At 46.3% G+C, this 163946-nt stretch carries 151 protein-coding genes, 9 tRNA genes and 2 pseudogenes; 121 read left to right on the top strand and 41 right to left on the bottom strand.

The annotated features are described in order from the left end of the window. Positions 1-50: 50 nt before the first annotated feature. From ACHWTJ_RS13065 to ACHWTJ_RS13005, 13 genes are all read left to right on the top strand, one after another. Positions 51-126 (top strand) — tRNA-Phe (locus tag ACHWTJ_RS13065). A gap of 31 nt (positions 127-157) precedes the next feature. After that, a tRNA-Tyr gene (locus ACHWTJ_RS13060) sits at positions 158-241 on the top strand. 4 nt (positions 242-245) lie between these two features. Continuing rightward, positions 246-316, top strand: a tRNA-Trp gene (locus ACHWTJ_RS13055). 9 nt (positions 317-325) lie between these two features. Further along, positions 326-398 (top strand) — tRNA-His (locus tag ACHWTJ_RS13050). Between the two features lie 10 nt (positions 399-408). Further along, a tRNA-Gln gene (locus tag ACHWTJ_RS13045) sits at positions 409-480 on the top strand. A gap of 8 nt (positions 481-488) precedes the next feature. After that, positions 489-563: transfer RNA gene (locus tag ACHWTJ_RS13040), tRNA-Gly, on the top strand. 6 nt (positions 564-569) lie between these two features. Beyond that, positions 570-643: transfer RNA gene (locus tag ACHWTJ_RS13035), tRNA-Cys, on the top strand. 36 nt (positions 644-679) lie between these two features. Beyond that, positions 680-760 (top strand) — tRNA-Leu (locus ACHWTJ_RS13030). 4 nt (positions 761-764) lie between these two features. Then, positions 765-835 (top strand) — tRNA-Gly (locus tag ACHWTJ_RS13025). Between the two features lie 89 nt (positions 836-924). Continuing rightward, the gene (gene queG / locus ACHWTJ_RS13020; protein ID WP_294751783.1) at positions 925-2085 is read left to right on the top strand and encodes a tRNA epoxyqueuosine(34) reductase QueG; all 1161 of its coding nucleotides are present in this window, start codon (positions 925-927) and stop codon (positions 2083-2085) included. Further along, positions 2060-2539: a methylated-DNA--[protein]-cysteine S-methyltransferase gene (locus tag ACHWTJ_RS13015; RefSeq protein WP_394679821.1), complete on the top strand. Its 480-nt coding sequence runs from the start codon at positions 2060-2062 to the stop codon at positions 2537-2539. Before queG ends, ACHWTJ_RS13015 begins: the two co-directional genes overlap by 26 nt. Before the next feature lie 3 nt (positions 2540-2542). Next, positions 2543-3016: a tRNA (uridine(34)/cytosine(34)/5-carboxymethylaminomethyluridine(34)-2'-O)-methyltransferase TrmL gene (trmL, locus tag ACHWTJ_RS13010; protein WP_023467320.1), complete on the top strand. Its 474-nt coding sequence runs from the start codon at positions 2543-2545 to the stop codon at positions 3014-3016. 246 nt (positions 3017-3262) lie between these two features. Further along, positions 3263-3829, top strand: a complete 567-nt coding sequence (locus ACHWTJ_RS13005; RefSeq protein WP_294743301.1) for a DUF5366 family protein — start codon at positions 3263-3265, stop codon at positions 3827-3829. A 1-nt stretch (position 3830) separates the two neighbouring features. Here ACHWTJ_RS13005 and ACHWTJ_RS13000 read toward each other — a convergent pair whose 3' ends face one another. Beyond that, positions 3831-5606 (bottom strand): transglycosylase domain-containing protein, encoded by a 1776-nt coding sequence (locus ACHWTJ_RS13000; RefSeq protein ID WP_394679820.1) that lies wholly within the window; start codon positions 5604-5606, stop codon positions 3831-3833. 206 nt (positions 5607-5812) lie between these two features. Here ACHWTJ_RS13000 and ACHWTJ_RS12995 point away from each other — a divergent pair, with 206 nt between their 5' ends. The 4 genes from ACHWTJ_RS12995 to ACHWTJ_RS12980 are packed head-to-tail and all read left to right on the top strand — an operon-like array spanning position 5813 to position 12005. Beyond that, positions 5813-6973 carry a glucose-1-phosphate adenylyltransferase gene (locus ACHWTJ_RS12995; RefSeq protein WP_294743298.1) on the top strand — a complete coding sequence of 387 codons (1161 nt, stop codon included), beginning with the start codon at positions 5813-5815 and terminating at the stop codon, positions 6971-6973. Positions 6974-6986: 13 nt separating this feature from the next. After that, positions 6987-8087 carry a glucose-1-phosphate adenylyltransferase subunit GlgD gene (gene glgD, locus ACHWTJ_RS12990; protein WP_035409446.1) on the top strand — a complete coding sequence of 367 codons (1101 nt, stop codon included), beginning with the start codon at positions 6987-6989 and terminating at the stop codon, positions 8085-8087. A 14-nt stretch (positions 8088-8101) separates the two neighbouring features. Continuing rightward, complete coding sequence (glgA, locus tag ACHWTJ_RS12985) at positions 8102-9553, top strand: glycogen synthase GlgA (RefSeq protein WP_394679819.1); 1452 nt, start codon at positions 8102-8104, stop codon at positions 9551-9553. Positions 9554-9581: 28 nt separating this feature from the next. After that, positions 9582-12005, top strand: a complete 2424-nt coding sequence (locus ACHWTJ_RS12980; RefSeq protein WP_394679818.1) for a glycogen/starch/alpha-glucan phosphorylase — start codon at positions 9582-9584, stop codon at positions 12003-12005. Between the two features lie 41 nt (positions 12006-12046). Here the strand turns inward: ACHWTJ_RS12980 and ACHWTJ_RS12975 are convergent, their stop codons facing one another. Then, a complete protein-coding gene (locus ACHWTJ_RS12975) occupies positions 12047-12865 on the bottom strand; it encodes a sulfurtransferase (protein WP_394679817.1) in 819 nt (272 codons plus the stop codon). A gap of 92 nt (positions 12866-12957) precedes the next feature. On the opposite strand from ACHWTJ_RS12975, the gene ACHWTJ_RS12970 reads away from it, so the two are divergent. Further along, entirely contained in the window at positions 12958-14694 is a 1737-nt protein-coding gene (locus ACHWTJ_RS12970) for a phospho-sugar mutase (protein ID WP_058265033.1), read from the top strand. Between the two features lie 138 nt (positions 14695-14832). Beyond that, on the top strand, positions 14833-15729 hold the full coding sequence (locus ACHWTJ_RS12965; RefSeq protein WP_394679816.1) for an aldo/keto reductase family oxidoreductase: 897 nt from the start codon (positions 14833-14835) through the stop codon (positions 15727-15729). A gap of 177 nt (positions 15730-15906) precedes the next feature. On the opposite strand, the gene ACHWTJ_RS12960 is transcribed toward ACHWTJ_RS12965, so the two are convergent. The 5 genes from ACHWTJ_RS12960 to ACHWTJ_RS12940 all read right to left on the bottom strand — a co-directional run bounded on the left by ACHWTJ_RS12960 (position 15907) and on the right by ACHWTJ_RS12940 (position 19873). After that, a complete protein-coding gene (locus tag ACHWTJ_RS12960) occupies positions 15907-16095 on the bottom strand; it encodes a hypothetical protein (protein ID WP_023467331.1) in 189 nt (62 codons plus the stop codon). A gap of 141 nt (positions 16096-16236) precedes the next feature. Beyond that, positions 16237-16887, bottom strand: a complete 651-nt coding sequence (locus ACHWTJ_RS12955) for an amino acid ABC transporter permease (protein WP_294743285.1) — start codon at positions 16885-16887, stop codon at positions 16237-16239. Beyond that, a complete protein-coding gene (locus ACHWTJ_RS12950) occupies positions 16884-17651 on the bottom strand; it encodes a transporter substrate-binding domain-containing protein (RefSeq protein WP_214856772.1) in 768 nt (255 codons plus the stop codon). The genes ACHWTJ_RS12955 and ACHWTJ_RS12950 overlap by 4 nt, the downstream gene beginning before the upstream one ends. A gap of 163 nt (positions 17652-17814) precedes the next feature. Beyond that, positions 17815-18921, bottom strand: a complete 1107-nt coding sequence (locus ACHWTJ_RS12945) for an ABC transporter ATP-binding protein (protein ID WP_035409428.1) — start codon at positions 18919-18921, stop codon at positions 17815-17817. Between the two features lie 118 nt (positions 18922-19039). After that, positions 19040-19873: a PucR family transcriptional regulator gene (locus ACHWTJ_RS12940; RefSeq protein ID WP_394679815.1), complete on the bottom strand. Its 834-nt coding sequence runs from the start codon at positions 19871-19873 to the stop codon at positions 19040-19042. A gap of 74 nt (positions 19874-19947) precedes the next feature. Here ACHWTJ_RS12940 and ACHWTJ_RS12935 point away from each other — a divergent pair, with 74 nt between their 5' ends. Both ACHWTJ_RS12935 and ACHWTJ_RS12930 read left to right on the top strand, forming a co-directional pair. Beyond that, positions 19948-21084, top strand: a complete 1137-nt coding sequence (locus ACHWTJ_RS12935) for a DUF445 domain-containing protein (protein WP_394679814.1) — start codon at positions 19948-19950, stop codon at positions 21082-21084. A gap of 20 nt (positions 21085-21104) precedes the next feature. Further along, positions 21105-21479 carry a YlbF family regulator gene (locus ACHWTJ_RS12930; RefSeq protein WP_023467337.1) on the top strand — a complete coding sequence of 125 codons (375 nt, stop codon included), beginning with the start codon at positions 21105-21107 and terminating at the stop codon, positions 21477-21479. Positions 21480-21534: 55 nt separating this feature from the next. Here ACHWTJ_RS12930 and ACHWTJ_RS12925 read toward each other — a convergent pair whose 3' ends face one another. The 3 genes from ACHWTJ_RS12925 to ACHWTJ_RS12915 form a co-directional block, all read right to left on the bottom strand. Beyond that, positions 21535-21747, bottom strand: a complete 213-nt coding sequence (locus ACHWTJ_RS12925) for a YhzD family protein (RefSeq protein WP_394679813.1) — start codon at positions 21745-21747, stop codon at positions 21535-21537. Between the two features lie 58 nt (positions 21748-21805). Then, on the bottom strand, positions 21806-22885 hold the full coding sequence (dinB, locus tag ACHWTJ_RS12920; protein ID WP_394679812.1) for a DNA polymerase IV: 1080 nt from the start codon (positions 22883-22885) through the stop codon (positions 21806-21808). 63 nt (positions 22886-22948) lie between these two features. Next, positions 22949-23854 carry a magnesium transporter CorA family protein gene (locus ACHWTJ_RS12915; protein ID WP_294744513.1) on the bottom strand — a complete coding sequence of 302 codons (906 nt, stop codon included), beginning with the start codon at positions 23852-23854 and terminating at the stop codon, positions 22949-22951. A 104-nt stretch (positions 23855-23958) separates the two neighbouring features. Here ACHWTJ_RS12915 and ACHWTJ_RS12910 point away from each other — a divergent pair, with 104 nt between their 5' ends. Further along, a complete protein-coding gene (locus ACHWTJ_RS12910; RefSeq protein WP_029340932.1) occupies positions 23959-24879 on the top strand; it encodes an HD domain-containing protein in 921 nt (306 codons plus the stop codon). A 13-nt stretch (positions 24880-24892) separates the two neighbouring features. Beyond that, on the top strand, positions 24893-25924 hold the full coding sequence (gene namA, locus ACHWTJ_RS12905) for an NADPH dehydrogenase NamA (protein WP_394679811.1): 1032 nt from the start codon (positions 24893-24895) through the stop codon (positions 25922-25924). Between the two features lie 57 nt (positions 25925-25981). Here the strand turns inward: namA and ACHWTJ_RS12900 are convergent, their stop codons facing one another. The 4 genes and pseudogenes from ACHWTJ_RS12900 to ACHWTJ_RS12885 all read right to left on the bottom strand — a co-directional run. Then, a complete protein-coding gene (locus tag ACHWTJ_RS12900; RefSeq protein WP_294743268.1) occupies positions 25982-26896 on the bottom strand; it encodes a peptidylprolyl isomerase in 915 nt (304 codons plus the stop codon). Between the two features lie 258 nt (positions 26897-27154). Further along, entirely contained in the window at positions 27155-27724 is a 570-nt protein-coding gene (locus tag ACHWTJ_RS12895; protein WP_035409411.1) for an HTH-type transcriptional regulator Hpr, read from the bottom strand. 83 nt (positions 27725-27807) lie between these two features. Then, positions 27808-28149, bottom strand: coding sequence for a hypothetical protein (locus ACHWTJ_RS12890; protein ID WP_023467345.1), 342 nt, complete (start codon positions 28147-28149; stop codon positions 27808-27810). Positions 28150-28263: 114 nt separating this feature from the next. Then, positions 28264-28692: pseudogene (locus ACHWTJ_RS12885) on the bottom strand (HIT family protein); the annotation flags it as partial. 126 nt (positions 28693-28818) lie between these two features. On the opposite strand from ACHWTJ_RS12885, the gene ACHWTJ_RS12880 reads away from it, so the two are divergent. Continuing rightward, positions 28819-29871, top strand: a complete 1053-nt coding sequence (locus ACHWTJ_RS12880; protein WP_394679810.1) for a TcaA second domain-containing protein — start codon at positions 28819-28821, stop codon at positions 29869-29871. Positions 29872-29914: 43 nt separating this feature from the next. Here the strand turns inward: ACHWTJ_RS12880 and ACHWTJ_RS12875 are convergent, their stop codons facing one another. Next, the gene (locus ACHWTJ_RS12875; protein WP_087679752.1) at positions 29915-30166 is read right to left on the bottom strand and encodes a GlsB/YeaQ/YmgE family stress response membrane protein; all 252 of its coding nucleotides are present in this window, start codon (positions 30164-30166) and stop codon (positions 29915-29917) included. 33 nt (positions 30167-30199) lie between these two features. Further along, complete coding sequence (locus ACHWTJ_RS12870) at positions 30200-30448, bottom strand: GlsB/YeaQ/YmgE family stress response membrane protein (protein ID WP_035409405.1); 249 nt, start codon at positions 30446-30448, stop codon at positions 30200-30202. A gap of 316 nt (positions 30449-30764) precedes the next feature. On the opposite strand from ACHWTJ_RS12870, the gene ACHWTJ_RS12865 reads away from it, so the two are divergent. Together ACHWTJ_RS12865 and ACHWTJ_RS12860 are read left to right on the top strand one after the other, a co-directional pair. Next, entirely contained in the window at positions 30765-31499 is a 735-nt protein-coding gene (locus tag ACHWTJ_RS12865) for an ABC transporter ATP-binding protein (RefSeq protein WP_294743263.1), read from the top strand. Then, entirely contained in the window at positions 31496-32632 is a 1137-nt protein-coding gene (locus ACHWTJ_RS12860) for an ABC transporter permease (protein WP_394679809.1), read from the top strand. Before ACHWTJ_RS12865 ends, ACHWTJ_RS12860 begins: the two co-directional genes overlap by 4 nt. A gap of 62 nt (positions 32633-32694) precedes the next feature. On the opposite strand, the gene ACHWTJ_RS12855 is transcribed toward ACHWTJ_RS12860, so the two are convergent. Then, the gene (locus ACHWTJ_RS12855) at positions 32695-33993 is read right to left on the bottom strand and encodes an ammonium transporter (protein ID WP_294743259.1); all 1299 of its coding nucleotides are present in this window, start codon (positions 33991-33993) and stop codon (positions 32695-32697) included. 117 nt (positions 33994-34110) lie between these two features. Between ACHWTJ_RS12855 and ACHWTJ_RS12850 the strand changes: the two genes are divergently transcribed. The 7 genes from ACHWTJ_RS12850 (at position 34111) to mscL (ending at position 40881) form a co-directional block, all read left to right on the top strand. Then, positions 34111-34413 (top strand): MerR family transcriptional regulator, encoded by a 303-nt coding sequence (locus tag ACHWTJ_RS12850; RefSeq protein ID WP_023467353.1) that lies wholly within the window; start codon positions 34111-34113, stop codon positions 34411-34413. 143 nt (positions 34414-34556) lie between these two features. Continuing rightward, complete coding sequence (hemE, locus tag ACHWTJ_RS12845; protein WP_294743258.1) at positions 34557-35603, top strand: uroporphyrinogen decarboxylase; 1047 nt, start codon at positions 34557-34559, stop codon at positions 35601-35603. Beyond that, positions 35600-36532 (top strand): ferrochelatase, encoded by a 933-nt coding sequence (gene hemH / locus ACHWTJ_RS12840; RefSeq protein ID WP_394679808.1) that lies wholly within the window; start codon positions 35600-35602, stop codon positions 36530-36532. The genes hemE and hemH overlap by 4 nt, the downstream gene beginning before the upstream one ends. Continuing rightward, positions 36522-37931: a protoporphyrinogen oxidase gene (gene hemG, locus ACHWTJ_RS12835; protein WP_394679807.1), complete on the top strand. Its 1410-nt coding sequence runs from the start codon at positions 36522-36524 to the stop codon at positions 37929-37931. The genes hemH and hemG overlap by 11 nt, the downstream gene beginning before the upstream one ends. A 136-nt stretch (positions 37932-38067) precedes the next feature. After that, positions 38068-39519, top strand: a complete 1452-nt coding sequence (gene cls, locus ACHWTJ_RS12830; RefSeq protein ID WP_394679806.1) for a cardiolipin synthase — start codon at positions 38068-38070, stop codon at positions 39517-39519. Between the two features lie 75 nt (positions 39520-39594). After that, complete coding sequence (locus ACHWTJ_RS12825; protein ID WP_087679759.1) at positions 39595-40476, top strand: Cof-type HAD-IIB family hydrolase; 882 nt, start codon at positions 39595-39597, stop codon at positions 40474-40476. 12 nt (positions 40477-40488) lie between these two features. After that, positions 40489-40881 (top strand): large conductance mechanosensitive channel protein MscL, encoded by a 393-nt coding sequence (mscL, locus tag ACHWTJ_RS12820; protein ID WP_394679805.1) that lies wholly within the window; start codon positions 40489-40491, stop codon positions 40879-40881. A 204-nt stretch (positions 40882-41085) separates the two neighbouring features. On the opposite strand, the gene ACHWTJ_RS12815 is transcribed toward mscL, so the two are convergent. Next, complete coding sequence (locus tag ACHWTJ_RS12815; RefSeq protein WP_294747810.1) at positions 41086-43248, bottom strand: ATP-dependent helicase; 2163 nt, start codon at positions 43246-43248, stop codon at positions 41086-41088. A 247-nt stretch (positions 43249-43495) separates the two neighbouring features. Here ACHWTJ_RS12815 and ACHWTJ_RS12810 point away from each other — a divergent pair, with 247 nt between their 5' ends. Next, positions 43496-43993, top strand: coding sequence for a GNAT family N-acetyltransferase (locus ACHWTJ_RS12810; RefSeq protein WP_294747807.1), 498 nt, complete (start codon positions 43496-43498; stop codon positions 43991-43993). Between the two features lie 50 nt (positions 43994-44043). Here ACHWTJ_RS12810 and ACHWTJ_RS12805 read toward each other — a convergent pair whose 3' ends face one another. The 3 genes from ACHWTJ_RS12805 to ACHWTJ_RS12795 form a co-directional block, all read right to left on the bottom strand. After that, positions 44044-45510, bottom strand: a complete 1467-nt coding sequence (locus ACHWTJ_RS12805) for a glycoside hydrolase family 32 protein (protein ID WP_394679804.1) — start codon at positions 45508-45510, stop codon at positions 44044-44046. 86 nt (positions 45511-45596) lie between these two features. Next, positions 45597-47180 carry a diguanylate cyclase domain-containing protein gene (locus ACHWTJ_RS12800; RefSeq protein ID WP_394679803.1) on the bottom strand — a complete coding sequence of 528 codons (1584 nt, stop codon included), beginning with the start codon at positions 47178-47180 and terminating at the stop codon, positions 45597-45599. Positions 47181-47205: 25 nt separating this feature from the next. Then, positions 47206-47676 carry a GNAT family N-acetyltransferase gene (locus ACHWTJ_RS12795; RefSeq protein WP_294743233.1) on the bottom strand — a complete coding sequence of 157 codons (471 nt, stop codon included), beginning with the start codon at positions 47674-47676 and terminating at the stop codon, positions 47206-47208. Positions 47677-47832: 156 nt separating this feature from the next. On the opposite strand from ACHWTJ_RS12795, the gene ACHWTJ_RS12790 reads away from it, so the two are divergent. Both ACHWTJ_RS12790 and ACHWTJ_RS12785 read left to right on the top strand, forming a co-directional pair. After that, entirely contained in the window at positions 47833-48750 is a 918-nt protein-coding gene (locus tag ACHWTJ_RS12790; RefSeq protein WP_294743230.1) for an ABC transporter ATP-binding protein, read from the top strand. After that, entirely contained in the window at positions 48728-49471 is a 744-nt protein-coding gene (locus tag ACHWTJ_RS12785) for an ABC transporter permease (protein ID WP_294751806.1), read from the top strand. The genes ACHWTJ_RS12790 and ACHWTJ_RS12785 overlap by 23 nt, the downstream gene beginning before the upstream one ends. A 59-nt stretch (positions 49472-49530) precedes the next feature. Here the strand turns inward: ACHWTJ_RS12785 and ACHWTJ_RS12780 are convergent, their stop codons facing one another. After that, positions 49531-50103 carry a YitT family protein gene (locus ACHWTJ_RS12780; protein ID WP_394679802.1) on the bottom strand — a complete coding sequence of 191 codons (573 nt, stop codon included), beginning with the start codon at positions 50101-50103 and terminating at the stop codon, positions 49531-49533. 239 nt (positions 50104-50342) lie between these two features. On the opposite strand from ACHWTJ_RS12780, the gene ACHWTJ_RS12775 reads away from it, so the two are divergent. The 14 genes from ACHWTJ_RS12775 to ACHWTJ_RS12710 all read left to right on the top strand — a co-directional run bounded on the left by ACHWTJ_RS12775 (position 50343) and on the right by ACHWTJ_RS12710 (position 63733). Then, positions 50343-50906, top strand: a complete 564-nt coding sequence (locus ACHWTJ_RS12775; RefSeq protein ID WP_087679765.1) for a glycerol-3-phosphate responsive antiterminator — start codon at positions 50343-50345, stop codon at positions 50904-50906. Between the two features lie 196 nt (positions 50907-51102). Then, positions 51103-51927, top strand: a complete 825-nt coding sequence (locus ACHWTJ_RS12770) for an MIP/aquaporin family protein (RefSeq protein ID WP_087679766.1) — start codon at positions 51103-51105, stop codon at positions 51925-51927. Positions 51928-51957: 30 nt separating this feature from the next. Continuing rightward, positions 51958-53448, top strand: a complete 1491-nt coding sequence (gene glpK, locus ACHWTJ_RS12765; RefSeq protein ID WP_394679801.1) for a glycerol kinase GlpK — start codon at positions 51958-51960, stop codon at positions 53446-53448. Between the two features lie 134 nt (positions 53449-53582). Then, positions 53583-55238 (top strand): glycerol-3-phosphate dehydrogenase/oxidase, encoded by a 1656-nt coding sequence (locus ACHWTJ_RS12760; RefSeq protein WP_294743215.1) that lies wholly within the window; start codon positions 53583-53585, stop codon positions 55236-55238. 146 nt (positions 55239-55384) lie between these two features. After that, entirely contained in the window at positions 55385-56065 is a 681-nt protein-coding gene (locus tag ACHWTJ_RS12755; protein ID WP_294743212.1) for a DsbA family oxidoreductase, read from the top strand. A gap of 38 nt (positions 56066-56103) precedes the next feature. Continuing rightward, positions 56104-57093, top strand: coding sequence for a lipoate--protein ligase (locus ACHWTJ_RS12750; protein ID WP_050677162.1), 990 nt, complete (start codon positions 56104-56106; stop codon positions 57091-57093). 50 nt (positions 57094-57143) lie between these two features. Further along, the gene (locus ACHWTJ_RS12745) at positions 57144-58031 is read left to right on the top strand and encodes an SDR family oxidoreductase (RefSeq protein WP_294743207.1); all 888 of its coding nucleotides are present in this window, start codon (positions 57144-57146) and stop codon (positions 58029-58031) included. 122 nt (positions 58032-58153) lie between these two features. After that, positions 58154-59701, top strand: a complete 1548-nt coding sequence (locus ACHWTJ_RS12740) for a fatty acid--CoA ligase family protein (protein ID WP_294743203.1) — start codon at positions 58154-58156, stop codon at positions 59699-59701. Between the two features lie 66 nt (positions 59702-59767). Then, the gene (gene mgsA / locus ACHWTJ_RS12735) at positions 59768-60202 is read left to right on the top strand and encodes a methylglyoxal synthase (RefSeq protein WP_023467379.1); all 435 of its coding nucleotides are present in this window, start codon (positions 59768-59770) and stop codon (positions 60200-60202) included. A 96-nt stretch (positions 60203-60298) separates the two neighbouring features. Beyond that, a complete protein-coding gene (locus tag ACHWTJ_RS12730; RefSeq protein WP_294743198.1) occupies positions 60299-60454 on the top strand; it encodes a hypothetical protein in 156 nt (51 codons plus the stop codon). 134 nt (positions 60455-60588) lie between these two features. Then, on the top strand, positions 60589-61251 hold the full coding sequence (locus ACHWTJ_RS12725) for a response regulator transcription factor (RefSeq protein WP_294743196.1): 663 nt from the start codon (positions 60589-60591) through the stop codon (positions 61249-61251). Further along, positions 61248-62642: a HAMP domain-containing sensor histidine kinase gene (locus ACHWTJ_RS12720; protein WP_294743192.1), complete on the top strand. Its 1395-nt coding sequence runs from the start codon at positions 61248-61250 to the stop codon at positions 62640-62642. Before ACHWTJ_RS12725 ends, ACHWTJ_RS12720 begins: the two co-directional genes overlap by 4 nt. A 110-nt stretch (positions 62643-62752) precedes the next feature. Continuing rightward, the gene (locus tag ACHWTJ_RS12715; RefSeq protein WP_294747774.1) at positions 62753-63226 is read left to right on the top strand and encodes a competence protein ComK; all 474 of its coding nucleotides are present in this window, start codon (positions 62753-62755) and stop codon (positions 63224-63226) included. Between the two features lie 99 nt (positions 63227-63325). Further along, positions 63326-63733: a hypothetical protein gene (locus ACHWTJ_RS12710; protein WP_294743186.1), complete on the top strand. Its 408-nt coding sequence runs from the start codon at positions 63326-63328 to the stop codon at positions 63731-63733. 42 nt (positions 63734-63775) lie between these two features. Here ACHWTJ_RS12710 and ACHWTJ_RS12705 read toward each other — a convergent pair whose 3' ends face one another. Together ACHWTJ_RS12705 and ACHWTJ_RS12700 are read right to left on the bottom strand one after the other, a co-directional pair. Further along, positions 63776-64117: a hypothetical protein gene (locus tag ACHWTJ_RS12705; protein WP_294743183.1), complete on the bottom strand. Its 342-nt coding sequence runs from the start codon at positions 64115-64117 to the stop codon at positions 63776-63778. A gap of 60 nt (positions 64118-64177) precedes the next feature. Next, positions 64178-64555 carry a truncated hemoglobin gene (locus ACHWTJ_RS12700; RefSeq protein ID WP_394679800.1) on the bottom strand — a complete coding sequence of 126 codons (378 nt, stop codon included), beginning with the start codon at positions 64553-64555 and terminating at the stop codon, positions 64178-64180. Between the two features lie 138 nt (positions 64556-64693). Between ACHWTJ_RS12700 and addB the strand changes: the two genes are divergently transcribed. The 9 genes from addB (at position 64694) to ACHWTJ_RS12655 (ending at position 80252) form a co-directional block, all read left to right on the top strand. Continuing rightward, positions 64694-68125, top strand: coding sequence for a helicase-exonuclease AddAB subunit AddB (gene addB / locus ACHWTJ_RS12695; protein WP_394679799.1), 3432 nt, complete (start codon positions 64694-64696; stop codon positions 68123-68125). After that, a complete protein-coding gene (gene addA / locus ACHWTJ_RS12690) occupies positions 68122-71673 on the top strand; it encodes a helicase-exonuclease AddAB subunit AddA (RefSeq protein WP_394679798.1) in 3552 nt (1183 codons plus the stop codon). The genes addB and addA overlap by 4 nt, the downstream gene beginning before the upstream one ends. A gap of 206 nt (positions 71674-71879) precedes the next feature. Further along, the gene (locus tag ACHWTJ_RS12685; protein WP_294743170.1) at positions 71880-72257 is read left to right on the top strand and encodes a response regulator; all 378 of its coding nucleotides are present in this window, start codon (positions 71880-71882) and stop codon (positions 72255-72257) included. After that, positions 72238-74781: an ATP-binding protein gene (locus tag ACHWTJ_RS12680; protein WP_394679797.1), complete on the top strand. Its 2544-nt coding sequence runs from the start codon at positions 72238-72240 to the stop codon at positions 74779-74781. Before ACHWTJ_RS12685 ends, ACHWTJ_RS12680 begins: the two co-directional genes overlap by 20 nt. 84 nt (positions 74782-74865) lie before the next feature. After that, the gene (locus tag ACHWTJ_RS12675; RefSeq protein WP_035409357.1) at positions 74866-75246 is read left to right on the top strand and encodes a DUF1516 family protein; all 381 of its coding nucleotides are present in this window, start codon (positions 74866-74868) and stop codon (positions 75244-75246) included. A gap of 139 nt (positions 75247-75385) precedes the next feature. After that, complete coding sequence (locus tag ACHWTJ_RS12670; protein WP_294743164.1) at positions 75386-76384, top strand: trans-aconitate 2-methyltransferase; 999 nt, start codon at positions 75386-75388, stop codon at positions 76382-76384. A 106-nt stretch (positions 76385-76490) separates the two neighbouring features. Beyond that, positions 76491-77981: an NAD(P)/FAD-dependent oxidoreductase gene (locus tag ACHWTJ_RS12665; RefSeq protein WP_294743162.1), complete on the top strand. Its 1491-nt coding sequence runs from the start codon at positions 76491-76493 to the stop codon at positions 77979-77981. After that, entirely contained in the window at positions 77978-79459 is a 1482-nt protein-coding gene (locus ACHWTJ_RS12660; RefSeq protein ID WP_294743160.1) for an NAD(P)/FAD-dependent oxidoreductase, read from the top strand. Before ACHWTJ_RS12665 ends, ACHWTJ_RS12660 begins: the two co-directional genes overlap by 4 nt. Continuing rightward, the gene (locus ACHWTJ_RS12655; protein WP_294743157.1) at positions 79419-80252 is read left to right on the top strand and encodes a phytoene/squalene synthase family protein; all 834 of its coding nucleotides are present in this window, start codon (positions 79419-79421) and stop codon (positions 80250-80252) included. The genes ACHWTJ_RS12660 and ACHWTJ_RS12655 overlap by 41 nt, the downstream gene beginning before the upstream one ends. A 421-nt stretch (positions 80253-80673) precedes the next feature. On the opposite strand, the gene ACHWTJ_RS12650 is transcribed toward ACHWTJ_RS12655, so the two are convergent. The 7 genes from ACHWTJ_RS12650 to ACHWTJ_RS12620 form a co-directional block, all read right to left on the bottom strand. Continuing rightward, on the bottom strand, positions 80674-82146 hold the full coding sequence (locus ACHWTJ_RS12650) for an NAD(P)/FAD-dependent oxidoreductase (protein ID WP_058265051.1): 1473 nt from the start codon (positions 82144-82146) through the stop codon (positions 80674-80676). A gap of 15 nt (positions 82147-82161) precedes the next feature. Then, a complete protein-coding gene (locus ACHWTJ_RS12645; protein ID WP_294749616.1) occupies positions 82162-83238 on the bottom strand; it encodes a glycosyltransferase family 2 protein in 1077 nt (358 codons plus the stop codon). Continuing rightward, positions 83235-83936 carry a lysophospholipid acyltransferase family protein gene (locus tag ACHWTJ_RS12640; protein WP_394679796.1) on the bottom strand — a complete coding sequence of 234 codons (702 nt, stop codon included), beginning with the start codon at positions 83934-83936 and terminating at the stop codon, positions 83235-83237. Before ACHWTJ_RS12640 ends, ACHWTJ_RS12645 begins: the two co-directional genes overlap by 4 nt. After that, on the bottom strand, positions 83905-84660 hold the full coding sequence (locus ACHWTJ_RS12635) for a carotenoid biosynthesis protein (protein WP_294743148.1): 756 nt from the start codon (positions 84658-84660) through the stop codon (positions 83905-83907). Before ACHWTJ_RS12635 ends, ACHWTJ_RS12640 begins: the two co-directional genes overlap by 32 nt. A gap of 134 nt (positions 84661-84794) precedes the next feature. Continuing rightward, the gene (gene pssA, locus ACHWTJ_RS12630; protein ID WP_174316042.1) at positions 84795-85541 is read right to left on the bottom strand and encodes a CDP-diacylglycerol--serine O-phosphatidyltransferase; all 747 of its coding nucleotides are present in this window, start codon (positions 85539-85541) and stop codon (positions 84795-84797) included. Between the two features lie 21 nt (positions 85542-85562). Continuing rightward, a complete protein-coding gene (locus ACHWTJ_RS12625) occupies positions 85563-86030 on the bottom strand; it encodes an aminoacyl-tRNA deacylase (protein WP_294743144.1) in 468 nt (155 codons plus the stop codon). Further along, entirely contained in the window at positions 85990-87372 is a 1383-nt protein-coding gene (locus ACHWTJ_RS12620; protein WP_394679795.1) for an MATE family efflux transporter, read from the bottom strand. Before ACHWTJ_RS12620 ends, ACHWTJ_RS12625 begins: the two co-directional genes overlap by 41 nt. Positions 87373-87565: 193 nt before the next feature. Here ACHWTJ_RS12620 and ACHWTJ_RS12615 point away from each other — a divergent pair, with 193 nt between their 5' ends. Then, the gene (locus ACHWTJ_RS12615; RefSeq protein ID WP_087679789.1) at positions 87566-88339 is read left to right on the top strand and encodes an enoyl-CoA hydratase/isomerase family protein; all 774 of its coding nucleotides are present in this window, start codon (positions 87566-87568) and stop codon (positions 88337-88339) included. Between the two features lie 68 nt (positions 88340-88407). Here the strand turns inward: ACHWTJ_RS12615 and ACHWTJ_RS12610 are convergent, their stop codons facing one another. Together ACHWTJ_RS12610 and ACHWTJ_RS12605 are read right to left on the bottom strand one after the other, a co-directional pair. Next, positions 88408-89559, bottom strand: coding sequence for a cation:proton antiporter (locus tag ACHWTJ_RS12610; RefSeq protein WP_294747739.1), 1152 nt, complete (start codon positions 89557-89559; stop codon positions 88408-88410). 141 nt (positions 89560-89700) lie between these two features. Further along, a complete protein-coding gene (locus ACHWTJ_RS12605) occupies positions 89701-91488 on the bottom strand; it encodes a glycoside hydrolase family 13 protein (protein ID WP_294743134.1) in 1788 nt (595 codons plus the stop codon). Positions 91489-91943: 455 nt separating this feature from the next. Between ACHWTJ_RS12605 and ACHWTJ_RS12600 the strand changes: the two genes are divergently transcribed. From ACHWTJ_RS12600 to ACHWTJ_RS12570, 7 genes are all read left to right on the top strand, one after another. After that, positions 91944-93200, top strand: a complete 1257-nt coding sequence (locus ACHWTJ_RS12600; RefSeq protein ID WP_294743132.1) for an extracellular solute-binding protein — start codon at positions 91944-91946, stop codon at positions 93198-93200. Between the two features lie 126 nt (positions 93201-93326). Then, the gene (locus ACHWTJ_RS12595) at positions 93327-94682 is read left to right on the top strand and encodes a carbohydrate ABC transporter permease (protein WP_294743130.1); all 1356 of its coding nucleotides are present in this window, start codon (positions 93327-93329) and stop codon (positions 94680-94682) included. 1 nt (position 94683) lies between these two features. Next, positions 94684-95517 carry a sugar ABC transporter permease gene (locus ACHWTJ_RS12590; RefSeq protein ID WP_294747733.1) on the top strand — a complete coding sequence of 278 codons (834 nt, stop codon included), beginning with the start codon at positions 94684-94686 and terminating at the stop codon, positions 95515-95517. A gap of 22 nt (positions 95518-95539) precedes the next feature. Further along, positions 95540-97063, top strand: a complete 1524-nt coding sequence (locus ACHWTJ_RS12585; RefSeq protein ID WP_294750275.1) for an alpha-amylase family glycosyl hydrolase — start codon at positions 95540-95542, stop codon at positions 97061-97063. A gap of 34 nt (positions 97064-97097) precedes the next feature. Then, entirely contained in the window at positions 97098-98129 is a 1032-nt protein-coding gene (locus ACHWTJ_RS12580; RefSeq protein WP_294743120.1) for a LacI family DNA-binding transcriptional regulator, read from the top strand. A gap of 224 nt (positions 98130-98353) precedes the next feature. Then, positions 98354-100654 carry a glycoside hydrolase family 65 protein gene (locus ACHWTJ_RS12575; protein ID WP_294750273.1) on the top strand — a complete coding sequence of 767 codons (2301 nt, stop codon included), beginning with the start codon at positions 98354-98356 and terminating at the stop codon, positions 100652-100654. 188 nt (positions 100655-100842) lie between these two features. Then, complete coding sequence (locus tag ACHWTJ_RS12570; RefSeq protein ID WP_294747725.1) at positions 100843-101694, top strand: YitT family protein; 852 nt, start codon at positions 100843-100845, stop codon at positions 101692-101694. Positions 101695-101743: 49 nt separating this feature from the next. Here the strand turns inward: ACHWTJ_RS12570 and ACHWTJ_RS12565 are convergent, their stop codons facing one another. Further along, positions 101744-102553: a Cof-type HAD-IIB family hydrolase gene (locus ACHWTJ_RS12565; protein WP_294743110.1), complete on the bottom strand. Its 810-nt coding sequence runs from the start codon at positions 102551-102553 to the stop codon at positions 101744-101746. Between the two features lie 198 nt (positions 102554-102751). Here ACHWTJ_RS12565 and ACHWTJ_RS12560 point away from each other — a divergent pair, with 198 nt between their 5' ends. The 15 genes from ACHWTJ_RS12560 to ACHWTJ_RS12490 all read left to right on the top strand — a co-directional run bounded on the left by ACHWTJ_RS12560 (position 102752) and on the right by ACHWTJ_RS12490 (position 115077). Next, positions 102752-102946 carry a YjzD family protein gene (locus tag ACHWTJ_RS12560; RefSeq protein ID WP_023467415.1) on the top strand — a complete coding sequence of 65 codons (195 nt, stop codon included), beginning with the start codon at positions 102752-102754 and terminating at the stop codon, positions 102944-102946. A 63-nt stretch (positions 102947-103009) separates the two neighbouring features. After that, positions 103010-104143, top strand: coding sequence for a beta-aspartyl-peptidase (gene iadA, locus ACHWTJ_RS12555; RefSeq protein WP_394679794.1), 1134 nt, complete (start codon positions 103010-103012; stop codon positions 104141-104143). 13 nt (positions 104144-104156) lie between these two features. After that, on the top strand, positions 104157-104645 hold the full coding sequence (locus tag ACHWTJ_RS12550) for a thioredoxin family protein (protein WP_023467417.1): 489 nt from the start codon (positions 104157-104159) through the stop codon (positions 104643-104645). Further along, a complete protein-coding gene (locus ACHWTJ_RS12545) occupies positions 104638-105417 on the top strand; it encodes a phosphatidylserine decarboxylase (protein ID WP_294743107.1) in 780 nt (259 codons plus the stop codon). Before ACHWTJ_RS12550 ends, ACHWTJ_RS12545 begins: the two co-directional genes overlap by 8 nt. Positions 105418-105467: 50 nt before the next feature. After that, positions 105468-106817, top strand: a complete 1350-nt coding sequence (locus ACHWTJ_RS12540; RefSeq protein ID WP_294747721.1) for an ArsB/NhaD family transporter — start codon at positions 105468-105470, stop codon at positions 106815-106817. A 136-nt stretch (positions 106818-106953) separates the two neighbouring features. Next, positions 106954-107538, top strand: a complete 585-nt coding sequence (locus ACHWTJ_RS12535; protein ID WP_023467420.1) for a YqeG family HAD IIIA-type phosphatase — start codon at positions 106954-106956, stop codon at positions 107536-107538. Positions 107539-107681: 143 nt separating this feature from the next. Next, positions 107682-108791 (top strand): ribosome biogenesis GTPase YqeH, encoded by a 1110-nt coding sequence (gene yqeH / locus ACHWTJ_RS12530; RefSeq protein WP_023467421.1) that lies wholly within the window; start codon positions 107682-107684, stop codon positions 108789-108791. Further along, positions 108791-109579 carry a shikimate dehydrogenase gene (gene aroE, locus ACHWTJ_RS12525; RefSeq protein WP_294743102.1) on the top strand — a complete coding sequence of 263 codons (789 nt, stop codon included), beginning with the start codon at positions 108791-108793 and terminating at the stop codon, positions 109577-109579. Before yqeH ends, aroE begins: the two co-directional genes overlap by 1 nt. A 2-nt stretch (positions 109580-109581) precedes the next feature. Further along, positions 109582-109875, top strand: coding sequence for a ribosome assembly RNA-binding protein YhbY (yhbY, locus tag ACHWTJ_RS12520; RefSeq protein WP_023467424.1), 294 nt, complete (start codon positions 109582-109584; stop codon positions 109873-109875). After that, entirely contained in the window at positions 109872-110441 is a 570-nt protein-coding gene (nadD, locus tag ACHWTJ_RS12515; protein WP_394679793.1) for a nicotinate-nucleotide adenylyltransferase, read from the top strand. Before yhbY ends, nadD begins: the two co-directional genes overlap by 4 nt. After that, on the top strand, positions 110431-111006 hold the full coding sequence (yqeK, locus tag ACHWTJ_RS12510) for a bis(5'-nucleosyl)-tetraphosphatase (symmetrical) YqeK (protein WP_294743095.1): 576 nt from the start codon (positions 110431-110433) through the stop codon (positions 111004-111006). The genes nadD and yqeK overlap by 11 nt, the downstream gene beginning before the upstream one ends. Further along, complete coding sequence (gene rsfS, locus ACHWTJ_RS12505; RefSeq protein WP_023467427.1) at positions 111003-111350, top strand: ribosome silencing factor; 348 nt, start codon at positions 111003-111005, stop codon at positions 111348-111350. Before yqeK ends, rsfS begins: the two co-directional genes overlap by 4 nt. Further along, positions 111350-112078: a class I SAM-dependent methyltransferase gene (locus ACHWTJ_RS12500; protein WP_294743091.1), complete on the top strand. Its 729-nt coding sequence runs from the start codon at positions 111350-111352 to the stop codon at positions 112076-112078. Before rsfS ends, ACHWTJ_RS12500 begins: the two co-directional genes overlap by 1 nt. Positions 112079-112306: 228 nt before the next feature. Then, the gene (locus tag ACHWTJ_RS12495; RefSeq protein WP_294743087.1) at positions 112307-112915 is read left to right on the top strand and encodes a helix-hairpin-helix domain-containing protein; all 609 of its coding nucleotides are present in this window, start codon (positions 112307-112309) and stop codon (positions 112913-112915) included. Further along, complete coding sequence (locus ACHWTJ_RS12490; protein WP_394679792.1) at positions 112915-115077, top strand: DNA internalization-related competence protein ComEC/Rec2; 2163 nt, start codon at positions 112915-112917, stop codon at positions 115075-115077. The genes ACHWTJ_RS12495 and ACHWTJ_RS12490 overlap by 1 nt, the downstream gene beginning before the upstream one ends. 36 nt (positions 115078-115113) lie before the next feature. On the opposite strand, the gene ACHWTJ_RS12485 is transcribed toward ACHWTJ_RS12490, so the two are convergent. Beyond that, positions 115114-115275 (bottom strand): YqzM family protein, encoded by a 162-nt coding sequence (locus ACHWTJ_RS12485; protein WP_023467431.1) that lies wholly within the window; start codon positions 115273-115275, stop codon positions 115114-115116. A gap of 100 nt (positions 115276-115375) precedes the next feature. On the opposite strand from ACHWTJ_RS12485, the gene holA reads away from it, so the two are divergent. Both holA and ACHWTJ_RS12475 read left to right on the top strand, forming a co-directional pair. Next, complete coding sequence (holA, locus tag ACHWTJ_RS12480; protein ID WP_023467432.1) at positions 115376-116377, top strand: DNA polymerase III subunit delta; 1002 nt, start codon at positions 115376-115378, stop codon at positions 116375-116377. Positions 116378-116390: 13 nt separating this feature from the next. Beyond that, positions 116391-116834, top strand: a complete 444-nt coding sequence (locus ACHWTJ_RS12475; RefSeq protein WP_262415792.1) for a GNAT family N-acetyltransferase — start codon at positions 116391-116393, stop codon at positions 116832-116834. Between the two features lie 126 nt (positions 116835-116960). Here ACHWTJ_RS12475 and rpsT read toward each other — a convergent pair whose 3' ends face one another. Beyond that, positions 116961-117221 (bottom strand): 30S ribosomal protein S20, encoded by a 261-nt coding sequence (rpsT, locus tag ACHWTJ_RS12470; protein ID WP_023467434.1) that lies wholly within the window; start codon positions 117219-117221, stop codon positions 116961-116963. Between the two features lie 232 nt (positions 117222-117453). Between rpsT and lepA the strand changes: the two genes are divergently transcribed. From lepA to ACHWTJ_RS12395, 15 genes are all read left to right on the top strand, one after another. Further along, the gene (lepA, locus tag ACHWTJ_RS12465) at positions 117454-119277 is read left to right on the top strand and encodes a translation elongation factor 4 (protein ID WP_056060060.1); all 1824 of its coding nucleotides are present in this window, start codon (positions 117454-117456) and stop codon (positions 119275-119277) included. 58 nt (positions 119278-119335) lie between these two features. After that, entirely contained in the window at positions 119336-120481 is a 1146-nt protein-coding gene (hemW, locus tag ACHWTJ_RS12460; protein WP_294743070.1) for a radical SAM family heme chaperone HemW, read from the top strand. Positions 120482-120797: 316 nt separating this feature from the next. Then, on the top strand, positions 120798-121832 hold the full coding sequence (gene hrcA / locus ACHWTJ_RS12455; protein ID WP_023467439.1) for a heat-inducible transcriptional repressor HrcA: 1035 nt from the start codon (positions 120798-120800) through the stop codon (positions 121830-121832). 24 nt (positions 121833-121856) lie between these two features. Continuing rightward, complete coding sequence (grpE, locus tag ACHWTJ_RS12450) at positions 121857-122414, top strand: nucleotide exchange factor GrpE (protein WP_023467440.1); 558 nt, start codon at positions 121857-121859, stop codon at positions 122412-122414. 48 nt (positions 122415-122462) lie between these two features. Next, positions 122463-124289 carry a molecular chaperone DnaK gene (dnaK, locus tag ACHWTJ_RS12445; RefSeq protein ID WP_035398411.1) on the top strand — a complete coding sequence of 609 codons (1827 nt, stop codon included), beginning with the start codon at positions 122463-122465 and terminating at the stop codon, positions 124287-124289. Between the two features lie 132 nt (positions 124290-124421). Further along, positions 124422-125528: a molecular chaperone DnaJ gene (gene dnaJ / locus ACHWTJ_RS12440; protein WP_023467442.1), complete on the top strand. Its 1107-nt coding sequence runs from the start codon at positions 124422-124424 to the stop codon at positions 125526-125528. 25 nt (positions 125529-125553) lie between these two features. Further along, complete coding sequence (gene prmA, locus ACHWTJ_RS12435) at positions 125554-126501, top strand: 50S ribosomal protein L11 methyltransferase (protein ID WP_029341002.1); 948 nt, start codon at positions 125554-125556, stop codon at positions 126499-126501. A 4-nt stretch (positions 126502-126505) separates the two neighbouring features. Then, positions 126506-127252 (top strand): 16S rRNA (uracil(1498)-N(3))-methyltransferase, encoded by a 747-nt coding sequence (locus ACHWTJ_RS12430; protein WP_394679791.1) that lies wholly within the window; start codon positions 126506-126508, stop codon positions 127250-127252. Between the two features lie 5 nt (positions 127253-127257). Then, on the top strand, positions 127258-128592 hold the full coding sequence (mtaB, locus tag ACHWTJ_RS12425) for a tRNA (N(6)-L-threonylcarbamoyladenosine(37)-C(2))-methylthiotransferase MtaB (protein ID WP_023467445.1): 1335 nt from the start codon (positions 127258-127260) through the stop codon (positions 128590-128592). Between the two features lie 107 nt (positions 128593-128699). Beyond that, a complete protein-coding gene (gene rluF / locus ACHWTJ_RS12420; RefSeq protein WP_294743055.1) occupies positions 128700-129395 on the top strand; it encodes a 23S rRNA pseudouridine(2604) synthase RluF in 696 nt (231 codons plus the stop codon). A 53-nt stretch (positions 129396-129448) separates the two neighbouring features. Further along, positions 129449-130324, top strand: a complete 876-nt coding sequence (gene rarD, locus ACHWTJ_RS12415) for an EamA family transporter RarD (protein WP_294743051.1) — start codon at positions 129449-129451, stop codon at positions 130322-130324. A 16-nt stretch (positions 130325-130340) separates the two neighbouring features. Further along, a complete protein-coding gene (gene rarD, locus ACHWTJ_RS12410) occupies positions 130341-131225 on the top strand; it encodes an EamA family transporter RarD (protein ID WP_290777459.1) in 885 nt (294 codons plus the stop codon). 76 nt (positions 131226-131301) lie between these two features. Continuing rightward, positions 131302-131967 carry a deoxyribose-phosphate aldolase gene (deoC, locus tag ACHWTJ_RS12405; RefSeq protein ID WP_023467449.1) on the top strand — a complete coding sequence of 222 codons (666 nt, stop codon included), beginning with the start codon at positions 131302-131304 and terminating at the stop codon, positions 131965-131967. Positions 131968-132103: 136 nt separating this feature from the next. Continuing rightward, complete coding sequence (locus ACHWTJ_RS12400; protein WP_294743046.1) at positions 132104-133078, top strand: BMP family protein; 975 nt, start codon at positions 132104-132106, stop codon at positions 133076-133078. Further along, positions 133075-134724, top strand: a complete 1650-nt coding sequence (locus ACHWTJ_RS12395; protein WP_294743043.1) for a methyl-accepting chemotaxis protein — start codon at positions 133075-133077, stop codon at positions 134722-134724. The genes ACHWTJ_RS12400 and ACHWTJ_RS12395 overlap by 4 nt, the downstream gene beginning before the upstream one ends. Positions 134725-134785: 61 nt before the next feature. Here the strand turns inward: ACHWTJ_RS12395 and ACHWTJ_RS12390 are convergent, their stop codons facing one another. Together ACHWTJ_RS12390 and ACHWTJ_RS12385 are read right to left on the bottom strand one after the other, a co-directional pair. Further along, positions 134786-136030 (bottom strand): murein hydrolase activator EnvC, encoded by a 1245-nt coding sequence (locus ACHWTJ_RS12390; protein WP_294743040.1) that lies wholly within the window; start codon positions 136028-136030, stop codon positions 134786-134788. Between the two features lie 334 nt (positions 136031-136364). Next, positions 136365-137114 carry an SDR family NAD(P)-dependent oxidoreductase gene (locus tag ACHWTJ_RS12385; RefSeq protein WP_294743038.1) on the bottom strand — a complete coding sequence of 250 codons (750 nt, stop codon included), beginning with the start codon at positions 137112-137114 and terminating at the stop codon, positions 136365-136367. A 136-nt stretch (positions 137115-137250) separates the two neighbouring features. On the opposite strand from ACHWTJ_RS12385, the gene ACHWTJ_RS12380 reads away from it, so the two are divergent. From ACHWTJ_RS12380 to ACHWTJ_RS12370, 3 genes are all read left to right on the top strand, one after another. Then, the gene (locus ACHWTJ_RS12380) at positions 137251-137685 is read left to right on the top strand and encodes a YkvA family protein (protein ID WP_294743034.1); all 435 of its coding nucleotides are present in this window, start codon (positions 137251-137253) and stop codon (positions 137683-137685) included. Between the two features lie 131 nt (positions 137686-137816). Beyond that, a complete protein-coding gene (locus ACHWTJ_RS12375; RefSeq protein WP_035398399.1) occupies positions 137817-138380 on the top strand; it encodes a DedA family protein in 564 nt (187 codons plus the stop codon). A 13-nt stretch (positions 138381-138393) separates the two neighbouring features. Continuing rightward, positions 138394-139023, top strand: coding sequence for an HAD family hydrolase (locus ACHWTJ_RS12370; RefSeq protein ID WP_294743029.1), 630 nt, complete (start codon positions 138394-138396; stop codon positions 139021-139023). Between the two features lie 84 nt (positions 139024-139107). Here ACHWTJ_RS12370 and ACHWTJ_RS12365 read toward each other — a convergent pair whose 3' ends face one another. Next, positions 139108-140166, bottom strand: a complete 1059-nt coding sequence (locus ACHWTJ_RS12365) for a PTS transporter subunit IIC (RefSeq protein WP_294743023.1) — start codon at positions 140164-140166, stop codon at positions 139108-139110. Positions 140167-140354: 188 nt separating this feature from the next. Here ACHWTJ_RS12365 and ACHWTJ_RS12360 point away from each other — a divergent pair, with 188 nt between their 5' ends. Next, on the top strand, positions 140355-141350 hold the full coding sequence (locus tag ACHWTJ_RS12360; RefSeq protein WP_394679790.1) for an NADP-dependent oxidoreductase: 996 nt from the start codon (positions 140355-140357) through the stop codon (positions 141348-141350). A 58-nt stretch (positions 141351-141408) separates the two neighbouring features. Here ACHWTJ_RS12360 and ACHWTJ_RS12355 read toward each other — a convergent pair whose 3' ends face one another. After that, positions 141409-141573, bottom strand: coding sequence for a hypothetical protein (locus ACHWTJ_RS12355; RefSeq protein ID WP_023467459.1), 165 nt, complete (start codon positions 141571-141573; stop codon positions 141409-141411). A 287-nt stretch (positions 141574-141860) separates the two neighbouring features. On the opposite strand from ACHWTJ_RS12355, the gene ACHWTJ_RS12350 reads away from it, so the two are divergent. From ACHWTJ_RS12350 to pulA, 13 genes and pseudogenes are all read left to right on the top strand, one after another. Next, positions 141861-144485, top strand: a complete 2625-nt coding sequence (locus ACHWTJ_RS12350) for a glycosyltransferase (protein WP_294747682.1) — start codon at positions 141861-141863, stop codon at positions 144483-144485. After that, positions 144482-145486 carry a bifunctional 2-polyprenyl-6-hydroxyphenol methylase/3-demethylubiquinol 3-O-methyltransferase UbiG gene (locus ACHWTJ_RS12345; protein ID WP_294743013.1) on the top strand — a complete coding sequence of 335 codons (1005 nt, stop codon included), beginning with the start codon at positions 144482-144484 and terminating at the stop codon, positions 145484-145486. Before ACHWTJ_RS12350 ends, ACHWTJ_RS12345 begins: the two co-directional genes overlap by 4 nt. Further along, complete coding sequence (locus ACHWTJ_RS12340; protein ID WP_294743012.1) at positions 145381-146697, top strand: glycosyltransferase family 4 protein; 1317 nt, start codon at positions 145381-145383, stop codon at positions 146695-146697. The genes ACHWTJ_RS12345 and ACHWTJ_RS12340 overlap by 106 nt, the downstream gene beginning before the upstream one ends. Next, entirely contained in the window at positions 146694-147947 is a 1254-nt protein-coding gene (locus ACHWTJ_RS12335) for a glycosyltransferase (protein ID WP_294743009.1), read from the top strand. The genes ACHWTJ_RS12340 and ACHWTJ_RS12335 overlap by 4 nt, the downstream gene beginning before the upstream one ends. 278 nt (positions 147948-148225) lie before the next feature. Beyond that, positions 148226-149518 (top strand): nucleotide sugar dehydrogenase, encoded by a 1293-nt coding sequence (locus ACHWTJ_RS12330; protein ID WP_294743005.1) that lies wholly within the window; start codon positions 148226-148228, stop codon positions 149516-149518. Continuing rightward, entirely contained in the window at positions 149515-150315 is an 801-nt protein-coding gene (locus ACHWTJ_RS12325; protein WP_294743003.1) for an ABC transporter permease, read from the top strand. The genes ACHWTJ_RS12330 and ACHWTJ_RS12325 overlap by 4 nt, the downstream gene beginning before the upstream one ends. 17 nt (positions 150316-150332) lie before the next feature. Next, a pseudogene (tagH, locus tag ACHWTJ_RS12320) lies at positions 150333-151073 on the top strand (teichoic acids export ABC transporter ATP-binding subunit TagH); the annotation flags it as partial. Positions 151074-151185: 112 nt separating this feature from the next. Then, a complete protein-coding gene (gene wecB, locus ACHWTJ_RS12315) occupies positions 151186-152286 on the top strand; it encodes a non-hydrolyzing UDP-N-acetylglucosamine 2-epimerase (protein WP_294749685.1) in 1101 nt (366 codons plus the stop codon). After that, on the top strand, positions 152283-152768 hold the full coding sequence (locus tag ACHWTJ_RS12310) for a hypothetical protein (protein WP_294742997.1): 486 nt from the start codon (positions 152283-152285) through the stop codon (positions 152766-152768). Before wecB ends, ACHWTJ_RS12310 begins: the two co-directional genes overlap by 4 nt. Beyond that, complete coding sequence (locus ACHWTJ_RS12305) at positions 152758-154146, top strand: MBOAT family protein (protein WP_294749683.1); 1389 nt, start codon at positions 152758-152760, stop codon at positions 154144-154146. Before ACHWTJ_RS12310 ends, ACHWTJ_RS12305 begins: the two co-directional genes overlap by 11 nt. A gap of 15 nt (positions 154147-154161) precedes the next feature. After that, positions 154162-155334 (top strand): DHHW family protein, encoded by a 1173-nt coding sequence (locus tag ACHWTJ_RS12300; RefSeq protein ID WP_394679789.1) that lies wholly within the window; start codon positions 154162-154164, stop codon positions 155332-155334. A gap of 13 nt (positions 155335-155347) precedes the next feature. Next, positions 155348-156274: an LCP family protein gene (locus tag ACHWTJ_RS12295; RefSeq protein WP_294749681.1), complete on the top strand. Its 927-nt coding sequence runs from the start codon at positions 155348-155350 to the stop codon at positions 156272-156274. A 177-nt stretch (positions 156275-156451) separates the two neighbouring features. Then, positions 156452-159364 (top strand): type I pullulanase, encoded by a 2913-nt coding sequence (pulA, locus tag ACHWTJ_RS12290; protein WP_394679788.1) that lies wholly within the window; start codon positions 156452-156454, stop codon positions 159362-159364. A gap of 66 nt (positions 159365-159430) precedes the next feature. On the opposite strand, the gene ACHWTJ_RS12285 is transcribed toward pulA, so the two are convergent. After that, the gene (locus ACHWTJ_RS12285; RefSeq protein ID WP_294742985.1) at positions 159431-160684 is read right to left on the bottom strand and encodes a dicarboxylate/amino acid:cation symporter; all 1254 of its coding nucleotides are present in this window, start codon (positions 160682-160684) and stop codon (positions 159431-159433) included. A 313-nt stretch (positions 160685-160997) separates the two neighbouring features. Here ACHWTJ_RS12285 and rpsU point away from each other — a divergent pair, with 313 nt between their 5' ends. The 5 genes from rpsU to ACHWTJ_RS12260 all read left to right on the top strand — a co-directional run bounded on the left by rpsU (position 160998) and on the right by ACHWTJ_RS12260 (position 163794). Continuing rightward, positions 160998-161171 (top strand): 30S ribosomal protein S21, encoded by a 174-nt coding sequence (gene rpsU / locus ACHWTJ_RS12280; protein ID WP_012369719.1) that lies wholly within the window; start codon positions 160998-161000, stop codon positions 161169-161171. A gap of 21 nt (positions 161172-161192) precedes the next feature. Then, complete coding sequence (locus ACHWTJ_RS12275) at positions 161193-161639, top strand: GatB/YqeY domain-containing protein (RefSeq protein WP_035409225.1); 447 nt, start codon at positions 161193-161195, stop codon at positions 161637-161639. A gap of 181 nt (positions 161640-161820) precedes the next feature. Next, positions 161821-162330: an NfeD family protein gene (locus tag ACHWTJ_RS12270; RefSeq protein WP_394679787.1), complete on the top strand. Its 510-nt coding sequence runs from the start codon at positions 161821-161823 to the stop codon at positions 162328-162330. Further along, complete coding sequence (floA, locus tag ACHWTJ_RS12265) at positions 162327-163310, top strand: flotillin-like protein FloA (RefSeq protein ID WP_294742975.1); 984 nt, start codon at positions 162327-162329, stop codon at positions 163308-163310. Before ACHWTJ_RS12270 ends, floA begins: the two co-directional genes overlap by 4 nt. A gap of 13 nt (positions 163311-163323) precedes the next feature. Continuing rightward, the gene (locus tag ACHWTJ_RS12260) at positions 163324-163794 is read left to right on the top strand and encodes a hypothetical protein (protein ID WP_294742972.1); all 471 of its coding nucleotides are present in this window, start codon (positions 163324-163326) and stop codon (positions 163792-163794) included. The last annotated feature ends 152 nt before the right edge of the window (positions 163795-163946 follow it).

The raw sequence follows: 163946 nt of genomic DNA, 5'->3' as shown, positions 1-163946 counted from the left end.
ACGCAGGAGATCGCGGGTTCGAATCCCGTCAGGACCGCCATTTTAATATCGGCTTTGTAGCTCAGTTGGTAGAGCAAAGGACTGAAAATCCTTGTGTCGGCGGTTCGATTCCGTCCAAAGCCACCATCTTTATTAACGACACGATTTTCCCATTTGTGGGGGGGTAGCGAAGTGGCTAAACGCGGCGGACTGTAAATCCGCTCCCTCGGGTTCGGCGGTTCGAATCCGCCCCCCCCCACCACCATAGGGGCATAGTTTAGCGGTAGAACTACGGTCTCCAAAACCGTCAGCGCGGGTTCGATTCCTGCTGCCCCTGTTTACCATGGCGATTGTGGCGAAGTGGTTAACGCACCGGATTGTGATTCCGGCATTCGTGGGTTCAATTCCCATCAGTCGCCCTCTTATTATTGGGCTGTAGCCAAGTGGTAAGGCACTGGATTTTGATTCCAGCACGCGAAGGTTCGATCCCTTCCAGCCCAGCTTTTCAAGCGGAAGTAGTTCAGTGGTAGAATACGACCTTGCCAAGGTCGGGGTCGCGGGTTCGAATCCCGTCTTCCGCTCCAATGAGTGGCGCCATAGCCAAGTGGTAAGGCAGAGGACTGCAACTCCTTTATCGTCAGTTCGATTCTGACTGGCGCCTCCAACTATTTCTCAATTAAATAGTTTTGCAAGAGATTGTGCCGGTGTGGCGGAACTGGTAGACGCGCACGACTCAAAATCGTGTTCCTTTGGAGTGTCGGTTCGATTCCGACCACCGGTATCTTGCGGGTGTAGTTTAATGGTAAAACCTCAGCCTTCCAAGCTGATGACGAGGGTTCGATTCCCTTCACCCGCTTACCAAAAAAGAGCAATGTGTCGTTTTCGCTGACACCTTGCTCTTTTTGTTTAGGAATAGGATTTTAACGAGGAAAGGAGTAGATCGTGATGGTTGGTGTACAATTGAAATTGGCTTTACAGGAGTACGCAGCAGAGATTGGGATCGATGAATTGAAGGTGACGACGGCTGATCCATTTCTTGTCTTAAAACGTCGCTTGCAAGCGCAACAAGAAAAAGGATTCGCTTCTGGTTTTGAAGAGCCCGATCTCGATCTTCGAACGACACCGTCTCTACTCGTTGAAGATGCCGCTTCGATCATTGCCATTGCGGTCGCGTATCCAAGTACTCTCAAAAATGCACCTCGTGGCAAGGAAGGGGAGCGACGGGGAATCTTTTGTCGATCGTCCTGGGGACTGGATTATCATCAGGCGTTGCGCCAACGCTTGAAGTTACTTGAAGAAAAAATTCAAGAATTGAGTCCAGGTGCAAGGACGCGCTCGATGGTCGATACAGGAGAACTCGTCGATCGTGCAGTAGCAGAACGAGCAGGTATCGGATTCAGTGGGAAAAACTGCTCGATCATCAGTGAGGAGCACGGATCCTATCTCTATCTTGGTGAACTGATTACAGATATCGTCCTACCTCCGGATCAGCCAGTCGAAGAATTGTGTGGGACATGCAATAAATGTATCGATGCTTGTCCGACGGATGCGCTTGTTGAACCTGGCGTCATCGACGCTAAGCGGTGTATCTCGTTTTTGACACAGACGAAAACGTTACTTCCAGAACCGTTTCGGATGGCGCTTGGTAACCGTCTGTATGGTTGTGATACTTGTCAGCAAGTATGCCCATATAACCGGAAAAAGAACGCGACACATCACGTTGAATTACAACCGGATCCAGAACAAGTCAAACCGCTCTTAGTTCCACTCTTATCCATGAGTAACCGTGAGTTCAAGAGCCGCTTCGGGACATTGTCTGGTGCGTGGCGTGGAAAGAAGCCGATTCAACGTAATGCGATTTGTGCGCTTGTTCATTATCGGGATAAGAGTGCCATCGACGCGCTTCGATCGATGGCGGAAACGGATGCCCGCGAAGACATGCGGGCGCTTGCACTCTGGGCAGTTGGTCGGATCGGCGGAATTGATGAGAAATCGTACATCGAATCACGTCTTTTAGCCGATACTGCAGTGGATGTGCAGACGGAAGGACAACGGTTACTTGAGGAGTGGGGGGAAGCAGATGCCATTTCAACAGCTCACTTATGAGTTCGGTACGTTGCTCGTCGCATGGGAAAAAGAGCACATCGTATATCTCGACTTTGGATTGAATGAAGAGCGTGCTCGGACCTATTTAGCAGAAGAGACAGAAGAAGGTACATTACCGAAATCTTGGCGCATGGCGTTCGATCATTACGCACAAGGAGATGTACGAGCGCTTGATGTGCTTCCATGTCAATTGCGTGTCACACCATTTGCAGAGCAAGTGCTACAAGCTTTACGAACTGTTCCGTTCGGTCAGACAATCAGTTACGGTGAACTGGCTCGAATGATTGGAAAACCAAAGGCAGCACGAGCTGTTGGTGGTGCGTTGAATCGGAACCCGATCGCATTAATTTATCCGTGTCACCGTGTCATCGGAGCGACTGGTAAATTGACGGGTTTCGCAAGTGGGATTGCCCATAAAGAAGCGCTTTTAGCGCATGAGACAGGAGAGAATTAAACCATGGCTATTCATGTTGTTATGTATCAACCGGAAATTCCACAAAACACGGGAAATATTTCACGCACATGTGCAGCGACGCATTCCGTCCTTCACTTGATCCGACCGCTCGGCTTCTCGACGGACGATAAGCAGCTTAAACGTGCAGGTCTTGATTACTGGGAATTCGTCGATGTCCGTTACCATGATTCGTTAGAAGAACTGTGGGAGAAGCATCCGGAAGGTATTTTCTACTATATTACGAAATATGGAGAACAGTACCCGAGCCAAATTGACTTATCGGATGTTGAACAGGATTATTTCTTCGTCTTTGGTCGGGAAACAAAAGGATTACCGCTTGAAGTCATCGATGCGAACGCAGAGCGTTGTATCCGTCTACCCCAATCAAACCTCGTTCGTTCACTGAACGTCTCGAACACGGCAGCGATCATCGTCTATGAAGCATTGCGTCAGCAAGGCTATGCAGGACTATTGTAAGAAAGATAAGCAAAAGCTCCATCCTGAAGTAGGATGGAGCTTTTATGAATTATTCGTTACCTTCAGGTTTTTTGTTGTAGCCTGCAGTGAAGATTGCTGTCAAAAACGCAAGACTTACGCCGACCATTAAGATAAATGCCATTTTTGTTTCCCCCTTCAGTCTCTTGAACCGATATAATCTATTATAGTATACCTGTAAGTGAAATTGTGTGCTACATATGAATTTTCTATGAATGGAGACTCCACATGCGTACGAACGTTTACCTATTAAGTTATGCTCCGCTGATCAGCATCTTGTTATTTAGTACGTCCCTTGCCATCGCTACAACAGAACTTGCCTTGCATTGGCTCGATCAAGTCGGTGTGTATGATGAATTGTTGCAACTCTTGACGGCACGCGATACGAAGCTTGTCGTTTGGCTCGGCTTCCTAATCGTTTATTTCATGATTTTTAGTTCGCTTAAACTATTATCGGACACGATCAATCAGCTCGGTTTCGCCTTTTTCATCAAGGAACAAGAAGGAACGACACTCGGTATGCTACGTCCGGGAAGTATTCTCCTACTTATCGGAGGGTGTGTCAGCTTCGCTTTCATGACGTCTTTCTTGCATGTCGGAATCGTGTTGCTTGCATCCTTCTTCATCTATTTTATCTTTTACACGGTACAGATTAGTAAGATGACGAGTGCAGCAGGAGCCGTCGGTTTGATCATCTTTTCTTTCTTAGCATGGGGTGTGTTGCTTGCTGGTCTATCGTGGGTTGGGTTAACTTTATTTAATTCCTTCGGGGAAGCAATTTTATTTCCGAGTTGACTCAAGGGCGTAAAATCGTTGCCCACGTCTTGACCTGTAACGTTGCATTTGCTTCGATAGGGAACGGACGCGGGCGATCAGCCCCTAGCCAAATTCCTCCGATGTGCTGATTTTTGATACCAACGAACCACATATCCTTATTGTCGTTCGTTGTTCCTGTTTTTCCTCCGATATAGCGAGCAGATGAGTCATATCCTTTGCGTCCCGTTCCGTAGGTCATGACATTTTTTAAACCAATACGTAGTTCTTGGTTCGTCTGACTGGACCAAATCCGTTGTTCCTTTTCTTGTGGTCGTTCGACCGTTCCATTTCGAAACGTAATACTTTTAATCATCGATGCCGGTCGATAGAGACCATCATTAACAAATACGGTATAGGCATTTGTCAGTTCATATGGACTGATGCCGTACTGCAAACCGCCTAGAGCACTCGTAAACGCATCATCTTCACGTGTCCATTGACTGAAATGAAACGGACGGATGGACTTTAATCCTTCCCGGAATGAGACGGCGAATGCGCGAATTGCGGGTGTGTTATAGGAATAAGCAATCGCATCGGCAATCGTCACTCGTCCAAGTATTCGATTCCCACTATTTGAAGGGCAGTATCCACCGATACAGATCGGACTACCGTCTATCGTACTGGACAATCGGGCTTTCGTCTTCTCGAGGTAAGGTCCATAAACAAGCAACGGTTTGATGGCTGAACCAGGTTGTCGGTAGGATTGTACAGCTCGGTTGAACTGACCCGTCAAATCAGATTTATAGCCGACAAGAGCCGTGACTCCGTGTGTCTGTCCATCGATGCCAACATAGGCTCCTTCAATCGGGTCTGGTAGACGACGAAGGGCTTCTTTAGCTCGTCGTTGCTCTGCTGAGTCGAGATATGTCGAGATGACTGCTCCCTGTTGATGCAGATATTCTGCAGCTCGCTTCTCACTCCAACCGTGTTTTTGAGCTGTCATCCGAACGGCAGCTTGAACGGTCGCATCGATATAATCTGGATAAGGGACACGCGGTTTATAGGATCGGGGCGACACATTAGAAACAGTAAAATCCTTAGTCAGTACACGATCGCGTACTAATGCTTGAGCGATTCGTTGCTGACGTTTTTTTGTGTTTTCGGGAAAACGAAGCGGGTCGTAGAGTGATGGATTATTCGGAATCGCTGTCAGAAAACTGACTTCTGACCAATTCAACTCTCGTGCCGACTTATTGAAATAGGATTTTGCGGCAAGTTCGATTCCATAAATATTATTCGCGAAATAGGCTTGATTGACATACGCTGTCATCAGTTCTTTTTTTGAGTATTTCTGTTCTAAAGAGATTGCAATTAGCAATTCTTTTATTTTTCTGGTATATGTTTTTTCGTTCGATAGATAGGTCATTCTTGCTAGTTGCTGTGTGATCGTACTCCCACCTTGCGACTTGGAATCGGACTGGTTTTTTGTGAAGGCACGTAAGATTCCTGTGATGTCATATCCGTCATGTTGATAAAATCGTTGATCTTCGATTGCTACAAACGCTTGTTCTATTTTTTTCGGTAATGTTTGAGGCGTCAAGTCATCTCGTCGCAATCCGTCATAGAGCTCGACGCGTTTATTTTCATACGTGACAGTAATCGGTTGGTAGGAGGTCAATGGATGTCGTGTTGTCTGTTCATCGGCCCAGAAAAAAAGAGTACGTGCGGACTTCAACTCATCCTTAATGGAGAATAAGGAAAATAAAAGCATCGCCGCTAGACCAATGAGTACGAGATATCCGGTTGTGATTCGCATGAGAACTCCTTTCAAAAAGCCATTTCATTCCTATTATCGGTCTTTTATGGAGAAATCAGTAGATTTTTTTTCGATTTTTGTATTTTAATAAACCTATTTGCAGGAATGTTATATTAAAAAGAGAAAAGATTGGGTATATAGAAGTATCTGTGGATTTTTTGAAAGTGGTTAGATCTGAAAAAAAGAGCATAAATGGAGGGGACGAAATGGCTAAAAAGAATGTCGTTGCGATGTTACTTGCAGGCGGAGAAGGGAAACGTCTGGGAGCTTTGACGAAACATACTGCAAAACCAGCTGTCGCATTTGGAGGAAAATATCGGATCATTGATTTCCCATTATCGAACTGTACGAACTCAGGAATCGATACAGTCGGTGTATTGACGCAATATGAACCACTTGAATTAAATCGCTATCTCGGCATCGGGAGTGCGTGGGATTTAGATCGACGTAATGGTGGTTTAACGATCCTACCTCCTTATCAAGCACAGAACGGAAAGAACTGGTATGAAGGAACGGCGAATGCCATTTATCGCAACATGAGTTATATCAACCAATTCGACCCTGACTATGTACTCGTCCTATCAGGCGACCATATCTATAAAATGGATTATGAACAAATGATTGAAGAACATCGTCTTGCTGGAGCGGATGTGACGATCTCCGTTCGTGAAGTGCCGTGGGAAGAAGCACCGCGATTCGGAATTCTCAATACCGATGATGATCTCCGAATCAACGAATTCGAAGAAAAGCCTGAGAATCCTAAATCCAATCTCGCATCGATGGGAATATACGTCTTTAACTGGGATGTGTTGAAGCGTCATTTGATTCAAGATGCAGGGGATGCGGAATCAAGTTTCGACTTTGGTAAGAACATCATTCCGAACATGCTCTTTGAAAATCTGAACATTCGTGCGTATAAATTCAAAGGATACTGGAAAGACGTCGGAACGATTCAATCGCTTTGGGAAGCAAACATGGATTTATTGACGGCAGAACCAGAATTCGATTTATACGATCCATCTTGGAAAGTCTATTCAGTCAACCCGAATCAACAACCTCAATACATTGGAAACGCTGCAACGGTCGAGTCATCCATCATCAATGAAGGATGCCATATCGAAGGTGAAATCAATCATTCGGTCCTCTTCCATGGCGTAGAAGTAGCAGAAGGATCACTCGTCAAAGACTCGGTCATCTTCCCGAACGTTAAAATCGGACGAGATGTCACGATTCACCGGGCGATTCTAGCAGATGGTGTCATCGTTGAAGATGGTGCGACGATTGGTTCTCCGGACGGAGAAGTCTTCGTCATTGAAGCAGATAGTATCGTCAAAAAGAACGAAGTCATCAAAGAAGCGATTCAATAAGGGGGATATTCGAATGAAGGTCGATTTATTAGGTGTCATCAATCTAAGTGGTGAAGAAGGATTTTTCAAGGAATTGACGGAGCATCGTAACTTAGCGGCTGTGCCATTTGCGGGCCGTTATCGATTGATTGATTTCACATTAACGAATATGGTACAAAATGATATTGCAAACATCGGGATTTTTACGCTTGAGAAATACCGTGGGATGATGGATCACCTCGGCTCAGGCAAAGAGTGGGATCTTGACCGTTCAAATGGTGGACTCTATATCTTCCCACCTGCATTGTCACAAGATGCGAACGAGTTCCGGGGAGATCTCTCGAACTTCCATCTCCACCGTGATTTCTTCCTTCGTAGTAAAGAAAACTATGTCGTCGTCTCGGGTTCAAACATCTTATCAGCGGTAGATTATCGTGACGTTCTACGTGAACATAAAGAATCGAATGCGGATATCACGGTCGTGTATACGAAGCGTGAACTACCATGTAAATACTGCCGTCCAATCCGTTTTGGCGAACAAAATCGCGTAACTGCGATCGGATCACGAGGGTTCCAACCAACAGATGAGACGTTCTACATGGAGACGGTCGTCCTATCGAAGAATCTCTTCGTTCGCCTAATCGATGAAGCAATCGCACGTGGTGAGTACGATTTACTTCAAAGTATCATTCGTTCGCAACTTAATCGCTTGCACGTGCACGGATATGAGTACCGTGGAACATCACAAGTCATTCACTCGCTTCGTTCGTACTACCGTGAGAGCATGCTGTTACTTGAACAGTGGGGAGCAATCAACGACTTCCAACACGTTTATACGAAAATCAAGCATGAACCGCCGACGCGTTACTTACCGGGTTCTGCCATCAAGAACTCACTCGTTGCAAACGGTTGTAAGTTAGAAGGCACGACGACGGATAGTATCTTGTTCCGTGGTGTCAAAGTCGGAAAACATGCGCGTGTCAAAAATTCGATCATCATGCAAAAATCAGTCATTGAAGAGGGCGCGGTCGTCGAATACGCGATTCTCGATAAAGAAGTTACTGTCAAACGCGGTCAAGTCATCCGCGGAACGGCAGAAGAACCAATCGTCATCAAAAAACAAACAATCGTTTAAAGGAGATGTCATTCATGAAGGTATGGTTTGCTGCCACGGAAGCGACACCCTTCATCAAGACAGGGGGGCTAGCTGACGTCGTCGGCTCGCTCCCTTTAGCGCTTGCTGAGGAAGGGGCGGACGTTTCGGTCGTCTTACCCAATTACGGTCAAATCAAAGAGCAATATAAATCCGAGATGGAGTTCTTGTTCGACTTCATCGTGCCAGTCGGCTGGCGCCAGCAATTTGGTGCTGTCCTTCGATTGAAACAAGACGATGTGACGTTCTATTTCATCGATAATGAGTACTACTTTAAACGCGACGGCGTCATTTATGGACATTACGATGATGCGGAACGATTTGCCTATTTCTCACGTGCCGTCCTTGAGATGATTCAACATCTGGATCGAAAGGAAGTACCGGACGTCATCCATTGTCACGATTGGCAAACAGGTGTGATTCCAGCGTTCTTACGCATCCATTACCAACATCTTGAGCGTTATCAAGACATTAAAACGGTCTTTACGATTCACAATCTACAATATCAAGGTGTCTTCCCGGAAGAAGTGCTCGGTGACTTACTTGGTTTGAGTCATGAACATTTCACAGCCGATGGGATCGCTCACAACGGTCTCGTCAATTATATGAAGGCAGGACTTGTCCACTCCAACCAAATTACGACAGTCAGTCCATCGTACCGTGATGAAATCATGGATCCGTATTACGGTGAGACACTGGAACCAGTCTTGCAACATCGCGCCGTCGACGTGCGCGGAATCTTGAACGGGATCGACTATCGTCAATTTGATCCTGCGCATGATACGCATCTCGTTGAGACGTATTCCGTTGATACCGTCACGGAAGGAAAAGCAAAAAACAAGGCTGCTTTACAAGAAGAATTAGGCCTCCCGGTCAATCCGGACATACCACTGTTCGGATTCGTTTCTCGTCTTGTCGACCAAAAGGGAATCGACTTACTCGCGCATATTTTACCGGAATTATTTGAACTCGATGCGCAGTTCATCATTCTCGGATCGGGCGAAGCGGAATATGAAGGGCTGTTCCATCATGCGACATCGATTCGTCCAGACAAAATCGCTTCTTATATCGGATTTGACGCTGGTCTTGCACAACGGATTTACGCAGGTAGCGACGCCTTCTTGATGCCGTCGCGTTTTGAACCGTGTGGTCTCAGTCAGTTGATTTCGATGAAATACGGCTGTTTACCGGTCGTCAGGGAAACAGGTGGGCTCCGTGATACGGTCAAACCGTTCAATCAGTTCACGTTAGAAGGAAATGGATTCTCGTTCGCGAATTATAATGCACACGAGTTTTTAGAAGCGATTAAACGTACGATTGAGGTCTACCATGATCGACCAGTCTTTGAGCATTTGATTGAGACAGCGATGAATGAGGACTTTAGCTGGTTGCGTTCAGCCGACGAATACTTGGCGTTATATCGTTTGATTGCACCGTCCGCCACTTGATCGTATCACTGGGAAAAGGGGTTACGTCATGTTCAAAGATAAAGAGAAATTCAAGGAGAGGTTTACGGAACGATTCGTTTCGATGCATGGTAAAGCCATAACGGAAGCAACAGAAAATGATATCTATCAAACGCTCGCCTATCTGGTACGCGAGACGGTCACGACCGATTGGTTACGGACGAAGGAAACATATATCCATAAAAAAAGTAAGCAAGTCTATTACTTTTCACTCGAGTTTTTGCTCGGACGTTTCTTGCATAATAACCTATTGAGTCTTGATGTCTTAAAGGATGTAGAACGTGGACTGGAAGAACTCGGATATCAGCTCAGTGATTTGACAGAAGAAGAGCCCGAGCCAGGTCTCGGAAATGGGGGACTCGGTCGTCTTGCGGCGTGTTTCCTCGATTCACTAGCTGCGCTCGGTCTTCCGGGACACGGGAATGGAATCCGGTATCAATATGGTCTCTTCAAGCAAAAAATCATTGATGGCTATCAAGTTGAGTTACCGGATAACTGGCTGAAAAACGGGAACATGTGGGAAATCAGACGTTCTGATAAAGCGGTCGATGTTCCATTCGGTGGACACGTTTGGCTCGAAGAGGTCGGCGATGGATATCGTGTCCATCATGAACCGGCTGAAATCGTCCGTGCCGTTCCGTACGATATGCCGATTGTCGGTTATCAAAACAAGGTCGTTAATAACCTGCGACTCTGGAGTGCTGAGTCTCCACTTGATGATGATGAATTACTTAGCCAATACCGTGGGAACTATAAAGATTTACTGGCACATAAACAGTCGATTCAGACGATTTCAGAGTTTCTGTATCCGGATGATACGACGTATGAAGGAAAAGAGTTGCGTCTGAAGCAACAATACTTCTTCGTCTCTGCCGGATTACGGAGTATCTTGACGTCCTTTAAAAAGCGAAATCATTCATTGAAGCAACTCGGCAACCATATCGCCATCCATATCAATGATACACATCCGGTCGTCGCGATTCCGGAATTGATGCGGATTCTTGTTGATGAAGAAGGATTTGGCTGGGAAGAAGCATGGCGGATCACAAAGAGCGTCATGTCGTTTACGAATCACACGTTACTGTCAGAAGCGCTTGAGCGCTGGCCGATTGATTTGTTCCGTCGCTTGTTACCGCGTATCTATCTCATCATCGAGGAAATCAACCGACGCTTCTGTAAGGATGTGCTTGCGAACTATCCACACATGGAAGCGCATATGCGAGATATCGCTATCATCGCGGATGACCGGATCAACATGGCGAATCTGGCTGTTGTCGGCACGCATTCGACGAATGGTGTCGCGCAGATTCATACGGAGATTCTGAAGCAGCGCGAGATGCGCTTATTTTATGAGATGTTTCCGCTTCGCTTTAATAATAAGACAAACGGGATTACACATCGTCGCTGGTTCCTTTCATCAAATCCAGCACTAGCAAATCGTGTGACAGAGGCAATCGGGGATAGTTGGATTCAGCATCCGTCCGATTTGCAAAAGTTGACGAAATGGGCTGAGGATGCAGCATTACAGAAGGACATCGCCGAGATTAAACTTCAGCGTAAAGAAGAATTAGCGTTGCTCATTGAAAAAGAAACCGGGATCGTCGTGGACCCGACCTCGATTTTTGACGTTCAAGTCAAGCGATTGCATGCGTACAAACGCCAACTCTTAAATGCGTTACACATTCATTCGCTCTACTATCGTCTGAAAGAAGACCGTTCCTTTACGATGACACCGCGGACGTTCATCTTTGGTGCAAAGGCTGCGCCAGGCTATCATTATGCAAAAGAAGTCATTCGTTATATCAATGCGTTAGCTCGCTTGATCAATCAGGATCCAGACGTCAGTCCATACTTGAAAGTCGTCTTCCTAGAAAACTATCGTGTATCGCTTGCTGAGAAAATCTTCCCGGCAAGTGATGTCAGTGAACAGATTTCGACCGCAAGTTATGAAGCCTCTGGAACCGGCAACATGAAGTTCATGATGAATGGTGCCTTGACGATCGGAACGCTCGACGGAGCGAACATCGAAATTCGAGACGAAGTCGGGGATGCGAACATTTTCATTTTCGGCTTAACACCACAGGAAGTCATGAATTACAAGCAGTACGGTGGTTACAGTGCATACGATCAATACACTGCCCAACCCGAGCTACGACGGATCATCGATAGTCTCGTCGATGGAACATTATTTGCTCCAGGTGAATTCCAAGCGATTTACGATTCATTATTGACGTATAATGATGAATATTTAATTTTAAAAGATTTCTTATCCTATCAACAAGCGCAGGAACGAATCGATCGGATGTATCAGCAACCAGAAGAATGGTATAAACGCGTTATTCTGAATATTGCACGGTCAGGTGTGTTCTCAAGTGACCGCACGATTAAAGAGTATGCGAATGCGATTTGGAACATCAAACCGATTCAACTCTAACCAAAAAGACACTGACAGATGTTTCTGTCAGTGTCTGATGCTTACGAACGGGAGACATCTTCACCACGGCTGACCCAATCACTATAAGAGCCGGCGTAAAGCCGGACGTCGGTTTTCCCGAGTGAATGGAGAGCAATGACATTGACACACGCTGTCACACCACTTCCACAATAGAGGATAGGGGCTGTGACCGGTAGGATGTCGGCGTACAGTTCTTTCAAATCTTCCGCGTCCCGTAAGCGACCATCTGGTGAGAGTGCGTTTTCAAAGAAACAATTCACGGCACCTGGAATGTGACCGGCGACGTGATCGAGTGGTTCGATTTCTCCACGGTATCGATCGGGTGCACGGGAATCGATGATCATCGTTTCTGTCAGCTGATGCTTTAGCTCTTCGAACGAGACGAGCATCTCATCTTGAAAACGAGGCGCGTACTGAGACGGTTCATAAGTAGGAACGTCGTCCGTGACCGGAAGATCGAATGCTAGGTAAGAGGAGAATCCACCCTCAAGGACGACGACACGTTCATGCCCAATCCATTTAAATAACCACCAGGCACGAGCGGCATACGGAAAACCATCGTCATACAAGACGACGAAGTCTTCCGGTGTCACACCATGCTGTTCCAGTGTGTGTTGCCACGCTTCTTTTGAAGGAAGCGGATGCCGACCACCGACCTCATCGATGGGACCGGAAAGGTCAGTCGTTAAATCCAGGTGCTGTGCACCTTCGACGTGTTGTTCCAAGAAAGCATTTCGTCCATATTCAGGTTGTTGCAAGTCATATCGGCAGTCAAACCAGCGAATCTGATCCGTTCGGACGAGCTGTTGAAGATCTGCCATTTGAATCGTAGGAAACATGCCTCATCACCTTACCCTTTCTAGTGTTAATCATATGAAAGGTATCGCTTCATCGCAAGTCTTACCCTCATTCAAAAAGGAGTCGATTTACCATGTCATGGAAAGAAACCTATCAAAAATGGAATCAGTTCGCTGATTTAGACAGTACATTAAAAGAAGAGTTAGTCACGTTAGCAACGGATGAAAAAGCAGCCGAAGAAGCATTCTATAAAGAACTCGAATTCGGAACAGGTGGTATGCGCGGGGAAATCGGTGTCGGAACGAACCGGATGAACGTATATACGGTCCGAAAAGCATCACAAGGGTTCGCGGCATTCATTAAGGCATCGGGGGAAGAAGCGGCAGCAAAAGGAATCGTCATCGCACACGATTCACGCCATTTCTCACCAGAATTTGCACTTGAAGCAGCACGGACGCTCGCAAGTAACGGCATCAAAGCGTATCTGTTCGACGGTCTACGTCCGACACCGGAACTTTCGTTTGCGGTTCGCTCTTTACAAGCGGCGGGCGGGATCGTCATCACGGCGAGTCACAACCCACCAGAGTACAATGGCTACAAAGTATATGGGGATGACGGTGGACAACTTCCACCAAAAGAAGCAGATGAACTCGTTTCGTACGTCAGTCAAATCGAAGATGAGCTATCGATTGAACTGGAGCAAGAAGAAGTCCTTCGTGCAAATGGATTGATCGTCCGTGTCGGAGAAGAGCTCGACGAAGCGTATCAAGAAAAATTACAAACGATTCGTGTCTTACCTTCGATTCAATCGGAATTAGCGGATCCACTTAAAATCGTCTTCACACCACTTCACGGAACAGGTCTTGTGCCGGTAACAGAAGGCTTGAAGCGTTACGGTTTCGAACACGTGACAGTCGTCAAGGAGCAAGCGGAGCCAGACGGCGCATTCCCGACCGTGACGTCGCCGAACCCGGAAGAACATGCTGCCTTTAAACTGGCGATCGAATATGGTGACCGGACAGATGCCGACATCTTGATTGCAACGGATCCCGATGCTGACCGTGTCGGAGTCGCAACACGTGATGCAGACGGAGAATGGACAGTCCTGACAGGGAATCAGACGGGAGCGTTATTGCTCGACTACATCCTTTCACAAAAAGCAGCGCAAGGAACACTGCCAGCGAACGGATTCGTCGCGAAGACGATCGTTACGTCAGAACTAGGTGCATTGATTGCGCGTCACTATGATCTCCATGTCGAGAACACATTGACAGGCTTTAAGTTCATCGGGGAAAAAATCAAACAATACAACGCATCGGGTCAATATGAGTATCTCTTCGGATATGAGGAGAGCTATGGTTACCTCATCGGTGACTTCTGCCGAGACAAGGATGCCGTCCAAGCGTGCTTGTTAGCTGCTGAGATGGCTGCGTACCATAAGAAAGAAGGACGGACGCTCTATGAGGCATTACAGGCGATTTACGAGCAGTTCGGGTACTTCGAAGAGTCACTCCGCTCTCTAACGCTCAAAGGGAAGGATGGCGTGGCACAGATCGGTCGTATCATGGATACGTTCCGTGAGAATCCGCCAAAACAAGTGGCGGGAGAACAGGTCGTCTTATTCGAGGACTATGATGCGAGCATCGCCCACGATTTGAAGACACATCAACCTTCACCGATCAATCTGCCAAAATCCAACGTACTGAAGTTTACGCTCAGCGATGGATCATGGTTCTGCCTTCGTCCATCGGGCACGGAACCAAAAATCAAATTCTACTTCAGCGTCACGTCACCAGATGCTGCTGAGACGACACGGAAACGTCAGCAGATCGAAGACGAAGTCATGCAAGAAGTCGAACAAATACAATAAGTTCCATACAGGATCACGTCATCGACGGGGTCCTGTTTTTTGTCTCGGAGCATTAAAAAGTGAAATCCGTGCAACCGGTACCATATTGAGGTACAGTAAACGAGATAGAGTTTATACGATAGAGGAGTTGGAAGACAGATGGAACGGATTCAACTAACAGAAGATTTATCATTCTCACGCATTATTCATGGCTTATGGCGATTGAATGAATGGGAGATGACGAAAGAAGAGCGACTTGAATTGATCGAAGCGTGTCTTGCTTTAGGAATTACAACATTTGATCACGCAGATATCTATGGCGACTACACGAATGAACGTTTATTCGGAGAAGCGCTTGCTTTAAAACCGGAATTACGTGACCGGATGGAGATTGTCACGAAGACGGGTATCAAGATGAAAGGGAATCATTTCTCGGATCAGTCGTTGTCATTCTACGATACGACGAAAGAGCATATCATCAAACAAGTGAACCGTTCTCTTCAAGAACTCGGTGTCGAGTACGTGGATACGCTGTTGATTCACCGTCCAGATCCGTTGATGGACCCGAACGAGATTGCTGAAGCGTTCGTAGAGTTGAAGGACGCAGGAAAGGTACGGACATTCGGTCTCTCGAACCATACACCTGCGCAACAAAGTCTCATTCAGTCGCGCTTACCATTCATGCTCGTGACGAACCAACTCGAGTTGTCGGTTTCGGAACTGAAACATTTCGAGGATGGATCCGTTGATCTCTGTCATGAAAATGAGATGCCGTTGATGGCATGGAGTCCACTTGCGGGCGGTCGCCTCTTCAAGGATGAGCAATACGCACCGTTACGCGAAAAATTAGCGGAGATCGCAGAGACGATCGGAACTGAAGAAATCGACGAAGTCGCATATGCATGGTTGCTCAAACATCCAGCACGTATCATGCCAATCGTTGGTTCGGGTAAGATTGAACGCATCGAATCTGCTGTTCGTTCGACGAAATTGTCGTTGACACGCGAGCAATGGTTTGAGATTTTGAAGGCATCACGTGGTCGTGACGTCGATTAATTGATTTTGAGATAGAAACGAATAGATCTGTACGTGTGCCATTCATATAATAAAGTGTGAGGGTCGTTTCCGATATATCATCTGGAGGCGATCCTCTCTTTCATTTACGAATAAAAATAAACAATAAACGAAAAAAGCCCCATCTCAAGGGGGAGGAGAGATGGGGGATCTATGAGGTTAAGCTTCTAAGCGAAGCATCTCCTGACGGTATTTATCTAAACGATCTTTGCTTGCTGACATGGCAGCTTGGTCATTGGCTTGAATCGCATCGAAGAGCGTACTGAGCTCATAATCGATTTCGAGACGTAGCACTGGAATTCGCTGCTCTGCATCTTGTCTACGGAAAGCTTCAATTACTTGTTTCATCTCGGCCACGCTCCTTTATAAGTTGTCAGATAATTCTGATTTTTATTAGTATACTTGATTATTCCCGGATTGCCTAGTGCTAAACCTAAAAAAATCTAAAAAAACACACTTGAAATCCTGACGGTTCCAAGTGTGGAAAATTCATTCTGGAATGCTGAAACGTGCTTCTAAACGATGTTGTAGGCTTTGAATGAGTGTTGACATGATCCAGTAAATTGCAGCTGAGAATAGTAACAACGGCATGACGAGATACGTCGTCGCTGAAATCTGGTCAGAGACATATGTCAATTCCTCAACAGCAACGATCGTACCGAGCGATGTCGACTTGATGATATCAATGACAGAGTTTGAAAGTGGTGGAATCGCTCGTGATAATGCTTGCGGCAGGATGACGTCCTTGAATGTCTTGCGACGTGGAATGCCGAGCGAGTCAGCCGCTTCCCATTGTCCACGATCGACAGAGGAAATGGCAGCGCGGAACGATTCCGAGATATATGCGGAAAAGTGAAGCGACAAACCAAAGGCAAGGGCTTGAAATCCAGTCAATTGAAGCGTGACGAGACCATTATAAAGAATCAAGATCTGCAACAAGAGTGGCGTTCCGCGGAAGAACGAGACGTATAAACGTGCAAAACCGCTAAAGACGGCAACGCGGCTATCACGCATGACGGCAAGAATCAATCCAAGAATAAGCGCAAAGACGATGGCGAGACCACTTGCTAGAAGGGTCGTGCCAATCGCCTTTGCGTAGACGTCCGAGTTATCCCGGACGATCGTCAGTAATTCACTCACTTACTGATATCCTCGTTGAAGTACTTCTTACCGATTTTTGCAAGAGTGCCGTCTTCTTGCATCTCAGCGAGTGCTTTATTGAAGTCTTTTGTATACTTGCTGTTTTTCGCCATCATGAAACCAGATTCGTTCTTGTCGAACGTCTCACCGACCGCTTTGACTTTATAGCCAGCTTTTTTCAACTCCGTCAAAACGAAGAGACGATCGTTCATGGCTGCATCAACACGACCTGCTTCAAGATCTTTCAAGACTTGGTTCGCACCTTTGTAGTATTTTACTTTAGCGCCAGCTTCTTCAGCCGTTTTCGCATAAAGTGAACCTTGTGTCGAACCAACTGTTTTTCCTTTTAAGTCGTCGAGTGTTTTGATGTCGTTCGTTTTATTGTTGACGATGATCGTTGAACCAGAGACCGTATAGGCATCAGAGAAAGCGTACTTTTCTTGACGCTCAGGCGTGATTCCCATTTGGTTCGCGATGACATCGATTCGTTTTGAATCGAGTGCTGGGATGAGTCCTTTGAAGTCCATCGCTTTATAATCGACTTTATAGCCGGCACGTTTTGCGACTTCGTTCATGACGTCTACGTCATATCCCATCAATTTTCCTTTTTCTTTATACGTGAAAGGTGGGTACGTTGCTTCTGTACCGACTGTAATGACTTTTGACTCTTTACCAGAACCTGCGTTGTCGTTCGAAGCGCCGCATGCTGCAAGCACCCCCGCTGTCGATAATGCTGCTACAGCTAATTTCAAACCGTGTTTCATAGCGCTCTCTCCTTTATAAATGAATGATTTCAATTCCTAGTTTTCGAATAGGATTAATTTTAAGCTACAAGCAGTATCATACAAAGTTACAGGAACGTCTGTCAATAAAAAAGACTGCCCTTAAATGGACAGTCTGAAACATCATTACTGATCGATGATGTGATTAACGAATAGTTGCTTCGGTGGAAGCATCGAAGAAGTGTGCTTTTGTCATATCGAAGAAGAGATCGAGCTGTGATCCCATCTCGACGTGTGAACGTGAATCGACACGTGCCGTGAATGCTTGTTGTCCGACTTTTGAGTACAGGTAAGACTCTGCACCCATCAATTCGGATACTTCGATATGCGCTGGGAAACGGTGCGCTGTTTTAGTGTCTTGGTAGATCAATTCCGCATGAATGTCTTCTGGGCGAATTCCGAGGACGAGATCTTTATTCGTGTAACCGCGGTCGCGGAGAACTTTCATTTTTCCTTCTGGTACTTCGAACTTCTCTTCTGTTCCTGAAACATGGAAGAGACCGTCTTCTGCCAGTTTACCTGTCAAGAAGTTCATCGATGGTGAACCGATGAATCCAGCGACGAACATGTTATCCGGGTGATCATAGACTTCCTTCGGCGTACCGACTTGTTGAATGATTCCGGCTTTCATGATGACAATCCGTGTCGCAAGCGTCATCGCTTCCGTCTGATCGTGCGTGACGTAAATCGTTGTCGTCTCAAGACGTTTGTGTAACTGAATGATTTCCTTACGCATTTGTACACGTAATTTAGCATCCAAGTTCGAGAGCGGCTCATCCATCAAGAAGACTTTAGCATCACGAACGATGGCGCGACCAATCGCTACCCGTTGGCGCTGACCACCAGAGAGTGCTTTTGGTTTCCGCTCGAGATACTCTTCAAGACCGAGGATGCGAGCTGCATTATCAACGCGTTGCTTGATTTCATCTTTCGGGAACTTCCGAAGCTTTAATCCGAACGCCATGTTATCGAAGACGTTCATGTGTGGATATAACGCGTAGTTTTGGAAGACCATCGCGATGTCGCGATCTTTTGGCGCTACATCGTTCATGCGTTTACCGTCGATGATGAAATCACCGCCTGAGATTTCTTCGAGTCCAGCGATCATCCGTAGTGTCGTTGATTTCCCGCAACCAGATGGTCCGACGAAGACGATGAATTCTTTATCTTTAATGTGAAGGTTGAAGTCATCAACCGCTTTTGCATCACCTGAGTAGATTTTATCGATATGTTCAAGACGAATTTCAGCCATGTGTAGTTCCCCCTAATGTAAATGATGAAATAATAACGCTTACAAGAAATAGTATAAAAGAAGTCAGGTAGTCTGCCTATGGACAACCTGACTAAATGCAAACGTTTTCAATTAGGCATCATGCTACAAGCAGCAAGGTATAAAGGAAAGTAGCCCCTTCAAATGACCGGACATCGATTTCCGTCTGTTCCGTCAACCGGTCGAGTCGATACTGGAGACTATTCCGATGTAAGAATAGATGTTTTGCTGTTAGAGAGACATTTAAGTTAGCTCGGCAAAAAGCGAGGATCGTCTCACGAGACTCTGGCTCGAGGGAACGAATGAACTGATCAACAAGTGTTGCACGATATCGGTCATCTAGACTTGCAAGACGGATCATGGCAGGCAAGAAACGTTCGATGTGCATCGAAGGAACAAAAGCAAGCGCTGCCTGTTCGAGTTGGAACTGAATGGCAATGTCACCGGTAGCACGCTGTTGACCAAGCAATACCTTACCGTCGAGTACAAAATCAGATTGTAATGCTAAAAATAAATCGGATAGTTCGGACTCGATGACAAACTCTTCGCGTTCAACGACCGTGAAGCGGTGTGTGCTAAAAGGAATAAGGATGCTCGTCTGCGAAAAGAAAGAGGAGAGCAATTGTTGAATTTCTTCACTTGTCCGTTCATCGGTTGGATTGAACAAAAAATGGACAAGTCGGAACGACTGATCTTCCAGGGCATGAGCGGATTGGAGACGCTCTCGCCATAGATCGATATCAGACCGCGACGTCGTGATGATACGTTCAGCGAATACATCGAGCAGTTGTTGTTCGCGGTCAGAGATGGCAGTCGCCTTGATTCCAAAACAGAGTCCATCTTCAAGGCGATATACGCTATACTGTTCCTGGCAATAAACATTCGGATCGGTCGTAAGCTGGTCATTGAATACAGTCATCAGTTGTCGTAACACACGGCATCACTCCTAAATCGTACATAACTATCTCGACTTTACCATAAGTCGAAAATCGGAAGGAATGATAACTTATGTCAGATACGTTTTTACTCGTATTGAAACTTGTCGGAATCATCGTCATTGGGGCCCTGATTGGCGCAGTCACGAATCATCTAGCGATTCGGATGTTATTTCGACCACTTGAACCGAAATACATCGGAAAATTTCGTGTACCCTTTACGCCGGGTCTGATTCCTAAACGGCGAGATGAACTAGCAGCGAATCTCGGGCGGACGGTCGTCAAGCATCTTTTGACGCCAGAAGGGATCGGGAAACGTCTCGCATCACCAGCTGTTCGTGGAGCCGTCACGCGACTCGTCGAACAAGAAGTCATGAAATGGACACGCTCGGAAGAGACGACGGAAGCGTGGATTAGTCGCTTCATCGACGAACCAAAACAACGGATCCAAGGAAAAATCAGTTATCACTTGGAGCAGGAATTTTCGCTCCTCATGGGTAAATGGCGTGAGCAGTCCGTGCGCGAATTGATCGGGGAAGCCGGAGAACAAAAAATCGAAGAGGTCATGCCAAGACTCGTCACATCTGTATTGCACCAAGCAGAGGAATATTTTGATGGACCAGAAGGACGTCTACAACTCGAGGAGACTGTTGCTCGCTTCATCCAGCAGCGTCTCGGAGGCGGTATGTTCGGGATGTTGCTCGCGAACGTCAACGTTGTTGATATGATTCAGCCGGAGCTGAAACGGGTACTTCAATCAGAGTCGACGTCTCAGTTCATCCTTGCCTTATTACGTCAGGAATGGCAAAAGGGGCTGGATCGTCCACTGTCGTCTTATATGACGGAAGAGACGGAGTCACGGATTCGACAGACTGTTAAAGAACAGATCATGGCACGTTTACCGATTGAATCGATGCTTGCTACACCATTACGCGTCTGGTTGAATCCCCTCGAGTCACAATTACTCGAGCAACATGTCCCTGTCGTCATCGATCATCTATTCGAACGGACGACGAATCAAATCGGACAGATTCTTCAGACGCTCGATCTCGAAACGATCGTTCGAGAAGAGGTTGATTTGCTGGACACTGCGTATCTCGAGGAAATCGTCTTATCGATTTCCAAGCGGGAATTCCGGGCTATCACTTGGCTTGGAGGGTTGTTAGGTGGTTTAATTGGATTGATACAGGCGGGGCTTTATCTCGTCTAAACAAATTGGAGGTTTTACTCATGGCAGAAACAAACTTATACGATCACGCGTACACACTGGAGCGCGCATTGCGCGAAACTTCGGAGTACACGACATTAAAAGATTTGTATACGCAAGTTAACGCAGATCCGGAATCAAACGAATTGTTCGCATCGTTCCGTAACATCCAACTCGAATTACAACAAAAACAGATGCAGGGTGAAGAAATCACACCAGACGATATGGCATCTGCCCAAACAAAGATGCTTGAAGTCCAAAACAACCCATTGATCAGTCAGCTGATGCAAGAAGAGCAACGGATGCACACGATGTTGACGGAAGTCACACAAATCATCATGAAGCCGTTAGAAGAGCTCTATGCGCCAATGATGGAGCAACAAGACGACGTCCAATAAGTCATCAAAAAAGGAAGACGTGCCAGCTGGCGCGTCTTCCTTTTTCATGTTTCGCTCAAGATGAAGCAGGGACGATCCGTGGCAAGTAGGCGCGCTCGAAATGAATCAAACGGCCTGAACGTGTGACGCGAGCTGCTTGATGGGCATAACCACTCTCATTGAGGCGTCGAATCCCTTCTTCTCGTGCCTGTCCATCCGACTCTGCTTCGAAGACGTCATCGAGTAACGTTTCACCACGATCTGAAAAGACTGTAATCGTATACTGCATACTTGTTCCTCCCTTGTCTGATCGGTCTTGTATTTAGTATAGTGAATAACCATTCATTTTACAAGCGCAAGTCTAAGTCTTGCCATGTCAGCTGTCGCGCAGCGGGAGGAGTAGTCAGGTGACTGACCGTCATACCAATCAAGCGGATCGGTCCGTCGAAGGTGATGCCATTGAACAGTTTCGTTGTTTCCTCAAGTAATCGTTCTTCGTCCGCCGTCTCTTCTGAAAATGTATGCCGTTTCGAACGTGACTGGAATGTATCGGTCTTCCACTTGATCGTGATCGTTCGGCAGACGAGTTCTTTTTTTTGAAGACTCGCAATGACGGATTTTGATTCTCGAATCAACGTCTCGAATATCGTATCGATATCCTCCGTATCTTCTTCGAAGGTCGTCTCAGAACCGATCGATTTTCGCTCGCGTTCCGGGCGAACGGGACGTTCATCGATGCCATGCGCCATTGCATGCAGTTCCGTTCCTCGATCGCGTCCGAGTAATGCTCGTAATTGTTCGACAGGCATTGCTTGGACATCTGCGACGGTTTCAATTCCTTGTTTTCGTAACGCTTGTTCCGTGACTTTTCCTACGCCGTGTAAGTCTCCAATTTTTAATGGAGATAAGAAACTGAGGACGTCTTCTGGTGGGACGACCGTCATTCCGTTCGGCTTCTCATATCCGGAAGCGACCTTCGCGACGAGCTTAGAGTTTGAAACACCGGCAGAGGCTGTCAGACCTGTCCGTTCTCTAATTTGCTGTAGGATATATTGCGCGATATAGGTTGCACTTTTTTGATCGAAATAATTTTCCGTGACGTCAAGATATGCCTCATCCAGTGAGAGAGGCTCGACGAGCGGTGTCACTTCTCGAAAAAGTTCCATGATTTGTGCACTGACAGCCCGGTAGACGTCAAAGCGGGGACGAATGAAGACGGCACGAGGGCAAAGCTGGAAGGCGCGTCGTGACGGCATCGCGCTATGAATGCCGTATTTCCGTGCTTCATAGGAACAGGTCGCTACGACACCGCGTGCATGAGGCGGTCCACCGACGACGACAGGAACACCTTTTAATCGAGGACGATCGCGTTGCTCGACGGAAGCGTAAAAGGCGTCCATATCAATATGAATGATTTTACGTTCCATCGGACAAGCGTCTCCTTTCAGTAGATATGATATAATTAGTATAACGAACTTATGTTCTGATATCTATTTTTTTGGTCGACTATTCTTTGGCATCCGAACAAGAGCGCCTAACCATCCACGCCAGCGCATCCAGTAGAAGATGCCACCGGTTGAGAGAAAGATTAGACCAAGGGATAGGGCGTAACCGTATTTCCACTCTAACTCCGGCATGATTTTAAAGTTCATCCCCCAAATTGCACCGAGAGCCATCGTCGGTGTCGCGACGGCAGTAAAGATCGTTAATGCCTTCATGATCTCGTTTCCACGGAAGTTCGAGACGGTCGTTGATAAGTCGAGCAGGACCTCAATGTCTTTTTGATAATGTTCAATGAGCATCAACAGACGGCGGACACGTTTTGTAGCTAGTTTTAATGAGAGATCCTCGAGGTACGCGTCCTCGTCGAGAAATGACTCTTCACCAGCCATGACGAGCTCTTGAAATGGAACGATTAAATCGGACCAGTTCTCGATCGTATCGCGCAACGCAAAGATGCTATCGAGCGAATCTTCATTGATGCTGCCACGTAGTTCATCTTGTCTCGAAAACAGTTCCGTCTCAAACTGATCGATACCAGCGAAATACGTGTTCAGCTGTAAAGCAAGAATCGTATAAAAGGTCGCGAATGGATACGCGGGAGAATAGGGAGAGACCAAGGACACGATTGAATCGGACAATCCAATCGTGATCAGTTTTTCTTTCGTTACGTAAAAGCAAATCGAGCGACGATCACTTTTATCGACAGGATTTTGCCAGGTGACGACAGCACCATAGAGAACCCCTTTTTCCGAGCGGGTGAAGTTCATGTCTTTCGATCGCAGCTGTGTGACCCAGTCCATTTCGGATTGGTCGACGGCAGCCGTCGGAAAGGTTTGTTCATAGTCAGCTAAATCGAGATAGCGGGACCAATTAAATTGAGGTTCCAGTTCCATGTTCATGACTCCCATATAGTAGAATGAAATAGTATATGCCTTAAGTGTAGTCAATGGAATATAAAAAAGACACCTATTTTACAGATAAAGGACGTGTTTCAAGTATGAAAGGAATCGGTAAATTAGCAGTTGGAGAAACGCTCGATCAACGAGCGATGATCAAACAAGCGGTCAAAGGAATTGCAGCAAATGGGAAACCATACTTGACGCTCATCTTGACGGATAAGACAGGCGAAATCGAGACGAAGATGTGGGATACGAGTGATCTTGAAAAATATGCGCCGAAGTCAATCGTTCATGCTGCCGGAGAAGTCATGGACTATCGAGGGCGGACACAACTAAAACTCAAACAAATCACGGTCCTAGAGGAGACGAATGTCGAGGACTATGTCCAATCCGCACCGATTCCGCGAGAACAGATCGAGACGGAAGTACTCGCGTTCGTAGAATCGATTCAGAACAGTGATATGAAAAAGCTTGTTAAACATTTGATTACTTCACGATTTGACGCCTACTTCACGCATCCAGCAGCGGTCAAAAATCACCATGCTTTTTACTCGGGGCTGTCGTACCACGTCCTTTCGATGTTGCGTCTAGCGGATCAAATCGCTCAACTCTATCCGACCTTAAATCGCGACGTGCTAATCAGTGGCATCATTCTACACGATTATGCGAAAATCAAGGAGTTATCCGATCCGGTTGCACCGGAATATACGTTGCCTGGTAAACTCGTCGGTCATATTACGATGATGGTAGCGGAACTCGAAAAAGTCGGAGCAGAATTACAAATTGACGCAGAAGTACTGACTGTCTTGCAACATCTCGTCTTAAGTCATCACGGACGACCGGAATGGGGATCTGCCGTTGCACCACAGATGCGTGAAGCGGAAGTCTTGTTCTTGATCGATAACCTTGATGCACGGATGACGATGATGGATCGTCTCCTTGAATATGTCGAGCCAGGACAGTTCTCGGAACGATCATTTGCACTAGATAATCGTGCTTTTTACCGTCCGAAGCTATAAGGGGGAAAAAAAGATGAAGACGAAGTTGTTTGATACGGTTCAACTCGGAACGTTGACATTCCGCAATCGGGTCATCATGGCGCCGATGTGTATGTACAGTGCAAACGAAGATGGACTCGTTACGGATTGGCATGTCACGCACTATGCAACCCGTGCAATGGGTGGTGTCGGTGGTGTCATCTTAGAAGCGAGTGCCGTCACGCCAGACGGTCGCATTTCAGCAGGTGACCTTGGAATCTGGTCAGATGCACACATCGAAGGACTACAACGGATCGCAGAGCAAGTCAAAGCAGCGGGTGCAAAAGCAGGCATTCAACTGGCCCATGCTGGGCGCAAAAGCACGACAGCAGAACCACCCGTCGCACCGAGCGCTTTACCTTTTGATGATACGTATACGCATCCACGTGCATTGACACTTGAGGAAATCGCGACAATCAAACAACAGTTCATAGATGCAGCATTACGAGCGGAACGAGCAGGGTATGACTTCATTGAAATCCATGGCGCACATGGTTATTTATTGAATACGTTCCTCTCTCCGTTATCCAATATTCGAGAAGACCAGTACGGCGGATCGACGGAAAATCGGATGCGCTTTTTGCTAGAGATCATTGATGGGATTCAGGAAGTCTCGAAGCTGTCGATTTGGGTCCGGATTTCAGCAGCGGATCACGCAACAGGTGGAATGACGGCAACGGATTATATTCCGCTCGCGAAAGAACTAGCTGCACGTAACATCGATTTACTCGACTGTAGTTCAGGTGCTGTCGTCGCTAATGCCGTACCGGAAGTGTATCCGGGCTATCAAGTGAGCTATGCGGAAGAGTTGAAACGAGAGACAGGTATTGCCACGGGAGCGGTAGGATTGATCACGACAGCTGCCCATGCAGAAGAAATCGTCCGTAACGGTCGAGCAGATATCGTCCTGCTCGCACGTGAACTACTTCGCCAACCGTACTGGGTCTATCATGCGGCAGCCGAACTTGGAGATACGGTCGCCTTACCGAAACAATATGAACGAGCGCCGATCCGGACGATTCGCTAACCTTTTGCTTTACGAAAAACGACACAAAAAAGGAAGCCGCGAAGGCTTCCTTTTTGATTACTGCTGTTGTTGCATCATTTGTTGTTGCATTTGTTGTTGTTCTTGTTTGTCTAGATCGAAAGCATCTTTGAAGTCTTTGTTTTCGATTTTGACATCGTATTCTTTCATGAGTGAACGGTAAATATCGTTCGGGTTGACTTGTGCTGCTTTTTCTTCAGCAAGTGCTTTTTTAATGCGTGCTTTTTCTTTATCGAGCGTGAAGTTTTTCTTCTCTTTACGATCGACTACTTTAATAATGTGGTAGCCGAACTGTGTTTTGATTGGATCGGAGATTTTACCTTCAACGCCATCCTTGAACGCGTAATCTTCGAATTCCTTAACCATCTTACCTTTTGTGAAGTAACCGAGGTCTCCACCTTTTGCACCGCTGCCTGTATCAGTAGATTTTGATTTAGCGAGTTTCGCGAAGTCCGCGCCTTCATCCAATTGCTTTTTGATGTCTTTTGCTTCTGACTCTTTCGCAACGAGGATATGGCTTGCTTTGACTTCGACTTTCTCTTGATCAAAGCGCTCTTGAATCTCTTTATCGGTTACTTTAGATTTCGCAGATTTTGCTTCTGTTAAGAGCATTTGTGTGCGAAGTACTTTTTCGAATTCTTTTTCATTCTTGATTCCAGCAGATTTCAGAGTTGTACTGAACTGCTCTTTATCCGGGAACTGATCTTTTGTTTTCTTGACTTCTGCCTCGACTTCTTTGTCCGTGACTTCCTTGCCGTATTTCTTTTCAAGCAATTTGTTCATCGTTTGCTGGAAGGCGATTTGAGCACCTGCTTTTTCATAGGCTTCTTCTTGAACATCAGCCTTGTTCACTTCGCCACCTTTGTAATTGATGACGGCTTCGTCATTTGACCCACATGCTGCTAATGTAAATACACTTGCGACTGCTGCTGCACCTAACAATTTCTTTTTCATACATACACCCCTAATTTACCATTTATTTCAACCGTTTTATCATATCATATTCTCGTCTAGTTGACAGCTGTATCTTGTCATGACAAGAGATACTTGCTCTTTTCCATGCTATCACATCCAAGTAGCCGGTTGAGGATAATTTTTATGGGAAATTGTGAGGGAAATAACGCTCTTGAGACATAGTAGTAATGTCCCTGTCATGAGGAGATAAGACCTAAAAAAGCATTCTAGCTGGAGGCTAAAACGCTTTTGATAAGATTATGCTTTTTTGATTGAGTCCATGACTGGATCTTGTGGACGGCGATCTGCTTCTTCGGTGATCATCTTCGAAGTCTCGGCAAAGATATCCATGAAGCTGTCCCCGTACAAACGACGTACGATCGCAGAAATATCGGTCAATTCCGGAAACTTCCCGTACAGTTCTTGAAGAGGAAGTGATGCACGGAAGACGCCGTTTTCTTCGGGACGGAATGCTTGGATCGTCTCGAGTAGAAGCGATTCGCCTGCCGGTGTCAACTGGACGTAGGTATTTCGTTTATCGGTTTCCTTTTTCGAGAACGTCAACAGTCCACGGTCTTCTAGCTTCTTCGAGAAGTTGAATGCCGTTGAGACGTGCATGACACCATACTTTGCGATTTCAGAAATCGAGGCACCACCTAGCGCGTGTGAAATCCACAAGATATGATGTTCATTGATGTTCAGATCAAAAGGCTTGATCCAATTTTGCCAATCTTTTTCTACCGTTTTCCATAGTGCTTTGCTTAACTGGACAATCTTGTGGCTATACAACAAAGCCTCTTGTCCAGGATATAACTTTTCGTGTTCCATATCTGACTCATCCTTTCGAAAGGTGACAATGGCTCAAACGCGCAAAATGCAAACTATACAAAAACAAATCGAAGCAACGGATCTTACTTTTGTGGAGAAAGCTGGTCTGCTTCCTGTTTCGCTTCATCAGCGAGAGACTGGATCTTCGTGAGCGATGCTTGGACTTCCGTTTGGTATTCCGAGACGCTCTGCATGACTTCTTCCTTGAAGTGCATACCAGACGCTTTTGCTGTCTCTACTAAGTTCTTGCCCTCCTGGGTCAAATCCTGCACATTCGTTACGATTGTAGAATAAGAATTTCGACGTTGATGACCGTTCGAAGAGTCGCTTTTCGTACCTTGGCGAAGCGCCTTCAGACCGTAAAAAGTCACAAGTGTTAGCGTAGCACCAAAAGCGACCCAGTTACGGGCGGGACGCTTCGACATAATGAACCTCCTTCTTAATATTAAAATATTTGTTTCATATTATTTTACCGAAAATTGAGTGAAAGAAACCTATTTCGGCAATATTTTTCTAAGAATAGAAGAAAAAGAGCGGACTTAGATATGCGAAGCGATTGAATTTGCGAGTTCAGCCAATTCTTCTGCCGTGTAGTCGTCGTTATGGACTTCCCACTTCGCGCCGAATCCGTCTTGTTTATCGTGACGAGGAATGAGATGTAAATGGAAGTGCGAGACTGATTGACCCGCTACTTTTCCAGTGTTTGATAAGAGGTTCATACCGGCTGCACCTGTCTCTTGTTGAAGCGCACGACTGATTTGCGGAATCGTCGCAAACACGTTCTGTGCCTGTTCAGGAGAGAGATCATACATGTTATCGGCATGCTGTTTTGGAATGACGAGCGTATGTCCTTTCGTCACTTGTGACAAGTCGAGAAAGGCAAGAACGTTTTCATTCTCGAATACGATATGACCAGGGACTTCTTTGCGAGCAATTTTACAGAAGATACATGACTCTTTTTGCATGGAACGTTCACTCCTTTGGGTAAGATAACATTAGTATACGGAAAGTTTCCGACTTCCGCACGATTGACAGTCAAATTGAACCCGATACACTTAGAAACATACAGCTACTGAAGGGAAGGAGCGAACTGCATGGCATCACGAGTAGCCTTGACGGCACAAAAAAAACGAAAACGGCGTCTGCTCGTCGGTAGCGTTATCGTCGTCGGTCTTTTCTTATTCGTTGCCTTTTGGTTTGGGCGTAACCTGCAAGAAGCGGCGAAAATGGAGAAAACAGACGAGCGTCTTGCTACCTTGTTAAAGGAAAAGGATCAGCGTGGATTTCAACAACTCGTCACGATGAACGATAAGCCACTACCGATGAGTGAGGCGACAAGACTCATTACTTGGTTGACGGCTGAGTCAGAACGAACGGACCGGGTCATCGCACAAGTTAAACAGGATCAAGACTCTGGTAAACAAGTAAAGACGCATCTGTTTACGTTACGAAAAGAGGATGGATGGCTTTGGTATGACCGGTACTCTCTTGATGTGAATCCACAACGATTGATCGTTTCAAGTGATGTACCCAAAACAGAAGTATCATTAGATGGAGAAGTCATTGGAACGGTGGACGGAACATCACTAGAAATCAAGCGTTCTCCAGGAGAATATGATGTTCAGGTGAGCGCCGATCAATCAGGACAGACCGTTCGGGACTCAAAAACAGTACAGCTTGGTGATGAACCAAACATAACAGTTGATTTTAAAATAGCCGATCAGTTCAATACGACCGTATCGAACGAATATGCAGTCGATATTAAAACATTGCTTGAAACGGAAGTGAAAGCCCGGACTGGAAAAAGTATCGATACGATGACTGGTTATCTCGGGAAATCGCGTGATGCATTCGAGAATACGTTCGGAACCCCTGATTCGACAGTTGCGAACCGAGCGCGGTATGACGGGTATGAAGTGACCTATAGATCGAATCAAGTTGATGAATTATTAATCCGGTTGAATAAGACACCGGATGAACTCGAAGCTATCGCTGGAAAACCAGAACGAAAGAAGCGCGAGCAAGTTGGTACGGTTTGGGAGTATCCGTCTAGTTTTCTCGAAGGTGTGTTCGAATGGTTGAATTTACGGACGGAAAAGCGGGTCGTCGAGCGAGAGGATGGCATGTGGTTACAATTAAAAGACTAACGCATACAAAAATCCTCGGACAGAAACGTCCGAGGATTTTTGGTTATCGTTTATTCACCGCACGGAGAATGAACGATACGATAAGGATAAGAATGATAGCTCCGAGTAAAGCAGGTACGATTGCGAATCCGGCAACCATTGGACCCCAATCTCCAAATAATGCTTGACCGATGATTGCACCGACGAAACCAGCGATGATGTTACCGATGATACCGCCTGGAACATCTTTACCTAAAATCAAGCTTGCTAACCAACCAATAATACCACCAACGATTAATGCCCATAAGAATCCCATTTCAAAACACTCCTTTTCGATTAGAATATATGATTACTTGCGTACTGCCCGGAGAATAAGTGAGACGATGAAGATCAAGATGACTGCTCCGAGAATAGCCGGAATGACTGCAAATCCACCAATTTCTGGTCCCATTGAACCAAAGATAGCTTGACCGATCATCGAACCGATGAAACCAGCGATGATGTTACCGATGATGCCACCCGGTACATCCTTCCCAATGATTAAACTTGCGATCCAACCGATGAGACCACCAACAATTAATGCCCATAAGAATCCCATTTTTAAACAACTCCTCTACATATTAGTTTTACCTGTTTTCAGGCAGTTATAAACACGTGCGAAAATGAAAAAATCTGAAATCGTTCATTCTTTAAATGACTAGAAGATTAGACCACTTGATAGAGAATGAATGGACGACTCATTGATTTCACCTTCAATTTACATGTAAATCGTTTTCATATATTGATGTAACGATTACACTTAGAGTAATTGCCGAAAAAACAAGTATTAAAACATTATATTTTAAAAAATGAAGCACGAAGCTAGAAAGTCTAAGAAGATCTACCTTACGATGTGCTTAAAGGGAGTGGCGAATATGTTATTAGAGATCAAGGGCTTATCAGGAGGATACGGATCTAAAACTGTCCTTCATGATATCAATATTGAAGTGGATCAAGGGGAACTTGTGGGTTTAATCGGATTAAATGGTGCGGGGAAATCAACGACGATTAAACATATCCTCGGTCTATTACCGGTCAAGACGGGATCGGTACGAATCAACGGATTAGATTTAGCGACGAACGAAACCGAGTATCGTCGCCAAGTCGCGTATATTCCGGAACAGCCGATGTTATATGAACAACTAACGTTACGGGAGCACCTTCGTCTGATGGCGCAAGGATATGATGTCGAAGAAGTAGTAGCGATAGAGCGAGCAAATCACTATGCTGAACGCCTTCGAATGACGAAACAACTCGAGTGGTTTCCAAGTGTTTTCTCAAAAGGGATGAAACAAAAAGCGATGATTTTATGTGCACTCGTCACAGGGAGTGAGCTGTTAATCGTTGATGAACCGTTCGTTGGACTTGATCCACTGGCAATCCGAGAGTTGCTTCAGATTTTCAGTGAACTCAAGCAGGAAGGTAAGGGGATTTTAATGTCGACGCATATTCTCGAGACAGCAGAGCGTCACTGTAATCGATTCGTTCTTTTACATGAAGGGCATATTGCGGCAGAAGGGACGACAGCTGCTTTGCGAGCTCGCTATGGACTACAAGATGGAACGCTCGATGATCTGTACGTTGCCGCGATCGAGGAGGCGGAACGATGAACAGCCAGTCCTTATGGAAGGAACGGTACCAAGCAGCGATGACGGAAACGGTGAAATATACACGATATATGGCGAATGGTGGACTGTTATTTACCGTCTACTTTGTCATTTTATACGCATTAGTCGTCTACGGCCGTTTCCTCGACCAACTCGACCCATCGTTTCCAGGTCGATTCGTCATGGCAGCCCTATTTTTGATTTTGCCGCTCTACCGGACAAGCCGAACGTTTCTTGTCGAGGCAGATCAAGTATTTCTATTACCCGTATTAGCGAAGTTATCAAGTTTCATGCAACAGGTGCGAGCGTATAATGCGATTTTTGGCATCATTCGTGCTGTGATTCCGTTTCTAGCAGTCGTTGTCCTCTATGTTCGGACGGAACAGACGACGCCGTTTGAACTTGTCTTAATGGGCGTAGCTCTTGCCCTATTCGGAGCGGCAGCGAATTTGTCGAAGCTTGAAGGTATCGCGCATCGGACGGTGTTATTGTATGCGTTTGGAGCAGCACTACTCGTTATCATCGATATGGCGTGGATAACGATCGTCGTTGCCTTACTGTTAATGGTCGTCCTTCATCTGAAGCGTCAGGAGCATCTCCCGTTACGCGAATGGATTGCGCTCGAACAGGAATCACGTGATCGTTTTTATCGACTGGCCAACTGGTTCGTCGATGTGCCGCATCTATCGGCAACGTATAAACGCCGTCGTCTCTTAAGTAAGATGGTCGAACAAATTCCACATCGCGCTCAAACGACATTCGATTATTTATATGTCAAACAGTTCCTCCGGAGTGGGGACGGCATCGGATTGATTGTGCGTCTCACGCTGATCGGGGCTGTGTTCATGTGGTTAGCGAGTGGTAACGAGTTGTTCGTTGCGCTTGCAATTCCTGCGTTTGCAGGATTGACAAGCTTTCAACTAGCACCGTTTACGAAGGCAGTAGACCAACATCTGTTGACTCGTCTACTACCGTTTGGAAATGCTGTACAGGCGAAACGGAAAATCATCCGCTTCGCAGCAATCAGTCAATGCATTGTCTTGACGCTACTTGGATTCTTTTTAAGCGGATCCATCTATGTCGTGGGTGGCGCAGCCTTGGCACTTGTGATCGGTGAGTATTATGCACGAAAATGATAGACAATTAGAAAGAGCCTACGCAACGAATCCATTGCGTAGGCTCTTTCTATTATCAATCATTAGTTAACACGTTCGTTTGAGAGGTCTTCTTCTTCGACCATACGTAATTCTTTGCTGACAGGCGCAGGGAGATCGTAAGAAGATTGACCATGTTCCGCAACGTCCAGTCCGCGGAGTTCATCTTCGCGTGTGATCCGAAGACCAATCGTAAGGTCGAGAACTTTTAAGAATGCGTAACTCAAGACGCTGACGATGACGATAGCAAAGACGACACCAAGGGCTTGAACACCGAGTTGCGTAAAGCCACCTCCATAGAAGAGACCAGCTTGTCCGATCCCTGTGATTTCAACGAGTCGTGGTGAAGCGAAGAATCCAGTTGCGAGTGTACCCCAGATACCAGCGACGCCATGAACGGAGAAGGCACATAATGGATCGTCGACGCGACTTGCGAGAAGAATGCTCGTCCCATATGTGATGACACCAGCGAGGAAGCCGATGACGACGGCTGCCCACGGTTCGACGAAGGCACAGGCTGCTGTGATGGCAACGAGTGCAGCTAACACACCGTTGATGATCGAAGGGATATCTGCGACACGACGGTGCCAGAACGAGATGGCAAGAGCTCCGAGGGCACCTGCTGCAGTCGCAAGTAACGTCGTCAAGGCAACGTAGCTAAAGAACCCGTCTGCGATCGTTAATGTCGAACCGGCGTTGAAGCCGAACCAACATAACCAGAGGATGAAGGCACCAACGACAGAATAGATGACGTTATGTCCGAGTAACGGTGTTTTTTCAGCACCGATTCGTTTCTTAAGCAGTAAAGCTGCAACCAGGGCAGCAATCCCACCTTGTAAGTGGACGACCGTTGATCCGGCGAAGTCTTGCATCCCGAGCGAACCAAGGAATCCACCTGCCCAAACGGAACGTGCGATGATCGGATAGATGATGGCAACGAAAAACGTTCCGAACAACAGGTAGACGGATAATTTAGCGCGTTCTGCGAATCCGCCCCAAGCGATCGCGAGGGAGACAGCAACAAACGAGAGTTGGAAGAGGAACTTCACATCAATCGTGATATTCGACCAATCCAGGCTGCTAAATCCTCCATGTAAGAAGAATCCTTCCGTTCCGATAATGGAATTACCATCACCGAACGTTAATCCGAATCCGATGGCCCAAAAGGCGAGAGCGGCAACCGAGAAGCTGATGATTTGTTTGACGGCGACGTGCCCCGCGTTCTTCGCCCGTAACATCCCTGTTTCCAGAAGTAAGAATCCGATTTGCATCGTAAAGACGAGTAGTGCTGCGAATAAGACATAAAACGTGTCGACTGAGATAGCGAGTTGTTCCAGTTTCATTGTCGTTCCTCCTTTATCCATTTAAAGTATGTGTTTACTTTAGACGGAAACACTTTCGAAGAAACGTGTTGTGTCAGAAAATCTGACATGGTATTTTTGTGGAAAGGAGTGACGAAGATGAACTACCGCGAAAAAAAGGTGATGTCGATCGGGATCGTCTGTGAATTAACCGGATTATCAGAACGTCAGATTCGTTACTATGAGGAACGGAAGTTGATCTTTCCAGAACGGACGAATGGAAAGACACGAAAATATTCGTTTACGGATGTCGAGCGACTCGTTGAAGTCGCAGAAAAAATCGAGGATGGTTGGCGCACGCACGAAATTCGAGAAAAAGAACGCAAGGTAACGGAACAGCAACGTTCGGACTTGATTCGTGGTCAGTTAAACGCTGCATTCGGTCTTTACAAGAAACAGTGAACATTTCATGAACTGGTAACAGAACTGTCATTTTGTAAACGATTTATTGGCACAGACTTCTTAATTTCAGATATAATGTTTCTGTGTTCACAAACTTATCGTACGTTTTTTTGGGGCGTTAGAACGAGTATAAAGGGGTAGTTATGATGAAGAAATTCAATGATACGTTTTTGCGGGCGATCCGTGGCGAGCAGATTGATCACGTTCCCGTCTGGTACATGCGACAAGCAGGTCGTTATCAAGCGGAATATCGTGAAATCAAGAAGACACGGACGCTTTTCGAGATCACACATGACTCGGAGCTAGGCGCATATGTGACAGAACTACCTGTAAAACAATTAGGAGTCGATGCAGCGATTCTGTACAAAGACATCATGACACCACTTCCATCGATGGGCGTTGACGTCGAAATCAAGAGTGGTATCGGTCCAGTCATCGCGAACCCGATTCGCACGATGGCAGATGTTGAAGCACTGCAACCTTTCAACCGTGAAGATATTCCATATATCTATGAAACGATTCGTTTGTTACGGGAACGACTCGAAGTACCGTTGATTGGTTTTTCCGGGGCACCATTCACGCTTGCGAGCTATATGATTGAAGGTGGACCTTCAAAGGGATACCATAAAACGAAAGCATTGATGTATGGACAACCTGAGGTATGGCATGCCTTAATGGAGAAACTAGGTGACATGGTCATCGATTACATCAAATCACAAGTAGATGCAGGGATCCAAGCGTTCCAAATCTTTGATTCATGGGTCGGAACGACAAGCCGGAAAGATTATGTGCGTTACATCAAGCCGACGATGGAACGCATTTTCACGGAATTAAAAGATACAGGCGTGCCGATGATCATGTTCGGTGTAGGTGCGAGTCATTTGGCAGAGGAATGGCACAGCTTACCGCTAGACGTCGTTGGACTCGATTGGCGTTTGTCGATTGATGAAGCACGCGAGCGTGGACTGACGAAACCCGTTCAAGGAAACCTCGACCCGTCTTATCTGTTAGCACCATGGGATATCCTCGAAGCGAAAGCGAAGGAAATTCTCGACATGGGAATGAAACAACCAGGGTTCATCTTTAACCTCGGTCACGGGATCTTCCCGGAAGTTGATCCAGAAGTATTGAAGCGTTTGACTGCATTTATCCATGATTATTCGAAAGAAAAAATGGAGGTAGGAAAATGAAGACGTTAGGATTACTTGTCATGGCGTATGGTACGCCGTATAAACCAGAAGATATCGAGCGTTATTATACGCACATCCGCCGCGGACGCAAACCGTCTCCAGAAGCATTGGCAGAGTTGACGGAACGTTACGAAGCGATTGGTGGTGTCTCACCACTCGCACAAGTCACGATTGACCAGGCAGAAGAGCTACATCGTCAATTGTCTGAGAAATATGCTGGTGAAATCGAGTTCAAACTCTATCTTGGTCTGAAACACATCGAGCCATTCGTTGAGGATGCTGTCGAGCAAATGGCAAAAGACGGCATTACGGAAGCGGTCACAGTCGTTTTAGCACCACACTATTCGACGTTCAGTATTCGTTCATACAACGGTCGTGCGAAGGAAGTCGCGGATCAACATGGTATTCGTCTCGCATCTGTCGAATCGTGGTACAAAGAAGAAGCATTCCTCGATTGGTGGGGAAAAGAAATCCGCAAGACATTCGACGCTTTACCAGTACCTGAAGAAAAAGCCGTTCTCGTCGTTTCAGCGCACAGTCTGCCTGAGAAAATCATTGCAAACGGCGATCCGTACCCTGAACAACTGAAGGAAACTGCTGAGTTGATCGCGCAACGTGCTGGTGTACCGCATATGATCACAGGCTGGCAATCGGCTGGACAAACGCCAGAACCATGGCTTGGACCAGATGTTCAGGACTTGACGCGGGATGTCTACAAAGAAAAAGGATATGAAGCGTTCGTTTACGTACCAGTTGGTTTCGTAGCGGATCACCTAGAAGTACTGTTCGATAATGACTATGAGTGTAAAGTCGTCTGTGACGAACTTGGAATCCATTATGCGCGACCTGTCATGCCAAACGCGGATCCAGCTTTCATGAAAGCTGTCACGGAAGCCGTCGCGAAACAGGTGGGTAGTTATGTCAAGTAAACGTCTCGTCATCGTGGGCGGTGGTATATCAGGGCTTGCAGCCGCCTATTATGCAGAGAAACAGTTTCCGGAGATGAACATCACGTTACTCGAGGCAGAAGGTCGTCTCGGTGGCAAGGTGGCAACATATCGGGACGAAGGATTGACGATCGAGCGTGGACCAGATTCATATGTCGCACGAAAACACGTACTAACGGATCTCATCGAAGAGATCGGATTAGGGGAGCAACTCGTTCGCAATAACACGTCGCAAGCGTATATCTTGGATGCGCGCGGACTCCACCCGATTCCAAAAGGTGCCGTCATGGGCATCCCGACGGATCTAGAGTTATTCGCAGAGACGTCTCTGTTGACGGAAGAAGAAAAAGCAGAGGTGACAGACCGCTTGCTTCACCCCGCTCCTGATTTGACGATTCCGGAAACAGACATTCCATTAGGGGAATACCTGCGTCCGCGTCTTGGAGATGCGCTCGTCGAGAAGTTGATCGAACCGCTTCTTTCAGGTATCTATGCGGGTGATATCGACCGGATGAGTACGTTCGCGACCTATCCGCAATTTGTAGCGAATGAGCAAAAGGCAGGAAGTTTGTTCGAAGGAATGCGTCTCATGCGTCCGCTTGATCAACAACAAGGTCCGACGCTCAAAGCGACAGGTCAATTCCTATCACTTGCTACCGGACTCGAATCCCTCGTCGAACGGCTAGAAGAGGTGCTTGAACGGACGGAGATTCGTCTTGAGACACCACTTCGCTCGATTGAACGAGAAGAAGACGGACGGTATCGTCTCGAAACGGATCATGGTCCAGAGTATGCCGATGATATTTTGTTAACGATTCCGCATCGCCAAGTCGTCTCCTTGTTACCAGAAGTGACGCTTCCAGGGCTTGCGAACCTATCGACACACTCGACAGCGACAGTCACGTTGATTTTTGATAAGGAAACGGCGTTACCGATCGATGGAACAGGATTCATCGTCAATCGTCGGGCGCCATATTCAATCACAGCGTGCACGGCGATTGATCAAAAGTGGAATCATGCAGCACCGAATCATACTGTACTCCGAGCCTTCATCGGTCGCCCCGGAAAAGATGCGCTTGTCCGTGAATCAGACGAAATGATTGAACGCGTCGTCTTAGAGGATCTTGAAACCATCTGTGGTCGTTCGTTGCAACCGGAACGTGTCGTCATCAGTCGTTTATTAGACGGCTTACCGGCCTACACGGTAGGACATGCACAGCGGATTCAAGAAGTGCGAGAAATCGTCGCTTCTCACTATCCACACATTCATTTAGCCGGACTTGCTTATGATGGTGTTGGATTGCCAGACTGTGTGGCAGGCGTCAAAGCGACACTTGAACACATGGCTTTACAACAACCGGAACCATGTAAAGAATCATGACACACCTAAACCTTTTTGAAGCTAGCAGTGCTTCAAAAAGGTTTTTTTGTCTTCAGAAGAATGACACGGAAGGAAACGGGAATAAGAGACAAAGGAATCAAAATCGAACGATATCGTTGAAACGGGAGGGAATCGTATGGTGGAAGTATGGAGTACGTTCACGATCATCATCGTCTACGGATTGCTCATCATGAATATTTTGGCGGTCCTGACGGTTATTTTTCTCGAACGGCGCGATATTGGAGCGACGTGGGCATGGGTATTCATCTTGTATTTTATTCCACTCGTTGGATTTCTCGTCTATCTATTTTTCGGAAGACTGTTGAAAAAAACAAATTTTTATCGTATCACGGATGAAGAACAACTGGAGCAAGATAGACGGATTACCTTACAGAAGAAGGAACTAGCGACGATGGGGCGACACCCGATGATTCAAAAGCACCGAGATATGATTCGGATGAACCTGGTGTCGAACGGTTCCCTGCTCAGTCTCTCGAATCAACTCCAGATTCTTTCGGATGGCGAGCAAAAGTTCAATCGGATGATTCAAGATATCCGTCAGGCCGAGCATGAAGTGAACATCCAATACTACATTATTCAAAAAGATCGTCTCGGATTAGCATTGATTGATACATTGACCGATTGTGCCAGTCGGGGGATCAAAGTCCGTCTCTTGTATGATGCTGTCGGATCACGAAGTCTCAAACGGACGGATTTTAAGGATTTACTCGCACACGGAGGAGAAGTGTTTGCCTTTTTCCCGTCGACGATTGGATTCGTTAATTTTCGATTGAACAATCGGAATCACCGTAAATCCTGTATCATCGACGGTCGAATCGGCTACATTGGTGGGTTTAACGTTGGTACGGAATATCTCGGGATCGATGAAAAGTTCGGCTACTGGCGGGACACACATTTTCGCTTGGAAGGTGACGTCGTTCATGATCAACTCGACCGCTTTATTCTCGACTGGAACCAAGCAAGTGACGTTTACACGGAAAAATCTTTGTTTTACTATGGAACGCATAAAATTCAGGATATATTACCGATGCAAATCGTCACATCGGGTCCTGATTCTCGTTCAGAGTATTTGAAGCTTGCCTTGATCAAGATGATCAACGAAGCAAAGCGGACGATTTACATCCAATCGCCTTATTTCATTCCAGACACGAGTTATTTAGATGCATGTAAGGCAGCCCTTCTGTCCGGAGTGGAAGTCCGCATCATGATTCCGAACAAACCGGACCATCCATTTGTTTACTGGGCAACGACTGCTGCTGTAGGGGAGTTGTTATCGTACGGAGCTAAAGTCTACACGTATGAACCTGGATTTTTACACGCGAAGACGATCGTCGTTGATGGCGAGATTGCTTCAGTCGGGACGACGAATATCGATGCGCGAAGTTTTCGGCTGAACTTCGAAATGAATACGATCGTCTATGACCAGGCAGTAGCGATTGAACTAGAACGTCTCTTCCTCGCTGATTGTGAGGTATCAAAGCTCATGACGATCGAGTCGTATACCGCGCGTTCAAGAACGATCAAATTCAAGGAAAGTATTTCGCGTTTGTTATCACCGATTTTGTAAACCGCGTTTACGACCAGTCAAAATGTGAAAAATGGTATAGTGGTATGGAAATAGAAAAAGAGGAGAGTGAAGACGATGGCAAATCCAATCAAACTACTCGTATCAGACATGGACGGAACCGTTCTTTCGGGCAAGCAACGAATTGAACCGGAGACGATTCAGGCAATTGAAGCAGCACGCGAACAAGGTGTCGAGTTTGCAATCGCAACAGGACGTAACTACTTAAATGCTAAAGAACTGACGGACGCAGCAGGAATCCACTGTCCGATTATTGCTTCGAACGGAGCACGTGTGATGACCGTTGATGGAGAAGAGTTGAGTGCGACGACGTTGACAACGGAACAAGCACAGCAAATTTACGGCATCATTAGCCAATACGAAGTTTTCTTTGAGATGTTCTGTGATCAAGGACTCGTGACAGCACAAGGAGCGACGATCGACGCAGCCTATGATTCGCTGAAAGAGTTAAGTGAAGAAAGTGATCGGGCGAAACAAGTGCTTGATTTCTTCCACGATCGTTATTATGTCCACGAAGACGTCAAGATGATTGATGGATTCCGGTCGTACATCCGTAACCAAGCGGGAAAAGTATTTAAATTCATCTCATTTTCGTTTGATCAAGAATTAATGAAAAAAATCTGGCAGGAAATCGAGCAGAAGGTCGACGGTGTCTATGTCACGTCGTCAGGACACGATAACATTGAAGTCATGGCAGTTGGTGCCGATAAAGGAACGGCGGTTAAAATCCTCGCAGACCATCTCGGTGTGCCAATCGAACAGGTTGCTGTCATCGGTGATAATCTGAACGATCTTCCAATGTTCAAAGTTGCCGGTAAGGCGATTGCAATGGGAAATGGTCATGATGAGGCAAAAGCGATTGCCCATCACGTGACGAAATCAAATGATGAGCACGGCGTCGGATATGCGATTCAGCAGTTGGCGTCCCGCGCTTGGTAAGGGGGACGTTTCATGTTTAAGGCATTCAAGGAATTCGCATTTCGAGGAAATGTGATCGACTTAGCGGTCGGAGTTATTCTTGGTGCTGCGTTTAGTGGAATCATCAAGTCGCTTGTCGACAGCGTCTTTATGCCACTGATCGGTATCATCATCGGGGGCATTAATGTCAAAGGATTGTCGGTCATGGTTGGAAATGCAGAGTTGCAGTACGGTCAATTTCTTCAAGCGAGCATCGAGTTCTTGTTGATTGCCTTTGCGCTGTTTATCTTTGTCAAAGGAATCACTTCATTCCGGAAGAAGGAAGAAGTCATCGAAGAAGAAGCGGTACCAACGACAGAAGAAAAATTATTGACAGAAATCAGAGATGCCTTGATTCATCAAAATAAATCATCGACGAAAAATTAACGGATACACCAAAGGCTGACTCAAAAGTCGACCTTTATCTCGTAACAAAAAGAATGACGCGTCACACGTCACTCCTACAGGAAAAAGCGCATTATGTGCTGTCAGAGATAAACAAGCCAGTTTTCCTGCTTGAATGAAGCAGAAAAACTGGCTTGTGTCTCGCCTGAGGAAAGGGCGTGAAAAGACGCGTCATTCTTTTTTAAATCATAAAATTTCGAGTAATGCATTTTCAGAGCAGACTTGTAACGAAAGCTGTTTTTTCATTCCTTGATCAAATGAGATTTCTAGCACGTCGTCAACCAGGTGCAAGACGGTTCCGGCACCAAATGCTGTATGCGAGACACGCATGTTCTCAGTGATCGGTAGAGGAGGAACGCTAGCTCGCGCTGTAACAGCAGTTCGCTTGCGCTCTACTTTTCGTTTTGAAGCATCGGGCGTGACGAGGCGATGAACGTCTTCGACGAATGGCGAAACATCAAATGATTTCGATTTAAAACGGTAGGACAGGAGATGTAGTTCGTACCGCGCTCGTGTCATCCCAACGTAAAACAAACGTGCAGCTTCCTCCATATCATCGAGTTGTCCATTCTTGTACGCCTTGATCGTATCAGCCGATGGAAGAATACCTGCAACGAGATCAATCATGAAGACGCGATCGAATTCAAGTCCCTTCGCACTGTGAAAGGTCGAAAGGGTGACCGCGTTTTGATTTTTATTTTGTTTCGCATCACGCATCAACTGTTCGAGATGCGCGATCCGCTCACGAAAGGCGAGTAACGTCGGTACATCACTTGCGATGTTATCGATCGTATTTAATGTCTCAAGCAGGTGATCGAGACTAAAACCGAGACTCTCACTCATTTTTCGTAAATTCTTTTCGTAGCCCAATTCATGACGAATCAGAGAAAGGGCAGCAGATGGTCGAACGGTCTGAATGGAAGCGAACGTACGCTTCATTTGTTGAAGTTGTTTCTTTTGATAAAACTTCATCTCAATTTTGTTTATGAGTAAATCAAATACAGATTCACCTGTACCGAACTGTTGCAATTGAGCCAGTTGCGCTTTTGAGATATATCCGGCAAATTTCGTATGGATAGTTGCTAACACATCGATATCTGTCGGATCTTGTGCGAATGTCATGAAATTTAAAATATCCTTCAAAATCCAATGACTGAAGAATTTATGATCAACATCCTTAATGTAGAAAGGAATGTTTGCTTGATCTAACGCATTCATGACGTTAATCGAAGAAGCATTGTTGCGATATAAAATGGCCACCTCGCGGTAATTCGTTTCCATTCGTAACTGATTCAATAAATAACGAGTCTGATCTTCATAGGTCGGTAACGTCTCTAAGATGATCGGACGAACAGCAGCGTTCTGTGTGAACATCTGTTTCGGATAGCGTGCTTTATTGCGCTGAATGAATTGATTCGCAACGGATACGATATCTTGAGACGAACGATAGTTTTGTTCCATGTAGAGGACTGTCGCGTTTGGATACGTGTCCTTAAAGTGCAAAATTTTAGAAGCGTCCGCGCCACGCCAGCTGTATAGCGTCTGATCATCATCTGCAACGACACAAAGACGGTTATGCGGTAAGGCTAACTTTTCGACCAATTGATGTTGGACGAGCGATGTGTCTTGACTCTCATCCGTTAGGATATAGTCGAAGCGTCGCTGATAATGTTGCAACAGACGACGGTCTTGCTCCAAAATCGTATTCGCATACGTCAACATATCATCAAAGTCGAGTAACGGATGCAGAGGATCACGCGACTTGAATTGTTCATATGCTACATAGATATCAGGGAAATGTTTGATCGTCGTCGGTACTGCCTTGATTTCCTTTAAAGAAAGGAGACGGTTCTTGACAAAGGAAATCATCCGTAACAACTCATCCATCTGATCATCGGTAATGACACTCCGATTAATTTCCTGAAAAATACGTCGCAGTAACATCCGTTTATGTGGTGCATTCGGATGTTGTTGATCCATTGGTCCCTCGATGATCGTGTAGGAGAGACGTTGCTGGGAAGTATGATCCCGGACGACTTGAAAAGCAAAGCTATGAATCGTCGAGAATGCCGCTGTCGTTCCAATTAATTCGTGAAATAGATGATAAAAACGATCCGCCATCTCGCGAGCTGCTGCTTTACTGAAGGTCAGTCCAAGAATACGATGCGGTTCAATTTTTTTTTGTAAAATCAAATAGGCAATCTTAAAATTAAGGGTCGTTGTTTTTCCAGAGCCGGGTGAGGCGAGTAACAGCAACGGACCATGATCATGTTCGATTGCCTGTTGTTGGACAGGATTCAGTTGAATGCCAGTCAATCGCTCCATCTGTTCGAAAAAATCTTCATGCATGATACAGTTCACCTCGAGCGTTTAATTTCGTGTCCATTAATTCGAACTCTCCCTAGTGTAGCATTTTTAATGATCGGATTGGATTACCGAGAGACGAACCGTGGAATAAAGAGACATAAGACTACTGGATGTTATGTAAGAGGAGTATCTCTAAAAGACTAGGCAAATGGTCACAAAAACATTAAAATGGGAATAGATGTAAGAGAGTACTCTCTTGTCCTGTACAAAGAGGGAAGGCGGAATGAGAATGTCTGTAGTGAAATTACACATGTATACAAATGAACATTATGAACAATGTGAGGCGTTCATTCTTCCGGAGGAACAAGTTCAGTTTACTTCTTTTCCAACGGATGTCGTCACGGATGCGGTTGCGCATCCCGATAAGTTCCCAGTCGTCATCAAAAAAGACGAGCTCGTCGTTGGATTTTTTATTCTCCATCTCAATCCCCCTAAAACACATCGAACGGATGAACAAAGTGTCCTTTTACGTGCCTTTTCGATTGATGAACGGCATCAACACCAAGGGTATGCTAAAGAGGCGATGATGCAGTTACCGGAGTTCGTCCACCATCACTTCCCAGAAGTCACAGCAATTACACTTGCGGTTAATAAAAAGAATATCGCTGCAAAATCATTGTATTTCAAGACGGGATATGTCGATACATTACAATCTGTTATGGGTCCAATCGGAGAGCAGCATATCCTCGCCTTCGATTTAGAAAAGGAATCACGATTGAAACAGTGAAGCAAAAAAGCATTTTCCTGATTCTATTCAGGAAAATGCTTTTTTGTTATTTAAGATAAATCAAAAATGGAAAGGTGAGCAGTGGCCTCACCGGAGAAAGCGATCTCACGACTGGATGCTTTCGGGAAGATGCGCCCGGTTGCGACGGCTTCCCCATCATTGAGGAAAAGTTCAAACGAAGAACGATCCACGAACAAACGTAATGTATGCAGGTCTTTCGTAAGGACATTTGACCGCGATGTACCGAATGTTTCGGCAGGGACTTCCGCACCTGAACGGCTTCGGTCGATCGTAAATTGACGTGATACAGCATTGTAGTGGAATACCGTCTCTTCTGTAGCGTCTTGACGAATCGAGAAGCGGAACGAGTCCGACGTTAGCTTCAAGTCGTTCATCATGAGTTCGAAAATCTCGGCTTCCGCAATCGTCACATCTTTCTCGAAAAGAATCGTTTCGTCAAACAGCGTCTCTTTTCGTAGCTGTGTCAGTTCACGGACAGGTCGTTGACGAAGTTGTCCATGTTCCATCGATAATTCACGCGGTAAGGTCAGCGCATGTGCCCAGTTGTAGATATCAGAAGGATAACTGATATCCGGTAATCCCATCCAGCCGACGAGAATCCGTCGACCATCTGCCGCTTTTGTTGTTTGCGGCGCATAGAAATCGAATCCAAAGTCGAGTTCTTGGAAAGATTCATGTGTGAAGTCTAAGTTTGGTAAAGCTAACGGTTCACCTATGAAGTAACCGGACTGGAAAATATTTTGATAGTTCGTACCATCCGGCTCAATCCCTTGAGGACTAAAGAGGAGAACACCTTTTCCATCAAGTTCGAAATAATCCGGGCATTCCCACATGTAACCGAAAGTTGAATTATTCGTCTGTAACTCACCGAGGAATGTCCAATGTTCGGCATCCTGAGATTGATAGAAGACCGTACATCCCGTCAAGTCAGTGCGCTGGGCACCGATGATGCAGTACCAGATGCCAGATGCATCTTGGAAGACTTTCGGGTCACGAAAATGTTCCGTATATCCTTCAGGAACGCTTGTAATAGCAGGTGGTAAATGTTTTTCGATTCGTCCGTCGGAGCGGAGATGGCCGACGATTTGGCTCGTATGACGATTCCAATCCGCATCCCGTTTATTACCAGTGTACATGATGTGTACTTGATCATCTTTAATGAAACCACTACCGGAATAAGCACCGTGCGAATCAGGGTCGTCATTTGGAATCAAGGCGGCTCCTTCATCGAACCAATGTACGAGGTCTTTTGATGTCATGTGATACCAATACTTTAGACCATGGACAGGTCCGAGTGGGAACCATTGATAAAATAAATGATAGAGACCATTGTGGTAGACGAAGCCGTTCGGATCATTCAAAAGCCCAGTTGGAGGTTGGATATGGTAAGAAAATCGCCAAGGAGATGTTCTTACTTCTTCCTTCATCGCTTGGTATACGGTCGGATCGACATCCGAGAGGGGACGATATCGTGCTTCACGTGTCCATTGATTCATGCTGACAGCTCCTTGTTGAAAATTTATACGCTTCTCGTTCACCTTACGGAGGAGAGCTGCGCTTGTCAATCCTCCGTCCCAAAAGGTCAATGAACAGACATACAACCTTTACCATCTTGCTTCGAACGGTAGAGTGCTAAATCCGCACGGTGCATGACTTGCTCGAGCGATTCACCTGCTACCTGTTCGGCGAGCCCGATGCTCATTCCGATATGGACAGTCTGTTCTTCTAAATGATATGGCATCGAGACATGTGCTATCCATTGTTCACCTAAATATTGTGCTTCTATTAAGGATTGGGTCGTCAAGACGATGATGAACTCATCGCCGCCCAAACGAGCCACGAACCCACCAGGCGGAAGCAATTGTTCGAGACGTTGACCGACCTCGATCAGGAGGAGATCACCAAGGGCGTGACCATATGTGTCGTTGACTGCTTTAAAACCATCTAAATCCAGACAGAGGTAGATGGAATGCGTTCCTATAGGCAATTGTTCGATGTATTGAGCAAGACCGTTGCGGTTCGCGAGACCCGTTAAACTGTCGCGTTGCGATAATCGTTCAAATGTCAGTTTTTCTTTTTCGGTATGTAGTAATCGACGAATCAATTGCTGTAAGGCATTCGTCAGTGTCTCGATTTCTCGGATTCCGCGATGGTTCGGAAGTGATTTTGAAGGATCATCTTTCATCTGTTGTGCGGCATGCGTGATTTTCAAGAGTGGTCGAGTCAGCAGTTTCGCTAACATCCACCCGAGTATGGCTGTAATGAGAGAAGCAATCAATCCAGCGATGAAAATCGTTTGGCGTAAAGCTTCAGCATCAGCGAAGGCGATCGATGTTGGTTGACGCACGAGAACCGTCCAACCCAGTCCATCATAGTCTTTGTAGCCACGACTCGTACTTTGACCGGAGACGAATTCTTTTCCTTTCCAAGAAGCGATCGCAGAAGCACTCGAAGTGAGCGTTACACGATCAGGTAATGCCTTACCACTCCATCCGTTTGGTCCAAGCAAAATCGTCTTTCGATCTTGACTAACGATGAAGACATCGACTTGTTGGAGAGAAGAGGTAGCGCTCTGAAAACTTTGTTCAATCGCTTTAGCCCATTCGAAACTGAGATGTGTCGCGAGGACACCGGAAAATCGTCCTTTATCATATAAAGGTGTACTGATATCGACGAATTGGAGCGGCTCGCCGCTTGGATTCGGTAATAATTTTGCGAGTAGGACAGCCTCATGGACATCCCCGATGAATGGTTGCGATAAGGCTTTTTGAAAAACAGGTCGTTCTTTAATCGATGTTCCTTCAAGAATCTGATTCGTTGACGCAATGACTTTACCGTTCGTATCTAAACGACCAATCCAAGAAAAATCAGGAATCTGTCGTTGTAACTCATCTAGTGTCTGACGTGTTTCAATTTTTTGATCTGTTTGTTGAATCGTCGATAAAGAACCGAGTAACTTCACTTCTGCATAACGTGACCACATGTAATGATCAAGCTTGTCGGATAGTTGGTGAGCGGTCGTTGACAGATTCATTCCGACTTCCGATTGGAGTCGGCTTGTCGCGTGTTGACTGATGAAGAAGGTCAACAACAGCGTCATGCTGAAAAATAATAGGGAAATCAATCCCGCTAACAGGATGTCAAAGCGAAGTGAGGGTCTGGACATTGTGCGATACTCCATTCATGCGTTTTCATTTGTTTTTACTTACATCATACACGTAGACGTCTACGTGTTGTTCGCGATTCGAGATACTCGTTCGCGCGTATCGAAATTCGTGTTTTTCCCAAAAACGACGGGCTCTTAAATTGTCGGGTAAGATCGCGAGATGAATATGAGGTTCCTGACTTAGGAACTGATCACAAAAAGCGGATAGTAACCGACTGCTAGTTCCCGTACCGTGTTGAGAAGAATCCAGTAAGAATAGACCGATCCAAGGTGTACCGTCTTTTGGATGCTTCGGTAGATAGTCAATCAGTAAGACGGGTTCTCCGTCTATATAACCAATCAGCGATACGGTATCAGGATTTAAAAACTCTTCTTGTAAGGTCGAATCTGAGAGCGGGAGCATTCGTTCTTCTAAGCGCGCATATTCTGGAACACTCGCGTACAACGATTGGATGATCGGAAAGTGTTTGCGTGTCACTTCTTCAAAAAAAATCATCTGATAAAGACTCCATTCTTTATTTTTAGTATAAAATTTCTACTGTTGCGCCTTTTTAATTGGAATCGGATTACATATTTGTAAGAAATGAAACTTATCCTTTAAAATCACGTACACTAATAGCATAGACAAAATATGAATGAGGAGGAAGAGTAGATGTTAAAAATTGAAAATATCTCAAAGCGTCTCGGAAAAGAGCAAATTTTAAAAGACGTCAGTTTTGAGGTATCCCCAGGTGAAGTGTTCGGCTTCCTCGGACCAAACGGAGCAGGGAAGACGACGACAATTCGTATCATCACAGGACTGCTTGAGCAAGATGCTGGTCGAGTCACGGTTAATGGATTCGATGTCGTAGAAGAGCGATCAAAAGCGTTGACGCAAATCGGGGCAATCGTTGAGAATCCGGCCTTTTATCCTTATCTGACAGGAAAGCAAAACTTGATTCATGCGAAAAATCTCATTCCAGGACTCGGTCAAGTGGATTATGACGCATTAGCCCGTCTTGTTGGTCTCGAAGGAAAACTATCTAAAAAAGTCGGTGAGTATTCGCTAGGGATGAAGCAACGACTCGGTATTGCTCGTGCTTTGCTACATAATCCGCGCGTCTTGATTTTAGATGAACCAACGAACGGTCTTGATCCATCAGGGATTGCAGAGCTTCGTGAATATTTGCGAGAAATGGCGCGTGAGCAAGATATTGCGATTTTAGTTTCGAGTCATATGTTAAGTGAGATGGAACAAATCAGTGATCGCTACGCAATCATCGATCAAGGCATCATCAAGTCGGTCGAGTCCGTTCGTAATGAAACCGGAGCGAAAATCGCTCTTCGTGTCAACAAGGAAGCGATGACAGATGTACTTGAAGCGCTTCGCGTCGCAAACTATCCGTCAGAAGTACTCGAGAATAAAATCATTATCACCGCACCGGAAAGTGAATGTCCAGCTATCGCTCGACTCGTCGTGCCGATTGCCGATTTACATGAACTGACCGTTAAACGTTTGACGCTTGAGGAACAATTCCTGCAAGTAACGAAAAAAGAGGGGGATTCACATGCTTTCGCTCATACAAAATGAATGGATGAAATGGTGGACGACTAAAAAAGCGAAGATTGTCTTAGCACTATATGTCGTTATTGCAGTTGGTATTATCATCGTTGCAAAGACGAATGATTTTGAGTTCACACGTTATGATTATTATTCATCAACGTTCCTTTTACTGACATCTCTATTAGGGATCATCACGATTGTCTTCACGGCAGAAGCCATCGGGAATGAAGTACGTTATGACACGATGAAACACTTATTAATGAGTCCGTATTCACGAATGACGATTTATTTCTCGAAACTTATCTTTTCGATCTTGATCATGTTGTTCCAATTCGTGTTCATCGCTGCGATCGTCTACGCAGGCTCATTTGCCTTTTCAGAGGCAGGAGATCCAATTCTGTTCCGCGATACGATCGTCCAAGTTGTCAGTCCGATTTTTACAATATTCATGACGTTATTCTTCTCGTTGTTGTTCCGTTCTGTTGGAATGATTATCGGCTTCACCGTACTAGCACAGTTCTTTACAAGCATTGCGGGTAACTTACTGGTTGGTTTCAAACCAGCAATCGCTAAGTGGATCGTATTCATGCATTTAGACTGGTCAATGTATTTCAAGGATTCTATGACCTATGGTACGAGTGAAGCGATGGGAACAACTTTGACGTTCTCCGCCTTGTTCGTATTGGCTCATATCATCGTCTTGTTAGGTGCATCGATTCTTGTCTTCCAAAGAAAATCATATACGTAAATGAAAGAGCTGCTATTGATAGATGAATTTGTCTGTCAATAGCAGCTCTTTTACAGTATTCAAGAACTTGTCCGTTTAGGTGGACGTGCCGTAATCGGGAACAATCGCTGAAACCATTCGATCAGTGGACCGTTCAATAAGAGGAAAATAAAAGTTCCGACTCCGATGCCGATCAGTTCGCGTTCGATCAGTGAAAAGAGGCAAGCAATCAAAAAAGGAATGCCGAGGCTGATCGTTGCTCCGAGCGATGTACTTTTGAAGCGGCTGATCAGTGACTTCATCAAGTAATCCGGAGGCATCAATACGAATCCGATTTGGAGATAGAGGGCGAGTCCAAGTGAAATCAATGGCATGCCGATCAACATGTACACGGCACGCATCCAAAGTTCCTGTGGTGTATAAATCAATTGATGGATGGATAAGAAGAAATCAATCGCAGCGCCGAACAGGACGACGAGTGCGAAACTGAGGACGATTGTCCACCAACTAAATCGACTCCCAAGAGAAAGTGCTGCTATTAAAGCGAGCACATGTAAGACGATGATCGCTAGTCCGACAGTTAAAGGAGAGATCGCCGCGACGGCTTCACTCGCTGATGTCCAAGGTGCACTGCCGATCGAGGCGGTCACCATGAAGCTGTTTCCTAAAGCGTTAATTAAAATAGAGAATAAATAGATGACAATCCGTTTTTGCTGACTCATTGACGTGCACAGACGGTAGGACTGCGCGTTCACCTCCTGAAAAGAAATCGTTTCGTTAAGCTATACCCTAATCGTAGCGCTCTTTTCACTTATTTTCATGAAAAGAGCATTGCCTATTCCTTATGTTTCACGACATACTTAGGACACATTACGAATCAGGGGGAGAACATATGACATATTTTGGACAGAAGATCCTGCCTTCCGTTAGAAAATTAGAAGACTTTGAAAAGATGCTGAAGAGTCCATATGAGTATGGGGTCTTACTCGAAATGCACGTCTCGCGTTTAAAAGCAGTCTATGAGATGGCACATCGATACGACAAAAAAATGTTTTTGCATATGGATCTTGTTCAAGGGTTAAAAAATGATGAATATGCCACAGAATACGTCTGCCAAGAATTGAAGCCGTATGGTGTCATTTCGACGAAAGCGAGCGTCATCTTGAAAGCACGTCAAAAAAAGGTCAAGACGATGCAACGCATGTTCTTACTCGATTCCAGTTCACTCGAAAAAAGTTATCAACTCATGGAACGGACGCAACCTGATTACATCGAAGTGTTACCAGGGTTAATGCCAAAGTACATTCAAGAAGTGAAAGAAAAGACAGGGCGTCTCGTATTCGCCGGTGGACTCATCGATACGGTCGAGGAAGTTGAACAAGCGATTGAAGCAGGTGCCTCTAGTATCACGACATCGAATAAGGACTTGTGGCGTCATTTTGAACCACGCCCTTAACTGGATTGTGAGGAAAATCATTCGGATTATTTGACAGCGTTTTCACTGATTGTTATAGTGATATCAAGTTGATACAAAGTGACGGAGAAAAGGGAGATTCACGTGTGAGTCCTGCTTGAAGAAATTTCAAGCATGAACTGACGTGGATCTCCTTTTTTATGTTGCTTTTTTCACATAATAAAAAGGAGGAACACATATGTCACCCTTATTAGCGGAATTTTTAGGTACAGCCTTGCTTGTCGCGCTTGGGAATGGTGTTGGTGCAGGCGTTAGTCTGACGAAATCGTTTGCGAAGGACGCAGGCTGGATCGTCATCACGTTTGCGTGGGGTTTTGCCGTGGCGATCGCAGCGTATGCCGTCGGTCAATTCAGTGGCGCACACCTTAACCCAGCAGTAACGCTTGGTTTAGCCTTTGACGGTTCATTTGCATGGGCGGACGTACCAGGCTATATCGTTGCTCAAATTGCCGGCGGGATACTTGGTGCGAGTCTTGTCTTCGTCCATTACTTACCACATTGGGCGGAGACGAAAGATCCAGCAACGAAACTCGGTGTCTTCGCGACGTCTCCAGCGATTCCACACACCTTTGCCAATCTAATGAGTGAAATGATTGCGACGTTCTTACTCGTCATCGGGTTGTTGTCGATCGGGGCGAATAAGTTCTCAGACGGCCTAAATCCATTGATCGTCGGTTTCTTGATCGTCAGTCTCGGTATGTCATTCGGAGGTACGACAGGATATGCGATGAACCCGGCGCGGGACCTTGGTCCACGTATCGCTCACTTCATCTTACCGATTCATGGAAAAGGATCTTCGAACTGGGGATACTCATGGATTCCGGTTCTCGGACCAGTTCTCGGTGGAAGTCTTGGCGGATTGTTTTATCGTTCGGTCTTCACAGGAAAAGATACACCGGCTTTTTGGATTGTAGGACTTGTGACAATCGTCATATTAGGCTTATGCTATAGATTCGGTGTTCGTCCGAACAAAACAACGTCAGTGGAGTCAAAGTCAGCTTAACTTATTTAGATACAAAAGGATGGGGAAGAGATGGAGAACTACATTTTGTCATTGGATCAGGGAACGACGAGTACACGTGCGATCCTGTTTAATCGTGCCGGCGAGATCGTCCATTCAGCACAACAGGAATTTACGCAGTATTTTCCGAAGCCAGGTTGGGTCGAACACAACGCAAACGAGATTTGGGGAAGTGTCCTTGCGGTCGTGGCGACTTGTCTGACGGAGGCGAACGTAAAGCCATCGCAGATTGCTGGTATTGGGATCACGAACCAACGTGAAACAGCTGTCGTCTGGGAAAAAGAAACAGGGAAACCGATTCACAATGCAGTCGTGTGGCAATCGAGACAAACGGCTGAAATCTGTGAAGCGCTTCGAGCAGCCGGTCATGCTGAGCTCTTCCGTGAGAAGACAGGTCTATTGATTGACGCTTATTTCTCTGGTACGAAAGTCAAATGGATTTTAGATCATGTCGAAGGAGCACGGGAACGTGCTGAACGTGGTGAACTATTGTTCGGTACGATCGATACGTGGCTCATCTGGAAATTATCCGGCGGAAAAGCACATGTGACCGACTATTCGAATGCAAGTCGTACGTTGATGTATAACATTCATGAATTAAAATGGGATGACGAGTTACTCGATATCTTAGATGTACCAAAAGCGATGCTTCCGGAAGTACGACCATCTTCTGAAGTGTATGCAGAGACAGCAGGGTATCACTTCTTCGGAGAAGCGGTTCCGATTGCTGGAGCAGCGGGCGATCAGCAAGCCGCATTGTTTGGTCAAGCGTGTTTTGATACTGGAATGGCGAAGAACACATACGGTACAGGCTGCTTCATGTTGATGAACACAGGGGAAGAGGCTGTTAAATCTGATCACGGATTGCTGACGACGATCGCGTGGGGCGTCGATGGAAAAGTAGAATATGCTTTAGAAGGAAGTATCTTCGTCGCAGGTTCTGCGATTCAGTGGCTACGTGACGGGTTACGTCTCATTGATGATGCCAAAGAATCAGAAGGCTACGCAACACGCGTCACGTCTTCAGACGGTGTCTACGTCGTACCGGCATTCGTTGGTCTCGGTACACCTTACTGGGATTCAGACGTTCGTGGCGCAGTTTTCGGTTTGACACGTGGTACGGAAAAAGAACACTTCATCCGCGCGACACTTGAATCACTCGCTTATCAGACACGCGATGTTTTATCGGCGATGGAGCAAGATTCAGGCATCGAGATGAAGACGCTTCGTGTCGATGGTGGAGCGGTTAAAAACGACTTCTTGATGCAGTTCCAAGGTGACATCATCCAAGCGCCAGTTGAGCGTCCGGAAATCAATGAAACGACTGCGTTAGGTGCAGCTTACCTCGCAGGTCTCGCTGTCGGATTCTTTGAGAACCGTGAACAGATCGCGACGCAATGGAAAAAAGAACGCCGTTTTGAGCCAAGTATGGCGAAAGAAGAAACGGACGCACTCTACGATGGATGGAAAAAAGCTGTTCAAGCTACGATGTTGTTCAAATGATGTGATGTATGTTATAGTAAGGTCAAGTTAATAAATCGGTCGGAGAATATGGAGAGACCACAGCAGCAGTTGACATAGTCAGCGTGTTTGTTGTGGTCTCTTTTTTTTCGAACCTAAAACAGGAGGAACTATTCATGGCTAACCAACCATTCTCAAGTAAAAACCGTGCAGATGTCTACAATCGATTGACACGTGAAGAACTCGATCTACTCGTCGTAGGTGGCGGAATCACAGGTGCGGGGATCGCCCTCGATGCAGCGTCACGCGGTATGAAGATTGGCCTCGTCGAAATGCAGGATTTCGCGTCCGGTACGTCTAGTCGTTCAACGAAATTAGTCCATGGTGGTCTACGTTATTTAAAACAATTCGAAGTTCAGATGGTCGCGGAAGTCGGTAAAGAACGTGCGATCGTTTACGAAAACGGACCACACGTCACGACACCAGAGTGGATGTTGCTTCCAATGCATAAAGGCGGTACGTTCGGACCGTTCAGTACGTCAATCGGTCTTCGTGTTTATGACTTCTTAGCAGGTGTTAAACGTTCGGAATGGCGCACGATGTTATCTGCGAAAGAAACATTAGCAAAAGAACCACTCGTCAAACAACAAGGTCTCAAAGGTGGCGGTTACTACGTTGAGTACCGTACAGATGACGCCCGTCTAACAATCGAAGTAATGAAAGAAGCGGTTGAACACGGTGCACGCGTCGTCAACTATACAAAAGCGGAAGAAATCATCTACGATGCTGGAAAAGTCGTCGGCATGCGTGTGACGGACCTTTTGACAGGTGACGTACATGAAATCCGTGCGAAAAAAGTCGTCAACGCGACAGGTCCATGGGTTGATGAATTACGTGAAAAAGATGGCTCTAAAGTCGGGAAACAACTTCGTTTGACAAAAGGGGTCCATGTCGTCATCGATCAATCGAAATTCCCACTTAAACAAGCGGTCTACTTCGATACACCAGACGGTCGGATGATCTTCGCGATTCCACGTGATGGAAAAGCATACGTTGGTACGACAGATACGTTCTTCGATAAAGATACTGCACATCCGAAGTTCACAGTCGAAGACCAAGACTATGTCTTAGACGCGATTCACTATATGTTCCCGGATGTTAAAGTGACAGCGGAAGACGTGGAATCAAGCTGGGCTGGTGTACGTCCATTGATTTATGAAGAAGGAAAAGATCCTTCTGAAATTTCTCGTAAAGATGAAGTATGGCAGTCTGAGTCAGGTCTCATCACGATTGCGGGTGGGAAATTGACTGGATACCGCAAAATGGGCGAGCACGTCGTTGATCTTGTCGCAAAACTCTTGAAAAAAGAAGAAAACGTCGCGTATGCACGTTGCTCGACGAAAAATATGCCAATGTCTGGTGGACACGTCGGCGGAGCAAAAGGATTTGCTGAATTCCTAAAAGCTCAAACAGCAACGAACGGTCTAACGACAGAAGAAGTTCAATTCCTAGCAAAACGTTACGGTTCGAACTTACCGAAAGTACTGGAATATGCAGCAGCATATGATGCAGCAACGACAGCTCTTCCACGTTCTGTCTATGCACAACTCCACTACAGCATCGAACATGAAATGGTCGCTCGTCCGATCGACTTCTTCATCCGTCGTACAGGCGCTGTCTTCTTCGACATCGCTTGGGCTCGTGCTCATAAAGATGCCGTCATTGAAGAGATGAAATCTGTCTTGAACTGGACAGCAGAACAAACAGTTGCTTACACGAAAGAACTCGATATCGAAATCGAAGATGCAGCACATGCAATCGTGACAGAATAAGCTCTCTAACTCATCAAGGAATCAAGATCAATCTGATCTTGATTCCTTTTTTTACATATTCGTATTGGCGCGGGCGGAAAGATTGCAACTCTGTCTAGAGGCGACTATGCTTAATGTATGAAATTGCACAAAAGGAGAGAACACAGATGAAAGTAGAAGTATGGTCGGATTATGCATGTCCGTTTTGTTATATTGGGAAGCGTCGCTTAGAACAAGCGATTGCGAACGAAAAGTTAGATGTCGAGGTCGAATTCAAGAGCTTTGAACTCGATCCAGATGCACCAGCAGTACCGACACAAGGATTATACGAAATTCTCGCGTCAAAATATGGAACGACTCTCGAGCAGGCACGGAATATGTCGCAAGGTGTCGTTGAGACGGCACGTCAGGAAGGCTTGCACTACGAGATGGATCGTGTCATCCCAGCCAATACATTCGAGGCTCATCGCCTGACTCAATTTGCTAAAAAACATGGTAAGATGAATGCAGTATCAGAAGCCTTGTTCACAGCGTATTTCATGAATGGAGAAGATCTGAATGACCCAGCCATTCTGACACGGATCGCAGTAGATGCTGGACTTGCTGAAGCAGACGTCACAGCGTTTCTTGCGTCAGAAGAACTGGCGACAGATGTTCGGGAAGAAGAAGCGATGGCACAACAACTCGGTGTTCGTGGTGTACCGTTCTTCGTCTTCGACCGGAAATATGCGATTTCAGGCGCACAACCAGTAGAAGCATTCGAACAAGTCTTTGCGAAGATTCGCCAAGAACAAACACTTGAAGTCATCGCTGAAGGTGACGCGTGTGGTGTTGACGGCTGTAACTGATCAATTATGATTCCATCACAAAGGAGCACGAAACCCTTATGAAATTCATCTTCCATCCTGAGATTCGCGATGCGCGAATCAATCTCGCTGTCGAAGAATTCATCTTGAACAACCTGAACGTCAATGAAGAAGACTATTTCTTGTTTTATATCAACGGTCCGTCGATTATCGTCGGAAAAAACCAGAACACGAATGAAGAAGTCAATTTGAAGTATGTCGAGGAAAACGGGATCCACGTCGTTCGTCGTCTTTCAGGTGGTGGTGCTGTGTATCATGACGAAGGAAACTTGAACTTCAGTTTCCTGACAAAAGATGACGGTGATTCGTTCAACAACTATAAAAAGTTCACGGAGCCGGTCGTACAAGCACTGCATAAACTTGGTGTCGAAGCAGAGTTATCTGGACGAAACGATATTCATGTCGGAAGCCGGAAAATTAGTGGGAATGCCCAGTTCACGACAAAAGGCCGGATGTTCAGTCATGGTACGTTGATGCTCGATTCGAACATCGAAGAAGTTGTCAATGCGCTTGTCGTCAGTGAAGAGAAGATGCGCTCTAAAGGCATTAAATCAGTCCGGAGTCGTGTTGCGAACATCTCAGAATTCTTGACAGAACCGTTGACGATGGAACAATTCGTTGATCATTTGCTTGCTTCGATCTATGAAGGGAAAGAGATTGAACGGTATATCTTAACCGAGGAAGACTGGGATAAAGTACGTGCCATCTCGGCAGAACGTTATGGCAACTGGGAGTGGAATTTTGGAAAATCGCCGAAATTTGACGTCATCCATAAAAAACGTTTTCCAATCGGTACGATTGATTTCCGATTGAACGTCAAAAAAGGCATTATCGAAGAAGCGAAGATTTACGGTGACTTCTTTGGCGTCGAGGACGCGGAAGAAATCGCACGGGCGCTCGAAGGTTCGCGCTATGATCGCGCGTCACTTCGCGAAGTGCTCGGTCGTTACGAATTGAAAAAATATTTCGGCGCCGTCGAACTTGACGAGGTGCTGGACGTTTTAGCGTAAGTTTTTATGGGAAAACTCCTTCTATCAACTGCATAGGGGGAGTTTTTTTCATGGGCTATAATAAAGATAACTTTTTAGAAGGTTCGTTGACGGACTTTATAGATTTTGAACGGATTTCAGAACAGTTACCTAAGACAGAGGACGAACAACCGCTACCTTATTATGAGCGTGATGATTATAAGGCAGCAGGTAAGCTTGAAGGAAAGGTTGCGATCGTCACAGGCGGCAACTCCGGCATCGGGCGTGCTGTCTCAATTGCTTATGTCCGAGAAGGAGCGAAAGTCGTCATCGCCTTCTACGGTGATCAAGAAGGAGCGGACGAAACGAAGGCACGTCTTGAGGAACTAGGTGGCGAAGTCCTACTTTCTAAAGGGGATATCGGAGATGCAGATTACTGTGAAGCACTCGTCCAAAAAACGATCGATCGTTTCGGTCGTTTAGATATCATCGTCAATAATGCGAGCATGCAAAAACCAGAAGATAGTCTGAAGGACATCACAGATGAATCGATGGAAAAGACATTTAAGACGAATATTTTTGGGATGATGCGTCTTGCGCGTGCCGCGCTGCCGCACCTTTCACTCGGTTCTGCCATCATCAATACGACATCGTCGACAGCATACGAAGGAAATGCGTTATTGATTGATTATTCTGCGACGAAGGGCGCAATCGTCAGCTTCACACGGAGTCTTTCGATGAACTTAGCGAAAGAAGGAATTCGTGTCAATGCTGTCGCGCCAGGTCCGATTTGGACGCCGCTGATCACGGAAACGTTCCCGCATGAATCAGTCAAGACATTCGGGAAGAATACACCGATGGATCGTCCGGGACAGCCGGCTGAGATGGCATCAGCATATGTTTTCCTCGCGTGTAACGATTCAAGTTATATGACAGGACAAGTTCTTCACTTAAACGGTGGCGTCATCGTCAACGGTTAAAATAAACTCGGTGAAAACGTTTCCAAAAAGTGTTACACTATCCATACGGTCGCTTTTGACTACGTATGGATTTTTTTACGTAAAAAATGAATAGTCATTCATTCGAAAGGGGAATTTTGCTCATGCTTGGATTGATTCAATCCGTCGAAGAAACTGCTCAAACACATCCGGATTCAACGGCGTATGTGTTTGAGGACACGCAAGTCAGCTATCGTGAGTTTGTCGAGAAGTTTCACCGGGCAGCCGGTGCGCTTGAAGCGAACGGGATCCGAAAAGGCGATCATGTCGCGCTAATTTTAGGGAATAGCCCAGCGTTCCTAGTGGCATATTACGCCATCATGAAACAAGGGGCAATCGCGATTCCAATCAACCCTACATATACACCGGACGAAATCGGGTATATCCTGATGAACGGTGATGTGAAGGGGATTTTAGGAATTGCACCACTCGTTGAAGCTGCAAAAGATCGTCTCGTGCATTTACCGAACCTCAAAATCGTCGTCTCTGTTCCCTACGCGGATCAGGAAGGACTAAATGAAACACATCAACAAGTGACGTTCATCACGCTCGATCGCTGGCTTGAAATCGAACATCCATTGACAGAAGTGACGAATGAACTGGACGACATCGCTGTCATTCTCTATACGAGTGGAACGACAGGAAAACCAAAAGGTGCGATGTTGTCTCATCGTAATCTGACATCAAATGCACGCTCGATCGGCGATTATCTACATGTATCCAGTAAAGACCGGACACTTGCCGTATTACCAATGTTCCATGTCTTTTGTTTGACGGTCGTCGTCAATGCTTCACTCGCACATGGAGCGTCGATCATCATCGCTTCTCGTTTTTCACCTCAAGAGACATTTGAGCTAGCCAAAAAAGAACAGGTGACGATCTTCGCAGGAGTGCCGACGATGTATAATTTCTTACTCCAAACCGTAAAGGCACATCCGGAATATGCGACTCACTTTGAGTCGACGCGTCTGTTCGTCTCGGGAGGCGCGAGTCTTCCGGTACCACTCCTTGAAGCGTTTGACCGGACATTCCAATGTCATATCCTTGAAGGATACGGTCTGTCAGAGGCTTCACCCGTCACTTGTTTCAATCCGGTCAATGGTGTCCAAAAACCAGGCTCGATCGGTACATCGATCGTCGATGTCGAAAACAAAGTCGTCGATGAACTCGGACAGGAATTACCAGATGGTCAAGTCGGAGAATTGATCGTTCGAGGACCAAACGTCATGACGGGATATTATAAGATGCCGGAAGAGTCGCAAGCGACGTTACGCGATGGCTGGTTATATACAGGTGATTTAGCTCGTCGAGATGAGGATGGCTATTTCTATATCGTCGATCGTAAAAAAGATATGATCATCGTCGGTGGTTATAATGTCTACCCCCGAGAAGTCGAAGAAGTCCTCTACCAACATCCGAACGTCATCGAAGCGGCCGTCATCGGCATACCGGACGAGGAGATGGGTGAAGCCGTCAAAGCATTCGTCGTTGCCCGTGAGACGATGACGGAAGAGGAAGCACGGACATTCTGTGCCACGTCACTCGCGAAATATAAATGTCCGACACAGATTGAATTCATCGATCAATTACCTCGTAATACGACCGGAAAGATTTTACGGACCGTGTTGAAGAAACAGCCGACGAATTCATGACTGTCTCAAGAACTTCAGGTTTCTGAAGTTCTTTTTCTGTGCATAGACAAGAAGGAGGGGATACGAATGAATATCGCATTGATTGCACATGATGAGAAAAAGGATGAGATGATGGGCTTTACACGGGCTTACGCCGCATTCTTTAAGAAAAATACATTATACGCGACAGGAACGACCGGACAACGGATCATGGAAGCAACCGATCTGCACGTCCATCGCTGTAAGTCAGGTCCACTCGGTGGGGATCAGGAAATCGGAGCGCTCGTGGCGCAAGGGAAAATCGATATCGTGATTTTTTTACGGGATCCACTGACGGCGCAACCGCATGAACCGGACGTCTCGGCACTCATTCGATTATGCGACGTATACGATTTGCCACTCGCGACGAACGTCGGAACTGCTGAAATTTTAATCAATGGACTGGAACAGGGACAATTCGATTGGAAGGAAATCATTCGAAAACGCCATGAACTGGAACAACAAAAGTTTTTAGACGATTAATTTCATGAGAACGCTTCTCATTTTCGATTGAGCATGCTATAGTCAGTTTGAGGATGATACTGATTATCAATTGCGATGGAAAAGGTGGCGAAAAAAATGGAGATTCTATTAATGACGGGTGTAACGGTATTACTAGGAGGCGGCGTTGGATTTTTGACGCACGTCGTAAAAATGGAACGGCGTCAACAGGTGGCACCTGCGACTTCAAAGAGCGAGCAAGTAGCGTATCCAGCGCTCCGTCTCGTCAAATAATAGAAAATTTATGACTTCGCCTTTCTTTTCTTTTGAAAAGAAAGGTTTTTTTGAATTATTATCCACTCTCCCATAATTTTGCGGAATTCCTTTGATACACTGAAACAAAGCACATTAGTCGAGGAGTGAGAGCCATGCATACAATCTATTTAGTTGATGATGAAGTGAACTTAAATCGTGTACTCGTGAAATATTTGGAGCAAGAAGGGTGGCAGGTCAAATCGTTTACGTCCGGTGAGGCGGCAGCCTCTGCCATCGTAGAAAAGCCGGATCTATGGATATTAGACATCATGTTGCCGGATATGGATGGTTTTCAATTGATTAAGCGGATCAAGGCACATGATGAGACGACACCTGTCATCTTCATCTCGGCGCGTGATGAGGACATCGATAAGATCATCGGTCTCGAGATGGGATCAGATGATTATATCGCGAAGCCGTTTCTTCCACGAGAACTCGTCATCCGCGTAAAAAAAATATTGGCACGAACGTATGCGACGCCGAAGAGCGGTGTCATCCAGTACGGGGATTATATGATTTATCCAGAGAAACGAATCATCGAGGAGAATGGTAAAGAAATCGATTTGACGTCGAAAGAATATGATTTGTTGATTTTATTCGCAACACAAATAGGGACGCCAATGTCACGCGAGCAGATTCTCGTCAGCGTCTGGGGCGACGATTATTTTGGTTCGGACCGGGTCGTCGATGATCTTGTTCGGCGTGTCCGTAAGAAATTATCAAAACTGGAACTCGAAACGATTTATGGCATCGGCTATCGTCTGGTGTCTGCATGAAAAACCGCAGTCTCGGATTTCAGATTTGGGCGATGTTTCTGCTCGTCATCGTCACACTTTCTGCAGTCATTCTCCTTGTCATCCGTTCATCAATCGGAAATTTCATTGATGAACAGGTCTATTCGACACTTGAAAATAGTGAAGTCTTCTTCTCGAAAGATGCTTCTGTCATTGAGATGTTACAAGATAATCCGATTGAATTCGATCGTCGGAAGCAGGAGTCCCGTTCCGTCAATATTCTGCTCCTCTCAAAAAACGGAAAACTCTACTACGGTGGTGCCCCGCAGCAGTTGATCAATCAGATGTATCGTGATGCGATTGATCAAAAGACCGTTACAGCCAAGTATACGACGCGTCTTGATAAAGAAGACGTCTATTATAGTATTCGTAAAATTGAGGTTAGCGGCGAAACGTACTATCGTGTCTCTTACGTGTGGGATGCTTATCGGCAAGAACTAATTACACAGCTGTTCTCGAAAATTGGATTTGTCGTCATCATCGGTAGTATCTTCACGTTATTCATTGCCTTTTGGTTGGCGCGCCGTCTGACACATCCACTCGTTGAGATCGAGAGAGCGGTCGGGAAAATAGCGGCTCAAAAATGGGATACACCACTTCCGCTCGATCGTGGGGATGAAATCGGACGACTGGCACGATCCGTCGATGCGATGCGAATGGATCTTGAAAAGCAGGATAAGGCACAGAAATCATTGCTTCAAAATATCTCACATGATTTGAAGACGCCGATCATGGTCATTCGAAGTTATGCCCAGTCCATTTCGGATGGCATCTATCCAGATGGTGATTTAACCGGATCCGTATCGGTCATTGATGAGGAAGCGGAGCGATTGGAGAAAAAAGTCGCAGCCCTACTTTACGTCACGAAGCTCGACTATTTCGAGCTCGATCGTTCAACGTGGGATAATGTCGATATTGACCGGATGGTACATCTCCTGAAAAATCGTTTTTCCGGAACGAAGTCACTCGAATGGCATGTTAGTGGAGAAGCGGGAATCGTCCTTGGTGAGGGGGAACAATTACGAGTTGCACTTGAGAATGTCATGGATAATGCGATTCGTTATGCTGAAACACGAATTGACATCCGATTGTCTGGGACGGCGGATCAGGTTCATATCGAAATCGAAAATGATGGACCGCCGCTTGATGACTCTTCGCCGCTGTTTCATCAATTCTCACGCGGTAAGGAAGGAAAGTTTGGGCTTGGTCTCTACATCGTCAAACGGATCGTTGAGCGTCACGATGGTACGGTAGCGATCGAGAATCGTACTGGGGGAAATGGTGAAGGAAAAGTTTGTGTGATTTTTAATTTTCCAAGGCACTTCATCGAACAAATTGAGAATCAAAATGAAAGTAAGACGGAGAAATATTAAAAACGGGATCTTTGGATCTCGTTTTTTTCATTAGGAAATAACCGGATGGGCTAAACAAAGTAACTGATTATTTGATATAACCAATGTAGTCCAGGAAGGGAGCGAAGAATATGTCATACCCAGTTACGGAAGAAACGTTAGCCTTGATCCCGCAATATGGTCAGTACGGAGAACCTCAGACACTCGTCATCAAGGAACATTCTGAAAGTATTTTAGATGGTCATCCGATTAAATTGATTGAAGAATCCTGTTTGTATTTTGGTTCGTCCATGCGTGGAAGGATTGAAGCGGCACGACATATTCTTGGTCCTAATCGAAAGACACCTGTTTTAGTGGATTGGCAGGCACAGACGATTTTCTTTCCGACGACGGCTAAAGAAAAAGCGGAATGCATCTGGATCAACTTCAAGCAGATGAAGACCGTTCAGAAAAAGTCTGGTAAAGTACAGGTGGAATTTCAGACGGGTCAATGCATTGATACGGATGCCTCTGCGTACAGCATTGAGAGACAACGTATCAAAACGTTGGAACTGGCATATGAGATGCAACGCCGTTTCCAGATGCCTGAGTTTAAGAATCGATGAAAAGTGGAAACAGATAACAGGAATCTTACTTATGTAAGGAGAAAGAAATGAGAGAGAGAAATTATAGGGAGGTGAAGCGGTAATGTTTACCGCGACACGATGAATGAATCATATGAATGGTTGAATCGACGAAAATTACAGCCTGGATTTGGTGCGACAGGTGGCAGACGTTTTATCAGTTCCCGTATCGTACGTCCGGAAAATACACCGGGTAAACGAATCAAAGGAATTAAACGCGCACGACAATTAGTCGTCGATGATGCCGGAAATCGCCGTTGGGTCACGAAACGAATCGTCGTGACGGATGCAGCGAAGCATGTCACGATGAACCGACGGACATCTATCGCCTTGAAGGAGACGAATGAGTCGCGCCTTGAGCAAGTTAAACAAAAACTATCATCTAACAAAAAAGTCTTATTACCAATTTTGGCAGCAACAGGAATCGCTGTCGCAGGTGGTGTTCTTGCTTACGTTCTTCGTCGGAAGAAAAAACAATCTGAACAATAAAAAAGAAGCCGTCTCCAGTTGGAGTACGGCTTCTTTTACGCCTTAAAGGAATCGTTTCCGTAAAGAAGTCGAGAGTGCTTTGTCTGCAATTTCTTCTAGCTCCGAAAGATTCGTTGGATCAAAGCTATCGTTGTAGAAACGACCTACGAAGTCGACACGGTCGTAATCGAGTTCCTTGAAAATCAAGTGTTTATGGTCGTCATAAAAAACGACACGATAGTAGTCGGAACCACGTTCAAGTGTGACGAGCCCTTTAATGTGGTCTAACTTTTTTTGTTCTTCGGTTTGCTCTTCCTCGAGCGTGTCATCCTCGTTCGTCGATGCTTCTGCTTGCTCAATCGCATTTTTCACGAGTTCCGGTCGTTGTTCTTGTTCTTCCGTCATGTTTTATCGCCTCCGCTTATTATTTTACATGGAAATGGACAGATGAGAAAGAAAAATCCCTCAGTCCATCTGGTGTGCTTCGCAAACACGCAAGACATTCATTGCGCCAATCCGCAACCGTTCGAGGAGTTGGAGTCGTGCGTCTTCATTCGTGATCGTCTCAAGAGAAGCCACTTCCATCAATTCTAACCAGCGAATCGCATGCTCTTTTTGAATCGGTAACAGCCGATGAATCATCGCTAAACTCGTTGGCGGTTGATCCGGGTCGCGTGGTCCTCCCGTCAATTGAGTCAAGAAGACGAGTTGTGCCTGTTCGACGCGGTGTCGATCATCAGGGAATAACAGACGCAATAAGGAATCATGATAGACTTGATGATAGAACGAGCGAATCAAAGAGGTGAGTGCTTGCTCTCCTCCAAGCATTTCATAAAGCGACAAGGATCATCACCTGCCTTACATTAGGATGTGTTCTGATTATAGCAAATCCACATCGAAAAGACACGCGTTGAAAACAGTACATTTGTTCTTATTTGTGCGATAATAATGATAGTTAAAAACGTAGAGGAGGTTTTCTAGATGAACCATATGCATATTGGTCGTGCCGGTAGTGGAAAAACGACACGATTGATCGAGCGCGTCGTACAAGAACTCGAGCAACGACCACTAGGCGAGAAGATGTATTTCATCGTGCCAGATCAGATGTCATTTGAAATGGAGCGTCGGATTGCGACAGATGAACGGCTTGCGGGACTAGTGCGTCTCGAAGTCATGAGTTTAAAGCGCTTTGCGTTTCATATTTTACGAGATTATGGAAATCAAGCGATTCCATTTCTCGATGAGACAGGAACGCAGTTGTTACTCAGACAAGTCGTTGAAGAATCAGAAGACGAGTTAAAGATTTTTAAGCGTACGAAAAACATGCCAGGATTTTTCCAAGGACTTGATGAACTCATCGCGTCGTTTAAACGCTCGTTGATTGAGCCAGATATGTTGCGTCAAGTGAGTGATCGTTCTCTCGAACGATCACCGAAATTGAACGATCTTGCGTTGATTTATGAGCGCTTTACGGAACGAATCGTCGATAAGGCACTTCATGCAGATGATTATTATACGACGTTACTTGAATTGCTTCCGAAAGCGCGACTGGATCAAGCGACGATCATCGTCGACGGATTTTATGAGTTTTCGCTTCAGGAACAACAAGTACTGCTTGCTTTGATGCAGCGAGTAAATGAGATGCATATCAGTTTTACGATGGATGCAAAGGATCCTTACGCCAAACAAACGTCTTTTGGTGTGTCTCAGCGGTGCTACATGCAGTTGATCGGACAAATGCAAGAGCTTTCGATTCCATACGAAGAAATCTTATACGATCAACCAATCAAGTTTCAATCAGAAGGATTACGACATTTGGAGCAGGCCTTGTTGAAACCAGGATATCCTCCTGTCGATCATGACGTTGACGGCTTTCAGATGACAGCTGCAGTTAACCGTCAAGTTGAAGCAGAATCAGCTGTGCGAAAAGCGATTCAACTCGTTCGACAAAAAGGGTATCGGTTTCATGAGATGGCATTCGTCGTGCGACATCTTGAGCCGTATGCGGATCACTTGGAACGAGCCTTCCACATGTATGATGTTCCATATTTCTTGGATCAACGTGAGTCGATGGTTCATCATCCGCTCGTTGACTTGATTCAATCTGCTTTAGACATCGTAACGTCGGGTTATCGGGAAGAAACTGTCTTTCGTTTACTGAAGACGGAGCTCTTGCCGATTCCGGCAGAAGATGCGCGTCTAGCGCTCGATCGTTTCGAGACGTTCGTGCTCGAACGCGGCATCAAAGGATCGATGTGGCAACAACCATGGCAATTAAAGCGACGCCTAGCAGAGGAAGTTCGTTTAACAGAAGAGGAGCTTGCGCAAGAAGAAGAACTGAACCATTTACGAACATTCGTCGTCGACTTGATTGAACCGTTGCACCGTCGGCTGAAGCAGGCGAAGAGCATGAGCGCGTATACGAAAGGTCTTTATCAATTCCTTGAAGAACAAAAAATTGCAGAACGTTTAATGGAATGGCGTAAGCAGGCACTAGAGCAGGATCAATTACTTGTTGCGCGCGAGCATGATCAAGTGTACGAAGCGATACTTCATCTGTTCGAACAGCTAGAAGCTGCTGCGCCTGACCATACCTTATCAACGGACTTGTTCGTCCAGATGGTCGAGACAGGACTTGAGAGCCTTCGTTTTGCACTTGTTCCGCCATCGCTCGATCAAGTCATCGCGACGGATTATGTCCGTGGACGATTACAACGAGTAAAAGTCGTCTTTTTACTGGGGGCGAATGATGGTCTGATTCCGTTCGTTCAAGATCAATCAAAGTTACTGTCCGAAAATGATCATGACTTTTTACATGAACACGGTATTCCGGTTGGAAAAGCATCTCTTGATGTGTTTGATGATGAGCTGTTTTACCTGTATCAAGGGATGATGGCTCCAAGTGAAGCCTTGTATGTTAGTTACGCACTTGTCGATGAAGAAGGAAAGGCGCTTCAGCCGGCAGCGATCACAAAACAATTAAAACGACAACTGTTGCTCGATCGTCCGATCAAAACACACTTTGCGGAAGCAGGGGAACACGCACCGCAAGAACAACTGGATTTCGTGACGAGTCCAGAGCGTGCGGCAGCAGCGACAGCGATTGAACTCCGGCGTCTTCAACGACGTTATCCGATTCAGCCGATTTGGTTCGAGGTGTACAATACGCTTCTCGAAAACGGACAGGGACGTGAACGGATGGGGTTATTCTCGAGTGCCTTGTTCTATCAAAATCAAGCGGAAGCGTTGCCGGAAGGGTTGGCGCATCGTCTATATGGTGATTCACTGCAAGCGAGCGTTTCGCGTTTTGAGACCTATAACGCCTGCTCGTATAAGCATTTTGCACGGTATGGTCTTCGTTTACGCGAGCGAAAACTGTATAAATTTGAAGCACCGGATATCGGAAATCTGTTCCACGGTGCATTAAATGATCTATCGCTTAGTATTAAAGCTTCTGGACGACACTGGCGCGAGATCGATGGCGAGACGTGCGGCACACTTGCGAAGGAAGCTGTCGAAAAGGTGACACCAGAAATTCAGAATGCAATCTTGATGAGTTCGAGTCGGTTCGGATATATCAAGAAAAAATTGACTGATGTCGTGGAGCAAACAGCTAAAATGCTTGTTGAACAAGCAAAACGAACAGATTTTGAACCCGACTTATTTGAAATCAGTTTTGGAAACGCTACGTTTCCGCCATTACGCTTTACGTTACCAGATGGAACAGAAATTGAATTCACGGGTCGCATCGATCGGATTGATCAGGCGACGATCGGTGATCAGCTATACGTTCGAATCATTGATTACAAATCAAGTGCCCGAGGACTAGATTTTGCGGAAATCTATTATGGGCTTGCGATTCAGATGTTGCTTTATTTGAAGACGGTCGTAGAACAGTCGGAGTTATTGTATCAACAGCAGGCGAAACCAGCTGGTGCGTTGTATTTCCACGTCAAAAATCCGATGTTACGGGGCGATTTATCGGCTGATGAAGAAGAGCGTAATCGACTATTACTCGAGTCTTATCAGATGCAAGGCATCATTCTCGAGAATGATGAGGTACTACGGGCGATGGATCATATTGCGTACGATGAACGAAAAAAATCACCACTCGTCAAAGTGACATTCACGAAAAACGGATTGCATAAGACGCAGACGAAAGGTGTCGTACAGGAGGAAGATTTATCAGCGCTGATGGATCATGCGTGGGAGGCATTAAAAGACAGCAGTCAAGACATCTATGATGGGGATATCGCCATCAATCCATTTGATTATCAGGAACGGACGCCGTGTAGTTTTTGCGAGTATCGCTCAGTCTGTCAATTTGATGAATCGCTTGGGAATCAGTATCGTCCATTAAAACCGATGTCTGAAAAAGAGGTACTGGAACGGTTGAAGGAGGAAGAAGAATGAGCGTGCGTTGGACGGAAGAACAACAACAAGCCATTTCAGCTAGAGGTGGACATATCCTAGTCTCAGCTGCAGCGGGATCAGGGAAGACAGCGGTCCTCGTTGAACGGCTGACGCAACGATTGATTGATCCCGAAGATGAGTTGTCGGCGGATCGGATTCTCGTTGCTACCTTTACAAATGCGGCAGCACGTGAGATGAAGACGCGGGTCATCGAGGTCATGGACCAGCGCATCAAAGAAGCACCGGACGATTTGTATTTGAAAAAACAGCGTCAATTGATGAACCGGGCACAAATTACGACGATTCATTCGTTCTGTTTGTCGATTCTCCGCGAGAATTATTACCGGATTGGTCTGGATCCTGCGTTTCGGATTGCCGATGAATCTGAATTACTGTTATTACAAGACGATGTCTTAGAAGCGGTCTTTGAGTCGTTCTATGCTTCTGAGGATCCGGGATTCTATGATTTGATTGATAGTTATACGTCAGACAGGGACGATCAAGCGATGCTTTCGCTGATTTCGAACCTCTACCGTTTCTCTCGATCCTTACCGGATCCGGAAGCCTTTTATGCACATTTAATCAGTCAGTACGATCAGCCGATTGACCCGGATGATTCTCCGCTCATGCAACGATTGGTCGAACTGGAATGGGAGACGTTATCGAATCTATTGGGACGTTATCGAGAACTTGCTTTTGAATTAGAGCAGTCCGGATACACGGAAATGGGACAGATGATGCGGCAGGATATTACTCCTTTTACCTCACTTGAAACGTCAGGACGCCACTGGTCGATGGTTGCGCTTGCGTTTCAAGCAGTAGAATTTGGTCGCTGGAAGAGTCCACGCGGGGATGAAGGAATTAAACCGTTTCAAGTAGAGCGGACGCGACTCGTAGCGGAGTTCAAGAAAATGAAAGAGCTGTTCGTCCAAAAGACTGGTGTCGATTACTTGGAGGACTTGCGGTCGCAGCTGCGACACGTGGAGACGATCGTGACACTTGTACGTCAATTTGCAAGCGATTATCTTGAAGCGAAACAACAACGTGGTATCGTCGATTTTTCGGACCTTGAACATTTTGCATTAGAAATTTTGACGGACGAAGGACAACCGTCAGACGTGGCAAAACTTCTGAAGGAACGTTTCGTCGAAGTACTCGTCGACGAATATCAAGATACGAACGAGGTTCAGGAACGCATCATTCAATTAGTCTCGAAGACGGATGAGGCGACAGGAAATCTATTCATGGTTGGTGACGTCAAACAATCCATCTATAAATTTCGTCATGCAGAGCCAGGACTGTTCCTTGAGAAATTCAAACGATTCCAACAGACCGATGTCGGTACCCGGATCGATTTAACAAAAAACTTCCGAAGTCGTCTTGAAGTGCTGGATGGAACGAATCAAATCTTCCGCCAAGTGATGGACGAGACGGTCGGGGAGATTGATTACGATGAAGCCGCACACCTTCGACTAGGGAATCTGAGTTATCTCGAATCGGAGCAAGTGGCACCTGAATTACTTTTGATTGATCCGCTAGATAGTGAAAAGGAAGAGGTTGAAGCACGAGCGATTGCAACGCGAATTTTAGAACTCGTCGATTCGAAGCATCCACATTTGATTTACGATGCGAAAGCGAACCGATTCCGAACGTGTGAATACCGCGATATCGTTGTCTTAGCACGGTCGCGTGGTAAGCGTGTCCAAGCGCTTGTCGAAGTGCTCGAACAGTATGAGATTCCGGTCTATGCGGATACGACGGGCGGGTACTTCCAAGCGACGGAAATTCAAATCATGATGGCATTGCTCAAGACGATCGATAATCCACTTCAAGACATTCCATTCGCGAGTTTGTTACGATCGCCGATTTTTGGGGTGGCGGATCGAGATTTAGGACGGATTCGAGCAAAACAAAAAGAAGGAAGCTTTTATGAGGCAGCGCTCGCGATGGCGGCAGAGGAATCAGCACTCGGAATTCGAATGGATGAAATCATCCGTCAGATTCAAGCGTGGCGAACTGAAGCGCGTGGGAGTGCCCTACCAGCCTTCATTCGATCGCTCTTTGATCAGACCGGCTATTTTGAGTACGTCGGCTGTCTCGCCGGAGGAAGAAGTCGTCAAGCCAACTTGAACGCCTTATATGAGCGAGCGAAGCAATATGAGACGTCCGGTTATCGTGGACTATATCGTTTCCTTCGTCTAATCAATCGATTAATTGAACGAGGAGAAGACTTCGCGGAAGCCCGTTCGCTTGGAGAAGACGAGGACGTCGTTCGCATCATGACGATCCACCAATCAAAAGGACTCGAGTTCCCCGTTACGATCGTCAGTCAATTGACGAAGCAATTCAACAAGCAGGATCAAATGCAGGCGATTCAGTTGCATAAGACGTATGGCATTGCCCTAGATGCGATTGATCCGATTCGTCGTTTACGATCTGGGACACTCTTGAAAGAAGTCATTCGCCGGGAAATGGATCGAGAAATGAAAGCAGAAGAGATGCGCGTCTTGTATGTTGCGATGACTCGAGCGAAGGAAAAGCTGATTCTCGTCGGGACAGTCAAGGATTTAGAAGATCAAATGGCGACCTGGCAGATGACGCCACCAGATGAAGTCTTACTACCTGAAAATGATCGACGCCAAGCGAAGAGTTATGCGGAATGGGTCGTTCCGGCAGTCTTACGTAGTAGTTTACTGCGTCCGGATGAGACGGAGTGGTCAATCCGTGTGATGTCATTAGAGGAATTAGCGCCGTATCAAGAAATCTCAACACTCGTGGAGCAACTTGAGCACGTCCAGAAGCTTGAAAAAATCGATGTACCCATTAATTCATCAGTCAAAGAAATTGTCGAAGCGGCATTTTCGTATCAGTATCCGCATCTGCTCGCGACAGAGACAGCAGCAAAACAGACCGTCACGGAACTGAAGCGCGCGGAACAGCTGGAACGTGCAGCATTCGAAACGACATATCGCCAGACGACGTATTACCGAACGCCACAATTCCTCGGACCTGTTTTAAGTGGGGCGGAACGAGGAACGGTCTTACACTTAGCGATGCAATTGTATGAACCGGACGAATTGATGTCGCAACAAATTGATCAGTGGGAAACAACGGAACGCATTACGCCGATTGAAGCGACGACGATGCGGGAAGCAACAGCACAGTTACAAGGATTCCTCGACTCTGAAATTGGACAATTGTTCAGCGAACGATTACGGACGAACCACGTCTATCGGGAGTTGCCGTTCACTTATAAGATCGGGGCATCGCGTTTCCGGAAAGACTGGACGGGCCCAGTGGATGACGCAGTCATGCAAGGAATCGTCGACTGTTTGATTCAGGATGGGGAGTCCTATATCTTGCTCGATTATAAATCGGATCAAATCGTCACGACGGAAGTCGGACAGACACCTGCTGATGTGTTACGAGATCGGTACGCAACTCAGTTGAATCTGTATCAAGAAGCGTTAGAAGCGATTCTTCATATTCAAATTTCACGCAAGGTCATCTATGCGTTTGCTTTAGAAGAAACGATTGATTTAGTTTAATCGGTTCATCTTGCGATTGAGACCTCCCTTGTCCTCCTACTTCTGGTGGAGACAAGGGAGGTTTTAGTATAGGTCGAAAGAGGGATGAGGAATAAAGGGATAAAATCAGCGTATGAAGTGATTTCCGTTTCTTATTGTGAAGGAACTGTGTAAAATAAAGAAGATATGTCACTTTAATGATGGATAATTTTGGGAGGTTTTAATAGATGGCACGTATTTTATTAGCAGAAGACGAAGATGTCTTACGCATGTTGGTACTTGATACACTGGAAGATGAAGGGTATACGATCGATGAAGCGACGGACGGGGACGAAGCGTATCAAAAAATCATGAACGCTGAATACGATCTTGTTCTACTCGATTACATGATGCCTGGAATGACAGGAATCGAAGTCATCGAAAAAGTCAGACAACATCCGGATAAGCAACACTTAAAAATCATGATGTTGACGGCTAAAAGTCAACAATCCGACCGGGAACGCGCGGAAGAAATCGGTGCGAACTATTTCTTCTCAAAACCTTTTAGTCCTCTAGAGTTGATTGATGTAGTAGGAGGAATACTGAGTGATCACAAAGTGGATTAATCGAAAAATCGGACGCCAACTCATGGCTTCCTTTTATGTCGTATTAGCTACATTGATGATTTCATCATTGATCGTCTACAACTACACCGACACGAAACTGCAGGCGACCCGGGCGAAGTTAGAAGACATCCGTGATCGAAGTGCACGGGCAGGTGCCTTATGGGAAGAGTGGCAAGATGTCCAGTTCAACATGCGCGGATATGCCTTGATGGGAAATGCGGATTTATATAATCAGGTCATGGCCCAACAAGATAAGATTGATCAGCAGACAGAATGGTTCGAAAAAAATGCGATCTACGATCAAGGAAAGGCATTCGCCAAGTCCTCGAGAGAATTATATGGTTATTATTTCGATGCCATCTTGCCGCTTGTTCAATCCTATGTCAAAGCGAAAGAATCAGGAGATGTCACGGAGTCTTTCTTAAAAGGAACGACGCTTGCTGAACTACCACTCGGTCAAAAGTTGTTAGCTGAAGGTCAAATCCAGTTAGATAGTCAAGGAAACATCGATGTATTATCAGAGATTAATAAAAGTGAATTAGCACTCGGTGGCTATCGTGAATTTTTGGAAGATTGGGCACAACGGACAAGTGATCAATTAGAACGGGAAATCCGAACGACACAACTGATTTGGTTAGCGAATATCGTCGTCTTGATTGCCGTCTTGATCTTCTTCATCTACCCCTTCATCCGCCGGATCACGATAGAATTATTGTCTCTCGTCAAAAACAGTCAACGGCTTGCGAATGGTGAGGATGTCTCGAGCGTCAAAGTACCAAATCGTAAAGATGAAATTGGTATTCTGGCGTTATCATTCAACCAGATGGCGAGTTCGATTTCTGAAAACAAACAGCACCTATTAGCAAAAAATGAAGAGTTGCAGGCGCAGCAGGAAGAACTGCAAGCTCAGCAAGAAGAATTGCAAGCACAACAGCAAGAGCTTGAAGAAGCATTAGAGCTGACGATGCGAAATGAACAGCATCTCCAGTACCGGAATGATTTAACCGAGACACTTGCGGCACGTGAGTCATTGACCGCTTATCCCGAAATCATCGAGAAGCTCGTCACGATCACGGATTCGGAGATCGGTGCATTGGTGTTCGTGGATGAGGAAGATAGTTATTCTGTCGTCACTTACGGGATGACGGATGAACTGGCAGAACAGTTGCTTCAAAATGATGCGTCACTGTTGAAACGAGCAGAATCGCTGAAGACCCCAGTTCATTCTTCTAAACAAGTCGCGAGCAATCATCCATTACCGTATCCGTACTATATGTATGAAACGGCTGTGCCGATTCTCGATCCAACGGCAGATGATATCATCGCGTATATTTACCTTGTCCGTTACCGTGATCAGTTCACGAATGAACAGATGCGAGACGTCATGTCCTTCTCTCGTCAACTGTCACTATCGCTCTTGCGAATGCGTCTATTTGACGAGATGACGAAAGAAAAAGCGAAGACGGAGCGAATTCTCGATTCGATTCGAGAGGCTGTCATCTATCTTGAGCCAGGGAAAGAAGAGGTCTTCGTCAATCGACCGCTATACGATCTATTCCCAGAATTGCAATATGGTGTCCAGGCAGAACAAGAAACACTTCAAACATGTTTAGAAGTCATTCAATCCGTAGTCGATGAACCGGAAACCTTCAGTCGATATGTTGATTCAGTTCTTCGTGGAGAATTACCGACGGATAGTCTACAGTTCTCGATTCGAAACGAAACAGTATTCATTCAATTTTACGTCGAGGTGATTCAGATCCATCAGGTGCATAAAGGAACGATGCTCGTCATGCGAGATGTGACGAAAGAAACCGAGATGGATCGTTTGAAATCAGAACTCGTTTCGACTGTATCTCATGAACTTCGAACACCACTCTCTTCGATTTATGGTTTTACAGAGCTCATGCTCAACCGAGATATTGAAGAATCACGCCAAGATCGATATTTACGGACAATTCATTCCGAAACGGAACGTCTTGCGAATCTCGTTAACGACTTTTTAGACGTCCAGCGCATGGAGTCAGGTACACAATCGTACAAAAAGACATCCGTGAACATTCATGTGATTGCTGAAGAAACGACACAATTTTATGCGGCTTCGACACAAGCTCATCGGATTACGTTCCGTCACGAGGGAAATCAGTTGCCTGTCATTGAAGCAGATGAAGAAAAAATCAGACAATTGCTCAATAATTTATTGAATAATGCGGTGAAATACTCGCCATCTGGTGGTGCGATTGATGTCGTACTTACGACATCACTTGATCAAGTCATTCTTCAAGTTCGGGATGAGGGGATTGGGATTCCAGAACAATCGCTTAGTCGCCTGTTCGAAAAGTTCTACCGAGTCGACAACTCGGATAGTCGAAAAATTGGTGGTACGGGTCTAGGTCTAGCCATTTGTAAGGAAATCGTCACCGGTCATGGGGGAGAAATTCATGTCGAGTCAGTCGTACGGGAAGGGAGTCTTTTCACTGTCAAATTCCCACTCGTTCAGTCTACACATGTGACAATCTCCTGAAAAAACCATATAGCAACAAAATAACACTAGGTGTTCTTACGGAAATCAGATACGATGAAATAGGAAAAGAAAGGAGGAAATGAAATGCCAATCACAGCATTCGTTCACACACACGTCTTACTTTGGGTACTTTTATTGGTTACGTTCTTCGTTGCGTTTTCGATGTACAAGAACAATAAGAAAGCCGCAAAAGGCATTCATATGGCGTTCCGTCTTCTGCTTTTATTGACGTTCGCGACAGGTCTTTACCTGTACATTAAAATCATGGGGATGTCTGAAAATCCAGACCCACTCTATCATGCGAAGATCACAGCAGGTCTTTTGACGCTCATCTTTGGAGAATTGACACTCGTTCGTGTCAAAAAAGGAAAAGCCTATTCCGGTTTCGTCATCGGGTTCATCGTGCTTGTCCTTGTGACAGTATTCCTTGGTTATTCGCTTCCATACGGTATGAAGTTCTTCTAAGTTCATACGAAATCAAAGAGTCCTTTTCGACCTTACAGGTTGAAAGGACTCTTTTTGTCGTGTCCACTAGTAATTTTTGTTTACAAGTGGTTGTTATTTGGGAAAAGGGATGTATTACACAGTAGAGAGGGGAACGCTTGTGGCACAGTTGAAGGAATGGACGAAGGTCTTCCGGGCACGGAAATGGATGAAACGCGCAGAACCGGTGTTACCACTCTGGCATGGATACATCGGTTATAAATATGGTTTATTCGATGCTCTTCAATCGGGAGCGACTCAGGCGGAAGCGCAACTACGGATGCAACGTCCGCTGACACAGGAAGCGTTATCCCGCTGGTTCGAAGTCGGCGTCGCTGTTGGTCATTTAAAGAAAAAAGATTTACGTTATACGGCGACACGCCATGTATTGCCGGAACTTTCTCAATCAGACGATCGCAGTATCGGTTTCATGTTGTCTGAGATGATGGAGTTACATTTACCTGCCTTGTTCTCTTATCCACAATTTTTGGAAGAGGGACAACAGAAAGTCTTTAACGGGGAAGAACATGGCGACATCGTTGCTGAAACGTCAGCGCTTGTCGAAACCGTCGCATTTCCAGCCGTACGTCATATCATTCGGAGTCGTAATCTGACCTCACTACTTGATATTGGTTGTGCTTATGGTGGATATCTCCGTAAAATTCACGAGGCATTGCCAGACTTACGACTCGCCGGAATTGATATTGAAGAATCTGTCATTGCAGAAGCAAAACGACGGGATACAAGCGGTGAGATTGACTTCGTCGTCGGAGATATTAAGACTTTCGACGTTAAAGAGACCTACGATGGTGTCATGATGAATAATATTTTGTATTACTTCCCACAACCGGAACGTCTTGCTCTTCTCGAGGGAGTCCGTCGTTTCGTTAAAGATGATGGGACAGTCATTCTCGTCACACCATTACGTGATAGTTCACATGGTGCGCCGTTCTCAGCAGCATTCAATGCCTTCATGACGTTGCATGAGAATCTGTATCCATTGCCAAGCAAGGAAGAATTAAAAGAGGATCTATCAAAAGCTGGGTTTGGAAATATTTCGATCGCACCATTCTTAAAAGAAGGTGCCTGGTATATCGTCACTGCAAACGCCACTTCCTAAGCGAAGTCTGGCGTTTTTACAGTTGGAAGACAGTTCAAATTTGTCGCATTTACTATGTGCTTAGTATAATAGTTGAAACGATGAGAGATAAAAAGGAGAGATTTGGGTGAAGCGACGCGTAGCCGTGATAGGAGCAGGACCTGGGGGACTTGCATGTGCCTTGTTATTAGCAGGAAAAGGAGTAGACGTCACCGTTTACGAAAAACAAACGCAAGTCGGTGGACGAACTTCTGCCGTCAAGCTAGGTGACTATACGTTCGATCGAGGACCAACATTCCTTAATATGCCGCATATTTTAGAAAACGTTTTTCAAGAAGCCGGTTTACGATTAGAAGATTATTTAGATTTAAAGGCACTTGATCCGATGTATACGCTCTACTTTAAAGGCGGAACAGAACAGTTTACGATGACGACGGATCGGGACCGGATGAAAGAGGCAATCGAGCGACAATTTCCTGGAAACGGAGAAGGGTATGATCGATTCATGGCAGAGCAAGCACTTAAGCTTGGAAAACTCATGCCAATCTTACAGACGCGTCACGATCGGCTGACGGATTACTTATCACCGCGTGTCTTAACAGCACTTCCACGCCTATCGCTCGGACGATCGCTTTATGATGTCTTATCCGATTACTTCACGAGCGAAGAATTGAAGTATTCTTTTACATTCCAAGCGAAATACTTAGGCATGTCAGCTTGGGAATGTCCGGGTGGTTTTTCGATCTTGTCTTACATGGAACATGCTTACGGTGTCCACCATCCGATTGGCGGGATGCATCAAATACCGCTTGCAATGCAACGTGCGATCGAGGAGCTAGGCGGAACCGTACAGTTAGGTGTGGGCGTCAAACAATTGATTTTAAACGGAAAAGCTGTAGAAGGAGTCATCCTCGAGTCAGGTCAACATGAGTTATTCGATGAAGTCATCATCGGTGCCGATTTCGCACATGCGATGAATCATCTGGTGCCGGAAGGGGTTTTGAAAAAATGGTCCCGACCAAAAATTGACCGTAAAAAATTCTCGTGTTCGACGTTCATGTTATACCTTGGTGTCAATCGGACGTTCGATGCACCACACCATACGATCTACTTCGCAGAGGACTATGAGAAAAATGTTCGCGAGATGACGCAGACTTTAGAATTATCGGATGACTTTTCATTCTATGTCCAAAATCCATCTGTCCTTGATCCGACACTAGCACCTGAAGGCAAGTCTGCTATGTATGTCCTAGTGCCAGTGCCGAACAATTACTCGGAACTGGATTGGTCGATCGAAGGACCGAAACTACGTCGTCGTGTTCTGGACGCTCTTGAAACGCGTTCACCGTATCAAGGGATTGAAGCGGCAATCGAAGTCGAAGAGATGTTCACGCCAGACGACTGGGAAGCGATGGGGATTCATCAAGGCGCGACGTTCAATCTTGGTCATCAGTTGACACAGATGATGTATTTCCGACCGCATAATCAATTTGAAGAGCTTGATCACCTGTATCTCGTCGGAGGTGGCACACATCCGGGTAGCGGATTACCAACGATTTTCGAATCCGCGCGTATCACGGCAGAACTCGTGCTCAAAAAAGAAGGGGTGCGGACATGAAGATAGGATTCGTAGGAGCCGGTGTCGGTACACTGCATGCAGCGCTTTTGCTGACAGCAAGACATCCCGGAGTCGAGATTACGATTTTTGAAAAAGAAGCGCATGTTGGAGGTCGATTACGATCCGTCGATTTTGAATCGGGTGGCCGCATCGATGAAGGTCCGACGATTGTCTTGATGCCAGGCAAGTTAAAAGAGCAGTTGGCAGAAGCCAGAGTGACGGGAGTAGAACTTGAACGTGTCGATCCATTGTATGACCTTCACTTCGACGATGGTACGGTCGTCACGAAAGTAGCAGATGTCGTGGATCAAGCGATTGCGATCGAACGTCAATTCGGTGAAGGTCGTGGATTTTATGAATTCATGCATCAAAAAGAAAAGGATTATGAGACGAGTGTATCGAAATTTTTAGAACGTGGTTATCGTCGGAAGACGGAGTTGTTGCACCCAGACATGATGCGTCCATTATTACAGATGCACGCTCTAGAGACTGCACACGACCATTTGAAAAGATACTTCAAGAGTAAATATTTGCGCATGGCGTACAGTTTCCCAACATTTTATATCGGCGGAAACCCTTATACGACACCATCGATTTACGGTTTGATTCCATACCGGGAACAAGCAGAAGGTGTCTGGTATGTAAAAGGTGGCTATTTCTCGCTTGCTGAACGCATGTACGACACATTAGTCGAACGTGGTGTCCGATTCGTCTTCGAGGCACCCGTTGAACGAATCATCATCGACCAAGGACAGGCGAAGGAAATCGTCTTACAAGATGGCACACAGGAAGCATTCGATCAAATCGTACTAAATGGAGAGTTTCCATTGATGGAACGTCTTGTAGAAGGTAAACGACCTAAGACCTATACGCCTTCAGGCGGTACGCTATTGCTGTATTTCAAGATGAAAGGGAAAGTCGATTTACCGGTGCATCGTTTTTTGATGCCAAATGACTTGGAACCGCTCATGACGAATATCTTTAAAAAAGGACGATTACCCGAACATCCGGCAGTCTATCTGTTCCATCCAAGTCGTATTGATCGTAGTTTGACAGGAACAGATGATAGTGTCGTCTACTCATTGATTCCTTCTCCGCGTGGTTATGGTGTAGAAGATTATGAAGATGTAGACTTCATTGAGACTGTACTTGAAAAAATCGAGCATCATCATCCGGGATTCCGGGAAAAGATACAAGAAATGAAGATTCGTACACCGAATGATGCACAGGCATTTGGATTGTATCAGGGAGGTAGTTTTGGGATCGCGCCGACGATTCGCCAATCGGCTGCCTTAAAGACACAGGCAAAACCGTATCCGGATATTGATCGATTATATGCCGTCGGTGCATCGGTGCATCCGTGTGGAGGAGTACCAGTCGTCATGATGGGCGCAACGATACTCGTAAACCGAATGGAACAAGAGATGGGGTGGAAACATGAATTCAGTGACGATCCAGAACGCGTATATCAAATGTGAGGAAGTCATTCAGTCCGGATCTAAGACGTTCTATAAAGCCTTTTCACTCTTACCAAAAGAAGATCGACAAGCTGTTTATGCCATCTATACATTTTGCCGATTCCTCGACGATACCGTCGATGAGTCGGATACACCAAAAGAGAGCTTACTGGCTTTCTTAAGTGAATTCAAACGATTCCGCAATGGCGAAGTACTAGATAAACCTTTATGGATTGCGTTGGCAGACGTATTTGAACGTTACGAAATGGATGAGACACCATTTCTTGAACTCGCGGAAGGGATGCGTTGGGATATCGAGAAAAATCGTTATCAGACGCTTGAGGAGACGGAGCAGTACAGCTATTACGTAGCAAGTACGGTTGGTTTGATGCTGTTGCCCATCCTTGCCCCGCAACAACCAGATCTCCGTAAGTCCGCTATCGATCTTGGAATTGCGATGCAGCTGACGAACATTTTACGCGATGTTGGTGAAGACGCAAAACGTGGTCGCATCTACTTGCCCCATTCATGGATGGAGACATACGGTGTCACACCGGAATCGTTACTCGCTGGTCATCCTTCAGGAGATTTCATCGGTCTCTGGGAAGAAGTAGCACTTCGAGCAGAGCATCTGTATGACGCGGCGATTCCATCGTTTGAACGGTATCCACGAGAGAGTCGGCGTGCTCTGAAGGCTGCTGCTTTCCTATACCGCGGTATTCTTGATGCAGCGCGGGATAATCACTATGACGTCTTTACCAAACGGGCGTATGTCAGCCGTTGGCAAAAAATGAAGTTACTTGCAACGATTTAATACATGACCATAGAAAAAAGACCTTGGCGGGGACCAAGGTCTTTTTTCTATGGTCTGAGACCGGGGAGTCTCAGATTACTTCTACACCAGAGCGAACATCTGGACTACGAGATAGGTCTGTTTCGACCACGGGGATGGTCTTTTCTTTATCGAGCTACCTGTGGACCAAACGGATGAGACGATCTAAGGGGGAACGTCGTAAGTCATGCGAATGGACACACAATGAGTCACGTGATGAAATGGGTGGGTCCCATTTGATTTCGCTGGTTAGAAAAAGTAAGTTCTTCAACGCTCTTGACTCGGGGAAGTCACCTTGCGCTTGATTGAGGATGTGGGGTCAATCACTACCTCTTGAACTCGAAGTAATCGTATCAAATCTTAGTTGTCCGTACAAGTGATTGATATGCAATTCACATAACGTTCACAGGGTAGCGGCGACAGCGGAGACAATTCGTTCACTTGCTAGTTTTCCTGAAAGCGTCACCATTGGACTACCACCACCAGGATGCGTTGATCCACCGGCAAAAAACAAATTGTGAACATTCTTTGAACGGTTGCTCGGACGGAGGAAAGACGACCGGATGCCATTGGATGACAAGCCATATAATGAGCCGTGATAAGCAAAGAAGGTTTGTTCGATATCCTGTGGTGTGACTCGTTGTTCGAAGACGACATCAGATGAAATATCAATTCCAAAAGACTGCAATCGCTGATTGATCAGTTGATCATACGTATCAAAATCAATCGCATGTCCAGTATCCGTTGCAGGTGCATTGACGAGCACGAATAAGTTGTCACCCGCTTGTCCCATTTCTGGTGCTGTGACGGAAGAATTCGAGATATAGATCGTCGGCTCCTCAGCGTAACGTTTTTCATCAAAGAGTGCCTTGAACTCAGCTTCATAATCCGAAGAGAAGAAGACGTTATGATGAGCCAGCCCTTCGATCCGACGTGAGAGACCGATGCATCGGACGTAGGCAGAAATCGATGGTTCGACCTGAGCAGGTGTTGGGTTTTTAAAATCAGGTCGTGCCGTTTCTGAGATCAGGCGTGGATATTGTGTCAACAAATCACCGTTCATGACGACGAAGTCAACCGGTAGATATTCCAAGTGATTCAATTCAATTTCCGTTGCTTGTCCATCGACGACTTCGATCTGTGTCACTTCATCGCCAAGACGGAAGACGACACCGAGTTCTTTTGCACGTCGGGCGAATCCTTCTGCGATCGCTGTATTGCCGCCATTTGTGAAGTAGACACCGTCATTTAGTTCTAAATGAGCGATTAGACTAAAGGTGGCGGGGGTTTGATACGGACTACTTCCGATATACGTCGCATAACGATCGAGCGCCTGAATCAACCCTTTATCCTTAAAGTAGTGCTTATGCAACCCATGAAGATTTTGAAAGGGATGCACTTTCAACATGTCTCGCCAGAGGGAGGGGCGGATGAAGGAATCAATGTTCGTAAAGAATTGTTGTTTTGCGATCGTATGCAACTTTGCCACTTCTTCTTGGTAACCTGTAATATCATTCTTCGCCAACTGACCGTTCGTGAAACGATCTACTTCTGTCCGCATCGCTTCACGTCCAGACGAAAATGTTAATGTTCTTCCGTCGGAAAAATGATTGACCGTATGACGCTCAAGTTTCGTGAATGTAAAGTACTCATCGGGATCCGCACCGGATTCAAGAATGACAGACTGAAAAACTTCCGGCATAGTGATCGTGTTCGGACCAAAATCGAAGCGATGTCCTTCTGTGACGATCGGCATCATTTTACCACCGATATGTGTATTGCGCTCGATGACCGTGACACGAAATCCTTTTGCTGCTAATGAGATAGCAGCACTTAGTCCACCAAGACCGGCTCCGATGACAGCTATATGTTTCATGATACTGATTCCTCCTTATGAATAGGTCCTACCCTTCCATGTGATTTCCCGTTTCCTAAAGCTTCGAATCATTGCACTTGCTAGCAGGATGACATAAAGGAATACCGCCAGTGGATGGAGCCACCAAACATGTCGGATTCGTGCCGCACGATCGATCCGGAATCGTGCTAAATAAAGAAGAATCAGTGCGCCACCCATCTGCCAGGATGGGTGAAGAATGAGATAAGGTAGGACACTTGCTTGAACCAAGTAAAAGAGTAGAAAGTATGATCCGACGACATAAGAATCGTTCATCCCGCGAAAGACATTCTTTAGAAAACCTTGCCAGACTTCTTCGTTCGTCGCGTACATATCACAAGAGACTGCTGGAGCTACTTCGACAAGCGTCGTCGTCAACCCGTTTCGTTTAAATGTACGACAAAGTTCTAAGTCGTCAACGAGAGCCGATTGAATACTTTCATGTCCACCGACTTGATCATACGCGTGTCGTTCGACGAGGACGACCATGCCGTTGGCAGCAGCAAACGCTGGATGTTTCACTTTGCGAAACGGAATCGGAAGATGCTGTGCGATAAGAACATGTTGCATCGGAATCAAACACTTCCCGAGAAACGTCGGTACAGGAAAGGACGGGAAACCGGAAAGGAAAACGGCTTGTTCTGTTCGTATCGTTCCGTATAAGCGACAAATCGCATCCGATGTCAGTGTCACATCAGCATCGAGAAATAACAGATAGTCCTCTGTCGTTCGTTTCGCGAGCTGATGACACGCATGAACCTTTCCTGCCCAGCCTGCTGGTAAGGGAAGACCATCAATCACTGTAAAACGGTCATCTTGACCGATCCGATCGAGCAATAACTCGCGCGTCCGATCGGTCGAGCGGTCTTCATATAAGTAAACGTGCATCCCAGGTGTCAGAGCGGGTTCTAATGCGTCTAATAATTTTCGGACATTGCGCTCCTCATTCCGTAAGGGGATGCAGATTGCTAGACTATCTGGTTGAACAGGATCCGTTAATCGTGGTAAGAAAGCTAAATTAATCCAAGTATAGAGACAGACAGCTAGAGCGAAGAAGAGAAAGAACCAACTCATGAGCGGAGTGCCCGTAACCAGCGCTCCGTTCGTGCAGGAAGTGGTTCCCTTCGTGTAGAGATACAGCGATACAAATCAACACGTTCCGCAATTGCATCTGCTCGAATGTCGTCGTATAAAGCAGTTAGTTCTGTTGTCAGTCGCTTTGCCTGAGCACTTGACCGTTCGTTAGGTGATGGATGAAAGCGACGCGTCCGGATATAGACGTCCGGTTGCTGTTCATGGCCATATGAATAATAAAAGGCGACGAGAGACACGTGATCCGTATGACGCGTCAAATGTGTGGCACCACTTGCTAAGCGGAGCGGACGGTCCTCTTGATGACGTTCTTCGCCTTGAGGAAACAACCAGACGCTGCTCCCATTTTGAAGTCGTTCTTTTGCATAATGAAGGCTTGTCTTGATATCAGCGAATGATGTCCGGTCAACAGAGAAAGCTCCGAGACGGGAGAAGAACGGAAAACGAGCAAGCCCTGCTTGATCAATCATGACGTAGGGATCGTGATGGAGACAGGTCTGATCTAAATGAAAAAGAATCATACCATCCCACCAAGAACTGTGCGTAGCAAGCATGAGACCAGGGACAGGTAGATCGTCTGCTCGATATAAGACACGGTGGAAATGACGTCGGATCAAAGCATGATCGACATACGTATGAAATACGGATTCAGCTAATTTGCTTTTGTTTGCTTCTTTCAACGATAACCCCTCGCTTCACAATGAAATAGGCGATGAATGCACTTAAGCTGACCAAAGTGACGCCATAGAGACCAGCAACTCCTGCTGTAACACCGAATAAAGTATGCAACATCAAAAAGAGATACTGATTGTTTTGTTCGAGTGCGGCATCCGTCGCCTTGACTTGATAGCGATTGATGAAAAAGGAAAAGACGAGCGCCGTTCCATACCACCCGAAGAAATTTTGTGTCGGAATATCGTAATACCAACCACCGTCTTGCCAAAGCCAATACGATTTCACGTTAGCAGCAACAGGATCGATCGCTAAATCGAGCCAGACGGCAAACAACGGAACGAGAATCAATGTACTATAGCGAAACGAAAATAAACGGGAGAAAGCGAGACTCGCCCCCATAACCGACAGCCATGCAGCTCCGATCGTAATCGGCACACCTAATAATTGGACACCGAAATCCGACTCGTAACGATATGTTCCAAACGGCCAACCGGTATGGACCCCAATCGATTCAATGATGATCGAACCAAAGAAGATGAAGGGGATGACAAGACGTCCCTTCGGTAAGACATGCCAAAAATAGAGCGCTGCGTATAAGCCGGAAGCGAATAAAAAGACGGCGTTGGCCCACTCGAGCCAAGGGGGAAGTAACGAAAAACCAACTAAGATCAAGCCGATGGTGAACCAAATCGAAAAGAAAATCCAAAGACGTTTATGAAACTGCTCCATGCGTGACATTCCTCCGTTTCCAAAAATAGCTTCTGTCATAAGTATACCCATATATCTTGAAAACGAGCGAGGGAGAAGCGGTCTTATAAAAAAAGTGGTCCGGCTTCTCGCAAGAGAAACCGAACCACTTTCTATCATCCGTTTGAATGTTGTTTTTGCTTCTTCTTTTTGATGAACGAAAAAAGGAGAAACGCGATATACAACGGAACAGCAACGAACCAAAACGTAGACCACTCATTGCTACGCGCAATCATGACATACGTCACGTATAGCAACGTAAAGGTGATGACGAACGTATGGCGCGGAACGGGAATGTCTTTAAAACTTGGAATCTTGACACGACTGACCATCAAGAAGGCAAGACCTGTAAAAACGAGTGGGACCATCAAGTCGTTCATTCGTCCGCTAAACAACGTGACGACGGCCAAAATACCACCTGCCGCTGTAATCGGTACACCTGAAAAATAAGCAGATGCCACATTCGTTGCCGATAAATTAAAACGAGCAAGACGAAATGCGCCAAACAACGGGAACAGAGCAGAGATTAGTAAACCAACTTCTCCGAATTCATAGAAATACGTATAGTAGGCCATCATTGCAGGTGCGACACCGAATGTCACGATATCTGCTAATGAGTCCAGTTCTTTTCCGAAGTCGCCTGCTACACCAAGCATCCGAGCAAGACGTCCGTCTAGACTATCAAGCATCATCGCGATGACGATTAGTAAGGTGGCATTTTGAAAATCACCTTTTGCTGCCATGACGATGGCTAAAAAACCACAATACAGATTTCCGAACGTAAATAGGTTGGGTATTGAATTACGAACACGATCTTTCCACAAAATGATTCCTCCTGCCACTTCATCGATACTACTCATCATACCATAATTAGGAGATGGAATTCAGCCGTTCATAAAGAGAATCCCCTGAGTGAAAGATAAAAAATCATGAGGATTCAATCGAACTTGATGTCCACGTTTTCCAGCGGATATGATGATGAATGGTTCATGGATAGCACGATCCGATAAAAGAACCGGAAAATTCTTCTTAGCACCGATGGCAGAGACACCACCTCGAATATAGCCAGTCAGGAATTCTAACTCCTTCATCGGAACAAGCGCGACTTTTTTCGAATGCAATGCTTTAGCCGCTGCCTTTAGAGAGAGTTCTTCTTCCCCCGAAATGACGACGAAGACATATTTATTTTCGACCATTTTCAAAACAAGGGTTTTAAAAATGGTCGAAAGGGGGTAATTAATCTTTCTAGCGACGGCTTCAGCAGATAAATCATCAAGATCAACAGGATAAGTGAGGGATTCAAAGTCAATCTTAGACTGCTTCAGAAGCCTCTCGACGTTCGTTTTGCTCATGTGTTTCTCCTTTGACGAGTGAGTATTGGATCCATTTCCGTCCGTGCCAACGTTTCATGGCGAAAATGCCACGGAACCATTCGTCAGCAGAGAAGGCAATCCAGATTCCAATTAAACCGAGACCGAAACCAAGACCAAGTGTATAACTGAGGACGACCGCGATTCCCCACATCGATAGAATACCGATGGCGACAGGGAAACGAACATCTCCTGCCGATTTAAGAGTTCCCATCAGTACAATGTTCATTGCGCGACCTGGTTCAAGAATGACACTTGCCCAAAGTAGTGGGATACCGATTGCAATGATTTCAGGACTCGATGTGAACGCTGATAGAATCGATGAACCGAATGAAGCAAGTGCAACAGCTGAGATGAAGCTTGCGAAAACAGCAATCTTTAATGTTTTCACAGCCCGTCCATATGCTTGTTCAAATTGTTGAGCACCAACTTGGCGTGCGACGAGTAATTGCGTTCCTTGCGCGATCGCAAGTGTGAATAAGAAACAAAGCATTGTGATATTCGACACATAGACGCGAGCAGACAACGCTGCTTCACCAATTGTTGCGATGAATCCTGTGATGATGAGTTGTGAGAATTGATACGAGATCCCTTCACCAGCAGATGGGATTCCGATGTTCATGATCCGTTTCACATCTTCACGGTTGAAATGAATCAAGTCTTTAATTGTAAAGCGTAATGAAAGTTTCCGGTAGACGACGAAGAACAAGACAAGGACAGCGATTGTCCGAGCGATGACGATCGACCAAGCGACACCAGCAACACCGAGAACGGGAATGCCGAAGAGTCCAAGAACAGCGATGACGTTACCAAAAGCACTAACGAAATTCATCAGTAGCGTGACGTACATAGCATTTTTAGTGAATCCATGACTCCGGAGAATCGCACCCAGTGTCAATGAGATGGCTTCTAAGAAAAGGAATAGACCAACGATCTTAATGAACGTTTCGCCATAGACGAGTGTCTCTCCTTCTAACGAGAAAAATCCAAGGAGTTGTCTTCCGAACAACACGACGGTCAGAGAAACGATTAGACCGGTATACAAGTTAATCGCAAAAGCAGAACGAGCCGTTTGACGAGCGTTTTGCGTCTTTCTTGCACCTAGGTACTGACCAATGATGATCGTTGCACCGACCGAGGTGATGTTAAAGAGAATAATGAAGATATTCAAAATTTGATTGGATACACCGACTGCCGCAGCAGCGCTATCCGAGTAATAACTTAAAATCAACGTTGCAATGATCCCGAGGCTCATATGCAATGCGATCTCGATGAATAATGGCCACGTAATGTGGAATAAGCTTGGTTGCTTGACTGTTTTCATAAATAAATCCCCTTTGTTTCATAAAACGAATAGTGTTTCTTTATCTTTTTGAAACTATACGCCTTCGATTTTCATAATGAAAGAGGGTTTTTTGTCTTTCATCGAAAAAAAAGAGATTTAAAAGGATTTTCATAAAATATCACGAATACATCATAATGAACAATCATTCATTTTTAAAAGGTAGGGGAATCCGATGAAACGAGAAATGCATTATGTCGTCAAGGATCAAATCGCAACGCTAACGCTGGCTCGACCCAAACAACTGAATGCATTAACGTCGAATTTATTAGAAGAGTTGGCAGATGCTCTAGAAGAAGCGAATCAGGATGAGGAAGTACGTGTCATCGTCTTGACGGGTGAAGGACGTGGTTTTTGTGCAGGACAAGATTTGAAAACCGTCTCGCCTGAGCTCGATCATGGTGAATATCTACAACAGTATTATCATCCTGTCGTTCGGGCACTCGCTAAATCGAAAAAACCGACGATTGCTGCCATCAATGGTGTAGCGGCAGGTGCCGGTTTATCATTGACGCTTGCCTGCGATTTCCGGCTCGTCCACGCTGAAGCGAAATTGTCGCTTGGATTCATCAATATCGGTCTTGTCCCGGATGCAGGAGCTCCGTATTTCTTACCTCGGCTAATCGGTGCAGCAAAAGCAACAGAGCTTGCGTTACTCGGTGATACGATATCAGCAGACGAAGCCGTTTCGCTCAATCTTGCGACACGAAGTATCGAATCAGAGAATTATGTAGAAGAGGTCACAGCGTTTGCTCGTCAGCTGGCAGATCGTCCGACAAAAGTGATCGGGTACATCAAACAGCTGCAAGCAGCGAGTTATGAAAATAACTTGGAGGAAATGCTTGCTCAAGAAATCATCTATCAGTCACGTGCTGGAAAAACGGAAGACCATCGTCATGCTGTTGAATCCTTCATCGAAAAAAAACGTCCCGTTTTTGTCGGACGATGAATCGAAGAACATATGAAGAACATATATAGAAGAAAGACGTCGGAAACGCACGATGCACCGACGTCTTTTTAATTCAATTTCTTTTTGATTTTTCGTGCGGTCGCATGTGTGCGATTCGTCAATCCTGTAGAGATACGGAATAGTAAAATTCCAAGAAAAGCAGAAACAAAAATGTATATCCCGGTCAACGTTACGAATGCGCCACTAGCGAGCGTGATGAAGAGAATCGAAAATTCACCACGTGGACCAAGACAGAATCCTGATTCGATCGCATGATAATTTGATAGACCGAACGATTTTCCGCCGAGGTAACCGACTAAGAATTTCGAGACGACCCCCCAAATAACAAGCGCAACAAAAAATAGATCTATTGGTAATCCGTCAGTCAACTCGAATGACATTCCGAACGTAATAAAGAACAGGGGTAACAATAAGTCTTGAAACGGCGTGACTAGTCGTCTAAGATAACGCGTCTCATCCAGTTCGGTTAACAGAATACCGATGATAAAGGCGCCAAGTACTTCTGACAATCCGAATAAAATACCGATACCGGAAAATAACAAGATTAACCCGATGATTCCGATGCCGGCATCAGGATGACGGTAGAGTGAATCGACGAGACGTTTCCGTCTTCGGATGAATAACGTCATGATGATTAAAGCAATGAAGAAGAAGGCGAACCCTAAAAAGATGATGCTGATTTTGGCAACCGAGAACGTCTCAGTCCCTAAAACGAACGGGGCCGTCGTCAGTAGGATTGGTGCCATCAAATCTTCGAAGACGAGTAAGGACAGCACGAAGCGATTTACATCCTGATGTTTATCCGGTTCCCGATCGAGCAGTCGAGCTGAAATCGAAGAACTCGTCGCATACAAGACACAGCCGATCAAAAACGATTCTGCGACTGAAAAGCCAAACGATAGAGTCAACAGGATTGTTCCACCAAACGAAAGTAGAATATCGATGACTCCTGCTTTCCAAATGGAACGGAGCTGAATCAGCAAGTCCGCCACTGAAAATTTTAGACCGAGTAAAAAGAACAGGACGATGATGCCCGCTTCTCCTCCGAGTTTCAGTTCTTCGGGAGGATCGTAATAAAATCCAAGGACGATTCCAATCAAGATGAAGGCCAGAATACTCGGGACGTGGAATCGTTCACTCAAGTAACTGATCGTAAACAAGCCGATGAGGATGAGACCGGCGTAAAAGAAAATTTCCATGGAGGATGTCCTCCTTTCTGTACCCTATACCCTAATTCGATGGTATTCATTAACTTGTTGTTATCTTGGAGAACGGATACAGAAAAAAGCCTGTACACAAAACTTCTTTTTTAGAAGGTGAGTGTACAGGCTTTTAGGTGGTTATAAGACTTGAACGATCGTTCCAGAATACGCGGGGAGAGAAACATCAAGTGTCTGCTGGTGCGTGTTCGTCAATAAATCAAGCCCTCGACCAGCTTGTGGAGCGGTCAACGAAACAGGAACATCTGAATTGTTGAAGTAGATATAATACAATCCTTCCGGGCTCATGCGACGCATGATGATCGTATTCGTCTCATCATTCGCATGAACGAAAGAAATGTGACCTTGGTTCGCAAGCGTCTTATGCTGCTTTCGAAGCTGTAACAAGTGTCGCGTATAGGCGAATAACTCCTGATCCTGCTCCTCTGGATCCCATGGCATGCATTTCCGACAGCCTGGATCTTGATCGCCATCGAGACCGATTTCGTCACCATAATAGATGACGGGACTACCCGAGAACGTCAACATCGATAACAAGAGAAGACGAAGCTTTTGTTTGTTATTGCCAGCACGCGTCAACGCACGTGGTGTATCGTGTGAACCGATTAAATTAAAGGTCACTTCATTGACATTCATCGTGTTTGAGAACAATACATGCGACATATCGTTCGCATACGAAGTTGCTTTAGTCTTATCTAAAGCAAAGAAATTCAAAGCAGCATTCGTAAATGGATAGTTCATGACGGCGTCAAACTGGTCACCGAGCAACCATTCCTGTGAGTCATGCCAAATTTCACCAAGGATATACGTGTCAGGGTTGACTTCCTTGACGACTTGACGGAAATCACGCCAAAATGCGTGATCGACCTCGTTGGCGACGTCGAGTCGCCAGCCATCGATTCCGAATTCCTCGACCCAATAGCGGGCGACATGGAGTAAGTATGACTTTACTTCATCGTTCTCGGTATTGAATTTTGGCATCTCAGGTACGAAAGCAAATGTATCGTAGTTCGGTAGCGGTTCGGTAACGAGTGGGAAATCGCGCAAGTGGAACCATTCCTTATATGTCGAATGACTACCATGTTCACGGATATCAGCAAAGGCTTTATGGTGGAAGCCAGCGTGATTAAAGACGGCATCTAGCATGATACGAATACCATGTGCATGTAACAAATCAACCATTTCCTTGAATTTTTCTTTCGTGCCGAACTGTGGATCAATTTCTAAGTAATCAATCGTATCGTATTTATGATTCGATTTCGCCAAGAAGATCGGACAGAAGTAAATGCCGGTAATACCGAGCTCAACAAGGTAGTCGATATGATCGATGACACCCTGGAAATCTCCACCGAAGAGATTCGTCGTCGTTGGTGCCGTGCTGTTCCATGGAAGTGTACCAGCCGGATCGTTCGTCGTATCGCCATTTGCGAAGCGGTCTGGGAAGATTTGATACCAAACCGTATCCTGGACCCAATCCGGAGCCGAGAATACATCGACTGCATTGAGGAACGGCACACAGAAATAGTAGCCGGTATCATCAAGTGGTTTTTCATCGAACCATCCACGTTCTGTAAAGACTTGACTTGTCGCACCGTCATGGAGACGGAAACCATATCGTAGACGACGGAAGGGTGGAACGACATCAATGAACCAATAATCATATAGTTCATCAGAGCCACTACGCTTCATCGGCGTTTCGAATGTATTCCAGTAGTTCGATTTCGAGGGATCAAAGTTCCAGTCGGCAGCATCTGGGTTTTCAGTATGCCAATCATACGGATCGCCCCAAATCAAATCGACGCGATCAACGTCATTTTTTTTTGTTTGTAAACGGATGTGGATCGTTCGCTCGTCATACTTATAGACGAAGGGAGACATCGCACGGTGAAACACAGCTTCTTTGAACATGGCAGTCACTCCTTAACGCAATCGCTTGCATCGTATTGATTATGTCTTCGACCTAAGAATAGTAAAGCGCTTTCTTAAAGTCAATTGCAATCCCATGAAATCAAGGATTCCTGATAAAAGTCGAGAGTATGATGCAATCGTTTGCATCATGTTGTGCAAACAATAAAAATGAAAACGTTTTCTTTTTGTTTGCTTATCCAATCCAGCATTTGATTCAAATAATGAAATCAGAATTAAAAAGTTTTTGAAATGTAAGAAAATAATTGATTAAAAGGTCTTGTCAAAAGGATTTTAGATTGTATAATAAAAATGTAAAGGTGATGCAAACGTTTTCATAAAACGCTTACAACCACTCGGTTGTTATCATGAGAAAATGGTTGTGCCTTTATGCAAACGTTGTGCATTAAAACTTATCATTCATAAGTTAACTTGGGGAGGAAATTTCAATCATGGAAATGAAAAAATTCGTAGCAGGTCTTTCTGTATCTGTCATGGCAATGGGTGCACTTGCAGCATGTGGCGGTGGATCAGACTCTGATTCTTCATCTTCAGAATCAGGTAGCAAAAAACCATCTAAAATCGTCGTTTGGGAAGATACTGACAAAGCTGAAACGACAAAAGCGGCAGCTAAAGCGTTTGAGAAAAAAGAAGGCGTGAAAGTTGAAGTCAAAGAAGTCAAAATGACGGATCAGCAAAAGAAAGTAGCACTTGACGGACCAGCAGGTAAAGGACCAGATATCATGCTTCTTCCTCACGACCAGATCGGTACAGTCGTTGACCAAGGGTTGATCGCTGAACTCAAAGATGGAGAAAAAGCACTTGAGCCGTTCATCGATACAGCAAAATCAGCAGTAACGTTTGACGGTAAAGTCTACGGATATCCGAAAGCCATTGAAACACCAATCCTCCTTTTCAATAAAGATGAATTAAAAGAAGCGCCAGCTTCAATGGATGACTTATACAAACTATCTACTGAAAAGAAAAAAGACGGGAAGTACGGCTTCCTCGCTTTATGGGATAACTTCTACTTCGCACATGGTCCAATCGGTGGATACGGCGGTTATGTCTTCAAAGACAATGGCGGCAAATTGGATCCAGCGGATATCGGCTTGAACAATAAAGGTGCAGTCGAAGGAATGGATTACATCGGTAAATGGTATAAAGAAGGTCTCTTCCCGAAAGGTCTCATCGGTGGTGGCGGTGGTCAAGCTATGGACCAACTCTTTGGTGATAAAAAGGCTGCAGCTGTCATGAACGGACCATGGGCTGTCGCTGGTTATAAAGATAAAGGCATCAACCTTGGAGCTTCTGAGCTTCCAAAACTTCCAAACGGTGAGCCGATCAAAACATTCGTTGGTGTAAAAACATATGCGATTTCAGCATACTCGGAAAATGCAGAGTGGGCTGAGAAGTTCTTGGCTTCTCTCACTGGTAAAGACAACGCAAAAGCGATGTTCGAGAAATACAATGAGATCCCACCAGTCACTGAACTTCAAGAAGATGCAGCAATCAAGGATAACGAAGTTGCGGCGGCAGTCTTCGCACAAGCGAAAAACGGTGTACCAATGCCGAACATCGCTGAGATGGGTCAAGTTTGGGAGCCAATGGCAGCAGCACTTCAACTTGTTGCAACGAACAAACAAGACGCACAAAAATCAGCTGATGACGCTGTTAAACAAATCAAGCAACAAATCGAAGCAAACAATCAATAAGCGTAAGTGGAACGCATGAATCCATGACAAAGAGATAAAGAGAGGGGGATCTTGGATTCCCCCTCATCTTTATGGTTGGAAGAGAAGCCTGAGGTCAGACATGACCTTTGGAAAGGAGAACGGACGATGGCTGCGATTGCAACACCACACCCGACGAATCCAACGCCTGAAAAAAAGACGAACCACCGCACGATTGCGGCGCTGATGTCGATCATTCCAGGAGTAGGACAACTATACAATAAACAATTCCTTAAAGGCGCGACGTTTTTTGTCGTCGTACTTTCATATTTCCTCGTTAACTTTGAACTGTTCTTCAAAGGAGCCGGAAATGGTCCTGGCGATCGCGGAGCGATCTGGGGCTTGATTACACTCGGTGAGGTACCAGGCGTAAGGGGGGATCACTCGATCTTTCTAATGGTCGAGGGCATCATTGCCTTGATTTTACTTGTCTTTGGTATCGCCATTTACGTCTGGAACTTTATCGATGCGTATCGAATCGGTAAGTTGCGCGACATGAACCTTGAAGTACCTTCTTTGAAAATGCAACTACGGAATTTCCGTGATAATGGATTCCCGTATGCGATGTTGATTCCTTCGTTAGTGCTTTTAGTGTTCACAGTCGTCTTACCGTTGATCTTTACATTTTTAATTGCGTTTACGAACTATAAATTCAACAACTCTCCACCCGCGAAGTTGGTCGACTGGATCGGGATTCAAAACTTCTTGAATATCTTCACGGTTGATATTTTCCGCGATACGTTCGTCAGCGTTCTTGGTTGGACGCTTGTCTGGACCGTCGCTTCGACGACAGGTGTCATCGCGATCGGTATCGGACTGGCAGTTTTGCTGAACCAAAAAGGACTCAAAGGAAAACGGTTCTTCCGTTCCATTTTGATTCTTTCATGGGCAGTACCAGCGTTTATCACGATCTTGATCTTCCGTTCGATGTTCAATGAAACTTTCGGTGTCTTCAATACGACATTGTTACCAGCAATCGGTCTTGAAAATGGTCTCGATTGGATGACGGATCCGACGTATACGAAGCTTGCCTTGATCGGGATCCAGTGGTGGTTAGGCTTCCCGTACATCATGACGCTAACGACGGGAATCTTGCAGTCGATTCCTGAAGATCTTTATGAAGCGGCGACAATTGACGGGGCAACTTCGGGCGAAAAGTTCCGCCTGATCACGTTACCGATGATTCTGTTCGCAACGGCTCCAATCTTGATCACGCAGTATACGTTCAACTTCAATAACTTCAATATCATTTATCTCTTCAACAACGGTGGACCGGCAGTACCGGGACAATCGGCAGGTGGAACGGATATCTTGATTTCATGGATTTACAAATTGTCACTCGGCTCAAACCCACAGTATGGATTCGCAGCAGCCATCACGCTTGTGTTGTCGTTCTTCATCATGACGATTGCCGTCATTCAGTTCAAGCGTTCAAAATCATTTAAAGATGAGGATATGATCTAATATGAGAAAACAAAACCGAATCAACATGGCGTTGTCATATCTCATTTTGACGATCGCCTCTATCATTATCGTCTATCCACTTCTCTGGGTCGTTGGTACTTCACTCAACCCAGGGAAAAGTATCACATCGGATATCTTCCCGAGCAATCCGACATTAATGCATTACTTTGATTTATTTGATCCCGCAAAGACAGATTACGGCATGTGGTACTTGAATACGATTAAAATCGCCGTCATTACGATGGTCGTCTCTGTCGCTTTGATCACATTGACAGGATACATTTTTTCACGTTACCGTTTCATCGGTCGGAAAAATTCACTCATTCTGTTCCTTGTGTTGCAAATGGTACCGCAATTCGTTGCGATCATTGCGATTTATGTCCTGCTTAATATGTTAGAATTATTTAATACGCATCTGGCGCTTATCCTACTGTATTCGGGTGGCGCGATTCCAATGAATACGTATCTTGCAAAAGGGTATTTTGATACGATTCCAAAAGAACTTGATGAGGCGGCACGGATGGATGGTGCCGGTCACTTACGAATCTTCTGGCAAATCATCTTACCGCTCGCAAAACCGATGGTCGCCGTCATCGCGTTGTTTAACTTCATGGCTCCATTTAACGACTTCATCTTAGCATCGCTTGTTCTGCGTTCTCCTGAGAAACAGACGCTTGCGGTCGGGTTATATAACATGGTGTCGGAGCAGTTCGACAATAACTTTACGTTATTCGCGGCAGGTGCCGTATTATCAGCAGTTCCAATCGTTCTTCTCTTCTTCGCATTCCAGCGTTTCTTCGTGTCTGGTTTGACAGCTGGTGGAACGAAAGGATAATCATAAGGGGGAAATCAGCGGCATGAGACGAGGCATAATGCTTCTCCTCTTGCCGCTTCTCTTGTCTATCGGACTTCAACCGATGACCGGAGAAGCAGCAAGTTGGGAAAAAGAACGGATGTATTTCATCATGGTCGATCGGTTCGAGAATGGGGATCCGAGTAATGATCAAGAAGCGGATCCTGAAAATCCAAAAGCCTTTCAAGGCGGAGATTTAGCAGGGGTGACGAAACGTCTTGATTACATCAAGGAAAAAGGCTTCACATCGATTTGGTTAACCCCAATCTTTAAGAACCGTCCAAATGGTTATCATGGATACTGGACGGACGATTATTACGAGATTGATCCGCACTTCGGAACAAAGGAAGAGTTTAAACGTCTCGTCAAAGAGGCGCATGACCGGGATATTAAAGTCGTCCTTGATCTTGTCGTCAATCACCTGGGACCGAATCATCCGATGGTGAAAGAAAAACCGGATTGGTTCCATAAAAACCAACCGATCATGAACTGGAATAACCCATCGGAAGTCGAAAATAACTGGCTGTTCGATTTACCAGACTTCAACACGGAAAATCCTGAAGTCGTGGATTACTTAATTGATGTTGCGAACTACTGGGTCGATGAAACGGGTATAGACGGGTATCGACTGGACACGGTTCGCCATGTGCCGGCAACATTTTGGAAAACGTTCATTCCAGCAGTAAAGAAAAATCATCCAGATTTATTCTTACTGGCTGAAGTGTTTGACGGAGATCCGCGTAAAATCGCGTCCTATTCGAAATTAGGTTTTGATTCCGTCACGAACTTCCCATTTTATTATGGAGTCAAGGATCAGTTTGCCCGTAAAAATGGTTCAGCGGAAGAACTCGATTCAGTTTATAATCGAGATACTACGTTTAATCCGAATGCTAAAGGGCTTGCAACCTTCATTGATAATCATGATGTTAAACGCTTCATCACGGAAGCGAAGATTGGTGGAGCAGAAGAAGAAGAGCGTCAGCTTCGATTAGCGCTATTCGCACTCTACGCTGCGCCGGGGATGCCAGTCGTCTACCAGGGAACAGAGGTAGCGATGCCAGGCGGTGAGGATCCCGGAAATCGGATGATGATGACATTTGATCAAAACAAGAAGATGCAACAGTACGTAAAGACGTTGAATGAGATGCGTCAGGACTACCCAGCGTTTGCAACAGGGAAGCAACGCTTGATCGCTAAAACCGATCATATGGCAGTCTACTCACGGGAGACGAAACAACAACAAGTCGTTTACGCGATCAATCTTGGGGAGAAAAAAACGAGCTTACGCGTATCTGCGAAAGAAATTGGTGATGATCAGCGTTTGAGAGGACTTTTATTCTCAGACTTGGTACGTCAAGACGGTGATGCCTATGAAATCACGCTCGATGCAAGTAGCGCAAATAGCTATGTCATTGAAAAGTCACAAGTCAATTGGTGGTCGATCGTCGCAATCGGTGCAATCGCCCCAATTTTAGCGCTCATACTTCTTATCGTTCACCGTAAACGCATGCAACGTCAAACGAAATAAAATACTCAAGTAGGGGAAATGTGAGGTGAAGGGGATGCAGGTAACAATCAAGGATGTAGCACGGGAAGCAAATGTCGCACCCTCGACAGTGTCACGCGTCATCGCGAACAGTTCGCGCATCAGTCAAAAGACGAAAGAACGGGTACGACAGGCGATGGATGAACTCGGATACTATCCGAACGTTCATGCACGTAGCCTAGCAAATCGGACGACACAAGCGATTGGTCTCGTCATGCCGAGTGCCGCTACAAAAACGCTTCAAAATCCATTTTTTTCGGAAGTCATTCGAGGCATTAGTACAAAAGCGCATCAAAATGGTTACTCGCTCTATATGACGACAGGTGTCTCGGAAGAAGAAGTGTACGAAGGTGTCGTTTCGATGGTTCAAGGTCGCCGCGTTGATGGTGTCGTTGTTCTTTATTCCCGAACGGATGACAAAGTCGTTCAATTTTTGCAAGACTCGAAGTTTCCGTTCGTCGTGGTCGGAAAACCATTCAGTGATTCATCGCACGTCACATATGTCGATACGGATAATTATCTAGCAGGTCGCGAAGTAACGAAGTATTTGCATCAACTCGGACACGAGTGCATCGCATTCGTCGGAGGCGCACAGGACTTAGCCGTAACGCAAGAGCGTGTTGGTGGATACAAGACAGCTCTCATGGAAGAGGGGATTCCAATTCAAGAATCATACATCGTCAGTGCACCATTCATGACGACAGGAGGCGCAGAGGCAGTCAAACGACTGTTATCGCTTGAACATCCGCCAACTGCCGTCGTTGTCAGCGATGATATGATGGCGCTTGGCGTCATGAGTACGCTTAATGAGATGGGCATTAGTGTACCGGATCAAATGGCCGTCGTCAGTTTCAATAACTTGTTCATCGCAGAATTCTCGAGTCCACCGTTGACTTCTGTCGAAATCAATATCTTTGGACTTGGCTTTGAAGCAACGAATTGTCTGATCGAACAAATCAATGAAGATGCGACGCCTTATGGCAAACGTGTCATCGTTCCACACTATCTCGTCGTCCGTCAGTCTTGTGGTGGAAAATCAGAAGCATGAAACGAAAGTCTATTTTTAAGCCAGTCGGCTTAAAAATAGACTTTTTTAATTCCAGAGACGTTTATTTCTAGTAAAAGGAAGCGGTTGCAGAAAAAGAAATTTATTTTCGTGCAAACGATTGCATTGGTTCTTTTTATGTGTACAATAAAGATTGTATAGTATAGATGAAACGCTTACATGATCAGGGTGACTGACATGCGTAGCATAAAAGGAGCGACTTGACGATGAAACGACTTTTTGAGGTCAGTGAGTGGAAAATTACAGAGCTTGGTTTTCATCCAGAAGATAATCGATTAGCGGAATCGATGACATCGATCGGAAACGGTCATATGGGTATGCGCGGTACATTTGAAGAAGAGTACACAGGGGACACACATCAAGGCATGTATGTCGCAGGTGTCTACTATCCGGATAAGACACGCGTCGGTTGGTGGAAAAACGGTTACCCGGAGTATTTCGCAAAAGTACTCAACGCTGTCAACATCATGGGCTTGAAAGTATCTGTCAATGGTAAAGCTGTTGATTTGAATACGTGGGAAGTCGTCGACTTCAAACGGGAACTTGACATGCAACACGGTGTGTTGACGCGGACGATGTTATTGAAGAACGGTGTCGAAGAAACAAAAATTGAATCCAAGCGTTTCTTCTCAATCGTCGACAAAGAAATCGCGGCCTTGCAATATACAGTGACGCCTGTCAACTTCGAAGCGGAGATCGTCATTGAGTCGTATCTTGATGCGGATGTTGAGAACGAAGATTCAAACTATGACGAAAAGTTCTGGCTTCCCGTTGAACATGGGATTGAAGAGCGTTTCGGTTACGTCACGTCGAAGACGAAAAAGCTCGATTGGCATGTAACGGCAGCAATGATCACGGACGTCGAAGGGGCACAGTGTGAAGTCGTCGATGGCAATACGCAGTACGTCGCGAATCGTTTCACGAAACAAGCGGCAGTTGGGGAAGGTGTCACAGTCGAAAAATTCGTCGCGCTCGTAACGAATCGTGACCATGACATCGAAGAGTTACTGGAACAAGCGATGAAACGGGTTCACGTCGCTTTCGAATCTGGATTTGACACATTACTCGCGACACATGAAGCGGCTTGGTTGCATCACTGGGAAGAAGCGGATGTGAAGATTGAAGGCGATGTCGAAGCACAACAAGGGATTCGTTTTAATATCTTCCATATGTTCCAGACTTACACGGGCGAAGATTCGCGTCTGAACATCGGACCAAAAGGATTCACGGGCGAGAAGTATGGTGGTGCGACGTATTGGGATACAGAAGCGTACTGTTTGAACTTCTATCTCGCAACATCAAAACCGGAAGTGGCTTGGAATTTACTCAAGTATCGCCACAATCAATTACCGCAAGCAAAAGAAAATGCGGATAAAAATGTCGGGATGAAGGGTGCCCTTTATCCGATGGTGACGATGAACGGAGAAGAGTGCCACAATGAGTGGGAAATCACGCATGAAGAAATTCACCGGAACGGTGCAATCGCACATGCGATTTATAATTACACGAACTACACGGGAGACACTTCGTACCTCGGACAATACGGATTCGAAGTGTTAGTTGAGATCTCTCGTTACTGGGCAAGTCGTGTCAATTACGTGCCGCATAAGGATGTCTACATGATTCTTGGTGTGACGGGACCGAACGAATATGAGAATAACGTCAACAACAACTGGTATACGAATTTGATTGCGGCATGGTGTCTCGAATATACACAGACCGTTCATCGTCATTTAGCACAAGAAGAACCAGAACGCTTGCAAGAACTCATGCATCAATTAGCATTAACGGATGAGGAGTTAGCGAAGTGGGCGGATATCGATGCGAAGATGTATTATCCAAAAGATGAGGCAGCTCCAGGTATCTTCATGCAACAAGATGGTTTCATGGATAAGGAACAAATCTTGGTTGCTGACCTCGATCCGAAACATCTCCCGCTGAACCAGAATTGGTCATGGGACCGGATCCTTCGCTCTGTTTTCATTAAACAGGCAGATGTCTTGCAAGGTCTTTACTTCTTGACGGATCGCTTCAGTCTAGAAGAGAAAAAAGCAAACTTTGATTTTTATGAACCACGTACGGTTCATGAATCATCATTATCACCATGTATCTATTCGATCATTGCGGCAGAAGTGGGCTATGAGGAAAAAGCGGTTGAATTGTATCAACGTTCGGCGCGACTTGATCTTGACAACTACAACAACGACACGGAAGACGGGTTGCATATCACGTCGATGGTTGGATCGTGGATGTCGATCGTTCATGGATTCGCCGGGTTACGGGTGGCGAACGATACGTTATCCCTTAAGCCGATGTTGCCAAAAGGCTGGACGAGTTATACGTTCCGGATGCAGTGGCGCGGTCATCATATCCATGTTCATGTTCAGCCGAATGCCGTCGAAATCACTCAGACGGAAGGCGAGACATTTAGCCTGAACGTTCATGGAACAACTGTAGAAGTTCCAGCAGGGGGGCAGATTACAGTTCCTGCTTCGATGACAGTATAAAAACGATGAAAAAGAACCGATTTTTTAGTCGGTTCTTTTTTATGTGTAACAAGAATCAGGACACCTTTGTCACAAATGAAAACGCCATCATGAAAAAGAACATCAATCTTTGGAAATCTTGACTATCCGGCGACATTTGAATGTGCTAAAGTGTTTCAAGATAGTTATGAATGAGAGGAGAACGGCGTGTGACAGCAGTAGTAAAGGAAAGTATGTTAAAAGTGATCGTGGCTACGATTGGAGGATTCATAATTGCCGTTGCCATGAACTGGTTTTTGATTCCAAGTGGTGTCTATTCGACTGGATTTACAGGGCTTGCCCAAATCTTGACGCAAGTCCTTCAAAATACAGCTTTCGCGTTTGGTGAAAACGTCTGGTTCTTAGCATTGAACATCCCTTTGATCGTGCTCGCATGGATCATGTTAGGTCGGAGTTTTACAATTGTCACGTTGATTTCAGTCTTGGCAACGACGATTTTCATTGGTCTTATTCCTCAATATGCTGTCATACCAGGTGATCAGACACTGAATGCAGTGTTTGGAGGAGTCTTGCTTGCGATTGGTACCGGTATCACGATTAAGTTCGGTGCTTCGACGGGTGGGTTTGATATCGTCGCCCTCATCTTTGCCCGTTTCTCCGATCGTAGTGTCGGATTGTATCTATTCGTCTTGAACTTCTTGATCGCATTATTGGCAGGTGCGTTGTTCGGTTGGTCGACTGCTTTGTACACGATCGTCTTCATCTATGTGACGTCTAAGGTCGTCGATGAGATTCATACGAGCAATCAGCGCCTGACGATTTTCATCGTCACGAATCATGCGGATGATATCACGACAGCTCTGCATCAGCATATTATTCGTGGTATCACACAGATTCCTTCAATCGGTACGTATTCGCGAGCTGAAAAAGCGACGTTGATGATGGTCATCGAGCGTCACGAATTACGGGATATCGAACGGATTTGCCGGGAAGCGGACGAGACGGTCTTCATCAACGTCGTCGCGACGGACTCGGTCGTCGGATACTTCCGAAAAGGATGATGAAAAGGCACTTGCTCTGCGATCTGCAGCAAGTGCCTTTTATCTGTTATCATGCGAGTCCAAGAACGTGTCTTAAGTAATAGGCGACCCCATCATCCTCGTTTCGCTTCGTCGTGCCATTTGCGAGATGTTTTAAAGCGGGAATGGCATTTCCCATCGCGACACCATGTCCAGCGTACTCGATCATCTCTAAATCATTTTCCTCATCACCAAACGCAACGATTTGTTTAGAGTCAATACCAAGGTGGTGTGCGATATGGGCAAGGCCGACTGCTTTGCTTGTACCTTTTCGCATCACTTCGACCATGAATTCCGGTTTTACCCATTGGCGATTAAGTACCGTTTCGGCATGGACACCAGATAGTTCGGAACGGATCTCGTCGACGTGCTCTCCTTTTGCGTGAATTAAAAGAGACGTTGGTTCATGCATAAGCACCTTTCGTAAATCTCCCGTTGTGACTGACAAGGCGTGATCGGTATAAAATTCATAGATACCGACAGGATCATATTGAAAATAGACATGATCCGTGACTTCACAAACAATGTTTTGTGTTTTCGTCTCAGCGACAGAATCCAAAATATGTTGAACAGTTTTTAATGGAATCGGATGGTGCTGAACTTCAAAATGAACATCCTGCGGGTGATGAACGAGACCACCGTTAAAATTAACGATCGGTGTCGTTAAACCGAGCTGTTCATAATATTTCCTGGCGTGACGAAATGGTCGTCCGGTTGCGATGACGACTTCGTGACCGTTCGCACGCGCGCGTTGCAGTGCAGCGATGTTCGCCGCACTGATTGTCTTATCATCTTTTAAAAGGGTGCCGTCGAGATCGACAGCGATTAAGTGACGGGTCATGATGGAATCCTCCGCTTTCTTTTCGTTAATTCTACTGTAGCATACGAAGTGACGGTCGCCTGTATGAATTGATGAAGTTTTTCAAGGAAAAGAAAGCGTTTGAAAAAAACGGAGAAAGGCTGTTGCTTGGATTAAAAAATGGTATACTACAAATCGTAGGACAACACTATAGTACGTTATGGAAACGGAGGGGAAATCATGCGTTTTCTCGTGACATTCTTTTGGTCATTCTTACTCGTGAACACGGCTGTGTTCATCGTATCGGCAGTTGATGCAGTAACGTATAGCTTCGGATTCGCGACAGCTATGTCTGTCGTCACTTCACTTGTCGTCTTCGCACTCGATGCCGTCAATGAAGATTTAGGTCTTGGTCAAGGGACTAAGGCAGAATAAGGAAAAGCGAGATGTCGTCACATGGGCGATAGGCTCGCTTTTTGTCTTAAGGAGGAATGATCGATGATCGTCATCGAACAGGTTTTGTGGCAACAGATGCCGCAAAATGTCTACATCGCAGGAAATCAGATCATTGGGATCGGTTCCTACACCATAGATGAAGCACTCATTACAGATCGGATCGATGGTCGCGGCAAACAGCTAGTCCCCGGATTCATCGACGGACACTTACATCCGATTGGTGGAGGAGGAGAAGGCGGATTTGCCACGCGAACGGCTCCGTTGACTGTTCGTGACATATTCGAAGGCGGTGTCACGACGGTCGTTGGGTTACTCGGAACGGATGGTTGGACACGAACCGGAATTGACCTACTAGCACACATACGGGGATATGCTGCATCTGGTATCCGTCCCTTTCTATTAAGCGGAAGTTATATGGTTCCGCCGGTCTTCCTGACGCAATCGACAGGACATGATATCGTCCTTATCAATGAAGTGATCGGTATCGGAGAGATTGCTATCAACGATCACCGATCGACACAACCGACGGCTCATGAACTCGCACGATTAGCGTCAGAAGCCCGAATTGCCGGCATGGTCAAAGGCGTGTCGGGAACGATGAACGTCCATATCGGAGACGGGAAACAAGGGCTCGATCTTTTACATGAGGTGATAGATACGACTGACATTCCCATCGGACAGTTCCTGCCGACGCATATCAACCGGAGTGAACGAATTTTTGAGGCAGGACTCGCCTGGGCGAAACGAGGAGGACGGATTGATTTCACGACGTGTACGACGGAAAGCTTCATTGCGGAAGGCGAGATTCCGGCAGGACAGGCTGTCGCTCGTGCTTTAGCAGCGGGAATTCCACCCGAACAGGTCACGATGTCGAGCGACGCTGGCGCAAGTCTTCCGGCGTTTGATGAAGCAGGTCAATTAGTGCGAATCGATACAGGAAAACCCTCTTCCTTGATGCAAGCCGTGCGCGAGGCTGTGGCACATGGTGTTGATCTAGATAGCGCGATCGCGACAATTACACGACATGTCGCGGATGCATATGGTATACCGGGGGGGCGAATCGCGGTCGGAGAACGAGCGGATCTGTTACTGATTGATGACGCTTTGCAAATCGATACGATTCTTGCGAATGGTCATGCTATAATGGTTCAGAAAAAATGGCTTATACCAGAATGACGGAGGGATAGACGTGTCAAAGAAGTCGAAACGAAAAAACACGAAAAAACCGCAATCCAAAGCGAACTGGATTACAGCGGGAGTCATTGCCTTGATCGTATTGGTCGGGGGATTACTTCTTGTCTTCACGGACCGAGAGGATTCTGCATCGAAGAATGGCAATCTGACAGCTACGCAAGTCGCGGATAAAGTGAAATCCGGTGATGAATTCTATACGTATTTCTATCAAACAGGTTGTGTCCACTGTGAAAAAGTAAAACCATATCTCGTTCCGCTTGGTGAAAAACAAGACATTCCATTCGAACAGATCGATCTTGCTGTCGAACAATCAGCTTGGGACACGTTTGGCATCGAGGGTACACCGACGGTCGTTCATTTCAAGGACGGTAAGGAAGTCGGACGCGTAGCAGGTGAACAAACAGAAGATAGCTATAAAGAGTTCTTCGCTGGAAAAGACGTCAAGGATTCAAAAGAAGAATCATCCGGTGATCTCAATGATTAAAAAATGGTTCTACTCTCGCGTGTTCGAATTAAATGGACACCCGCTTGTTGCCAAACAATTGAAACGGTTTGCGATGAGCCGTGTCAGTCGTCCGTTCATCGGTCCGTTCGTTCGGGCATATGATTTAAATATGGCAGAAGCGACTCGGAATTTAGAAGCGTATTCGAGTTTACATGACGTTTTCATTCGACATGTCAAACCGGAAATGCGACCGATTGATCAAGCAGAAGGTGCATTCGTCAGTCCGTGTGACGGTGTGTTGTCTGTCGTTGATGACTTGACGGCTGATAGCCGCTTTACCGTCAAAGGACAATCGTATACGGTATCCGAGTTACTTGGTTCCCATCACGAGGCGCAACAATATGTTGGTGGACGTGTGATGATTTTTTACTTAAGTCCGCAAAACTATCATCGTGTTCATGTGCCGATGGATGGAACAGTCCGGACGAGCTATACGCTCGGTCGCGATTCAGCACCAGTGAATGAGATCGGTCTCACACATGCGCTTCGTCCATTGACGCGGAACTACCGTCGTGTAACACGCATCGTCCAAGGGAAACATGCACTTGAACATGTCATGGTCGGCGCACTGAACGTCAACTCGATCGTTCGGACGAATGAAGCAAAGGATCTTCGTCGAGGGGATGAGTTCGGATACTTTTCTTTCGGTTCAACGGTCGTCCTGATCTGTCCGAAAGATGCATTGACATTAGATACACAAGCGATTGGACCAGTTTTAATGGGGCAACGCCTCGGACAATGGCATTCATGAGAGCGAGGCGCCCGTTCGGGGCGTCTCCTTACGTTTAGGAGGAATGAATCATGCCGGCACTGGCATTAGCAGAAATCGGAAGTACACAGGTCCAGACGTATATCGCACTTATCATTTTTTTAGTGACCTATGGCTTCATAATCAGTGAAAAAGTAAGTCGGGCAATCGTTGCCTTACTTGGAGCTCTCGCGATGGTTATCATCGGCATCGTGGATCTCGAGACTGCATTATTTGAATACATCGAGTGGGGAACGATCGTTTTATTGATTGGGATGATGATTCTCGTCACGATTGCCAATCAATCTGGATTGTTCGAATACATCGCGATCCGTGCGGCAAAGACGACAAAAGGAGATCCGATCAAGGTATTGATTCTATTGTCCGCATTGACGGCACTCGGTTCTGCATTCCTTGATAACGTCACGACGGTTCTATTGATCGTTCCGATCACGTTCTCGATTACAAAGATATTGAAGATCGCACCGTTTCCGTTCCTGCTCGCAGAAGTATTGTTCGCGAATATCGGTGGAACAGCGACCTTGATCGGTGATCCACCAAACATCATGATTGGCGCCGCGAACCCACACTTGACGTTTAATGCCTTTTTAGTGAATCTCGCACCAATCATCCTGATCATAACGGTTGTGACGATCGGTATTTTGTACTTCGTCTTCCGAAAGCAGCTGTACGTCGAAGCGGAAGATCGACAAAAATTGATGGAAATTGATGAAAAAAGTTATATCGTCAGTCGAAAATTAGTCACACGGAGCAGTATCGTCCTCGTCAGTACGATCGCTCTCTTCGTGTTACATCCGGTGCTTGATCGCATCGGACTCCATCTCGAAGCACCAGCCATCGCGATTCTTGGTGCGACTGTCCTGATGTTGCTGACGATTGAAAACGATCATCAGTTAGAAGGAATCTTTGCTCGTGTTGAATGGACGACGATCTTCTTCTTCGCCGGACTATTCGTGCTCGTCGGTGGGATCCAGGAAGCAGGTATCATTCGCTACCTTGCGGAAAAGACGATTGATCTGACAGGCGGTGACATTCAAACGACAGCGACTGCTGTGCTTTGGTTGTCCGGTATCGCCAGTGCGACGATCGATAACATTCCGTTCGTTGCGACGATGATTCCACTCATCAATGATGTAGCTGCTGGAATTGGATTATCACCAGCAGATGCGAAAGTGGACGTATTATGGTGGTCCCTTGCACTCGGTGCCTGTCTCGGTGGTAACGGAACATTGATCGGTGCATCGGCGAACGTCATCGTTGCTGGTCTTGCGACACGACAAGGTGAAAAATTCACCTATATGCGCTTTTTGATTTACGGAGCACCGATCACGATTGTGACGTTGATTTTATCCCAACTCTATCTGTGGATTCGGTATTATTAAGAAAACGGGAGGTCCGCCTTCCGTTTTCTTTTGTGCGTCGCTCTTACTACCTGATTGTGCTATAATCGAACGATAAGAGCATAACTGTTTCTTAAACTTAACTATAGAGCTAGACCATTATCTGGAGGTTTTATTCTTGTTCAAACGACTTTATCCGAAACATTTCGTGGCTTCGATCTACGATATCGACCTTGAAATGCTCAAACGAAACGGTGTCAAAGCGATTTTGACTGATCTTGATAATACGCTCGTCGCATGGAATATCGCAGATGCTCCAGACGAATTGGTTGCTTGGCTGGATATGGTGAATAATCAATACGGTTTCGACGTCATCATCGTATCGAACAACAATGGAGACCGCGTCAAGAAGTTCGCGGATCCACTCGGATTGCATTATATTGCGCCTGCTCGAAAACCGCTTCCTATCGGGTTTAAACGAGCATTGACGGAATTCGGTTATCACGCGAAAGAAGTTGTCTTCTTAGGAGACCAACTCTTCACGGATGTACTCGGTGCAAACTCCGTTGGAATCGAAGTCATCCACGTTCAACCCGTCGTTAAGACGGACGGTGTTGTCACGAAATTCAATCGCCTGATGGAACGTGTCATTTTCCGCCGGATGAAACGCAAAGGAATCTATAAATTGACACAACGCGTCAAGGAAGATCCTTCTGCACTGGAACATCCGATCGAAACACTTCGTCAGGATAAGCAACAATAACCCTGTCAGATCGGTAGATGAAAGGGAAGGCAGCAGTCGCAACATGTACGGCGAGAGGTCGGAAGTTACGCTCTTGGAGTAGCGAGCAGGGCGCTACGGTGAAAAGAGAAGGGATATCGTTCCCGCATGCGGCTCAACATAATATGATCGAAGAAATCCACTGCGCTGGCTGTGGTGTCGCCATTCAAACGGAAGACACAAAAGCACCAGGATACGCACCTAAATCTGCACTTGATCGTGAAATGGTCATTTGCCAACGTTGCTTTAAATTAAAGCACTACAATCAAATTCAAGATGTATCGTTATCGGACGATGATTTCGTTAAAATCTTAGACGGAATCGGTCAAAAAGATGCACTTGTCGTTAAAATCGTTGATATCTTCGATTTTAATGGAAGCTGGTTGCCGGGATTACATCGGTTCGTCGGTAAAAACGATGTCTTACTCGTTGGGAACAAAGCCGATTTATTACCGAAGTCACTCAACCCGAACCGCCTCATGAACTGGATGCGTCAAGCATCGAAAGAACTTGGATTACGTCCAGTCGACGTTCATCTGATCAGTGCGAAAAAGGGGCACGGAGTCGATGAGCTCGCTGAAAAGATCGATTATTATCGAAAAGGTCGCGACGTCTATGTCGTTGGTTGTACGAACGTCGGTAAATCGACACTGATCAACCAAGTCATCAAACGCTTCGGTGAAGAAGATGAAGCCGTCATCACGGTCAGTCACTTCCCAGGAACGACACTAGACTTGATCGACATTCCACTCGACGATAACTGTAACTTGTATGATACACCAGGGATCATCAATCATCATCAGATGGCTCACTATGTTGATGCAAAGGACTTGAAGCTGATCACACCGAAAAAAGAGATCAAGCCACAAGTCTTCCAAATCCATCCGCAACAGACACTCTTCTTCGGAGGTCTTGCACGATTGGACTATATGGAAGGGAACAAGCGTTCATTCGTCATTTACATGTCGAACGAATTGAAAGTTCACCGGACGAAGCTTGAAAAAGCAGACGATTTATATGCGAACCATAACGGTGAGCTATTGTCTCCGCCAAACGAAAAGACGCGTGAGATGCTACCGCCGCTTGTCCGTCATGAATTCAGCCTCCGAGACAATATGAAGACGGATATCGTCTTCAGTGGACTCGGGTGGGTTGCGGTTCACGGAAAAGGTGGACGTGTCGCTGCTTACGCCCCGAAAGGTGTCGCTGTATCTTTACGTGAGGCGCTCGTCTGATGCGCTTTGCCGTCATCGGTCATCCGATTGCCCATTCACTTTCACCTGAGCTGCATACAGCTTGGCTGGAAGCGGCTGGGCTTTTCGGCTGTTATGACCTCATCGATGTAACGGAACAGCAATTGCCGCAAATCATTACGAAATTACGCACACATCAGCTAGACGGAATCAATGTGACGATTCCGCATAAAACAGCGATCATTCCGTATCTGGATTGTTTGGAACCAGCAGCTCAAAAAGCAGGCGCCGTGAACACGGTGTACCGGAAGGATGGGCAGTTGATTGGTGCGAATACGGATGGAATCGGATTCGTCCGCGCGTTGACAGAACGTCGTCCGTCATTTCAAAAGACACTCGTCCTTGGTGCGGGCGGTGCGGCGCGAGGCATCATTGCTGCATTGCCTGGAGATGTGACGATCACGAATCGGACACAGGAACGATCCGAGGCGGTAGCTCGTGAATTCGAAGCAACCGTTCTACCATGGCAAGAAACATTTGATTTAACGAGTTACGACGTCATCATCAACACGACTTCTGTCGGGATGACGCCACATATCGAGGCACGTCCGATCGAATTGACAGAGACGCACGCCTTGATTTGTGATATTATTTATCGACCGACGCCGACCCGTCTATTGCGTGAAGCGACCGAAAAAGGTCTCGACACACTCGACGGCGTCCCGATGTTCGTCTTACAAGCGGCTGAAGCATTTGAACGCTTCACTGGACAAGCACCTGACCTTGCACTTGGCGAGCAGGTGATACGAAAGCAATTGGAGGAATTTTAATCATGTTAACAGGTAAACAAAAACGTTTTTTACGCGCGACAGCTCACGATTTAAACCCGATTTTCCAAGTCGGTAAAAATGGAGTCGGCGAAGCGATGTGCGCTGATTTGATGGATGCGCTTGAAAAACGGGAACTCTTGAAAGTACAAGTATTGCAAAATTGTGCGGACGCACCAAAGGATGTCGCACAAGAACTCGTCGCAGGAACGAATGCTGAACTCGTTCAAGTCATCGGAAAAGTCATCGTTCTCTATAAAGAATCAAAAGAGAACAAGACGCTCGAATTGCCACGATGAAAATCGGACTGATGGGCGGAACGTTCGATCCTCCGCATATCGGTCATCTCCTGATTGCCGAACAAGCGCAGGAACAACTCGAACTCGATGCGGTCTGGTTTTTACCGGCGAATGTGCCACCGCATAAACAACGTACAGTCACAGACGCAACCAAGCGTTTACGCCTTGTAGAAGAAGCAATTGCATTGAATCCGGCTTTTTCCGTCTCGGCAATCGAGTTTGAGCGGAAAGAGCCTTCCTATACGTATGATACGGTTCGTGCACTTAAGCACCGGTACTCAGAGCATGAGTTTTTGTTTCTGATCGGTGCGGATTCACTTGTTAGTCTAGATACGTGGTATCAAGCCGAACGGTTATACGAGGAAGTCGTTTTTGGTGCCGTCGCTCGACCGGGCAGTCGGTATCTGATTCCGCATGGTGCCCGTGTGAAAGCAGTCGATATGCCATTGCTAGAAATTTCTTCGACGGACATCCGGCAACGAGTCGCGCGCGGACGGAGCATTCGCTACCTTGTACCGGAAGCCGTTCGACAACGGATTGAGGAGTGGAATCTATATGCGCCTTGAAGAAGCACGTCAAATCATTGAGAACACGTTGCCTGAGCGACGCTATGTGCATACATTAGGTGTCGTTGAGACAGCACGACATCTGGCTCTCAAGTATGGAGTCAACGAAGAAGAGGCAGCACTTGCTGCTATGCTCCATGATTATGCGAAATACCGCGATACGAATGAGATGCGTTCGATTGCCGTTGAATTGAATCAACGTGTTTTACTCGATTACGATGAAGAATTGCTTCATGCGCCAGTGGGTGCGGAGCTTGTCCGTCGAGAACTTGGTCTTGATTCAGACGTGATTTATCAAGCGATCGCAAATCATACTACGGGGGCACCCGGTATGCCATTGCTCGATCAAATCATCTTCGTCGCGGATGCGATTGAACCAAATCGCAGTTATCCAGGTGTCGAAGCGCTTCGTGAAGTAGCGGAGCAGGATTTGACGGACGCCGTCATCGCAACACTCAGTCAGACGATTCATTTTTTATGTAAAAAACAAGCCATCATCTTTCCGCGGACGATTGAGACCTATAATGCCTTCGTCGCGGCCAAACGAAAGGGGACCGTCCTATGACAGTCGAACAAGAACTACAATTAATCGTAAATGCCATCGACGATAAACGCGCTGAAGATATCGTCGTCCTGAATATGTCGAGCATCTCACCAGTTGCCGACTACTTCGTCATCTGTGAAGGGAATTCAGAAAAACAAGTACAGGCAATCGCACGTGAACTCAAAGAAGTCGCGCACGAACATAACCTGCCGATCAAACGTCTCGAAGGATTCGATGCGGCACGTTGGGTGTTAGCGGATCTTGAAAACGTCGTCGTTCACGTCTTCCACCGTGACGATCGTGATTACTACAACCTCGAAAAACTCTGGGCAGACGCTCCAAAGGTTGAAGTCGAGGTCAACTAATGGCATACGAACAGTTCGCCTACATCTATGATGAATTGATGCAAGACGTCCCGTACGATCAATGGGTCGACTGGGTCAAAGCATACGTTCCGACTGGAAGTACGATTGCTGATATCGGATGTGGAACAGGTACGGCGACGCTTGCATTAGCGGCACACTATGAGATGCTCGGGATTGATTTATCGGAAGAGATGCTCGAAGTCGCGCAGGAAAAAGCGATGGAAGAGGGATTACGTATTCAATTCTGGGCGCAAGACATGCGCGAAATCGAATTGCCGACACCTGTCGATGCCGTGACGATCTTATGCGACTCCTTGAACTATCTTCGGACGGAAGAGGATGTCAAACAGACGTTTACACATGTAGCAGCAATCCTCAAAGAGGGTGGACGTCTCTTGTTTGATACACACTCTCCTTACAAGATGGAAACGTTGTTCAATGGAAAGACGTACGCGACACATGCGGAGCAAAGTTCGTATATCTGGTTCGCGGATCCAGGGGAGACGCCTCTCTCGGTTGTCCATGAACTGACATTCTTCATCGAGGAGGAGGACGGTCGTTATGAACGTGTCGATGAGACGCATCATCAGCGGACGTATCCTCCGGCACAATACGTGACATGGTTACGCGAAGCCGGATTCCGGGTTCTCGCGGTCACAGGCGATTTTGGACCGGATGCTCCTTCTGAGACAGCCGAGCGGATTTTCTTCGTTGCTGAAAAAATGTAAAAGTGATCTCATCCGTCTTCTTTAAGCGATACACGTTCGTGTTGCTTGAAGGAGACGGATTTTTTGTTCGTCAAACAGATGCTAATTCAAAGTAACGGTATGGATGATATGACCTTCATCCGACATAACACACCGTATCGTGTTGTAAAAGAGTGGTTAGTGCGTATTCCTTCGTTTCCTGAAGTCCGTAACGACCTGTTAGAGTCGTAGGAAAAGGAGGGATTCGTCTTGACCGTTCCACGCTTGCAACAGATTGCGGGTCTCGTCGTCGTCCTGCTACTCATCATTTTATTGTTCGTACCATTACCCTCTTGTTCGAATGAAGCGATGGTAGATCAACCGTCCTTAACGGATAAACAACAAGAGGCAAAAGCAGAGCCAGCAGAAAAGGATACCTCGATTCGTGACAAACTCATCATGGTCGATGTGAAAGGGGCGGTAGAAGCACCTGGACCCTATCAATTCCACCTCGGTGATCGAGTGAAAGACGCCATCGAAAAAGCAAAGACGACTATGAAAGCCGACATTCGACAAATGAATCTCGCGGCACGCCTTATTGATGGACAGGAGGTCATAGTGCCGGTAAAAAAGACGAAAGATCAGTCGAAACCAACGAAACGCTCAAAAGCAGAGATACCGAAAGGATTGATTGACCTCAATGCGGCAACGGCAGAACAGTTGATGGAGGTTCCGGGAATCGGCCCTGCAAAAGCAGAAGCGATCTTGAACTATCGTGAGGAGAAGGGAGGATTTGCGACGTATGAATCACTCGGAGACGTAAAGGGCTTTGGGGAAAAGACGTTAGAATCGCTTAAATCCTACCTGATCGTCTACTGATGCCACTTCATGTGTTGTTCGTCCTCTTACTCATCGTTGCTATTAAAGAATCGATCTGGTGGTTAATGTTCCTGATGCTCTTCGCTGTCATGAAGTCATGGTCTTTTTCAATCGGTCGTCTTTTCTTTTTGTTCATTCTGAGTTGTCTATTCATCGGAACGGGCCATCTGTCACCTGAACCGCATGACGTCTCGTCTGTTGACATCTTATCAGGAAAGCGTAATGGGGATCGTATTCGTTATGAGGCAGAGAGTAACGGTCAATCGGTTTTATTGACGGCAACGATTACGGAAGAAGAGACGGGATACGAACGAATCGGATACGCTTGTCGCGTCACTACTGAACCGCTCGACATCCGTCAACAATCGAATACGGGAGGTTTTGACGAACTGCAATTCATGCATACACATCGTTACGCTGGAAAGTGGGAAGTTCGTTCATTTGATTCCTGTCATCCGACACCCGGATATGCGGCAGAAGGAAGACGGGTACGTCAAGCATGGTTGAAACGGATAGAAGAATTGTTACCACAAAAGCAAGCATTTTACGTCGAAGCGCTTGTGTTTGGTGAGGATCGATTAATGGATCAAGTGACGCTTGAGCGGTTTAAGAAATTTGGCTTATTACATGCGATCGTCATCTCAGGATCACATATTGCTTTTTTAGTAGTTGGTCTGCTGTACGTCTTACGAAAAATCAGAATGACAAAAGAAAAACGACTTGATATCGTTCTGATCTTACTGCCGATTTACGGATGGTTGACGGAGTGGAGTCCACCGGTCACGCGAGCTGTGCTCGTCGCGATAATCCTGCTGCTTGGTCGTCGTTTCAACAAACCGTTAGATCCGGTGGAGGTCATTGCGGGGGTTGCAGCTTTTCAATTAGCGATTCAACCAACTGTCATTTACGATATCGGATTTCAATTGACGGTCGGATTGACGCTGTTTCTTGTGCTGTCGAGACGACTGATGGGTTCGATTCGTCGTCCTTGGAACTGGCTGCTTATCAGTGCGTGGGCACAGTTTGGAACCCTTTTGTTTTTACAGGGGATTGAACAAACAACGGTTTCAATCTGGTCTCCGTTGTTAAATTTATTAATTGGTAGCTGGATTGAGTGGGTGATTCTGCCGGGATCTTTCCTCCTTGCGACGCTTCCATTTTTACCGCTCAGTTCGACGTTTCAGATCGTACATCAATATCTGATTCAATGGATGGATCAAGCATTACAGCTAGCGGAACATCTGCCGTTAGCGATGGTGGCCGTTCCGGTATTTTCTCCAGTTGTCTTGACGATTGTCGTTGTCGGAACAGGCGTGGCTTGGTTCATTGCTGAGCGGAGATGGTGGGGGCATGTCCTCCCGTTGATCCTTTTACTTGTGGCATGGTGCTACACGGAATGGAGCGCACCTGATCAAATCACGTTTTTAGACGTCGGACAAGGTGATAGTGTCGTGCTTGAGAAAGCAGGAGAGACGTTCGTCGTGGATACGGGTGGCGTTTATCAGCAAACGACGCATCCACTGCTCCGTCCGTTTGATCCGGGTAGTCATATCGTAGCGCCCTTTTTATTCACACGAGGAGAAGCAGAAATCGACGGTCTCATCGTGACGCATGCTGATCATGATCACGTCGGTGGACTGCTAGGATTGCTGCGTCAAGTTCGCGTGAAAACCATTTATTTAGGTGCGTATGACAACATGGATCTGAAGCGGCATGAGTTAATTCATTCTATCGAAGCGACTGGAACGCAGATTAAATTCGTCGGAAAAGGAGAAGCAATTCGCCCTTGGTTACATGTGCTTGCTCCGACTGGACGAAAAGAAGAAGAGAACGAACGGTCTATCGTATTACTTGCACAGATTGCCAAGCAACGTGTTTTATTGACGGGTGACGCTGGACTAGCAATCGAGGACGAGTTAACGATTGGTCCGATCGATATTCTAAAAGCAGGTCATCATGGTTCGAACACGTCGACCGGTGAAGAACTCTTGCGGAAGACGAATCCGAAGATTGTCATCTTGTCAGTCGGACGAAAAAATCGATACGGGCATCCGCATCCGGACGTGCTTGAGCGGATCGGGACAGATCGGATCGTCTTTCGAACGGATGAGGACGGGAGTGTAACTTGTTCTTCAGCGGGCTGTGAACCTATGATAAAATAAAAAAACAGCAACCCCCCAAGGTTGCTGTTTTACTGATTATAGACTTAAGAACTTAATTGCGACACCGATGATGAACAAGACTGCGAAGAAGCCGAATGATGCACCAAAACCAACGGCAGAGTCGAGCGCATCGTTGCGTTTTGATTGAATATCGTTCTCGAACGCGTTTTCACTTGGTGGGCGTACTGAATGTGCCATGCTGCATTCCCCCTTAATAGATTCCGCTTCTAGTATAGCGGAATAAAAGAGGATTATCTATGATGAAGTTAAGAACAAACTGTGAAATGTGGTGGGAATGATGAAAACTCCTTGGCTCGTCAACGGAAAATTAGCGAATTTATACTTATTATATGGAACAGAACGACACTTGTTAGAAGAATGGGAACGTGAAATCGTAAAAGCGGCTCTTCCGGACGGAGAACGCTTTGATTATATGAAAATCGATTTGAACGACCAACCGCTTGATGCGGTACTCGATGAAGCGGAGACGGTACCCTTTTTAAGCGACTACCGTGTCGTCGTTGCAAAACCTGCAACGTTTCTGACAGGAGCGAAAGATAAAAAACAACATAATCTCGAACGGTTAGCAGATTATATCCTACAACCGGCAGACTACGCGGTGGTTGTCTTGATCGTCGAAGCAGAAAAGCTCGATGAACGAAAAACCGTCGTCAAACGATTGAAGGAGCGCGCGACGGTACTGGAAGCAAAAAAACCGACGACCGAAGAGTTGTTCCGCTTCGTTCTGGATGCTGTCAACGACAAAGGATACCGGATGGAACGTCCGGCAATCGAGCGACTCATTTTCTTGACTGCTGAGATGTGGGGAACATTAGCCCATGAACTTGAGAAGTTGATGTTGTTTGCAGGGGATCGCCCGACGATCGAAATCGAGGATGTCGATTTGCTTGTTCCGCGGACATTAGAGGACAACGTCTTTCAATTAACGGACTACTTGATGAAGCGTCAACTCGAACCGGCGATTCGTTTGATTCGCGACCTTGAAAAACAAGGACAAGAAGTGTTAGCCCTTCTTGGACTGATGGCACGTCAATACCGGATGATGCTGTTATCGAAACGATTAGCAGAACAAGGATACGGAGAACGACAAATCGCATCAAAAGTCGGAGCTCATCCGTATGCGATCAAATTGGCCTTACAGTCTGCCAAACGGTTTACGTTCGCGCAGCTCGAGCAAGCACTCATCGCCATCACGACGACAGATGAAGGTATGAAGACAGGGCGCGGTGATAAGAAGATTCTATTCGATGCGTTGATCGTTCGCTTAGCGACGCTATAAGAGGAGGCAAATGATGATGGAAGTCCAGATCATTACAGCAGAAGAGGTCATCCCATTACGGCATGATGTGTTACGTCCGCATCAACCACGTGAAGCATGTGTTTATCCAGACGATGCCTTGCCATCGACGTTTCATCTCGGCGGGATAAAAGCACAACAAATCGTCGCAATCGGTAGTTTCTCGGAACAATCGCATGCACAAGCGCCAGGAGCGACGTACCAGCTTCGTGGTATGGCGTCGAGTGAAGATGTGCGTGGTGAAGGGTATGGTCGGGCGCTGATCGAAGAAGCCCGTCGTCTATTGAAAGAACGACAAGTGACAGCATGGTGGTGTAACGCCCGCGTCACGGCACTTCCTTTTTATGAGCGCCTCGGACTGGAACGTGTTGGAGAACCGTTCCTCATTGAAGGGATCGGTCTTCACTATGTCATGATCGACCGTCTAGACGACAAGTAAGACAATAAATGGCGGACGAAGGAATCGTTTCACACGAGTCCTTCGTCCGCCATTTCAGATCATATAAAAAATCGCCACTGGAGAACCCTCCTAGTGGCGACCCATCACCGTATTCTTCGGAAAGAATTAAAGTGCGTTTACGAGTTTAGCGAGACGTGATTTGTCACGACCAGCTTTGTTGCTGTGGATGAGACCTTTAGCAGCAGCTTTGTCGATTTTTTTAGAAGCTGTAGCGAAAGCAAGGACCGCTTGGTCTTTGTTACCTTCAGCTGCGAAAGTTTCGACTGCTTTAATCGCTGAACGCATTGCCGATTTACGTTGTACGTTAGCGACGCGGCGTTTTTCAGCTGTTTTAACGCGTTTGATTGCTGATTTAATGTTAGCCATGGATGATTCACCTCCAATAAAACTCATTCGAGATTTATATTCGCATATCTGCAGTTATCGTTCAACAGAACAAACACAATTGTAGCAAACGTTTTTCTTAAAAGCAATACGACGTCTAGGGAATCTTCACATTTTGTTTTTCGGGTAAAACAAAACGAGATAGTACAGTGAAGCGCTTTTTGGTATAATGAACCGTATGTACGTTTGAAAATAAGGTAAGGTGACTCTAAACATGACGAATGAAGACCGTTTAAAGCGGCAGAAGAGTATTCGTAACTTCTCGATCATTGCCCATATCGATCACGGGAAGTCGACACTCGCTGACCGGATTTTAGAAAAAACTGGCGCGCTGACATCGCGCGAAATGAAAGACCAGACACTAGATGCCATGGAGCTCGAACGTGAGCGTGGCATCACGATTAAACTCAATGCTGTTCAATTGAAGTATACAGCAAAAGATGGGGAAGACTACATTCTTCACCTCATTGATACACCTGGACACGTCGACTTCACGTATGAAGTCTCACGTTCACTTGCAGCTTGTGAAGGGGCTGTCCTCGTCGTCGATGCGGCGCAAGGAATCGAAGCGCAGACGCTTGCGAACGTTTACTTAGCACTCGACAACGATCTCGAAATCCTTCCAATCATCAACAAAATCGATTTGCCGTCAGCGGATGTTGAACGCGTCCGTCAAGAAATCGAAGATGTCATCGGACTCGATGCGTCGGAAGCCGTTCCGACATCCGCGAAAGCCGGAATCGGGATTGAAGAAATTTTGGAGCAAATCGTCGAGAAAGTACCAGCGCCGACGGGTGATCCGTCTGCACCACTCGAAGCATTGATCTTCGACTCTTACTATGATGCTTATCGTGGTGTCGTTGCATCGATTCGAGTCGTTAACGGAACAGTTAAAGTCGGCGATAAGATCCGGATGATGTCGACAGGTAAGGACTTTGAGGTTCTGGAGCTTGCCGTTGCGACACCAAAACCATTACGTCAGCAAGAATTGACGGTCGGTGATGTTGGAACGTTGTCTGCGTCGATCAAAACGGTCGGCGATGTACGTGTCGGGGATACAATCACGCTTGCGAAACAGCCAGCAGCTGAAGCACTGCCAGGGTACCGGAAAATGAATCCGATGGTGTACTGTGGACTCTATCCAATCGATGCTGCAAAGTACAACGATTTACGAGAAGCGCTTGAAAAACTACAACTTAGTGACGCGGCGCTTGAGTTCGAACCAGAGACATCACAAGCACTCGGATTCGGATTCCGTTGTGGATTCCTCGGGATGCTCCACATGGAAATCATCCAGGAGCGGATCGAACGTGAGTTCAACATCGATATGATCACGACGGCACCATCGGTTATCTATCATGTGACGACGACAGCGGGTGAAGTCTTGCACGTCGATAACCCATCGAAGATGCCGGATCAGCAAAAAGTCGAATTCATCGAAGAGCCGTTCGTTAAGGCTGCTGTCATGACACCAAATGATTACGTTGGTGCGATCATGGAATTGTGCCAGAAGAAGCGTGGGACATTCGTTGACATGCAATATATCGATACGACACGTGTCAAAATCACGTACGAATTGCCGTTATCTGAGATCGTCTACGACTTCTTCGATCAGTTGAAATCAAGTACGAAAGGGTATGCGTCACTTGATTATGAGTTGATCGGCTATCAACAGTCGCGTCTCGTCAAGATGGACATCCTGCTCAACAATGAGAATGTTGATGCGCTCAGCTTCATCGTTCACCGTGACTTCGCGTACGAACGCGGGAAAGTCATCGTTGATAAGTTGAAAGAACTGATTCCGCGGATGCAGTTCGAAGTGCCGATTCAGGCTGCTGTTGGAACGAAGATTGTCGCTCGTTCGACGATCAAGGCATTACGGAAGAACGTTCTCGCGAAATGTTATGGGGGAGATATCTCTCGGAAACGGAAGCTGCTCGAGAAGCAAAAAGAAGGTAAGAAACGCATGAAGATGGTAGGCTCAGTAGAGGTACCGCAAGAAGCCTTCATGTCCGTTCTATCCATGGACGAAGATTAAACAGGTGGGGGGCGCTTGCGTCCCCTTTTTGGTTTTTATAGAGAAAGGATGAGGCGAAATGGGAATACGCGCCGCATATGTCCACATCCCTTTTTGTGAACATATTTGTTATTACTGTGATTTCAATAAAGTCTTTTTAAAGAATCAGCCCGTCGATGAATACCTCGATGCGCTCGAACGCGAAATCGAACTGACGTTGAAACAATACCCGACGGATCATCTCGAGACGATCTTCATCGGTGGCGGAACACCAACCGCTTTGAATGAACCACAGATGCAACGATTGATGGAAATCATCCAGAAGCACTTGTTGCCACTGACAGGCGATGATTTAGAGTATACGGTCGAGTCGAACCCGGACGGTGTGTCGGAAGAGAAACTCGATATCATGAAAGCGGGCGGTGTCAACCGCGTCAGTTTTGGTGTACAATCGTTTGATGACGGGTTGCTCGAACGCATCGGTCGGACGCACCGGGAAGCGAAAGTCGCGCAGACGCTCGACGCAGCGGCAAAACGGTTTGATAACATCTCCGTCGACTTGATGTTCGGCTTACCGAATCAGACGCTCGATCAGGTCCGCTACGATGTCAAGCGGGCACTTCAATTGCCGATCACGCATATCTCATCTTATTCATTGATCTTAGAGCCGCATACAGTCTTTGCGATTCAAGAGCGAAAAGGAAAGTTACCTTTACCAACGCAAGATCTCGAGGCTGAGATGTATCAAGTGATGATCGATACGATCGAAGCAGGTGGATATGCGCAGTATGAGATCTCGAATTTCGCGCAAACAGGAAAAGAGAGTCGCCATAATCGCGTCTACTGGGAAAACGATGAGTACTACGGATTCGGTGCAGGATCACACAGCTATATCAATCAGACGCGTCGTGCGAATATTGCCCCGATTCCGCACTATATCAAGGCGGAAGGATTACCGGTTCGAAAAGAGACGCCGTTGACGAACGTCGAGCGGATGGAAGAAGAGATGTTCCTTGGACTTCGAATGAAGGACGGCGTATCACTCAAACGTTTCCAGGCGAAGTATGGAGTAGCGTTTGAAGATGTGTTTGGTGACGTCATGAAACGGTTGTTGCCAAACGGTCTCGTCGAACAGACGGAGACACATATCCGTTTGACGCCAGCCGGCATTCCGTTAGCGAACGAAGTCTTTGCAGAATTCATCGGTGAAGCGCAGGTTCAATGAACCTTGAATAAATGAAAGGAAGCGGTGTTCCCTTAATAAAGAGGAATACCGCTTCTTTTCATTTTTTGGATTTCCTTAAAAAATAAGCAGTCGTTCCGATGACCGCGATGAACAGCCAGACAAAGACTCCTGCCATTGCCAATAATTCAATCATCCGATTCATCCTTTCCATTCTTTGTTTCACTGTATCGCAGAATGGGAAACTGTTCAAAGGGTCACGCAATTCGGTTGACATCGGACTGACAATTCCTTATAGTAAAAGATGTAATTAGCACTCGTTAAAAGTGAGTGCTAACAAAATAAGGTGGTGAAGAAGGTGCTGACGGATCGTCAATTGTTGATTTTACGTGCAATCGTCGATGATTACATCAAGACTGCTCAACCCGTCGGCTCACGGACGCTCTCCAAGCGAGACGACGTGACGTTCAGTTCCGCGACCATTCGTAACGAGATGGCGGACCTCGAAGAGATGGGTCTGATTGAAAAGCCACACACTTCCGCAGGACGGATTCCTTCCGAACTCGGATATCGTTTTTATGTCGACCATCTGATTCGTCCGGAAAGCATCACACCAAAAGAAGCACAGGCATTGAAATCACTCTTTGCCCATTCCGTGAATGAGAATGATCGGTTGATTCGGCACACAGCAGACCTGTTGAGCGATTTAACCCATTACACGACGCTTGTACTTGGACCAAAAGAAGAAGGACAACGATTGCATCATCTAGAATTGATTCCTCTCGCCGAAGGTCGAGTCGTCATCGTTCTCGTCACGGAGACGGGGCATGTCGAACACAAGACCTTGCAATTGAATCAAGCGTTGTCCCAAGAAGCAGCGAGCCGGCTGATGGAACGTCTGAATCAGACGTTACGCGGTACGCCGCTCTCAGCCTTACGCAGTCGTCTGCTCGAGGAAATCCGTCGCTTCCGTTCAGAGCATTCTGAACAGACGGTATTGCTCTCGAAGGCACTTGATCTCGTTTTGACGGATCAAGAGGAGCGCCCGTTCATCTATCTGGGCGGGAAAGCCAACATGTTCGATCAGCCCGAATTTCAGGACGTTGCCAAACTACGACCTGTCCTCGAGTTGATCGAACAGCAAGAAGCCGTTCTCGATTTCCTCCGACCGAATCTCGATAATCAAATCTTGATCACGATCGGGAGTGAGAACAATGTGGATGCATTAAAAGATTGTAGCGTCATCCGGGCCCATTATTCGGTCGACGGTGTCTCGATCGGGACACTCGCCTTGATCGGACCGAAACGGATGGATTACAACCGGGGAATCAACTCGATCATCCATCTACTTCAAGCATTCCAAACCGAATTGCATAAGAACAATTTGGATTGAATATAGAAAGGGGCTCGATTCAGAGTGGAAGAAAAAGAACAGAATCAAAACCTCCAACAAGAAGAAAACGTGACAGAGCCGACTGAAACCGTCGAAGTCACAGAAGAAGAAGTCATCCAAGCGGATCTCGTCGAAGATGAGAAACCAGACTTCGAAGCACAACTCGCAGAAGCAAAAGCTTCAGAATTACGCCTCCGTGCGGATTTTGAGAACTTCAAACGTCGCAACCGTGTCGAAGCAGAGAATCGCGCGAAGTATTCTTCACAAGCCATCGTCGAAAAGCTATTGCCACTCGTCGATAACTTGGACCGTGCGCTCCAAATCGAGACGGAAAACGAAGAGACGAAATCCGTCTTGACGGGTGTCGAAATGGTGAAGCGTCAACTCGTTGAAACGCTTCAAAATGAAGGCGTCGTCGAGATTCCAGCTGTCGGTGAAGCGTTCGATCCGAACTTACACCAAGCGGTCGTTCAAGAAGCGAGCGAAGAACACGAATCAGGCGTCGTCATCGCTGAATTCCAAAAAGGGTACAAATTGCACGATCGTGTGATTCGTCCGAGTATGGTTAAAGTAGCTGAGTAATCGGCTTGCACTTTATTATTCCAATCATTGAAAGCGAGGAAATAGATCATGGCAAAAATCATCGGTATTGACTTAGGGACAACGAACTCATGTGTTGCAGTAATGGAAGGTGGCGAACCAGTCGTCATCGCTAACGCAGAAGGAAACCGTACGACACCATCTGTCGTCGCATTCAAAAACGGCGAGCGTCAAGTAGGGGAAGTCGCAAAACGTCAAGCGATCACGAACCCGAACACGATCATGTCGATCAAGCGTCATATGGGTACGGATTATAAAGTAGAAGTTGAAGGCAAAGACTACACACCACAAGAAGTCTCTGCGATCATCCTTCAAAAACTAAAAGCACAAGCAGAAGACTACCTCGGTGAAAAAGTCACAGAAGCTGTCATCACAGTACCTGCTTACTTCAACGATGCAGAACGCCAAGCGACAAAAGATGCTGGTACGATTGCTGGTCTTGATGTAAAACGGATCATCAACGAGCCTACAGCGGCAGCACTCGCATACGGTCTCGAAAAAGGCGAAGATCACACGATCCTCATCTATGACCTTGGTGGCGGTACGTTCGACGTGTCGATCCTTGAACTCGGTGATGGTGTCTTTGAAGTTGTTTCAACTGCTGGTGACAGCCGTCTTGGTGGAGATGATTTCGACCAAAAAATCATCGACCATCTCGTAGCAGAATTCAAAAAAGAAAACGGCATCGATCTTGCTCAAGATAAGATGGCGCTTCAACGTTTGAAAGATGCAGCTGAAAAAGCGAAAAAAGACCTTTCAGGTGTTTCTTCAACACAAATCAGCCTTCCGTTCATCACAGCTGGCGCATCAGGTCCACTTCACTTGGAAATGACACTTTCACGCGCGAAATTCGACGATCTCACAGCAGATCTCGTTGAACGTACGATGGAACCAACACGCCGTGCTATGAACGATGCAGGTCTGACACCAGACAAAATCGACAAAATCATCCTCGTTGGTGGTTCGACTCGTATTCCTGCAGTTCAAAAAGCAATCCAAGACTTCACTGGTAAAGAATCGTTCAAAGGGGTTAACCCGGATGAAGTTGTTGCCCTCGGTGCAGCGGTTCAAGGTGGCGTATTGACAGGAGACGTCAAAGACGTCGTTCTTCTCGACGTAACTCCACTCTCACTCGGTATCGAGACAATGGGTGGCGTGATGACGAAATTGATCGATCGTAACACAACGATCCCAACTTCGAAATCACAAGTCTTCTCGACTGCAGCAGACAGCCAACCAGCTGTTGACATCCACGTCCTCCAAGGGGAACGTCCAATGGCAGCAGATAATAAAACACTTGGTCGCTTCCAATTGACGGACATTCCGCCAGCACCACGTGGTGTGCCACAAATCGAAGTTAAATTCGACATCGATGCGAACGGTATCGTTAACGTTTCTGCGAAAGATCTCGGAACGAACAAAGAACAGTCGATCACGATCCAATCATCAAGCGGTTTGACTGAAGCGGACATCGAGCAAATGGTCAAAGATGCAGAAGCAAACGCGGACGCAGACAACAAGCGTAAAGAAGAAGTCGAATTACGCAATGAAGCAGACCAACTCGTCTTCGCAACAGATAAAGCAATCAAAGACCTCGGTGAGCAAGTCGCTGACGCTGATAAAGAAAAAGCAGAAGCTGCAAAAGAAAAAGTAACAAAAGCTCTCGAAGGAACAGACATCGAAGCAATCCGTTCTGCAAAAGACGAATTGTCGACAGTCGTTCAAGAGTTGACACAAAAAGTCTACGAGAACATGGCACAGCAACAAGCTGGCGCTGAAGGCGCACAAGCTGGTGGTCAAGACGACAACGTCATGGACGCTGAGTTCGAAGAAGTCGACGAGAAAGACAACAAGTAATTCATCCGACCGATTTTTCGGGCGCTAGAGAGAGCCAAAGCGTATCCGCGCTTTGGCTCTTTCCATGTCGCACGAAGTTCGGTAAAATCAAACAGTATGAAATGAATCGGAATCGAGAGAGGAAGACTGCACGTGGAAAAACGCGATTATTATGAAGTACTAGGCGTCGCGCGCGATGCCTCATCAGCGGAAATCAAACGCGCGTACCGTAAGCTTGCCCGGACGTACCACCCGGACGTCAACAAGGAAGCAGATGCGGATGCGAAATTCAAGGAATTATCGGAAGCGTATGAAGTGTTATCCGATGACAATAAACGAGCACGTTACGACCAATTCGGTCACCAAGATCCATCACAAGGTGGCGGTGGATTCAGTGGAGCTGAAGGATTTGGCGACATCTTCGACATGTTCTTCGGTGGCGGACGTCGTCAAGATCCAAACGCACCACGTAAAGGACAGGATTTACAATACGTCGAGGAAATCGACTTCATGGAATCGGTCACAGGCGTCGAGAAGACGATCACGATTCCAGTCGAAGAAGATTGCGGTACATGTCATGGTTCGGGTGCTAAACCAGGAACACATCCGGAAACATGTAAACGATGCGGTGGTTCGGGTCACATCAACGTCGAACAAAACACGATGTTCGGTCGTGTCGTCAACCAAACGACATGTTCGACATGTCATGGCCGTGGACAAATCGTCAAGGAGCCATGTGAAACATGTCGTGGAGCCGGTCGCGTTCGCAAAAACAAAGATGTTCGTGTCAAAATTCCAGCAGGGATCGACAATGGGCAACAAATCCGCTTAGCAGGTAAAGGGGAAGCCGGTGTCAACGGTGGACCAGCAGGTGACTTGTATGTCGTCGTTCGTGTCGCAGCACATGAACTGTTCGAACGTGTCGACGATCATATCGTCATGGATATGCCACTTACATTCGCGCAAGCAACACTTGGCGATGAGATCGAAGTGCCGACTGTTCACGGTAAGGTCAGTCTGAAGATTCCAGCCGGAACACAGACAGGATCAAGATTCCGTCTCCGCGGAAAAGGGATGCCGAACGTTCGATCCGGTCACCATGGCGACCAGTACGTCAATGTCGTCGTCATTACACCGAAGAATCTGACGGAACGTCAAAAAGAACTCTTACGGGAATTCAATGAAATCAGCGATGAAAAAGGTGTCGAAGAGCAACACGAAGGTGTCTTCAGCCGGATCAAGACATTCTTTACAGGGTGATCACTACAGAGGAGCGTGACAAGAAATGAAATGGTCAGAGATCTGTGTCCATACGACACAAGAAGCCATCGAAGCAGTTTCAAACATCTTACATGAAGCGGGAGCAAGCGGAGTCGTCATCGAGGACGTCGAAGATTTCGAGATGATGTCCCACCGCGAAGATAACTTCGGTGAAATTTGGGATGAGACGAAACGAGACGAGTATCCGACACAAGGTGTACTCGTGAAGGCGTATCTTGCAGAAAGCAGCGATTTGACGGACACGATCAAGGGCATCGAACATGACATCCAACAGTTGACGAACTTCGGTCTGTCGATTGGTACGGGTGCTGTCACGCTGACTCAAGTAGATGAAGAAGACTGGGCTCATTCATGGAAACAATTCTATAAGCCAGTCAAGATCAGCCGCCATCTGACGGTCGTCCCAATGTGGGAAGACTATACACCACAACCGGATGAAAAAATCATCGAGCTCGATCCAGGTATGGCGTTCGGAACAGGAACACACCCGACGACGGTCCTCTGTATTCAAGCGATTGAGAATTACTTGCAAGAGCAAGACCGTGTCGTCGATGTCGGAACGGGATCCGGTGTCCTCGCGATTGCAGCAGCGAAGCTTGGAGCAAAGGATGTCTTTGCACTCGATTTAGACGAAGTCGCTGTCAAATCAGCGACGGAAAACGTCGCTTTGAACGAAGTCAGTGAGCAAATCACGGTCCGTCAAGGCGACTTGATGAAGGAATTGAGTGAGCCGGTCGAGTTAATCGTCGCGAACATCTTAGCGGAAGTCATCCTCCTCTTCGTCAAGGATGCCTATACGTTGACGTTACCAGGCGGTCATTTCATCGCTTCCGGTATCATCAGTCAGAAGAAGGATATGGTCGTCCAAGCGATGCAAGAAGCAGGATTTACGATCGTCGAGACAACGAAGCTTGAGGACTGGGTCGCGATCATCGCGAAACGGGAGGCGTAAACACATGCAACGGTATTTCGTCGAGCCCGCGATGCGTCAGGGAGATGTGTTTCATCTCCCGAAAGACGACGCACACCATATGAAAAACGTCATGCGGATGGAAGTCGGCGGAGAGATTCTCGTACTCGACGGGACAGGTCTTTACCGGTGCCGCCTGGAAGCACTCGATAAACAAGTGGCTTCTGCCCGGATCGAAGAGACGCTACCGATCGAGACAGAATTACCGATTCGTGTGACGATCGCCCATGGATTGCCAAAAGGTGATAAGATCGAACTCGTTGCCCAAAAAGCAACGGAACTCGGTATGCATCATCTACGGATTTTCGAAGCCGATCGTTCCGTCTCGAAATGGGATCAAAAGAAGGTGCCGAAAAAGATTGAACGACTCGAAAAAATCGTCAAGGAAGCAGCCGAACAATCATACCGTGCCCACTTGCCGACAGTCGACTTCGTGGCGTATGATGAAGTCTTACAGGATGCATCGAACTATACGGCTTGTCTGGTTGCCTATGAAGAATCATCGAAACAAGGGGAGGCCTCCGTCCTCGCTACGACGCTTGCTGGATTGCAAGAGGGTGATTCCCTTCTTGTCGTCATCGGACCTGAAGGTGGGTTCGCTGAAGCAGAAATCGCACGTTTGACGGATGCCGGTTTTAAAAAAGCCGCTCTAGGGCGCCGCATCTTACGGACGGAAACGGCACCATTTTATGTCCTTTCCGCCGTCTCGTATCATTTTGAATTGAAAGGGTGAACGAAATGGCAACTGTTGCCTTTCAAACGCTTGGCTGTAAAGTCAACCATTACGAAACAGAAGCTGTCTGGCAACTGTTCAAGGACGCTGGCTACGCACGCGTTGATTTTGCTGATCATGCGGACGTTTATGTCGTCAATACATGTACAGTCACGAATACCGGAGATAAGAAAAGTCGCCAAGTCATCCGACGGGCGATTCGCCAAAATCCGGATAGTGTCATCTGCGTAACCGGTTGTTATGCTCAAACGTCTCCTGCTGAGATCATGGCGATTCCTGGCGTCGATGTCGTCGTCGGAACGCAAGATCGGCATAAAATGATTGGATACATCGAACAATTCCGTGAAGAACGCATGCCAATCAATGCGGTCGGAAACATCATGAAAGCCAAAGTCTATGAAGAACTGGATGTACCGGCTTTTACGGACCGGACACGGGCTTCGCTGAAAATTCAAGAAGGTTGTAACAACTTCTGTACGTTCTGTATCATCCCATGGGCGCGTGGTCTCATGCGGTCTCGTCAACCGGAAGATGTCTTGAAGCAAGCACAACAGCTCGTTGATGCGGGTTACAAAGAAATCGTCTTGACGGGAATCCATACAGGTGGATACGGAGAAGACTTGAAAGACTACAACTTAGCGAAACTACTTAAAGCACTCGAATCCGTCAATGGACTTGAACGCTTACGCATTTCGTCGATCGAAGCGAGTCAAATCACGGACGAGGTACTCGATGTCCTGAAGGACTCACCGATCGTCGTTCGTCACTTGCACGTTCCGATCCAGTCTGCTTCCGATACGGTCCTTCGCCGAATGCGCCGCAAGTATACGATGGCGGAATTCGGAGAACGTATCACGCGTCTGAAGGAAGTCCTGCCTGACTGTGCGATCACGTCAGATGTCATCGTCGGTTTCCCAGGTGAGACGGAAGAAGAGTTTATGGAAACGTTCAACTTCATCAATGATCATAAGTTCAGTGAGCTGCATGTTTTCCCGTACTCGAAACGGACAGGTACACCAGCTGCGATGATGGATGATCAGGTCGAGGAATCAATCAAAGAAGAACGCGTCGCGCGTTTGATCGCCTTATCGGATCAACTCGCGAAGGAATATGCTTCGAAATACGAGGGAGAACTGCTTGAAATCATTCCGGAAGAATTCTCGGAAGAAGCAGGTGGTCGTCTCGTCGGTTACACGGATAACTATCTGCGTGTCGCAATCGAAGGCGATGAGTCAATGATCGGACAACTCGTTCGTGTCAAAATCACGAAAGCGGGCTATCCGATGAATGATGGTCAATTCGTTCGTATTATGCAGACACTCAAAGATGCTGCAGTCTAATCGAAAGGGCAAAGGGAACCTCTGGTTTTCTTTGCCACTTTTTTTGTTTTCATTTCAGGAATGCGCTACACTGAATACAGTTCAATTAAGGAAAGAGGATACCATTCATGCGAATCAACAAATTCATTAGCGAAACGGGCTTTTGCTCAAGGCGTGCTGCCGATAAATTAGTCGAAGCGGGTCGGGTGACGATCAACGGTCTGACGGCAGAACTCGGCTCGCAAGCTGAAGAGACGGACGTCGTCGAAATCGACGGTCAACCACTCCAAACGAAGCCAAAACCTGTTTACATCGTCTTAAATAAACCAGTCGGCATCACGTGTACGACGGAGCTTGACATCGAAGGAAACATCATCGATTTCGTCAACCATCCGAAGCGGATTTTCCCGATTGGTCGTCTTGATAAAGATTCAGACGGTTTGATTCTTTTGACGAATGACGGTGATGTTGTCAACCGGATCTTACGGGCGGAAAACAATCACGATAAGGAATATATCGTGACCGTCGATGCACCAATTACAGATACGTTCATTCAAGGCATGGCGAGTGGGGTCGACATTCTCGGTACGACGACAAAAGAATGCATCGTTGAGCCACTCGAGACGCGGACGTTCCGGATCATTTTGACGCAAGGGTTAAATCGTCAGATTCGCCGTATGTGTAAAGAGTTCGGCTATCGGGTCAAACGTCTGCAACGCGTTCGGATCATGAATATCGAGCTTGGTGATTTACCAATCGGTTCTTGGCGTGATTTGACAGAAGCGGAATTACGTGAATTGTTTACGACGCTTGACGGGCAATAAGGTTCAAAGAAAGTCGCCACTGGCGGCTTTCTTCTTACATAAGGAGGATGACCGTGGATAAACGGGGTATGAGTGCGACATTCGTCGCCTACGTGATTGGTGGACTGTTGCCGATCTACAAAGTATTTGCTGCTGGTATTCCAGCATGGACGGTCGTTTCGATTCGAATATTAAGTGCGTTCATCTTCGTGACACTGTTGTTACGCCTGACGAAGAAATTCCAATTCGTTCGTCAATTATGGCAAAACAAAGGTCAGCGCTATACCGTGCTTGCGGCAGGACTCGTATTAGGCGGGAACTGGTCACTCTATCTGTACGCCATCGGGGAAGGATATATCGTTGAGTCGTCACTCGGATATTACATCAATCCGCTCGTTAGCGTCTTGTTCGGTTTGATCTTTTTTAAGGAACGACTGACGCGTCCGCAAGTGATCGCGATTTTATCAGCAATCACCGGTGTGATGATTTTAACGCTCGGTTATGGTCAATTTCCGATTATCGCCTTTTCGCTTGCCGTTTCATTCGCATTTTACGGTGTACTAAAGAAAAAGGCAGCAGCCGAACCATTATCCGGATTATTTTTAGAGACTCTCGTCACGCTTCCGTTCGCTCTCTTGACGCTTGGTGTGACAGATAGTCAACCGCTTGCGATGCCGACGAGTGCGCTGATTGCGATCATCATGCTCGGGATCGCAACAGCAGTCCAATTGATGTTATTCGGATACGGAATGCCGAAAATCCCGTTTGTCTACGTCGGGATTCTTCAATACATTGCCCCGACGCTGACGCTACTCCTTGGAATTTATCTATTTAACGACGTCTTTACGACGATTCACTTCATCGCTTTCCTATTCATTTGGATTGCTGTTGCTCTCTTTACGATCAGCGGTTTATCGGCAGGGAAAATGCGAATGAAGAAAGTATCATAATGAAAGAAGGGATTATGTGAATCTACCTGGATTCTTCGCGACACTTGTCGCGTATATCATTTGGGGACTCTTACCGCTCTACTGGAAGATGCTCGCCAATGTACCGAGTGAAGAGATACTGGCACACCGGATCATCTGGTCATTCTTATTTCTGCTCATCTTATTATCGTTTCAAAAAGCGCTTGGGAAGTGGAAGACGGCGTTACGCGATCCGTTCACGCGTCGACTCTTTTTCTTAAATGGACTGATCATCAGTCTGAATTGGTTCATCTATATCTGGGCCGTCAATCATCAATTCATCGTTGAGGCATCGCTCGGCTATTATATCAATCCACTCGTCAGTATTGTCTTTGGTGTCTTCTTCTTTCGTGAAAAACTCTCACGAATCGAGTGGATCTCGATTGTTCTTGCGACAATCGGTGTCTTGATTTTGACGATTGGCTACGGCGAGTTTCCATGGATCTCGATCGCACTTGCCTTAAGCTTCGGCTTTTACGGCGTCGTTAAAAAGCGACGTCCACTCGAATCAACGGTCAGTCTGACGCTCGAGACGATGGCGCCGCTTCCGCTTGCTTTGATTTTCCTCGGCTATTGGCAAGTACAAGGGACGTCTTCGATGACCGAATCTGTCGGTACGACGACCGGACTCATCTTGACCGGGATTGTCACCGCTGTTCCCCTTTTGTTATTCGGATTCGGGGCACAACGGATTCCGTTCACGTGGGTCGGATTCCTCCAATTCGTCGCACCAACCTTGTCGCTTGGACTCGGTGTATTGCTGTATCACGAACCATTTACTAAAACGCACATGGTGGCGTTTACATGTATTTGGACAGCAGCGATCGTCTTTACGCTCAATGGTGTCTGGATTCGGAAAAAACAGCTCCGAAAAGTCGCTTAAAAAGATAGAAGTCTGACCTCTTGCGTGATAGAATAAATACAGAGTCTAAGGGATACCCTTAAGGAGGACAACAAACATGAATTTAGCAGGAATGATCGACCATACGGCACTGAAGCCAGAAACATCACGTGCTCAGATCGAAACACTCTGTAAAGAAGCATTAGAATACAAATTTGCAAGCGTCTGTGTTAACCCAACATATGTCGCGTTAGCAGCAGAACTCTTAAAATCAGATGATGACGTCAAAGTATGTACAGTCATCGGCTTCCCACTTGGAGCAAACACACCAGAAGTGAAAGCATTCGAAACAAAAGATGCGATCCAAAACGGTGCAACAGAAATCGATATGGTTCTCAACATCGGTGCATTAAAAGATGGCGACCTTGAGTTAGTAGAACGTGACATTCGTGCGGTTGTCGAAGCGGCAAACGGTACACTCGTTAAAGTCATCTTTGAAAACTGTCTTCTAACAAAAGAAGAAATCAAAACAGCTGCTGAACTTTCAGTTAAAGCAGGTGCTAACTTCGTGAAAACATCGACTGGTTTCTCAACTGGTGGTGCTACAGTTGAAGACATCCGTCTCATGCGTGAGACAGTTGGTCCTGACATCGGTGTTAAAGCATCTGGTGGCGTTCGTGACTTCGAAGGTGCAAAAGCAATGATCGATGCAGGTGCATCACGCATTGGTGCATCAGCAGGAATCGCAATCGTTACAGGTGGTACATCTGATAGCGACTACTAAGAAGATCTGACATGTCCCTCTTTTTTTAGAGGGACTTTTTTTTGTTATGGAATTATTCTGAATTTAAATTTTGTATTAAGAAGTCAGACATCGCTTCCGATAATCAGATGTAGAATGTCGGAAGGATGTGGAATGAATGAAACGATGGAGTGGAATCATACTGGCATCGACACTTAGCCTCGCAGGGTGTGGCAGTGTCATCGATGATCCAGAACGGGCAGTCAAAGAGCGAAAGGAAATGGCAGTCGTCTTGTCGGATGTTGGTCTTGGCGATCAATCGTTCAGTGATGCGGCGATGAGCGGCATGGCGTTGTTACGGGAGAAGGAAGGCTGGTCGATCGACTACCGGGAATTGAATGAAACGAAGACCTATAAAGTAGCATTCGAAGCGTTGGCGAAAAAGAAGCCGACGGTCATCGTCGGACTCGGATTCATGGGGCAGACGGATCTTGAGACCGTTGCTAAAAAATATCCGAAACAACAATTTGCCTTGATTGATGCTGTCTCAACGTTACCGAACGTGCTCTCGGTTACGTTCAAAGAGGACGAAGGAAGCTACTTGGCGGGTGCCGCTGCAGGGATTCAAACGAAGACGAATACGATTGGTTTCGTCGGTGGAATGAAGTCGCCTCTGATCGAGAAGTTCGAAAAGGGATACATAGCTGGCGCTAAAGCGGTCAATCCGAAAACGAAAGTACTTGTCGAATACGCAGAGGACTTTGCGGCGCCCGAAAAGGGACGGACGCTCGCAAACGAAATGATGCAGAAAAAGGCAGACGTATTATTTGCAGCTGCTGGGTTGACAGGAAGCGGTGTTCTTGAGGCAGCACAAACAAAGGGAAAAAAAGCGATTGGTGTCGATAGCGATCAGACCCCGATTGCGCCTGACGCTGTCATGACGTCAATGTTAAAACAAGTTGATCTTGCGATTACGAAAATTGGACAAGATGTAGCGGCAAAAGGACTTCAATCCGGACAAGTCGTCCTGGGTGTCAAAGAAGGGGCAATCCAGTTGGCGCCAATCCGAAACGCGAACTTTACGGACGGGGAACGAAAAAAATTAGAGCAGCTGCAACAAGACGTGCTCGAAGGTAAGGTGACGATCCAATGACGTTACGGAAACGATTTTTACTCTCAACGTTAGTGACGATTTTGAGTGTCGTCATCTTGATGGGATGGACCTTGTTCCAACTCCGTCAAATTCAGTCCTATAACGAAGATTACGGGAAACAGCTCGTTGAGATCTCAGAGCTTGAAACGAAGCTCTTATATGAACAGGCGGCATGGAACCGACTAGCAAGTCAACCGTCTGAAAGTCAGGCGGAGCAAGTACAAGCACTTAGTAAAAAGAACGAACAAGCCTTGAATCAGCTACAGAAGACATACTTGATTCCTGCCTTTCAAGAAGAGTTGAACCGGGCGGATATGAAGTATAAGACGCTCGCTGCAAAAAGAACGGAACTGACGGACGTGATGAATCCAATTGAGATTCGCTCGCATGCCGCACGAATTGAAGGTGTCCTCAGTGATCTCTATACGTTACATACAAAAAATGGAGAGTTCTATGATGTCTTACAACGTGAAGCAAAAGATGAGACATTGAATTTGACACGAACCGTCCTAATCGCGACATTCCTCCTTCTAATCGGTCTTGCGTTATACAACTGGTTCTTCGCACGTAGCATCACGCGACCGATCAGCCGTGTCGTTCGGACAGCAGAGCAAATCTCGGACGGAGACTTATCGCAGGAACTAGTCGTATCCGGTCGAAAAGATGAGATTGGTCGACTCGAGACAGCGGTTGCACAGATGCAAGGAACCTTACATGAAGTCATTGGAACGATCAGTCGTTCGTCGAACACGATTCGTCAGATGAGTACGGAAGCGACGACAGAGAATGCGAACATCGTCGAAGTTTCAGGTAATATGACCCATGCGATCAATGAAATGGCGAGCGGAACACAAACGGTGTCGGACGATATCCAGACGACAGTCAGTACGATGTCCGATATGCAACAACTCTTTGAAGAGAGTGAGCAACGTGCGCAAACCGCTTATGCAGAAGGGCAGGCGGCCGATCACGTCATGGTTCAAAGTAGTTCCATCATGGAACAACAGGCCGCATCACTACGTGCATCAACAGAACAAAATCGCGAACTTGGTCAGAAACTAGAAGGTTTCTTAGAGCAGACGCAACAAATCGAACAGATGGCGCAACTCGTCGCTGGAGTTTCCGCGCAGACAAATTTATTGTCACTCAATGCGGCCATCGAGGCGGCGCGAGCTGGAGAAGCCGGTCGTGGATTTGCCGTCGTGGCAAGTGAAGTTAAAAAGTTAGCAGATGAGACAAATGAGGCGACGCGTTCGATCTTCTCACTCGTTCGTTCGATTCGTCAGGATGGTGCTGTCTTACAAGAAGCACTCGTGCAAGCGGAGCGGGAGCAGACAAATCAGGTCGAGAACTTCACACACGTTCAAGAAGCATTCGGTGAGACGCGTCAAAAGGTAGCAAGTGTGACGGAAACGCTCGATTACGTGACGAAACAACTCGTTCATTCGAAACAACAAGCCCGTCATGTCGTTAGTCAAGTCAGTACAGTCAGTGGCGTCATGGAAGAACTTGCAGCTGGAAATGAAGAGATTGCTGCTTCGATGCGTGATCAACAGGTCTCGTTCGAACAGATTCATCAATTGATGCAAGAACTCGAATCGACAACGACATCGCTTGACAGTCAGACACATCAATTCAAAATTTAATGAATGCAAAAAGTGCACGCCTTCTCGGGAAGAGAAAGCGTGCACTTTTTCTTGAGGCGACTTAGAAGAAGCTTTCTGGATCGAGCTCATTCGTCCGTCCGTTTGCATCATATTGATATCCACCATCGTGGATTTCAAAATGCAAGTGTGGACCAGTCGAGTTGCCGGTGCTTCCGAGAACACCGATTTGTTGTCCTTGTTTGACTTGTTGTCCTTGTTTAACGTTCAAGGCATTCATATGGGCATACACAGTCGTATATGTTTTCCCATCGATATTATGAGAGATATAGACGTGGTTGCCGTAAGGACCACCGGAACTTGCTAAAATGACTGTTCCACTAGCAGAAGCAACGACTGGCGAGTTAAGTGGACCTGCGAAGTCGGTTCCATTGTGGTACGCATAACCATTGCCGCCGCTTGCTGCACCCATTCCTTGCGAAACAGAGCCTTGAGCAGGTTTGATGAATTTACCTTTTGCTTTTGAGATGACTTTTGTGCTAGCTTGACTTACTGATGCTGGTGCTGATTGTTTCGCAGCTTTTGCGGCAGCTGCTTTTGCTGCTCGTGCTGCCGCTTTTTCAGCTGCTTCCTGTGCCTTCAGTTGGGCCGATGCCTCTTTCAGGCTAAGAATGCTGGATTCGATTTTTTTCTTTTGCGACGTCAGACGTTTTAACAGTGCTGTGCGCTTTTGTTTTTCTTGTTTCAATTCACGTTGTTTCTTTTTTAAAACATTACGATCTTCAATCAAGTTTTGGCGTGTCTGCTTCAGTTCTTCTTTCGCAGCTGCCAGTTCTTTTTTGTTTGATTCGTAATCTTTTAATAAAGAAGCATCGCTTTCCGCAATCGTATTGAAGGCATTGAAACGACTAATCATATCACCGACATCTTTTGCGCCGAAGACGGCTTCAAGGAGCGGAGCGTTATCGGCTTTCGACTGACGGACCGCTAGACGATCACCAAGCATTTTTTCTTGTTTCTCGATTTTCTTTTGTAGCTTCTCGATCTTATCTTCTAATCGAGCAATCTGTTTCGTGTTTTCGTCGATTTTCTTTTGATTTTCGACGACTTGTAATGTCAGCCCGTTAATCTGTTGATCCAGTGCGTAGACTTGTTGCTGTGCTTTAGATAATTGATTATTTTTTTGAGACAACGCCTCGCGTTGCTTCGATTGTTGTTGCTGGTTTTGTTGTTGCTTTTCTTTATATGAACTTGCCGCATCGACGGGAGTTGTCGTCATGAGCGGACTTGCGAGTAAAGTGAGTGTCATGAGCGATAGCCCAATTGACTTTCCGAAAGGTCGTTTCATAAACTAAGCGTCATTCCTTTCCCTTGTGAAGTGTTACCTATCCCACTCTAACAAGAAAATCAGAAAATCCACTTTACAATTCTTTTAAAAAAATACAAGAGAAGCTAGCAGAAACTATGAAGAATTTATGAAAATAATGATGCGTGAACAGAAGGATAAATAGAATATGTTGATATGAAAGGAAAAATCATTATGTAATTGATTGATTTCCGAATGATGTCAGAAGATATATTTTTGTAACATCGTATAAATAAAAGGTTTATTAATGTTTGAAAAAGGTATAAGTATAGTTTTTATGAAATGAAAAAGTGCCCCGAAAGGCACTCCATACGCATCATTCTTCATAAATCATCTTTCGTGTCATTCCTCCGTCTAGGACCAATGTTTCGCCCGTCAAGAAATCGTTATCTGGGTGTGTCAGATAGAGAGCCGCTCGAGCGACATCACTTGGTTTTCCAACACGACCAGCTGGATGCTGACTGTGGTCTTCAGGTGATAATTCTTGATAGTCACCGGTTTCAATCCAACCAGGAGCAATCGCGTTGACGAGAATTCCGTCTTCTCCAAGTGAGACAGCAAGTGCATGGGTCAGAGCAAAAATGCCACCTTTCGTCGAAGCATAAGATTCTGTATGCGGTTCCGACATAAAGGCGCGGGTCGAAGCGAGATTGACGATCCGACCACCACTTTTACTTTGTTTCAAATAAGGTGTAGCGGCCTTAGTCGTTAAAAAGATACTACGCAGGTTCGTATGATGAACCCGATCCCATTCCTCAAGTGACAATTCGATTAAGGGTTTTCGAATCATAATGCCAGCGTTGTTGATGACGATGTCAATGCGACCAGTATGTTCAATCGCTTTTTCAATCAACAGTTGAACGTCTTTTTCATGTTGGATATCGAGGTGATAGAAGTAAGCCGTCCCACCATCTTCTTCAATTTGTTGAACTAATTCGTCTCCTGTCATCTGATCGATGTCAGCAAGAACGACATTTGCGCCATGCGCAGCGTAAGTGCGGGCGAGTTCTGCACCAATTCCATTCGCGGCTCCCGTAATGATGACGGTTTGATTAACATGATTCATAAAAATCATCCTTTCTGTAACGCTTCTCTCCCTTTTTTACCGTTCCATCATATCCTGAAACCTGACAGGATTATCATCCGTAGGAACAGGGAAATAGAAGAGCGTTGAAGTTACTTTAGAATGGGGGAAAACAGGAATGAAATTCTCGAATCAACAATTAGAAAAACAACAAAATCAATATGCCGAAGATGCAAAAGATTATATCGATCGTCCGAAAAAGACGAATTCGTTGTTACAACGAGCAACTGCAAAGGTAAACAGTAACTCTCGTTTGTCCGTCGTCTTCTCACCGCTGACGTTATTCGTCGATATGATTCGCGCGTACCAGTCAGGTGAATATCGCAACATTCGTCGTACGACGATCTTAAAAGTAATCGGAGCGTTGATTTACCTCGTATCACCGATTGACCTCGTACCTGATTTTGTACTCGGTTTTGGTTTCGCAGACGATATCGCGGTTATCCTTTTCGTCACAAAAACAGTTTTTGAAGAATTGACACGTTTCAGTGACTGGCAAGATGAACAACAAAAGCGTCGTACGCAACCATTACAAAGTGAGGATGCGTATTAATCAAATAGATGATCCGAGCGACTTCACTATAAGAAGTCGCTCTTTCTAATGTAAAAAGAGCCGTTTCCTGTACGCCTTCTTGAAAGTTCGATACACTAGAAATAGTTGGTAAAGCGGGAGGAGGGACGAATATGGGACATCACTGGATGGAGTCATACGGTTATATCGGGATCATGATGACGCTTATGTTTCCATTCATACCGAGCGAAGTGCCGCTCGCATATGCCGGATATCTCGTTCATACGGCACAGGCCAATCTTTTATTCATGTTGTTCCTCGCTGTAGTGAGCTTCGTCATTAGTCAAAACCTCTTCTTTACGATTGGTCAGTTCGGTAGTGAACGGTTATTGAATCGTTTATTCAAATGGTTTCGGATTTCGGAAACAAAAATGCTTCAGTTTCAGACACAAATGGAGACGAAGGGACGCTATATCCTTCTTCTGTCTCCAATGTGGCGCATCGGATTTGCGATTGGTGCCGGTCTGACTGGTGTTTCACGCTGGACGTTTACCGTCGTGACGACGATTTCCTTTTTCCTTTGGTCGGCGATCTTCATTTGGGGCGGGAAAGCCGTCGGGCATGAATGGCGAAAATTGCACCATCTCAATCATCCAATCGTTTGGATTGGTTTAGGTGTGTTGATTACGGTTGGCTACTTGATTCAAAAAAAGAGAAAAGCAAAAAAAGAGATCTAAAAGGAGTGGGAACATGGCAATTATCTTATTCGATATTGACGGTACATTGATCGATTCAACGGAACAGATGACAGAAGCAATCCATCGGGCGATGGAGGACATGCCGCATCTTCCAAAACCTTCTCAATCGAGTGTACAAGCAAGTTATGGGTTGGCAGGAAGTGCCTTTTGGCGTAAAGCGATTCCGGAAGCCTCAGAAGAGGATATTCGGTTGATTCGTAAAAAAAGACACGGTCATCTAGAAGCGACGATGGCAGAACAGAACGTCTTGTTCGACGGAATTCGATCTTTATTAGAAGCGCTAGTTTCAGCGGGACATACCATTTCAACAGCAAGTAATTGTGGTAACCACTATCTAAACCTTGTGCTGGATAGCCAAGACATTCGTTCGTTCTTCACGAGTCCGAAATGCTTGGAATCCGTTAACGGGAAAGAAAAAGCGGACATCTTACGAGCGCACCGTGAGGAGTTTGGGGAAGAATCCTACTGGATGATCGGGGACCGGTCTTCTGATGTCGAAGCGGCTCGTAAGGAAAACATGCCGGTCGTCTTATGCCAATATGGTTTTGGTGCAAAATCCGAGTGGGATTCGGCGGATCATGTCATCGAAACACCGCTTGACTTACTATCAGTAATCAAATAAATGTACAAAAAGCCAAGCTCGATCCGTCGATTTCATAGACGGTCGGCTTGGCTTTTTGTGCTGAAAGAACGACTAAAGATGAACTTACTCAAAATCCAGTCGGTATGGTTCTGCACTCATCCATGGACGGAATCTCCGGAAGAGCAGATGGAACAATAGGCAAAGGATGACTGGTAAGACGATGAATAATCCAAGAACGAATGTCATGTTGAACAATGTCCAGCCTCCTGACATCAGATGTAACGCATTGATCGGACCGATTAGACCAGACATCCCGAAGCCGGCACTAAACGGTGTACCTTGGACGCCAAGCATTCCTGCTAGTGCGCCAAGAATAGCGGCACTACACATGACAGGTAGGATCATCAATGGATTACGAATGAAGTTCGCCATCTGAATTTTAGGAGAACCAAGAAAATGAGCAATCGACGTTCCACGTGAATTCGCTTGCCACCCGGCGATTGCAAGACCAAATCCAGCGGCACAGACGCCTAGGTTCGCAGCTCCGGCAGCAACACCTGATAAACTAATCGCTGTTGCAATGCCGACCGTTGAAAGCGGAGAGACGATCAGCACGGAAAAGGCGATGGCAATCAAAATGCCCATTAAAACGGGTTGAAGTGCCGTGAAGTCTGAAATGACATGTCCAATCGCCGTCGTGATCCGTGTCACGAATGGATACGTCAAAACACCGATTCCACCTGCTCCGACAATTAAAATCGTCGGCATGACCAGCACCGTGTAGGTCTTAAAGCGATCTCCGATCAGTAAGACGATCGCCGTTGCTATAGCTGCCGTTAGTCCGGCATTGATGACGTCACCCGTACCGACGAAAACGAACGTCGCGTCCGCACGTGTCGCAACACCTGATCCAACGACAGTCGCAAGACCAATTGACGTGGTCGCAATCGGTGTCACTTTAAATTGCATGGCTACGGCAACACCAATCACCATCGGTAAAAGGCGCATCGCGAGTGTTGTGGCATCTAAAACATGTTGGGCTCCGGACACGTATGGCAATAATGCCTTAGCGAGTTCACCGAGTAGTGCTCCCGGAATAAGGGCAACGAGAATTCCGATACTAAGTCCGTTTAAAACATGAACGGCAAATTGACGCGGCTGACGCAAAATAGATGAATCCATACAAGTCCTCTCCTTATGTAACGCTTTTGTGCATAACAGTATAAAAGTTATGAATTGTGTTTTATCTTACGGTAAGAACAGAAGGACGTCAAGAAAAAGTTAGAAAATTCCAAACAAGCAAAGGATTCGTCTTTCAGAAACGGAATTGTTACAGTGAAGAAGTACATTGAATGAGGAGGTCATGAATCATGTCAGAACAACGTATCGTATTAGCAGCACGACCAAACGGAAAACCAACAGGGGAAACATTCCGCTATGAATCATTTGAGTTAGCAGAGCTGAAGGAAGGGCAAGTCGCACTAGAGTCACTCTATATCTCGGTCGATCCATATATGCGGGGTCGTATGAACGATGCACGTTCTTATTCGCAACCATTTGAGATTGATGAACCGATTCACGGTGGTGTCGTAGCGCGTGTTATCGAGTCTAAAAGTGAAGGGCTCAAGTCAGGTGATGTCGTCGTTGGGATGCTCGATTGGGCAACTAAAGCAGTCGTCGATGCGAAAACCGTTCGTAAAATCGATGAGCAGATCGCACCGATTTCAACAGCACTTGGTGTTCTCGGAATGACAGGGATGACAGCGTATTTCGGATTGCTTGATATCGGTAATCCACAACCAGGGGAAACGGTCGTCGTATCGGCAGCAGCAGGGGCTGTTGGATCGATCGTCGGTCAAATCGCTAAAATCAAAGGCGCGCGTGTCGTCGGAATCGCAGGAAGTGACGAAAAGCTACAACACTTAAAAGCAGATCTTGGTTTTGATGAAGTCATCAACTACAAAACGGAAGACATTCGGGAAGCGTTAAACCGGACATGTCCAGACGGCATCGATGTCTATTTTGAAAACGTCGGTGGGGAGATTGGGGATGCAGTCCTTGATCGACTCAATCCATTCGCGCGGGTACCAGTCTGCGGCGCTATTTCTGGGTATAACGCTCAACAGGACATCGGTCCACGTGTTCAATCAAAATTAATCATTGCGCGTGCGCGCATGCAAGGTTTCCTAGTGGGCGATTACGGCAAACGATTTAAGGAAGCAGCTGAGCAACTCGGTCAATGGGTCAGTGAAGGGAAGTTACAATACGAAGAGACAATCTTTGAAGGATTCGATCGTGTACCAGATGCTTTTCTTGGCTTATTCGATGGATCGAACACGGGGAAACTATTAGTAAAAGTGAAATAAACATGCCTAAAGAGGTTGCGGAATCATTTCCGCAACCTCTTTTTCTATGGCGTGAGATTCATGAATCTTTTCGATCGCGCTCGAGTTCTTCTGGATCAGGATCCGGATGTTGTGTCTCCGCAGGCTTGATCCCGGGATCCGATGTCTCAGCTGGATCAGGATCCGGATGAAGACCAACGTCTGCCTTTTCATCTGGTAAATCATGATTTTTTTCGTTTAACATGTCCAGTCATCTCCTTTTATCAGTACGTAGTAATGTTTCCCCGTTTTTTAAATCCAAAACAATGAGAGTGCATAAGATTCGTTTTTGAAAACATGTGAATGACTTCCACGGACAAGAAAGTGAAACCGGTCGATTTCCTAGGAAATACAGGTTGACTGAACTGGAATGTAAGGAAAATCCAAAAAAGCTTCATGAAGTCTTTACAAAAACCTTGCAAGTCCTTCAAGTAGCCTTTGAACTGCTTCCGTAGACTAAGAAAGAGTTGAAAAGAGGAAGGGTGTTTACGTGTGAGTGATCAAAAATGGAAACGACAAATCATGCAGCAACTGAACTGGGTTCGCGAAGAGAAGAAGCGGCTCACAAGCGAAACGGCAGCAAGTAAAGAGTCACTCGGAAGACTTCGTCAACTGGACGTCTTGCATCTGCCATCGGTTCGAACTTCAAAAAACACGACGACACGTTATCGACAAAATAGCCAAGCATCACTTTTAGATCAATTGGATGTCTCACCTATACCGGTCCGGACGACGACGCGTTACTATGAAAAACGACCAATCGAGATAGCCATCGTCTGTTCGGAATTCATGTATGCCTACTATGAAGATGCAGCTCATCTTCATTATGTTAATTCTGATACGTTTGAAGATGTCTTCAAACGACCAATTGATCTATTTTTAGTTATTTCGTCTTGGAAGGGACTACAAAATGATGATTGGAAAGGTGTCGCCACACCGAACTCCAAGAAGCGACACCGATTACTTGCGATGATGCAAGAAGTGAGAGATAAAGGCATTCCAGTTGTTTTTCAATCGACAGAAGACCCGAGCAATCATGAACGTTTTCAAGATGTGGCGCAAGCTGCGGATTACGTTCTGACTTCAGATGAAGCGATGATCCCTGAATACCGTGTCTTATGTGGACACAATCGCATCATGGCGATGCCGTTTGGTGTCAATCCATTAATTCATAATCCAATCGGGGCGACACGTAGTCGAAAGCAGAGCGTCTTATTTGCCGGTAGCTGGATGGCAAAATATCCGGAGCGTGTGAAAGACACGGAAATGTTATTTGATGGGGTGATGCAATCCTCGCACGAACTCGATATCGTGGACCGGAATTATCACCTAGATTTACCAGCTTACCAGTTCCCGGAACGCTATCAATCACGGGTCGCACCAGCGATTCCTTATGATGCCTTACAACAAGTCAGTAAATGTTATGACTGGGTCTTGAACTTGAACAGCATTAAATACAGTAAAACGATGTGCGCCAGACGCGTTTATGAATCACAAGCACTCGGGAATTTGATTCTGTCGAATTACAGTATCGCGGTCAATAATGAGTTTCCAAACATTTTTACCGTGCATGACGCACAAGAGGCGACAGCGATCGTGGAGCGCACGTCGCAAGAAGAAATCGAGCGTTTCCGAGCAGAAGGACTTCGTGCCGTCATGACGGGACATACAGTCTTCGAGCGGATGGATCAGATTCTAGCGTTCATCGGGCGCATACCTGAGACACGAAAACATCGTTTATTAGTCGTTGTCGCTCAGGACGGAGAATCCATTCGTGACGTGATTGATCGCCAAAGTCTCACACCAGACGAAATCGTCTCAGCGGATATGTTGACGGAGCAAACCTATAATCAAGCCGATCTCGTTGCTTGGATGGATGGAGAGGAATCCTACGGCGAATTTTATTTAGAGGACCTCGTGAATGGCTTTAAATATAGCGACGCCAGCATCGTTCGAAAGGGAAGCGAGCATCCGTATTATCTAAAAGAGATGAGTGGTAGTCGAAACGGTGCAATTATCTGGAGGTCAGATATCGGATATGACATGTTCCAGGCAGATGAATTGAACGGAAAAACACTGTTGCTCGATCAATTTGAATGGAATGAACAGGTAGTAGTACCGACGAATCAGACCCCACAACTCTCGGTCGTCGTTCCGATCTATAACAATGGAAAACACCTCGCGTATAAATGTTTCGCCAGTCTCACGCGAATGGATCGATTCATGGAGTCGGAGATTTTACTCGTAGATGATGGATCGACGGACATAGCGACACGTCAAGCCGTAGAGCGTCTCGCACGACGCTATGGAAATGTCAGAACCTATTTCTTCGAGACAGGCGGAAGCGGCAGTGCTTCACGTCCGCGTAACAAAGGAGTCGAGATGGCGCGGGCTGACTATGTGACGTTCCTTGATCCGGATAACGAGGTACTCAGTGATCGTTACGCCTTTTTGCTTCAAGAACTAGAAAATGATCCATCACTTGATTTTGTGGCAGGGCATATGAAAAAGCTGGCTGAGAAGACGAGTATCATCGCCTTACCGACGATTCGTAAACAAGGACGAACGGTTTGCGAGGATCCGAAAGCTTTTCTATTGAAACATCGGTTTGCGGTACAAAGCATTCAAGCACTTGTCGTCCGTCGCACGTTCCTGCTCGAACATCAATTGGAACAGGTCGTCGGTGCGGTCGGTCAGGACTCCTTGTTCTTCCAAGAATTGATGCTTCGCGCGAATCGTGTCTTACTCGTCAATCGAGTCATCCATTATTATTATGCGGCAGTTGCCGGATCGACCGTGAATGCATTGACGGTGAAGTTCTTCGAACGAAGTGTCGTCCGAGAGCGGGCACGAGCTGAGAAATTCGCTCGTTATGGAGTACTGGAGGAATACAAGGAAACACGATTCGAGCATTTCTTCGAGCATTGGTATCTCGTTAAATTGCGCTACTGCAGTGATAAGGATTTCGCACCGAGTGTCGCATTGTTACGCACGATCATCAGTTTCTATGAACCCATCACGTTGACGAACCCATTGATCCGTCAGTTCATAGAACTTGCAGATCGACAGGAAACAGATCGACTCCAACACTTATTACTCGAGGAGGTGCAGAAATGACGGCATCGATGAAAACAGCACGCCCCAAAGATCAAATCCGAGCTGCCTACTACGATCAGTTAGGTGGTGGATTCGGTAAAAAAGTCCGCGCGCGTGTTCACTGGATCGTTCGACAAGCAAAAGGGGAGCACATTTTAGATATCGGGTGTTCGGGTGGAGTCGTTCCGATTTTACTTGGACGGGAAGGGAAACATGTCGTCGGAATCGATGTACTACCGGAAGCGATCATCGAGGCCAAACAAGCCTTACTTGAAGAACCAGCATCCGTAAAAGAAAAAGTAGAATTACATGAAGCAAATGTCATGACGTACACACCTGACATTCAATTCGATACAGTCTTGATGACGGAAGTACTGGAACATATCGGAGAGCCCGAGCGCTTTATCGCCCGAGCCGTCTCGTTCATCGCACCAGAAGGACGACTCGTCATCACAGTCCCATTCGGAGTAAACGATTATGCGGATCATAAACGGACATACTATTTAAATCAATTGCTTGAGCAGTTGACACCTTTTGGTAAAATCGAGACGGTCGAGCGGATTGATAAGTGGCTCGGAGTCACGATCCAAGTCTATCCAGAACCACAAGACAGTCGATCGATTTTACCAGCGGAAGTCGAATGGCTCGAGGATGCCTTTGAAGAGGTGGAACGATTGCATCTTGCGACGATCATTGATTTAAAGCGTAAACAACAGAATCTAGAACGGAAAGTTCAACGGTTAGGAGAACAAACGGAAGAATTGGAACATATTCGAGCAGAATCGCTACGTCATGAACAGCAACTGCAGGAACAGCATGAACAATACAAGATGCTCGAAGAACAATATGCCGTATTGCTTGACCGATTTGAAGGATCACTGATGTCAAATCTAGAATTGCTGGAGGCGAATGCGTCATGGAAATCAAAGTACCGCTCACTCGCGCGCTCAAAACTCGGAAAAGTCGTCGTCCGCTACTGGAAGTTCCGACGTCAACTCAAACAACGCCGGAGTCGTCGATGAACGTCTTGATGATTTGTCAAAATTTCTATCCAGAAATCGGTAGTGCGGCAAACCGAATGAAGAATATTTTCAAACGGATGGAACAAGCGGGAAATGACGTCCATGTGCTGACGTCAGAACCGCTCTATCCGACGGCAGAACTCTATACGGACTCGATGTTCTGGGATGAACCGAGCCTCGATACGGCACATGTGACCCGTATTCAGCCGCGTGATGTCCGGGCAACGAATAATTTATGGCGACGTCTTCGCTTGTTCGTGGAACAATTCGTGCTTGCGATAAAAGAAGTGCGGAATGATCCGAAATCCTATGCCTACATCTATGCGACGACGCCATCTATCTTCATGGGACTCGTCGGGGTCGTCGCAAAACACGTCAAGAAGGCTCCCTTGATTCTTGATGTACGTGACTTATGGCCGGAATCGTTGATTGGTGTCGGCATCACGAAATCACGTTTGTTACTCACTCCGCTCTACTGGCTTGAGAAATGGATGTATCGCCAGGCAGATCAATTGGTCATCAATAGTGAGGGTTTTCGATCGTATATCGAGGGACGAGGCATTGCACCGGAAAAAATTCATTACATCCCGAACTCCATCGAGGAAAACGAGTGGTTGATCAAACGTCGAAAAGTATCAGAACAAGTTCGCGTTGTGTACACCGGAAATATTGGACTTGCACAAGATGTGTTTTTGTTGCTTGATGTTGCACAGGAACTTCAACAAGAGCAGGATATCTGTTTTCAAGTCGTTGGTTACGGTTACCATAAGCAAACGTTCGAACGACTCGTTAAGGAACGCGGATTGACGAACATCGAGTTTCTTGATGCGATGCCACGCTGGGATGCGTTGAAACAACTCGCAAAAAGTGATATTGCCTTTGCGACACTTGTTGAAAGTACAGCATTCGATACAGTGACACCAGGCAAAATCATCGACTACATGGCGATGGGATGTGCCATCGTCGGTGCGGTATCTGGACACGCGGCGCATGTCATCGAAGAGGCAGGAGCTGGGTATGTCTCGATCGAGCGGAAAAAAGAAGAGATCGTTGATCATATTCTCGAGTTATCGCGAAATCCAGAGAAACGTGCAGCGATGGGACGGGCGGGTGTGGATTACGTCCAACGCCATTTTGATTGGGAACAAAATGAACAGCGCTTGTTTGAAGCCATCGAACAAACGCAGTCACGAAAGGCGGTCGCAGAATGAAGCGCATTGGAATGTTTGTTTGGAATCCTTTTACGAATGACGCCCGTGTCTTACGTGAATGTACGGCACTCGTCGAAGCAGGACACCGTGTGGACCTATACTGCTTAAATGACGGCACACTTCCAGAAGTCGAATATCCGATGCCTGGTTTTCGCGTCATTCGAATCGACCGGACGCCACCTTTTGCAAGGTGGCTCCCGTTCTTTCGCAAACGAAAAAAGCGGACTCTTGCTATTGGATTGATGGGTGCGCTTCTTGCGCCATGGCTCGTTCCCGTGATGCTCGTGTTCTTTTTACTGATGCGAAGTCGATTCATCCGTTACGCCCTCTACAACAGTTTTGGGATTCTTCGTATGACACGTGCTGCCCGGAAGCATGAGTACGACGTCATGCATGCGAACGATGTCAATACGTTACCACAAGCGATTGGGGCGGCGCGTGGTACGAAAATCGTCTATGACTCACATGAAGTCCAGACCGATCGGACAGGCTATGGTAGCATGCAGGGGAAACTAGAGCGCTGGTTGCTTCATTTCGTCGATCAGACAATCGTTGAAAATGACACGCGTGCGGATTACCATCAAAAGTTATACGGAACACGACCGTCCGTCTTGCACAATTATCCGTTTTACGAACCGGTTGTTCCGCAACCGCGACCGTTACGAGAAGAATTAGCACTTGCATCAGACGAGCCGATTTTGTTGTATCAAGGCGGGATCCAAGAAGGTCGTGGACTGGAGCGGCTCATTGAAGCGATGCCGTTCATCAATCGAGGAACATTGATTTTCGTTGGGGATGGAAAGTTAAAAGGAAAGCTGATGCAAATGGCTGCGCAATCATCAGAAAAGTCTCGAATCCGCTTCGTTGAGAAGGTTCCGCTTGCTGAACTACCAAGCTACACTGCAGCGGCGACCGTCGGCTTTCAAGTCCTCCAAAACGTCTGTTTCAATCATTATTCCGCTTCTTCGAATAAACTATTCGAATACATGGCGGCATTGATTCCTGTTATCGCGGCAGACTTACCAGAAATTCGTCGTGTCGTCGATTCGGAAGGAATCGGATTAATCGTCGATGTCGAATCGCCGCACAGTATCGCTGAGGCGGTCAACCGTTTAGTAAAGGATGAGAGCTTGCGACAGGCGATGCAGGAGCGAGCAAGCGTAGCAAGGAGACAATACAACTGGGAGCAAGAAAAAGGACGATTGTTAGCCGTATATGACTCGGTTTTCATGGAATCTGGGACAAAATAAGAAAAACAGTCAACGACTCGAAGGGAAATCCACGTGGAATGCAGGTGGATTCTTGACGGGTCGTTTTGTTTGGTACAAATGGCACCGAAGTCTTCGTGAAAGCTTCATAAGATTTACAAAAACAATAGAAAACGCTTCAAATGTAAGGTCTGTGAAGAATGGTTTAAGAGATGGTTAGAAGCATTGGAAAGCAAAGGAAATGTCGTTATGGTCTAGTTACAGCCAAGCCACAGACCGTTTGTTGGCTAGTATGACTAACTCGATGGAGGAATGACAAAATGAAACTTTGTACAATCGGACTAGGATATATTGGATTACCTTCTTCTGCGATGTTCGCGGATCACGGCACGGAGGTCGTAGGTGTCGACATCGATCCACAAATCGTCAACCTTCTGAACACGGGAACGATTCATATTGAAGAACCAGGACTCGAGGATGTCATCAAACGGGTCGTCGCCAACGGAAAATTCCGAGCGACACTTACGCCAGAACGAGCCGATGTGTTTTTAATCGCCGTCCCGACACCGAACTTGAATGATACGTATAAATCATGTGATTTAAAATATGTTATTTCAGCGGTCAACAACATGTTGCCTTTCCTTGAAAAAGGAAACGTCGTCATCGTCGAATCAACGATCGCGCCACGCACGATGGATGACCATGTTCGTCCACTGATTGAAGAAGCCGGCTTTACGATTGGTGAAGACGTTTATGTCGTTCATTGCCCAGAGCGTGTGTTACCAGGGCAAATCTTACACGAGCTTGTTCATAACAACCGGATCGTCGGAGGATTGACGCCAGCATGTGCAGAGGCGGGAGCAGCCGTCTACGAAACATTCGTTCAAGGGGAAATCGTTCGGACGGACGCGAAGACAGCTGAAATGTCGAAATTGATGGAGAATACGTTCCGTGATGTCAACATTGCTCTCGCGAATGAATTGACGCAAGTATGTCATCAGCTTGAGATCAACGTCTTAGACGTCATCGAGATGGCAAATATGCATCCACGAGTGAACTTGCATCATCCGGGACCGGGAGTGGGTGGTCACTGTCTCGCAGTCGATCCGTACTTCATTGTCGCAAAAGCCCCATCGCTTGCACGCATCATTCATACGGCACGACAAACGAATGTCCAGATGCCACAATTTGTCGCTGAACAAGCGGCTCGTCTCGTCGGTTCACGTGTTCGTCCGAAAATCGCCGTCTTCGGTGTGACGTATAAAGGAAATGTTGACGACATGCGCGAGAGTCCAGCTGTCGAAGTCATTGAACAATTGCTCGATCGTGGGCTCGATGTCGCTGTCTGTGATCCACACGTCGAACGTTCGATCTCGACACGATTCGAACTCGTCGATGAGCTGGAAGCAATCCAAGGCGCTGATTTAGCACTCGTCTTAGTCGACCACGATGAATTCAAACAATTCGATTCACGTCGTCTCGCAAACTATATGCGGACACCGTTACTTTTCGATACAAAAGGAATTGTCCGTGAACTCGATGCGGTCAAGGTCCTCAACTTCGGTAACTTGCATACGCACCGCGTGACGGAAGTGGATGCGAAAGCAATATGAATGCGTTGCGAACGATCGGAGGGGAGCTGAAAGATCATCTGTATCTGATCTTTCGGCTGTCACTCTATGAAACAAAAAGTCAGTATAGCATGCAGTATCTAGGTTGGTTCTGGGAGATCATGACGCCACTCCTTCAGATTGGGGTGTACTGGGTCGTCTTTGGCTTTGGTATCCGTGGTGGACATCCTGTTGACGGAATTCCGTTCGTCTTTTGGCTCGTTAGTGGCCTGATCGCATGGTTTTTCATCGGAAGTACGATTCCAAGTGGATCAAGGTCGATTTACGGTCGGGTCGCGCTCGTCTCCAAAATGCATTTTCCGTTAAGTACGATTCCGGCATATGTCATTTTGGCGCAATTTTATCGACACCTTGCGATGATTGCCTTGACGATCATTTTAGGGAGTGCGTTTGGTTACTTCCCAGGGTGGCATACACTCGAGCTATTTTATATCGTTCCAGCCGGCGTCATCTTTCTCTATGCCGTCTCGTTGTTATTGTCTGCTCTTGCTACGATGATACGAGACGTCCAGAACATGGTGACATCCGCGATAAGGATGCTGATGTATTTAACACCGATCATGTGGATTCCACCAGAACATTCACTGTTTAAGATGCTGTTGATGTTGAATCCGCTCGTCTATTTGATTGAGGGGTACCGCTCCGCCTTGATCGGAACCGGTTACTTGATGGATCACATCTGGTATGGCGCTTATTTTTGGAGTGTGACACTTGGTATCCTGCTCGTCGGAGCAGCGGTCCATATTCGTTTCCGACGCTACTTCATTGATTATGTATAGGTATAGGAGGAAAGACGATGAGTCACGTCGTGTTTGAGAACGTTTCAAAACGGTACATGCTCTATGAGCGTCCAATCGATAAATTAAAGGAAGTATTATTTGGAAAAGTGAGCGGAAAATCCTTTTATGCGCTCAAAAACGTCTCCTTCTCTGTTGAAGAGGGAGAAATCGTGGGAGTTGTAGGAATCAATGGCAGTGGGAAATCAACATTATCCCATTTACTTGCTAACGTCACACCGCCTACATATGGACGGGTCACGTTAGGAGGAAAATCAGCACTGATTGCCATCTCGAGTGGATTGAACAGTCAACTGACAGGTCGCGATAACATCGAACTCAAAGGATTGATGATGGGACTGACTAAACGGCAAATCGAGGAGATCACACCGGAAATTCTAGAGTTCGCGGATATCGGAGAGTTCATCGATCAGCCAGTCAAAACCTATTCGAGTGGGATGCGGGCACGTCTTGGTTTTGCCATCTCGATCAATATCAATCCAGATATCTTGATTATCGATGAGGCCTTATCCGTTGGCGATCAAACATTCACTGAGAAATGTCTCGATAAGATGCGCGAATTCCGGGATCAAGGAAAAACGATTTTTTTCGTCAGCCATTCCTTGAATCAAGTCAAAAGCTTTTGTACGAAGATTCTTTGGCTGGAATACGGCGAAGTGCGCTTATTTGGTCCAACAAATGAAACACTCGCGGAATACAACAAATATTTATATTGGTACAAACAGTTATCTAAAAAGCAAGCCACTCACTATGTTTCGAAAAAACGAACCGGTCGAATTGGTGACATTGAGCAACAGATGAGAGGCGAGACGATCGAACGATCGTCATGAAATGAGATAGGGGATGAAGTAGATGAAACGTGTCATGCTTGTATTCGGAACACGACCTGAGGCCATTAAGATGGCCCCCGTCGTAAAAGCACTTGAAAACCGCTCAGACGTCGAACCAATCGTCGTCGTAACGGCGCAACACCGAGAAATGCTTGATCAAGTACTTGAATTGTTCCAGATCACTCCGGACCATGACTTGGATTTGATGCGTCCGCGTCAAACGTTAGAGGAAATGACAGCGCGTATCCTCAATGCGATGCGTCGAGTTCTCGAAAAGGAACAGCCGGATCTCGTCCTTGTCCATGGGGATACGACGACGACGTTCGCTGCTTCTTTAGCGGCGTTCTATCAACAGATTCCAGTCGGTCATGTTGAAGCAGGACTGCGGACGTATGAAAAGTATGCGCCGTTTCCGGAAGAGATGAACCGTCAATTGACAGGGGTGTTGGCGGATTATCATTTTGCTCCAACCGAACAAGCGGCGATGAATTTACGTGCTGAGAATAAACAGACACCAATCATTGTAACGGGCAATACGGTCATTGATGCACTCAAAACAACCGTTTCTACTAGCTACACGCATCCTGTTCTGACGCGACTTGAGAAGTCAGGACGAAAACTCGTCTTGCTGACGGTACATCGCCGTGAGAATCATTTACAACTGGCGACGATTTTTGATGCCATTGAACGGTTGGCAAATGATCATCCGGAAATCGAAATCGTTTATCCAGTCCATCCGAATCCAGTCGTGCTAGAAGCAGCAGCTCGTTTGGAACATCATCCGAGGATTCAGTTGATTGAACCGCTCGATGTCTTTGATTTCCATAACCTGGCAGCGCGTGCTTCCTTCATCCTGACAGATTCAGGTGGGATTCAAGAAGAAGCACCTTCACTCGGCGTTCCCGTTCTTGTCTTACGGGAGACGACGGAACGACCTGAAGGCGTCGAGGCTGGAACCTTGAAACTGGTCGGTACGAATCCAGAGCGCATCTATGCGATGAGCCATCAATTATTGACGGACGAAGCCTTCTATCAATCGATGGCGCAAGCTGCGAATCCGTATGGTGATGGACAGGCAGCAGAGCGAATCGTCGATGCGATCATGAGTGAGGTACCGGTATGAATAAGGAGCTGACTGTCGCGAGCTATCAGTTTTTTCCGTTCGGTACGCAGGAAAAGATTTTGCTCGAAGATGCAGCGCCGGGGGTGTGTTTTGATTTTCAGGATGCGATAGCGACTGACAAACTGTATCTGCAACTATTCGATCAAGGCTTTCAACATCCGCCTTCAAAACTGTATCGAAAAGACGCTGAACTAACAGGGGACATCATTCAAGTGACGTGCCGCTTTGAAGTGGAGGAACCATGTGTCGTTCAAGTATTCAAGATGCAGTATGGACAGAAGAAGCGTATGGTTTCTGAGACAGAGCAGCTGACGTTGACGAATGAGACGATCGTACAGCTCGAGATGGAGCGTGTGCCAGGAGCGGCTTATTTCAAAATCGCCTGGAAGTTCTTAAACGAAGGGAGCTTCCGGGTCCATCTCCGCGAACTCGCTATCGCGCAATACGTCAAGGCAGAGGAGGAAGCAACCTATGCTGTTTAGTTCGACGATTTTTTTATTTTTGTTCTTGCCGGCAGTACTGCTCGTGTACTATGTGCTACCTCGGACATTCCGTAACGGCTGGCTGTTAGTTGCCAGCCTGTTCTTTTATGCGTTCGGAGAACCACGCTTCGCCTTACTGATGCTACTCAGCGTCGCGATCAATTACTTCTTTGCCCTATTCGTTGATCTTTACCGGCAACGTGTCGGAGTGAAATGGATCATGTTTAGCATGATTGTCGTCAATCTCGGATTGCTTGGCTGGTTTAAGTACAGCGGATTTTTTGTCCGCTCCGTTAATGAATCATTTGGACTGAGTTGGTTCGTTCCGGAAGTCGTCTTACCGCTCGGGATTTCCTTTTATACATTTCATGCGATGAGTTACGTCATCGATATTTATAAAGGGAAGGAATCGGTGCAAAAGAATCCGCTCGACCTTGCCCTTTATATCGCGTTTTTCCCGCAACTTGTCGCAGGTCCGATTGTCCGCTACAACACGATTGCAAGTCAGATCGAATCGCGTCAAGAGACGGTATCGGATTTTGCGCGGGGTGTTCGTCGCTTTACGATCGGACTATCGAAAAAATTGATTCTTGCGAACGGATGTGGTCAAGTCGCAGACGCTGTCTTTAATATGAAAGACCTTTCGATGGGACTAGCATGGATTGGAATCATTGCTTATGCCTTACAGATCTATTTTGATTTCTCTGGATATAGCGATATGGCGATCGGGTTAGCACTGATGTTCGGATTCCATTTCCTAGAGAACTTCAACTACCCGTATATTTCAAAATCCGTGTCAGAATTTTGGCGTCGTTGGCATATCTCACTCGGATCCTGGTTCCGCGACTATGTTTATATTCCGCTAGGAGGGAATCGCGTTTCGCCGTGGCGGCAATATCGAAATCTGGCAATCGTCTGGATGTTGACAGGCCTTTGGCATGGTGCGAGTTGGACATTCGTCGCCTGGGGTGCATATTACGGAATTTGGATCATGCTTGAGAAAGCATTTCTCGGGAAATGGCTGGAGCGCATGCCAGTCGTCTCGACAGTCTGGACGCTGGTCCTCGTGCTCGTCGGTTGGGTATTCTTCCGTTCAGAGACGTTCCCGGAGGCAGTTACGTATATTCAAGCGATGTTTGTACCCGATGTGCTATGGGATGATCGGGCGAGTTACCAACTCGTTCAAAATGGTGTCCTGCTCCTTGTCGCGTGTATCGCGGCGACACCGATTCCAAAATATCTCGGAGAACGTGTCGTCGTCTCTCTCGGGAAAGTCGGAACGACGATGCAGTATGGGTACGCCATGTTGATGTTGTTCCTTGCGACATCGGCGCTCGTTGCGAGTACGTTTAATCCGTTCATCTATTTCCGGTTCTAATAAGGAGGTCTATTCATGGAACAGCCATTGATGAAAACGCAACAGCACACGAATAAAAAACCTTCTTTCGAACGAATCATGATGTGGGTGACGAGTATCAGTTTCATTGTTGTGTTACTGGCGATCGGACTCGGAACGATTGTCCGGGAAGACCGTGTCCGTTCCCAGCTTGAGAACCGGACACTTGCCCAATCGGTCGATCCGACCGTCGAGGGAATCGCCACGGGGAAAGATATGCTCAAGATGGAGACCTATTTCACGGATCAGTTACTGTTGCGAGGAACGTTCGTCGAGATACAGGCGCTTTTATCAAAAGATGTCTTTCGACAGCCGTTTCGCAATGGCATTTATACGGCAAAAAACGATTATATGATTGAACCGAGTGCATCAGGAAACGTAAAAATTCCGCTAGCCTTCAAACAATTCGTTGAAGAAGTCGATCGTCCGGTCTATATGGCGTTAGCACCGTCTAAAACCGTCATCGCGGAACGGGACAAACTAATTCCGTCTTATGTCGCTTCCAATGCGAGGGTACGTTACGAAGGAATGGTACGAGACTTTAAAGCAGCGGGGATGACCAATCTTTCTTTGCAGAAACTGAAGTTAAGTGACTACTTCAAGACGGATCATCACTGGAACATCGATGGTGCAACAGAAGCTTACCAAGTCATCACAAAAGGGATGAGGCTGTCAACAGCGTTACCTGAGACGAAGTGGCGGAAAGAGGATCAACATGCTTACTACGGATCTTTAGCTCGAAAAACGACGCTCTCCTATGCGGCGTCCGGTGATCGTCTGGATTACTATGCTCCTGCGTTCTTCAACGGCATTGATGTTTGTTATGAAGGGAAATGTGGACGTCCTGTCATCGATGAATCATTCGTCAAACAAGAAGGTGATTACGTCGATCGGTACGAGGTATTCCTTCGTGGAAATCACGGTATCATGTCAATGAAATCAGCGGCGAATCGAAATCGTCCGACGATCTTGGTCTTAAAGGATTCGTTTGCGAATCCTGTGTTACCGTTGCTTGCGAAAAGTGCCAACTTAGAAGTCGTGGACATCCGATACGTTCCAAAATCATTTGACGTTTCCCGATTCGCCAAACAAAAGCAAATCGATTCAGTGCTGTTTCTGCACAACTCGAACATTGCCGGTTTGATGAAGACGTACGAGGACAAATTGTGAAGGAGAACAGAGTATGAAATCACGCATCGATAAACGAAGACCTCCGATCATATGGCGCGTCATCAGTGCGCTTCTGCTCGTGGTCGTCCTGGTTGCTAGCGCTTCGACGGGACTGGCATTTTTAAAAATCCAACAAACGGCACATTCCTTTTTACAGCCGTTGGATGGAAAACAAGCAAAGCCGCTCGCATCGATGCAGCCAGTCAATGTCCTTTTGATCGGTGTGGATGAGCGTAAAAATGATAAGGGACGGGCAGATGCGATCATGCTACTCTCGTTTAATCCGAAAACGAAGCAAGCGACTTCGTTGTCCATTCCACGCGACATGCAAGTCACAATACCGACGGGTGAAAAGACGAAGATCAATCATACGTATGCCTATGGTGGGGTGAAGGAGACGGTCGAAACGGTGGAACAGACGTTTGATGTCGATATTCCATATTACGCTAAGATTAATATGGATGGTTTGATTGAATTGGTTGATGCTGTTGGCGGTGTCACAGTGGATAATCCATCCGCCTTCAGCTGGAACGACCGCCGTCTACAAAAGGAGTATGAGAAAGGAAAAATTCATTTGACCGGTCTAGAAGCGAGTGGTTATGCACGTATGCGAAAACAGGATCCACTCGGCGATATGGGCAGACAGATTCGACAACGTCAAGTTTTAGAAGCCGTCGGTGCTAAACTGGCTGGACCTCGTTTACTGACCAAGATGGAAGAAATCACGAATGTCATGAAGCATAATTTCGCGACGAACATCGGTTTTGACGTGGCGGCACAACTTGCTCAAGAAAATCAGCCGGGATTCAAACAGCTGAAACCATTAAAGCTAGACGGAGAAGGCTATATCGCAAACGATGGGGTATGGTACTTCTTTGCATCGGATGAATCCATGAGACAAACGAAAGCTAAACTTCACGCCATCCTCGCGTCTTCTTAAAAGCACAAAAAAGAACTGTCTACCAAACGGATGGTTCTTTTTTGTCGTGTTTCATCCAACCGAATCACTTTGGTTCAAAAGTCTTATTTTCTGTTCGAATCATCAAATAGGCTTTGACAGGACTTGTAAACGGATGCAGAATGAAAACGATTACATAACAAAGGAGATGGCTATCGTATGAAACGCATAAGATCCGTTTGTATCGTTGCGCTAACGTTTGCACTAATATTTAGTGGACTGTCTTTATCCGGTCAAGCACTGGAAAAAGGAAAGTCTACATTGGTCATCATTCACTACAAGGAAGACCCGAATGCCACGAAGGATTGGAACCTGTGGTTATGGACAAATGGTCCGGATTATTTTCCGAATAAAGCACATGCCTTTAATGGTGAAGATGCTTACGGAAAAATCGCAGCTTATGAATTTCCAGTCGATCAGCCGGAAAAAGTCGGCTTCATCGTGCGAGATGATAACTGGAACAAGGATGGGGGATCTGAGAACGATCGTTTCATCACGAAAGATATGATTAAAAACGGAGTTGCCGAAATCTGGATCGAGTCGGGAAGCAAGGACATCTCGACGGTCAATCCGAGTAACGGAACAGATGTCGAAAAAATCGACACGAACATCCACTATTATCGATATGACAATGATTATGACAAATACGGCGTCTGGTCTTGGCCGGAAGCGCAAGATGGCAAACGATTCGAATTCGATCAGCAGGATGCGTTCGGTGCCATTGCGAAAGTAACGCTTGATAACCCAACGAAAGCACGTCTTGCAGGCGTCATTCCTCATCTGGAGGGCTGGTCAGAAAAAGACGGGGCTGATCGTTTCTTCTATGCAGGGGCGAAAGACATCTGGTTGATCGAAGGGGACCAAACGATTTACTATAGTAAACCGGAAATCGATCGTACACCGAAAATCACGAGCTTTTTAGCGGATGATTTCCGGACGATGACGTTAAAAACGAACGCACCGATGACGGCAGAAGACTTAAAGACATTCACGTTTGAGGGCGTGACGAATCCAGTCGTGTCAGCAATCGATGCTAAGACAGCGAAAGTCGAGGTCGCTTCTGATATCGATTTAGCAAAAGTCGTCCGCGTGACGCACCCTGTTTTTGGAGAAGCAGTTCTTGAAGCCGGGAAGGTATTGCGTTCGAAAGCATTTGATCAAAAGTATGCCTACGATGGCAAGCTTGGTGTCGACTATCAGAAATCGAAGACGACATTCAAGGTCTGGGCGCCGACAGCGCAAGCCGTTGAGCTTGAACTATATCGCTTACCGAAACAGCAAGCAGCTACGACAAAAGATATCACGCGAGAAATCGAGATGAAGCGAACGGATCGTGGTGTGTATCAAGTGACGGTCAAGGGTGACCTTGACGGTGTCGGTTACACGTATGAAGTCAAGCACGCAAAAGAATCGACACGTGCGGTGGATCCATATGCGACAGCAGTCGCCGTCAATGGCGACCAAGGAGTCGTCGTCGACTTACGCGAGACAAATCCGAAGCGTTGGACGAACGGGAAAATGCCACTTCGTCATGCGACAGACGCAATCATCTATGAATCACACGTCCGTGATTTATCAATGTTTGATGTGACGAATTCAGGTTACGATTCCGGCATCAAACAAAAAGGCAAGTACCTTGGCGTCATCGAGCCGGGTACACGTTTAACGAAGGATGGCAAGAAAACGAAGACGAAAACGGGTCTTGATCATCTGAAAGAACTTGGTATCACACACGTTCAGTTCATTCCGGTCTATGATTTCAACACAGCATCCGTCGATGAGACGAATCCGCTTAAATCATACAACTGGGGTTATGATCCGAAGAACTACAATGCACCAGAAGGATCGTATGCGACAAATCCGTATGATCCAAAAGTCCGGATCACGGAAATGAAACAGATGATTCAAGGATTACATGACAATGGTCTACGTGCCGTCATGGATGTCGTTTATAACCACATGTTTGACGCAAAGGCTTCGAATCTCGATAAGATCGTACCGGGTTACTACTACCGCTATACAGAAGGCGGCGATTTAGCGAACGGAACAGGTGTCGGAAACGATACAGCGTCTGAGCGTCAAATGATGCACAAATTGATCGTGGACTCGGTTTCCTACTGGGCGAAAGAATACCACTGGGACGGATTCCGCTTTGACTTAATGGGCATTCACGACGTCAAGACGATGAACGCCGTTAAACAGGCGACGAAGCGAATCGATCCGTCGATTCTTGTGTTCGGAGAAGGATGGAGCCTTAGAACACCACTTCCGGATTCAGAGAAGGCGAACCAAACGAATACAAAACAAATGCCAGGAATTGGACATTTCAATGATAATTTGCGTGACGCACTCAAAGGTAGTGTCTTTGAAGACACGGATGCTGGATTCATCAACGGGAAAACGGGTCTTGAGACACGCATCAAACGTGGTATCGTCGGCGAGATTGCTTATGATAAAGACATTCAAGGATTTACGCAAGAACCAGATCAAGCGATCACGTATGTTGAAGCACATGACAACCATACGCTCTGGGATAAGTTGAACCTGACGAACCCACAAGATACGGAAGCGACGAAAACGAAGATGCATCGCCTGGCTTCAAGCATCTTGCTGACGTCACAAGGAACGACGTTCATCCATGCAGGACAGGACTTCATGCGGACGAAGGGCGGCGATCATAACTCGTACAAATCACCGGATTCCGTCAACCAGCTCGACTGGAAACGGAAGATGGACCGTCAACAAGATGTCGATTATATGACTGGATTGATTGCATTACGTAAAAAAAATCCAGTACTACATTTAGCAACAGCAAAAGACATTCGTCGTTACCTGACGTTTGAAGCAGCGCCGGCACAAGTCGTTGCGTACCGACTAGATGACGCTGCGCCGCAACAAAAAGATGATCTCTACGTCATTCACAACGCGAATCGAACAGCAGTCGACATGAAGCTACCAAAAGGTCAATGGAAGCTGCTCGTAGATGGCAAACAAGCGGGAACAAAAGCGATCCGTAACGTTTCAGGTACGGTTCGTGTCGAAGGACTTAGCTCGTTCGTCTTAGCAAAATAATCGAATATACGAGAAAGGACGTTCCGCAGTTTGCGGAACGTCCTTTCTTAAAGTGAGGATATACGATTACGCGTAGCGTTCATCGGTTTCCTCGTCTTCTTTGATGTTACCTTCTTCTGATTTCGAGACGATGACGGCACATGCTGCGTCACCTGTGATGTTGACGGCTGTCCGCATCATATCCAGGAGACGGTCGACACCGATGATCAATGCAATCCCTTCGACCGGTAGATTGACCGATTGAAGAACCATCGTCAGCATGACAAGACCAACACCTGGTACACCGGCGGTTCCGACCGATGCGAGAACAGCTGTCAGGACGACCGTCGCAAGTTGTCCTGGCGTCAGGTCAACTGCATAGACTTGCGCGATGAAGACAGTCGCGACCCCTTGCATGATCGCCGTACCGTCCATGTTGATCGTCGCGCCGAGCGGTTGGACGAAACTTGAGACGGAGCGTGGAACTTTCAGCTCTTTTTGAGCCGTTTGCATCGCGACAGGAAGTGTTGCGTTCGACGAAGACGTCGAGAAAGCAAACAACATGACAGGTGCGAACTTTTTAAAGAAGAAGAACGGATTCATCTTCCCAAGAAGTGAGACAGTTGAACCGTACGTCAGCATAGAATGGACGATCAGCGATAAAATGACGACGCCCATATAAAGTCCCATTGCTTTTAACGAGTTCCATCCTTGTGAACCGACGGCTGATGCAATCAAAGCGAACGCACCGAGTGGGGCCATCTTCATAACAAGCGTGATCAAGTACGTCATCAATTCGTTTCCCTGTTCGACGAATGTCCGTAACGTCGAAACTTTCTTACCAAGGAACGTGATCCCAAAACCAACGAACACACTGAAAACAATGATTTGAAGCATGTTGCCTTCCGCCATCGATGTGATCGGGTTCGTCGGGAACATACCGACGATTGTATTAATCAAGCTCGTATCGGGAAGACTTCCGCTATCATATTTTAGATTGTTTGTAGCAAACGTACCGAACGTACCTGGTTTAATCAATAATGACAAACCGAGAGCGATGACAATTGCGACAGCCGTCGTCGTCATGAAGTAAGTGATCGCTTTTCCACCCACACGACCCAATTCTTTTGGATTACCGAGCCCCATGACGCCGAGGGTGATCGAGAAGAAGACGATAGGTACGACGAGCATCTTGATCAGGTTCAAGAAGATCGTTCCAATCGGTTGTAGAGCATATTTATTTAATCCCTCATAAATCGACTTATCTGGTAAGCTAGCAAGAATGATTCCGAGAACCACCCCGAGAATTAAGCCCCAAATGATGCGTTTTGCTTCTTTCATACGTGATGTCACACTCCTTTGTTTGATAATTGTCTATATTTTGACACATTATCACCCTTTTTGACAAAACATTTTAAAAAATATATGGTAACGCTTACAAAAAAGTTTCTGAATTTTGATGCAGGAATGACCAGATTTTGTTGTCAAACGGATGCAAGCATGAGAGGATAGAAAGGAACAAAAAGGAACAGCGTAGGGTACAGAAAAGTCGCTTGAATCAACTGTTGACCAAATTGTATATTCCTACTATAATGTTGTATGACGTGTCTGACACGTTTCCTTTAGTCGGTAATATCGGAGGGAGGGAAAACTAGTGGAAACTCGTGTACGTAAAAATGAATCACTTGAAGACGCACTTCGTCGCTTCAAACGTGGTGTTTCAAAAGATGGTACGCTTGCAGAAGTTCGTAAACGTAAACACTACGAAAAGCCAAGTGTAAAACGTAAGCTTAAATCGGAGGCTGCGCGTAAGCGTAAGAAGTTCTAACGTTAGAGAGGGTGTATCCTCATGAGTCTTCAGGAGCGTTTGACAGCGGATATGAAAGATGCCATGCGTCTTCGCGAAAAAGATCGTCTCACGACGATTCGTATGGTGAAATCATCGCTGCAAAATGAAACGATCAAACTCGGTAAGCAAGAATTGACAGACGAGGAAGAATTAACTATTCTTTCACGTGAAATGAAGCAGCGCAACGACTCCCTCCGAGAATTCGAAAGCGCTGGTCGTCACGATCTCGTCGAGAAAATTCAAGCAGAGATTGTCGTGCTCGAAGCTTATATGCCAAAACAGCTTTCCGAGGAAGAAGTACAGGAAATCGTCGACGCAGCTATTGCGCAGACGGGTGCCTCTGCTCCTTCGGATATGGGGAAAGTAATGGGTGTCGTCATGCCGCAGCTTAAGGGCAAGGCGGACGGTGCCTTGATTAATCGACTCGTCAAACAACGTCTCGCTTAATACATGGAAGGTGTCCCTCGGGACACCTTTTTTTGTCGTTCCTGTCACACTTTTTAAGTTTCTTGATGAATTCAGAATAGTCATGAAACCTTTTTGTTTTGAAAGCGTATATAATTATAGTAACGAATCAAAGTGCAAAAGAAGTAGCTTCTGACACGAATGAAAAGGGGTGAACGTACGCATGACGTTTAGCTTAGGGATGATTTTGGCGGTCTTCATGATCGGGGTCCTCATGTTACTAGTCGAAATATTCGTCACAGGGTTCGGAATCTTTGGCGTCCTCGGAATCGGTGCTGTCCTTGCTAGCTTGATTATGGCAGGTGCGACCGTCGGGCAAGTCGGTTTAGCCATTGGGCTTGCGGTTTTTCTGTCACTTGCGGCCGGATTCTGGGCGTATCGCAGAATCAAATCAAATCAGTCACTACTTTGGAGAGGTTTGATTTTGACGGATTCTACATCGTCTGAAAAAGGTTACCTTTCCCATCAAGACAAAGTGCAACTGTTAGGACAAGAAGGAGTTAGTCTGACGCCGTTACGTCCGTCAGGAACGATTGAAATCGATGGAAACCGAATCGATGCCGTGACAGAAGGGACTTTCATTCAAGCGGGGGAAACAATCGTCGTAAAAGAAGTGACGCACGGACGCGTCATTGTTAGAGTCCAACATACGAAGGAGGAGTCCCACACATGACACCTGAATTATTGACCGTATTACTCATATCTGGAGGAATCTTGATTTTCCTCGCCGTTTTCTTCACGCTCGTCCCGATTCCACTCTGGATTAGCTCGCTCGCAGCAGGCGTACGCGTATCAATCTTTACATTAGTCGGGATGCGTCTTCGTCGAGTAACACCATCAAAAATCGTCAATCCGTTGATCAAGGCAGTTAAAGCGGGATTGAACTTGAATACGAACCAACTGGAAAGTCATTTCCTTGCAGGTGGTAACGTTGATCGTGTCGTCAATGCTTTGATCGCAGCACATCGGGCGAATATCGAGCTGAGCTTCGAACGCGCAGCGGCAATTGATCTTGCGGGTCGTAACGTTTTAGAAGCTGTTCAAATGTCGGTTAACCCAAAAGTCATCGAGACACCATTCATCGCTGGTGTGGCGATGAACGGGATTGAAGTAAAAGCGAAAGCCCGGATCACGGTCCGTGCGAACATTGATCGTCTCGTCGGTGGTGCTGGTGAAGAAACAGTCATCGCACGTGTTGGTGAGGGTGTTATCTCAACCATCGGTTCGTGTAATGACCAAAAAGAAGTACTTGAGAATCCAGAAATGATCTCGCGGACGGTTCTTGCAAAAGGACTCGATTCAGGGACAGCGTTCGAAATTCTCTCAATTGATATCGCAGACATTGATATCGGTAAGAACATCGGTGCGGTCCTTCAAACGGATCAAGCAGAAGCAGATAAGAACATTGCCCAAGCGAAAGCGGAAGAGCGTCGCGCAATGGCGATCGCAAGCGAACAAGAGATGAAATCGCGTGTTGAAGAGATGCGTGCGAAGGTTGTCGCTGCTGAAGCGGAAGTACCGCTTGCTATCGCTGAAGCGATGCGTGACGGAAACTTTGGCGTCATGGATTATGCGAACTACTTGAACGTGACGGCCGATACGAAAATGCGCCAAGCAATCGGTGGACAATCATCACCACATGACTCGCAGTAAAGGGTGAGACGGTATGAGTATCATATGGGTCGGATTGATGATCGCATTCGGTGTCATCTCCGTCATCTCAAAAGCAGCGGATAAAAAACCGAATCAGACGAACCGGACGCCTTCAAAAGAGTTTGGGGAGTATGTGAAGCAAATGGTCGAACAGGTGGATACGATGCGACAAGAGACAGCGCCTCCACCTGTCGTTCGGAAAAAAGCACCCGCAAAGAAACAACCGGGAGTGACCCAGACGAAAGCACGACCGGTTCATGAGCGAACCGAGTTACAGAAACGTTTGGATCAACGACAAAAACAGCATTCGAAAAAAGGGATGCCTTCTTCAAATATTGGTGAAATTAAAGACAGCGTGGCAGACGGTGCTATAGGAACGTCAAGTCGTTCGGCATCAGCGACGACACTCTCGCAAGACGAAATGCGACGTGCCATCGTCTGGAGTGAGGTTCTTGGAGCACCTGTCTCTAAACGAAAACGATGATGATTAGATAAGAAGTCGATCCCGTGAAACATAAGGGGTCGACTATTTTATTCCCTAAAAGGTGGAAACGGGTTTTTCTTTCCATCTTTTCGGTGGAAGTGCTAAAGTGGAAGAGATTAGATATGAAGCGATGACAACTTGTTATCCATGAC

The organism is uncultured Exiguobacterium sp., assembly GCF_964277885.1.
Lineage (GTDB): Bacteria > Bacillota > Bacilli > Exiguobacteriales > Exiguobacteriaceae > Exiguobacterium_A.
The sequence above is the reverse complement of the archived record's forward strand: the minus strand, read 5'-3'. Positions and strand labels throughout refer to the sequence as shown.

Coding starts and splice junctions, on each gene's coding strand:
- ACHWTJ_RS12500 (WP_294743091.1), top strand. CDS start 111,350: ATGGCATACGAACAGTTCGCCTACATCTATGATGAATTGATGCAAGAC.
- deoC (WP_023467449.1), top strand. CDS start 131,302: ATGAATTTAGCAGGAATGATCGACCATACGGCACTGAAGCCAGAAACA.
- ACHWTJ_RS12910 (WP_029340932.1), top strand. CDS start 23,959: ATGAAAGGAATCGGTAAATTAGCAGTTGGAGAAACGCTCGATCAACGA.
- glpK (WP_394679801.1), top strand. CDS start 51,958: ATGGAGAACTACATTTTGTCATTGGATCAGGGAACGACGAGTACACGT.
- aroE (WP_294743102.1), top strand. CDS start 108,791: ATGCGCTTTGCCGTCATCGGTCATCCGATTGCCCATTCACTTTCACCT.
- ACHWTJ_RS12625 (WP_294743144.1), bottom strand. CDS start 86,030: ATGAGCAAAACGAACGTCGAGAGGCTTCTGAAGCAGTCTAAGATTGAC.
- ACHWTJ_RS12730 (WP_294743198.1), top strand. CDS start 60,299: ATGGAGATTCTATTAATGACGGGTGTAACGGTATTACTAGGAGGCGGC.
- nadD (WP_394679793.1), top strand. CDS start 109,872: ATGAAAATCGGACTGATGGGCGGAACGTTCGATCCTCCGCATATCGGT.
- ACHWTJ_RS12720 (WP_294743192.1), top strand. CDS start 61,248: ATGAAAAACCGCAGTCTCGGATTTCAGATTTGGGCGATGTTTCTGCTC.
- ACHWTJ_RS12575 (WP_294750273.1), top strand. CDS start 98,354: ATGAAACGACTTTTTGAGGTCAGTGAGTGGAAAATTACAGAGCTTGGT.
- ACHWTJ_RS12615 (WP_087679789.1), top strand. CDS start 87,566: ATGAAACGAGAAATGCATTATGTCGTCAAGGATCAAATCGCAACGCTA.
- yqeK (WP_294743095.1), top strand. CDS start 110,431: ATGCGCCTTGAAGAAGCACGTCAAATCATTGAGAACACGTTGCCTGAG.
- rsfS (WP_023467427.1), top strand. CDS start 111,003: ATGACAGTCGAACAAGAACTACAATTAATCGTAAATGCCATCGACGAT.
- ACHWTJ_RS12865 (WP_294743263.1), top strand. CDS start 30,765: ATGTTATTAGAGATCAAGGGCTTATCAGGAGGATACGGATCTAAAACT.
- ACHWTJ_RS12825 (WP_087679759.1), top strand. CDS start 39,595: ATGGCAAATCCAATCAAACTACTCGTATCAGACATGGACGGAACCGTT.
- hemG (WP_394679807.1), top strand. CDS start 36,522: ATGTCAAGTAAACGTCTCGTCATCGTGGGCGGTGGTATATCAGGGCTT.
- lepA (WP_056060060.1), top strand. CDS start 117,454: ATGACGAATGAAGACCGTTTAAAGCGGCAGAAGAGTATTCGTAACTTC.
- ACHWTJ_RS12545 (WP_294743107.1), top strand. CDS start 104,638: ATGATTAAAAAATGGTTCTACTCTCGCGTGTTCGAATTAAATGGACAC.
- ACHWTJ_RS12775 (WP_087679765.1), top strand. CDS start 50,343: ATGACATATTTTGGACAGAAGATCCTGCCTTCCGTTAGAAAATTAGAA.
- ACHWTJ_RS12650 (WP_058265051.1), bottom strand. CDS start 82,146: ATGAAACATATAGCTGTCATCGGAGCCGGTCTTGGTGGACTAAGTGCT.
- iadA (WP_394679794.1), top strand. CDS start 103,010: ATGATCGTCATCGAACAGGTTTTGTGGCAACAGATGCCGCAAAATGTC.
- ACHWTJ_RS12950 (WP_214856772.1), bottom strand. CDS start 17,651: ATGAAACACGGTTTGAAATTAGCTGTAGCAGCATTATCGACAGCGGGG.
- yqeH (WP_023467421.1), top strand. CDS start 107,682: ATGATCGAAGAAATCCACTGCGCTGGCTGTGGTGTCGCCATTCAAACG.
- ACHWTJ_RS12755 (WP_294743212.1), top strand. CDS start 55,385: ATGAAAGTAGAAGTATGGTCGGATTATGCATGTCCGTTTTGTTATATT.
- ACHWTJ_RS12365 (WP_294743023.1), bottom strand. CDS start 140,166: ATGGATTCATCTATTTTGCGTCAGCCGCGTCAATTTGCCGTTCATGTT.
- ACHWTJ_RS12810 (WP_294747807.1), top strand. CDS start 43,496: ATGTCTGTAGTGAAATTACACATGTATACAAATGAACATTATGAACAA.
- ACHWTJ_RS12895 (WP_035409411.1), bottom strand. CDS start 27,724: ATGGAACACGAAAAGTTATATCCTGGACAAGAGGCTTTGTTGTATAGC.
- ACHWTJ_RS12675 (WP_035409357.1), top strand. CDS start 74,866: ATGCCAATCACAGCATTCGTTCACACACACGTCTTACTTTGGGTACTT.
- ACHWTJ_RS12760 (WP_294743215.1), top strand. CDS start 53,583: ATGGCTAACCAACCATTCTCAAGTAAAAACCGTGCAGATGTCTACAAT.
- ACHWTJ_RS12605 (WP_294743134.1), bottom strand. CDS start 91,488: ATGTTCAAAGAAGCTGTGTTTCACCGTGCGATGTCTCCCTTCGTCTAT.
- ACHWTJ_RS12855 (WP_294743259.1), bottom strand. CDS start 33,993: ATGAAACTGGAACAACTCGCTATCTCAGTCGACACGTTTTATGTCTTA.
- ACHWTJ_RS12800 (WP_394679803.1), bottom strand. CDS start 47,180: ATGTCCAGACCCTCACTTCGCTTTGACATCCTGTTAGCGGGATTGATT.
- ACHWTJ_RS12475 (WP_262415792.1), top strand. CDS start 116,391: ATGATGGAAGTCCAGATCATTACAGCAGAAGAGGTCATCCCATTACGG.
- ACHWTJ_RS12655 (WP_294743157.1), top strand. CDS start 79,419: ATGAATTCAGTGACGATCCAGAACGCGTATATCAAATGTGAGGAAGTC.
- rpsT (WP_023467434.1), bottom strand. CDS start 117,221: ATGGCTAACATTAAATCAGCAATCAAACGCGTTAAAACAGCTGAAAAA.
- ACHWTJ_RS12685 (WP_294743170.1), top strand. CDS start 71,880: ATGGCACGTATTTTATTAGCAGAAGACGAAGATGTCTTACGCATGTTG.
- pssA (WP_174316042.1), bottom strand. CDS start 85,541: ATGATGAGTAGTATCGATGAAGTGGCAGGAGGAATCATTTTGTGGAAA.
- ACHWTJ_RS12875 (WP_087679752.1), bottom strand. CDS start 30,166: ATGGGATTCTTATGGGCATTAATCGTTGGTGGTATTATTGGTTGGTTA.
- ACHWTJ_RS12980 (WP_394679818.1), top strand. CDS start 9,582: ATGTTCAAAGATAAAGAGAAATTCAAGGAGAGGTTTACGGAACGATTC.
- ACHWTJ_RS12275 (WP_035409225.1), top strand. CDS start 161,193: ATGAGTCTTCAGGAGCGTTTGACAGCGGATATGAAAGATGCCATGCGT.
- ACHWTJ_RS12335 (WP_294743009.1), top strand. CDS start 146,694: ATGAAGCGCATTGGAATGTTTGTTTGGAATCCTTTTACGAATGACGCC.
- ACHWTJ_RS12710 (WP_294743186.1), top strand. CDS start 63,326: ATGAATGAATCATATGAATGGTTGAATCGACGAAAATTACAGCCTGGA.
- ACHWTJ_RS12360 (WP_394679790.1), top strand. CDS start 140,355: ATGTCAGAACAACGTATCGTATTAGCAGCACGACCAAACGGAAAACCA.
- dnaK (WP_035398411.1), top strand. CDS start 122,463: ATGGCAAAAATCATCGGTATTGACTTAGGGACAACGAACTCATGTGTT.
- ACHWTJ_RS12900 (WP_294743268.1), bottom strand. CDS start 26,896: ATGAAAAAGAAATTGTTAGGTGCAGCAGCAGTCGCAAGTGTATTTACA.
- ACHWTJ_RS12740 (WP_294743203.1), top strand. CDS start 58,154: ATGCTTGGATTGATTCAATCCGTCGAAGAAACTGCTCAAACACATCCG.
- yhbY (WP_023467424.1), top strand. CDS start 109,582: ATGTTAACAGGTAAACAAAAACGTTTTTTACGCGCGACAGCTCACGAT.
- hemH (WP_394679808.1), top strand. CDS start 35,600: ATGAAGACGTTAGGATTACTTGTCATGGCGTATGGTACGCCGTATAAA.
- glgA (WP_394679819.1), top strand. CDS start 8,102: ATGAAGGTATGGTTTGCTGCCACGGAAGCGACACCCTTCATCAAGACA.
- ACHWTJ_RS12645 (WP_294749616.1), bottom strand. CDS start 83,238: ATGAGTTGGTTCTTTCTCTTCTTCGCTCTAGCTGTCTGTCTCTATACT.
- wecB (WP_294749685.1), top strand. CDS start 151,186: ATGAAACGTGTCATGCTTGTATTCGGAACACGACCTGAGGCCATTAAG.
- ACHWTJ_RS12310 (WP_294742997.1), top strand. CDS start 152,283: ATGAATAAGGAGCTGACTGTCGCGAGCTATCAGTTTTTTCCGTTCGGT.
- mscL (WP_394679805.1), top strand. CDS start 40,489: ATGTTTAAGGCATTCAAGGAATTCGCATTTCGAGGAAATGTGATCGAC.
- ACHWTJ_RS12340 (WP_294743012.1), top strand. CDS start 145,381: ATGGAAATCAAAGTACCGCTCACTCGCGCGCTCAAAACTCGGAAAAGT.
- ACHWTJ_RS12580 (WP_294743120.1), top strand. CDS start 97,098: ATGCAGGTAACAATCAAGGATGTAGCACGGGAAGCAAATGTCGCACCC.
- mgsA (WP_023467379.1), top strand. CDS start 59,768: ATGAATATCGCATTGATTGCACATGATGAGAAAAAGGATGAGATGATG.
- rluF (WP_294743055.1), top strand. CDS start 128,700: ATGCGAATCAACAAATTCATTAGCGAAACGGGCTTTTGCTCAAGGCGT.
- ACHWTJ_RS12815 (WP_294747810.1), bottom strand. CDS start 43,248: ATGCATGAAGATTTTTTCGAACAGATGGAGCGATTGACTGGCATTCAA.
- ACHWTJ_RS12635 (WP_294743148.1), bottom strand. CDS start 84,660: ATGGAGCAGTTTCATAAACGTCTTTGGATTTTCTTTTCGATTTGGTTC.
- ACHWTJ_RS12355 (WP_023467459.1), bottom strand. CDS start 141,573: ATGTTAAACGAAAAAAATCATGATTTACCAGATGAAAAGGCAGACGTT.
- cls (WP_394679806.1), top strand. CDS start 38,068: ATGGTGGAAGTATGGAGTACGTTCACGATCATCATCGTCTACGGATTG.
- ACHWTJ_RS12285 (WP_294742985.1), bottom strand. CDS start 160,684: ATGAAAGAAGCAAAACGCATCATTTGGGGCTTAATTCTCGGGGTGGTT.
- ACHWTJ_RS12805 (WP_394679804.1), bottom strand. CDS start 45,510: ATGAATCAATGGACACGTGAAGCACGATATCGTCCCCTCTCGGATGTC.
- ACHWTJ_RS12260 (WP_294742972.1), top strand. CDS start 163,324: ATGAGTATCATATGGGTCGGATTGATGATCGCATTCGGTGTCATCTCC.
- ACHWTJ_RS12585 (WP_294750275.1), top strand. CDS start 95,540: ATGAGACGAGGCATAATGCTTCTCCTCTTGCCGCTTCTCTTGTCTATC.
- ACHWTJ_RS12610 (WP_294747739.1), bottom strand. CDS start 89,559: ATGGAAATTTTCTTTTACGCCGGTCTCATCCTCATCGGCTTGTTTACG.
- hemE (WP_294743258.1), top strand. CDS start 34,557: ATGATGAAGAAATTCAATGATACGTTTTTGCGGGCGATCCGTGGCGAG.
- ACHWTJ_RS12490 (WP_394679792.1), top strand. CDS start 112,915: ATGCCACTTCATGTGTTGTTCGTCCTCTTACTCATCGTTGCTATTAAA.
- ACHWTJ_RS12770 (WP_087679766.1), top strand. CDS start 51,103: ATGTCACCCTTATTAGCGGAATTTTTAGGTACAGCCTTGCTTGTCGCG.
- ACHWTJ_RS12395 (WP_294743043.1), top strand. CDS start 133,075: ATGACGTTACGGAAACGATTTTTACTCTCAACGTTAGTGACGATTTTG.
- ACHWTJ_RS12305 (WP_294749683.1), top strand. CDS start 152,758: ATGCTGTTTAGTTCGACGATTTTTTTATTTTTGTTCTTGCCGGCAGTA.
- ACHWTJ_RS12725 (WP_294743196.1), top strand. CDS start 60,589: ATGCATACAATCTATTTAGTTGATGATGAAGTGAACTTAAATCGTGTA.
- ACHWTJ_RS12785 (WP_294751806.1), top strand. CDS start 48,728: ATGCTTTCGCTCATACAAAATGAATGGATGAAATGGTGGACGACTAAA.
- ACHWTJ_RS12295 (WP_294749681.1), top strand. CDS start 155,348: ATGAAATCACGCATCGATAAACGAAGACCTCCGATCATATGGCGCGTC.
- ACHWTJ_RS12345 (WP_294743013.1), top strand. CDS start 144,482: ATGACGGCATCGATGAAAACAGCACGCCCCAAAGATCAAATCCGAGCT.
- prmA (WP_029341002.1), top strand. CDS start 125,554: ATGAAATGGTCAGAGATCTGTGTCCATACGACACAAGAAGCCATCGAA.
- holA (WP_023467432.1), top strand. CDS start 115,376: ATGAAAACTCCTTGGCTCGTCAACGGAAAATTAGCGAATTTATACTTA.
- dinB (WP_394679812.1), bottom strand. CDS start 22,885: ATGGAACGTAAAATCATTCATATTGATATGGACGCCTTTTACGCTTCC.
- ACHWTJ_RS12780 (WP_394679802.1), bottom strand. CDS start 50,103: ATGGTGACCGCCTCGATCGGCAGTGCACCTTGGACATCAGCGAGTGAA.
- ACHWTJ_RS12330 (WP_294743005.1), top strand. CDS start 148,226: ATGAAACTTTGTACAATCGGACTAGGATATATTGGATTACCTTCTTCT.
- ACHWTJ_RS12325 (WP_294743003.1), top strand. CDS start 149,515: ATGAATGCGTTGCGAACGATCGGAGGGGAGCTGAAAGATCATCTGTAT.
- ACHWTJ_RS12935 (WP_394679814.1), top strand. CDS start 19,948: ATGTCAGATACGTTTTTACTCGTATTGAAACTTGTCGGAATCATCGTC.
- ACHWTJ_RS12880 (WP_394679810.1), top strand. CDS start 28,819: ATGGCATCACGAGTAGCCTTGACGGCACAAAAAAAACGAAAACGGCGT.
- addB (WP_394679799.1), top strand. CDS start 64,694: ATGAACCATATGCATATTGGTCGTGCCGGTAGTGGAAAAACGACACGA.
- ACHWTJ_RS12705 (WP_294743183.1), bottom strand. CDS start 64,117: ATGACGGAAGAACAAGAACAACGACCGGAACTCGTGAAAAATGCGATT.
- floA (WP_294742975.1), top strand. CDS start 162,327: ATGACACCTGAATTATTGACCGTATTACTCATATCTGGAGGAATCTTG.
- glgD (WP_035409446.1), top strand. CDS start 6,987: ATGAAGGTCGATTTATTAGGTGTCATCAATCTAAGTGGTGAAGAAGGA.
- ACHWTJ_RS12970 (WP_058265033.1), top strand. CDS start 12,958: ATGTCATGGAAAGAAACCTATCAAAAATGGAATCAGTTCGCTGATTTA.
- ACHWTJ_RS12595 (WP_294743130.1), top strand. CDS start 93,327: ATGGCTGCGATTGCAACACCACACCCGACGAATCCAACGCCTGAAAAA.
- ACHWTJ_RS12485 (WP_023467431.1), bottom strand. CDS start 115,275: ATGGCACATTCAGTACGCCCACCAAGTGAAAACGCGTTCGAGAACGAT.
- ACHWTJ_RS12890 (WP_023467345.1), bottom strand. CDS start 28,149: ATGTCGAAGCGTCCCGCCCGTAACTGGGTCGCTTTTGGTGCTACGCTA.
- pulA (WP_394679788.1), top strand. CDS start 156,452: ATGAAACGCATAAGATCCGTTTGTATCGTTGCGCTAACGTTTGCACTA.
- ACHWTJ_RS12560 (WP_023467415.1), top strand. CDS start 102,752: ATGCGTTTTCTCGTGACATTCTTTTGGTCATTCTTACTCGTGAACACG.
- ACHWTJ_RS13005 (WP_294743301.1), top strand. CDS start 3,263: ATGCGTACGAACGTTTACCTATTAAGTTATGCTCCGCTGATCAGCATC.
- ACHWTJ_RS12945 (WP_035409428.1), bottom strand. CDS start 18,921: ATGGCTGAAATTCGTCTTGAACATATCGATAAAATCTACTCAGGTGAT.
- ACHWTJ_RS12745 (WP_294743207.1), top strand. CDS start 57,144: ATGGGCTATAATAAAGATAACTTTTTAGAAGGTTCGTTGACGGACTTT.
- ACHWTJ_RS12850 (WP_023467353.1), top strand. CDS start 34,111: ATGAACTACCGCGAAAAAAAGGTGATGTCGATCGGGATCGTCTGTGAA.
- ACHWTJ_RS12965 (WP_394679816.1), top strand. CDS start 14,833: ATGGAACGGATTCAACTAACAGAAGATTTATCATTCTCACGCATTATT.
- trmL (WP_023467320.1), top strand. CDS start 2,543: ATGGCTATTCATGTTGTTATGTATCAACCGGAAATTCCACAAAACACG.
- ACHWTJ_RS12975 (WP_394679817.1), bottom strand. CDS start 12,865: ATGTTTCCTACGATTCAAATGGCAGATCTTCAACAGCTCGTCCGAACG.
- ACHWTJ_RS12600 (WP_294743132.1), top strand. CDS start 91,944: ATGAAAAAATTCGTAGCAGGTCTTTCTGTATCTGTCATGGCAATGGGT.
- ACHWTJ_RS12370 (WP_294743029.1), top strand. CDS start 138,394: ATGGCAATTATCTTATTCGATATTGACGGTACATTGATCGATTCAACG.
- ACHWTJ_RS12870 (WP_035409405.1), bottom strand. CDS start 30,448: ATGGGATTCTTATGGGCATTAATTGTTGGTGGTCTCATCGGTTGGATC.
- ACHWTJ_RS12620 (WP_394679795.1), bottom strand. CDS start 87,372: ATGAAAACAGTCAAGCAACCAAGCTTATTCCACATTACGTGGCCATTA.
- hemW (WP_294743070.1), top strand. CDS start 119,336: ATGGGAATACGCGCCGCATATGTCCACATCCCTTTTTGTGAACATATT.
- addA (WP_394679798.1), top strand. CDS start 68,122: ATGAGCGTGCGTTGGACGGAAGAACAACAACAAGCCATTTCAGCTAGA.
- ACHWTJ_RS13015 (WP_394679821.1), top strand. CDS start 2,060: ATGCCATTTCAACAGCTCACTTATGAGTTCGGTACGTTGCTCGTCGCA.
- ACHWTJ_RS12715 (WP_294747774.1), top strand. CDS start 62,753: ATGTCATACCCAGTTACGGAAGAAACGTTAGCCTTGATCCCGCAATAT.
- ACHWTJ_RS12660 (WP_294743160.1), top strand. CDS start 77,978: ATGAAGATAGGATTCGTAGGAGCCGGTGTCGGTACACTGCATGCAGCG.
- mtaB (WP_023467445.1), top strand. CDS start 127,258: ATGGCAACTGTTGCCTTTCAAACGCTTGGCTGTAAAGTCAACCATTAC.
- ACHWTJ_RS12750 (WP_050677162.1), top strand. CDS start 56,104: ATGAAATTCATCTTCCATCCTGAGATTCGCGATGCGCGAATCAATCTC.
- ACHWTJ_RS12915 (WP_294744513.1), bottom strand. CDS start 23,854: ATGGAACTGGAACCTCAATTTAATTGGTCCCGCTATCTCGATTTAGCT.
- ACHWTJ_RS12930 (WP_023467337.1), top strand. CDS start 21,105: ATGGCAGAAACAAACTTATACGATCACGCGTACACACTGGAGCGCGCA.
- ACHWTJ_RS12270 (WP_394679787.1), top strand. CDS start 161,821: ATGACGTTTAGCTTAGGGATGATTTTGGCGGTCTTCATGATCGGGGTC.
- ACHWTJ_RS13000 (WP_394679820.1), bottom strand. CDS start 5,606: ATGCGAATCACAACCGGATATCTCGTACTCATTGGTCTAGCGGCGATG.
- ACHWTJ_RS12795 (WP_294743233.1), bottom strand. CDS start 47,676: ATGATTTTTTTTGAAGAAGTGACACGCAAACACTTTCCGATCATCCAA.
- namA (WP_394679811.1), top strand. CDS start 24,893: ATGAAGACGAAGTTGTTTGATACGGTTCAACTCGGAACGTTGACATTC.
- ACHWTJ_RS12995 (WP_294743298.1), top strand. CDS start 5,813: ATGGCTAAAAAGAATGTCGTTGCGATGTTACTTGCAGGCGGAGAAGGG.
- ACHWTJ_RS12565 (WP_294743110.1), bottom strand. CDS start 102,553: ATGACCCGTCACTTAATCGCTGTCGATCTCGACGGCACCCTTTTAAAA.
- ACHWTJ_RS12860 (WP_394679809.1), top strand. CDS start 31,496: ATGAACAGCCAGTCCTTATGGAAGGAACGGTACCAAGCAGCGATGACG.
- ACHWTJ_RS12790 (WP_294743230.1), top strand. CDS start 47,833: ATGTTAAAAATTGAAAATATCTCAAAGCGTCTCGGAAAAGAGCAAATT.
- ACHWTJ_RS12540 (WP_294747721.1), top strand. CDS start 105,468: ATGCCGGCACTGGCATTAGCAGAAATCGGAAGTACACAGGTCCAGACG.
- ACHWTJ_RS12300 (WP_394679789.1), top strand. CDS start 154,162: ATGGAACAGCCATTGATGAAAACGCAACAGCACACGAATAAAAAACCT.
- ACHWTJ_RS12590 (WP_294747733.1), top strand. CDS start 94,684: ATGAGAAAACAAAACCGAATCAACATGGCGTTGTCATATCTCATTTTG.
- ACHWTJ_RS12400 (WP_294743046.1), top strand. CDS start 132,104: ATGAAACGATGGAGTGGAATCATACTGGCATCGACACTTAGCCTCGCA.
- ACHWTJ_RS12925 (WP_394679813.1), bottom strand. CDS start 21,747: ATGCAGTATACGATTACAGTCTTTTCAGATCGTGGTGAAACGTTACTC.
- ACHWTJ_RS12385 (WP_294743038.1), bottom strand. CDS start 137,114: ATGAATCATGTTAATCAAACCGTCATCATTACGGGAGCCGCGAATGGA.
- ACHWTJ_RS12375 (WP_035398399.1), top strand. CDS start 137,817: ATGGGACATCACTGGATGGAGTCATACGGTTATATCGGGATCATGATG.
- ACHWTJ_RS12960 (WP_023467331.1), bottom strand. CDS start 16,095: ATGAAACAAGTAATTGAAGCTTTCCGTAGACAAGATGCAGAGCAGCGA.
- ACHWTJ_RS12430 (WP_394679791.1), top strand. CDS start 126,506: ATGCAACGGTATTTCGTCGAGCCCGCGATGCGTCAGGGAGATGTGTTT.
- ACHWTJ_RS12380 (WP_294743034.1), top strand. CDS start 137,251: ATGAAATTCTCGAATCAACAATTAGAAAAACAACAAAATCAATATGCC.
- ACHWTJ_RS12390 (WP_294743040.1), bottom strand. CDS start 136,030: ATGAAACGACCTTTCGGAAAGTCAATTGGGCTATCGCTCATGACACTC.
- queG (WP_294751783.1), top strand. CDS start 925: ATGGTTGGTGTACAATTGAAATTGGCTTTACAGGAGTACGCAGCAGAG.